We start from the raw sequence: 230686 nt of genomic DNA, 5'->3' as shown, positions 1-230686 counted from the left end.
GGCCGCGATGGCGTACCGCCGCTCGATCGAGGGCGGCCAGACCGGTCAAAACTTCCGCGTGGGCTGGTAGCCGGGGTCAACGGCCGCCCGGGGCCGCTGTGTTGCGACGGGCCCCGACTCGCCGTGCCGACCCGTCCGCCCGGGCACGGACCCGTTCGCCGTCGACCGGGCGCCGGTGCGGACCCGGATCGCCGCCGCGATCCGGTCCGCGTCCGGTCTTTCGGTCGCCCGGTCGCCCGGTCGCCCGGTCGTCCGGTCTTTCGGTCGTTCGGTGCGGGTCCACGTCCGGGAGGCGGTTGCCCTCGGGTGACCGCGGATGGGGTTCGGGCGTGGGTCGGCCGCCGGCCGACCGGGCCGTTCAGACCTCGGTCGAACCCTGCTTGGGACCCCACAGGTCCAGCGCCGCGTAGGCCGGCTGCCACTCGTCCCGGTATGCCTGGCGCAGCGGTTCGGGCAGCCGGCCGAGCACCGTCGCGGCGACGTCCTCGCTCGCGCCGTCCAGGTACCACGGCACGTACATGGGGCTGTCGTTGCCGACCCGGATGGCGTGTTCGGCGCCGAAGCGCTGGAGCAGTTCCGGCGTGGCGTGCCGGTCGATGATCGCGAGGGCCTCGTCCTCCTCGTGCCTGAGGTGTCCGCCCAGGCCACCGACCAGGCGCTCGACGATCCCGGCCAGCCGTTCCGGGCCGGATTCACGGTCGGCCAGTGCCGCGTCCACGGCGTTCAGTCCGGGGTCGACGATGGCGTGTTCGGCCTCCATCGCCTCGATCACGGCCAATTCGTCCGGGAGGTCCTGGACCGCCAACCGGATCGCGGGCCACAGCACGTCGTCCTCGGCGCCGTGGTGCACGTGCAGGTAGCGCTTGAACAGTTCCCAGCCGAGCGCCGCCTGGAGGACCTGACGCGGGTCGTCGGTCGCCTCGGCGGTGATCCTGGCGATCTGCGCCAGCTCCCGACGAAGCGCGTCGTGGAACGCGTACATCATCGACATGTCGTTCTTGAAGGTCTTGCCGGTCATGGTGTGCTCCGATTTCGCGTTCTGCCGACCTCGGCTGCGACGCGGTGTGTCCCCGGCCCGCGGTGGCGCTGCCACCGGGTGTCGGTACCGGTCCGCTCGGCTCGTTGTCGTCGGCTCGTCCTCGGCGGCTCGCTGCCGCCCGACACACCAATGACGGATCCCGGCCCGCGAATGTGACCGATCCGCGCCCACGACTTTCCCGCCGCCCGATCTCGCCCGGCCACGCCGGCGTTGCATCACACGGAGGCGGCGACGGCCCTGGGGCCTGTCTTCAATCCGCCGTCGGGCTCCGCGACGCGGGATCGAAGACAGGCTCCGGAGCGGTCGAACCGGCCGTTGTCCGCCCGATCGGACATCATGGGGGCATGAACACGCATCGGCCACGAGGCACCTGCGGCGTGTGCGGTCGCCGCGTCGCGGTGACCGAGACGCACGCGGTCTGGCGCCACGACGACCCCGGTCACGCGCGCGCCGACGACGCACCGATCTCCTGCCGAGGCTCATGGACACCGGCCGCCGAGGCGACCGGCCGCGCCGACGGCCCGGTGCAACTGGACCTGCTCGGCCTCGGCGGACCGCGGGACGGGGAGGGCGCCGTGCCGGACGGCGGCAGGCCGGACGAGGGCCACGGCGCGGTCCGGCCCGAGGACCCGGACGACGACCCGGAAGCGGCCTTCGCCGACGCGCCCGACCCGCTGTTCGCCGGTTCGGCCCCCGCGCCGGCCGGCGGCTCATTCGCCCGCTGAGCCGCGCCGATCGGCCACCACCGCCCGGGCGGTGGTCAGCAGTTCCACGATCGTGCCGGTGAAGTCCGCGACCAGCCGCAGCGCCACGATCCACGCGTCGGCGTCGGTGCCCAGGAATTCGTCGACCAGCGCGCCCGCCTCGGCCCTGGGCGCGCCCGAGGCCCACCACTCGGGTGAGGTGCGGTCGTCGGTGCCGGCCAGGATCGACAACACCGCCGGGGCGGGGCGGGCATACCGCATCAGGTCGGCGCCGGAGAGTCGGCCGTTCACCAACGCCTCGTGCAGCCACACCCGTTCCTCCCGACCGTGGCCCGGCAGGCCCCGGGCGAGCAGGGCGACCAGCAGCTCGTACGGGCAGTCCGGGGCTTCGGCGAGCCGGATGTGCAGCCGGTCCGGCAGCGCGGCGACCCGGTGCGAGCGGAGCAACTCCGCCCACGGGATGGCGCCGCCGTCGGCGAGGACGGCGTCGACCCGCTCGCGCTGTTCGCGGTCGTCGCCGTCCCGCAGGAACGCCACGACGTGTTCGGGGTCCTCCTCGGCGGCCAGCCGCGCGCCGAGCACGGCCAGGCCGTCCCGTCGCCCGAGGGCGTCCTCGATCAGTTCGCGTGTGTCGGCGGGAAATTGTGCCTCGGTCAGCAACCGGCGGACCTCGGCCGGCCCGTGTCGTGTCCACACCCCGACGACCACCCTCAACCGGCCGGCCTCGGTGCGCAGCGGCAGCCGATTGACCACGACCCGGGCCACCTCGGGATCGCCGGAGGTCATCCCCGCGGTGAGCCACCCGGCGCAGCGGCTCGACTCGGTGTCCCACAGCAGGTCGATGAGCGGACCGGGAACCGGGCCTCGGGTGCCGTCGCGGCGAACTCCCGCCAGCAGCCGGGCACGTTCGGTGTCGGGCAGCAGCGAGCCGGCGAACAGCCGTGCGTCCACGTGCGGATCGTCCAGATCGAGGAGCGCGTCCACCTCGGCGGCGGTCAGATCGCCCCTGGCGGCCCGCCGGACCGGGTCCTCGGCGCCGGCCCGGTCGGGCAGGGTCGGGGCCACGGGTCCGGCGAAGGCGGGCATCGGGAGCGCCGGCGCGGCGGTCGGCCTCGGCCGTCTGTCGCGCGTCCCGCTCCGCTCGCCCTCCTCGTACGCGGCGATCAACGCGAGATTGCCCGAGGCCGGTATCGCGGCGGCCAACCCTGTCGGCACGGTGGCCATCCGGCGCAGCGCCGGCGCGAGTTCGAGGCCGAGCCGCTGCACCAGGACGGGTACGAGGGCCGGGTCGGCCAGGGTGAAGACGGCCCTGACCACGGACGGGTCGATGGTGTTCACGGGGTCCTTCCGGTGCGGTGGGTGGACGGCGCGTCGAGCGGCCCGCGTCGGAGCCACCCGGGCGTTCGGCGGATCCAGCCGGGCATCCGGCGTATCTGCCCGGGCGACCGTCGGAGCCACCCGGGCATCCGGCGTACCTGCCCGGGGCGTCCGTCGGCCCGGTGACGATACCGGGGCGGTCAGACCCGGTCCCGCAGCGCCGCGAGCGTGGCGGCGAGCACGTCGGGGTTGCGCGTGTGGTAGCCGAGTTCGCCGGACGCGTACGGGAGATGGGCGATGTAGGCGTCTGCCGCCTGCTCGGGTGTGCAGTGCTGCGGACCGACCACCTCTCGGATGATCACGATGTTCTCGGCCAGGCTCAACTGGCGGCCGATGAGCCAAGCGACCAGTGCGGGCATGCCGCTGCGAGCCGCCTCCCGGCGTGCCTCGGGGAGCAGTCGGTCCAACCAGCGCAGCCGCCAGGCGTAGCCGTCGCCGGCGGCGTCTGCTGCGGCGCGCTCCTCGGCGAAGACCGGTTCCAGCGCGGTGAGCAGGCGGCCCATGAGCACCTCGGCGGTGCCGTCGACGTCCGGGTATTCCTTGACGAACTCGTCCCAGTCGATTTCCTGCCCGCCGAACGCGGCGGCGGAGACGCATCGTCCGGCCCAGCGCGGTTCACCGGCGACCAGGGTCCGATGCAGCAGTTCGGCCCGCAGCGACGTCGACTCGGCCAACAGCACCGCGTCGTAGAGGTCCTTGCCCTGCGGATAGGAGTCGGAGAGCAGCCAGAGCAGTTTCCAGGCCAGCGACTGCTCGGCGGTGGCGGCCAGGATGCGGTGCGCGCCGGAGCCGTCGTGGCGTGGCACGTCGGTGTACTCGGCCGCCGAGGGCAGCGACTCGTTGAAGACGAAGTCGAGTTGCACGATCCCGGACGGCAGCCCGTGCGCACGCCACGGCAACACCAGGCGCCGTCCGGGCACCCGGTCGTAGGTCCAGATCTCGTCGTCCACCGCGCCGGCTGCGTCGATCCGCACATCGCCGGCCGCATCCGAGTGGGCCTGCGCGCCGCGGGCGATGTCGGCGAACATCCGGTCGGTGCGCGGTTCGACCAGATCCCAGGTGACGGGCACCACGACGAAGTCGAGGTCGCCGGGCTCGCGGGCGGCCGGACCGTACCAGGCGCGGAGCAGCATGCTGCCGCGCAGCACCAGATGTTCGGTCCACGGCGATTCGGCCAGCGCCGCCAGCACGTGGTCGACGGCCTGTCGGCGCGCGGTGTGCCAGCGCTCGGCGACGCCGGGCGAGGCGAACTGCGGTTCGCCGGCCCGCATCGCGCTGCCGTACTGCTTCAACGCCGGGTCGAAGACCGGTCGTTGGCGCACGCCGGGATCGGCCACGGCCACCAGCGTTCGGGGCAACTGGCGCTGCTCCCGGGTCGGTTCGTCCAATGGCTCGGATGGCAGCGCCTCGTCGTCCCACGGCCCCCATCCCAAGGTCCGCCAGGTCTTGCGCTCGCCGCTGTCGGTCATGGCCGTTCCCCCATTTCGTCGTAGCCGTGCTCGGGCCGGCGCCATCGTGTCACCGCCGGTTGCCGAAGTCCCGTCGTCTCAGGCCGGATCGGGCCGATCGGCGGCGGCCAGGTCCTTCGCGTACCAGATCTCGGCGTACGGGCCGCTGTTGTACGCCGGCACCTCGACGTAGCCCGTCCTGGTGTACAGCGTGCGAGCCTCGATCAGGTCCAGGCGGGTGTCCAGCATGATCCGGCCCACTCCGAGGGCGCGGGCGGCGTCGTCGACGGCGGCCATCAGGAGCCGGCCGCCGCCGGTGCCGCGCAGGTCGGGTCGTACGAACACGCGGGTCAGTTCCGCCGTGTGCTCGTCCCGCAGCAGCAGGCCCGCGCACGCGGCCGGCTCGGTACCGTACCTACCGATCAGGAAGAGGCCCTGCGGCGGCGCGAGATGGTCGCTCGGCGCGGCGGCCAGGCCCTCCTCGATCTCGGTCGGGGTCGAGTCCCGGCCCTCGTGCAGCCGGTAGTAGCGGTCGCTGACCTCGACGAAGTACGCGCGCAGCAGTGCGAGTGCCTCGGGCGAATCGACCGCACTCGGGGCAATCGTCCAGGTCTGCGTGCTGTGGGTGGCGCTGGGCATGGGAAAAGTGTTCCGCACCCGTCAAACCGTTTGCCGGGCGGGGAGGCGGCCGGGGTCCGGCGGGCGGGAGCGGGCCTCGCCTTCCGGCGGCGGGGGCGGGGTGGCGTGGGGCGATGGGCGGTGGGCGGCGTGGGGCAGCGGGGCCGATCTGGGGCGCGGCGGGGTGGTGTGGGACGGGGCGAGGCTGCGGTGCGGGGCGGTGGGCGCGGGGCGGGGCGGCGCGGCCCGTCGCTGCCGCGCCGCCGTATCCTCACCAGCTCTCGGCCAGCGGCTTGCCCTCCGCGTAACCGGCCGAGCTCTGGATGCCCAGCACGGCGCGTTCGTGGAACTCGGCCAGCGTGCGTGCGCCGGTGTAGGTGCACGCGCTGCGCACCCCGGCGCCGATCGAGTCCAGCAGGTCCTCGACGCCGGGCCGGTTCGGGTCCAGGTACATCCGCGAGGACGAGATGCCCTCCTCGAACAGCGATTTGCGGGCCCGGTCGAAGGCGGATTCGGTGGCGGTGCGCAGCCGGACCGCGCGTGCCGACGCCATGCCGAAGCTCTCCTTGTACAGCCGGCCCTCGCCGTCGCGATACGCGTCGCCGGGTGATTCGTAGGTGGCCGCGAACCACGACCCGACCATCACGTTCGAGGCACCGGCCGCCAGGGCGAGCGCGACGTCGCGCGGGTGCCGCACCCCGCCGTCGGCCCAGACGTGCCGGCCCAACCGGCGCGCCTCGGCCGCGCACTCGGCGACCGCGGAGAACTGCGGACGCCCGACGCCGGTCATCATCCGGGTGGTGCACATCGCACCGGGGCCGACGCCGACCTTGACGATGTCCGCGCCCGCCTCGATCAGATCGCGCACGCCCTGCACGGTGACCACGTTGCCCGCCACGACCGGTACGGGCGGGTCGAGCGCCCGGACCGCGCGCAGCGCCTTGATCATCTGCTCCTGGTGGCCGTGCGCGGTGTCCAGGACCAGCGTGTCCACGCCCGCCTCGATCAGACCCTTCGCCTTGTGCGCGACTTCGTTGGTGATGCCGATCGCGGCGGCCACGCGCAGCCGACCGGCCGCGTCCACGGCGGGCGTGTACAGAGTCGAGCGCAGTGCGCCGGTGCGGGTCAGCACGGCGACCAGACGGCCGTCCGGGTCCACGATCGGCGCGAGCTTGTGCCGGCCCTCGTAGAGCCGGTCGAACGCCTCGCGCGGGTCGACGCCGTCCGGCAGGGTGAGCAGTTCGGTCGTCATCACCCGCGCGAGTTGGGCGAACCGGTCCACGCCCAGGCAGTCGGCCTCGGCCACGATGCCGACCGGACGCCCGGCCTCGGTCACCACCACCGCGCCGTGGGCGCGCTTGGGCAGCAGGTTCAGCGCCTCGCCGACGGTGTCGGTCGGGGCCATCGTGATCGGGGTGTCGTAGACGAGGTGGCGGCGTTTGACCCAGGAGGTCACCTCGGCGACCACGTCGACCGGGATGTCCTGCGGGATGACCGCGAGGCCGCCGCGGCGGGCGATGGTCTCCGCCATCCGACGCCCGGCCACGGCGGTCATGTTGGCCACCACCACCGGGATGGTGGTGCCCGTGCCGTCGGAGGTGGTCAGGTCCACGTCGAGGCGCGAACCCACGCCGGAGCGCGACGGTACGAGGAAGACGTCACTGTAGGTGAGGTCGTGCGGCGGTACCTGGTCGTGGAGGAATCTCATGTGCCGGTACGTACCCAGCCGGCCGGGCTATCGATCTTCCCGGCCGGGCGGGGGAGTTGGGGCGGGGCGGGGCGGGGGTCCGGTCGGGGTGGGGGTCCGGTCGGCGGGGTTCGGGACGGTGGGTCGGGGCGAGTCGGGTCGGGGCGACCTGGGCCGGGGCGGCTGGGCGAGTTGGTGGGGGCTGCTGGGCGAGTTGGTGGGGGTGGCCGGGTCGGGGCGACCGGGTCCGGGACGGTGGGGCGAGTCGGGCCGGGGCGGCCGGGTCCGGGGGCGGCGGGCCCGGCCGGGTACCGGCGGTCAGCTTGCGAGCACCGTCAGGTCGAGCCGGCTCAGGCGTTGCGGGTCGGCCAGGATGTCGATGGTGACGATCCGGCGCTGCACGATCGTGAAGGCCAGCACCGACATCGGCTGTCCCGCGGCGACCGAGACGATCCCGGCCGTGCCGTTGACGAGCGCGGGTCGGGCCACCGCGGCGAGCCGCGCGAAGGTGAGCGCCCGTCCGGCCACCTGCGCCGCACCTCGAACCACGCCGCTCGGGCGCAGCGCACCGCCGTCTGCTCGGGCCACCACGTCCGGGTCGAGCACCGCGACGAGCGCGTCGAAGTCGCCACCGCGGGCTGCGGTCAGGAACGCGTCGACCACCTCGCGCTGCACGGCGAGGTCACCGTCGGGGGACGGCGCGGCGCCCTGGACCCGGCGGCGCGCGCGGCTGGCGAGTTGCCGGGCCGCGGCCGGCGTACGGTCCACGATCGGCGCGATCTCGTCGAACGGCACCGCGAACAGGTCGTGCAGGACGAAGGCCAGCCGCTCGGCGGGCGCGAGCGTCTCCAGCACCACCAGGAGCGCCAGGCCGACCGAGTCGGCCAGGAGTACCGCGTGCTCGGGGTCGGCGTCGGGCATGCCGGAGACGATCGGGTCGGGGATGTGCACCTGGGCGTCCAGGGGCTCCTCGCCGCGGGAGCGGCGCGAGCGCAGCATGTCCAGGCAGACCCGGCCGACCACCGTGGTCAACCAGCCGGCCAGGTTGTCCACCTCGTCCGGGTCGGAGCGGCTGAGTTTGAGCCAGGTCTCCTGGAGTGCGTCGTCCGCCTCGGTCAGCGAGCCGAGCATCCGGTAGGCCACGGCGAGCAGGTGGCTGCGGTGCGCCTCGAAGCGTTCCGCCAGAAAGTCGTGCTCGGTCATCGGCGGCGTGCGGTGCTCGTTCGTAGGCGTAGTGCGGTGCTCGGTCATCGGCGGCGTGCGGTGCTCGTTCGTAGGCGTAGTGCGGTGCTCGGTCATCGGCGGCGTGCGGTGCTCGTTTGTGGGCGTCGTCTGGTGCTCGGTCATCGGCGTCGTCCCGTCTTCTGGTCGCGTCTCGGTTGTTCTCGGCGCGGTTCTGGTTCCTTGACGCGGGGGGCGGCGGCGATGTGACAGGCGGCGGAAGTGGGCCGCGGCGGCGGTGGGCCGCGGCGGTGACCGCGGTGGCGGGCGGGCGGCCGGGTCGGGGAAATCGGTTCGGTCCACCTGTCACATTCGTCCGCCGGGATCCGTCAATGCGGTGGCGAACGAGCCCCGGCCGCTGCGACCGGGGGCGGAACCGGTGCGGAGGGTACGACCCGCCGGTTCGGCAGCCACCCGGGCACCACGCTCGGCCCAGTGGTGTTCGGCGGCCGTCCGGCGATGCCGGGGGCCGCTCTCGAACAGCCAACGAAGCCGAACGAAGCCGCACACCGCATGAAGCCCCAACACCGAACGAACGCCGAACACGAGCAAACACGAGCGAACACGAGCGAACTCCGTGCACCGCAACCGCAACCGCAACCGCAACCGTGAACGCGACAGCGACCGCGACCGCGACCGGTCAGGTGCCCGGCTGCCGCTCGCCCGATTCCGCATGGCTTAGGAGATTTGTGATGTCTGCCACCGACTCGGCCCCGAGCCGATCAGGACCCGGTGCCCACACCGGGGCGATCCTGGCGTTCCTGTGCCTGGGCCAGTTCATGGTGTTCCTCGACGTGTCGATCGTGAACCTGGCACTGCCGTCGATCAAGGACGGCCTGGACATGTCCGAGGTCAGCCAGAACTACATCGTCACCGCGTACGGCACCGTGCTCGGCGGCTTCCTCCTGCTCGGCGGGCGACTCGCGGACACGTTCGGGCGTCGCCGCCTGCTCCAGGCCGGTTTCGTGGTGTTCGCGCTGGCCTCACTGGCCTCCGGTCTCGCGCAGAACGGCACGATGCTGATCACCGCGCGCGGCTTCCAGGGTCTCGGCTCGTCGATGATCGCGCCGGCCGCGCTGTCCATCCTGACCAACACCTTCGCCGAGGGTGCGGAACGCAACAAGGCGCTGGGCATCTGGGGTTCGCTGGCCGGAATCGCGTCGATCCTGGGTGTGATCCTGGGCGGTGTACTGGCCGACGGGCCTGGGTGGGAGTGGATCTTCTGGATCAACGTGCCGATCGGCCTGGGCGTGGCCGTACTCGCACCGCGCGTGTTGCCGGAAAGCGTGGCCGAGGAGCGCGGCCGACCGTTCGACCTGGCGGGTGCGATCACCTTGACCAGTGGGCTGCTGCTGCTCATCTTCACCCTGGGCGAGGCCACCACGGTCGGCTGGGCCACCACCCGCACCATCGTGAGCCTGTGCTGCGTCTTCGTCCTGTTGACCGCCTTCGTGGTGATCGAGGCGCGCGCGGCGTCGCCGATCCTGCCGCTGCGGGTCTTCCGCTTGGCCACGATGCGCACCGCGAACCTCTCCGCGATCCTGGTGTTCGGCATGTTCGGCGCGATGTTCTTCTTCGCGAGCCTGTTCATGCAGCAGGTGTACGGCTATTCACCGCTGCGGGCGGGCTTCGCGTACGTACCGCTCGCCGTGTGTGTGGCCATCGGCGCCGGCGTCGCGTCGGGGCTGATCACCAAGATGGCCGCCCGACCGGTGCTCATCGCGGGCCTGGCGATCACCACCGTGGGGCTGTTGCTGCTGTGGCGCGCGCCGGTCGACGGCAGCTACCCGGTGGACGTACTCCCTGCGTTCATCGCGCTCGGCCTCGGCTGCGGCATGTGCTTCGTGACCCTTCAGATCGCCGCGTTCGTCGGGATCGGCGAGGAGGAGGCGGGCATGGGCGCGGGCCTGATCAACACCAGCCAGGAGGCGGGCGGCGCGCTCGGCCTGGCGGTGGTGGCGACCATCGCGTACAGCGGCTTCGCCGGCGACATGGCCGCAGCCGGAGGCAACGGGCACCGGATCCGCGAGGCGCAACTGGCGGTCAACCACGACGCGTTCCTGTCCGCCGCGTGCCTGGGCGCGGTCGCGCTGCTGTTCGCGGTGTGGCTGATGCCCAAGGGCCAGGGCTCGATGAGCTCCACCGAGGCGGTGGCGAACGCCGGTACGGGGGCGGTGGGTTCGGGGCAGGTGGGTTCGGGACGGGTCGGTACGCCGGAGATCCGGCTCGACCTCGGGTCGGCGGGGGCGGACGGCGCGGATGGGTCGCGGGCGGCGGGGACGGCGCAGGTCGCGCCGGCCTCGAAGAAGTAGGAAGTACGAAGCAGGACATAGGCCGCGCGGCCGATGTCGGCGGGCGGAGCGCCGCCCCGGATCGGTTCCGGGGCGGCGTCGCGCGTCCAAGTCCGCGTTCGGTGCTCGGCGGGGCTCGCGGGGGTGCGCCTGGCCGTCGAGTCCGCGTCACGGTACTAGCATCGACCCATGACTATTCGTAGCGCGACAGCTCAGTGGCAGGGCACCATCCTCGAGGGTGCCGGCACCATCCGCACCGGTAAGGGCGGTCTGGAGGGGGCCTATTCGTTCAAGTCCCGGTTCGAGGAGGGTGAGGGCACCAACCCCGAGGAACTGATCGGCGCGGCGCTCGCAGGGTGCTTCTCGATGGCCCTGGCCAAGGGCCTGGGCGACGCCGGTTTCCCGGCGACGTCGGTGGACACCACGGCCAAGGTGCACCTGGACAAGGTCGAGGGCGCCCCCACGGTGACCCGGATCGACCTGGAGACCGCCGTCGTGGCCGCCGGCATCGACGAGTCGGAGTTCCTCAAGATCGCCGACGTCACGAAGCAGAACTGCCCCATCTCCCGGCTGCTTTCCCCGGGCGCCGAGATCACCCTGACGGTGTCGCTGGGCTGACCCGCCCCGACCCGGTACGGACGGCCGGGGTCGGCCTGATACGTCCGGTACGGACGGCCGGGCGGCCCGGTACGTCCGGTACAAGATGGCCGAGGCGGCCGAGACGGCCCGGCACGGACAGCCGAGGGCGTCGGTGATCGCGCGGTTCGCGCCGCGACCGCATCCGTACACCGACGCCGACGCCCTCGACGTCGCCGCCCGAGTGGCGCTTCGCCGTCGCTCTCGGAGGGGCCGACGGGTTCGGGCGGGCGATTACGCTGACCCGATGGACTACCTGGCTCGGATCATCGCCTCGCTGCGCACGCAACCGCCGCGCTGGGAGCGGATCGAGGCGCCGGCCGCCTGGGCCAGAGCCGTCCGCCCCGGCACGGAGACGGCGTTCCATGTGGTGCTGCGCGGCAACGTAACGCTGACCTCGGCCACCGGCGCACGTCTGGAGCCGGACCCGGGAGACGTGGTGCTGGTGACCGGCGACCATCACCTCGTGTCCGGGCTCGACACGGGAACCTCCGGGCAGTTGCCGGCAGTCCCGGCGACGGAGTTCCGCAACGTCCCGCACCCCCGGCCCCCGGTAGCGCGGTCGGACGAGCCTTCGGGCAGCCTGACGGAGAGCGACCGGGACCCGGTACCGATGCTGCTGCTCAGTGGCACGTTCCGGCTCGACGCGCCGGGCGGACTCTCACCGACGATGGACCTCCCCGAGACGATTCACCTGGCAGACGGCCCGAACCAGGACGCCTCCGTACGGGCCCTGGTGGACCTGCTGCGCCAAGAGGAGACAGAGCCCGCGCTCGGCAATGGCTCCCCCGGAGCGGGGGAGCCACACCCGGTCACCGATGCGCTGCTGGACGCCCTGCTGGTCTGCCTCCTGCGCTGGTGGCATCGGCAGCACGGCGCCCGCCCCACATGGGACATGAGCGTGCCCGACCCCGCCATCGGCCGGGTGTTGTGCGCGATGCACCACAACCCCGAGCAGCCGTGGACGGTCGAGCGGCTCGGCGCGGTGGCCGACCTGCCCCGCTCCACCTTCGCCCGGCGCTTCACCGAGTCGGTCGGCCGCCCCCCACTGAGCCACCTGACACTGGTTCGGATGAACGCCGCCGCAACGCTGCTCCGTGACACCGACGCGCCCCTGAGCACGGTCGCACAACACGTCGGCTACGCCTCGGAATTCGCCTTCTCAACAGCCTTCAAACGAGCATACGGAATCGCCCCAACCACCTACCGCCAAAAGCCAACCACGAGGGCCGCCTGACCCCTGCCCCGGCCAGGGGCGGTCAGCCTGGGGCCGCTCGGCCGGAAACGGCCGGCCTGGAACGGCCGGCCGGTGGCGGTCGGCTGGTGGCGGTCGGCTGGGGCGGCCAGTCGAGGACGGCCAGCCCGTAGCGACCGGTCGGAACGGCCAGTCGGGCGGCCGGCCAGTCGGGTGGCCGGGGACGGTCAGCCGGGAGCGCAGCCGGTGGCGGTCGGCCAGAAACGGCCAGCCGGTAGCAATCGGACGGGAGCACCAGTTCAGGGACGACCACTCGGGGACGACCGCTCGGGGACAGCCAGCCAGGAACCACCACTCGGGGACAGCCGGCCGGTCAGGGACCGCCAAACGGTAGCTGCCAGCCAGGAACTGTCCAACGGGAACAGTCCGCCGTTAGTGATCGGCCGGGACCGCCAGTTCAGGGACCACCACTCGGGGACGACCTATCAGGGACGCCCAGCCAGGGACGGTCGGCTGGAGTAGCCGGTCGGGAACGCCGAGCCAGTAGCGGCCGATCAGGGACCGCCAAACGGTAGCTGCCGGCCAGGAACTGTCCGACGGGAACTGTCCGACGGGAACAGTCAGCCGGTAGCAGTCGGCCGGGACCACCAGTTCAGGGACCACCACTCGGGGACGGCCTGTCGGGGACGACCAGTCAGGGACGGTCGGCTGGAGTAGCGGGTCGGAAACGCCGAGCCAGTAGGGGTCGGCCAGGGACCGCCAAACGGTAGCTGCCAGTCAGGAACTGTCCGACGGGAACGGTCAGCCGGTAGTAGTCGGCCAGGACAGCCAGCCAGCCAGAGACGGCCCGTCGGAAGGGTCCGCCAGGGACGGTCGACTGGGGCGGCCCCAGCCGGGAGCGGTCAACCAAAAGCGGTCGGCCAGGACCGCCGGACGCAGATCGCCAGACGAAGACGGCCAAACGGCCAAACGGCCAGACGGGCCCGTCGGCCGGAGACGGCCCGTCGGAAACGTCGGCGAAACCGGCTCGCCCGGCGCGGGCGCCGCCGGCAACATGAGCGGATGCGTGTGGGCGTGATCGGGCTGAGGATGGGGCTGCATCTGGCGACATGGTCGCGCCGGGTGGGGCTGGACGTGGTGGCCGCGTGCGATCGTGATCCGAAGCAACGTGCCGAAGCCCGGGGGCGATTGCCGGGCGTCGCGCTCACCGATCGATGGCAGGATCTGCTCGACCGGCGCCTGGACGCGGTGATCCTGGCCAACGACTTCGACGCACACGCACCGCTCGCGGTGGCGTTCCTGAACCAGGGAGTGCACGTGTTGTCCGAGTCGGCGGCGTGCGTGACCGAGGAGGAGGGTCGCCGACTCGTCGACGCGGCCGAACGCTCCACCGCCACCTATTCGTTCGCGGAAAACTATGTCCTGCATCCGCATGTGCGGCTGCTGCACCGGGTGGTCGAGGCGGGCGAGGTGGGCCGGATCAGCCTGATCGAAGCCGACTACCTACACGGGATGTCCCCCACCGCGGTGGCCGAACTGATCGGCGATCCCGGACATTGGCGCGGCCGGATCGCGCCGACCGCGTATTGCACCCATACCCTCTCCCCCGTGCTCGCGCTCACCGGCGAATGGCCGGTCGAGGTCACGGCGTTCGCCGCGGACGAGCGCGACCCCCGAGCCGCGGTGGTACTGGTGGTGCGGCTGTCCGGCGGCGCGTTGGCGGTCACCCGGCACGGCTTTCTCCAGGGCGAACCGGACAGCCACTGGAGTTGGATCTCCGTACGCGGCACCCGAGCCTTCGCGGAGTCCGTGCGCGGACCGGGCCCGCGGGCCTGGTCGGTGCGGGTCCGTACCGAGGGGTGGGCCGCCCCGGACGGCCGGCCTCGAGACGAGGAACGCGTCCCGCCCGCCCTCTCGCTCGACGGCGCCACCGTGGAACGCGCCGCCGAGGGCACGGTCCTGCTGCTCCAAGGCTTCCGGGCCACGGTCGAGCAAGGAGCGCCGCCGCTGATCCCGGTGCGCCCGGCCGTGGCCGCCTCGCTAGTCGGCGTCGCGGGAGCACAGTCGTTGCGGACCGGCTCGCAACCGGTACCGGTACCCAACTTCGCCGCCCCACCGAGCGGGCGCTAACCCCATCGGCAAGCACCGACCTGAGCGATGGGCGCCGATCCCATCGAGAACACTGATCTCGTCCGCGAACATCGATCGCACCTGCGGACACCAATCCCGTGGAGAGCACCGTTCACGTCAGCGAGCACCGAACGCGTTTGCGGACACCGATCTCGCCAGCGGACACCAATTGCATCTGCGAGCGCCAATCTCGCAGAGAGCAGCGATCTCGTGGAGCGCCGATCGCACCCGCGAGCACTGATCCGCCGAGTGGGCACCGATCTCTTCAAGGAGCACTGATCTCATCCCGAAGCACCGATCATACGGAGAGCACCGATCTCATCAGCGGACACCGATCTCGTCCGCGAGCACCAGCTTCGTACAGAGCACCGATCTCGTCAGCAGACACCGATCTCATCCGCAAGAACCAACTTCGTGCAGAGCACCGATCACAGTTCGGCACCCATGCACCGAAGCGGGCACCGATCTCCTCAGTGAGCACTGATCTCAGCCGCGAGCACCGATCTCGCCGGAGAGCGCCGATGCCCCCAGCAAACGCCGGAGGGTCCCACGAGCACCGCACACGTCGGTGAACGTCGATCTCGCCAGCGAGCACCGACCTGAAAAGGGCACCGATTGCGTGCCATCCCCGAGCAGCGATCTCGCCCGAGAGCACCCGATATCGCCCGAGAGCACCGATCTGATGGAGATCAAGAGCACTGATCTCATGTGGAGATTACCGATGCTCCCAGCAAGCACCGGACGCGTCCCACGAGCGCCACTCACGTCGGTGAACGCCGATCTCGCCAGCGGACACCGATCTCTTCAGTGAGCACCGACCTTGTAGAGAGCACCGATCGTGTCTGCGAACTCAAATGCTTCAGGGGCATTGATCTCTTCCGCGAGCACTGATCTTGTCCGCGAGCGCTGATCTCGACAGCAATCGACGAACGCGTCAGCGGACACCGATCGCGTTAGAGAGCACTGATACCCCGTGAGCACTGAACGCGTCGGCAGGCGCCGATCTCGCCGGTGAACATCGATCCCGGCGGGGACGACCCGCCTGCTGCATGGGTCCGTCCACGCAATGGCCGGACCGGCCCGCACCGTAACCGAGACGGGCCGACCGGGTGCTCTGGCCGGGCCCGCCCCACACGGATCCGGCTCCCGATCCGGATCCGGATCCCGTCAGTCGTCTTCCGCCGGCAGCGGCTTCCGGGCCAGCAGGAAGGCCTGCTGCGCGGGTCTTACGCTCTCGCCCGGGTCGGGTTCGCGGATCATCTGCGCGTGCATGGTCAGGCCGGCGTCCGTCACCAGTTCGGCGATCCGCTCCGGTTGGCGGCGGTGGAAGTCGAGGGATACCGACCGGCCGAACGCCTCCGTCAGCCGCAGCGGTTCGTCGCCGACCTGAAAGGCGAGCAGAAGCCGACCACCGGGCGCCAGTACACGGTGGAACTCGGCGAACACGCCGGGCAGTTGCTCCACCGGGACATGGATGATCGAGTACCACGCCACCAAACCGCCGAGGGAGTCGTCCGCAAGGTCCAGGTCCGTCATCGAGCCGACCTCGAAGCGCAGGTCCGGGTGCTCACCGCGGGCCACCGCGATCATCCCCGGCGACAGGTCGATTCCGAACACGTCCAGCCCGAGGTCGCGCAGGTGCGCGGTGATCCGACCGGTCCCGCACCCGATGTCGGCCACGCGGTGGGTCCCGGCGTCGGCCGAGTGCACGAGTTCGGCGAAGGCGGCGAGTTGGGCTCGGTCCAGGGGCTTGTTCGCCAGGTCGGTCCGAGCAAATTCGATGTACTCGGTGGCAATGGCGTCGTAGGACACCCGGGTGGCATGCAGGAAGTCGGATTCGATCACGACCGGGCACCCTACCGCCGGCCACCCACAGCCCACGGGCGAGCGTCCGCCGGAGCGGCGGCGGGCAGGGGACGACGACGGGACCTGTCCACCCACGGGACGGCGAACGCGGCGTCGCAGTCACATCCCGGGGCCGGGTTCCGTCATAGGGATGGAGGTTCCGTCCAGACGACAACGCTCGACAAGCGAGGATTCCCGTGCGCGGCAAGGCCTTCCGACACGACATGACGATGATGTTCGCCATCCACGACGCGCTGCGCCGCGACCTGGAGCGACTTGCCCGGGTCGCCGCGCGTACGGACGACGACCCGTGGCGCATCCTGCGGGTCGGCACCGGGTGGGACCTGTTCCGGCGCTACCTGCGGGTGCACCTGGGCGCCGAAGACGACCTGCTGTGGCCGGTACTGCGCCGGGCGTTGGCCGATCGGCCGGACGAGTTGGGCCTGATCGCGGTGATGGAGGCCGAACACGCCACGTTCGAACCGCTGTTGCATGCCATCGACGCGGCGTTGGCCGACCACGACACGGGAGGCCGGCGGCTCGGCGATTTGCTGGATGGACTGGTCAGCGGGCTGCGTGGACATCTCGAGCACGAGGAGGACGAGGCGCTGCCCCTGATCGACGCGGTCGTCACCGCCGAGCAGATGCACCGCTTCGGCGCCGAACACGGCCGACGGGTCGGCTCCGGCACCTGCCGCTATCTGCCGTGGCTACTCGATCACGCGAGCGCCGAGAGCACCGCCATCATCCTCGGCCAACTGCCGGAATCCATCCGCCCGACCTACCTGAACCTGTGGCAACCGGCGTACGCCGCACAGGATCCGTGGGGCGCCCGAGGCAGCCGACCCACCGCCCGCCGCCCGCATGGGGCCTGACGGGGCTGAGATCACCGACGCGGCTCGCACAGCTTCCTCAAGCGGAGGACGGCGACGGCGCGCGACGCGCGCGCCTGCACGTGCACACGAACCTCCGCCCGGATGAAGGCACCTCGCCCATGTCCGGCAGGCCCGGCCCGCGCCACCGCACAGGATCCGCGGGACGCCCGAGACAGCAGGCCCGCCACACGCATGAGGTGTTGTGAGGCATGACGGGGTCGAGATCACCGACACAGCGCAAGCCTCCTCGGATGGACGCCGACGACGGCGAAGGCGCGACGCGCACCGGCACGCGTACACGAACATCGGCCCGAACGAAGGCGCCTCGCCCGTGCCTGGCACGCCCGGCCCACACCACCACACAGGATCCGCGGGACGCCCGAGACAGCAGGCCCGCCGCCACGCATGGAGCAGAACGGGGTCCAAATCACCGACACAGGGCGAGCCCCCTCGGGTGGACGCCGAAGACGGTGAAAGCGCGACGCACACCGGCACGCGTACACGAACATCGGCCCGAGCGAAAGCGCCTCACCCGTGCCCGGCGCGCCCGGCCCACACCACCACACAGGATCCGCGGGACGCCCGAGACAACTGGCCCGCCGCCACGCATGGAGCAGAACGGGGTCGATATCACCGACGCGGGTCCTGCCTCGTCAGGTGAACACCGCCGGCGGCAAGGGCGCTACGCGCCCGCCCGCACGTGTACGCGAACCTCGACCCGAGCGAAGGCACCCGCCCAAGCCCGCCCCGACGCCCGCCCGGCCGGCACCACCGCACGGGATCCGTGGGGCGCCCGAGGCAACCGGTCCACCACCCCGGCACGCATGGCGGGGATGACGGGGATGACGGGGTCGGGATCACCGACGCGGGCGCAGCTTCGCCGGATGGACGCCGATGACGGCGCGATGCACCTGCGCGTATATGCGAACCTCGGCCCGAACAAAGGCAGCTCGCCCGTGCCCGGCGCGCCCGGCCCGCTCCGGGTGTCGGGCGGCGGGGATAGCCTGACGCGATGGGTAAGACCGTGGTGTAACTGGAGATGACCTCGCTCGACGATCTGCGACCGTCCCGTCCCGTTCCGGCGCTCGCATTGCGCCGCGTCGACGCGGCCACGCCCATGGTGCATGCCCTTCAGGCTCGGGTCGGTGCGTCGTACGGCTGGCGGAGTGCGTCCCGAACCGAGCACGAGTGGGCGGAACTTCACGCCGCGCACCCGCTGCTGCAGTCCTGGCTGATCACCCACGCCGGCGAGACCGCGGGCATCGGCAACCTGGAGCCGCAACCGGGCGGGAACGTGGAGGTGGTCACGTTCGGCCTGCTTCCCGAATTCGTCGGCAAGGGCCTGGGCGGCTACGCGCTGACCCTCCTGCTTCGTCAGGCCTGGCACACCGCCCCGTTGTCGAGTACCGAGCCAGTCCGCCGGGTGTGGCTGCACACGTCCTCCGAGGACCACCCCAACGCCCTCGTCAACTACCGCGCACGGGGCCTGCGTCCGTACGGCATGGAAGCCCGGGGGTAGCCGCCGCATCGGGCGCAGCCCGGCCGGCCCAGTCGCATCGAGCCGGTCAACAGGCGAAAAGGTCCGTCGGATCCGTGGCATCGCCGGGGGTGGGGAGTTGACCGGGCCGGATGCGGAAGACGGTCAAGCGGACGCCGCCTACCGCGCCGGGTCTGCATCGGTACGGCGTGGAGCCCGCGCGTAGCCGTCGCATCGGGCGCAGCCGGCCGGTCCAATCACTCCGGAGGCAATCAACAGGCGAAAGCATCCCCCGGATCCGTGGCATCGCCGGACTGGTCCGCGACGACCAGAGACCAAGCCGGATGCGGAAGACGGCCAGGCGACGCCGGTACGGCGCCCGTACGGCATGGAAGCCCGCGCGTAGCCGTCGCATCGGGCGCAGCCGGCGCGCAGCCGGCCCGCCCGGTCGGACCGAGCCGGTCAACAGGCGAAAGGGGCAGTCGCCGGGGTGGGTCGCGTTGCCCCGGATGGATGCGGAAGACGGCCAAGCGGACGTTGGTGCCGCGCCCGGGGGGGCGGCGTCCGTACGGTATGGAAGCCCGGGCGTGGCCGTCGTATCGGGCGCGGCGGCCGGCCCGGGCACACCGGAACGCATCAACAGGCGAAGGGGTCCGTCGGGTCCGTGGCGTCGCTGGGGTGGGTGGCGTTGCCGGGGCCGGAGGCGGGAGGTGGTGAAGTGGGCGTCGCAGGTGACGCGGGGTGTGCGCTCGGGGGCGGGTCGACGGGCGGGGCGATCTCCGCGGACTGCTCGCGTTGGGTGCGCAGCCTGGCCGAGACCGCGTCGGTCCGGGCGCGCAGGACGCGGACACGCTCGGCCGCCGCCGCGTCGCCGCCGGCGTCGGGTACGGCTGTGGTCACCTCGACGCCGTGGGCGCGCGCGGTGGCCACGAGGCTCTCGGCGACGGCGGTCTGTCGGGCCAGCAGGGCGGTAGCGAACAGGCTCGCGCGCAGCGTCTTCTCCCGGCCGAGCAGGCCGCGGTAGGTGATTTCGCAGGCCACCTGTGCGCTGTCCAGGCGACGGTCGTCGGCCTGCTCCAGCGAAGCGAGGACCACCGTGAGCAGGCCCTCCACCACCTTGGTGACCGCCCATTTGCGGCCGGGCAACGGCGGCAGCACGTCGCGGATGCGGTCCACCTCGGTGTCGAGTGCGGCCGTGGTCATCGAGGCGAACGCGTCGTGCAGGGTGAGCCGGACCACCTTTTCCCACGGGATGTCCTCCCCGTCGAAACCGACCGTCTGCGGGCCGAACCGCACCGCGCCGAGGCCGTCGAGCAGCCGTAGCGGTCGCGCGGTGATCGCCGGCACCTTCGGATGCCGACACACCAGCGCACCCAGGGAGAATTCCCAGGGCGCGGTGGCGGGCGCAGCGGGTGCGGGCAGCGCATCCAGCGTCCCGTGCACCCAGTCCCCCGACGCGACCCGGGCCCGGCCGGCCCCGATCCGGCCTCCCACCGCCGCGCGCCCCGAAGCCGCCGCGGCCCCGACCGCGCCACCTATGCCCCGCAGTTGATCCCGTATCGCCACGTCCCCGAGCCCCTCGCCGCACACCGTGTCATCCCGCCCCGTCGTGATCACTCTAGCCAGAGCCGGCGCCGACGACCGATGTGCTGCAACTGCGCCCGATGGACTGGGACCGCCGAACCGAGCGGGGCACGCGGGCCACCCACACACCGGCACCGGGACCGGGACCGGGACCGGGACCAGGACCGGCACCGGCACCGGCACCGGCATCCAGCCGCCGTCGGCCCGGGCATCGACCCGCCGCCGGCCCGGGGATCCACCCGCCCCCGGCCCAGGCATCCACCCGCCACCGGCCGGGCATCGACCGCGCCGGCCGTCGTACGGAGCGGGGCGAAGACCGAATACGGGCGAGGACCGTACACGGGCGGGGTCGGCCATCGGGATCAGCATGGCCCAATCAGGCGCCGTCATGGCGCATCCTAGGCACGAGCCCCAAGGTAGGCGTCACGACCTGCCCGTTTACTGACTCCGGGCCGCTTGACCGCCCCTATCTCGACACTCAGCCACCCCTTCCTCAGTGTTCGCATGCCAGGATCGACACGTGAATGGCACATTCATGACATCACCACATCTCGCTATGAAGCCATTAATGTGCCATGATGGCGTCATGGATCTCACCCCGTACGTCGACAGCCTTCGGAACGAACTTGCACTTGCCGCGGATGCGGGCGGTGGCGAGGCGCGAAAGTTGGCCGAACACCTCACCGCTCCACTGGAGTCGGCCACCCGGGTCGTCCTGCTCAGTGCCCTGTCCGCCGCCATGGCAGAGGTCACCGGCGACCTCGCACCCGGGTCGGTCGAGATTCGACTACGCGGGCTCGACCCCGAGTTCGTGGTGACGGCGCCGCCGGGCCCGGAGGCGTACGCGGAACCCGCCCCGCCCGGGCGCGCGCCGAGTGCGTCGGTACCGGCGGACGGCGACGAGGGCGGCATGGCCCGCATCAACTTCCGGCTGCCCGCCCACCTCAAGTCCCGGGTCGAGGACGCCGCCGCGCACGAGGGCCTCTCGGTGAACGCCTGGCTGGTCCGCGCCACCGCCGGCGCCCTGGAGCCCGACGCCGCCCGTACCGACACGGCCGACGCAGCCGGCCGACACCCGGACCGCCGCCGCTACTCCGGCTGGGTCCGCTGACCCGCGCCACACCCGACGCCGTACTGACACCGCACCACCATGGACGGCACCGCGCCGGCCTCCGGATGCCGGCACCGGACCCTGCCCGCTCCCGCTCTCCGCCCGCCCCTCCGCCCGCCGATCGGCAGGGCAAGCCACGAAGGCCGGCAAGCAGCCCACAGCCAAGAGGAAGGCACCTCCATGCCGACGTTCGACACCCCGAAGCCGATCTCCGCCACCCTGGAATTCGACGTCGGCTCGGTCCGGGTCGGCGCGAGCGACCGTACCGACACGGTCGTCGAGGTGCTGCCCGCCAACGGGGCGGACGAGCTGGATGTACGGGCCGCGCAGCAGACCACGGTCACCTACGACGGCGGCACGTTGTCGATCAAGGGGCCCAGGAAGCGTTCGCTGTTCGGCAAGAGCGGTTCGGTGGAGATCACCGTCGAACTGCCGGCCGGCTCCGACGTCCAGGCCACCACGCCGCTGGCGGACTTCGCGTGTTCGGGCCCGCTGGGCGACTGCCGGCTCCGGACCTCGGTCGGCACCATCCGGATCGGCGAGGCCCGGACCCTGTACGCCAGGACCGGCCACGGAGACATCCGGGTGGGCCGCACGACCGGGGACGCCGAGATCATCGCGGCGGGCCGGATCGAGGTCGGCACCGCCGCCGGCGCGGCGACGATCAAGAACGCCAACGGCGAGACCACCGTCGGCGAGATCGTCGGCAACCTGCGGGTCACCTCCTCCGACGGCCGGATCGCCATCGGCGTCGCGCATGCCGACGTCGACGCCAGGTGCGCCAACGGCGCGATCCGGATCGACGAGGTGGCCCGCGGCCGGGTCCACCTACAGACCAGCGCGGGCGACCTGGAGGTCGGCGTCCGCGCCGCCACCGCAGCCTGGCTGGATGTGCAGACCCGCATGGGCAGCGTACGCAACTCGCTCGGCTCGACCGAGAGTCCCGAGGCGTCCGAGCAGACCGTCGAGGTCCGCGCCCGAACCGCCATCGGCCACATCGTGATCCGGCGCGCCTGAGTTCGGCCCGCGCCGCACGCCTGAGTTCGGCCCGCGGCCGGGACGAGACCGCAGCGCCAGGACTCATGGGATACCGCTGCCATATCCCTGTCTGCTGCTGCACCTGAGCGGGCCCGATCACGGTTCCAAAAGCCCTCTGAACTGGTACTTGCATGGCAAGCTGCACGGCAAGCTGCACGGGAAACTACAACGGAATCTGCAACGAAACATGTCCGCCAGGACACCACCCTCGCCGACACCGGCAGCGGCAGCGGCAGCGGCAGCGGCAGCGCCCCTGGGTCCACGTCCAAGTGCTCCTGGGGCGAGGATTCCCCCGCCCAGAAAGAAGGCCCCGAAGTCGATCACCTCGCCCCCCGCGACGGTCGCGGCGCCGGGTGACCGCGACCTTGGCCGCGAACACCCGGCGCCGCCGCACGGCACCGCGGTGTACGCGGTCACGATCAGCCCCGATCCGTACTCCGAATCGCCGACCGCCGACCAACCCCCGAGCGTGCCCACCACGAGCACCACCACGTGGTAGCCGCTGAAGCCGAAGCGGACCGGGTCGAACACGGCCCGCTCCTCGACCGACATCCCGTCCCGGTCGGCGACCGGGATTACCCAGGCCCAACACGCCGAGGCCGAGCGCCGCGACCGCCGCGATCGGGGCGGTGTAGGTGTAGTACGTGGAGCGAAGTGTCTGCAGCTTGATCCATTCGGCGGCGAGCACATCGCGCGGCGCCGGGAAACCGCTCGCGCGCCCGCCCCCTTTCCGGCAACGTCCGCGCCCGAGGGGACGGTCGCCCGGTGGGCCGCCTCGTGCGGGGTGATCCGCAGGTACGCCTCCCTCAACGAGCCGTGCCGGGCCGCCAGTTCGTGGATCGCCAGGCCATGTGCAGCGGCCGATTCGCCGATCCGGGCGAACGCCACGGCGGCGACGGCCAGGGCGCCGTCCGGCTCCGTGGTCACCGTCGTCCCGTGGTCGGTCAGCAGTCGGGCGGGCCGCTCACCGTGCGGCGGACGCAGCAGCATGTCGCCACACGATCCCCCGTGCCGGCGCCCGCCGCGTCAGGTGCGCTCACCGCGCGCGAACGCGAGGTGTTGGTACTCATCGCCGCGGGTCGCACCCCTGCCGAAATCGCCCGAACCCTGCCCATCACCGAGGGCACCACCAAGACCCACGTGGGCCGCCTGCTCACCAGGCTCGGCGCCCGCAACGGGGGGCGCGCCCGGCGATCATCGCGTATCGCGCGGGATCGGGGCCCACTTGGGCCGTGTTCCGGCGGCGGTGCGGAGGACTTGACGTGACTTGACATGACTTGACGTGACTTGGCGTGGCGTGGCGTGGCGTGGTGGCGGTAGGTAGGGTGCCGACGCGTGAGTGATCTGTACGAGTTGACGCTGGATTTGGTGGTGCGGGGCCCGCTCTCCGACCCGGAAGTGGCCGAGTTGCGGTGGCATGTGGGGCTCGGGGACGGGGCGATTCCGGAGCCCGGCGATCGGCGCATCGTGACGGCGTTTCCGGTGGTCGTGGTGGACGACCTCGGGGTGCCGACGGTGGTGGACGATCCGCATCCCGTGTTGGCAGGCCCGGATGGGATCGCGCTGCGGAGCGGTGGTGTGTCGGCCACCGGTCTGGCGCCGACCGCCGGCGGGTGGGCGCTGACCGTGCGACGGGAACTGCATCCCGACGAATTCGACGAGGTCGGCGGGCTGTTGACCTGGTTGGCCGCGCGGGTCGCGGACGCGCACACGCATCCGGACGGCTCGGTCGTGCTCGGGTGGTTGCGCTTCATCGAGGACACCGAGGCCCGGCCGTTGGTCTTTCGGGACGGATGCGTGCGGTGGCCGGATCGGGAAGCGGAGTAGGCCGCTCGCGGGGTGTGCGAGACGGCCGCCGTCCGCCGGTTTCGGGGCAGGTCAGGCCCATCGGGTCGGGGCGGACCTGCGGTGCCAGGCGGTGACCGCACCGGCGTCCGTCGGTTCCACGTCGGCCGGGAGGTCGGCCGGATCCAGCCAGGCCAGCCGGGCGCACTGGTCGGGTTCGGCGTTGACCGGGTCGCCCGACCAGGCGGTGGTGTGGAAGTACCAGCCGATCACCGGCGCACCGGTCTCGCCGAGTACTTGGGCCACGTACGCGGTGCGCAGATCCGCCGTGGCGACGTCGGTGGCGATCTCCTCCTTGGCCTCCCGGGCGCATGCCTCGATGAGGAGTTCGCCCGGATCCGCCAGTCCGCCCGGCAGGGCGAGCAGGCCGTCGGCGAAGCCGGTGTCCTTGCGTTCCATGAACAGCACCGCGCCGTCCGCGCGTTCGAGGATGATGGCGGCATAGGCGATGGCGTTGTGGCGGTGGTCGCTCAAGTGTCGCTTCTCCCCATGGTCGATCCGGGTGCGTCGGACGTCGCTCCCGGCCACACGGCGGTGTCCTCGGCCGGCACGCGTCGGACCTCGGCAACCGGCCCGCGCGCCGGGACGCACACCTCCGCCCGGACCAACGACCGGTCCCGGAGGGACGTCACGCCCGAACCGTCGGAAGCATGTTCGGCACGGCAGGGCTGTCGGGCAACCGCCCCATTCGGTGGGCCGGTTCCGCACGCTTCGCAGATCGCGCCGGTCTCGGGGGGCCGCCACACGGCGTTCTTCGGCGCGAAGGCCGCGCATGCCCCCGCCGGGTCTGTGCCCGCCAGGTCCGCGCCCGCCGGGTCCGTGCTCGCCGGGTCCTTGTCGGTTGCGCGGCTACACGGCTACGCGGTTACGGGGTCCCCGGTCACGGGATCACAATGCGTTCGACGGCGGCGGCTACGAGTTGTTCGCGCTCGGCTTCGGAGAACACGTCGGGCAGGGTGAGTTGTTCGACGATGAGCCAGTTGAGGGCCAAGTACAACAGACGGACCGCGGTCGCGTCGCCGGGCAGGCCGGACTGCTCGTGGTAGGCGACGTTGGCGTCCACGTCGGCGCGGACGCGCTCGGTCAACACCACGCGCAACTCCGGTCGCCGGGTGGCCTCCAGGCGCAGTTCGAGCAGTGCGAGATAGCCGGTCCGGAAGGCACTGACCCGGCCGACCACCTCGCGCATCAGCGCCGTGTACGTCTCCTTGTTCGGCGTGGCCGCCCGCTGTCGCGCAATCAGCGCCTCGTCGGGTTGAAACCGTTCGTAGACCCGGGCGCCCGCCTGGGTGAGCAGCGCGTCACGGCTCGCGAAGTAGTTGGAGGTGGTACCGGTGGGCACCCCGGCCTCGACGTCCACCGCTCGGAAGGTCAGCCCGCGGGCGCCCTCCTTCGCCAGCACCTCGATGGCGGCGTCGACGAGCGCCGCCCTGCGCTCGGCGTTCCTGCGAACCATTGATACCACTCCAGTTGTAGTACTACATTCTGGCCACTATAAAGTAGCCACACAGGCCGCCGACTACGCCGCCCGGTTCGACGCGCGCCACCCGTCCCCCAAGACCGTACCGACCGCCAGGCGCGCCCGGCCCGGCCCCGCGGACGCGCCGAACCTGCGCTTCGCCACGGTCGTGATGGGCCACGGCTCCCGTCGTCGCGAAACCGGAATCCCGTTGCTCGGCGGGGAGTTCGGCGCGGAGTTCGATGGGAAGTTCGACGGCGAGTTCGCCCCTGCTCCGTTCCGGTTCACCGTCGCGGATCGCAGGACGTTCCGAACGACCTCCCGATCACGTGGTTCACGGCGCGACGCTGAACGCGGACTCGTCCGTGTGGGCGCGGCGCCGATGGCGCCGATGGGTGCGGTTCGGCCCTCTGCGGGGCCTCTGCGGCGCCTCGACAGCACCTGACGGGGCTTCGGTAGATACAGGTACGTGTGACGATACGGTCCTGCCATGCTCGAATCACCTGAAGATGCTGCCATGCCCGAATCACCCGAAGACGATGCGTCGGCAACCTCGGCGGGCGGGTCGTCCGTGCTGCCGGAGCACGGTACCGGGCCGGTGACCGCCGACGATCTGGATCGGGCGGTGCAGCTCGCGGTGGCCGCGCTGCGGGGCGTGCCGGCCTCGGCGTGGGAGGCGAAGGCCGGCACGTTGGAGTGGGACCGCTGGGAGACGGTCGAGCACCTGAGTGACGACCTCTTCGCCTACGCCGCCCAACTGGGCCCCCGGGTCCCACCGATGTCCGGTGAGGTGCCGTTCGTCTGGGAGAGTCGGCGACCGGGCGGCCCGGCCAACGCGATCCACGCGAACCATGCGGCGGGCCCGGAGGGGCTGTTGCAGGTGCTGGAGGCGAGCGGTGCGCTGCTGGTCGCCATGGTGCGGACGACGCCGTCGAGCGTACGCGCCCACCACGGTTTCGGCGCCTCCGACCCCGAGGGCTTCGCCGCGATGGGCATCGTGGAGACGCTCGTGCACACACACGACCTGGCCGAGGGCCTCGGGATGACTTGGGCCCCGCCCGCCGACCTGTGCGCACGCGTACTCGCCCGGCTCTTCCCGGACGTGCCGCAGGACACCGAGCCCTGGCCCACGATGTTGTGGGCCACCGGCCGCGCGGACCTTCCGGGCCACGAGCGACGCACGTCCTGGCGCTGGTACGGGGAACCTCGCGCATAAAAGCGGGCCGCCTCGCGCGTGGGAGGCGGAGCCATGGTGGCCTACCGGGTCGGGTTGATCGGACCGTGGCACGTCGCCGGGGCGGGGCTGGTTGCCGGGGCGGGGCGAGTCGCCGGGTCGGGGGCGAGTCGCCGGGTCGGGTCGGGTCGATCCGAGTCGCGTGGGCGAATTCGACGTCGCGCCGTCGCCGCCGTCCCCCAATCGGGGGATGGGGGCACACCCCCGGACGGATGTCGGTGGTCGGCGCCGTGACGAAGGCTGGAATTCCTGCTGCTGAAAGGGGAATTCCGGTGCGACGGTGGGATCGGGTGGGTCGGGTCGCGGCGTACGGAGCGGCAATCGCGTTGACGCCCTATCCGGTGATCAAGCTGTCATGGGTGATCGGTTCCCTGATCGGCGTGCTGCCGGTCGGCTCCGGGTTCGGTTCGATCGAGTGGGTGGTGCTCAACACGGCGACGGTGGGCATGGCGGCGATCGGAATCGCCGTGGCGCTTGCGCTGGTCCGCCCATGGGGGATGCGGATACCGGGCGCTCCGTTGGCGTTCTGCGCGTGGGTCGGGACCGGGTTTCTGGTTCCGGTGTTGCCGTACGCGGTGCTGAGTTCGCTGTGGCCGGCCGCCGGTGACGACCCGGAATCAACCACCGGCGGGGATGGGAGTGCGGTTACGGGTACGGGTACGGGTGCAAGTACGGGTACGGACGATGCGTCCATGCCCGGTTGGGAAGCGGCCCTGATTCAGATCGGCTTCGTCGGGATGGGCGTGGGGTTGGCCCTTGCGCTGCCCACGTATCTGCGTCGACGTTGGCCGGATGTATTCGCGGGACAGGTCGGCGATTCCGTCCGCGATCGGGCCGTGCCCATCACATCGGGGCTGCGGCGCCTTCCGTGGTCGGCGGTCGTCGGCGCCGGTCTCGGAGCGGTGTGGCTGTACTGGGCGATCGGCGGCACGTTGGGCGTCGCGCACCCGCAGGCACGCGACGCCGATTGGCGGATCCTGACCGGCATCTGGGGCGGCTGGGCACTCGTGGCTGCCGTCGCCACCACGATGATCAGCTATGGCCGGCCGGGCCGGATGGTGCGCCGACTGCCGGTGGCACTGACCTGGATCGGGTCGGGCTCGCTGTTCGCCTGGAGCGGTTGGAAACTGCCGCTCACGCTGTATGTGGCGCTCGCGAGCCCGGCCGACGCCACATTGCCGGAGGACCTCACCTGCGCGGCGATTCTGCACGCGACGGCAGTGGTGGTGGGAATCGCGATGTTGCGTTTCCTGGTGCGGGATCGGGACCCGGATCGGGATCGGGTTCCGGGTCGAGGTCTGGATCGCGATCGGAACCCGGGCCGGGGTCGGGATGGTATCCACGCCGAGTTGCACAGCGGTGAGGACGACGGCCGGTCGCCTGTGTCGGCGGAACACTGAATCGTGTGTGACCCGGTTCCGACGGCAGGGAGAAGTGCCAGGCCGCGGGCCGCGGTCACCGAGTCGTTCCGGGAGCCTTGGAGGCGTCCGGGACTGCGGCGGGCTGGGGTGGGGCTGGGTCGGCCTTGGATGAACTCGTCGATGGCCAGGGCGAGTTCGGCGGGTTGGTCGAGTGGGATCAGGGCGTAGCTGTCCGGGATCTCGACCAGCCGTCCCTGGGGCAGGAGTTCGGCCAAGCGGCGGCCGTGGTCGGGCGACATGACGCGGTCCTCGCTTGCCCAGACCACCAGGGCCGGACGGTCGAAGCCGGGCAGCGACAGGTCGGCATCGGCATGCACCGGCAGGCGATGCGCACCGAACGGCAACGTGGATGTCACGCAACGGTGTTCGGCGGACAGGGCGGCAATCGGCCGTCCCACAACGAAGCATCCATCAGGAACCCGCGCAACAGCACGATCGTGGGCCCGGTGTCGCCAGTGCTTCCAGCGTCGCCGGTGTCTCCGATGCCTCCAGTGCCTCCAGTGCCTCCAATGTCCCGATGCTCGATCGTCCCGGCGGACAGTTCGATCTCGCGCATCGTCCTCGACCACTCAGATCGGCGGTGGCCCGGACAGAGCCCGCAGAGGCGGAGGAGGCGGAGGCGGCTGAGGCAGAGGCGGGGGCCGGCAGCACATCAACCGACCCCACATCCAGCAAATGCCGTCGCAGAAAAGCGAGTTCCGCCGAAACCACCCACTCGTGCGCGGTCGTGAAAGGTGCGTAGTGCCCACCGGGCACTCGAAGCAGTTCGGCGTGCGGAGCGCGATTCGCCACCGCGACGGCCGGTGCGGCGAGTGCGGTGCGGTCCTGGTCGCACACGACGACCAGGAGCGGGCAGCGTACCCGGGCGGCGTCCCGTCTGGGCCGGTACCAACCGAGGGCGAGTGTGGAGCGGGCGGCGACCGCCTGCTGCCAGTCCGGGTGGATGTTGTTCGGATTGAGTACGCGGTCTCCCTCCTGGGCATCCGGCGTGGCCAGAAACGCAACCGTGCCCCGCTCTCCGACGAGTGGCACCAGCAGTGGTGGGCGGCCGACGGTGCCGCCGAGGGCATCCAAGGTTCCGCGACCGCTGAGGCGCAGCAGCGCAAGGGTCGTCTGGTGGCGCGCGGCGTTGCGCAGGAGGACCGGCCCGTCCACGTTCGGCGTCTGGGCGATCACCGCCGCGAGGGCCGCCATACGGGCCGCAACACGCAGGAGGTGGCCGCCGGAGGCAGAGAACGACCAGCCGGCGAGTCGGGCCGGGTCGACCCCGGGCAACGTCCCGGCGAACTCGATCGCGGCCTGCCAGTCGGCGAGTTGGTCACCGATCGAGGCCACCTGGCGCGGCTGCCCGTCGCTTGGTCGCCACCCGTCTGCCGGCCCCTCAAAACTCACCGCAGGATCGACCGCTCGGTGGGTGCCAGCCGTAGCCGTTGTGGGGTCCTGGCCCACCGTCGCGAAAGGGTCGGCAGTACCTCCTCGCGCCAGCGTTCCGAATGCTGCAAACGATTCAGGTGGTCGTCGATGTGGCCTTCGTCGGCGAAACGTGCGAACCATACGAAGACCTCCTCGTTCATCCGAACCGGCAGCGCCGGGAAGGTGTTCGGGGAGTGTTCCGACTGTAGGTACGCCAGTGGCTCGCCGCCGGTCTCGGTGAGTATGGGTTGCACGTGCTGCTGGAAGAACTCGACGAATGCTGTGTCGAACGGGCCGTGGCTGTACCAGATCGTGGCGAGTATGAGCGACGATGGCGATGGCGATGGCGCCGGCTCGCCGGGGGCCGGCCGGGCGCCGACCGGCACGGGGAACCCGCCGCGTGCCGAGGCCGGCCGCAGCAGCAGCACGTCATCGGAGTCGATCATCGTCGCGTTCGCCTCGTCGCGGTGCGCCTGCCAGACCGGCCCGCCGTAGAAGCTTTCCAGCGCCTCGGCACGGCTCGGCATGTCCTCGAAGCCGCGGAGCCAGACGAACCGGTCGGGGTCGTCCAGATCGCGAAACTGCCCCAGCACGGTCATGCCCACCGCCTCTTGGGACTCGACGAACTCCCGGTCGAACAGATCGCTCAGTACGTCTCGCTGTCCCGGGTGCAGCGTGTACTGCCGCAGTTCGACGATTGGACACCGTAGGGCTTTCACCAGTCATACTCCTCGTTGAGTTGCTGGAACAGTCTTTGTTACAACAAGCGCCATGGCGGCCGTATGACCACCGGCCTGCCGGCGGGGCTTCCGCCAGGCCGCACGGCCTAGTTCGCCAGCGTCTCGCGAAGCACATCGGCGATCGACATGTCCGCCAACTCCCGCCGCATGGCCCGCTCGACCCGGTCGTAGACCTCGCTCAGGGCGGGCCGGATGCCTCGGCCGACCGGACACTCCGGATTGGGCTCGGTGTGATGCAGGCCGAACGGTGGCTGCGCATCGACGGCGTCGTACACCTCGAGCAGGGTGATCTTCTCCGGCTCACGGGCGAGGCTCCAGCCCGCACCGGCACCGTGCCGGACCTCCACCAAGCCGGCTCGCCGCAGGTCACCGAGGCTGCGCCGGATGATCACGGCGTTGGTGTTGACGCTGGCCGCGACCTGCTCCGAAGTGAGAACCTCCTGGCCACGGCGCTGCGCCAAGGCCAGCCAGGCCAGCGCATGCGTCGCGATGGTCAATCGACTGTTCGCCGCCATCACCCCTCCTTGCTGCAACAGCTTCTGTTACAGCCACCCCGGTAGTCAAGCCACGTCGATCGTCGAAGGCTTGACGCAGTACGGCCCGCCTGCGTGGGCCGACCCACGCCGAAACCTTTGCATCGGCGCGGGACGCGCCGCGACCGAGTTCCGCGTAGCGGTCCGGGTCGTACATCGCCAGGCCGATCGCCTGATCCAGGACTCGCGCCTCCTCGCCGACCAGGATGGGCCACACCACGCGCACCCACTCGGCCGGCGACAACCGGGCCGCCCCGCCGCCGCCGGCGGCGGCCGACGACTTGTCGATGCGCCGGTCGCGCAGTTGCACAATCGCCTGCCTGAGCAGATCGTCGGCACCGTCGAAGTCGTAGAGCAGCACCTTGTGCGTGGTCCCCGCCACCCGCGCGGCCCGACGCAACGAGAAGTCGACGAGGCCGTTGACCGCGAGGTCGTCGGTCACCCGGTCGAGCAGACCGCCCACGCCGCCCGTCCCCCCGCCCGCCGTCGCCCCCTCCGCCCCTCACGCCGGCCCGCCGTCACCCGAGCCGGTCGGCCCGCCTCCCCCCGCTCCGTCGTCGTACCGGCCATCTCCACCGTCCGTCGCCCGAGTTCCCCCCGTCTGGGCCAGGAGTGCGCGCAACGCCGCGGCGTCGGACCGGATTCGAGTCTCTTCCTGTTGGCCGTGCTCCAAGTGGGCGAACACCGGGGTGCGTTCCGGGTTCGGCTCGTCGGGGTGACGCGGGATCAGATGCGCGTGCAGGTGGGGGATGTCGTTCTCCAGCAGGGACACGTTGAGTTTGGGCGCCGGTCGATAGTGCGCCTCGATCGCGCGCCCGACCCGGGTCACCTCGGCCATGAAGCCCGCGAGTTGGCGGGCGGAGAGCGCGGTCAAACGCGCGACGTGACCGCCGGTCCAGACCACCACGACATAGCCGCGCACCCGACCGGCGCGCCACAGATACGCGTTGCCGTACACGCCGCGCTTGAGCAGCACCCCCCAGCCGATGTCGGGCGCGGTGAAGTCCTTGGCACACATCGAACAGGCCGCGCCGGTATCGGGTTCCGCGTACTGCTCCGGCCAGGTCGACGCGGCGAGTGAGCGGGGTCGGGGCACCTGGGAACCACACACGACGGCCTCCAACTCGAACGGGGACAGGAGCCTGCTTGCGGCGGGCAAACGTTCGGTTGAAGAAACGATCGTCGCGGGAGGGATGTCACGCCTTGATCCGGCCTGTGACCTGCCCGCAGCACGTCTGGGACACACTCGCGACGGATCCGTCCGCCGGAGTCCCTCCGATCCACCCCTACCCATCCCGCCGGCCCCGCGACGAACCGGCGAAGTGCGCTCGGCAGGCTACCCGCAAGCCCGGCCCCACCGCCCGACCGAGCAGACACCGAGCAGGCACCGACCACGCACGGACCAGGACCCGACCACGCCCGACCACGCCCGCCGGCCCGATCAGGCCCGCCGCGCCCTTCGCCCGCACTACGCTGAACTGCTCGGCCGGCCAAGGGGGATGGATGCGTGTGCGGATCGGCGACCGAAGCGGCGGCCGGGCCGGGCCGACGTGAGCGCCGGGCCGCACGATCCGCAGGGCTCTCGGGTGGTCCTGGTCGGCGCGCACGACTTCGCGCACCTGGCTCCGCTGCCGGCGGTGGCCCGAAACCTGGCCCGCCTGCGGGAGTTGCTCACCGATCCGCAGGTGTGGGGGCTGCCGGCGCAGAACTGCGTGGTGATCGAACAACCCGAACACCGCGACGAGGTCCTGGACGCACTGGCCGATGCAGCCGCCGCCGCGACCGATCTGGTGCTCCTGTATTACGCCGGCCACGGCCTCATCTCGCCGGACACCGAGGACCTGCTCCTGTCCCTCCCGCGCTGCCGACCCGACCGGGCGTACACCACGCTGCCCTTCCAGGACGTCCGCAACGTGCTGCGCTCGGCCCGTCGTGTCCCCGCCAAGGCGGTACTCCTGGACTGCTGCTTCGCCGGCCGCGCGCTGACCGGCGCCATGGGTGCCGAGGACACCCGACTGGCCGAACTCTCCCGGGTGGAGGGCACCTACGTCCTGGCCGCCGCCTCGGCGACCCGGCAGGCGATCGCCCCTGCGGGTGAGCGATACACCGCCTTCACCGGGCGGCTGATCGACGTCCTGGAGCACGGCGTGCCGGGCGGGCCACGGGCCTTGGACCTGGCCACCGTGCACACCCATCTGCACCGCGTGTTGCCGGAGTCCGGCTTCCCCGCACCGCAACAGCGCAACGACGACCACGGTGCCCGGATCGTACTGGGCTGGAACCGGCATCCGTCCGCCGCCGATTACGCGCCTCGACTGCCGCCGCATCTACGGGAGTTGCTGCACGCCCAGGCGATCGCCGCACGCAACTTCACCTACCGGCTCTACGACGCACCGCTCGACGGCCTGGCCACCGTCTACGTACGCCAACAGGCCCGCAGCGCGCCGACCACCGGAACCACGGTCGAGACCCGCGAGGAGTTCCGGGACCACGACCGCGAACGCCACGAGCGCAACCGCCACGACGGCGAACGCCGCAGGCGCCACTTCGTACCCCTGGAGTCGGCCGTGCAACCGGTGGCCCCGGCGCGGGCCGCCGAGGACACCCTCGGCCTGCACCGCCACGTCCTGATCACCGGCGGTGCGGGCCAGGGCAAGTCCACGCTGAGCCTGCAACTGGCGGCATCGCTGGCCGACGACTATGCGGCCCACTCGGCACAGGCGCCGGGTGCCGCGGCCGGCCCCGAGGGCCCGGCGCGTCCCGAGCAGAAGGACTGCCCCGAACGGCTGTTGCCGCTGCGCGTCACGGCCGGCCGACTCGCCGCCGACCGCAGCGCGCTGGTCCCGCGCCTGGTCCGGATCCTGTCCGACGAACTGGCCCCGCACCTGGACTACGCCCTCCCGGACGACCTGCTGGAGAACCTGCCCGAGGGCACCACGTGCCTGTTGATCGTCGACGGCCTCGACGAGGTCACCGATCCGGAGCGCCGACGCGCCCTGGTCGCCGAGTTGGCCGGCCGGGTCCGAAACCCCGACGGCCGCTTCCGGTTGCTGATCACCACCCGCCCGCTGCCCAACGACGAACTGGCCCCGCTGCAACACGCGGCGACCGGGACGTACACCCTGGAGCCGTTCGACCGCGAACAGTTGCGCGAGTTCGCGCACCGCTGGTTCCGCGACCACGCGGACGGGCAGGCACTGGCCGAGGGCTTCCTGCGCCAGACGGAGGCAGCCGGGATCCGGGACCTGGTCCGCATCCCGCTCCTGGCCACCGTGGCCGCGCTCGTCTACCGCAAGCACCCCGGGACACCGCTTCCGAACAGCCGATTCACCCTCTACTGCGACTACTTCACCCTCCTGACCGAAGCCCGTTTGCAGGAGGTCCACGAGCAGCAACAAACCGTGCTGCACCGCTGGACCCTGCGCCCGGCCGCACATCGGGCAAGCGCCGCCTACCTGTTCGAGCACCGAGCCGAACTCGTCGAGCACCTGGCCGTCACCGTGGTCACCGACCCGACCGCCGCCACCCGGGCAGTTCTCGACCTCGCCCTCGACTGGCTCGACTCCCACGGCTGCCGCCCCACCCGTCGCAGCGTCCCCGAATGGCCCGGCCTGGTCACCTCGGTACTCGGCTCATCCGGCGTCTTCACCCACCACACCGACCATCTCCGCTTCACGCACTACAGCTTCGCCGAACACATCGCGGCCGACGTACGGGCCCGCCGGCTGCCGACCCGCTTCGACGCCGCCGATCCCGATTGGGCCCACACGGTGCGTCGGGCCGTCACCGGCGACCTGTTCGCGCACGCCGTACTCACCCACCACGCCCACCGGTACGACTCGGGCGACGCCGTCCTGGCCTGGTTGACCAGAGGAACCGGCGACTACGCGGCGCTGGCCGGCGAGCTCCTGGCCGGCGGGGTCCCCGCTTCGGCCGCGCACGTCGAGTCGTTCGCCGCCCACCTGGTGCTGACCCTGACCATGCCACCGGGACGGGAACGACTCCAACGGGTCGTCGCCGACGCGGCGGCGCTGATCCGGCAACCGGCCGTACGCCGCGTCCTCGACGACTATCTCGCGAGCTGCTACGCGAATCGCGAACTGCGGGTCGGCATAGCCCAATCGTTGATCGCCCACGACCCCGTGATCGCCGCTGACATCCTGCACGACGTGCTGGCCGCGACCGACACCACGGCCTCGGTACGGGTCGCGGCCATGCGCGCGCTGGTCCGATGCGGCCCGGAGCACCTCGCCGAGGCAACCGAGGCCCTGCTTGCCGCCACCACCTGCTCGAACCCGACGGAGGTGCTCGCCCGGATCGATGCCGCGACGGGAATCGCGGCCCTGGGCCCGGAACATGCCGATGTCGCGGCCGAGACACTGCGCGAGATCCTCACCGACGCGCGCACCGCTGCCGACGAACGCGGGCGCGCCGCACGGGCGTTGCGCGAGGTCGGTCCGGAGCACGAGGTGACGGCCGCGAACGCACTGCGCGCGATCCGAACGGCCGCCGACGCGTCCGTCCGCGATCGCAGGCTCGCCGCGGAATGGTTGGCCGAACTGGGCCCGGCCTACATCGCAGAAGCGGCGGAGGCGCTGCATGCGGTCATCGCCACGCCCGAGGTCGGTGCCCTCGAACGCCACACGGCCATCGCGGCCTTGGGCGCACTCGGTTCCGACCAGGCGGCGGAGGCCATCCGCCTGCTGCGTGCGGACCTGGCCGCAGGCGACACCGATACCTTCATCGTCGCAGCGAGCGCGGAGACGCTGGTGCAGTTGGCACCCGACAGCCTGACCGAGGTTCTCGATCCGCTCCACCGGCTCCTGTCGGCGCCCACCAGCACCGCCCACACACGATGCGATGCCGCTCGCACCATGGCACGGCTCGACCCGGATCGGGTTGTCGAGGCCGCGGCCGTCATCCGCGCGGCCTTCGCAGCGCCGACCTCGCGCGCCTACGAGCGAAGCAAAGCCGCCCTGAGACTCGGCGAGTTGGGCCCGGAGTACATCCCGGAAGCGGCCTCGATGCTGGGCGAGGTTCTCGCTGCCCCCAGCGCGAGCGCGGACGAACGCCGCCGAGCCGCGGTCTCCCTTGCCGGGCTGGGGCCTTCCTTCGTCCCGGCTGCCGTACGACGACTGCGCGCGGTGCTGACGGCTCCCGACGCGAGTACCGCGGATTGCGCACAGACCGCCCAGGACTTGTCGCGACTCGGCGCGGCGTTCGTGCCAGAGGCCGTCGACGTCCTGAGGCGCCTGTTCGACGCTCCGGAATCCTCCGGTTCCCTGCGCAACACCGTCGCGCAGACGCTGATCAACCTCGCACCGGATCAGGGGCCGCGGATGGCGGAGGTACTCCGAGCCCTCCTCGCCGCCTCGGACGTCTCGGACGGCGACCGAATCGAGCATGCCCGCGCCCTCGGCTTGATCGAGCCGGAATGCGTCGCCGAAGCGGCGGCCAGCCTGCGTGCCGTCCTCCATGCGCCGCACACGCACATCACGAACCGGCACCGCGCCGCGGACACGCTGGCCTATTTGGGGAAATCCTTCCTCGAGGAGTGCGTCGACGCGCTGCGGTCCCTCCTCACGGCGCACGACGCCGACGCGAGGAAGCGCACCTGGATCGCCTCCGACCTGTCCTACCAAGGGCGGGAGTGTCACACCGAGGCGGCGAAGGTTTACCGCGAGATCGTCGCCTCCACGACGACGAAGGCCGGCGACCGCGCGTTGGCGGGTCGGTTCCTGGGGTACCTCGGGCAGGGGTACGTCGAGGAGAGCACACGGATCCTGAAGGCCATCATGGTCGAGCCCGATCTCGACAAGCGATCTTGGGTCGAGGTCGTCGCGCGTGGGTCCGACCTCGGCCCGAGCTTCACAGCGGAGCCGGCCTCCGTGTTGCGGACCATCATCCGAGACGCCGGAGGCGCCCCGGGTCCACGTACGACGGCCGCACAAGCCCTCGGCCTGCTCGGACCCGGATATGTCGACGAAGCCCGAGGCGTACTGGAGCAGTTGATCAACGCGCCGCACGCAAACGCCGACGAACGCTACAAGGCAGCTGTCGCGCTCATCACGATCCGGAGCGGCAGCACGAACAAGGTCGCCGAGACACTGCGTGGCCTGGCGATGGAACGGTCGGCGAGCCCTTCCACCCGTGTCCTTGCCGCGCAGTCGCTCGGCTACCTCGGCATCGGTTACGTCGAGGAAGGCGCCGATCGACTGCGCACATTCCTCGCGTCGCCGGACTTCACCCCGGGCGTGCGCGGCATGGCGGCGAACCAACTCGCCCGGCTCGGGCAGGGGTACCACGCCGAAGGCATCCTCGCCCTCCGCCGCTTGCTCGGCTCCTCCGAGACCGAGGCCCATGCCGAGGTCCATGCCAAGGTCGATGCCGACAGCGACACGGACACCGAAACCGATGCCGACACCCAGACCGCCGCCGGTGCCCACGACCGCGTCTCGATCGCTCGACTCCTGTTCGGCTTCGGCCCGCCGTACATCCCCGAAGCCGCCAACGCCGTGCGGGCCGTCCTGGCCGATCCCGCGTCCGGCGCCTATGTGCGCACTCGCGCGGCCCGGCTGCTCGGCGACCTCAGCCCTCGTTTCGTGGACGAGGCGGCCGGGGAACTGCGCCGTCTTCTGGCCGACGCCGACTCCGCGGCGACACCCGTCTCGACTCGGCGGACCGCCGCGGCACTCGGGCTGCTGAGCCCGCGCTTCCGGGCGGAGGCGGCGGAGGTCCTGCGGGGGCTTCCGGCGGGTGGGGTTGCCTCCGGCTACGGGTCGGGGGCAGGGGCAGGGGCCGGATCCGGTTCCGGACTCGGCGCCGGGGACGGGTCGTCCCGTGCCGACGCCGAGCCTGACACCGGGACCGGGGCCGGCGACGCTCCGAGCACCTACGCCCGCCGCGCCGTCATCCGCATCCTGCGCGACTTCGGCCAGGGGTACGCCCCGTAGCGACCCGCCCCTGTTGCAGGCCGAGCCACCGGCCCCGCGTCACGAACTGGTGGCGCATCGCCCACCCGGGTGCACACCGCGCACGCGCACCGGCCACCCACCGAGTACGCCCACCCACCCGCTTCCGTCCGCCCACCAACGCACGAGCCCCCGAGCCCGAACCCCGAGCCCCAACCCCCGAGCCCGAGCGGCGTCCACCCGCGCGTTCCGCACCCGAACGCGCCTCGCCCCACCACATCGCGCAGAATCGAGGCTGCCGGCAGGCACGACCCGCGCCGCGGTCCTCGCGCACCCGCCGTACACCCGCGACCACGCCGCGCGTACCGTATCCACCCGCGCCCGACCCGCACACTCGAACCCCTCCCACTCACACGTCGCCGCTCCCCACCAACCACCCGCCCACCCCGATCGAAAGCGAGCCACCATGACCACCGAACGTCCCGAGCCGCCCGTGATCGCCGGCGAGCGCGAGATGATCCGCGGCTTCCTCGACTACCACCGGGCAACGCTCGCCATGAAGTGCGACGGCCTCTCCGACGAAGACCTGCGCCGCCAGTCGATGCCGCCCTCGACGCTCTCCCTGCTCGGGCTGGTCCGGCACATGGCCGAGGTCGAGCGGAGCTGGTTCCGGCGGGTGATCAACGGCGAGGACATCCCGCTCGTGTGGTCGGACCACGGCGACTTCCAGGTGGCGTACGACGCGAGCCGGTCCACCCGCGCGGAGGCGTTCGCCGCCTGGGAAGCCGAGATCGAGCACTCGCGCCGGATCGAGGCCGCCGCCGAATCCCTCGACGTGATCGGCCGCAACGCCAAGTGGGACCAGGACGTGTCGCTGCGCCTGGTCATGTTCCACCTGATCCACGAGTACGCCCGGCACAACGGTCACGCCGACTTCCTCCGCGAGGGCATCGACGGAACGGTCGGTCCCTGACCCACCCGCCGACCGCGGCATCCACACCGTCGCGGCCGGCCCGCTCGCCATGCCCGTTCCACCCACGGCGGCGGTCGGAATCCGCGCCCTCGGGCCCGGATTCCGACCGCCGCCGAGTCGTTCCCGGCCGTCGAAACCTGGGGCACTTCAGGCCGGACCGGAGGGACACCTCCCGCCGAGCCGGGGACCCGGGGACCTGGGGATCCGGGGACCCTTCACGCCGGACCGGGGGACCTTTCACGCCGGACCAACGGGACCCGTCGCGCCGGACCAAGGGGACACTTCACGCCTCACCAGGGGGGAACCTTTACGCCGACCCGGGGGACACTTCACGCCGAGAAGGGGACCATCCACGACACCTCCCGTATCTGTATTGCGCTTGACCGTCCGGATATGCTCCGCCCGTGATCGACTACACGGTTTCCTCGCACATGGCACACGTTGTGCGAGATGCCGCGCTCCGGGCCGGGGTGGCCCACAGTGAACTCGCGCACCTGCCCGGCCTGGAACCCGAGACCCTGGCGGATCCGCTGTTGCGCGTGCCCACCGCGACCCTGATCCGGATGTGGGAGCTGATCGCACACAACACCCCGACGGGTGCGGGCATCCGGGCCGCGGAGACGGCCGCGCGCGGGCGGCTGCACGTCTGGGACTACCTGTTCACCACCGCCGGGACGTTCGCCGAAGGCTGCCGCGACGCGGCCCGCTACCTGCCGACGATGACCGACCCGGGCGTCGAGATGACGGTGATCGAGGAGGACCGGCGGCTGACCATCACCTACGGCATCGCGCTCTACTCGCCGGCCGCGATGACCGCCATCGACGAGTTCGCCATGGCGCTCATGCTCAGGCGGGCCCGGGACGCACGCGGACCGGGGGTGGTCCCGGTCCACGTCGCCCTCGCACACGAGGCCCCGAAGGACCATCGGCACCTGATCGAGGCCTTCGGCACCCGGTCCATCGACTTCGGCACCCGGGCGAACTCGATGACCTTCCTCGATCTGGACGCCGGGCCGCCGCGCCCGGCCGGCCCGGACGACGAGCTCGGCGTGATCCTGCGCCGCTACGCGGACAACATGCTGGAGAACGCCCGTCCCGCATCGGGCTGGCACGGCAGGTTCCGGTCCGAGGTCGCCCACGCCCTGGGCGAGGAACTCAGCCTCGAACTGGTCGCCCAACGCATGGCGATGAGCCCGCGCACCCTACAGCGGCGACTGAGCGACCTGGAGACCACCTGGCGGGACGAGATCGAATCCGTCCGCCACGAACGCGCCGACGCCCTCCTGCGCGAGACCGACCTGCCGATCCAATCCATAGCCGGTCGACTCGGCTACACCGACGCCCGCGCCCTACGCCGCGCCTTCCACCGCTGGACCGGCCAAACCCCCGACGCCTACCGCCGCGCAACAGCCTCCCGCCCATAACACGGGAACCCACCCGACAACGGACGCAACCCCACCCGAGGCCACCACCGCGACCGTCGCCGGCACGGCGCGCGGCCGACGATCACGATGTCGTCCGCGGCCCGTAGGGTCGACCGCCATGGCAGCACTCGGCATCGACGACCCCGTGGCCACCCGCCCGGCCCGGCTCCCCCGCACGTACCTGGTCTGGCTCGCCGGCACCCAGGCCTCGCTCCTGGGCGACGCCGCCCTGTACTTCGCCCTCGGCTGGGCCGCCACCGCACACGGCGGCAGCACCGCGGCACTGGTCCTCACCGCCGTGACGCTGCCACGCACCCTGCTCCTGCTGCTCGGCGGTGCGGTCGGCGACCGGTTCGGCGCACGCCGCGTACAGATCGTCGGCGACGCCGCGATGCTCGTGGTCACGCTCGGACTCGCGATCGTGGCGTACCGGTTCGGCACGCCCGTCTGGCTGCTCGTCACGATCGCCGCGCTGATCGGTGTGGTCGACGCGTTCCATCTGCCGGCCACCGGCTCGATGCCGCGCCGGTTGGTCGGCCCGGCGCAACTCCCGCGGGCCTTGGCCATGCGCCAGGCCGGTGGTCAGATCGCCGCGCTGCTCGGCGCGCCGCTGGGGGCCGTACTCATCGCCTCCGCCGGAGCAGCCGGTGCGGCCCTCCTCGACGCGGCAACCTTCGCGGTCGTCCTGGTCGTACTGGTCTGCATCCGGCCCGCCTTCGACGTCGAACGCGCCCCCCGGGACGAGCGCCTGACGACCGGAGCCGTCGCCGGGGTCAAGCTCGCCTTCGCCGACCCGATCCTGCGCCCCGCACTGCTGATGACCGCCGTCGCGGCCGGATTCCTGCTGCCCGTGGTGTCCCTGTTGAACCCGCTGCTGACGCGCCGCCACGGGTGGGACGCGGGCGCCGCCGGGCTGGTGGCCGGCGGCCAGAGTCTGGGGATGATCGCGGTGGCGCTGCTGATCACCCGCCGGGGCCACATGCAGCGCATCGGCGTGGGCGCGGCCGCGGGGCTGTGCGTCGCCGCGGTCGGGATCGCCGGAGTCGCCTTCGCCCCGACCGTCGTCGTCGCGACGATCGCGGGCATCGTCGTCGGCGTCGGCTCCGGGATGTTCAGCCTGCCACATCGGCCCCTTGGTCCTGACCGGCGTTCCCGACACCCATCTGTCCCGGATGCAGGCACTGCTCACCCTCGTCCAGAGCGCGGCACTGCTCCTGGCCAACAACGCCCTGGGCGCACTCGCCGACGGCACCGGCCCGACGACCGCAACCACTCTGTGCGCCGCCGCGATCGGGGCCGCGGGCGTCGCGGGCCTGCTCAACAGACCGATGCGCGGTCTACTGCGGCCGGAGTAGGGGACGCGTTGTTTTCGGTTCTGTTTCCGGTTCCGTTTCCGTTTCCGCTTCCGCTTCCGCTTCCGCTTCCGGCCAGCTGATCGCGTAGTGCTTGAGGTCGGCGTCCTCTTTGGTCAGCCGCATGCCGACTGCCGTCATCACGTGTTGGGAGGCGATGTTGTCGTGCGCGGTGTCGCCCATTACCCGGGAGACGCCCGCCTCCCGGGCGAAGCGCAGGAGTTCGCGCAGGGCCTCGGTCGCGTAGCCGTGGCCCCGGGCGGCCGGGATCAGGCCGTAGCCGATGGTGACCGTACCGCTCGCATCGGGCGCTCCGTGAAAGCCGAGCCCACCGATCGCTCGTCCGTCGGCGCGGCGGCGGATCTCGTAGTTGCCGAACGGGCCCGGATCACCGTTGCTCGCACACGTGTCGAGGAACCGCCGACCTCCGGCGACGTCGCCCGCTGTCGGATAGCCCGACGCCCAGTGCGCGTCGTCGGCCGGCGTACCGGCCACCACCCGCTCCGTCTCCGCGACCGTCAGCGGATGCAGCACGAGCCGTGTGGTTTCAAGGTCTCCCATGGGGGTCTGGGCTATCACGGCGAAGCACCGTGCCGCATGCGAATTTCGGGCCCGGGATCCCGACGTTGCGCAACGCTCCGGCGCGGCGGCACCCGGGATCCCGGACCCGGTACTCCGGTACTCGGTCGCAGAGCACCGGCCCACTCGACCCACTCGACCACTCAACGACGCGGCTGCCCGGCCCCGGGTGCCCGGCTGCCCGGGCAACCCCCTGCGCGCCCGAGCACGGCGTACCAAGGTGTCGGGCCCTCAGGGGCGAACAGGCGTTCGTCCGTCACTCCTTGCGCGCCACCAGCACCTGCATGCCGCGCCGTCCGGGTTCGTTGCGTTCGAGGGTCAGGCCGACCGCGCGGCAGCGGTCGGCGAGCCAGGTCGGGTCGATCCGGAGCTTGGAGTAGCTGCCGACGTGCTGGGTCCAAGCGGTGCCGTCGTGGATGTGCAGGAGGTCGTATACGAGGACGGTGTCGTCGTCCGGATACTCCAGGAAGCAGGTGAGCACCCGGTTGTCGGTGCTCCGGATCGGGATGAATCGGTCTATTCCGTGCAGGGTTTCGGTCAGATCCCGATACGTGACGACGAGCCGACCGCCGGGCGCGAGGGCCTTCGTGATGTCGCCGAGCAGCGCTGTCACGTCGTCCTTCGAGGGCAGGTGGGTGAGGGTGTCGCCCATGCATACGACGGCTGCGACCTCGCCCGGTGCGGTGAGTCCGGGCAGTACGGTGCGGATGTCCTCGTGAACCGGCTCGATCGCCGGCAATCCGGCCGCGTGTTCGGCGAGTTCGGCAAGCAGGATGCGACTGGTGTCGACCCCGAAGACCCGGGTGAAGCCCAGGCCCGCCAGCGCCAGACTCTGATTGCCCGGCCCACACCCCAGGTCCACCGAGACGGCGGACGACTCCGTCGGCGCGATACCCAGTTCGGCGAGCAACTCGGCCTGCTCGGCGACGATCGGCGCCAGTTCGCCGCCCAACATCCAGGTGTAGTTCTCGGCGAGTAGCCGCTCGTAGTGGTCGGCAGCGGCGCTGGTCATACCGGGACTCCCGTTCGAACGTTCCAGGAAAACTTCGAGACCTACGCGGTGGCGACGAGCGAGGCGCGGGTGAGCACGGCCTGCTCCCCGCTCGTCGGGAGCGCAACGGTGGCGGCGGACACCCAGGTCGGCACGGCCACGAGCACGGGAGTCGGGATCGGCATCAGGATCGGCATCGCGGCCGGAATCGGAGTCGACATCGGCGCCTCGGTCGCGGCAGCGGCGGCGGCAGCCGTACCGGCCACGACCGTCGGCTCCACGGTCGGCGTGTCGACGCCCGCACTCACGACCGCCGGAACGACCGTCGCCGCAACCGCCTTGGGCGTCACCACGAACCGCAGGAACAGGAACCGGGCGATCCCCGCGGCACCGGAGGCCGTCAGGTAGACCGCCTGCTCCTTGAGCACCTCCGGAGCGGGCTGCAGCGCGTGCAGCGCCAGCATCGCGCCGGTGGTGAACAGGTAGGAGACGCCCGCCGAGAGCGCCGACTGCAGGTGGACCCGACCGCGGGCCCGACCCGCGCCGAAGGTGAACCGGCTGTGCAACTCGGTGGCCAGCAGCGTGAAGACCACGGTCACCACGGCGTTGGCGACGACGATGGACATGTGACCGGACAGGGCCACGAGCACCGCGCTCGACGCCAGTCCGGTGCCACCACCGAAGAAAACGAAACGCATGAACGCGGCTACTGTCTCCGACTTGGCTGCGGCGTTCATGGGTCCCCCGGTCGTCTTCTTCGACTGATCCTCGTCTTCGGCTCCTTAAATCTAGGGGCGATGAAGGGGCAGGGAATCAGTCGTGTGTAGGTACTGGTGTTACTGCTTGGGGAGGACCCGCCCCTAGGGGTACTACTCCCGACGACGCACGGAGGGGGTGACAAAAGTACGCCCTCGCTCCTATCCCGAGAGTCACCTACGTCCCCGGGATCAGCACCCACCGACCGGTCGTCCCTCCTCGCCTCGGAACGCCCGCGGCGCGACCGACTGTTCGCTCCAGCCCCGTAAACAGCCCGGTCCACGGGTGCGGCCCGTACGTTGCAAGGGCCTACCGAACCGTTCGGGGCAACGTCGGCGGCCGGTGCGTACGGGCAGCGCCACGCGGAGATCCACGTCGTCCTCGGGACGGGGATCGGCGATCCGTGCAGGGAGTTGCATGTCAGGGTTCGAGTAAGGGGTGTCGCGGTGGGGGCCGGCATCGATGCCGACGCCCCCTGTCCGCGTGTCCGCCCGCGCGATCCGGCCCGCCCCGCACGGTCTTGCCCGCGCGGCCCACCCCCACGGCCGCACCGCCCACGGCCACGGCCACGGCCACGGCGCACGGTCCGCGCAGCCCCCATGATCATCCCGATCCCGCCGCCCGGAGAATTGGCGGGCGGCGTACCGGCCGCCGCACTCGACGAGGAACAAGGAATGAGGAACCCGGCATGCCCTTGAGCGACCTGCCCTTGACCGACCTGGAAGGTTTTCGCCCGGTAGTACCACAACCGGACGACTTCGACGCCTTCTGGGCCCGCACGCTCGCCGAGGCCGACATGCACCCCCTCGACCCGACCTTCACACCCGAGTCCGGCCCGCTGACCGAGGTGGACGTGTACGACGTGTCCTTCGCGGGATACGCCGGTCAGCGCGTACACGCCTGGCTGCTGCTGCCCACCCGTCGAACCGGCCCGCTCCCGTGCGTTGTCGAATTCCCGGGCTACGGCGGCGGACGCGGTCTGCCTCACGAGCAACTCCTCTACGTAGCAGCCGGGTTCGCCTACCTCGTGGTGGATGTACGCGGTCAGGGCGGGGTTTGGCGCAGCGGCGACACCGGCGACGACGCCCCGGCGGGAAGCGGCTCCACACATCCGGGTTTCATGACCCGTGGCATCACCGACCCGGACCTGTACTACTACCGCCGGGTGTTCGTGGACGCGGTACGCGCCATCGCCACGGCCCGCAACCACCCGGCCATCGATCCGACCCGGATCGCGATGGTCGGCGAGAGTCAGGGCGGCGGCATCGCGCTCGCCGCATCCGGCCTGGTCCCCGACCTGACCGCGGTGGTGGCCGAAGTCCCGTTCCTGTGCCACTTTCGGCGGGGCGCCGACATCGCCTCGACCGGCCCGTACGGCGAACTCGCCCGCTACCTCGCGGCCCACCGCGACCACACCGACCAAGTGTTCCGCACACTGGGCTACTTCGACGCGGTCAACCACGTCACCCGCGCAACCGCACCGGCGTTGTTCAGCGTGGCGCTGATGGACACCACCTGCCCGCCGTCCACGGTATTCACCGCCTACAACCACTACCCGGCGGCCAAGCGGATCGAGGTCTACCCCTTCAACGACCACGAAGGCGGCGGCGCCTTCCAGGACGGGGTACGTCTGACCTACCTCCACACCGCCTTCAACGCCTGATCGCCAGTCGGGCACGCCATCGAAATCCGGGCCGCGTCACGTCCCCCGTCCCGCCACCGGCCCGGCCCGGCCACACGGCCTTGCAACCGGAGCCCGAACCGGGAAGCAACCAGCGAACCACCCCCAAGGCCAACGGCATCCCGACCCCGCACAACGTCGGAGCGCGTCCGCGAACCGGGTCGCCGAGTGGGCGGGGGCGGGTCGGCGAGTGGGCGGGGGCGGGTCGGCGAGTGGGCGGGTAAGCGAGTAGGCAGGTCGGCGGGTAAGGGGTTTGCCGAACCGCCGGGTGGCGGCCGTCCGAATCATGGCGTCAGTGGTGGGGCCCGTGTCGGCCGAGGGTCTCCACCGGGGTCGCGTCGGGGCGGGTCCACTGCGGCACGGGGCGGCTGGTCGGGCCCCAGGTGGCGTTCCCGTCGTGGTCCGAACGCCAGTACCAACACGGGCTGTGCCCCTCGGGCCGGCCCTCCGGGTTGTCCTCCCACGCCTCGCCGCGGCCGTAGGGCGTCATGTCGAGCAGGCCGAAGGACCCGGTGACCGGCTCGTTGCCACGGCTCGTCGTGGAGTAGGTGAGGAAGGCACGGTCGCCGTCGCGCAGGAAAGCGGTGACGAAACCCATGGGGCCGCCGACCGGCCCCTCCACCTCGCGCACCGAATACCAGGGCTGGGTGTAGCCCATGAACTCGACATAGGAGGCCACCTCGTCCCAACGGCCCGTGGTCAGGATGGCGAACGAAACGCCGCGGGCGTTGAGGTAGACGGCGTCCTTCAGTTGCCAGGCCACGGTGGTGCAGCCCTCGCACTGCCCCTGGTGCGGCGCGCCGTCGTACCACATGTGCTTGTAGACCACGAGTTCGTCGCGGCCCTGGAACAGGTCCAGGAACGGGACCGGGCCGTCGGGCCCGACCACCTCGACCGTCCCGTCGAACTCCACCATCGGCAGCCGGCGCCGGGCCGCGGCCAGGGCGTCGCCTTCGCGGGTGTGGGCCTTCTCCCGGACCAGCAGCTCGTCACGGGCGGCCTGCCAGGTGGCCGGATCGACGACGGGCGGGCGGCCGGGCAGCGCGGCGGCCGGGTCACTCGGCGTGTTCGTCATGGTGTCCTCCGTGGTGTCTCGTGCCGGGTGGCGCCGTCCGACGTCCTACAGCCGCTCGGTCGACGTCCTGCAACGGTCACCGGAACAGACTCCCCACCCGGCCGAAACTCATCGGCCTCGGGCCGACGGGTGCACAGAGGCGCTTTCGATGCCGAGGATGGCGGCGCACTCGACGCGCCGACGGCAAGCGGGCACGGTGCCCCGGTCGGGTCGGGATCCCGATCGGGGCCCTCCGGCGCGGCGGTTCAGCCGCAGCAGCCGCCCGCCGATTCGCCGGCGCCCGCGGCGACGGGCACGCCGGAATCGGTGCCGGCGGGGAGGCAGCAGGCACTGTCGGTGTCCTTGGTCAGGGTGTCGGCGTCGCCCTTGACGACGTAGACCTCCCACGGCTCGTTCCCGGGGCCGTGCACCCACACCTTGTCCTGCACGGCGTAGCAGCAGGAGGTGTCGTTCTCCTCCAGGGTGATCAGACCGGACTCGCTCAGCCGGGCGGTGGCGGCGTCGACCTCGTCGGTGGTCTCGACCTCGACGCCGAGGTGGTCCATGACGGTGTCCTGACCGGCTTCGCCCTGGATGAGGACGAGCTTGAGGGGCGGGGTGGCGATGGCGAAGTTGGCATAGCCCTCGCGGAGCTTGGCGGGCGCGGTACCGAAGAGCTTGGTGTAGAAGGCGATCGAGGCGTCGAGGTCGCCGACGCGCAGGGCGAGTTGGGCGCGGGACATGGTGATTCCTCCGGGCTTGGGGCCGGTCACGGGGATGCGCGGCGAAGGGCCGCATCCCTGCTTCGACGGTTGTCGATACAGAAGAGCTTGGCTCCTGGATCGACATCTGTCAATATCGACGTATGTCGAATCAGATGGCGGTCGAGACGGTCGGACCAAGCGCGGCGCCGTGCTGCCCTCCGGTGGCGCGCGAGCCGCTGGCCGCACCGGCGGCCGAGCGGTACGCGGCGATGTTCAAGGCACTGGGCGACCCGGTCCGACTGCGGCTGTTCTCGATGATCGCCTCACGCGGCGGGGACGAGGTGTGCGTGTGCGACATCCTCGACGTCGGGGTCTCCCAGCCCACGGTCAGCCACCATCTGAAGAAGCTGCGCGAGGCCGGGCTGATCACCGGCGAGCGGCGCGGGACGTGGGTGTACTACCGGCCCGTCGCCGGGACCACGTCCGCACTGTCCGCGCTGCTGGCCGCGGACGTCTGACCGGCGGGCGCGTGCGACCGGCCGTTGCGTGCGACTGCGGGTGCGGCCGGCCGGACGTTACGGCCGGCGGCAGTTGCGGTGCGACCAGCCGTTGCAACCGGCCGCAGTTGCGGTACGACCGGCCGTTGCGACCGGCCGGTCACCCGGCCGCCGGTGCCTGGTCCCGCTGCGCGCGGCGCCCCAGCGCCAGGGAGACGTAGACCAGCGCGACCAGGACGGGCACCTCGATCAGCGGCCCCACCACGCCGGCCAGGGCCTGTCCGGACGTGACGCCGAAGGTGCCGATGGCCACCGCGATGGCCAGCTCGAAGTTGTTGCCCGCCGCGGTGAACGCCAGCGTCGCGGTGCGGTCGTACGGGAGGCCGATGCCGCGCCCGATGGCGTACGAGCCGAACCACATCACGGCGAAGTACACGAGCAGGGGCAGCGCGATCCGCGCGACGTCCCCGGGCTCGTCGGTGATGGTGTCGCCCTGGAGGGCGAACAGGACCACGATCGTGAACAGCAGCCCGTACAGGGCGACCGGTCCGATCCTCGGGAGGAACCTGTTCTCGTACCAGTCGCGGCCCTTCGCCCGCTCGCCCTGACGACGGGTCAGGAACCCGGCCAGGAGCGGGATGCCGAGGAAGACGATCACGTTGAGGGCGATTTTTCGGAACGACACGTCCAGGTGTTCGCCGTCGCCGAGTCCGAGCCGGCCGGGAAGCACTTCGAGGTAGAACCAGCCCAGGACGCCGAACATGACGACCTGGAAAACCGAGTTGAGCGCGACCAGGACTGCGGCGGCCTCGCGGTCACCGCACGCGAGGTCGTTCCAGATGATCACCATGGCGATGCATCGCGCGAGGCCGACGATGATCAACCCGGTGCGGTACTCGGGCAGGTCGGCCAGGAAGATCCAGGCCAGGGCGAACATGACCGCCGGGCCGACGATCCAGTTCACCACCAGCGACGACGCCATGAGCTTGCGGTCGCCGGTGACGGTGTCGAGCCGGTCGTAACGCACCTTCGCCAGGACCGGGTACATCATCAGCAGCAGCCCCAGGGCGATCGGCAGCGAGATCCCGCCGACCTCGACCTCGGCCAGCACGTCGTCCATGCCGGGGACGGCCTTGCCCAGGCCGATGCCGATCGCCATCGCCAGGCCGATCCACACGGGCAGGTACCGGTCGAGGGTGGAGAGCTTGCCGGCGACCGCGACGGACCCGTCGGGCGTGCCCGATCGGTGGTCGGTGGCGGTCATCGGACGGGCCCGTACGGCGCGTGCGGCCGGTTGTCGGTGGCGGTCATCAGCAGGGCCTCTTCCGGGCGTTGGCGACGGTGTCGCGTGCGGTGTCCGCGAGTTCGCCCAGGGCGGCGGCGACGGCACCGATGCCCTCGGGCCTGAGCCGGTAGTAGACGAACCGCCCGCACGGCTCGGTGTCGACCAGGCCCGCCTCGCGCAGGACCTTGAGGTGGTTGGACAGATTCGTCTGTTTGGCGCCGGTCTCCTCGATCAGGTGGCACACGCACAGCGACTCGCCCGCCAGCAGCCTCACGATCCGTAGCCGCAGCGGGTCCGCCAACACTCTCAACACATCAGCATCGACTGACATCATCATGGGCTGATACGTTACCGGCGCCGGGTGCGGAAGCGAACCCCGCCCCCGCCGCCCCCTGCCGTTCCGCCGCTCCCCGCCGGCCGCGCCACGCGTCGTCGGCACGTCCCCGGAAGGACCTCCCCGTGGTCGAGAAGCCGTCCGTGTTGTTCGTCTGTGTCCACAACGCCGGCCGCTCCCAGATGGCCGCCGGCTTTCTCGAACACCTCGGGGCCGGCCGCGTCGAGGTCCGTTCCGCCGGCTCGATCCCCGGCGAGCGGGTCAACCCGGCCGCCGTCGAGGCCATGAACGAGGTCGGCATCGACATCTCCGCCGCGACGCCGAAGATCCTGACCCCCGACGCGGTGCGGGCGTCCGACGTGGTGATCACCATGGGCTGCGGCGATACCTGCCCGGTCTTCCCCGGCAAGCGATACCTCGACTGGGCCCTCGACGACCCCGCCGGCCGGGGCGTCGAGGCCGTACGCCCGATCCGCGACGAGATCGAACGCCGCGTCCGCGCACTCGTCGACGAACTCCTGCCCACCCGCTGACCACCCCGGGGCGGCGCGGCCCTTCCGCAACCCGCATTCATCGACTATCGTCGATTGACGATGAATGAAACCGCGCCGCGCCCCCGGACCCTTGATGCCGACACCGCGACGACCTACGCGACCTGGTTCAAGGCACTCGCCGACCCCACCCGGGTGCGCCTGCTCAACCTCCTGGCCGTCGAGCGCCGACCGATGAGCGTCGGCGAGATCGTCGAACGCTCCGAGGTCGGCCAGTCCACCGTCTCGCATCACCTCAAGCAGCTCGCCGAGGTGCGGTTCGTCCTCACCGACAAACGCGGCACATCCGTGTACTACCGGGTCAATGCCGCGTGTCTGTCCTGCTTCCCCACCGCCGCCGACGCCGTCATGGGCCACCCCGTCCCGGACCCGGCCGCCACACCGTGCGAGGAAACACCATGAGCGACAGCATCCCGGCCGACCTCTCCCCGGACGCCATCCACGATCGCTACGCTGCCGCCGCCCGCCGAGCCGCCGCCGGCGAGCACCTCACCGACCCGTGCGACACCGACCGCTTCGGCCCCGCCCTCTACGACGACACCACGCACGTACCCGCGGGCGCCGCCGCCGCGAGCCTGGGCTGCGGCAATCCGCTCGCCGTCGCCGATCTGCACGAGGGCGAGACCGTCCTGGACCTGGGCTCCGGCGCGGGCCTGGACGTCCTGCTCTCCGCCCGCCGGGTCGGCCCCACCGGCCGCGCCATCGGCCTGGACATGACCGACGAAATGCTCGATCTCGCCCGCCGCCACGCGGCCGAAGCAGGCGCCGACAACGTCGAGTTCCTGCGCGGCCGCATCGAGGACATCCCCCTGCCCGACGCGTCCGTGGACGTCGTCGTCTCCAACTGCGTCATCACCCTGTCACCCGACAAACCGAGGGTGTTCGCCGAGATCACCCGCGTCCTGCGGCCCGGCGGCCGACTCGGCGTCAGCGACCTGATCGCCGACACCGAACCCGACGCCCGCTCGAACCCGGCCGACCCGACCGGCTGCCTCGCCGGCGCCATCACCGCGACCACCTACACCGCGATGCTCCGCGCAGCCGGCCTGGACGGCATCACCGTCACCCCCACCCACGAGGCCGCCCCGGGCATCCACGCCGCAATCATCCAGGCCCACCGCCCCCACCCCCACCCGACCTGAGCCCGACCCCGCACCCGCACCCGCACCGGATCCCCAATGCGGCACGGCGACCTGCGGGGCTGCGCCGGCCGAAGGCGATGACACGGCAGTGCGACGACCTCGCCGGTCAGGCGTGGAGGTGCAGCCAGGTATCACCGGCGCGAAGCCACAGCACACCGTCCCGCCCCTGACCACACCCCAGGACAACGCGACCGGGCGTTCGGATCCTGCGCACTTCGACGGTCTCCCATGCGGTTCCGGTCAGTTCGGCGCGGGTGACGTGTGTGGAACGCCGGTTGTGGTCACGTTTGGTCAGCAGCATGCGGTTGCCGTGAACGGCGAGCCCGTCCGGTGCGGTCACCGGGCTGGGCCAACTGGTCACGACTCCGGTGGCTGGGGTGATCCGGGTGAGGAACGTGCCACCGTGTCGGGTGCCGGAGTACCAGGCCAACCACACATGGTCCCGTTCGGTCGCGGCCGCGCAGCCTTCGAGCGGGGTGTCGGGAAGTCGGCCTTCCGGCGCCCAAGTTGCCAGGCCGTCGGGATTCCAGCCGGCGAGCCCGGCTGCCGATTCGGGGTGTCCTCCGTAGATGCCTTCGTCGCCGTAGGCCGTCCAGATCGCCCCACGGGCGTCGGTCGTCAGCACGGGGATGTCGTCGCCGATACAGAACTCGCGCTCCGGCTCTCCATCAGGTGAGTACACCGTCGCGCTCGGCGCCCAGACGCCCTGTCCGTCGTGGCTCGCGCGACCGCCGACCAGCAGAATCCGAGAGCCTGGCAACAGGGCGATGTGACTGGGGCGGACCTGGAGGTCCTCGAGACGCCGACGCCGAACGCTCCCGTCCGCGCTGCGTATCACCAACATGCCGTCGAACGGCATGGACGGGGTCCAACCCACCCAGCCCTTGACGTAGCGACTCCGCTGCAGGTGCCGTCGATGGACCAGCAGGACCGCGAGTTCGCCGCTCGGCCCGACACTCCACCACAGAGCACGTCGCCGGCTGCCCCGGACATCGGCAAAGGCCGGACGCCATACCTTCCGCACCACGATGGCTGTCGCCATGCATGCCCCCGCTTGACCCTCGGCACCCCGGCGGTGCAACCCGGAGGAGCCTAGCGCCGTAAGAGGCTCCTGCCGACGGGACGCACGACACACCGACACCACGAACCGATCGGGTCACAGCCCATCAAGGGCTGTCCTGCAACGGCCGGCCCGCTGGGCTGCCGGCATGATCTCGGCGGGGTCAGCGAACTTGCGCAGCGGGGTTCCGCGAAGTATGTCCTCTTTGATGTTGGACGGGACGTTGACCGACGCGGTGGCCAACCAGCGCCATATCTGGGAGACATGGGCGGCGCGTTACGGACTCGACCCGGCCGCGGTCCACCAAGTGGCGCTGCGAACACGGCCATTGGAGACCTTCGCAGCGGTGGCCCCGGAGCAGGATCCACGGGGATGCCCGCGATGTGGAAGCCGGCCCTGCGAGAAGGGATGACGCGATGACGTTGCATTCCGATGTGGCCGAGTTGCTGGCGGGGGTCGGCATCATCGACGTGGACGTCGACGATGCCGTCGCGGACGAGCACGTGCGATCGTCCGCGTACCGACGCGTCGTCGTGGTGACCGCTTCCTCGCCGAGCCGCGACCGAGACCGCGCGATCGTGGCCACGATCCTGCGCGACCCCATGGAGATGGTGTCCAAGTCGGCGGTGGTCGACCTCGTGGACAGGATCGCGATGAGAGCGACCGGTCCTGCCGAGTTCCGACAGTGGTCGGCCGAAATACTTCCAGAGATCGTCCGGCTCAAGACGCAGGACTACCGCGAGTTCATCCGCCGCCGCGTCCACGACTGGCTGTTCCATCTGTCCATCGAGGACGGTCACGTGCCGACATCGGTCGAGTTGGCGCAGGTCGCGGACTGGATGCAGCGCCTCCTCGCCGAGAAGTCGACGTCGCCGGCGGTCCTCGCCCTGCTCGCCGAGTCCGGCAGCAGAAGGAAGATTCGAAACATCGCGAAGAACCGAGCCGGAAGCCGCAAGTTTAGAACGCGATGAGTCGGTAAGCGGGATCGGCCGGCGCGCCGACTGCCTCACCCACTGGTCCGCCGGGACCGGGATCACCGCACCGATGCCGCACTTGCGCAGGTGGTTCGGGGTCGGCCGGCCGTTGCCCGGCGCGCGCCTGCGCAAGCTCGGCCTCGCCGGATAGCCGACGAGTTCGCGCAGCGGCCGACCGCATCCGCCTCCGCATCGAGTCGAAGATCACTTTGCGGGACAACCATTGGACGATGCTTCGCACCACACCCCATCGACCCGCGCACCGCCGGCCGGCGTCCGGCGCCCGGCGCCCGGCACGAATGTGGGGCGCGAGCAGGCGGATCAGTCTGTGCGGGGCCCGGTTTCGCCGGCCAGTGGCGGCAGCTCGACGGTGTCTGCCGCGGGCGGCGCGGTGACGTCGACCGGTTTGCCGAGGTCGGACCAGTTGATGGTGCCGTACTCGGGATCCGTCAGCCGGACGGGGACCGGATTGCCCGTGGCGGGCACGTACAACCGCGATTCGGTGCCGTCGTCGCCGTTGGGGACGGCCACGACGATCGTTCGCGTACCACCGAGGGACTCCTCCGAGCGTCGTTGCGTGTCGGAGTTCCAGTCCGAGACGACCGTCGCGACGTTGCCGTACTCCGCGGTCTCGGTGACGTCCTCGAAACGCGAGTTGTTCACCTTGATCCGGACGTACTTGTCATGGAGCAGGGCTGCGGCATTCGGGTCGGTGACTCTGCCGGAGGCCGTCCAGTAGTTCCCGGTGGCCTTGAGGTACAGGTCCGGGCCGATCCGACGCAGGTCCAGCCGATGTTCGCCGTAGGTCATGGAACCGACGTAGTTCTTCCCGCGGTGGTCGTAACGAAGGTCGAAGCGAATACGCGTGTCCCGGTGCGAGGATCGGATGTCCCCGACGGCACGCACGGTCGAGATCCCGGTGCCCGCCGCCTGGATCTTCGCCTTCAGCGCCGTGTCGTCGAGCTTCGTGTTGTCCTCGCCGGGATCACCGACCGGGGCAACGGTGGGGGCAACGGTGGGGGCACCGGTAGGGCCGACGGCCGACGGGGTGCCGACGGCCGCCTTCGAGGTCGAGGTCGAATCGTTCCCGCACCCGGCCGCGAGCAGAATTCCGACCAGTACCGTGAGGCCAAGGCTGTACTGCCGTGTACGCAATTCATCGCTCCCGGGTGGATCCGTGTCGGCGTCGACCCGACGGTGTTCGGGCCCGCTCGGCACTCCGACGCACCCCGAAGAATTCCGGTTCCCACCGCCGCGGCAAGGGCCGGCCCCCAGCCGGTGCCGGGCGCCGCGATCCCGTGAAGGCTTCCGGTCACAGCACCCGTGCTCCCCCGCCGGGTCGCATCTCGGGTGCCATTCCGGTCAACGGCCGCGCCGCACCCCGAACAAGCCGTCTCGCAGCTCCAGTTCCGCTGTCGCCGGCGAAGCCAACAACAACGTCTGACCATGGGCCCATATCGCGATCAAAGCGCGAGATGCATGATGTGCAGCCCGACATAACCATGCTTCGGATGCTTGAAGCCCTCCGGCAACGTACCGATCACCTCGAACCCGAGGTCGCGATACAGCCGCACGGCATACACGTTCGTCTCGACCACCGCATTGAACTGCATCGCCCGATACCCCTGTGAACGAGCCCACTCGATCGAGTACTCGCACAGCGCCCGCCCGACCCCCTGACCCGAGCGAGCAGGATCGACCATGTAACTCGCACTCGCGATATGCGAGCCGTTGCCCATGTGATTGCGATTCATCTTCGCCGTACCGAGAACCGCCCCACCCTCGTCCACCGCAACCACGGTCCGCGAAGGTGCCGACAGGCACCACCACCCACGAGCTTCCTCCGCCCCCAAATCGAGCGGATACGTAAACGTCTCGCCTGCGGCAACAATCTCGTGAAAGAACGGCCAAATTCCCGCCCAATCACCCTCCGTGAATTCCCTGAGCAACATCGCCCCAGCATGCCGAGCCACCAACCACCCTGCCAACCCGTTTCCGGCATCATCCGCAGCCTCCAAAAACCGCCCGCCGCCCGCAAAGGCCCCCGGCCGGCGGGCGGGCAGGCCCGCGCGCCCGCCGTGGAGCAATTCCCGTTCGTCGGCGACCACGGGCAGGCGCTGGTCTCACCGCGGCGTACCGCAGGGGCTGGAAACTGAACGGCAAGACGGCCGCGACCCGGCTTACGCTGCGGGCATGATGCGAGAGGGGCGTACGTCTCCGCGTGGGCCGTCGACTCCGGACAATCCGGGGCGTCCGCCCGGGCCGAGGTCGCCGGACAAGAACCCGCCGGCGCCGCCCGAGCATCCGCCTCCCGAGCATCCGCCGCCCGCGGCATCGTGACGATCGCCCGGGTGGCATGGGATCGGCTTCCCGTCGAGGCACTCGACGCGGTGAGCGCACGGCTCGGAGCGGAGCCGGCGGCGGTGGATACGGTCGGCGGCGCGAACTGCGGTGCCTCGGCGCTGCTTACCCTCCCCGACGGGCGAACCGTGTTCGTCAAGGCCCAGCGTGAGCGCGACGCCGTGCCCGTCGGTGGCGTCTCCGGCGAGGAGCTCGGCTGGTGGGGCTCGGCCTGGGGGCCGGTCGACGAACTCGGCCAGGAGGAACGGGTGAACGCCTTCCTGCCCGCGAGCGCTCCGCGCGTACTGTGGCGGCTGGAGGTAGCGGGGTGGCATCTCCTGGCGTTCGAGGGGATCGAGGGTCGACACGCCGACTACACGCCCGGATCGCCGGACCTGCCCCTGGTGGTGGTCGCGCTCGCGGAGTTGATCGAATGTCCGGCGCCGGGGCTGCGGTTGCCCAGCGCCTGGGATCGCTGGGGCTACTGGTGCGATCCGGCACAGGAACCGCTCCTCGCCGGAACGTGCCTGCTGCACACCGACCCCGCGGCCTGCAACGTCCTGGTCGACGGCGTCCGCGCCCGCCTGGTCGACTGGGCTTGGCCCGCCCTCGGCCCGGCCTGGATCGACCCGGCCCTGTGGGGCCTACGGCTCATCTCCGCCGGCGGCCACACTCCCGAACAAGCACGGTCCTGGGTGTCCCGAACCCCCGGCTGGCGTACGGCAACCCCGGACGCCGTACGCATGTTCACCCGGGCCGAGGCAAGGCGCTGGGCGGAGTACGCGACGGACGGCGTCTGGGGCGCACCCGAAGTCGCCCACGCCGCCCACGCATGGGCGGAGCTGTGGGCGTGACACCGCCACGACGCGAACCCGCAACCTTCGAACACCAGCGACCGCGCGCCATGAACCCCCGTCGTCGAACGAGCGATCCCCTCGCAAGCCACGACGACAAGCGCAGGCGCGGTGGTACGCACACGCCTCCCGCCCAGCGCCTTCGCAATCCACGCCCGGCAACACCTCGCCGTCACCCTCGGGAAGCCCAGGGTGATTCCCGAACCCGGTCCGCCCACATCAACCCGCCCCCGCTCCGGATCGCACCGGGGTTGGTGTTCGACGTGGGGGGTGGGATGAATGTCGGAGTCGGGTCAGTGGGTGGCGAAGTGGGTGAGGGTGGAGTGGATTTGGGATCGCATGGTGGAACTGCCGAGGTGGCCGGCGTCGGGGATCACCGTCAGGGTGGCTTTGGGCCAGGCTTTGGACAGGTGCCAGGCCGTGTCGAGTGGGCTGCCGAGGTCCAGGCGGCCGTGGATGAGGGCGCCGGGGATGTCGGCGAGGCGGTCGGCGTTGGCGAGGAGGATGCCTTCCGGGAGCCAGGCGCCGTGGGCGAAGTAGTGCGTGACGATGCGGACCAGGGCGATGCGGGCGGCCGGGGGGCGGCCGGAGTAGGCGTCGGGGCGGCCGTTCGGTTCGGTGCCGACCACCGCGTCCTCCCAGGTGCACCAGGCGTTGGTGGCGCGTTCGCGGATCGCCGGATCCGGGTCTTCCACCAGGCGGGCATAGGCCGCGACGAGGTCGTCGCGGTCGGAGGGTGGGACACCGTCGCGGAAGCGTTCCCATTCGGCGGGCAGGAAGCGGCCGACGCCGCGGTACAGCCAGTCGATTTCGGAGCGGCGGGTGGTGGTGACGGCCGGGATGACGATCTCCGACACGCGTTCGGGATGGCGCTGTGCGTACGCCAGGATCAGTGTCGAGCCCCAGGACCCGCCGTACAGCAGCCACCTCTCCAGTCCCAGGTGTTCGCGTAGTTGCTCCATGTCGGCGAGCAGGTGGTCGGTGGTGTTGAAGCGCATGTCCGTGGTGGGGTCGCTTGCGTGTGGGGTGCTGCGACCGCAGCCCCGCTGGTCGAAGAGCACGAGGCGATAGCGCTGCGGATCGAACAGTTGCCGCACTCCCGTCGAGCAGCCGGATCCCGGTCCGCCGTGCACGACCAGGGCGGGTTTGCCGGCCGGATTGCCGCAGGTCTCCCAGTACACGTGATTGCCGTCGCCGACGTCGAGCATCCCGTGGGCGTACGGCTCGATGGGGGGATGTGCAGGGTGTGGAGGAAGTGGCGGACGCGGGGGCGGTGAGGATGGGGAGGAGGAGGGGGAGGTCATCGGCAGGTCCTTTGGGGAGAGGCATCGGGTGAGTTGGGCGGGTGCAACGGCCCTCGGTCGTCCAGCCATGATCGCGGTGACGTCGCCGGGTGTCGCGTTCCGCCATGGCCGACCCCCCATCGCCGACGATCGGGTCACCGATGGCGGCAATTGAGGTCGGAACGTTGCCGCTATGGCTCGTAGCGTGGTCCACGAGAACGGCATTCGACGCGGCGGCGCCGGGGCCCGCCGCGCGCCGTGCGGTGCGCCGGCCACTCGGATCGGGGAGGCGCCCCCGGTCGACGTCCGCACCATCCGAGGAGGACCGCACCACATGAGCGACGCCTGCGTGCTCTCCACCCGCACCCTGAACCGCACGCTGCTCCAGCGACAGTTCCTGGCCGCCCGTACGTCCCGCCCGGCACTCGATGTCGTCGAGCATCTGGTCGCGTTGCAGGGGCAGGAGCCCAACTGGCCTTATGTGGGGCTGTGGACCCGGCTGGCCGACTTCCGCCACGACGACCTGACGGTCCTGCTCCGCGACGGGCGCGTGGTGCGCTCCGCGACCCTGCGCGGTACCCAACATCTGACCGGCGGCAACGACTTCCACTGGCTGCGACCCGTCGTCCAGCCCGTCCTGGATCGCACCGCCCGGGCACGGTACTTCGCCGTGCAGACCGCCGGGTTGGAGCTTGCCGAACTCACCGACGCCGGTCGAGAGCTGATGGCCGGCCGAACCCTGCCTCGGCAAGAACTCGCCCTGTCGCTCGCCGAGCGCTTCCCGGGCCGCGACGGCCGCGTGCTCGCGGGGGCGGTGGAGCTGCTGGTACCGATGGTGCACGCCCCGGCCACCGGCGCCTGGGGCGCCTGGGGCAACCGACCCGCCATCGCCATCACCCTCGCGGAGCACCGGAGCGGCCGATCGATGGCGGCGCCGCGAGTCGAGACGATGATCCGCCGCTACCTGGCGGCGTTCGGCCCGGCCGGCGTCATGGACATCCAGGCGTGGTCGGGGTTGACCCGCCTGCGCAAGACTCTCGACGGCCTGCATTCACAGTTGCGCGTGTTCCACGACGAGCGCGGCACCGAACTCTTCGATCTGCCGGACGCGCCGCTCGCCGACCCGGACATGCCCGTCCCGGTGCGCTTTCTGCCCGCCTTCGACAATCTCCTCCTCGGGCACACGGATCGCACCCGAGTGATCAGTGAGGCGGACCGCAAGCTGGTGATGCCGGGTCGGGCCATGGTGCATCCCACCTTCCTCGTCGACGGCTTCGTCCACGGCACATGGTCGGTGAAAGGCTCCGCCCTGCTCATCTCCCCCTTCCGGCCACTGTCGCGGACGGCCACGGAGGCGCTGATGGACGAAGCCCGGCGACTGCTCACCTTCGTCTCCCCCGATGCGGCCGAGTATTCGGTCGCCCTCACCTGAGAACGACGGGGCGGGGTGTCGGGCGGTGGCCGGGCGCCGGAAGCGGACGGAACCACACTCGGAGGAGCCCGGCCAGGGAGCCTGTGCGAAAACCGTTGGCGGACCGCGGGGCCACTGCTACTTTTCCGGAGGCCGTGCGAGACAACGAGGAGGTGGTACCCGTGAACGCAGTATCGACATGGGTGCTCCCCTCCGGGGTCACGGTCGGGCGATAGGTCGTCCGGGAGCGCCGTTCAAGAGCACTCCCGAAAGGCACGATCATGCAATTCACTTCCGAGCAGCGCCTCGACGACGGCGTCCTGGAACGCGAATTCACCCTGGGCGAGGTCCCCGGCATCCTGTGGACGCCCGCATCCGTATCCGCATCCGCACCGGCGCCACTGATCCTGGTCGGCCACCCCGGCGGACTACGCCAGATGTACCCCCGACTGGTGGGCCGGGCCCGGCAGTCCGCGGCGGACGGCTTCGCGGCGGCCACCATCGAACTCCCCGGCAGCGGTGACCGGCCCCGTTCCGCCGCCGCCGAGCAGGCCCGCGCCGACCTGCGCCGGGCGCTGGAGGCCGGCGAGCCGGTCGGCGAGGAGATCGTGGACCGGCTCGTCCTCCCCCTGGTCGAAAAGGCGGTCCCGGAGTGGCAGGCCGCCCTGGACGCCCTGCTCTTGCTGCCCGAGATCGGCGGTCCGGTCGGCTACTCGGGGGGAGTGATCTCCATCGGGATCCGGCTGGCGGTGGTCGAGCCGCGCATCTCGGCCGCCGTTCTGTTCGCCGGAAGTTTCGTGCCTCGCGCCCTGTTCGAGGAGGCCCGGCAGGTCACCATCCCGCTGCACGTCCTGCTGCAGTGGGACGACGAGGGGAACGACCGGCAGGCTGCCCTGGACCTGTTCGACGCCTTCGGCTCCAAGGAGAAGACCCTGCACGCCAACATGGGCGGGCACACCGGCGTCCCGCAGTTCGCGGGGGACGCCGCGGCCCGGTTCTTCACCCGGCATCTGAGCTAGCCGCCGACCACCCCGGCCGTCAGGCCGGCAGCAGACGGTAGGCGGTGTCGGCCGGGGTGCCGCTCATCGAGGAGGGGCCGCGGCCCTCCTCGATGGCGGTGGCCGACAGATGCACGACGGCCCCGATCGCGCGGCACCGGCCATCGGCCGTACCGCCGCGATCGGGGTCGACGCGGCCGTCGTCATCCCGGGACACGGCTACCTACGGCCCGAAGGCGTGGCCGATACCCGCCGCGTCAACGACGCGATCGCCGCCTATCGCGACGCGCGTCCGGACCGTTTCCCGGCCGCGCTGGGCATCGTCGAACCCCTGTACGGGCCCGCCGGTCTGGGAGAACTGAGCCGAATACAGGACGAGTTGGGTCTGCTCGGCGTCAGTGTGCATGCCCGCTTCCAGGGTGTGGCCACCGACAGCCCGTTGGTCCTAGCCGTCCTCGAACGCGCGGGTGAACTCGGTCTGGTCCCCTTCGTACACGCCGTCGCCGAGGTCGCCGACGAGGCGTTGTGGCGGGTTCACCGACTGGCCCGGGCGCTACCCGACCTGCCGATCGTCGTACTCGACTGCTTCTCCTCGTTCGAGCAGGGCAGCCACGCATTCACCGTCGCCGAACTCGCGCCGAATCCGGTCTTCGACACGAGCCTGGCCTACCCGGTCGAGCCGATCGTGCGCTTCGTCCGCGCGTTCGGGCACATCGTGTGGTCTTCGGCAGCGACCTGTACTCCCATCCACTCGGCTACACCCACAGCCGCGTGCTCGCCGATCTGCGCGAGGCCGACCTGTCCGCCGCCGACAAGGCCACGATCCTCGCCGGCACCGCCGAGACCCTCCTCGGCCTGTCGCCACCGGCCCCGGCCTCGACCCCGACGCCGCTCCCGCCGCATAGCCCCCGAAGCCGACCTCGGCCCCCTACTGCCCCTCCACGTAAGACTCGACCTTGAACCCGGCGGGCAGCACTCCGCCGTCGAGGGTCCCGGCGAGTTGCCGTGCGTCGGCCTCGTTGTACGTGCCGGAGATCACCGCCTCGCCCGGAATCGCGGACTGCACGCTCGGTGCGACCAGCACCCTGCCGTCGCAGACGATCGCGATGCGGTTGGTGGGCAGCCGACCTCCGGCGGCCTCGGAGGTGAGTCGGGTGAAGGCGTCCTGACCGCTGTTCGTCCACTTGACGGTTATGGTCCAGCCCGAGTTGCCCGCTTCCGGCGCCCTGGCCTCGGCCCCGGCGACGTCGGTTCGGGTGATCACGGCGGGGGCGAGTACGAACCTCTCCGTCAACTTGTCGTCACACGCCACGACTTCCGCGCCGGGCGGGGTCGTCTGTCGCGCCTCCGCGTTTCCGCATTCGGGCCCGCTCGTGGAGGTGGTGGCGCCCCCGGGGCCTGCGTTCGCGGGTGGGAGTGGTGTCACCCTGGCCACCGGACGCACGGTCAGCTGCCCGACTCCGACGATGGCCGCGAGGCGTTGCTTCGTATCCGCGCCGAACCTGGTCGACGAAATGCGCACCACGAGCGCGCCGTTCCGGACCGTCACGTCCTTCACCGGCAGGCCGGCCGAGGTCGCGCGCTTGCGAATGGTCTCCCCCGCGGCGGTCAACTGTGGTGCGCCCAGCGGGGCTTCCGGCGTCAACGTGGCCTCGGCGGTGTTCCGGCCGGGTGTGCCTTCGACGGAATCGGAGCGGTCGCCGTCCTTGAACCCGACCGGATCGTCCGATGAGCAGCCCGCCGCACCCAGCAACACGGCGGTGACCGCGGCCGAGGCGACGAGGGACCGGGCGAGTCGGTTGCGCGAGGGCAGAGTCACCCGCCCCACAATGCCGGCTCGTCGGTCGACTCCGCAGCCGCCCGACACCTTCACGTTCCGCTGCCGGGGCGGGCCTCGATTCCCGCCGAACGGGCACATGTCCCCCATGACCCTTCGTATCGGACCCACAGTGCTCACCACCGCCGACCTTCCGCGCGCCGTCGCGTTCTGGACCACCGCGCTCGGCCTGCGCACCCGCGACGCGGTCGGCCCGGACACCGATTTCGTGGTCCTGATCGACCCGGGCGCGCGCCCCGACCAAGCCCCGAACGGTGACGCCGACCCCGGCCCGACCCCCGGCGCGGAACGACTCAGCCTCCAACTGGGCGAGGTCCGAGAGCGCACCGAACCGGTCCGGGTGCACCTGGACCTGTACGCCGACGACCAGGCCGGCGAGGTACGGCGCCTGGTCGGCCTGGGCGCCCGCAAACTGCCGTGGGACTACCCGGAAGACCCCGACTTCGTGGTCCTGGCCGACCCGGACGGGCACCCCTTCTGCGTGGTGGCCAAGGGATGATCCGGCCCGAAAAGGGCAGTGGCACGGGGTGTGGTCGCCGCCGGTCCGCGCCGACGGCCGCATGAGCCGAGTCGACGCGCAAGGAGACAACCGTGCTGGACAACCGCAACCTTCGTGAGCTGATCCGCCGGTGGCGGGCCACCCCGCAAAGCACCATCGCCCTCTTCGACGAAGCCGACGACGCGATCCGGGCGACCATCGCGACCAAGGAACGCGTGCTGTATCCGGCGGTCCGGGACGCCGACGGGCACCGCACCGGGTACGTCGACGACGCCATCGCGCAGGGCCGCCGGATCGAGGGCTTCCTGGATGCGGCCGAGCGGCTCGGCCCGGACGGCCCCGGATTCCACGACGAGGCACAGGACGCCGCGTCCGCGATGGACGGCCTCCTGGTCCACGAGCAACGCGACCTGCTGCCCGCGCTCGAGCACCTCTCCCAGGACGATCGGGACCGGCTCGAGCGCGAGTACGGCAACACCTGGGTCGACGTCTCCGCCGAAATCACCGCCGCCCGCGCCACCCGCCGACGCCCGTACGGGGGCGCACCGGACGCGACCCACTGAGCGTCGAGCACTCCACGAACGGGACGCGACCCACGGACCGGCCACGGCCCACGAACGGGACGCGTCCCACCGACTACCGCACGCGGCGCACGGATCGGCCACGACCCGCCCGGTCGGACACGCTCCCGGCGACCCGGTACCCCGAGCCTCGCCGCCCCCGCACCCCACGGCTCCGAGCCACGCCCCGAAAGCACCCCCGTACGCCGCCGCCCTCGGCCGACGTCCGCCCCCGGCCGGGTGGCTGCTCCGTCGGCCCACCGCGCAGCCCCCCCAGCCGCGCCCGCACCGTCGCCCCACCCCTCGCCTTCTCCCCGCCTCTCGCCCCACGCGTCACCCTCGGCCGAGCCCTCTCCCCGCGCTCCACCCCCGCTCACCACTGACCGCCCGCCACTGGCCACCAACCACCAACGGCCAACCGCCAACCGCCAACCGCCAACCGCGCCGATATTCGCAGGCAAGCTCGCCCCCGGCCCACTACCCTCGGCCGCGTGAACCATCGCGAGCGCAAGCGGCTGTCGAAATTGCTGGTGGGAGCGGCCGGTCTGGGCCGGCTGACGGAGGCGAGCGCCGCGCTCCGGGCCGGCGCCGATCCGGGAGCCGCCGACCAATACGGAACCACGCCGCTGTACGCGGCCTCCGTACACGGGGCCACCGACGTGGTCCTGCTTCTCCTGAAGGCGGGCGCGGCGCCCGACACCGAAAGCGGTACCGGGTCCGAGGGCACCCCCCTGTGCGCGGCCGCCTCCTGGGGCCACATCGACACCGTCCGCGCGCTGCTCGCCCACGGGGCCGATCCCAATCTCCGCGAGGACCACGGCACGGGCCACTCCCCGGTCGAGTGGGCCGCCAGAGGCCCCTACCCGGAGACCGTGGCCGCCCTCCTGGCCGCAGGCGCAGACCCGCCCCGCACCGACTGAGCAATTCCCTCCCGAGACCGGCCTGCCGGCGAACGTCCCGGCCGGCGGCAGCCGTCGGAGGGCTTTCCTCCATTCACGTCGGAGAGCTTTCCTCGCTTCACAACGCAATCGCGCGATGGGCCAACGCCGCGTCGACGATCTCTTCGGCCGCCCCGAGCGGATCGTCGGTGGAATCGGGCGAACCGTCGGCGGTCCCGGGCGGATCCTCCACCTCCGCAGGCCGGCCGAAGATCAGGTCGCTCACCGCCGGGTGCGCTACGTTCGCCGTCAACACCAGGAGATACCAGTCGAGTTCGGCATCGCCGGCCAGGATCCGCCGGACGATCTCCACCAGTTCGGCCCGGGTGATGTCGGCAACCCCGGGCCGGGCCGGTCGGGCCGCCTCCAGAGCGAACTCCGCAAGCGTGCGGGACCCGTGGTACTCGACGAAGTCCCCGATCGAGTAGTCGTGCCCCGTCGTCGCTCGGAAGGCGGCCATCGCCGCCTCCGCCGCGCCCGCTCCGCCGCCGCCCCGAATCAGCTCACCGATCCGCTCTATCTCGGCGGCCACCTCGGCCAGTCGCTCCGGATCGACAACCGGCGGCGACAACTCCGTCCGCAGGTCCATGCCCCTCCTCGCCCGACACATCCCACCGGCAGGCTACGGAACCGCAGGTCCCGACCCGATCGAATCCCGCCCTCCCGGCCCCCTTCGCTCAGCCGAGTTGCTGCTTCTCCACCTCGGTGACCACCAGTTCGCACAACTCGTGCGTACGCAACGCGTCGTCCAGGTCGGGAAGGACTCCCGTGCGGACCCCGTCCAGGAAGGTCAGCACGACCTGCTCGATCCCGCGTTGGCGTGCGATCGGGGTCCAGTCGCCGCGCCGGTGGGTGGTCGGGCGACCGTCCTGGTAGTCGACCACGTCGGCCAGGTTGTACACCTCGCGCGTGGCGTCGCGGCCGGAAACCTCCAGGATCTCCTCGTTCGATCCGCTGCGCAGGTTGAGCGTGCCGATCGCGCTGAAGCCCGCGCCGGACAGGTGCAGCACGAAGTGCTGGGCGAGGCCGTCCACGACCCGGGCCCGCACGTCGACGTGCTCGATCTCGCCGGGGGCCAGGAAGCGCAGCGTGTCGACCACGTGGATCAGGTCGTCGAAGGCGACCGTACGCAACTCGCGTGCGGTGTCGACACGATTGCGGCGGATGGTGATCAGGTCGCGCGGCAATGTGCGGCTCTCCACGTAGGCCGGCACGTGCCGCCGGTTGAAGCCGACCATCAGGCCGACGCCGCGCGCCCGGGACAGGTCGATCAGCCGCGCGCTCTCGTCCAGGCTGTACGCCAGCGGCTTGTCCACGTACGTGGGCACGCCCGCCTCGATCAGCCGGGTCACGATCTCGGGGTGCACCGAGGTCGCCGCGTGCACGAAGGCGGCGTCCAGTCCCTCGGCGAGCAGGCCGTCCAGGTCGGCGTGCCGGTGCTCGACCGGCACCCGGTAGGTCTCCGCGACCCGGCGCAGCGTCGCCGGCGTGCGGGTGTGCAGGCGCAGATCCAGGTCCGGCAGGGTCGAGACGACCGGTAGATACGCCTTTTCCGCGATGTCGCCCAGACCGATGACGCCAACCTTCATCAGGCCACTCCTCCCGCCGGCGCCGCCGGGCCACGCGTCCGGTTCACGGCCCCGTCAGCATATGCACACGCGTTCGGGTGGATCCTTTCAGCGCCGACCCGGATCGTTGCGCTCGTGCGGGTCGACCGGGCCCGGGGTCCGCGATGTCGGCCCCGTTTCCCTCCCGTACCGCCGCCGGGCGGCGATCTCGACCACGGCGGACTGCTCGGTGGGACGGTGCCGGACCACGACGTCGTCCGCGGCCACGTAGTGATCGTCACCGGTCACCACGACCGTAATGCCGGTACCGGGTTCGGCGGCGAACGCAGCGGGCGCGGCCGGCGCGGCCGGTGCGGCCGGGCCGCCGAGCACGCCGGGCACGGCCGGTCCGCCGAGTGCAGCGGATGCGGTGGGCACGGCGAACGCCGCGGGTACGAACGCGACCAACGCGGCAGCCGAGGCGAGTCCGGCGGCCATTACGCGGCTGGGGTTCATCACGTTCGGACCAACGACCGGCCAGGCCGGAGGCGACGGGCGGAGGCCGGCGGCCACCCGAATCGGCGACGGTGGATGCGCGCCTGCGGACCACCCGGACGGAACACCCCCCGAATGGCGGTTCGAGTGCCGCCGAATGCCCGTCGGCGGGGCGGACTGACTTGGAGTCAGCTTCCGTCGACACCACGTGAGTTGCCCGCCGGCCCGGGCGGCGGATCGACCCCGGCCGCAGGCGCGCGGCGCCGGGCGCGGTTGCGCTCCCCCGCCGGCTCGACTCTCCTGGAATCAGGCCCTGCCTCCGACCCCGTCGAACATCCGACGGACACCCCGAGCCGACCCGCCACGCACGCCCCGCCCCCGCCCGCTCCGCACAGCCCCCATCCCGATCCGCCCCGGACGCGCGCCCCCTTCACGCGAGCCCGGGTTTCCGCCATGACCGGGGCCGATCCGCGAGATCGCGCGGCGCATCCGTACCGCCGCTCTCCGAAGTCGTCCCCGCGATCCGTGGCCGGGGTTCGGTGAACCTCCCGGCCATGGCAGCAGAGACCACCGAGAGCCGAGGGAGAGTCTCCGTGAGCGTGCCACACACCGCGATCATCATGCCCGGCGTTGGCTCCTACGTGCCGGGCGCACTGCGCCGGCTCCAGGATCGGCCCGCCGTTCGGGACACCCTGGCCGAGGTCGACGACGCGGTCGGCGACCGGGTCACGCTGTCGCCCTCGCGTCTGCTCGTCGATCCCAAGGCACCGGATGCGCACGAGTTGATGGACCGGCACGAATTGTCGTTGCACCTGGCCATCTATGCCGGTGCGCTGGCCGCGTTCCGGCTGCTCGAGGACGATTTCGGGATTCGTCCCGACGTGCTGCTCGGGCACAGTCTGGGCGAGATGGCGGCGTTGGCCGCGGCCGGGGTGTACACGGCGGGCGACGGTGCCCGGCTGTACCTGGCCCGGGCGGCGGCGTGCACGATCCATACCAGTGATCCGGGTGGTCTGCTCACCCTGCGCCTGGCGCCGGGACACACGCTCGAACTGTTGTGCTCGGCGCAATTGCCCGGCCTGGACCTGGCGTGCGACAACTCCGCCGAGCACACCGTGGTCTCCGGGCCGGACGAGTCGCTGGCCACCTTCGCGGCCTTGGCGGAGCGCAAGGCGGTGGCCTCCAAGGCGTTGACGGTGCGCACGTTGTTCCACAACCGGTTGCGCGAGTCGGCCGCCGGCGAGTGGCGCCGGCTGGGGACGGACATCGACTTCCGGACTCCGCGCTATCCGGTGTTGTCGCCGCTGTTGGGCCGGGACTACGCCGACGAGCGCGAACTCCGCGACGGTGTGGTGGGCCAGTTGCGGCACCCGGTGCGCTATCGCAATGCGGTGACCACCTTGCGCGAGCGCGGCATCGAGGTGTTCGTCGAGGCCGGCGCCCGAGACGTGCTCGGCCCGTTCGCGCGCTCCGCCGACGCCCGGGTGCGCACGGTGGTGCCCGTCGCGGCCGGCTCCGACCTGGCCCGGGTCGCCGGTGCGCTGCGGGCGGCCGGCCTGCTGCACGAGGACCTGGCCGCCCTGGCCGAACCCTCGGACGTACCCAGCGGCTGATCCCGCCCGCATCCACCCGGCGGCGGTGCGCGAACCCCCGCAGCGGTCACGCCGGAGGGCACCAACGGCAACCGTGGCAGGTGCGGCACCGACCGCGCCGGCGGCAGTGGCGGCACCAACGCCGGCGGCGCCGGCGGCAGTGGCGGCGGCGAGGAGGAGACGGCGACCGTCAGCGGCGTGCGCACCGTGGACGGCATGCCGCAGGCCCGGTGGTGGCACGCGGCCTATCACCGGCTCGACGACGAGGGCGGCGTGTTCGGCGTCGTGGGCATCCTGACGGAGACCACCGAGTCCCGGCGCACCCGGCTCACACTGGATCAGGCACATCGCCGGCTCGCGCTGTTGGATCGGGCCGCGTTGGAGATCGGTACCACGCTCCACGGTGGCGCCCCGTGCCGGTAAACCCCCGGGCGGGCCCGGTCCACTCCGACGGCCGACGTGATCCACCGTTCGGCGGCCAGCGGTGGCGGGGGGTCGGGCGGCTTTTTACGTTCCTTGTAGCGGAACTTCCCCTGTAGCCCGGTCTGTCGGGTTCGGTTCCGCATGTCCATTGGAGGACGAAATGCGCTGTGCCCGTCTCGCAGTCGTCGGCACCATCGTGGGTCTCACCGTATGCGGTTCCGCAGGCGCGGCGTTCGCCGCCACGCCGATGCAGGCCGACTCCGGCCGTCCCGGCGACACGGTGTTGCTGTCGGACGACAAGCACTGCACCGCGAACACGGCGACCGCTTCCTCGGAGGCGTTCACGGCCGCGGCCACCCTGACCCGTGACGGCGACGAGGTCAAGGGTCAGGCGACCATCAAGGACGTGGCCACCGGCGACTACGAGGTCAAGGTGGTCTGCGGCGAGGGCCAGGAGCTGATCGGCAGCCTGCACGTGATGGGCAGCGCGCCGACCACGGCGTCCACGGCCGGGTTCGGCGGGGTCGACTACGGCGACCCGGCGCTGCGCGTGGTGGGTGGTCTGGTGCTCGCGGGCGCGGCCGGCACCGGCTTCGTCGCGCTGCGCCGCCGGGCCTCGAACCTCGCCTGACCGATGACCCGTTCCGCACCCGAGGCACCCATGGGTGCCGCGGATCGGCAGCACCGACCCGCCGGCCGTCGCCTGCTCTGGGCGGCGGCCAGTGGCGTGCTCGCGATCGGCGGCACAGGTCTGCTGTACGCCGGGTACGACACCTCCGCACCGCCACCGCGCCCGCCCGCCGCCGCGGCCGTGCCGATCGCCGCGCCCACGACCCCGGCCCCGGATGCCCCGGCGCCCGGTGATCCCGCGGCGCCCGCCCCGCCTGCCCCGCCGGCCGAGGCACCGCCGATGCGCGCGTCGATCCCGACCCGGATCCGGATCCCGGAGTTGGGCATCTCGGCCCCGCTGGCCCGGGTCGGCCTGGACCAGGCGGGCGGCATCGACGTGCCCGCACAGGGGGATCGCAACCTGGCCGGTTGGTACCAGGGCGGCGTGACGCCCGGCCAGAAGGGCACCGCCTCGATCGCCGGCCACGTGGACACCGCCGCCGGACCCGCCGTCTTCTATCCGCTGGGCGCGCTGCCGCGCGGCTCCCGGATCGAGATCGACCGCGAGGACGGCAGCGTCGCGGCCTTCGTGGTGGACGGGGTCGAAATGTTCGCCCGGGACGACTTCCCCACCGCGCGCGTATTCGGCGACGCGACCCGGCCGGAGTTGCGCCTGCTCACCTGCGGCGGCACCTACAGCAAGAAGAGCCACTACTCCGGCAACGTCGTGGTTTTCGCCCACCTCGTCCCGTAAGCCCGCCGAATCCGCGCGGGCGTGCAATTTCCCGGGTGTCGACGCGGGTCGGCGCCCGGGCGGGCCGGAAGCGACATATCGAGCCTATCCGTCGATTCGGCGAATCGCGCCGATTCACGGGCGTAGGGCGTCGGGAATTGGCCGGGTCGCCCATTCCTTGATCATCTCCGATGGTTGGTGATTTGGGTCTTGCGAATAAAAAGGGGGACTGGCAATAATCCAATTACCAATCCAAACGGCCCACCCGGCCGGGAGAGGAGACGTCATGATGCGTCTCGCCGATCGCCTGCTGAACCGACTGACCCAAAAGGCCACGGTCGAGGCAGGCTGTAGCAACACCTACTTCTGTGGTGGGGGCGTGCTCTTCCTGTACCAGTGCTGCAAGGACGAGGGCTGCACCACCACGCGCGTCGGCAACTGCTGACCTCGGCCCGGGAGCCGTCGACGGGCGGGGTTCGTCCGCCGTGTCCCGTCTCGGTCGTTGGTGATATTCCGCGGCGCAATATCGCACCGCGGGATTGACCGCAGCGGGATTCATTATCCCGCCGTCGTTATCGGCGCGGATCACTCACAAGGCGACCGCGCCGAGGATCGCATCGACAACCCGCATCCGATGTCGGTACGACACGTATCCTCGCCGCCATGAATCCGGCGAATTTGCGTGGAGTAAAGCCTCGGAATGCGTCGGGCGATCCTGCCGGACTCGACGGCGGGCGGCGAGCTTTCGCCGCCCGCCGTTTCCGCGCGCCCAAAAAGGGGGATAGCCGTGGGCTACATATATGTGGGCTGTGCCGGCCTGATCGGCCTCGTATTCACCGCCTCCGCGGTCACCAAGCTCCGCGATTTCACCGGCTTCGTCGAATCGATCCCGGGCCTGGTGCCCATGCGGGCCCGATCGACCCGGCCGATCGGTTGCGCGGTGGTCGCCGCGGAGACCTCGGTCCCCGTACTCGTGCTGCTCCCGCCGACCCGCGGCGCGGGCTTCGTGGTCGCCGGCGTGCTGCTGGCCGCGTTCACCGCAGCCGTCGGGGCGGCGCTGCGCCGCGGTCGGCGCTCCCCCTGCCGCTGCTTCGGCGCCTCCGACGCCCCGCTGGGCCCGCGCCATCTGGTGCGCAACGGCGTCCTGCTCGCCGCCTCGATCGCCGGGTTGTCGGCGACCGGCCTCGACCCCTCCGCCGATCTGCTGCCCCCGCTCGCCGGCGGCGCGGTCGCGGCCGTGGTCGGGCTGGTCGGCGCGCTCCTGATCATCTCCCTGGACGACATCGTCGACCTGTTCGCGAGGAATGCCTGATGCCCATACTTGTCGTCGCCGTCGTGCTCATCGGCCTGGTGACCGTGTTGAACCTGGTGCTCCTGCTCGGCGTGCTGCGCAGGCTGCGCGGGCAACAACCGCAGACGCCGCACTCCGCCGGGCCGCCGATGGAACTGCGCCCCGGCATGCGCCCCGGCGTGTTCACCGCCACCACGACCACCGGCGAGCAGGTGGGCGACCACGACGCGGGTGGGCTGGTCGGGTTCTTCTCCGCCGGCTGCGAGCCCTGCCACGTGCAGGCACCGCGCTTCGCCGAGCGGGCCCGCGCACTGGGCCGCGAGCGCACGCTGGCGGTGATCGCCGGCGACGACGCCGAACTGCTCGCACTGCTGACGCCGGTGGCCCGGGTGGTCGTGGAGGAGTACGAGGGGGTGGTCCAGGCGGCGTTTCGCAATGCCTGGACTCCGGCGATGTACCTGCTCGGCGAGGACCGACGGGTGGTGGCGGCCGGCCTGAAGATGACGGACCTGCCCACCACCGATCTGCCCACCACCCACCGGCCCAGCGAAGCGCACGCGTGAGCGCACGGATCGCGGCCCGCGACCTGTTCGCCGCCGCCCGCGAGGCGGTCTCGCTCACCTTCCACGCGGCCCCCGCCCAGGCGGTCGGATCGCTGGCGGTGACGCTGGGTTCGGCGGGCGTGCCGATCACCATCGCGTGGCTGACCAAGCTGGTCATCGACCGCCTCACGAGCGGACACGGCGCCGTCGGCGGCCTGGCCGTGGCACTTGCGATCACCGGACTGGTCGCCACCATGCTGCCGGGAATCGGCCGCTACCTGCGCGCCCAGATCGGCCGGGCCACCGGCGTCGTGGGCACCGACCGCCTGTTCGCCGCGGCCGAACGCCAGGTGGGACTGCGCCGGTTCGAGGACCCGGCCTTCCTGGACCGACTGCGCCTGGGACAAAGCAGCACCTCGAGCTTCGGCGTCCTGGTGGACGGCGCGGGCGGCACCCTCCAGGGCGCGCTGACCCTGGTCGGCTTCGTCGGCTCGCTGCTGATCCTCAGCCCGATGATGACCGGCCTGGTGCTGCTCGCCGCGGTCCCGGTACTGGTCGCCGAGCTGCGGCTGTCCCGGCTGCGCGCCACGATGCAGTGGGACTTCGAGCAGGTGCACCGCCGGGAGTTCTTCTACGGCCGGCTGCTGACCGACGTCGAGGCGGCCACCGAGATCCGCCTCTTCGGCATCGGCCCGTTCCTGCGCACCCGGATGATGCACGAGCGGCGCCGCGCCAACGAGGCCGAACGCCGGATGGACCTGCGGGAGTTCGCCACCCAGGCGGTGCTGGGCGCAGTGGGCGCCGCGGTCGCCGGCGGGGGTCTGTGGTGGGCCGTCGCCGCCGCCCGGCGCGGCACGCTCAGCGTCGGCGACGTGACCATGTTCGTGGCCGCGGTGGGCGGCATCCAGGCGGCCCTGGACCGACTGGTCTCCTCGATCGCCTCCGCGCACGGCCAACTCCTGGGCCTGACCCACTACGTGGCGGTCGCCCGCGCCGAACCCGATCTGGTCTCGGCGACAACGACCGTCCCCGCGCCGGAGCCCGGTGCGGGCATCGAGTTCCACGACGTGTGGTTCCGCTACAGCGACGACCACCCCTGGGTGCTGGGCGGCGTCGACCTGCGCATCCCGCGCGGCCGGGCGGTGGCACTGGTGGGACTCAACGGCGCGGGCAAGAGCACGCTGGTCAAGCTGCTGTGCCGGATGTACGACCCGACCCGGGGTCGGATCACCTGGGACGGCGTGGACCTGCGCGACATCCCGCCGGCCGAACTGCGCGGGCGGATCAGCGCGGTGTTCCAGGACCACATGAACTACGACATGACCGCCGCGGAGAACATCGCCCTCGGCGACCCGGACAGCCTGGCGGACCGGGCCCGGATCGAGGCCGCCGCCGAACGCGCGGGCATCCACGACAGGCTCGCCGCCCTGCCGCGCGGCTACGACACGCTGCTGACCCGGATGTTCTTCAGCGAGGCGGACAAGGAGGACCCGGACACCGGCGTGGTGCTCTCCGGCGGCCAGTGGCAACGCCTGGCCCTGGCCCGGGCGTTCGTGCGCGCCGGGCGCGAGCTGATGATCCTGGACGAGCCCAGTTCGGGCCTGGACCCGCAGGCCGAGCACGAGGTGCACGCCCGGATGCGCGAACACCGCGAGGGACGCACCAGTTTGCTCATCTCGCACCGGCTCGGCGCGGTGCGCGACGCGGACCTGATCGTGGTCCTGGACGGCGGTCGCATCGTCGAACAGGGCCCGCACGAGACGCTGCTCGACCGCGAGGGCCACTACGCGAGCCTGTTCCGGCTCCAGGCGGCCGGCTACCAGGAGGCGAAGTGAGGACCCGACGGCTAGGCCGTGTCCGGCGGATCTTGGCGGGGCCGCGCCGCCTGGCACCGCGTCTCGCCGCACCGGAGAAACAGCCGAATAGAACCACTATGCGGCTGCTTCTCCGGCACGCCGAGCCACGGCACCAGACGACGCGACCTCATCCACCAAGATCCACCGGACACGGCCTAGTGCCCGCCCTGTTCGCGACCACCGGACTCGGCGCCGCGGCGCTGCTGTGGGTGCAGCGACGCTATCTGGTGGCCACGGTCGAGGGCCCGAGCATGGAGCCCACGCTGTTCCCGGGCGATCGTTTGCTGGTGCGCCGCACCGGGCGGGTGCGCGCCGGTCAGGTGGTGGTCGTCCGCGTCCCCCATCCCCCGGTAGAGACCGGACTGCCGCCGGGACTAGGGGAGTTGCCTCCGGCCGCGGTTGCCGCCGTCCCGGAGCGCACCGATCTGGCCCCGGCGCCGCAGGGCCGGTTGATGGTCAAGCGGGCGGTGGCCGTGGCGGGCGATCCGGTGCCGGTGGACCGGTTCCCGGTGTTGCGCGACGCCGCCGGGGAACCGGTGCCCGCGCACGCCATCGTCGTGCTGGGCGACAACGCGGCGTCGAGTTGGGATTCGCGCGCCTACGGCTTCGTGTACCGCGACCAGGTGGTCGGGGTGGCGGTGCGACGAATCGCGCCGCCGGGCGGCCCACGAACTTCCCGCGCGGGGCTGGTGTGGGAGGCGCCGGCAGACGAGAATTGCGGCGGATCGGAAACGGGTGCACCGGACGGTGGACGACGCGGGACCTGATTCTCTCGGCGTCGCAAAAAATCAAGCACCGTTTCCCTCGACGTTTCGGTGAGGGATCGCGCAAGGATCTTGGGCGTCCCGAAGCGAAAGGTTGTGTCCCACATGCCCACCTCCCACCGCCTGCGCATGATTGCGCCGGCCGTGGCCGGAGTCGTCGCCGCCACCGCCCTGCTCTCCGGCTGTCTCGGCAACGACAAGGACGACAAGGGCAGCAAGTCCCCCGTCGTCCCTTCGACCGCATCACCCACGGGGAAGGCCACCACGAGCCCGACCGGCAAGCCGGGCGGCACCACGAAGCCCACCGGCACCGCGAGCGGCACGTCCACGGCCGACATCATCGACGCCTTCACGTACAGGACCGGCCAGTGCATCAACCAGGACGGCGCCAAGACCACCGACGTCTCCTGCACCAAGCCGCACAGTGGCCAGGTCGGCAAGGCCTTCGACCTGCCGGCGACGCTCACGCCGGCCACGCCGGGCTACGAGGACAAGGTCGGTGATCTGTGTGAGCAGTACATCGGCCCCCTCCTGGAGCGGCAGCCCGCGTCGCCCAAGCTCACCTTCTCGTACTCGTACCCGCTCGACATGAAGTCCTGGAGCAGCGGCAACCACCAGGCCGCGTGCATCATCGAGCGCGAGGACAAGCAGCCGCTGACCACGATCGTCAAGTAGCGGACGGCGGCCACACGGCAGGCGACCGCCGCTCGCGACCGGCCCCGGAGGGGCCGGTCGCGGGTCGGGGGACGGGCGCGCCGTCGGACCGCCGGGCGTGCGAGGCTCGGGGTCAACAGGCGCCCTTGTAGAGGTACTTGCTCACGTCGGGCTGGTCCACGTTCTCCTTGGTCACGGCCACCAGGTCGGTGGAGATGGACTTGGGGACCGGCTTCTTGTCGAGGGCGGCGACCGCCTGTTCGACGCCCTGGGAGCCGATGTCGAACGGCTTCTGCGCGATCAGGCCCTGGATGGAGCCCTTGCGCAGGGCCTCGACCTGTTTCGGGGTGGCGTCGAAGGCGACCAGTTTTACCTGGCCGGCCTTGCCCGCCTGTTCGATGCCGGTGGCCGCGCCCTCGCCGCTGAACACGTTGGCCGCGAAGACGCCGACCAGGTCGCGGTGCGAGGCGATCGTCGAGGTGACGATGGAGGCGGCCTTGGCCGGGTCGTCGTCGTTGTACTGCACGCCGAGGTAGGTGATGCCCGGGTGCTTTTTGATCTCGGTCTCGAAGCCCTTCAGGCGGGCGTCCGTGGTGGAGATGCCGGGTTTGACGCTGATCGCGGCGACCGTGCCGCGGTCCTGGACCAGGTTGGCCAGGGTCTGTGCGGCGAGCATGCCGCCGCGTTCGTTGTCGGAGGAGATCGCGGTCTCGCGGATCGAGCCGTCGTCGAGTTTGGTGTCCACCTCGATCACCTTCGCACCGCGGGACTTGAGCTGCTGCTCCGGTTGGCGCAGGGCCTGGGTGTCGGTGGGTGCGATCAGTACGGCGTCCGGGCTCTTGGCGGCGACGGCGTTGACCACCGGGGTCTGGAGCGAGGCGTCCCACTTGTCCGCGCCGGTCACATCGAGCTTGACGCCGAGTTCCTTGGCCTTCTGCTGTGCGCCGCAGGCCATCGAGATGTAGAACTCGTCGCCCTTGACGCCCTGCACGAAGGTGATCTTGCGTCCGCCCCCGGAGCCGCTGTCGCTGCCACACCCGGCGAGGGTGGCGGCCGCGGTCAGGGCGATGGTCACGGCGACGTACGTCGGTGTCTTCATCGGGCAGTGCCTCCTGGCGGTGGTGGGGCGAAGCGATCGGCCGCGGGGCGACCGGCGGCCGGGGCGGATGGCGGGTCGGGTCGGGCGGGGCCTCCGGGCGCGGCCCGGGTGGTCAACGGCGTTGCAGGCCGCGGCGGCGCAACTGGTCGGCGTACACGGCGGCGATCAGCACGGCGCCGACCGCCACGCTCTGCCAGAACGGCTGCACGCCCAGGATGACGAAGCCGTTCTGCAGGATGGCGGGGATGAAGACGCCGATCAGCGTGCCGACGACGGTGCCGACGCCGCCGAACAGGCTGGTGCCGCCGAGGACGACGGCCGCGATGGCGCCGAGCGAGTCGTTGGCGTGGCCGCCGATCGTGGTGGTGGTGAAGCGGGCGAGGGACAACACGCCGGCGAGTCCGGCCAGGGTGCCCGACAGGGCGTACACCTTGATCATGTGTCGGTCGACGGCGATGCCGGCCCGGCGGGCCGCCTCGGCGTTGGAGCCGACCGCGTAGGTGCGCCGGCCGAATCGGGTTGTGGCCAGCACGAGTGCGCCCAGCGCGGTGACCACCAGGGCGATCACCACCAACCAGGGGATGCCCAGGAATCGGCCGTTGCCGATCGTGTCGGTGAACCGGGTGGGCACGCCCCGGACGTCCTGACCCTCCGTCAACACCTGGGCCAGGCCCAGTGCCATGCCCAGGCTGCCGAGCGTGACGATCAGTGCGGGCACCTTCGCCTTGGCGATCAGGAATCCGTTGAACGCGCCCCACGCGGCGCCCGCGGCGAGACCGGCGAGCACGCCGAGCAGGATCGCGCCCCAGCCGGCGTCCGGCCCGGCGACGGCGGTCATCGTCTTGGCCGCCGCGACGCCGGCGAACACCAGGACCGAGCCGACCGAGAGATCGATGCCGGCCATGATGATCACGAAGGTCATGCCGACGCCGACGATCAGCAACACCGCCGCGTCGGTGGCCACGTTGCGCAGATTGAACGTGGTCGGGAACTGCTCGGGTCGCATGATGGAGAAGGCGGTCACCAGCACCATCAGGACCAGGAAGGTCCACCACGAGTTGCTCCGGGCGAGCCGGCGCCACAGCACACGGCGGATGAACGATCCGGCGTCCGGGGAGTCGGGGTCGGAGTCGGGGTGTTGCGGGTGCTCCCGGGATGGTGCGCGGCCCCGGTCCACGGGTTGTTCGTCGGCTCGGTTCGCATCCGGGTCGGGGTGCCCCGGCGGTGTGTCCGTCTTGTCGAGGTTCATGCCGGTGCTCCTTGCGCGTCGAGTCCGTCCAGGGCGCCGGTCATCGCGCCGACGAGTTCCTCCACGGTGGTGTCCGCGGCGGTCAGGCTCGCCACCCGCCGACCCAGGCGCAGCACTTCGACGCGATCCGCGACCGACAACACCTCGGGCATGTTGTGGCTGATCAGGACGACCGCGATGCCGTTGTCCCGGACCCGGCGGATCACGTCCATCACCCGGCCGCGCTGGAGCACGCCGAGCGCGGCGGTCGGCTCGTCCATGAAGATCACCTTGTCCGCCCAGGCGACCGCACGGGCGATGGCCACGCTCTGCCGCTGACCGCCGGAGAGCGTCCCGATCGGGGCGTCGATGTCCTGCAACTCCACGCCGAGCCGGGCGAACGCCTCGATCGCACGCTCGCGCATCGTCGCCTTGTCCAGTACGCCCAGCCGCCCGGCCAGGCCGCGGCGCAGCAGTTCGCGGCCCAGGAAGAGGTTGGCCGCGCCGTCCAGGTCGGGCGCCAGGGCGAGGTCCTGGTAGACCGTCTCGATGCCCAACTCCTGGGCGTCCGTGGGCCGTTCCATGCTCACCTGGCGGCCCTCGAAGAGGATTTCGCCGGCGTCCGGCCGTTCGGTGCCGGCGAGGGTCTTGGTGAGCGTGCTCTTGCCCGCGCCGTTGTCACCGATCAGCGCGACGACCTCGGCCGGGAAGACGGTGAAGTCGGCGCCGCGCAGGGCCTGGACCTGGCCGTACCGCTTGACCAGGCCCCGGCCTTCGATCAGGGGTTGCACGTGCCCAACTCCTTCGGGTTGTCGGGTCGTTCCCCGCGAGCCGTCTCGGCCGACGGCCGGGGCGCCACGAGTTCGCACGTGTGTCAGGACGGGGACGAGAGGGGTCGATGCCGCCGACCGTCTGACAACGGTGTCAGTACAGTGCTGGCCCGATGGGCGAGTGTCAAGGGTTTCGCGGATCTCGGCTTGCACTCGGAACTCGCGCTGATCTGTTGGAGATTGAGGTGATTGCCCCGGCGGGCTCGGCTGGCGCCGGCGGCCGGCGAGGAGGTTCGCGGTCCGGATGTCGACAGCTCATCGGCGGCCCGGTACGGTCTGAATGACAACGATGTCAGAGGGAGTGTGCGGCACATGGTGGCTGAACCCCTGGGGGACTCCCCCGAACACGCGGCGTGGCTCGACGCGGAATGCGACCGGTTGCTCCGGTTCGCCCGGGGCGCACGGTTGGCCGAGGGCGGGTTCGGGTGGCTGGACGACACCGGCCGACCGGTCGCGGACGGGGTGCTGCACACGTGGGTGACGGCCCGGATGACGCATGTGTTCGCGTTGGCGCAGTTGCGGGGGGCCGGCGGCGGGGCGGCCCGGGGCGCTGCGGACGGCGCGGGAGCGGGTGGTGGCTGTACGGAGGATGGCGGTACGGGCCCTGTCGGTGGCGCGGACGGCGACGGTACGGACCTTGGCGGTGCGCACGGCGGCGGCACCGACCTTGCCGGTGCGGACCCCGGCCGGGCCGGTGACGTCGGCCCGGACGAGGCGGCGGCGCTCGTGGCGCACGGGCTCACCGCGTTGACGGATCTGCTGCGGGACCGCGAACACGGCGGCTGGCATCCGGTGGTGGACCGGTCCGGGCGACCCGTACTCGACGCCGAACGCCTCGACGGGAAGCGCATGTACGACCACGCGTTCGTCGTGCTGGCCGCCGCGAGCGCGTGTGCCGCCGGCCATCGCGGCGCCCCCGCCCTGCTCGCCGAGGCCCTGGACGTCGTCGAACGCCGGTTCTGGGAGGCCGACCGGGGCGCCTGCGCCGAATCCTGGGACCGGGCCTGGACCTCCGGCGAGGCGTACCGGGGCGCCAACAGCAACATGCACGCCGTCGAGGCGTTCCTGGCCGCCGCCGACGCCACCGGCGAGCATCGATGGCGCACCCGCGCCCTGCGCATCGCCGAACGGGTCGTGCACGAGCACGCCCGGGCCAACCACTGGCGGCTGATCGAGCACTTCGATCCGGAGTGGACGCCGCGCCGCGAGTACAACCGCGACCGTCCCGCCGATCCGTTCCGCCCGTACGGCGCCACCGTCGGCCATGCCTTCGAGTGGTCTCGGCTGCTGCTCACCCTGGCCGCGTCGTTGCCGGATCCGCCCGAGTGGCTGCGCACCGACGCGGTGGCGCTGTTCGCCGCGGCGGTCCGCGAGGGCGGCCACGCGGACGGCCGGCCGGGCTTCGTGTACACGCTCGACTGGACCGGGCGACCGGTGGTCCGTACCCGGATGCACTGGGTCCTGGCCGAGGCGATCGCGGCGGCGGCGGCACTGCATCGGGCCACCGGGGTCGCCGACTACGATGACTGGTACCGAGCGTGGTGGGAGCATGCCGACGCCGTGTTCCTGGACCGGAGGCACGGCAGCTGGCACCACGAACTCGACCCCGACGCGCGGCCCTCGGCCACCGTCTGGCAGGGGAAACCCGACGCGTACCACGCGGTACAGGCCACCCTGCTGCCCCGGCTGCGGTCCGCCCCGACCCTCGCCGAGGCATTGCGTCGGGCCGCCCGCTGAACCGAACGACCGCCGCCCGACCCGACTTCCGCCTCCCGCCCCGCCGCCGGCTGCACGCTTGGCACCGCAGCTTCCCGCTCCGATCCGCCCCCGGCCCACGTGCCATCCCTCGCCCCGATCCCAGAACCAGTCCCGGTACCAGTGCCACTCCCCTTCCCACTCCCGGTTCCGGGAACAACGCACCATGGGTGCCGGGTGCGAGCCCGGCCGCTCGAAAGGTAGGACCCCCGATGGCCGGCCCGACGACCCCCGAGCGACCGCGTGGGCGCGGTCGCACCACGATGAAGGACGTGGCCGCCCTCGCCGGCGTCGGCATCAAGACCGTCTCGCGGGTGATCAACGGTGAGCCGAACGTCAGCGCCGTGAAACAGCAGGCGGTGTGGGCGGCGGTCGCGCAGACCGGGTTCCGCCGCAACGACAGCGCGGCGCAGCTGCGCTCGGGTCACACCTCCAGCATCGGCCTGGTCCTGGAGGACGCCGCGGACCCGTTCTCCTCCGCGCTGACCCGGTCCATCCAGGACATCGCCCATCAGCACGGCACGGTGTTGTTCAGCGCGTCGTCCGCGGAGGATCCGGACAAGGAGCGCGATCTGGTCCTGGCGTTGTGCGCCCGCCGCGTGGACGGGCTGATCGTGGTCCCGGCCAGCGGCAGCCACCGCTACCTGCTGCCGGAGATCGAGGCCGGGATGGCGTGCGTGTTCGTCGACCGCCCACCGGGCGACATCGAGGCGGACACCGTACTCGTGGACAACGTCGGCGGCGCCCGCAACGGCGTCGACCACCTGATCCGGCACGGACATCGGCGGATCGCGTTCATCGGCGACCGGCTGGAGATCTTCACCGCCCGCGAACGCCTGCGCGGCCATCGCGAGGCGTTGACGGAAGCGGGCATCGATCCGGACCCGCGGCTGGTGTACAACGGGCCGCCGTACGGGGCGGAACTGCGGGCGTGGTTGCGGGCGATGCTCGGCGGGGCCGATCCGGCGACGGCGGTCTTCTGCGGCAACAGCCGGTTCACGGTGGAGACGCTGCGCGAGATACGCCGCTCGCCGGTACAGCCCGCCCTGGTCGGTTTCGACGACTTCGAACTCGCGGACATGCTCACCCCGGCCGTGACCGTGGTCGCCCAGGACCCGTTCGGCATCGGGCAGACCGCCGCGCACCTGCTGTTCCGTCGCCTCGGGGGCGATTCGACCCCGGTGCAGCACATCCACATGCGCACCCGTCTGATCCCGCGCGGCTCCGGCGAGGTCGGTCCGTGACCGGCCCCGCACGCACCGCCGCCGGGCCGGTCGAGGCCCGCTCGTGTGTCACCCGTCCGAACTTCGGTCCAGCCAGGAAGGCCGCCGCATGATCACCGTGATCGGCGAGGCGTTGATCGACCTCGTATCCGTCCGAGGCGGCGATCCGGTCGCCCATCCCGGGGGCAGTCCGGCCAATGTCGCGGTGGGGCTGGGGCGGCTGGGCGCGCCGGTGCACCTGATCACCCGTTACGGGGCGGACCCGCACGGCGAGTTGCTCGCGGCGCACCTGGCGGCGAGTGCGGTCGAGGTGGCGCCGCAGAGCCGGTCGACGGGGCGCACCAGCGTGGCGCGGGCCGATCTGGACGCGGCGGGTGCGGCGACCTACACCTTCGACATCGTCTGGGAGTTGCCCGACGCGGTGGGCGTCCCGGCCGGGTCCCGGTGTGTGCACACCGGTTCGATCGCGGCGACGCTCGCTCCGGGCGCGGACCTCGTGCGGCGCGTACTGGCGGCCGAACACGCGAGGGCGCAGACGGTGGTCTCCTACGATCCGAACTGCCGGCCGTCCCTGATGGGCGATCCGGGGCCGGCCCGGGAGCGGATCGAGTCCCTGGTGGCCCTGTCGGACGTGGTCAAGGTCAGCGACGAGGACCTCGAATGGCTCCATCCGGGGCGCGACTTCGCCGACGTGGCGGATGCCTGGCTGGCGCTGGGCCCGGCGCTGGTGGTGGTCACCCGGGGCGCCGAGGGCTCGTACGGCGTGTGTCCCGCGGGTCGGGCCTCGGCGCCGGCCCGGCCGGTGCGGGTGGTGGACACGGTCGGTGCGGGCGACGCGTACACGGCCGGTCTCCTGGACGCGCTTCGCCGCCGGGGTCTGCTGGACCCCGCCGGCATCCGGCGCCTCGACCCGGCGACGCTCGGCGCGCTGCTCGCGGACGCGTCGGTGGTCGCGGCCCTCACCTGCTCGCGGGCGGGCGCGAACCCGCCCACCGAGGCGGAGCTCGGCGCGTATCGCCGCGCGCACGGGCTCGCCTCCGCGCCGGGGTAGAGGCGCGGGCTCCGATCGACTCGCGCGGTCCGGCCGGGACCCGATGCCGCCGCGGTCCTTCCCCGAAGGTCCGGCCGAGGGTCGTTTTCGGTCACGGGTGGATGACGGCGTGGCGAACACCGCCCCGGGGCCGGTTGCGGGAGCCCTACGGTAAACCCATGACTGTGTCGTCGGATGCCGACCGGCAGCTCGCACTGATCGTCGAAATCCAAGACTTGGCCCGGGAGTTGGGTATACAGGTCTGGTTGCGTGGCGGATGGGCAATGGATTTCTTCCTGGGCCGGACGACCCGGGAACACGGAGATGTCGACTGGTTCGCGTGGGCTCGGGACGCCCCGGCGCTCACCGCGGCGTTCTCCGCGCGAGGATTCGTTCGCTTGGCGCGGGCTCCCGCCGAGCAACAACTCGATTACACGGCGGGTGGCGTGGAGTTGGGCTTCGCCTTTTTGGCCCGTGATCCGGACGGCCACGTGATCGTGGCCGGCGGGCCGTGCGCGGGCTTCCGCTGGCCGGAGGGGATGCTGGAGGCGCCTCCGGGCAAGCTGGGCGGGCTGTCCTGCCCGATCATCTCGCCCGAGGCGCAGATCGAGATCAAGCTGATGACGCCCACGTGGATGCCGCATCGGCCGCGTCGGGCCAAGGACCTCGAGGACATCGAACGACTGCGGGAGGGGATGGCCGGGTAGACCGCACGGACCGGTCGCCGATTCCGGTGGGGTGCGACCGGCCGCGTGGAAGTGGGGGCGGTGGGGCGACCGACGTGGGGTCGGCGTCCGGAGGCGACCGGCGTGGGGTCGGCGCCTCGGGGGTGTGATCGACACGAACGATCCGTCCGGGCATCCGCCCCCACTTCGCCGTGCCCCCACCGGCCGGCCGGATTTCGCGGGTCGTCGGGCATGGGGTATCCCCCACGGCGGGCTATCCGACCGGTTCCAGGCGGGCCAGGAGCCGTGCCGCCTGGCGTTTCAGCGTGCCGGGTGGGTTGCGGTGATACCCGGGCCCACCGCCGCACGCTACTCCCCCGGGGCCCGCGGGGCGGTGCCGGTGACCGGGAGGGGTGGGCCGAAGCGGACCGGGACGCCGGGTGAGTAGAGCACGCTGTCCGGTTCGCCGGTCGCCTCGGGCAGGCCGGCGGCGGCGACCAGGTCGTCGTCGAGATGCAGCAACTCGGCGTGGCGGAGCGGCCATTGCGGGTGCGCGTTGGGCAGGTAGAGGGTACGGCCGGCGACTCGGGTGTGCAGGCCCCAGCGGGCGGTGACGAAGTGTTCGAGCGGGCCGGGGTCGGTCACCGGTGCGCCGACGCGAACCTCGACCGCGCCGCCCCGCGGGGCGCCCTCCAGGCGGTGTCGCCGCGTCGTGTAGCGCACCCGGTCGCCGGTCCGTTCGATGCGCATGCGGGCCCATCGGTACGGGAGTCGCAGCGTGGCCCGGGCGGTCAGCACGGGCAACAGGCGGGCCGCCTCCAGCGAGCGGAAGACGACGCCGCGCCGGCCGGCCCCGTCCACGGAGTACAGCCGCACGTTGGTCTCCGCGAAGGTACCCAGCCACGGCACGCCGGGCAGGCGCAGGAATCCCACGCCCACCATCCGGAACGGCACCAGGCCGACGTAGGTCACGCCGTCCAGGACGTCCGGCCGGGTCCCCTCCGGGAGCAGCGGGGCGACTGCGGCGGGTGGCACGGCCCAGTGCACGAAGGTGAGTTCGCTCCAACGCTGGGTGAGCAGCACGTGCCGGATGCCGCGCGGCGACAGCGCGGTGACGGGTTCGGTCCTCATCCGGTCATGGTGGCCCATCCCGCCCGGCCGCGCGGACCGCCTCGCCGCCGACGGTGCGCGGCCCGGGGCCGGTCAGGGCGGGGTCACCGTCGGCTTTCACGGCGCGGGCCCGGTCGCGGCGTCGTCGGGCCCGTGGGCTCGGGGCGGGTTCGGGCCGGTCGGCTCGGCGACCGCGGCGTGTGTTCGGTCCGGGGTCTGGGCGGCGATCAGGGCTTCGCCGGTGGGTGAGCGGTAGTACAGGACGGAACGCCCGGAGCGGCGGCGCAGGACGAGGTGGGCGTCCAGGAGGACCTTGAGGTGGCGGCCCACCGAGCCGAGGCCCTGGCCGGTGAGGGCGACCAGTTGGGTGGTGCTCTTGGGGGTGTCCAGGCGGGTCAGGACGCCGGCCCGGGCCGGGCCGAGCAGGCGGGCCAGCGGGTCGGGGCCGGGCGGGCGGTGGGCATCGGCCAGGGCGCCCGAGCACGGATAGATCACCGCGTAGTGCCGCTCCTCCTCCCAGGCCACCCAGCCGCGCCCGGGGGTGACCGGCACGAACGACAGGCGGGCGCTGCCGAGTTCGCGCGGCGGGTAGTCGTTCGCGTTGATCCGCAGTCGGCTCGCGCCCAGCCAGCGCATGCCCGGGCGCAGGTCGTCCAGGGCCGCCGCCCATCCGCCGCGGCCGAGTTGGCCGGTGCGGGCGACGATGTCGGCCTCGATGATCCGCCGTCGGCGCGGCCAGTCCGGTCGGACCACCCGCGTCCACACCCAGTCCAGGATGTCCGCGGCGCGTGGGCCGAGATCGGCCCGGCGCAGCGCGGTGGGCAGCGGGCCGCCCATCGACACCTCCAGATCGGCCCGGGCGACCGGCTCCGATGTGCCGCGGATCCCGGCCAGTTCCGCGGCGAAGGCCGGTTCGCCGGTCAGCGGCGGCGGGGGCGTGAGGAAGTCCGCGTTCCAACTGCCGCCGAGGCCGATCCGCAGCAGCAGGGCGGTGACCGGATCCTCGGCCAGCCGGGCCCGATAGGCGGGCAGGTGCGCGTCCAGCCAGGTCCGCTCGCCGGGATGCGCGGCCGTACCCCGTTGCAGCGTCTTCAGCGTCGCGGTGACCTCGGCCAGCGGCGAGATCGCGAATCGGCTGCCGGCGAGGGTGTCCGCGTCGACCCGCCACCACCCCATGCTTTCGCCTCCCGGCGAAACAGTAACGCCCGGACCCCGCCGGCCTCGAAGCTCTGGACATGCGCACCTACCGAGAGCTGTTTCGAGCGCCGGAATACACGCCGCTGTTCGCCACGTCCTCCGCGCAACTGGCCGCGACCAACGTCGGCGGACTGGCGTTGGGCACGCTCGTCTACGACCGGACCGGCTCGCCGTTGCTGGCCGCGTTGGGCATGTTCGGCGGTTCGCTCGCGCAGGTGATCGGGGCGACCGCGCTGATGTCGGCCGCGGACCGGTTGCCGCCGCGGGCCGCGATGACGGTGATCGGGCTGATCTTCGCCGCGGGCACCGCCGCACTGGCGATTCCCGGACTGCCGCTGTGGGCGGTGTTCGCCATCGTGTTGGGCGAGGGCGCGGTGGCCGCGGTGGGCGGCGGCGTGCGCTACGGGCTGCTCAACGAGATCCTGCCCAGGGAGGGTTTCCTGCTCGGGCGGTCCGTGCTCAACATGAGCAACGGAGTGCTCCAGATCGTCGGTTTCTCGCTCGGTGCCGTGCTGGTCACAGTGCTGTCCGCGCGCGGCACGCTCCTGGTGGCCGCCGGGTTGTACCTGCTCGCGGCGATCGTGGCCCGGTTCGGCCTGGCCCGACGGGCTCCGCGTGCGTCCGGTCGGCCGTCGGTCGCCGAGACCTGGCGCAACAACACGGTGTTGTGGTCGGTCAAGCCGCGCCGCTACATCTATCTCGCACTGTGGGTGCCCAACGGGCTGATCGTCGGCTGCGAGTCGTTGTTCATCCCGCTCGAACCCGACCACGCGGGCCTGCTCTTCGCGTTCGCGGCGCTGGGCATGCTCGCCGGGGACGTGCTGGGCGGGCGATTCGTGCCCGCGGCATGGCGGCGCCGGCTGGGGGCGCCGATGTTGCTGCTCCTGGCCACGCCGTACCTGCTGTTCGCGGTGCACCCGCCGCTGCCGCTCGCGCTGGCCGTGGTCGCGGTCGCCTCGGTCGGATATTCCGCGACGCTGTTGTTCCAGGAGCGGCTGATGGCGATGACGCCGGACGAGCTGAGCGGGCAGGCGCTGGGGCTGCACTCGTCCGGGATGGTCGCGATGCAGGGCGTCGGCGCGTCGATCGCCGGCGGGATCGCCCAGGTCACGTCGCCGACGACGGCGATCACGGTGCTGGCCGGGGCGTCCGTCGCGGTCACCCTGACGCTCGCGGCGGGGCTGCGGGCGCATCCGGGGCCGGTGCTCCGGGAGGCGTGAGGGGGCGGGTGGGGTTCGAAGGGTCGAGGTGGCGCGAGGCGGGCGGCGGGCCGGGGTCGGGCGTCGCGCCGGACCCGTGCCGATCAAGGTGATGTCGGTCCCGTTCGAAAGGATGTGCGCATGACCGACACCCCGGCGCCGGCCGCCGTTCTCGCCGACTTCGACGCATACGCCCAGGCCGTCGAGGCCGTGACCGCCGCCGCGCGGGCCTACTACGGCGGCGCCGACTCGACCGTCGACGACGACACGTACGACCGGCTGCTGCGCGGGATCGGCGCCTACGAGCGCGAGCACCCCGACCGGGTGCTCGCCGAATCGCCGGTCGGCAAGGTCGCGGCGGGCGCGCTGCCGGGCGGGGACGTGCCGCACACCGTGCCGATGCTCAGCCTGGACAACGTCTTCGATCCCGAGGGGCTGGCCGCGTGGGCCGCGTCGCTGGAGCGCCGGATCAAGCGGCCGGTCGCGGCGCTGACGGTGGAGCCGAAGATGGACGGCCTGGCTGTGGCGGTGCGCTACCGCGAGGGCCGGCTCGACCGGCTGGTCACCCGCGGCGACGGCATCGCCGGTGAGGACGTGTCGCACGCGATCGGCACCATCGTCGGTCTGCCGGACCGGTTGAGCGAGCCGGTGTCGATCGAGGTGCGGGGCGAAGTCCTGCTCACCGCCGAGCAGTTCGAGAGTGCCAACGAGATCCGTCGGGAGTACGGCGCAACCGTGTTCGCCAACCCGCGCGGTGGTGCGGCGGGCACGCTGCGGGCCAAGGATCGGCCGTATGTGATCCCGATGACCTTCTTCGGCTACGTGGCACTGCCACTGCCGGACGACGAGAGCACGTTCGCCCAGGAGTTGCGCACCGCCGACCACTCCGCGGTGATGGCCCGGGTCGAGGCACTCGGCGTGCTGACCACCGGGCGCACCTCGGCGCGGCTGCGCGTGTGTACGACCATCGAGGACGTACAGGCCGCGGTCGACGAGATCGCCGCGGCGCGGGCGGAACTGCCGTTCGGCATCGACGGTGTCGTGATCAAGGCCGACGCGGCGACCGACCAGGCCGACGCGGGCAGCGGAACGCGCGCGCCGCGCTGGGCGATCGCGTACAAGCTGGCCGCCGTGCACAAGATCACCCGACTCGTCGGCGTCGACTGGGCGGTGGGCCGGACCGGGGTGATCGCGCCGCGCGCGATCCTGGATCCGGTGGAGATCGACGGCAGCGTCGTCGGCTTCGCGACGCTGCACAACCCGGCCGACATCGAGCGCCGCGGGCTGATGGTCGGCGACCGGGTCAGCGTGTACAAGGCGGGCGACATCATCCCGCGGGTGGAGGCGCCGCTGGTGCACATGCGCACGGGCGACGAGACGCCGATCGAGTTTCCGACCGCGTGCCCGCAGTGCGGCGGCGCGTTGGACACGACACAGCAGCGTTGGCGGTGCGCACAGGGCCGCGCGTGCGGTCTGCAGGCCGGGATCCTGTACGCGGTGGGCCGCGACCAACTCGACATCGAGGGCATCGGCGGCCGGATCGTCACGCAACTCGTGGCCTCCGGCGCGGTCGGCGACATGGCCGACCTGTTCACCCTGACCCGCGAACAGTTCCTGGCCCTGGACCGGGTGGACAAGATCGCCGACAAGCTGCTCGCCGGCATCGAGGAGGCCCGGGGGAAGCCGCTCAGCCGGGTGTTGTGCGCGCTCGGCGTACGGCTGACCGGTCGGTCGATGTCCCGCCGGATCGCCCGGCACTTCGGCACGATGGACGCGATCCGTGCGGCGGACGTGGAGGCGATGGCGCAGGTCGAGGGCATCGGTCCCGGCAAGGCCGCGGTGATCGTCGCCGAACTCGCCGAACTCGCCGAGGTGATCGACAAGTTGGTCGCCGCCGGGGTGAACATGACCGAGCCCGGTGTGCGACCGGGAGCCGGTGCGCCGGCTGCGGATGCGGATGCCGATGCCGGTGCCGCTTCCGGTGCCGAGCAGGCGAGCGATGTGGCACCAGTCGAGGCCGGCCCGCTGACCGGGAAGTCGGTGGTGGTCACCGGGTCGATGACCGGTTCGCTCGCCGCGCTGTCCCGCAACGAGATGAACGAACTGATCGAGCGCGCCGGCGGCACGGCGTCCTCGTCCGTGTCCGCCAAGACTGCCCTGGTCGTCGCCGGGGACAAGGCGGGGACCAAGCGGGCCAAGGCGGAGAAGCTCGGCGTGGCGATCATGACTCCGGAGGAATTCGCCGACCTGGTGGGGGCATTGCTTCCGGCGTGAGCGACGGGGAACGGCGGGCGACCGGGTGGTGTGCACCGGTCGCCGTCGTTCCGACCCAGGAGTTTTCCGACGATCCATAGCAGATCGACTGTCACCCCGAGGTGGAAACGGGCGATATCGGTGTGCGGCGCGTCGGACTCCGGCATCGTCGCGTTCGGGAGCCGGTGGTGGCCGAGAGAGTCCGCAACATGCGGAAACCCCTCGGCCGCACCACCCTTCGACGACGAATGGAGTCCCCATGGTCGAGGCACATCCCCCGCGAATACCGCTGCCGTTCGCCCTCGACCGCAATCCGCACGCGCCCGAAGCGGAATGCCGGCTGCTGGACTGGGCCCGACGGCACCGGCTGCTCGATCACCCCGGCACCGAGAAGCGACTGGTCGGCGCCCGACTGGGCGACCTCGCCGCCTACACGCATCCCGATACCACGCCCGAACTGCTGTGCCTGTACGCGCAGTTCATCGCATGGCAGTTCCTCGTCCACGACCGCTACGCGGAACCCGAGGAACACCCCGCACATCCGGGTGAGCCTCTGATCGACCGGATCGAGTCGGTGTACCGCACCGGTCGGGCGGACCCGGCGGCCGGAGCGATGGCGCACGCGCTCGCGGACATCCTGGGGCGGGTCTATCCGGCCATGAGCGCCGAGTGGCGGGAGCACTTCGTCGTCGAGTGCGTGCAGACGCTGCATCGGGTGGCCCGTCCGCCGGCCGGCGCCTCGCCCGGGGCGGCCCACGAGCATGCGTGCGGCGTGGACGCGTACATCCAGCATCGCCGGTTGGCCGGTGGGCAGTTCCCGTGCCTGCTGCTCGACGAGTTCATCGCCGGCGGCGAGCTTGCGGCGGCGATCCGGGACGGCGCCGCGTACGACGACATCCGCAACGCCGAGGCGGACGTGGTGTCCTGGATCAGCGACTACTACGCGTCCCGGGACAGCGCCGGCACCGACTCGCCGGCCGACCTGGTCGGGGTGCTGACGTACACCGAGCATGTCGGACGCGAGCACGCCGAGGCGGCGGTGGCGGCGCGGATCCAGGATCGGGTGGCCGACTTCATGGCGGCCCGGCGCGCCCTACAGGGTGCCGCCGGCAGTGCGGCCCCGGCCGATCCGGAGGCCGAACTGCTGCTGCGGCGCTGCGTTTCGGCGATGCACCATCGCATGGCCGGGACGGAGGCGTGGGCGTGGGAGAACGTGCGCAGCGTCGGCCGTCGAGCGGGCATCGGCCGGGGCCGCACCGCCGGGGGCGGGCTGCACGTTCCGGAGTACGTCGCGGACCTGCTCGATGTGCGCGGTCGGCCGCACGGATGGGACGGGGGCGCCGCGGGGCATCGGTGGCCGTAGGGCCTGCCCCGGATCCCACGTCGGTCCACCCACCGGGTACGGCGCGGGATGCGGGCGCGAGGCGGGAGACCCCGGCGCGAGCCGCGCTCGGTGTCGGGTAGTCTTGCCGCCGCGCCCAACCCTGGGCGGACCGGGTTCGAGTTCGAGGAGGTGGCACCGATTACCGCTGTATCAGGTCGGGTGCTCTCCTTCCACGACCGTGCGGTCCACTTGGCATAGGTGAGTCCGCGAGAGCACCCTTCGGCATCCGAAAGGCTCTCATGTCGGTTTCCGCATCACCCTGCCCCACGTCCGTGATCGTCACCAGGCTGCGTATCGCCGGCTGTGTATTCGCCGAGGACGAGGCCGAGTTGCTCATCGCAGGTGCCGCCGACCCGGCCGAACTGGCCGTCATGGTGGATCGCCGCGTCGCCGGTCTCCCGCTGGAACACGTACTCGGTTGGGCCGAGTTCCGCGGCCTGCGGATCGCCGTCGACCCCGGCGTGTTCGTACCGCGCCGGCGCACGGAGTTCCTGGTCGAGCAGGCCGTCGCGGCGGCCCGTCCCGGGGCCGTCGTGGTCGACCTGTGCTGCGGCTCGGGCGCTCTGGGCGCGGCCCTGGTCGCCGAGGTGGACCGGGTCGAGTTGTACGCCGCCGACATCGACCCGGTGGCGGTGCGGTGCGCGCGGCGCAACATCGCCGCCGACCGGGTCTTCGAGGGCGACCTGTTCGCGCCGCTGCCGGCGTCGTTGCGGGGGCGGATCGACGTGCTGGTCGCCAACACGCCCTACGTGCCGACCGGGGAGATCCCACTCCTGCCCTCGGAGGCCCGGATCCACGAACCCCGGGTGGCCCTCGACGGTGGCTCCGACGGGTTGGACATCCAGCGCCGGGTCACCGCGGCGGCACCGCAATGGCTCGCGCCCGGCGGCCGGCTGCTGGTCGAGACGAGCGAGCGCCAGGCACCGCACGCCGTCGAGGTCTTCCGCGCCGCGGGCCTGATTCCGCGGGTCGTCGAGTCCGAGGAGTGGTACGCCACCGTGGTGACGGGCACCCGGCCCCCCGACCGCATGCCTGATTCCAAGGGTTGATCGGCAGGCCGTGGAGGCTCGCCCCGGCGCCCGGCGTCACGATCGGCTAGCCGGCGTCGCCGTTGCGTGCGGTGTCGTCGAGCGGACACTCCATCCCGGTGTCGATCTCCTCGACGTCCGCATCGCCGCCTGTCTCCTCCACCGCGGCGGCTGCTGCTGCTCGTGCGCTCGCGCAGACCACGCCCAGGCCGTCCTGGATCGCGCGCCCGATCTCGGCCAGCGCGGCCACCTGGGACGGCGTGAGCACATCGAACAGGTGCTGGTGCACCGTCGCCGCGTGGGTGGGCCCCGCGGCGGCCAATGCGGCCAGTCCCTCGTCGGTCAGGCGCGCAACCCAGCCCCGGCGGTCACCTCGGACCGGGCAGCGGGAGACCCAGCCCGACTTCTCCAGCGCGCTCACCGCGTGCGAGACCCGGCTGGTCGACGACAACGCCGCCGCGGCCAGCTCGCTCATCCGCATCTTCCGGCCCGGCGCCTCGGCGAGCAGGCCCAGGATCTCGAAATACGTCATCGGCATGCCCGTCTCCCGGCGCATCCGCCGGTCCAGATGGGCCGCGAGTTCCCTGGTCCCGGTGAAGTACGACTGCCAGATCTCTTGCTCGGAAGGAGTCAGCGAATCGTCGTCGGTCATGACGACAGCAAATGACTTGTTGAACCGTCAACTTATAGGTGCTATGTTTCTGAACGTTCAACAAACGCCGCCGCGGTCCACGGTCCGCGCCGGCGGGCCCACCGATCGCCGGCGCACCGCACCGCACCGCACCGCACCGCACCAAGGAGCTCCCATGACCACCACCGTCGAGACCATCCCCGGCTACGTCGCGGGCACCTGGACCATCGACCAGGTCCACTCGGACGTCTCGTTCTCCGTACGTCACCTGGGCGTGGCCAAGGTCCGCGGTCGCTTCGACGACTTCGGCGGCTCGATCGTCACCGCGGAGAACCCGCTCGAATCGTCGGTCACCGCCACCATCGAGACCGCCTCGGTCAACAGCAACAACAAGATGCGCGACGACCACATTCGCAACGAGGACTTCCTCGACACCGACACGTTCCCGCAGCTGACCTTCGTGTCCACCGGCATCCGCGCCGAGTCGTCCTTGGTCTACCGGGTCGACGGCGACCTGACGCTGCGCGGCGTGACCAAGCAGGTCACCCTCGAACTCGAACTCAACGGCTTCGGCACCGGCTTCGACGGCAGCCCGGTCGCGGGCTTCACCGCCACCACCGAGATCAGCCGCAGCGACTTCGGCGTCACCGGCGGCCCGGCCGGCGCGGCGGTCGGCGACAAGATCACGATCGTTCTGGAGATCGAGGCCAAGCAGGAGGCGTGACGCCCGCGTGCCGACCGGCTCGCGCCCCGAGCCACTGTCGGCACACCCCAGGCATCATCCCGCGCATCCCGCGCATCGAGGCGAGTCCCGACTCCGGTCCGCCGACGCCCCGACCCCGGTCGGACGTCGGCGGACCGTTGCGCCATCACGGGCGCAGCCGTCGGATCCGCCCGCCGGCCCGCCGTTCGGCCCGCCCACCGAGGCCCGGTCCGATTCGGGCGCAGGCCACCGCGGCGGCCAGGCACAGGATCGACAGCGCGCCGAGCAGCAGTGGGATCGAGCCGGCCGCGGAGGACGCCTCGAAGACCGCGCCGAGCAGCGGCGGGAACGCGATGCCGCCGATCATCGAGGCTGCGATCACCCACGCGGCGGCGCTCGCCGACCCCGGGACACGTTCGGCCAACCAGGCCAGTCCGGTCGGGAAGATCGGTGCGATGGCGAGCCCGACACCCAGGTAGGCGTACGGGGCCAGGACCGGCACCGCCGCCAGGAACAGGAAGCCGGTCATCGCCGCGCAGCTGCCGACCACCACCACCCGCGGGCTCAGCCGCAGGCTGATCGGCGCGACCAGGAAGCGGCCGACGGTCATCGCGAGCCAGAATCCGGCGGTGGCGCCGGCGGCGGTCGAGGTGGAGTGGCCGAGGGCCTCCAGGTGGGTGGGTTCCCAGCCGCCGACGCCGGTCTCGATGCCCACGTGCAGGATGTACACGGTGACGAAGGCCGCCATCAGCACCGCCGCCGTGCGCGACGTGCTCCCGCCGGCCCGGGGCTGCGCTGCGCCGCCGGTCGCGGTGTCGCGCACCGCGAGCAGCGGCGGGACGATCAGCACGCAGGCCACCGCGCAACCGACGAACACCGCCGGGTAGCGGTTCGCGCCGAGTGCGCCGAGCAGGGCCGGTCCGGCGATGGCGCCCAGGCCGAAGTGGGCGTTGAGGATGTTGAGCATGGCCGGTCCGCGGCGGCCGAAGCCGGCCGCGACCATCACGTTGAGGCCGTAGTCGATACCGCCGAAGCCGAGCCCCAGCACGAACACCGCGCTCAGCGCGAGCGGCCAGGACCCGGCGAGGCCGAATCCGGCGGCGCCGGCGGCCATCGCCAGGCAGGAGACCGCCAGGAGTCGGCGATCGGGCCCTCGGCGGCGCAGCGCGGCGCCGCCGAGTACGCCGAGCAGCGCGCCGGCGAAGTGTGCGCTCAGCGCGAGACCGGCACCGGTGGGGCCGAGGTCGAACTCGTCGCGCAGCGCCGGAATGGCCGGTCCGTACAGCGCCTGGAGTGCGCCGATCAGCACGAAGGCCACGCAGGCGGCGACCGCCGCGCCGGGTGGGAACGCCGGGACGTCGGCGGGCACTTCGGGGTGGGCCTGCCGCCCGAGGGCGCCGGAGGGGGCGCCGCCCGGGGCGTCGGCCGCGGTGCTCACCGGACCGATCCGATGGCCCGGGTCCGGTCGAGGTCGGCGCGCAGCGTGGGGGTGTCGGTGAACAGGAGCGACTCGATGCCCACGGCCCTGGCCGCGTCCAGGTTCTCCGGGCGGTCGTCGACGAACAGGAGTTCGCTCGGGTGTGCGTCCAGTTGCGCGCACAGGTGGTGGTAGATGCGCGGGTCGGGCTTGGCCAGGCCGAGGTCGGCGCTGAACACCCGGTGGCGGAACACCCGGGCCCACGGCTGCTCGTCGATCCGGCGGGCCATTTCGATGGGGGCGTTGGACAGCAGCGCCAGGGCCACTCCCCGGTCGGCGAGCCCGGCCAGTTCGGCCAACAGGTCGAGGGTGTCCTGGTTCAGGTGCATCCAGGCGGCGAGGTCGCCGGCCACCAGCAGGTCGAGCCGGTCCGGGTCCGGTACCGGCCGATCCAGGCGGGTGCACAGGCCGCTCCAGAACTCGGCGGCACTGAGCGTGCCCGCATCGTAGGCCGCACGATCGGGCCAGTAGGCGGACCAGAACTGCGCCGGGGCGACCCCGACGGTGCGGGCCAGGGCCTCGCTCGCGTGGTCCGGCGGCGGCATGCAGATGACCCCGCCGAAGTCGAAGACGATCCACTCGGTGCGCATGGGAACTCCTTGATCGAGTCGTTTGACGGCTTGACGGGCCTGGACGGCTTCGGGCCGCTGGGCACGGTTTCGGATGACGGTGGACGCCTGACGAACTCGCATCGCATGCGCCGATCACACCGCTCGCGTCGATTGACTTTCGAACATACAACACGTTTGATTGAACACATGGAAGGTTCGGAACGCCAGCTTTTGCTCATTGAGAGAATGCGCACAGCGGAACGCGTCACCGTGGCCGAGCTGGCCGAGGAGACCGGCTGCTCGGAGATGACCATCCGCCGCGACCTCGACCAGCTCGCCGAGCAGGGCGTGCTGCGCCGGGTCCGCGGCGGCGCGGTCAGCCTGGTGTTGCGCGGCGAGGTGTTGCCGTTCGGCGTGCGCGAGCACGAGGCGCCCGAGAGCAAGCGCCGGATCGCCGCGGCGTTCGACGCGCTGGTCACCGACGGCGAATCGCTGATCCTGGACGGCGGCACCACCAGCCTGGCCATCGCCCGGGTGCTGGCCCGGCGCCGGGTCACCGTGGTCCCGCTCGACCTGCATGCGGCGTACGTCCTCGGCAACGCGCCCGACGTGCGCCTGCTGGTCCCCGGCGGTCAGACCACGCCCGGCGCCCTGACGCTGGGCGGGCATCTCACCGAGACGTCGCTGCGCACGCTGCGCGTGGACACCACCGTGCTGGGGGTCTGCGGCCTGTCCGTCGACCACGGTCTGACCGCCAACGATCTGACCGAGGTGCCGATCAAGCAGGCGGCCATCGCCTCCGCACAGCGCGTCGTCGCGGTCTGCACCGGAACCAAGTTCGGCCGCACCGGCCTGGGCCACGTCTGTCCGGCCACCGATCTCGACATGGTCATCACCGACGAGAGCGCACCGATCGAGGCGGTGTCGGGCCTGCGCGACCTGGGCGTGGACGTGCGGGTGGTGTGACCGGACCCCGCTTCGAAAGTGCTCTGCGAGGATGGTTGACTTCAAGTCCCCTTGAAGTTCCATACTCCTCCGCAGAGGACGCTCGGTCCTCGGCGACAACCTCTGGCAACGGGAGAGTTCACATGGGCACCGAATCGTTCGACCAAGCCCCTATCCGTCGACTGGTCGCGGACGCCGTGCAGTTGCAGAACGACCTCGACGCATTCGTCCCGCTGCACACCGCAGACGTGAACATCGTCAACTTCGGCGGCCGGCGAGTGTCGGGCCGGGATGCGTTGGCCTCGGCGATGCGCGAGGCGATGGCCTCGCCGCTGGCCGACGTGGCCACCACCGCCGAGATCCAGGACGTGCACTTCGTCCGCGAGGACGTGGCGATCGTGGTGTGCCTCAAGCAGGTCTTCGACCGACGAGAGGGCGCCGGCGACGCGGACTCGGCCACGCCCGCGCTCCCCTCGGCCTCCGGCCGACTCACCTACGTCGTGGTCAAGGAGGACGACGCGTGGCGCATCGCATCGGCCCAGACGACCCCGATCCTGACCTGAGGAACGCCGATGGCATCCACCGAGGACATCGTCGGCGGCATTAGGCTCGGGCGATCCCGCTCGAACGGGTGAGCGGGCACGGTCGGCCACGAAGGGCGGAACACGTGTCGAAGGCGAGCTTCTCCGGGGTTCATCACGTCGCGCTGAACGTACGCGACCTGGACGCCTCGGTCCGGTGGTACTCCGAAGTCCTGGATTTCGTACCGGTGATCCCGTGGGACACGGACGACTTCGACCGGCGGATCATGCGGCACCCCGGCGGTGTGGTCGTCGCACTGACCCGGCACCGGCACGCGGACGCCGGCGCGGCGTTCAACGAGCGCACGACCGGCCTCGATCACCTGGCCTTCACCGTGGACACCCGCGCCGACCTGGAGGCGTGGGAGGCCCGACTGACCGAGGCCGGCGTCACCCACTCGGGAATCCGGGTCACCCCCACGACGGGCTTCACACTGATCGCCTTCCGCGACCCGAACGACATCCAACTGGAGATGTACCTCGCGTAGCCGCCCGAGCCCTCGCTGCGGCGGCCCGCCTCGGCGCAGGCGACGCCACGCTCGACGCACTCGGGCCCGCTCCGACGCATGCGGCCAACTCCCTTTCCGTATCGGCCTATTGCCCCTGCGTAATGGATCTTGACGCGCTGCGACCGGAGTTGGACCATGAGCGCTCGTGCTTGATCGACGAACGGGGGAACACATGTCGAAGTCGACGCGGAGAGTGGCCGGTCTGGCGCTCGCGGCCACGGCAGCGGTGGGACTGGTGACGACGGGAGCCGGCTCGGCGCAGGCAGCGAGCGGGAGTTACATCGCCACCTACCGGTACCTGTCCGAGTGCCAGAACACCGGCGCCATGTACGTGCACTACGCCGGTGCGAGCACTTACCACTGCACCGGCAACGGCGCGGTCGGCTTCTCCCTGTACGTGGAGTACTGGGCCTGATCCGACACCGGGTACCGCCCCTGCTCTCACCGAGGGGCGGTACCCGGCGGCCCGGCACGCAGGCGGAGAGGGCGGCGAGGTGGGATCAGTCGGTCGGCGTGGTGCCCGGGGCTTCGGCCGGGGGCTTGGCGGCGGTTGCGGGCGGGGCCTCGACGGGTGCTTCGGGTCGGGTTGCGACGGGGGCTGCGGTTGTGGTGTCGGGCGGGGGGTCGGCGGTGGCCAGGTGGCGGGCGAAGAAGGTGTCGATGCGTTGCCAGGCGTCCGCGGCGGCGACCGGTTCGGGGCCGATGCCCAGGATGGTGCGCAGTACGGGGCGGAGCAGCGGCGGCGCGTTGTCGGCCTCGTTGAGGAACGAGTGGCCCGCGTCCGGGTAGAGCTTGACGTCGTGCTCGACGCCGGCCCGGCTCAGGGCCGCTTCCAGCTTTGCCGCCCCGCCGCGGAAGACCTTGTCCTTGCCGCCGTATGAGGCGACGATCGGACACGCGCCGCGCAGCGCGGCGTCCGGATCGCCGGGCAGTTGGGCGTAGTTGGCCGCGGCCACGTCGTAGGTGCCCTGCCCCGCGAGCACCAGCGCGAAGCCGCCGCCCATGCAGAAGCCGATCACCCCGATCCTGCCGGTGCACTCCCCCGCGGCCGACAACCACTGCCGGGCCGCCTCGATGTCGGCGTAGGGCCGACCGCGGCCGGTCGATACCGAGCGCATGACGGAGACCATGCACCGGTTCGGGCCGCGACCGTGGTAGAGGTCCGGCATCAGCGCCAGACAGCCGGCCTCGGCCATGCGATCCGCATGCCGTCGGTTGACCGCGTCCGGCCCCGCCCCCTCGAACAGGACGACCACACCCGGCCACGGGCCCTTGCCCTTGGGGCGCGCGAGATAGCCGGTGAGTCCTCGGCCGGTCTCGTCACGAAGCAACATCGCGGACAGATCAACGGTTTCGGCCATGGCAACGACCGTAGGCGATACCTGCGTCCTCGGGCAGGACCTTTCCCGGCGCGGCACCTCCGACTCCCCGGCGGCCGGAGTGACCTTCGAGGTGACGGGCCCCTCGGCGCCGGAGCGGGGAGGGGCGGGCGAGCGAGCCCGGAGAGGCCGCCTGGCCATCCCTGCTGCCGTCATCCCTGCTGCCGTCATCCCTGCTTCCGTCATCACCGCTTCCGTCATCACCGCTTCCGTCATCACCGGTGTCGTGGACCCGAAGGCGGACACGATGTGCACCGTCGGGGACGGTGAACCCATTCAGCACGCCCGGTCCGCGTCGTGGGCGGACTCGGGTGGAGATCGGGCGCAGTGCAGGAGCGGTAGTAGCGCCTCGTTTCTACGTCCCTCGTAGTACGCGACGTCAAGCCCTGCGGGGGAGTCGTGACCGTGATTCGGCCGCAATACTTTCTAGAGTCAGACCCACACACCAAACTTTCGCGGACCCCGGGTCGGTGGAGCAATCACCGCCCAGTCAGGAGACTCGCCGCATGCGGCATCCGCACCGTCGGCCCGGCACCCACGACGACCATCCGGCAGACCGCCGGCGTTGGTCGACTGCCCGGTCGTTCGGCGGACGCTGTCCGGCCTGACCCGGATCCGCCTCGTTCCACGCCCGACCCGACCGCTTCACCGACACGCGGCACCCGCCCCGGTGGTGTGCCGCGCCCGGACTCCCGCCCGCCCGTGGTGAGTCCTCCCTTGTCTTGACCCCTCGTACCGCAGTCCCCGGCACGTCCGTATGCCTTGCCTCGGCGCGCCGACTTCCGCGTTCCGCCCGACCGGCGATGCCTGCCGCCCCGGGCCGGGCCCGCGGGCCGTTGTCGACCCCTCGACCGACCCGGAGATCCGTTTCCATGGCTACCTTTCTGTATCGACTCGGGCGCTTGACGTTCCGCCGGAGGCGAATCGCCCTGCTGATCTGGGTGGCGATCCTCGTCGCCGTCGGCGTGGGCGCCGCATCCGCTTCCAAGCCCGCCGCCAAGCCGTTCTCGATCCCCGGGATCGAGGCACAGAAGGCCCTCGACCTGCTCGAGGAGCGCAGCCCCGACTCCGGAGGTGGCGGCGCCACCGCGCGCATCGTCTTCCGGGCCCCCGACGGGCAGCGGATCGACGCCCCGCAGAACAAGGCCGGCGTCGAGAAGACGATGGGTGCGCTGCGCGGCACCCAGGAGATCGCCGACGCCTCCGACCCGTTCTCGGCCGCGACGCTGAGCGCCGACGGGAGGACCGCGTACGCGACGGTGGACTACCTGGTCGGGGCCGACCTGCTCAAGGACTCCTCCCGCGACATCCTCAAGGGCGCCGTGAAGCAGGGCCAGGGCGCGGGGCTGACCGTCGAGGTGGGCGGCGACGCGCTGGTCGCCGAGTCGAGCGTCGGCAACGGCGAGATCATCGGCGTGGGGGTCGCGGCCGTCGTGCTCGCGATCACCTTCGGTGCGATGATCGCCGCCGGGCTGCCGCTGCTCACCGCGATCCTCGGAGTCGGTATCGGCATAGCCGGGATCACCGCGGTGGCCGGCATCTTCGACCTCTCCGAGAGCACGTCCACGCTGGCGATGATGATCGGTCTCGCGGTCGGCATCGACTACGCGCTGTTCATCGTCTCCCGATTCCGCACCGAGCTGAGGCTGGGGCGTGAACCGGAGGAGGCCGCCGGGCGGGCCGTGGGGACCGCGGGTTCGGCGGTCGTCTTCGCCGGGCTCACCGTCGTCATCGCGCTGTCCGGCCTTGCCGTGGTGAACATCCCGGTGCTCACCGAGATGGGTCTGGCCGCGGCATTCACCGTCGTGATCGCCGTCCTGGTGGCCCTGACCTTCGTGCCGGCGCTGCTGGGCTTCGCCGGCAAGCGCATCTTCGGCCGCAAGGACCGCAAGCGCGCGGCCAAGCACGAGGCCGGTCTCGGCCACGGTCACGAGAAGCCGAACATGGGCTCGCGTTGGGCCCGCTTCGTACTGCGCCACCCGGTGGCCGTACTGCTGTTCTCCGTGGTCGGACTCGGCGCCGTCGCGCTGCCTGCGGCGAGCATGAACCTCGGCCTGCCGGACGACAGCGCGCAGCCGACCAGCACCACGCAGCGCCAGGCGTACGACATGCTCGCCGAGAGCTTCGGCCCCGGGTTCAACGGTCCGCTGATGCTGGTCGTGGACACCGCCAAGAGCAAGGACAGCCCGGCCGCCGCCGAGGCGGTCCGCCGACAGGTCGAGACCCTCAAGGGCAAGGGTGTCGCCTCCGTCGGCGCCGTCGCCTTCAACGACGCCGGCAACCTGGCCACCATCCAGGTCACGCCGACGACCAAGCCGAGCGACCCGAAGACCGAGACGCTCGTCCACGACATCCGCTCCACCGTCAAGAAGGCCGACTCCGCGAGCGGGTCGAGGACGCTGGTCAGCGGTACCCCCGCGTTGAACATCGACTTCTCGCAGAAGCTCAACGACGCGCTGCTCCCGTACCTGATCCTGGTGGTCGGGCTCGCCTTCCTGCTGCTGATCGCGGTGTTCCGGTCGATCCTGGTGCCGCTCAAGGCGGCCCTCGGGTTCCTTCTGTCGGTCGCCGCGGCGCTCGGCTCGGTGGTCATGGTCTTCCAGTACGGCTGGCTGAACGAGCTGTTCGGTGTCGAGCAGACCGGGCCGATCATGAGCATGATGCCGATCTTCCTGATCGGTGTGGTGTTCGGCCTGGCAATGGACTATGAGGTCTTCCTCGTCACCGGCATGCGCGAGGCGTTCGTGCACGGCGAGAGCCCGCGCGAGGCGGTCGTCAGCGGCTTCAAGCACGGCGCACGCGTGGTCACCGCCGCGGCGATCATCATGATCGCGGTCTTCGCCGGCTTCATCGGGGCCACCGACTCGATGATCAAGATGATCGGTTTCGGCCTGGCCGCGGCCGTGTTCCTCGACGCCTTCGTGGTCCGCATGGCGGTCGTTCCGGCCGTGCTCGCGCTGCTGGGCAAGTCCGCGTGGTGGCTGCCGAAGTGGCTCGACCGCATCCTGCCGAACGTCGACGTGGAGGGCGAGAGTCTGCGCAAGCACATCGACGCCCGGGCTGCGGCGAACGCCGGGGAGGAAGTCCCGGGCCCCGACCTGGTGAAGGTCCCCTGACGGGGGCTTCGAGGTGACCCATTGAGGGGGACACCGAGGTGACCGACACCCGCCGTGCTGCCGATGGGCAGCGCGGCGGGTGTCCGTGCTTGTGGCGGAGTGTGTGGTGGGTGACCGCGCGGCGGCAGGTCCCGACCGGAGGGGATCGGGACGCGGTCCGGGCCCGATCGGACCGGCATCCGGACGGGGTGGGCCCGGGCGCATGCTCGGGCCCACCCCGTTTCATTGCGCCGGGGGCCGGTGGTTCGACCCGAGGGTCAACCGGCCGCGGTGACCGGTCGCGGGTCCGGTTCCTCCGCGGCGTGGGTCCGGCGGAGGTGGTCGGTCACGGTCATGATCGCGAGGAGCAGCGTGGCGACGGCGAGTGCGAGCCAGCCCGTGTCCGCCACGGACGCGATCAGCGGTACCCCCACCACCGCGACGACGACGCGTCCCTCGATCGGCCCCGTGGCCAGAACGTAGCGGTGCCAGGCGTGGCCCAGCAGGAACGTGGCCAGGCCGGCGCCCAACCACCAGCGGTTCGTGTGGGTGCCCAGGTGGTGGATGGCGTCCGAGATGCCCGCCGCGACCAGCACGATGCCGGCGATCATCACCGCGTGTGCCAGGCCGAACGCCACGTAGCCGAGCATCTGCCGGCGCTCCACGGACGCCTCCGACATGGCCCGCAAGGTGCGTTCGTCGTCGCTGCCGAAGTACGTCCACCAGATGCCGGTGGCGACCGCGATGCCGAGCAGGATGCCCCCCGCGAGCTTCCAGTCGACCGGCCGGCCGCCTGCGCCGATGCCGACGGCCACGACCGATTCGCCGAGCACGATCAGGATGATCAGGCCGTGTCGTTCGACGAAGTGGTGCGGCTCGACCACGAATCCGCGGATGCGTCCGATCACCATCGACAGGTACAGCACCGCGATGGCCGCCGCCCAGCACACCCACGTGCCGGCGTCCGGCAGGTGCGGCGCGATCAGGATCAGTACGCCGCCGACCGCGTTGAACGGCGCGAGTCGAACGATCCCGGCGCGGGCCGAGGGTTGGGACGCGGTCAGGAACAGCGCGACGTGCATCGCGACGGCGACCAGGAAGGCGAGGCCGAACGCCCAGCCGTCCGGGTCGAACGCGTAGGGCAGGTCCAGGCCCATCACGAAGAACGAGGTCATCGTGAGCGCCAGCAGCAGCCGGACCACCGTCGCGTCCGGGCGGACCGCGTTGGTCAGCCAGCTGAACGCACCGAACATCCACCACATCGCCGCCAGCGGCAACATGCCCTGGAACAGTCCGCTCCAGCCCGGATGGGACTCCACCTGGTGGGTGGCCTGGGTGAGCACGAAGACGAAGACGAGGTCGAAGAACAGCTCGATCGGGGTCACGCCGGTGGGCCGCTCGGCCTCGGCCGGTGTTTCGGTCGGGTCGTGCGGGAGTTCGATCGGGATGTCGAGCAAGTTCTCGTGGGCCGGGTCGTGGGGGTCCGTCGGTGGGGGCGGCGCCGGTATCGAGGCGTCGAGTCGATCGGGGTCGTGGGGGGCCGAGGAGGGTCTCATGCGTTCGCTTTCGTGGGTCCGGGTGCGCCCATCGGGGCCGAGGCGCGGCACCGGGGTGCGGTCCGACCGAGGTCCGACCCGATGCGGTGCGAGTCGCGCGCGTGCGCGGGCCCATCATCACCGCGACACCCGGTTCGCAGCAGCACGTTTTGCGCGCGTTCGCGATCGGCGTAGCCCGGACGCACCCGGCGGCGGGCCGGAAGTCCGGCCCGCCGCAGGTGTCCTGATCGGCCGTCAGGGACGGCTTCCGGGTGGCCCGGAAGCCGTCCGCGCCGGGGCGCAGGATCGACGCGGGAGCCGCCCGGGGGTCACGAGCACAGGATGATCAGTGACGTGATCACGGTGCACGAGGTCGTGGCGCCGTTGTTCGCCGGGTTGGGATCAGCGGGTGTACTCGCCGTGCGGCTCGCGGTGACCTCGTAGGCCAGACCCAGGCCGAGCAGGCCGACCGGGGCGGTGAAGTGGCGGGTGGTCGCCGCGCCCTTGGCCAACGGACCCACCGTGCAGGTCACCGTGCGGTCGGCCACCGCGCAGTCGGGTGACGTCGCGGTCATCGGCACCGGCAGCGGCGCCGTGACGGTTGCCGAACCGAGCGCGTCGGGACCGCGGTTGGTGACGGTGACCGTGTAGTCGATGTGCGCGTTGAACAACGACGGTACGCCGGTGGCCCGGAGCGCCACCGCCACGTCGGCCGTGCTCGCGACGTAGGTGTAGCGATCCGCGGGAGCTGTCGCGCTGGTCCCGCCGGCGGTGGTCACCCGGACGTCCACCCGGCCGGCCCCCGGCCCCGGCGGCGCGGTCGCGGTGCACGAGGTCGCGGTGCACGAGAGCGAGGTCGCGGGCCGGCCCGCACCGAAGGTGACGCCGGTCGCGCCCGCGAGGTCGGTGCCGGTGACGGTGACCACGGTGCCGCCCGCCTCGGGACCGGAGTTCGGGCTGATCGAGGTGACCGTGGGCGCGGCCACGTAGGTGTACCGATCCGCGGCCGAGGTCGGACTCGTGCCGCCGGGGCCGGTCACGGTGACGTCGACGGTGCCGGGTGCGCCGGGTGGCGCGCCCGCGACGATGGTCGTGTCGTCGACGACGGTGAAGGATGTGGCCGGGATCGCGCCGAACGCGACGGCGGTGCTGCCGGTGAAGTGTGTACCGGTGACGGTCACCGAGGTACCGCCGGTCGCCGGGCCGGTGTTCGGGCTCACCGAGGTGACGGTGCGCGGCTGCGGGACGCCGACCACGACGATGCCGTACGGGGTGCTCCCGACCGGGACGGTGGCCACCACCGTGTCGGACGCGGTGTCGATCACCAACACGTCGCCGGACACGGCGTTGGTGGTGTAGACGAAGCCGCCCGCGACGTGCAGCGTGAGGTTGGCCGGGTAACTGCCCACCGACACGGTGTCGGTCACCGTGTTCGTGGTCAGGTCGACCACCTTGACGGCGGCCGGGAACGCGGAGACGTAGGCCCTGGTGCCGGTCGCGTTCACCGCGACGTTGCTGCCGTCGCTGATCGGGACGGTCGCGGTGAGCGCCCCGCCGGCGGTCAGGTCGAGGACCCACAGGCCGGACCGGTCGTCCACGGCGTACAGGTGTGTGCCGTCGGGGCTGAGCGCGGCCCCGTCGGGCGAGCCGGGAAGCGCGATGGTCCTGCCGACGACGGCGGTGGCCGTGTCGATCACCGAGATGTCGTGGCCGGCGTTGTTGACCGCGTACACGTGTGCGCCGTCCGGGGCGACCAGGACCGCGACCGGGTTGGTACCGACCGCGATCGTGGCCGCGACCGTGTTGGTCGCGGTGTTCACCACCAGCACGGAATTGCCCTGGGCGACGTACAGGCGGGTGTCGGTCGGGTCGACGGCCATCGCGAACGGCGCGCCGGCGGTGGCGATCGTGCCGGTGACCGTGTCGGTGGCGGTGTCGATCACCGAGATGTCGGCCGAGTCGAAGTCGGCCACGTACACCCGGGTGCCGGCGTGGTTGGCGGCGAGCCCGTACGGCCCCCGGCCCACCGGGATGGTGGCCGTCGTGGTGTTGTTCGCGGTGTCGATCACGGACACCGTGTTGGAACCGGAGTTGGCGACGTAGGCGGACACACCGGGGCGGGCCGCGGCGGCGGGCGTGGCCCGGGTGAGCACACCGGCGAAGAGTCCGGAGGCGATCACCGTGACGGTCGCGATCAGCGCGATCGGGCGGCGCGGCAACGGGCGGAACAGCGGTCGGGCGCCGGGTAGTTGCCGGGAGCCGCGTGGGTGGTGCGGATCGGGGTGCTCGGCAAAACGACTGCGGCGCCTGCGGTCCGGCCGGCGCCCGGGCGGTGCGTGATGGAGCGACATCGGGATCCCCTCCCTGACGATGGACCACACCCGGCCGTCTCCATCGGGGCACGTCGATCCCCGCCCCGTACGGCACTCGGGCCCCCACCCGAATCGCGACGGCCGCGAATCACGGATCGCGATTCGTCGGTGCATCGCCGGAAACGTACCGGGGAAGCGTGTGGCGATGTGACCGGAATGGCCAAATGGCGGCGGCGGGGCGGGAGTTGGTGTAGGTGGCGGGAGGGAGGCGGAACGGAGGTGATCCGGGCCGGGGGTGGGCAGGGGGGCCGGGGCAGGGCAGGGCCGGCCCTGAACCGACTCGGACCGGCCCTGCCCCGGCCGGGCGTCCGTCGAAGCGGGCCTGCCGGGGGTTCGGGCCGGCGGCTACTCGGGCGTCGAGAAGACCACCCGGACCTGGGTGATGCGGTGGCCGACCCGACCGAAGGCGGCGGCCATCGGGGTGTTCGTGATGTCGGTGGTCGCGGTGATCACCTCGGCGCCTCCCGGCCGGGTCAGTGCCCGGTCGGGTCGGAGTCCGGTCAGATCGGGGTCCGGCCGGGTGAGTGCCCGGTCAGGTCGGAGTCCGGTCGGGTCGGGGTCCGGTCGGGTCGGATCAGTGCCCGGTCGGCTCGGGCCTGGGTCCGGTCGGGTCGGGCCTGGGCAGGTATACGGCGCGGCCGAGGGCGCGGGCCCGGACGGCGGCCGGGACGCGCGGGGCGACGGTGCTCGGCAGCAGTTCGGCGGCCCGGTCGAGGGTGACGAACGCGTACTCGTCGAGTTCGTCCTCCGGGATGCGGATCGCGGCGATCTGCTCGGGGGTGAGGGTGCCGCCGTCGAACATCCAGCCGGTCAGTGGTCGCGGCCTCGGGTCGAGCTCGGGCACCCAGTCGATCACCAGCAACTCGCCGACATGCAGGTCGAGTCCGAGTTCCTCGCGTATTTCGCGCGCGCACGCGACGTGCGGTGGCTCGTTGCGGTCGACGAAGCCGCCGGGCAGGTTCCAGTAGTCCCGATAGTTGGGTTTGACCAGGAGCACCCGGTCCTCGGCATCGGTGATCAGTGCGGAGGCGGCGGCGTAGAGGGTGGGCAATTGCGCGTACCACTGCTCGGGCGGCAGGAACTCGTTGGTCATCTGCTCGACCCTAGCTCCAACCGGCTCGGCCGGTTCGGGGCGGTCGGGCGGGTCGGTTCCGTCGGGTCGGTCGGGTCGGTCGGGCCGGGGCGGGGCGAGGCGGGGCGACCGGGGCGAGGCGGGGCGAGGCGGGGTTCGGCGCATGTCCGGCCGTCGGCGGTGTGGGCCCGGCGTGGCCGGCCATGCGCCTCATCCGGTGGGTCCGGTCGTTCGACGCGTCCGCTCACCCGGCGACGAAGCGATCCCGGGGCTCGCCGTGCAGCCGGCCCGGGGGCAACCTGCGGCCGAACGCGACCAGGAGGAGGTCCTGGCCCGTGCCGGTCAGCGGCGTGCCGCTGCCGTAGGACCAGTCGAGGTCGTCGGCCCGCAGTTGGACGCCGGTCAGATCGACCCCGAAAAACCTGACGCCGCGCGGGTTGATCGCGTCCAGCAGGATGCGCAGCCGGTCCTCGGGCACCCGGCGATCCAGGCCGAGCGCGACCGTGATGTCCAGGCCGTGCACCACGTCGTGTCCGAGTCCGGCAGTCCTGCCGCCCGGCGGCTTCCACGGATTCTCCGCGTTGTCGGCGAGCGCCGCGGCGATCTCGTCCGGTGACAGGGCGGCGGCGTCCGCGCGGGCGAGACGGTCGGCCATGCGATGGGGGTTGCCGCGAGCCTTGATCAGTTCGAGGGCGATCCGCGGCATCGAGTAGCGAAAGCCCATCGACATGTGGGCGGCCACCTCGCGCACCCGCCACCCGGCGCACAGCGTGGGCGCGTCCCACTGGTCGGCCCGCAGATCGGCGAACAGGGCGGCCAGTTCGCGGCGTTCGGCGGCGATCGCGGATTCGAGCGACGGTGTCGACGGGTGCTGCGTGTGGTGTGGTTCCGGCGCGGGGTGCGGCGTGCTGCTGCCAGTCATGTGATCAAGCGTGGCGATCGGCCTTCGATAAGTCCAAGACGCTTCTTTTCTCGGAACTAGAATCGATGGTTATGGAGCTGAGGCAGTTGCAATACTTCGTCGCCGTGGTGGAGGAGGCCAACTTCACCCGCGCGGCCGCCCGTCTGCACCTGGCGCAGCCGGGGATCAGTGCCCAGATCCGGCAGTTGGAACGCGAGCTCGGCCAACAACTGCTCGACCGCTCCGGGCGTACGGTGACGCCGACCCCGGTCGGCGCGGCGGTACTGCCGTTCGCGCGGGCCGCGCTCGCCGCGGTCGAGAGTGTCCGGCACACGGTGGACGAGTTCACCGGGCTGCTGCGCGGCCGGGTCACCCTGGGTCTGGTCTCCGGCGCGGCCACGCACGAGTTCGACGTGGCATCGGTGCTCGCCGGCTTCCACGACGACCATCCCGGGGTCGAGATCACCCTCACCGAGGACACCTCGGAACACATGCTCGCCGCACTGCACCGCGGCGAACTCGACATCGCGATGGTCGGGATCGTGGACCCCGAGCCACCGCCGGGACTCACCTTCCGGATGATGGTCGACGAACCCCTCGTCGCCGCCATGGCACCGACCGATGCGTTGCTGACGCCGGGCCGGACCACCGTCCCGCTGGCCGCCCTGCGGGACCGCCCGTTGATCGGCCTGCCGCACGGCACCGGGCTGCGCGGGGTACTCGATCGCGCGTGCGCCGAGGCGGGATTTCGGCCACGGATCGCCTTCGAGGCCGCCGCACCCCAGTTGCTGGTGCAATTGGCGGCCCGCGGCCTGGGTGTTGCCGTACTCCCCGCACTGCCGCCCGCCGTGGCCGCGGCCGCCGGCCTGCGCACCCTGAACCTCACCGACCCGAGCCCACGCGCCCGGATCGCCCTCGCCTGGCAGAGCACCGGCCCGGCGAGCCCCGCCGCCCGGGAACTCCTGTCCCGTCTGCGCGGGATCCCGGCCGCGGGGGCATCGACCGCGGACTCGACCGCCACCGGTTTCGCGGGCGACGGGGTCTCGGCGGGGTAGGGCGTGACGGGCCCGTCGGGCGCGGCGGAGGAGAGGTCGGCCCGGGCCGGCGCAGGCGGCGACTACCGGCGGAACCGGCTTGCGACACGGCGTACTTGGCGGTGGCGCGGGGTCGTGCTCCGGCCCGCCCTCGGGGATGCGTATGCGTGGCGGACCGGAGCCGTGTCGTCCTGGTGGTCAGCCGGCGGTCAGGCCACTGTCGTTGTGCAGGACGGCGCCGTGTACGTTGCGGGCCTCCTCGGAGGCGACGTAGGAGAACATCGCGGCGATGTCCTCCGGCTGGGCCATCGGACGCGGCGTCATCGCCCGGCCGACCAGGTCCCAGTCCACGTCCGCCGGCATCTGGTAGTTGGCGACCAGGTTGGTGTCGATGCCACCCGGCGCGATCGCGTTCACGCGCAGCGGCTGCTTGGCGAACTCCCAGGCCAGCGACCGGGTCAGCTGGATCACGGCGCCCTTGCTCATGGTGTAGACGACGCTGTACGCCAAGCCCATCACACTGGCGTTGGACGCGATGTTGACGATGTTCCCGGAACGCTCCAGCAGGTGCGGGATGGCGGCCTGGCACATGAAGAAGTAGCCGTCGATGTTGACGCCCATCATCCGCCGGTAGTCCGCCTCGGTGACCTCCAGGACGTGCTCGGCCCGCGCGATGCCGGCCACGTTGCCCAGCACGTCCAGCCCACCGAACTCGGCCACCGCCGCCGCGACCGCCGCGAAGCACTCCTCGCGCACCGACACGTCGGTGATCCGGGTCGCGACCTTGCCCGCGAGTCCGGCGGCCAGCTCCGCGGTTTCGGCCAGCGCCGCCTCCGCGATGTCCAACGCGAACACGTTCGCACCCTCCGCAGCCAGGCGCAGCGTGGTCGCGCGGCCGACCCCGGACCCCGCTCCGGTGACCACCGCGGTCTTGCCGTCGAACCGACCGGACACGTGGGCTATCGACATACGTTCACTCCATCGGACGAGAGCGGTGCGAGACGCGAACAGGCGCCCCCTGACCAGTGCTGACGGATCGTGCCATAGCCACGACGGGGAAACCAGGGTCACGGACCGCCTGCACCCGGACTCACACCGCGCACTCGACCCGGCGCGGGCCGGGGCGTCTCGAAAAGCATGAGTCGCCCCCGGACCGCACCTCGGACCGGCGGCGGGATGTCGAGCGCGGCCGGAGGTGGCCTGGGTGTGGGTCAGAGGCCGGCGTCGGTCAGGTCCGGGTTGTCGGCGTGGTTGCGGCGGGCGGCGAGTTCTTCTCGGGCCTGTTGCAGGAGGCGTTCGCCGGTGCGTTCGCCGACGCCGAGGCGGTCGGTGATCTCCTCGGCGGTCAGGTCGGTTTCGGCGGTGAGGAGGGAGACGAGGGTGAGGACGCGGTGGTCGCGGCGGGCGGCGTTGGTGAGCGCAGGGCCGTCCGCTCTGCGGCTCTGGCGCTGGATGTCGTGGTCGTACTCGATGGGCTCGGCGCTCGGAGGGTCCGCCGGCGGGTGGGGCGTTCGTATGGATGCGGAAGTGCCGTCGCCTGCCGCCGACTCGGTCGCGGCCGGAGAAGGTGGTGCGGTGACGTTCGGCGCCTCGCGGCGAGGGGCGGGCGTGGAGGTGGCGGGAGGTGGCGGGTCGGTAATGGGGCGGCCGGCTTCGCGGCGGGTGGTGGCGGCGGGAGCGGATGCCGGGTCGGCGGTGGCCGCCGGGTCCGGGGTGCCGGCGCGGCGGGCGCGTGGCTGGCGGTGGGCGTTCGGGGGGCGAGGCGACGTCGGGCGAGGGGTGGTCGCGGCCGGGACCGTCGCGTCGCGACGTGGGGCGGGGGTGTCGGGCGACGCGGCGACGGGGGTGGGGGTGGGGGTGGAGGCGGGGGTGGGATCCGCGTCTGGCGCTGGGTCTGGGGCTGGGTATGACGCCGGGTCCGGGTCGGGGTCCGGGTCGGGGTCCGGATCCGGGTTCGGGTTCAGGGCCCGGTCCGGGTTGGGGTGCGGATACGGGTGTGGGTGTGAAGTCGTCGGGGTCGGGGGCAGGGTGGTTCCGTCGGCGTACGTGGGTGGTGCGTCGGTTGGTGTGTGAGGTTTCGCCGTGGCGTTCGGGGATACTTCGGGCGCGGCATGGTGCGCGGCCCCCTGCCATCGCACGTCGGCGGTCGGGTGCTGGTGCAGGTCTCCGCCATCCCACGGGTGGGCTTCCTCCTGCCCGTGGGCACCGACGAGGCCCGTCTGGTCTTCGTCGGGCAGGCCGGTGGTCGCCGGGTGAGGTTGTGACGGGCCCTCGGCATTCGACGAGGTGTCGGCGTGGGCGTGGGCACGGTGGGTGTCAGGACGCGTGGCGAGGGGATCCGACGCCGTGATACCCGCAGCTCGATCCGGGTCCGGGTCGTCCGACCGCGCACCCGCCGACTGGCGATTCGTGCCCTCTCGGCCGGAGGACTCGGACCGCACGTCGCGAGGCGGGTTCGTCGCACCCACCGCAGCCATGTCCGCCACATGCCGACGCGCACCGGGTGCACGCGATCCGTCGTGGCGCGTACCCGCAACGCCCGGCGGCACGACACCAACCTCGCGAGGCGGAACCATGGCGCCCGACACCGCACCGCCCGCCGCCGTCCGGCGATCGGCCACGAACGCTCGGGTCCGCTCCCCCGCCTCCGCTGTTCCAGCCACCTCGGCTGCTGCTCCCGAATCGCCGTACCCCGTCGACGCGTCCGGGGCGTTGGACGGCGCAGGTCGGGGTGCGTCTTCGGTCGTCGGGGGCGCCGCTCCCGCGCCCGTCGTGCGGCGGGTCGGGGACGCGGTCTCCGGTGGGCCGAGGGGCGCGTTCTCGGCATGCGGTCCGGCGTACCGTGCGGCCGGCGCGGACGACGGCGCCGTCGCGTCTCGACCCGGCTCCCCCGCGCCGGCACGCGAAGTCGCGGCCACGCCACCGGGGTTGGGTGCGCCGAGGGCGGGGTGTCGGTCGAGGTGCTCGTGGCCCTGTCCCGGGACGGCGGGGGCGTGCGCGGTGGCCGGGGGCTCGGCGGGGGCCGAGACCGCGACGCCTGCCACCCGGCGGACCAGGGTCGGGTGTGGGGTGCCGCCCTCGGGGTGTGTGGTGCCAGGGTGCGGGTGGCCCTCTCGCCGACGAGCCGAGTCGGCGACGTCCGGGGTGGGCCAGGTCATGTTGGCGAGCCGGCCGACGTCGACCAGGACGCGCAGTTGTGGGAGTACGGCCGCCTCCACCGCGGCGTCGGCCAGTCGCACCCGCGCGGCCGTGCGTTGGGCGAAGGCCTCGGCGCGACGGTATCGGCGGTCGGTGCCGCGCTTGGGGCGTGCGGCCGAACGGCCGGCCCCGGCGACCTGTGCGGCGCGGGCCTCGGTGGCCTGGCGCAGCCGGTACAGGGCCCGGGCCGCGCGGCGCTCGCGGACTCGTTCGGTCGCCTCGGCCGCGCCCAGGTGTTCGTCACTGGCGAGTTCGGCCAGGACCAGGACCCGCTCGATCGGATGCAGCCAGCGGATCCACCCGACCCGACGGTCCGCGCGTTCGGTCCGGGCGTGCCGCTCCTCGGCCAGACCCAGTTCCCACAACACGGCGGCGATCGGCGCCCAGATCCCGAGCGCGAACGCCTCGCCGAGGTTGGCTCCCTCACTGGCCGACATCGAAGCGGACAGCAGCGCGAGCACCCACACGAGGGCCCCCGACAGACCCGCGGCGGCCCCCCGCGCGGCCCGCCGGCGAGCCCGAAGCGCGCAGACCACCGCGGCGAAGTCCAGTGCGACGAACGGCAGATACGCCCACGGCCCGTGCAGGCCCATGACGTCCCGACCGAACTTGCCGAGCTGGGCCGCCGACAGACCCGCCGCCGCAGCCGCGACCGCCGCCGTCAGCAGGTCCTCGACCCGCCGCCCGCGCCGGTCCCTGGTCGCGGTCCGGTCACTCTCCAGCGCCTTGCGGGCCTCCTCCGGCAGGGCCGCGACGCGGGCTCGTTCGGCGACCGCGCGGCGGCGGGCACGTTCGATGAGGACGGCCGAGGCCAGCACGACGAGGGCTCCGGCCAGGTAGGGCCAGTGCCGGGACCAGTCCCAGCGCGCGAGGTCCAGCATGTGTACGACAACTCCTTCGTCCCGCGCGGGAGGCACGGGTCCGAGTCGGGAAGTGCTCGTGTCGATGGGTGATTCGGGCCGCGGAAGAGGGGTCGAGCGCCGGCGGGGAACCTCCGACGTTCGGGGGACCATCTTTCGCACGGGACCGTTCGTTCTGTGCGGACGGTCCTTCGGTGGGCGAACCTACCTTCGCGGCACGCGAGTCTGCTTTCGGCATCCGCTTCACCTGCTGCACCCGCCTCATCCGCGTGGGGCGCCGATCGGTGATCGGGTCGTCAACGTTCGATGCGACCCCGGGATGCACGTCCGCTACGCGCCCGCCACCCCACACCACACGACCAACCGCCCCGCAACGCCCGGCCCCGGCCGCGTAGCGGACGAGCAACCCGCCCCGTAGGGGCCGAGCAACCCGGCTCGGAGAGACCGGCCGGACCCGAACCCGCAGGGGACGCGTCCGGCCGCGCAGCGGCCGAGCAACCCGGTCGGGCGCTCCGGAGTGCATGCCCGCTCCGCGGTCACGGTCAAGCCGTCCGCTACGCGCCCGGGATGCACGTCCGCTACGCGCCCGCCACCCCACACCACACGACCAACCACCCCGCAACGCCCGGCCCCGGCCGCGTAGCAGACGAGCAACCCGCCCCGTAGGGGCCGAGCAACCCGGCTCGGAGAGACCGGCCGACCCCGAACCCGCAGGGGACGCGCAACCGGCCGCGCAGGGGACGCGCAACCCGCCCCATAGCGGCCGAGCAACCCGCCCTGCAGGGGCCGCGCCCATCGCGCCCACTCGCCCTACAGTGCCGAGCGCCCCGCGGCGGCTACGCCGAGACGACGCCCCGGCCCGCATCCGAGCGCGCGCCCGGGACGGCATCCGAACCCGAACCCGCCCCGGGATCGGCCCCGGGTGCCGTCCCGGAACCGTCCGTCGCGTCCGTCGTGTCCGTCTCGGCAAGTTCTCGTCGCGCCCGCGCCACCTGGCGTTCGAGTTCGTCCAGGTAGGCCACCGCGGCCGCCCGGTCCTGCCGGGCCAGCGTGGTCAGCCATCGACGCGGGATGGTGTCCGCGGCCTTGGCCGTGTAGTCGACCACCCGATCGCCCTCGACCTCCGGCTCGATGCCGAGCGAGTCGAGGTAGTTCCGCACCTGTTCGACCGCCGCCGCCGGCGAGAACGCCTCGCCGACCGCCGCCACCGCGCCACGCAGCACGGCCGCCGTGAGCGGTACGGACTCCGCCTCGGCGACCGTGCGGTACACGGTCACCGCCGCCTCGTTCCCGTACCGGCCCGCGAGCGGCACGAGTTCGCGGACCTGGGCCTCGTTCACGGCCTTGAGTCCAATTGGACTCAACGCCTCCGCGATCGGCCAGGCCTGGATCAGTCGGTCCGCGTACCGGCGCTGCATGTCCCAGCGGTCGAGGCAGTAGTCCTCGAAAGTCTCGTAGCGAGTGCGGTACAGCCGGGCGTCACGAACGATCTGCAATGCCTTGCCGGCCGCCCAGAACGCGACCCGCAACGTCTCGATCGCCGCCTCGCAAGCGGCCAGTTGCCGCTGCTCGTCGTCGATCAGTACCGGACTGTCGGACAGCGGTCGAAACGGCGCCGGCAGTTCCTTGGCCATGTCGGCGGCGGTCCGCAGCCGACGCGGCTCGGCGGCCGTCCTGGGGGCGCGTTGCCGGCCCATCAGATGGCCTGCTCGATCGCGAGGGCGAGTTTGTAGAAGTCCTCGCGGGCACGCAACGCCGTACCGCTCTCCTTGTATTGGGTGACCACGAGCCCGCCCTCCGCCGCATGAGCGTGAATCTTGTACTTGCGAATCGGCTCCCGCGCCCGGGGGTAGCCGCGTTCGTCTATCCACGCCTCGACCCGGGCCCGGTCGGTCTCCCCGTCGCGCGGATCCCACAGGTTCACCACCGCGATGTACGGAATCCCGCGCGGCTTGAGCACCCGCTCGATCGTGTACTCGCTGGGCGACCAGCTCATGAACTCCGGCGTGATCGGAACCACGGCCAGATCCGCCACTTCGAGCATGTCGCGCAGGGCGTCCGCCGCCGCGCCGTGGCCGAGCGGGTCGGTGGCGAGTTCGGCCTCGGGGTCGGTGTCCATGAAGCCGGGGCTGTCCACGACGATGCGCGCAACCCCCGGATCGGCCTTCAACTCGGCGAGCATGCCGGGCTTGCCCTTGGTGGACATGTAGTCGAACGGCAGGAGTTCCTCGGGAACCCGGTCCGCCCAGTCCTCCATCGACCCCTGCGGGTCGATTCCACACGCGACCACGGGTGCGTCGGCGTCCGGATCGATCGGCCCGGTGGGGGTGAAGTTCTGCCCCTGCACGGCGGCCAGGTTCACCGCGATCGTGCTCTTGCCGACGCCACCCTTGCGGTTGATCACGACCACGACCTTGGCCTTGGGCGGTGACGCCGATCTGCGGGCAGGGCTCATCTGGGACCTCCGTTGGCTTCCCCATCACGGGTACTCGGACGTCGCCCAGCATGCCAGAGCCCCGATCGGCAACCCCCTTTCGGGACGCCCGACACTCCGCGAAGTCGACCACATCGGCGAAATCGGGCAATCACGAACGTCAACGCGTGATCCGACTGTTTCCGGCATGGCGGTTCTGATCACCGTCTGTATCGCGTTGATGGCTGTCATCGCCTCGGTGTCCGGGCTCAACGTCGCCCAGCCCGACCTCGCCATCGCGTTCGGTGCCTCACAGCGCACGATCCTGTGGATCATCAACATCTACACGCTCGGCCTGGCCGCGCTCCTGTTGCCGCTCGGCGCGATCGGCGACCGCCTCGGCCGCAAGCCCATGCTGCTGGCCGGCCTGACCGTCTTCGGCATCGCCAGTGCGACGGCGGGCCTCGCCCCGTCGGCCGAAGTCATGCCCGCCGCCCGCCTGTTCAGCGGTGTGGGGGCGGCGATGATCATGCCCATCACCCTCGCCGTCATCACCTCGACCTTTCCCGCGGAGGAACGGGGACGGGCGATCGGTGTGTGGACGGGCGTGGCCGGCGGTGGGGGTGTCCTGGGCATGTTCCTGTCGGCCGCCCTGGTCGACGTGGCGAGTTGGCGGTGGCTGTTCGTATTGCCCGTCGCACTCGTCGTCGTCGCCCTCGTGATGGCGCTGCGGTCCGTCCCCGACTCCCGCGCGGCGTCCGGACACTCGTTCGACACCGTCGGCGCGCTGACCTCCGTCGTCGCGGTCGTCGGGCTCATCTTCGTCCTCCAGGAAGGGCCGGAACGAGGCTGGACCACTTCGGTGACCCTGCTCGGTCTCGTCGTCGGGGTCGTCGCCGCGATCGGCTTCGTGGCCTGGGAACTGCGCCGCCGGGAAACCACGCTCCTCGACGTGCGCCTGTTCGGCAGGCGAACCCTGGCTAGCGGCTCGATCACGCTCCTGGTGGTCTTCGGGGTCCAGGCGGGCATCTTCGTGGTCCTCTTCCCGTTCCTCCAGGCCGTCCTGGGCCTGTCGGGGCTGGTGTCCACCTTGGCGCTGATGCCCATGGCCGTGCTGATGATGGCGGCCTCCGGCCTCGCCCCACGGTTGGCCGCGCGGGTCGGCCCCCGGGCGACCATGGCCACGGGCATCTTCCTGGCCGGTGCCGGTTCGGCGCTCATGGCCGCCCTCGTCTCCGTCGACGGCGGCTACCTGTCCGTCCTTCCCGGCATGCTCCTGATGGGCGTCGGCATGGGCCTGTCGATGACGCCCTCCACCGAGGCCATCACCAGCCCATGTGCTCAAGGCGAAACAGGGTCGGGTCCTGTCCGGCGGATACCGCCGGCCAGGACCCGGTCCCGAAAGTGCTCAGCGCTTGAGCGTGAAGGTGAAGTCACCGGAGAGCTTGCGGCTCAGCCGGACTGCCGACACGACTTTCCCCTCCGTGATCAGTCTCTCGACCTCGGCCCGCGAAAGACCGCACCCTTCGGCGATCAGTCGCGCCGGCCGGACCGGGATTCGCGCCGCGAAGCGAACCGAGACGTCGATCACCTCGCGGTCCGGGGGCTGCGATTCGCCGGTGTCGAGGCGCCAGGCGTCGTCCCAGTCGAGGGCGATGCGATTACGGCGCTGCACGGCCGGATCCTGGAGCAACTCGGCAGTCAATCCAGGGTCGTTGGCATGCAGCCGGTCCAGCAGCTCGGGTCGTACGGAGCGCACATTCATCCGCTCCAGGACCGTGATCTTCGCGGTTTCCCCGCAACCGGTACAGAGCGCGAGGAGCCAAGCGTCGATCAGCTTGTGGTTTGCGTTGACGCGAAATTTGTTGCTTGCCCGGAAGCGCTCGGATGCGCACGTGTGGCAACGACGGAGAACAAGCGGCAGGCAGGCGGGCGCGACCACCCAGATTTGGAGCACAGAAGTACACCGGTTTCAGTGAGAAATCCGCAGCAAAAAGGAGCGCGGCGCACAGGCGCGACGCGCGACGATTCAGCGCTCGGGAGGTCTCACAGGGTGTACAACGGCACGTCCTTCACCAGACGACTGGGTTCGACGGCACGGTAATGGCGCACAGCGGCGCTGTTCCACCGGTTTTCGAGCGCCTCACCGCCGCGTTCGGTCCGGCGAATCACGGACGGAGCCGGAGCCGAAGCCAAGGGCGAACGCGGGGCCGAACCCGGGGTCGGAGGCGGAGCCGAAGCCGAACCGGAGCCCCACAACCCAGCCGGGGGAGAGGCCGTAGACGACCAAATGGCCCGCCTTTATGGTGGACCGATGGCATCGATCAAGAAGTTCCAGGTCACCTTCGATTGCGCGGAACCCGAGCGGGTCGCTCGCTTCTGGTGCGATGTGCTGGGGTACGTCGTACCGCCGCCGCCGGAGGGGTTTGCCACCTGGGACGACTACGATCGCTCGCTGCCGGCCGAGCGTCAGGGCGCGGGGTTCGCATGCATGGATCCCACGGGTGTGGGCCCGCGGATGTACTTCCAGCGTGTTCCCGAAGGCAAAGTCGTCAAGAATCGGGTGCATCTCGACGTGCGGGTCGGCACCGGGCTCGTGGGCGAAGAGCGCGTGGCCGCACTCGAGGCCGAATGCGCACGACTGGTCCCGCTCGGCGCGGTACGCGTGCAACTGCTGCGTGCCGACGAGTACAACGAGTCGTGCCTCGTGATGCAGGACATCGAGGGCAACGAGTTCTGTCTCGACTGAGCATTCGAGGATGGGCGGGCCGACGAAGATCTGGCGTGTGCCCAGTACATCGCTCGCAGGGCCGGCAACGCCGGGACGGATGCTGCCGAGTTCCTCCGCCGCGCCGCCGCATCGCGCGCCGCCACCGAACTGGCGGAGGGGGTGCGTCAAGGAGTCCATCCCGACGACGTCGCGCTCTGTCTCGAGGTCGACCGGTTCCCCTTTGCCATGGTGGCGGCCTTGGAAGGCTCGCTCATGGTCCTGCGTCCCCGCGCGATGCCTGCGCCGACCGACGAGGAGCAGGTCCCGGTCTGACGGCCGGCGAGGTCCACACGCGGCACGCGAGAGCGAACACGCTGTCGGGTAAGCGGCGTTCCGGCCGGGTTCAGCCGTGGAGGATGGCGGCGGCGTCGGCAAGGAAGCGGTCGCCGGCTGTGGCTGCGGACGGGGCGAGTCGGTCCATGGTCAGGAAGCCGTGGATCATTCCCGGCTCGCGGCGGTGCCGAACGCGGACTCCGGCGGCGGCGAGACGGGCGGCGTACTCGTCGCCCTCGTCGCGGAGCGGGTCGTGTTCGGCGGTGACCACCACGGCCGGCGGCAGGCCCGACAGGTCCGCGGCGAACAGCGGGCTGATCCGCGGATCGGCGCGACGGGCCGCGTCCGGAACGAAGTTGGCCACGCCCCACGCGACGGCGTCGGTGGTCAGACCCCAGCCGGTGGCCTTGTCCCGCGTACTCGGCCGGGACAACGTCAGATCGGTATTGGGGAACGCGAGGATCTGCGCCGCCGGCAACGGGGCGTCCTCGGCGCGCATTCGCAGACAGGTCAGCGCCGCCAGGTGGCCACCCGAACTGTCCCCCGCGACCGCCGGCGGCCCCGTCGCACCCGACAGTTCGCGGGCGTGCTCGGCGGCCCAGCGAAAGGCCGCGGCGGCATCGTCGGACCCGGCCGGCCAGGGGTGTTCGGGGGCCAGGCGGTAGTCGACGGCCAGTACCGCGGCCCGCGCGGCCAGGGCGAGTCGGCGGCACAACCGATCGTGTGACTCCAGGCCGCCGATGGTCCACATGCCACCGTGCAGGTAGACCACCAGCGGAAGCGGATCGAGGGTGGGACGGTACAACCGGGCCGGAATCGGCGGCACCGTCAGCGCCGGGCCGTCCACGAGGAGATCCCGAACCTCGGCAACCTCGGGCCCGGCCGGCCGGCCCGCAAGACGCTGCCGCTGCCGCCTCCGCATCTCGACGGCCCCGAGTTCCCGCGCAGCGGGCCCACCGGCACGCCGCTCCGTCTCCAGGTAATCGGCAAGCTCCCGATCCGCGAGAGCCCCCACTTCGTCATCACCCATACCGCCCAGCTTGCCGGCCGCCCCTCACCACGACTCCCCCGGTTATCCGGGAACGGCCCACCACACGAACCAATCCCAACGCGCCGCCCACAACAAAACCACCGGCGAAGGAGTCCACCGGCCGTGCGGCCGGCAGCCGTACCGTCAGCCGACCGGTCTGGACTTCGGCGCACGTTCCGGGCGTCGCAGGGACCCGGGTGGGCGCGCTTCAGCGGCGCCAGAAGCGGAGCAGGCTCGGGGTCAATGCTTCGGGGATGCCGAGAAGTTCGTCGATCTCGTCGAGGTGGTGGACGCCGGGGCGGCTTCGGGTGGTGAGGACGTGCCGGGTCGCGTGTGCCGCCACCAGGGCGGTGGCCTCGGTTTGGCCCCGGCCGGTGACGGCGTGGCAGGCTCGGCGCTCGGCCGAATCCGCGTTCGTCGCTGCGGCAGCGGCTCGACCGGCGCTCGCGCGCGCCTCACGAACCGCGTCCACCCGTACCGCGAAGCCGTCGCCGCCCAGGTGGATCCGGCCCAGCGCGGCGGTCAACGCCCCGCGCAGCCGCGGTCGCTCGACGACCCGGCCGACACCCGCACGCCGCAGGCCGAACAACAACCCCGTCGACAACCGCGAGTCCAGACACATCCGGGTCGTCACCGCGGGCACGCCGAGTGTGTCGCGCAGGGTGTGCTGGTCGGAGAACGGGAACGGGTGGGCCGTGCGCACGCCGTGCCCCGGCAGGCCGACCCGGATCGGCGCCTCGGTCACCGGCGCCGCGAGTCCCGCGAGGGTCCACCGGATCGCGTCCGTGCCGTGCCGTTCGCCCGCGCCGAGCAGGATGGTGATGTCGATCCGGTCCGCGCCGCCGACGTCCGTGTGTGCCCTGCGGGCCAGGAGGTTGCTCAGGCCGGGCGCGACGCCGACGCTCAACAGCGCGCGGGTGCCGGTCGAGACCGCGACGTCGTGCAGTGCGGCGGTCGCCGCGAGCAGGTGGTGCGATGCGCCGACGTCGACCAGGGGCACGCCTCGGGTCAGGCAGAGCCGGGCGATCTCGGCATCCGGCGGCTCCACGCACAGGACCACCGCGGCCGGCCGACGCTCCGTCAGCAGCCGGGCGACGGACGCGGGATCGCTCACGTCAACGCGTGCCCCGACCGCTCCGCCGCCCAACTCGGCGGCGCAACGGCGGGCCCGGTCGAGGTCGCGACCGGCCGGCAGTACCCGCCCCGGGAACCAGGCTGCGAGCGTACGGCCGACCGCGGTGCCGACCGCGCCGTAGCCGCCGATGATCAGGATCGGGCCGGCGTCCTCGCCGACGGCCGGGTTCATGCGCCCACCGATTTCATTGGAGTGACACTCTGGTCGTATCGCACCGAGCCGGCCGGGTGGGCGGAGCGGGCTGCCGGGCTCATCCCGGATCCACCGCACCGGTGAGCAGTTGCAGCACCAGCGCGTCCGCCGCCCACACCTGCCACGCCTCGGGGCTCCAGCCGCGATGGTGAACCAGCAGGTGGTAGCTCTCGGGGGCGAGTACGGCGAGCGCGAGATCGGCCGCGCGGGCCGCGTCGAGGCCGGCCCTGAGGTCGGTCTTGGCGGCGAGCGCCTCGGCCAGTCGCAGCTGGACGGTGTGCCGCCCGGCGATGTTGGTACGCCACAGTTCGGCGATCTCCGGGTCCACCGCCGCCGCCGATCGCACCACCTCCAGGATCGGCCCGACCCGGGCCAGGATCCGTGCGGCGGCGGCCACTTGCAGCCTGATCTGGGTGATCGGCGGGGCCGCGAGCGCCTCGGCCACCCAGGGGCGGTCGAGGGTGGCGATCGGCTCGGCGTCGCCGGCCACCGCGACGTCGAGCAGCTCGGTCAGGATCGCCCGCTTGGTCACGAAGGTGAAGTAGAGCGTCTGGACCGCAACGCCCGCCTCGGCCGCGATGCCGGCCATCGTGGTGGCCACGTACCCGCGCGCGACGAACAGGTCACGTGCCGCGCCCAACATTCGCGCCCGGTTGGCGGCGGCCTTGGCCGCCCGTACGCCCACTCTCGGGGGGTCCGTCGAGCGGGAGTCCGTCGATCGGTCGTCCGTCGAGCTCGCCATGTACGCCGTCCCGTCTGTCGCTCTCCTCCACTGGGACCAGCCTATCCCACTCGCTGTAGTGGCACTCCAGCGAAGATTCAGCGGCCCGTGGTGCCGTCGATGAGTTCACGGAGGATGTCGGCGTGGCCCGCGTGCCGACCGGTTTCCTCGATCATGTGGGTGAGCGCCCAGCGAACGCTCGGCGACGGGCCCGAGCGCCCGGGCCGGGGAAGCGGTGCGCCGAGATCGGTGCATTCGTCGAGAACCTTGTTCGCGCGGTCGACGGTCGCCCGGTAGCGAGCGACGACGTCGGCGACGGTGTCCTGGGGGTCGGGGCGGAACGTCGCCTGCCAGTTGCCGACCTTTTCGCCGAGGAACGTCGCATTCTCGACGGCGATCAGATGGTTGAGCAGGCCGAGCAGGGTGGTGCCCGAGGGCACATCCGATGTCCGGACCCGAGGTTCCGCGGCTCCGTCGACCTTCGCGGCGATCGAGGCCCGCAGGTAGTCGAGGAATCCGCGCAGGACCTCGACCTCGCTGTTGGCGGTGCGGGGCGGAGGGGTGTCACGGCGGCGGGAGGCGGGGGACACGGCGTACTCCTTCGTGGTGCGGGTGCGGTGCCTGCCGGGGCGGAAACACTCGGTCCGGCGGACCGGCGGGACGGGGTCACACAACCTCGGTGGTGTGCCCCTCGGGGCCGACCGCAATCCGGCGCGGCGTCTCCTCCCGGCTTCGGTGTCGCCAGTCTCGACCGACACGTCACGAGGTGGCGACGATCCTTGCCGTTTCGGCAAGCCGATGGATCGAGGACCGCGAGCGACAAGCCGCCGGCGACAGATAGCGGACATAATAGATCCGTTATTTGGAGCTAGACTTCGGAGATGACGCCGCCGCAAGAGTCATCGCCGCGCCCCGCGACGGGGCGCATCATCTTCCTGAACGGCACCTCCAATTCCGGCAAGTCCAGCATCGCCGCCGAACTGCTGCGCATCCTCGAACCGTCGCACTACCACCTCGCGGTGGACGCCTTTCACGCCATGCGGTCGAAACGGCACATCCCGCCGGACCTCGTGGACGCCGAGATCGACCGTACGGTCAAGGGCTTCCATCGCGCGGTCGCCGGCATGGCCGCCGCCGGCAACCCGGTCGTGATGGACCACATCCTCAGCAAACGTTGGCGCCTGCTCGACTGCCTGGACGTGTTGCCCGCCCGGGACGTGGTCCTGGTCGGATTACGGTGCCCACGCGCCGAGTTGCTCCGTCGCGAACAGGCGCGCGGGGATCGCACACCGGGCATGGCGGCCCTTCAGTTTCGACCGGGTGCACGCGCACGGGGTATACGACCTCGAATGCGACACACACACCGACAGCCCCGTCGAATGCGCCCGCCGGATCCGCGACTTCCTGCCGAGCCGCCCGAGCCCCACCGCCTTCGAACGCCTGCGCCGGATGCTGCGCAGCGAGTGAACCCGCCCGGCACGCACCGGCATTCCGGCCAACCCGGACGAGCCGGCCGACCCGGCTGACCTCGCCGACCCGGCCGACCCGAGTGCTGAGATGCCGCCCGACCACCGCCCGGGCGCGGGGCGGCGCTCGGATCACCCGCCCGGCGCATGCGAATCACGCCCGGCCCCGGGTCCCGCACCCCCGCGCACCATCGTGATCATCGGTGCGTCACCGGGCCGGGTTTCACGCCTTCTCGGTCATGTGATCGTCGGTAAAACTGCCATACGTACGCCGGCCGGCCGACCCGGGCGCCCCGCCACGGGCGCTCCACCACGGATGCCCCGCCCGATCCCCGCGCCGTTCGGCCCGGTGGCCGTGTCCACGTCGATCGAACCCTGGAGGGACATGTACGAATGCCCGAGGCCCCGCCCGCTCCGCACCGCGGCCGACTCGCGATTACCTCGGCGGACCGCGGTGCTCGCCGACGTCGGGCCGGGCGGGTACCGGCGGGTGTCGTCCGCCGGCACCGAACTCCCGTCGCCGGTAGGAACTTTGTCGCCGGTGGGGCCCGCGTCGCCGGCACGGCGGATGCCGAGCCGGTCCGCACCGGCACGTCGAAGCCGCGCGAGCGCGGGGACGCACCCATCCGGACAGGAGGCACCCGCATGACCGCCACCGACCTCGGCCTGCCCGGCGTTCCCACCCACGTGCCGGTCCGACGCCCCTCACGTCGGATCGACGTCGGTGCCGTCCCCGTCGGCGACGGGGCACCGATCAGCGTGCAGACCATGACCACCACCTCCACCGCCGACGTGGACGCGACCCTGCAACAGATCGCCGAGGTCACCGCCGCCGGATGCGACATCGTCCGGGTCGCGGTGCCGTCCCGGGACGACGCCGACGCGTTGGCCACGATCACCGCACGGTCACCGATCCCGGTGGTCGCGGACATCCACTTCCAGCCGCGCTACGTCTTCCAGGCCATCGACGCGGGCTGCGCGGCGGTACGGGTGAACCCGGGCAACATTCGCCGGTTCGACGACAAGGTCCGGGAGATCGCGGCGGCAGCCGGCGCGGCGGGCGTGCCGATCCGGATCGGGGTCAACGCCGGCTCGCTGGACCCGCGGGTACTGGCCCGGCACGGCGGCCGGGCCAGTACCGAGGCGCTGGTCGAATCGGCGCTGTGGGAGTGCTCGTTGTTCGAGGAACACGGCTTCCGAGACCTCAAGATCGCGGTCAAGCACCACGATCCGCGCACGGTGATCGAGGCCAATCGGCTGCTCGCCGCGCGCTGCGACTATCCCCTGCATCTGGGCGTGACCGAGGCCGGGCCCAGTCTCCAGGGCTCGATCAAGTCCGCGGTGGCCTTCGGCATCCTGCTCGCGGAGGGCATCGGCGACACGATCCGGGTGTCGTTGTCCGCGCCCCCGGCCGAACAGGTCAAGGCCGGTTGCCACATCCTGCAATCCCTCGGACTGCGCCCGCGTCGGCTGGAGATCGTCTCCTGTCCGGGCTGCGGCCGACTCCAGGTGGACATCCACCGCCTGGCCCGCCGCGTCGAGGCCGCCTTCGACGGTTTCCCCGTCCCGCTGCGGGTCGCGGTCATGGGTTGTGTCGTGAACGGCCCGGGCGAGTCCCGCGAAGCGGACATCGGCGTCTCCTCCGGCAACGGCAAGGGCCAGATCTTCGTCCGCGGCGAGGTGGTCAAGACCGTCCCCGAATCCCACATCGTCGAAGCCCTCCTCGAAGCGGCCCTGAACCTCACCGACCCGCCGACCACATCCTGACCGCCGCAACACCCCGGCCCCACCCATGCCCGCCCCCACGCCCGCCCCGGCACGACGGGCGGGCCCGAAGTGCCGGACGCCGGAAGCCGGGGGGCGAAATCCCGCACGGCGGCACAGTGCGCTGCGGACGACGCGGGCAAGTGCCCGGCTAGGGTGCAGAGCCATGACGTACGCCACCGATTCACGGGTCGACGACTACATCGAGGGCCTGCCCGACTGGCAGCAGGCCATCTGCCGTGAGGTGCGCGACCTGGTCCACGGCGCGGACCCGGAGGTGGTCGAGACCATCAAGCGCACCGACCGGCCGTACTTCGTCCTCCAGGGCAACATCTGCGCCCTGCTCGCGGCGAAGGACCACGTCAACGTCTTCCTCTACGACGGCGCCATCGTCCCGGACCCCGAGGGAATCATCACCGGCGGCCACGACAACAAGACCGCCCGCACCGTGGCCGTACGCGAGGGCGAAACCATCAACGCACCCGCCCTCACCGCGATGTTCAAGCAGATCATCGCCAACAACCGGGCCGGTGGTTGGCGCAAACTCAAGCGCTGACCCCGAACCGGCCGACATCCCAATCCGTGTCCTCGGCGGCCGGGTATGCCCGCCGACCGTGCGTCGCATGCCGGAGGTCGCCGGCCGCACGTCGCGGGCCGCAGGCCCTATGCACAGCGCTTGCGCGTTTACGCAAAAAGATGACTTCCTCCGTACTACTCTTACGCTCATGGTGCGTCGACTTGCTGAGGTTGCGAAGAAGGTCGGAGTGAGCGAGGCGACGGTCAGTCGCGTGCTCAACGGGAAGCCGGGGGTGTCGGAGGGGACGCGGGCCGCGGTGTTGACCGCGTTGGATGTGATGGGCTACGAGCGGCCCACCCAATTGCGGGGCGAGCGGGCGCGGTTGGTCGGGCTGGTGTTGCCGGAGTTGCAGAATCCGATCTTTCCGGCGTTCGCCGAGATCGTGGTCGGGGCGCTCGCGCAACGCGGGTTCACCCCCGTGTTGTGCACCCGGACCGCCGGCGGCGTGACCGAGGCCGACTACGTCGAGATGTTGCTCGACCAGGCCGTATCCGGGGTGATCTTCTTCGGCGGGTTGTACGCGCAGGCCGATTCGCCGCACGGCCACTACGCCCGCCTGGCCGAGCGCAACCTGCCCACCGTATTGCTGAACGCGGCCGTGGACAACCTCGACTTCCCCCGGGTGAGCTGCGACGACGCGGCCGCCGCCGAGCAGGCCGTCGCGCATCTGACGGCGCTGGGCCACGATCGGATCGGGATGATCCTCGGCCCGCCGGACCACGTGCCCTCCAACCGCAAACTCGCCGCCGCCCGACGCGCCGTGCACCTTCCCGAGGACCGGGTCGAACACGCCCTGTTCTCCCTCGAAGGCGGCCAGGCCGCCGCCACCCGGTTGATCAATCGCGGCGTCACCGCGCTGGTGTGCGCCAGCGATCCGCTCGCGCTCGGCGCGGTAAGAGCCGTACGCCGCCTGGGACTTCACGTCCCGGGCGATGTGTCGATCGTGGGCTACGACGACTCCGCGCTGATGTCGGCCACCGACCCGCCGCTGAGCACCGTCCGCCAGCCGATCGAGCTGATGGGCCGGGCCGCGGTCGAGTTGCTGATGGCGGAGATCGCCGGCACCCCGGTCACCCACGACGAGCTGCTGTTCGAGCCGGAGTTGGTGCTGCGCAAGTCGTCGGGACCGGTGCCCACAGCCGATCGGGAGATGCCCGGAACCCGCCCGACCGGCCCCGCCACCCCCTGAAGGGCGGCATTCTGCAAGTCGGGATCGAGAGAACCGCCGTCTCCTGTCGCTAATTTGCGAAATATCGTCGACATCTTGTAGAGCCGTGGCCCCTCGTGGTTGAGTGTGCAGCGCCACGCAGCGCCCGGAACGCGCCGTCCCGGAAGCCTGCGCCTGCTCGTTCCATTCGTCGGGTTCCACCGAGTTTCCGACCGAGATCGGCACGACCGACCCCGGGCCATGTCGTGCTGCCCGCGCTCCCCCGCGGGCGGCCGACGACCCGGCCGACGGCCGACGCGGGTCCGCACGGTCAGAAGGGCTCCTTCAGATGCGTCAGATGCGCAACACCGCGACCAGGTACCGCAGATCCTCCGCCGCACTCGTCGTCACCGCCGGGCTGCTGTTCGCCGGCGTCGCCTGCTCGGACGACTCCGGCGACAAGGCGGACAGCGCCGACAACGCCAAGGCCGACCCCTCCGGCGCCGCGAACGCCCCCGGGACCGGCGGCAAGAAGGTCTCGATCACCGTCAACTGCAAGCCGCCGCGCACCGCCGAGGTCGACCGCAAGCAGTGGGAACAGGACGTGGCGACCTTCGAGAAGGCCAACCCGAACATCGAAATCGAGTCCAAGGACGCGTTCCCGTGTTCGGACCCGACCACGTTCGAGGCCAAGCTGTCCGGTGGCCGGATGGAAGACCTGTTCTACGTCAACTACACCAACGTGCAGACCGTGCTCGCCCGCGGCGGCGCGGCCGACATCAGCGCCTACATGGAAAAGACCGTGCCGGGCAAGGAGCTTCGCCCCGACCTGGTGAAGTACTTCCAGGACGCCGGCGGCAGGACGTTCGGCGTACCGCGCACGAACTACTCGATGGGCCTGGTCTACAACCGCGCGTTGTTCACCAAGGCGGGCCTGGACCCGAACAGGCCGCCGGCCACGTGGGACGAGGTCCGCGCCGCGGCCAAGAAGATCGCCGACAGCGGGGGCGGCGCCGTCGGCTACGCCGACTACAGCGCGAGCAACCAGGGCGGCTGGCACTTCGTCGCCGAACTGTACTCGCGCGGCGGCGCCGCGGTGTCCCCCGACGGCAAATCCGGCACGGTGAACACGCCCGAGGGCAGGGCCGTCCTGCAAACCCTGCACGACATGCGCTGGACGGACGACAGCATGGGCAGCAAGCAGTTGCTGACCATCGCGGACGTCCAGCAGATGATGGGCAGCGGTCGGCTCGGCATGTTCCTGGCCGCGCCCGACAACATCCCCACCATCGTCAACGAGTTCGGCGGCAAGCTCGCCGACCTGGGCATCGCACCGATGCCGGAGGGCAAGGGCACGCTCGCCGGCGGCGACGGCTACATGTTCAACAAGAAGTGCACGCCCGAGCAGATCGAGGCGGGCCTGAAGTGGCTCGACTTCCTCGCCCTGACCCCGGGCAAGGGCCTCAACGACTGGGCCCGCGGCAAGGCCGACAAGGAACCGGTCGGCCTGCCGGAGCCGGCCATCTGGACCGGTGCCGCCGCCAAGTCCAACATCGACCTCAAGGCCGCCAACGCGAACCTGCCGGTGGAGAACTACGCAAGCTTCGCCGCCGCCGCCGTCCCGGCCATCGCCGAACCCCCGAACGGCCAGCAGATCTACTCGATCCTGGACGGCGTGGTCTCCAGCGTGCTGACCAAGAAGGACGCCGACATGGACAAGCTGCTCGGCGACGCGAACACCAAGATCACCCAGCAACTCGCCAAGTAGGCACACCGCGCACCCGACGGGCCGGCCGGGACCCCCCACCCGGCCCGCCCGGACCCGCGGACCCGCCCGGCCCGCCCGGCCCGCCCGGACCCGCGGACCCGCGGACCCGCCCGGCCCACCCCGACGAGCCCCGTCCCGCCGGCCCGCCCACCCGCCCGGCGACAGCGACAGCGACAGCGAGGGAGCGCACGCAATGACGACCACGGTCGCGGTCTCCAAGCCCGACCCCCCGGGCCGCACCCGATGGCGCCCCGGCAGCTCCCGAGGCGGCGCCCGAAACGGTTCCGCGCGGCACCCGCACGGTCCGAGTCGCCTGCGTCGCCGGATCCACGCCAATCTCACCGCCTACGGCTTCCTCGCGGGCGGCCTGCTCTGCTTCGCGCTCTTCTCCTGGTACCCGGCCATCCGCGCCATCCAGCTGTCCTTCCAGCGCACCGGCGGCCGGGCCGGCGCGGACACCGAGTGGGTGGGGTTCGACAACTTCACCACCGTCTTCGACGACCCCGAATTCGCCGCCGCGTGGCGAAACACCTTCTACTTCACCGGACTTGCGCTGGTGATCGGGTTCGTGGTGCCGTGCGTGCTGGCCCTGCTGATCAACGAGATGCGGCACGCCCGGGCGTTCTTCCGGCTCGCGGTCTACCTGCCGGTGATGATCCCGCCCGTGGTCACCGCGCTGATGTGGAAGTGGTTCTTCGACCCGGGTCCGGGCCTGTTCAACGAGGTGCTCCGGGCCGCGCACCTGCCCACCTCGACCTGGACCAACGGCGAGGACACCGCGATGATCTCGCTGGTCCTGGTCGCCACCTGGGCCAACATGGGCGGCACCGTGCTGATCTACCTGGCCGCGCTCCAGGGCATCCCGGGCGAGCTGTACGAAGCGGCCGAGTTGGACGGGGCGAACCTGTGGCAGCGGATCCGGCACGTGACCGTGCCGCAGACCCGGTTCATCATCCTGATGCTGATGCTCCTACAGATCATCGCCACGATGCAGGTGTTCGTCGAACCGTTCATCATCACCGGCGGCGGGCCGGGCGACTCCACGATCACCGTGTTGTACCTGATCTACAAATACGCATTCGTCTACAACGACTACGGGAGCGCGTGCGCGCTCAGCGTGCTGCTGCTGATGCTGCTCGCCGCGTTCTCCGCGCTGTACCTGCGGTTGACCCGGACGAAGGACTAGGGGGCCGGCGATGGCGATCACGATCGGATCCCGCGGCCGACGGGCCGGCGCGCGGGCGGACCGGGCCGCGGAGCGCGCCCGGCGCCGGGCGGGCACGCAGGTGCGCACGCTCGTCTCACCGATGCGACTGCGCGGCACCCGCGGCAGGATCACGTACTGGGTGGTCTTCGCACTCACCCTCGCCGGCTTCACCGCGGCGTTCCTGTTTCCCATCTACTGGATGGTCACCGGCGCGTTCAAGTCGCCGGACGAGATGTTGCAGAGCCCGCCGACGTACGTGCCGAAGGAGTGGCACGCGGACAACTACGCCGAGGCGTGGCGCCGGATGGACCTGGCCCGCTACCTGAGGAACACCGCGCTCCAGGCGGGCGGCGCCTGGCTGTTCCAGATCGTGCTGTGCACCGCGGCGGCCTTCGCGCTGTCCAAACTCAGGCCGGTGTTCGGGCAGTTCGTGCTCGGCGCGATCCTGGCCACCCTGATGGTGCCCGCATCCGCGCTGCTCGTGCCCAGGTATCTGACCGCGGTCGACGTACCGTTCGTCGGCACCAACCTGCTGAACACGCCGTGGGCGATCTGGCTGCCGTCGGTGGCCAACGCGTTCAACCTGTACCTGCTCAAGCGCTTCTTCGACCAGTTGCCCGACGACGTCCTGGAGGCCGCGTCGATCGACGGCGCGGGCCCGCTGCGCACCCTGTGGTCCATCGTGCTGCCGATGTCGCGGCCCGTGCTCGGGGTGGTGTCGATCTTCGCGGTGGTCGCGGTCTGGCAGGACTTCCTGTGGCCGCTGCTGGTCTTCCCGGACACCGACAAGCAGCCGATCAGCGTCGCGCTGGTGCAACTGTCCGCGAGCCTGCCGCTGACCTATCTGATCGGCGCGATGGTGATCGCGAGCATCCCGATGGTGGCCGTCTTCCTGGTCTTCCAGCGGCACATCATCGCGGGGATCAGTGCGGGTGGCGTCAAGGAGTAGGAGTAGGTCTCCTGCGTGCCGGGGAGCAGGTCCCACGATCCCTCGTCTCCCCCATCCCTCGTCTCCCCCGATCCCTCGTCTCCTCCGAGACGCATCCCCTTTTCGAGACGGCGACGGTCGCGCCCGGCGCGGTACGTCCCCGTCGTCCCACCCGAAAGGAACGACGACGTGGCAGAACACGGCCGACAGGGAGCGCAGGCGGCACCGTGGTGGCGTGGCGCGGTGATCTACCAGGTGTATCCGCGCAGCTTCGCCGACGGCGACGGCGACGGAACCGGGGACCTGGCCGGCGTGCGCGAACGGCTACCGTACCTGGCCGAGTTGGGCGTGGACGCGCTGTGGTTCAACCCCTGGTACCCCTCGCCGATGGCGGACGGCGGCTACGACGTGGCCGACTACCGGGGCGTGGCACCGGAGTTCGGCACGCTGGCCGGCGCGGAGAAGCTGATCGCCGATGCGCTGGAGCTGGGCATCCGCACGATCGTGGACATCGTGCCCAACCACGTCTCCAGCGAGCACCCGTGGTTCCGCGCCGCGATCGCCGACCCGGCGGCGCCCGAACGCGAACTGTTCTGGTTTCGGCCCGGACGCGGCGAGCACGGCGAACTGCCGCCCAACAACTGGGTTTCCGAGTTCCACGGCCCGGCCTGGACCCGCTCCACCGACCCGGACGGCACCCCCGGCGACTGGTATCTCAACCTGTTCGACTCCCGGCAGCCGGACCTCAACTGGGGCCACCCGCGCGTGCGCGAGGAACACGAGGAAGTCCTGCGGTTCTGGTTCGACCGGGGCGCGTCGGGAGTGCGGATCGACTCGGCTGCGCTGCTGGAGAAGGACCCGGCGTTGCCCGACCTGGACCCGGATTCGACCGCCCCGCACCCGTACGTCGACCTGGACGGGCTGCACGCCATCTACCGCTCGTGGCGCACGATCGCCGACTCGTACCCGGATCCGCGTGCGCTGATCGGCGAGATCTGGCTGCCGGACACCGAGCGCTTCGCCCGCTACCTGCGGCCGGACGAGTTGCACACCGCGTTCAACTTCGACTTCCTGTCCTGCCCGTGGGAGCCCGTGCGGCTGCGCGCGTCGATCGAGGGCACGCTGGCCGCACACGCGCCGGTGTCCGCGCCCGCGACGTGGGTGCTCGCCAATCACGACGTGACCCGCACGGTGACCCGGTACGGCCGCGCGGACACCTCGTTCGGCTTCGCCGCCAAGGCGCGCGGCGTACCGACCGACCCGGTGCTGGGGATGCGCAGGGCGCGGGCCGCGGCGTTGCTCACGTTGGCGCTGCCGGGCGCGGTGTACGTCTACCAGGGCGAGGAGTTGGGGCTGCCGGAGGTGGAGGACATCCCGCCGGCCGCGTTGCAGGATCCGATGGCGCTGCGCTCGGGCGGCACCTCGCCCGGGCGGGACGGTTGCCGGGTACCGCTGCCCTGGTCGGGGGACGCGCCGCCGTACGGCTTCAGCCCGGCGCGCGCTGCGGTGCCGCCGTGGTTGCCGCAACCGGCCGACTGGGCCGACCGGACCGCGGCGGCGCAGAGCGGCGACCCGGAGTCGATGTTGTCGCTGTACCGGGCCGCGATCCGGCTGCGCCGCGCGGAGTCGGCGCTCGGCGACGGCGACGGCGACGGCGACGACCTGAGGTGGCTGCCGGGGGTGCCGGCGAACGTGCTCGCGTTCGGGCGCGGCGACCGGTTCGCGTGTGTGGTCAACCTGGGCGAGGAGTCCGCGGAGCTGCCGGCGCATCGCGAACTCCTTTTGTCGAGCGGGCCGTTGACCATCGACGGCGGCCTTCCCTCGGATACGGCGGCCTGGCTGCGATTGTGAGCGGACACCCGGCCGCGAGCCCGTCGGCGGGCCCGCGGCCGGCGGTGGGCTGCGCCCCGGAGGTCGCCGGAGGGGCGTTCAGCCCTGTGGGTACCGGTCGATCGGCAGGCCGAAGAAGGGGAACAGATCGGCTCGGTGGAACGTCAACACCGCGGAGACGCCCGCCTTGGTCAGGGTCGGCACCTGGATCGTGTGTGCGTGGAAGGCCCCGTCCCGTCCGCGGGTGTACATCGCGAACGCGGGCCGGCCGTTCGCGGCCGTCTCCACCATGATCCGCTGCCCCTCCCCCGGTCGCAGTTTCGCCGCGAGCAGCCGCAGCACGTCCCGGCGACCGTCGAACCAGGTCGGAATCGGCGGCATCTCCCAACGGGTGTCCTCGGTCAGCAGACCTTCGAGGGCGACCATGTCGGCCCGTTCGAAGGCCTGGGCATACCGGTCCAGCAGTGCCCGGCGCACCGGTTCGTCCGGTTCGGCGAACTGGTCCTCCTCCGGGGCGAGCCGGGCGAGTTCCGCCCGCGCCCGCTGGAGCGTACTGTTCACCGCCGCCGTGGTCGTGCCGAGCAGATCCGCCACCTCGGATGCCTGCCAGGACACCACGTCCCGAAGGATCAGCACCGCACGCCGGCGCGGGGGCAGGTGCTGCAACGCGGCGACCATCGCCAGCCGCAGGCTCTGCCGGGTCCCCACGACCAGCGCCGGGTCGGCGTTCGACAACAAATCCGGGAAGGGCTCCAGCCAGGTCGCCTCCGGGACCGGCGCCTCCAGGTCGTCGGGATCGGTACCGGGAGCGCCCAGCGCGGAGGGCACCATTCGGCGGCTGCTGTGCTTGAGCATGTTCAGGCACACCCGGGTGGCGATCCGGTAGAGCCAGGTCTTGACCGACGAGCGCTGCTCGAATTCCGCGAATCCTCGCCATGCCCGCAGGTACGTCTCCTGTACCGCGTCCTCCGCGTCGTGCAGCGAAGCGAGCATCCGGTAGCAGTGGGCGACCAGTTCACTCCGGTACCGGGCGAATTCGTCCTCCAGGCTCATGCCGCCTCCTCGACCGGCTTCTGCCGGGTGGCCGGACCCGCCGGACTCGTCGGACTCGTCGGACCTGTCGGTTGGGGGGCACGGCGTACCGTGATGGCGAGTCCGGCAAGTGCTCCGAGCAGTGACAGTACGCCGCAGCCGGCCAGGGCTCGGGCGAATGCCGTGGTGGGGGACGCATACCCCCCGCCTTCGGCGAACACGGTTGCCAGGACGGCGACTCCGACGACACCGCCGAGTTGGCGCATCATGGCGTAGATGCCGGAGGCGATGCCGACGGCTTCGCGGGGCAGTGCTCCGACACTGGCGCTCTGCGTCGCCGGCATCGCCATCGAGACGCCGCAACCGGCCACGACCAGCGGCGGCAACAGTTCGACGTAGTCGACCGAGGCGTCGGTGACCAGGGCGATCCAGAACATGCCGACGGCTTGCAGGACGAGCCCGCCCACGACGAGCGGGCGTTCGCCGATGCGGTCCACCAGGCGGCCGGACATCGGCGCCACCAGGAAGAGCGTGGCGGTCCAGGGCAACAGTTGCAGCCCGGCCTTCATCGGTCCGGAGCCGAAGACGGTCTGCATGTACTGGGCGAGGAAGAACACCGCGCCGAAGAGTGCTGCGGTGAGGAGGAAGCCGGCCGCGTTGCCGGCCGAGAACGCCCGCGATCGGAAGTGGGACAGCGGAACCATCGGCTGCGGAGCGCGCTGCTCCCAGGCCAGGAACGCCACCGTCAGCAGGGCGCCGAGGGCGAACGAGCCGAGCACCTCGAAGCTTGCCCAGCCCGCGTCCCGGCCGCGGACCACACCCCAGACGATGCCGAGAACGGCCGCGGAGATCAGGGCGGCGCCGCGGACGTCCACCCGGCGGGCCGGTCCGCGGCTCTCCGGGATCCTGCGGAGCACGAGTGGGATGGCGAGCGCTCCGACCGGCACGTTGATCCAGAAGATCCACTGCCAGGCCAGGCCCTCGGTCACGGCACCGCCGACCATCGGGCCGCTGAGCACGGCCAGGCCGGTCAGGCCGCTGAAGATGCCGATCGCCCGGCCGCGGCGCTCGGGCGGGAAGGCGGCGCCGAGCAGGCCCATCGCCAGGGGCATCACGACGGCGGCACCGACGCCCTGGAGCAGGCGGGCGGTGATCAGCCACGACACGGAGGCCGCCAGCGCGCAGGCGACCGAGGCCACGGAGAAGAGGGCGAGGCCGGTCGCGAACATCCGCCGCCGACCCCACCGGTCGCCGATCGCGGCCGCGGTCGGCATCGACATCGCGAAGGTGAGGCTGTAGGCGTTCACCGTCCATTCCAACTCTTCGATCGAGGCGCCGAGATCCTGCCTGATGGTGGTCAGCGCCGATGCGACCACCAGGGCGTCGAGTGCCACCATCACCGAGCCGATCGCGGTCAGGCCCAGCACCCAACGCTGCTCGACGGTCGTGCGTTCCGTGCTGCTCACGAAGGTCCCTCCAGAAGTTCGCTCTCATGGGTACTGACAACCGCGGAGGGCCGAAGTAATCGTGATGTGCGCGCCGGTGGCGATGAGTTCGCCGAGTTCGCGTTGTCCAAGTCGGTGAGACGACTCGGCGGGACAACCGCTGAGGCGGCTCGGTGAGACGACTCGGTGAGACGGCGAAACCGGCGAGGAGAGCCCGTGAGTACAGCAGTGATCCGCTATCGGACCAGGCCCGAGGCGGCCGAGGAGAACCAGCGCCTGATCGAGAACGTGTTCGCCGAACTGGAGAGCACGGCACCGCCCGGCCTGCGGTACAGCAGCTTCCGGCTGACCGACGGTGTCACCTTCGTCCATGTCGTCGACGGTGACGGCCTCGTCGAACTCGCCGCCTTCCGGGAGTTCCAGCGCAATCTCGGCGACCGCCTGGCCGTCGACGTCAGCCGCGACGATGCCGTCGTGGTGGGCTCGTATGCCTCGGCGGTGCGGCCCGCGCAGGGCTGACGGGGCGGGCGGTGCGTCATCGGTGTGCGCCGGGGGACGACAGGTCTCCCGGCGCGCGCCGAAGGTATGGGATGGCGGAACGCCGGGTCGGGATCGGGGGGGCCGGGAGCGCAACCCCGGGGCCGGGGGCCGGTCTGCCGTCCGCGGCTCACCTGCCCGGCTGGGTATTGAGTCGCGCCGCCTGTCGGGTGAGGTGGTTGCGTTCGGGGAGGCTGGGCGCCGATCGGGCGGCTTCGGCGTACAGGCGGGCCGCGGTCACCAAGTCGCCGTCGCGCTCGCGCAGGTACGCCTCGACGGCGGTGTGGCGGGGCAGGGCGGGGTCGAGCCCGGACAGGGCGGCCAGGCCGGCCCGCGGGCCGTCGGCCTCACCGACCGCGACGGCCCGGTTGAGGCGGGCCACCGGGCTGTCGGTGAGGCGTACCAGTTCGTCGTACCACTCGACGATCTGCACCCAGTCGGTCTCCTCGGCCGTCCGGGCGTCGGCGTGGAGTGCGGCGATGGCGGCCTGGGCCTGGAACTCGCCCAGGCGGTCGCGGGCGAGGGCGGCCTGGAGCACGTCCACGCCCTCGGCGATCAGGCGGGTGTTCCACAGGCTGCGGTCCTGCTCGGCGAGCGGCACGAGCCGGCCGTCGGGAGCGGTCCGTGCCGGGCGCCGTGCGTGGTGGAGAAGCATGAGCGCGAGCAGGCCCGCGACCTCCTCGTGGTGGGTCTCGGCGGCCAGCCGGCGGGTCAGTCGGATCGCCTCGCCGGAGAGGTCGACGTCGCCGGAGTAGCCCTCGTTGAACACCAGGTAGAGCACGCGCAGCACGGTGGCGACGTCGCCGGGTTGGTTGAACCGGACGTCCGAGACGGTCCGCTTGGCCCTGCTGATCCGCTGGGCCATGGTCGCCTCGGGCACAAGATATGCCTGCGCGATCTGCCGCGTGGTCAGGCCGCCGACCGCGCGCAGCGTGAGCGCCACCGCCGAGGCCGGGGTCAGGGACGGGTGCGCGCACAGGAAGTACAGCTGAAGCGTGTCGTCCACCGCCTCGACCGGGCCGGGCGTGGGCTCGACCTCGACGCGTACCTCGCGGTTCCGTCGGGAGGCATCGGCGCGGGCGGCGTCGAGGAACTTGCGCCAGGCCACGGTGACCAGCCAGCCCTTGGCCTCACGCGGAGGATTCTCCGGCCACACGCGCACGGCCTCGACCAGGGCTTCCTGTACGGCATCCTCGGCCGCCGCGAAATCTGCTCCGCGGCGGACGAGGACGCCGATCACAGTGGGGGTGAGGGTCCGCAGCAGGACCTCGTCCACCATGCGTCACTCCGTGATGGTCGTGGGTTCGGAGAAGAACGGGCGCACTTCGAGCCACTCGCCGATCGGCTTCCCGCCCGCGCCCGGAGCTGCGGACAACTCGGCGGCCAGCTCCAGCGCCCGCTGGTGGCTCTCGACGTCGATCACCATCCAGCCGGCGATCAGGTCCTTGGTCTCCGCGAACGGACCGTCGGTGACCGGCGGTCGCCCCTCGCCGTCGTAGCGGACGAACGTGCCCTCCGGGGAGAGCGCCTGGCTGTCGACGTACTCGCCGGTGCCTTCGAGCCGGGCGGCGAAGTCCTGCATGTACTGCACGTGGGCGGAGAGTTCCTCCGGCGTCCACTGGTCCATCGGCACGTCGTTGGCCGGTGCCGGGGCGCCGCGATAGTGCTTGAGCAACAGGTACTTGGCCATCGTGTTCTCCTCGGTGCGGTCCGGCCCATTGTGGCCGGGGTTCACTACGGGGACGCAGCGGCGGGCGGGTTCTCGACATCGTGCCGCGATCTTTTTCGGCGGGGGTGATGCGCGGGGTGTGGGCGGGCGGGTCGGCGGGCCGGGTGGCCGGGCGAGTGGGTGGCTGGGCGAGTGGGTGGCTGGGCGAGTGGGCGGGGGCGGGTGGCGGTCAGGCGCGCCGGCGCTCTTCCCGCTGCCGGATCAGTTCCTCGACGGCGCTCGGCAGAGTCGTCTCGAAGTCGATCAGCTTCGCCCACGTCGGGGTCACCACGATCCGGACCATGCCGTCGTAGAGCGAACGCACCTCCGCCTCCCATTCGACCCGCTGCTCGGGTGTCATCCGGTAGGAGCCGTTCATCCGGAGATACTCCTCCGGGATGCCGTCGACGACGTCCAACTCGGCCCGACCGCGGATGAGCAGGATCTTGGGCGGGTGCACCTCGGTGTCGATGGTCAGGGCCACCGTCGGGTTCGTGCGCAGGGCCGGGAGTTTCGGGGCGTTCTTCGTGGTGCACATGACGACCTCCGAGCCGTTCCAGGTGAACCCGATCGGGATGTTGCGCGGTGTGCCGTCCTTGGCGACGTAGGCCAGGCGGGTCAGGTCGCGGGCCAACAGTTCGCGGCTGATCGGTCGGTTCAGAACCTCGGTGATCTCGTTCGGCTGCACGGCGATTCCTCCTGGTGTCGGGTCGGTTTCGGTGGTCGGGCGAACCTGGCGTCGGGCACGCGCGCTCGGCGGTGGCAACCGGCGGCGGGGCGGGGTCTCTTCGTCCCCGGCAGTCGGCTCGAGTAACCATGCGGCCGCTGCGGGGAGCCGTGCGGATCGCCACGGATCAGTCCACAATTCCCGGGCAGCCGCGCGGACCGCTCGGCAGAGGGTCCGCCGCCTACGGCACCCGAGTCGGATCGTTCTCGCATGGTGGCTTCTCCCCCTTCGTCTCGCGTCCGGCGGCCTGTGGCCTGTGGCTCGCGGCCCGCGGCCCGTCGTGGCCGCCGACATCCCTGGGACGGAGCCGGTGCCAAGTTCTCGACATCGAAGGCGCGCCGATTTCGGAAAGTCGTTTTCCTGCCCCTCCCCGCCCTGGCGGGCGACCGGGTCGGTCGAACGACGCGACCGGAAGGATCACCACCGGGCCGGACACCGCGGAGGACTGGTGGCAGTCGCATACGAAAGCCCACCGGTATCGACACGGGGGAGTCGACGACCGGTATCGACACCGGGGAGCCCACCGGTATCAGGACCGCGGTCCTACTGTTGGCCGATGCGCGCACACCACATCGACCGCCCGGCAGATCTCGACGTGGTCCGGGATTCCTACGACCGGGTGGCTGACAACTACGCCCACATGGTGGTGACGACGGGGGTCGGTGACATCCGTAGCCATCCCTGGCTCAAGGCATCGATCGACGCCTTCGCCGACACGGTGCGCGGGCTCGGGCCCGTCCTCGACGTCGGCTGCGGGCCCGGAACGGTGACCGCCTACCTCGCCGAACGCGGACTCGACGTGTCCGGAGTCGATCTCTCATCCCGCATGATCGAGAACGCGCGCCGTCTTCATCCGCAATGCCGCTTCAGCGTCGCCTCCGCCACCGACCTCGACCTGGAGGAAGCGTCCCTCGGCGGCGTGCTCGGGTGGTGGTCACTGTTCAATCTCCCCCGCGACGTCCTTCCTCAGGTTCTGGCCCTGTTCGCGCGCGCCCTGAAGCCGGGCGGCCACTTCATCACCGCAACACACGTCGGCGACGAAGACGCGCTGCGCACCGAGGCATACGGAGGAGTGCCCGTGCGCTGGACCACGCACAAGTGGCGGCCGGAACAACTCGTGGACCTGATCGAGCAGGCCGGACTGCGCCCCGTCGCCGAACTCCGGCTCCCCGCGGATGAGCAGAGCGGGCCGGGCCTGATCGTCATGGCCAAGCGCCCCGCCTGAAGACCGGCCGGTGGGAGATCCGCCCACTCGGCCGGTGGACGGATCTCCGCCCGCAACCACACACGATCCCACCGGAGTTGCTCGTGGAGGTGTAGGCGGTCAGCCCTTCGGCTCGCATTCGAAGACGTGGTGGCCGGCGGTCGATCGCCATGCGGACAGGACGGTGAAGTGCGCCCGTTCCAGCAGTGCGCGCAGATCGTGCTCACCGAGACCGCCGGTGTCCTTCCCGCACATCACCATCTGAAAGAGCACGTGGGCGGCGTCGGACTCCTGGTCCAGCAGGGGTTCGAGCACGAGCAGCCGAGGCGGGGCGAGGCCGGGTTCACGTGCTTCGGCGGTGCGGCGCATGGCCCGGCCCACGGCGGTCAGCAGGCGTACGCACGTCTCCGGCGGCCAATCGTGCAAGACGTTCTTGAGCAGGTAGCGATCGCCGCCCGCGGGCACCTCCTCGAAGATGTCCGCGGCGCGGAAGGAGATCCGGTCGGCGATCCGTTGCCCGACGGATGCCCCGAGCGTCGTCTCACCCCGCGCGCACACGTCCGGCCGATCGACGCACACCCCTCGAAGGTGGGGGTGGTCGGCCAGCACACCGGCCAGCGTCGTGCCGTCGCCGCCGCCGACGTCGATCAGCGTGTCGACCCCCGTGAAGTCGTACTCCTGCGCGAGCGCGGCCGCCGTCGGGCGAGCCAGTTCCGCCATCGCCGCGTCGAAGATCCGGCCGGTGTCCGGACTTTTCTCCAGGAACTCGTAGAGCGAGACGCCGAAGACCTGGTCGAAGCCCGAGCGCCCGGTACGAACGGTTCCCGACAGGGCTCCGAAGGCGTCGTCGTACGTTTCCGCCGTCAGAATGCACAGATTGCGCACGGACCGCGGATGATCGGCGCGCAGCGGCGCGAACTCCTCGCTCAACGCGAACCCGTCGTGCGCATCCCGGGTGAAGACGCCCCACATGGCCAGCGTCTGCATCAGCCGCGCCATGACCTCGGGATCCGATTCCGTGCGCCTGGCGATTTCCTTCACGGGCAGAGCCCCATCCGCCACGATGTCGGCGATGCCGAGCCTGGCCGCAACCGCCAACGCCCGGGCCGCGCAGCCACCGGCGGCAATCTGCACGACCCGCATCTCGTCCGTGCCGTCCACGTTCGCTCCGTCCGACTGAATGGCACCGCCCACCGGCACCCCGACACCACACCCCAGGACCAACGACCAATGGCCCCGGAAGCAACGCAGGCGCGCCGCCCGGATGGTTGAACACGAGTGCGTCGGCCGTGGGGATCGTGAACGGTGAGAGGCCCCGGCGTGCTGCCGCCCACGTATCGGCGCACGTCGAAGCCGGGCGGGTCGCCGTCGACGGGGCGGCCCGCCTCGTGGGCAACGAGGTACCGCCGGCGTCGAAAGACGACGCGGCAGCCGAGCCGCCCGCTCGACCTATGTCACGTACGACACGTAGATCAGCAGGAGGATCACCGCCACGAGGGCGGAGAGCGCGTAGGCAGCGGTAGAGGAGATCCACACGCGGAACACGTCGATCAGGCCCGCGAACACCATCAACGGGCCGAAGAATACGATGGCAACCCAATCCATGGGCGAGTTCGGTGCGTCCATCTCTCGTGCGGCGAAGAACAGAAAAGCGGGACCGACCAGCGACATGCCGACGCCCGACAGAACCTCTTTCGGAGTGACCTCATCGTCTTCCGGTTCTGCGTCGTCTTCCGCTTCCTCCGTGGAAGACGGTTCCGGGATGACTCCCGTCTCCTGGGAAGTTTTCACGGGGATGGGGGTGTGCCTGGGTGCAGCCGGCGCGGGCGGTGTGCCGGTTTCGGGGTCGTCGTCGTGGGTGGCGGTGGGGCCGGGGGTGCTCAGGGCGGTGGCGGTGGCGCGCAGGATGGCGTGGGTGACGGCGGGGGGCAGCCATCCGATGTCGGCGCCGACATGGGTGGGCGGGGCGGGGATCATCGCGCGGGCGGCCTCGGTGGTGGGTCGGGCCGCGGGGTGCTTCGCGAGGGCGGCCGCGACAAGGGGCGCGAGCGCGGCGGGAAGACCGTCGAGATCGGGTGCGCGGGTGGTGAGGTTGGCGAACAGCACGGGCAGGGTGTCCCCGGGGAATGGGGGACGGCCGGTGGCCGCGTAGGCCAGGACCGCGGCGGCGGAGAAGACGTCGCTCTCGGGTCCGACGTCGGAGCGTTCGAACTGCTCGGGCGACATGAACCCCATCGTGCCCACGGTCTGCCCGGTCCGGGTCAGGCCGGTGGCCCCGCTGGGAAGCGCGATCCCGAAGTCGATGACCTTCGGACCCTCGACGCCCAGGATGATGTTGGACGGCTTGATGTCCCGGTGCACCAGGCCGACCGCGTGGATCTCGGCGAGAGCGACGAACAGGCCCGCCGCCAAGGCAAGCAGTGATGCCTCGGGCAGCGGCCCGAATCGCGTCACCGCCTCACCCAGGGCAACCCCCGGCACGAACTCGGTAGCCAGCCAGGGCACGTCCGCACCCGGATCCGCGTCCACGACCGACGCGGTGAACGCCGACTCCGCACCCCGCGCGGACTCCACCTCCCGAACGAACCGGCGTCGGAACTCGCCCTGGTCGCCGTTCAGCAGGTAGGGATGTACCACTTTCACGGCCACGGCCGCCCCGTCCGGCGCCCGCCCGAGGAACACTCGCCCCATGCCGCCGGACCCCAACAACCCGATCAGCCGGAACCGCCCCACCCGCTGCGGATCCCCACTGCCCAACGCCTCCATCACGCCCCCGTTTCAAGGGCGACTCCGAGGCCGGCGCCGCCCGACGTCACAGGACATCGCACACTCGTCTCCCTCCGCAACCGTTCAACCGAGTTCCGGGGCGCATGCGAGTGGGGCGAGGCTCAGGGTCGTGCGCATCGGTCGGGGCGGTCGCGACCTGCGATCCGGCCTGTGCCTCGGCCTTACAGAATGCATGCGCAAGGGTCCAGGGTGCCGTGGGTGCGCCTCGTTTCCGGAGATCATCGGCAGGTCGCCGTCGAAGCCTTCCCAGGCACTGTGGCGGGTCAACCGGGATGGAGGCGGTCCCACACGGTCGCGATCGCGGATCCGTGGTGGGTGGTTTCGGTGGTCGTCGCCGTCTGGGGTTCGCCTCGGTGTCGGGTTGCCCGAAGAGGAACTCGCCGCCGTGTTCGGGTGGTCGGACGCCCTGCGGGTCGTAGACCCCCGCAGGTGTCGGCCGGCGCATGACGCGGTCCGAATCCGCCACGATGTCGGCGACTTTCCCGTGACCGGGCCGGGAAGCCGGACCGTTCCTGCGAGGGGCGAGGGCGAAACCCGGGCCGTACCCCGCTCCGCGGGAGGCTGCGTGCCGGCGCGACTCGTACTGTTCGGCCATGACGTTTCCCACCGCGCGGTTCGAAGGATGCTTTCCCGAGCTCTTCGGTTTCGTGCTGCTCGATGCCACAGGGCTCGACGATGTCGGTGGAGGCAGCCCTGTCGGCAGGAATCTGCTCCAGTTGTTCAGCACGAGTGAGCAGGGCGATCGGGTCGTCCGTGACGGCATCGCGATTCCCGCGCAGAACATCGATCCCGGCTTCTACACCGTGCTCGTACGCCACGCCCGGAGCCCTTCACCGTGGCAGGACCCCAAGGTGACATCCGCCGGGTGGGTTCTGCACGTCCGGTCGGGAGAGCTGTTGCTGTGCGGCCTGGGCTACCTCACGCAGTGGACGCCCGACCATCCCCGGCATCGTCGCATTTCCGTACCACCCGGCTGGTACGAAGTGGAAGTCCGCGGACACCTCTTGGAGCCCGACGACCCCGACGACGCCGCCTACGAGTTCGTCCTGAGCGGTCCGACCGGCGCCCGGCCCACGTTCCATGCCCACCTCGACCACGGCCTCAACCTCTTCGACAACGACTGATCACATCGGGCTCATTCGCCCAGAGGTCGTCCCGTATGTCGGGGGGTGAGGTCACGGGAACTGGTGCTCGTTTTCGACCTTGTTCGGGCGTGGGCTGTTGATCGTTGAGCTGCGGGTCGCCCGGCTGTCCGTGCCCCGGCTGCCTGTGAGGATGACCCGCCCGGTCTCGACCCGGCGCCGGCGGCCGGCTACCCGCCGTCGACTCGTCGATCGAGGTCGGCGAGGACGAGGTGCCACGGCACTCCCGATCGCACGGCCGGCGAACGCGGTTCAGGCAGACGACCGTGGAAGTCGACCGCGCTCGCCACGGCGCGTGTTCGCCGGTGGAGTTGTGCGCCACCATGTGGAAGTGAACGTCATTTGGGTCTTGTTCGCTCGAAGCCGGCTGATTCGAGGATGTGCGGCGTACCGTGGCGGGAGAGATACACCACACCCCCGGGGGTCGCCGTGAACGTGCCATCCGACCTGTCCATGGGCGAGCGCATTCGTTGGCTGCGTGAGCGTCGCGGAATGAGCCGACCGGTTCTCGCCGGACTCTGCGGACGCGGACCCGATTGGCTCAAGAAGATCGAGAGCGGCGAGCGTCCATTGCGCGACTATCGCCTGCTGCTTCGGGTCGCGGCGAACCTCGGTCTGACCGATCTCGGTGTCCTTACCGGGACGGGCGACGTCATGCAGCCCATTTCGCCCGCGTTGCACCACGAGTCGATCCCGCAGATCTGGACCGCCGTCAAGCGCCGCAATCACACACCCGCCGCGAGTGTGACCCCGGACGTACCGTCGCTCCGAGTCCGGGTGGACGCGGCGTGGGCTCTGTGGCACAGCGCCCGGTTCAACCGGACGCGGATCGGCATGCTTCTCCCCGACCTGATCACCGACGGCGAGACGGCAGTTCGCGTTCTGGACGGCCCGGCCCGTCGCGAGGCGTACGCCGTACTTGCCACCATCTACCACCTCGCCCAGCAGCACATCGCGTACATCGCACCCGCGGAGCTCGTGTGGGTGGTGGCCGATCGCGGGATGTCCGCAGCGCAGTACGCAGACACGCCGGAGGCGCTCGCGGGTGCGGCATGGTGCTACGGCAATGCCCTGCGCGAGGCGGCCGATCCGGGTGAGGCGTTGGCCGTGGTGACCGAGGCCGCCGAGGACATGCATCCACATCTCGACGACATCCCGGATGACGCCCGAGGTCTTTACGGCGCCTTGCGTCTGCATGCGGCGGTCACGCATGCCAGACAGGGCAACGAGGGTGAAGCCTGGGCGAGTTGGCAACGAGCCGACGCGGTGGCGAAGAGCCTGCCTGCGGGCTATGTCCACCGCTGGACGGTGTTCGGCCGAGCCAATGTGGACTTCCACGCCGTGAGTGTGTCGGCCGACCTGCGGGCTGCGGGTACCGCGCTGGACTACGCGGATCGCGCCGACCCGTCCGCGATGCCCAGCATGGAACGCCAGTCCCGTCTGTGGACCGAAGCGGCCCGCAGCCACCTCCAACGCGACGACCACACCGCGGCGTTGCATCTGATGCGCCGCTCAGTAGAGGTGGGCCCCGAGGCGGTTCGCTACACGCCCGCCTCGCGCGCGGTGATCGCCGAACTCTGGCGAACCACACGCGGTCCACTCCACCGCGAGGTGGTGACCCTCGCCGAGGACGTCGGCGTCCTGACCGGCTGACGGGTATACCGGCGGCCCCGGCACATCCGACAGGGACGGTTCGTCCCCCTTCGCCATAGGGGACGAACCGTCCCTGTCGTTGCGTGACCCTCCCATTACGTTCGGATGACTTCCGATCGGCGAGAGGGACGCAATGACTCGGCGCTTGTGTACACATGCCGCGCTCACACTCGACAGTGCACCGACCCTGGATCAGGCCACCGGCGAGCTTCGGCTTCCAATCACCCTCTACGACGTCGATCGAGTCGTGGGCCGCGTCGATCTGGTGGTCTCCGGAATCGAGTCGGCGCCCCCACGATGTCTGAGACCCGACACCACGACCGTGGGCCCATCCGGCTACGGGGACCGGCCCATCGAGATGCGCCTGAAGGACGACGGCGGGCTGACCACGGTCCACTGGACACGCGAGCAGTTCCGTCACATGGTCCAGGCGGGTCAGGCCGAACTGGCACGCACTCTGCCGGGACCGATCATCCAACGCTCCGGCACTCGGGACGACTGTTGACCCCATGCCCGGTTGACGGCGCCGATTTCCGCCCGCATCAAACATGGACCCATGTCCACTTCACCCACCCCGGAGATTACCGTGACCGACACCGAAACGGCCCCCGTGACCGTGACCCTGCCCGCGTGGACTGTGCGGCTTGCGCCGAGTGGGCGGGTGGAGCGGCCGTGGCGGGTCGAGTTCTTCTCGCTCGGGAATCACCCGACGAGCGAGGAACCCGACCGGGCCGCCGCCCACCTCACGGACACCGAAGCAGCCCAGCTCGCCGCCACGTTGATGCGGCCCGGTCACCCCGGTGAGTCCACGTCCGGGCGGGCCCGGCTCGTGCGCGACGGATTCGGGCTGCGGCTACGGGTGTTCGTGGCACCGGTCGAGGACGAGCCCGGTGTCGTCGCCCACGTCCAGGAACACCACCGACTCGTCCTCCTGCACCACCTCGCCCGACACCGACCCGACCTGATCCCCACGGTCACCCCACCCGACCCCCGCGTGTGCCTGGGTCCCGTCCCGATCACCGGCCTGACCGTCGACCAGGCCGGTGAACTCCACACCCGCCTCGGCCGATGGCTCGACAGCGAAGGCATCCGCGCCGCCATCACCGACCGCGACATCATCCACCGCATGACACCCACCGGCGGGGGCTGACCACACGCACCACCATTCGTATCCCTACCTCAGCCCGAAGCACGGACCCGCAGTCGGCAGCGTCCACGGACGTCACCCCGCGGACGTGCCGGCAAGCCTCGTGCATCCGGCTGATCGGTCGCGCAAGCCGACGTGTCCAACGCCCCCGAGAAAGGACCCGCATGCGCCCGGCCAGGTTCGAGATCTTCCTGCGCGAACTGATTGCCGCGTCAGGGGCCGTCGCCGACGTCCGGACTCGCACCGATTCGGAGAGCGAGCGAACGCCGAGCCGGGGGGACTACGGCGTGACTGTCACCCTGCGAGGTGGCGGTTCGGTCGAGCTGATGATCACAGCACAGTCGGCCCCCGGCGACGCGTATGGCGAACCGGAGGCAATCGTAGAGGGCGAACAAGCCGCTCCGATCGCATTGTCCGGTCCGATCGACGGGTCGAAGGTTCGCGTCGCGGATCTGGAGACGTTCCTTGCGTCCGTAATCGTCGGATCCGGAAGTCGCGAGGTCGCCGAGATCAGCCAACGCTTCTCCGAGCAGCAGCCGGCTGGAGCCATCAGTCACGGCACGGTCGTTCGCTTCCACTCCGGCGCGCGGATCTACCTGAACTTTGTGACCGCCCACCCCGCCGGTCAGCGACCGGGCGCGGACTACCAATGCCCGGATGTGATCTGACCCCCGCAGAAACGAATACCGGCCCGACCCTCGGGCAGCACCGGGGCCGGGCCGGATTCGCGTGTCGTCAGTGGCCCTCAGCCTGCCACGCGGACCGTATGTGGTCGCCATGGGCAGGCTCGGCTGCGGCCGTTGGACCGGTTCCGGGGGATCGATTTCAACGTTGGGCCGGGCGACTCGGCCGGGAGGCTGTCAACGCTCGTGATCGGTTCGGGTTCCGGGCCGGTGAGGACGAACGCCCGGCCTGCGCCCGGGATCCGATCGGCGGGATGACCGCGCAGGCAACGATGTGGTGGCAGCCGACGTGCGACACGGGTTCGTCGTTCGTCGTGAGGATCAGGCTTTCGTCGGCGTTGTGTACGTGCCTGCATACGCCGGCTCTCGGGATGGGCCGAGGGTGGGCGTCAGGTGGTGCCGTTTCGGGGGCGTGGGGCGTGGGTTGTGGTGAAGGGGAGGAGTAGGGCGGCGGTTTGTGGGGGGTCCTCCATGATGGGGGTGTGGCCGGAGCCGGGGAGGAGTTCGACGGTTGCGCCCGGGACGACGCGGTAGTCGGCGGCCGATGACGGGCGCCATCGGCGGTCCTGGTCGCCGAAGATCACCTGGAGCGGCTTGCCGAGGGTCTTCAGTCGATCGGGGAGCGTCTGTTGGTCCAGATAGGCGCGGGACGCCTGCATGGACGTGGTGAACGCGTGGTGGGTCATGCCGCGCATATCGTCGACGAGCTCTTGCGGGATTCGAAAGCCCGCACGAAAGGCCGTGGTTGCGAAGTGTCGGACCTGTTCATCGGTCGGCGGCCAGTGCTCGGGGCCGATGGCGGCGGATTCCGTGGCGACGAAGGCGTCCAGGCCGGGACCGGTATTGACGAGCGAAAGCGCGGTCACCAGGTCGGGGCGCTGCTCGGCCAGGGCGGTGGCGGCATAGCCACCGCTGGAATGGCCGACGACGACGGCGTGCTCGACGCCGAGCCGATCCAGTGCCGCGCCGACCGTACGGCCCTGCTCGGTGATCTCGTAGCCGTGGTCGGCCGGTTCGGACGACCGGCCGTGGCCGAGCAGGTCGATCCGGACGACGTGATGCGCCGCGGTCAGCAGCGGAACGAGTCGGTCCCACGAGCGGGTCGAGGAGGCCGACCCGTGGATGAGCACGAGCGCGGGGGCGTTGCGGGGGCCGTCCTGGCGGACGTACATGTCGCCGTTCTCCAGGGGCAGGAGCGAGTCTTCGGTGCTTGCGGCGCTGCCGTTCACCTGCGGTTGATCGTCGGGTGTAGTCATGGGCTCAGCGTCACCGCCCGGGTGTGCCGGTGGATTGCACAAATGTTCCGTCCCCGGGCCCCGCGTAACCTGTGACGATGCGGTCCACCGCGAATGCGCATGAGGATCCGGCTGCGTGGGACGTGGCACGTCCACGCCGGGCCGGCCGGATGGCAGGCGTCGACATGGCCGGGTTCAGTGTTCCCGGCCCGCTCATGGGTGGCTTGCGGGTGGTCCCGCACCCGGCCGTGATGCTGATCCTGGAGTTCGGGGCGAGCCGGCCCGTCGTGGACGACGGCGCCGAGCGGCGGCGTCGGGGAAGTGTCGTTGCCGGGCCGGGGTTCGGGTGCGGAGGCGCGGTCCGGGCGTGGGGCGAAGACGTCGCGTGCGTGCAGGTCCGCCTGTCGCCGGTGGTGGCCCGCACGATTCTGGGCGTCGGCCCGGCCGACCTGGACGGCTCCCTGGTGGACCTGGAGGATCTGTGGGGCCGGGAGGCGTCACGAATTCGCGAGCAACTGGCGGAAGCCCACTCGTGGGAGGACCGCTTCGCGTTGACGGAGGCGCTGCTCGCCCGCCGATACGAGACACGGTCGCCGGTGGATCCGGAGGTGGCCCGGGCCTGGCACCGGATCGGGGTCGGGCGTGGCCTGGTCCGGATCGACCGACTGGCGGCCGAACTCGGCTGGAGCCGCAAGCGCCTGTGGACCCGGTTCCAGGCGCAGATCGGCATGCCGCCCAAGCGCGCCGCGAAACTGGTCCGCTTCGACCACGCCGTGCACCGTCTGGTCGCGGGTGACGCCGCGGCCCGAGTCGCGGCCGACGGCGGCTACACCGATCAGTCCCACCTGCATCGGGACGTCACCGCGTTCACCGGACTGACCCCGGCAACCGTGGCCGGCGAACCGTTCCTGACGATCGACGACATCGCCTGGCCGACCAGGCAACTCCCGGCCACAACCCACGCATCGGCCACCCCCTCGGACCGATGATCGATCGTTTGGCGTTCGGCACGCGGGAGCTCACCTGGATCCCGAGACGGTCGGTGTCGGAAGGGGTCGTTCGCGCACCGGGTCGTGCCGATGCCGATCCAGTGTCCGCCCACCCGCCGTCACCGCGGCGTCCGCGGTGTTCCCAGTGTCCGCGGTGCTCCCGGGTCCGGGTCGGACCCGCGTCCCTCGACAGACGTGACGACGGGTGGCCGGGCGACATGCCGGAACCTGAACGCCCCCGTACGTGCACCGATCAGTGCGACCCGTCGAGCCTTGCGTCGCCTCGACGAACGCGTGATCGTCGCCGCGCTCAGGGCCCGGCATCGCCCGGGAGGGGAACTTACGAGGCGTCCGCGTTCCACGTTCCGGCGGCGGCAGTGGCGCGGGCGTAGTCGGCGAAGTCCCTCGGCGCACGTCCGAGGACTTGGCGGACGCCGTCCTCCAAGTGCGCGTTGCGGCCGTCGAGCACGGTGGTGAAGAGGTAGATGAGGAAGTCGATGTCGTCGTGGGGCAGGCCCGCCTCCTTGAGCACCACCGCGTAGTCTTCCGCGCCGACGGGCACGAAGTCGATCTGGCGTCCGGCCGCGGCCCCGATCTCCGCGACGGCGTCGGCGAAGGTGAGCAGGCGGGGACCGGTCAGTTCGTAGATCCGCTCGTTGTGTCCGTCCTCGGTGAGTACGGCGACGGCGACGTCGGCGATGTCGTCCGCGTCGACGAAGGGCTCGGGGATATCGCCGACGGGCAGGACGACCTCGCCTTCGAGGACCGGCCCCACGAGGAAGTTCTCGCTGAAGTTCTGGCTGAACCAGCTTGCGCGCAACACGGTCCAGGCGATCCCCGAGTCCGCCACGATGCGCTCGCAGGCCTGGGCCTCCTCCTCGCCCCGCCCGGACAGCAGGACGAGGTACCGCACGCCCGCACTCGTCGCCGCCTCGGTGAAGGCCTCGATCGCGGCAGAGGCTCCGGGAACTGCCAGGTCCGGGTAGAACGACACGTAGACAGCGCTCACGTCCCGCAACGCCGGAGCCCACGTCGCCGGATCCTCCCAGTCGAACGCCGGGTCGGCACCGCGTGAGCCCACCCGTACGTCGACATCGCGCTCTCGGAGTCGGTCCACGATCCTGCGACCGGTCTTGCCCGTTCCACCCAATACCAGGATTCGGCTCGAATGCTGCGTCATGTCACGTCCGTTCGGCGTCGCGAATGTGTGCCTCAACGATCGATCAGCCGCAGGCCCGGAACAATAACGTCTTGATCAACTATCGTTGAGCAGCACGCAACGATCAAGAAGGGGGCGGTCGTGGAGCGTTACGAGATCGAGGCATTCCTCGCGCTCACCGAGACGCTGCACTTCGGTCGTGCGGCGGAGCAGCTGGGGGTGTCCACCGGCCGCGTCAGCCAGACCATCAGCAAACTCGAACGCCGCATCGGCGCGCCCCTGTTCGACCGGACCAGCCGTCGCGTCTCGCTCACGACGATCGGCGCCCGTTTCCACGACGATCTGCGTCCCGGCTACGAGCAGGTACAAAAGGCACTGGCGCACGCGATCATGGCCGCCCGCGGCTTCGACGGTCCCCTGCGGGTCGGCTTCCTCGGCGCCGCTGCGGGCGGGTTCGTCATGCAGGTGGCTCGCGCCTACCGCGCCGAACACCCCGCCTCCGACGTGCTCATCCACGAACTCCAGATGAACACCAGCATCTCGGACCTGCGCGATCACCGCACCGACATGGTCCTCAACACCCGCCCCATAGTCGAACCGGACATGGTCACCGGCCCCACCCTGTGGGACGAGCCCCGCTACCTTGCCGTCTCCTCCCGGCACCCCCTGGCCGCCCGGTCGCAGGTCAGCCAGGAGGACCTGACCCGCGTCACGCTGTTGCGCATGCCCGACAACGCGCCCGCCTCCATCTCCGAGGACCGGGTCCCCCGCGTGACTCCGCAGGGGCGGCCCATCGCGCACGGGGCACGCGTGTCCTCCTTCCAGGAGGCGCTGGCCATGGTCGGGGCCGGCGAAGGCGCCTTCACCGTCGGAAGTCAGGTGATCCGCTTCTACACCCGCCCCGACGTGGCCTACATACCCTTCACCGACGCCGCCCCCATCGAATGGGGCTTCCTGTGGCGCGCCTCGCACGAGACCGCCCGTATCCGGGCCTTCCACGACAAGGCCGTTGCCCTGCGGCCGTCACCCCCACACGACAACACCCAAACGGCGATGCGAACTCGCTAGCGCGGCACACCAGGTCGTCGCCGACCGGTCAGCCGCCCGCCAGACCCACGCCCGCCAAGGCGAACTGCACCGTGTGGTCGGCGACTTCGGGCGTGACCGCCGTGCCGGTGCGCAGGTGGTCGTGCAGGGTGGCCAGGGTCAGGCGGTAGACCGCGAGCGCGTCGGCGGCCGGATCCCGGGTCGGCGCCGCGGCCAGGGCCTCGCGGAGCGGGCGGACCATCGCCTCGACCGAGTCGCGTTGTTCGGCGGGGAACAGGTCGGCCAACCGGTCCTGGTGGGCCACGAACGGGCGGGTACGCGCGGCGGCGACCGGATCGCCGGCCTGGGCGAGGACGCCCTCGATCCAGGCCGCGACCTTGCCCGCCGCGTCGGGTGCGGCCGATATCCGGCGGTCCAGGTATGCGGCCATCCGCCGCCGGCCGTCGTCGAGCAGCGCGACGAGCAACTCGTCCTTGGACCGGAAGTGCCGGTAGAACGCCTGATTCGACAGCCCGGACTCGCGCATGATGTCGCGCATCGTCGGATCCAGGCTGCCGGTGCGCTCGACCACCCGGTAGGTCGCGTCGACCAACCGCCGCACCTCCTCCTCGTACGCCGCCCAGCGCGCCTCCAGCGGCCGGCGGACCGCGCTGCCCATCAGACCGGCGGAGTTCGCCGTCGCTTCGATCCCGTCCACCGGCGATCCCCGCTTTCCATCCCACGACGCTCTTGTTTGTCGGAACGCCTCATCCTACTATACGGAACAACGTTCTGACACACGCCTCCACCGTTCCGAACGGCAAGACACACGACACACGACAGACGAGACACGAGACACGTCCCGCAAGGTCCTCCCAGGCATCCGCGAAGGGGTTCCCATGCAGCGCGAGGTTCTACTGACCGGGATCGGCGGCCAGGGCATCCAGCTCGCCACCGCGCTGTTGGCCGCCGCCGCGGTGGCCGAGGGCCGGCATGCGATGTACTTCGGGTCGTACGGCGGCATGATGCGCGGCGGCAACTCGGACACCACGCTGGTCCTGGGCGACGACCCCATCGACAGCCCGCCGACCATCGGCTCGGCCTGGTCCGCCCTGGTCCTGCACCCCGCCCACGCGAGCGGCGTCTACTCACGGCTGCACGACGACGGCCTGCTCGTGCTCAACACGAGCCTGTGCGATCCGGTCGACACACCCGCCATCGGCCGGCTCGTCCCCATCCCCGCCTCGGAGTTGGCCGCGAGCAGCGGCAACGCCTCGGCGGTGACGATGATCGCGCTCGGCGCGTACGCCGCGGCCACCGCGGTCGTCGGCCTGGACACCCTCCTGGCCACGGCGGCCGAGGTGCTGCCGCCGTACCGAATGCAGCACGCCGAGGGCATCCGCGGCGCACTGCGGGTGGGACACGCGCACGCCGGACCGGCGCTGCGGGCCTGGCCGGTGTGCGCATGACCGCCCGCGAACCGGCCGCCCGCGAATTCGAGGCCGCCCGCGAACCCGCCGCCCACCCGGAGGGCCCCGTGCTCAGCAAGGGCACCCTCGTCATCGACGTCGACGCCTGCAAGGGCTGCGACCTGTGCATCGACGCGTGCCCCGTGGACGTGTTGCGGATGACCGTCGACGACGTCAACGACCGCGGCTACCGCTATCCGCAACTGCTGCCGGGTTGCATCGCCTGCAAGGCGTGTTCGGCGATCTGCCCGGACTTCGTCTTCCAGGTCTACCGGTACGACGAACCCCGCGACGAAACCGGAGGCACCAGCGGATGAACACGATCGGCCCTCGGCCACCCGTACTGCCCGGTTCGGCCGCCATCGGCGAGGCGATGATCGCGGCCGGTTGCCGGTTCTTCGCCGGATACCCGATGACGCCGTTCACCGAGGTGCTCGAACACATGGCCGCCCGACTGCCCGAGGTCGGCGGCGTCTGCGTCAACGCGGAGAGCGAGTTGGAGGCGGTCGGGATGGCGTGGGGTGCCGCCGCCACCGGTACGCCGGCCGCGACCGGATCGACCGGGCAGGGGCTCTCGCTGATGCAGGAGTCGCTGGCCGAGATCGTCTATGCACGGCTTCCGCTCGTGGTGCTGAACATGGCCCGCGCGCAGGGCGACTACTTCCAGGCCACGCGCGGCGGCGGGCACGGCGACTACCGACACCTCGTACTCGCGCCGTGCGATGTGCGCGAGGCGGTCGAATTGACCCAATACGCGTTCCATCTGGCCGAGTTCTGGCGCAGCCCGGTGCTGGTGATGGGCGACTACTACCTGGCCCACACGCACGTCTCGGTCGACGTCCGGCCCCGCGACTTCGGCCCGCTGCCCGCGCGGGACTGGGCCCTGGACGGCTCGACGGGCGGTACCGGGGCGGCCAGGCTCGTCTCGCCGCTGTCCGACCGCAAGCAACGGCACGCCGGCGATCGTACGGACGCCGGCTACGACCTGGCCGAGTTCTACACCCGGCACGGCGGCGCGATGGAGCGCATGGTCGCCGAGACCGAACCCCGCGCGGAGACCGGTTTCCTGGCCGATGCCGAGGTCGTGGTGGTCGCGTACGGGACGCCTGCGCTGTACGTGCGTCAGGCCGTCCGCGAGCTGCGGGCGCTGGGCCTGCGGGTCGGCTACGTGCGTCCGATCACGCTGGTGCCGTTCCCGAGCGAGATCGTGCGCGCCGCGGCGGCGGGCGCGCGGCTGGTCGCCGTGTACGAGAACAGCGGAGGACAGATGGTGGACGACGTACGCCTGGCCGTGCTGGGCGCGGCGCCGGTGCGGTTCATCGGCCGGCTCAGCCTGGATTCGTCCGGCTTCGGCATCGCGCCCGACCTCGAAGTCGGCGCGATGCGGCGCCGGATCGAGGCCGCGTTCGGGCCGGACGACGACGGACCGGCGAGGGCTCCGGATCCGCACGCCCACCCGGCCGGCGATTCCCGCCGAGCGGCGGACCCGCGATGAGCCCCGGAACGCCGACCGGCGGCGAGTCGGTGACGGACCCCGGAACGCCGAGCGGCGACGGGTCGGTGACGAACCCCGGAACGCCGACCGGCGGCGGATCGACAACGAGCCCCGGGACTCCGACGGCGCCGCCCCGAACCGGCCCGCAGCCCGCCGGGCGTCGCGAACTGCCTGTCCTGACCACCACGACCGCCGCGCCCACGTGCGGCGCCCGGCTCGTGCACGACTTCACCCCCGACCTGATCGACGTCGGGGCGCACCACCTGTGTCCGGGGTGCGGCGAGCCGATCGCGATGCGCTCGATGGTCGAGCAGGTCCAGGAACTCGACCAGGTCGCCAAGGCGATCGCGGTGTTCGGGATCGGCTGCTACACGGCCTACTCCAACAACCTCGACATCGAGGTCCTGCAAGCACTGCACGGCCGGGCGCCGTCGCTGGCGACCGGCGTCAAGCGCTGCCGGCCGGACACTCTCGTGTTCACCGTGCAGGGCGACGGCGACATGGTCAACGAGGGCCTCCAGGAAGTGCTGCACACGGCGGCGCGCGGCGAGAACGTCACGTGCTTCATGCTCAACAACGGCGTCTTCGGCGAGACCGGCGGGCACATGACCGCCACGACCGTGCTCGGCCAGCGTACGAAGAACACCCTCGGCGGGCGCGACGCGGCCGAACACGGCTACCCGATCCGACTCGCCGATCTGATCGCCGAACTCGACGGCGCCGCGTACGTCGCGCGCGGCGCGGTCAACGACATCGTCAACATCACCCGCACCGCCCGGATGATCAAGAACGCGTTCCGCACCCAACTGCGCGGCGACGGCTTCTCGTTCGTGGAGATCCTGACCATGTGTCCGACCGGCTGGTTCGTGGACACCGCCGCCGCGCCGGACTACCTCGCGAACACCCACGCCGCCACGCACACCCTCGGCGTGCTGAAGGACCGGAGGACCTCCGCGTGACCCACCCGCCCGAGCCCGAGCACGGGCCCGTCCCCGACGCCCCCGAGCAGCCGCCCATCGTCGTCGGCATCATGTACCCGTCCGCCTGGGACATCCGTCCCGCATCCGAGCTCGCGGCCGATCTGGACGCGGTGCGCGCACTCGATCCCAGGCTGGAGATCGTGGACTGCCGCTACGTCGAGCCCGAGGAACTGCGCACCGCGCGCGGCCGGCCGGACGCCGCGACCCACCCGGGGCTGCGCGAACTGGCTCCCGCGTTGACCGCCGAGCAGCGCGACCTGCTGGCCCGGGCCGAGATCGTGCTGGTGGCCGACCTGCCGTTCGACGTGGCGGACCTGGCGCCGAGGTTGCGCTGGGTGCAGAGTTGCGCGGCGGGCAACGGGCAACTGCTCTCGGCGGGGCTGCCCACCGATCGCATCCGGCTGACCACGGCGGCGGGCGTGAACGGCGCACCGATCGCCGAGTTCGTCTTCGCCCGGCTGCTCGCGTTCTTCAAGCGGCATCGCGACCTGGATGCGCTCCAGGACGCGCGGCGCTGGAAACCCGCCTTCGGCGGGCTGGTCCGGGGCAAGACCCTCGGGCTGATCGGCGTCGGTGGGATCGGCTCACAACTGGCCCGCCGGGCACAGGCGTTCGGGATGACCGTGCATGCGACCCGGCGGCGTGTGGAGGTGCCCGCCGAGCACGTGGACCGGCTCTTCCGCCCGGACGACCTGCACGAGATGCTGGCCGGCTGCGACGCGGTGGTGTCGGCGGCACCGGAGACGGCGGACACGGTCGGCACGATGAACGCCGCCGCGTTCGCCGCGATGCGCGAGGGCGCGTTCTACTGCAACGTCGGTCGCGGCTCGTTCGTCGTCGAGCCGGACCTGATCGCCGCACTGCGCGGCGGCCGGTTGGGCGGCGCGGCGCTGGACGTGGTCGCGGCCGAACCGCTGCCCGCCGACGACCCGCTGTGGGACGCGCCGAACCTGTACCTGTCCGCGCACTGCTCCAGCGCGGCCCTCGAACACTTCACCGAGGTGTTCCGGCTCTTCCGCGACAACCTGGCCCGGTATCTCGCGGGCGAGGAGCTGCGCAACCGGGTCGATCCGGATGCGGGCTGCTGAAGGCCGCCCGCCCCGCCCCGAATGGGCGATGCCCGAAGGCACCGCCCGCGTGATCGACCGACCGACCCATTGATCCACCCACTCACCCAAGGACGGATCGGATGAGCGACGAAACCACACCCGCAGCAGCGGAGCCGGCCGCCGAGCGCACTCTCGGCGGGATCGGTACCCGAGTCCTGTTCGAGGACGACAAGGTCCGCATCTGGGAGTTGGAGCTGGCTCCGGGCGCGCGCAGCGACGCGCATCGGCACGATTTGGACTACTACCTGATCCAGATCGCGGGCGACCGGATCGCGGTCGAGCCGGAACCGGACAGCCGGGGCGAGTACCGCGAGTACTTCGCCGCCGACGTGGTGCCCGGCGTGGTGGTGCCGATGCGGCGCGGCGGCGTGGAGACCGCGGTCAACGTCGGCGAGGAGCGCTATCACGAGATCATCGTCGAGCTGAAGGACCGCTGAACCGGCCGACGCGACACGGCACGACATGGCTTGACACGGCACGGCAACGGCAACGGCCGGGCGCGGCCCAGCGTGGCCCGGCACGGTAAGGCTCGACCGCCGACGAAAGGGCATGACGATGGGGCACGACGGTCTGGTGATCGGCGCCGTGTTCACGGGTGCGGCCCGGGCCGTCCCGGACCGGCCGGCCGCGGTCCTGGGGGACGACGCGCTCACCTTCGGCGAACTGGACGCGGCGGCTCATCGGACCGCACGTACGCTGCGCGCCATCGGCGTCCGGCGCGGCGACCGGGTCGCGTGTTGGAACCGGACCACGCTCGACGTGCTGCCCGTGTTCGTGGCGCTGGCCCGGATCGGCGCGGTCTACGTCCCGCTCGGCCCGACCCTGTCCGCCGCCGAGGTGACCGCGACGGCCCGGGTGGCCCGGCCCGCGCTGCTGATCGCCGACGACACCGTGCCGGGCGCGGCGGTGGGGGCCGCGATCGCGGTACCGGTGATCGGGCTGGGCACCCCTGCGGATCCGGCGGGCGCGGCGCCGACCCGGCCGGCCGCGCCGGTGGCTCGGGACGCACCGGCGACGGCAGCAGCACGGGCGACGGCAGCCGCGCCGACGCCCGACGTCGCCGAGGGCCCGGACGAGACCGACCCGCACGTACTCTTCTTCACCTCCGGCAGCACCGGTCGGCCCAAGGGCGTGATCCTGTCCCACCGCACGAACGTGCTGCGCACCCATCCCGGTTCGCAGCTCGAACCGCGCGGCGCGATGGTGTGCCCGTATCCGCTGTTCCACATGGGCGCGTGGACGATCGCGCTGCAACAGTGGCAGGCGCGCGACACGGTGGTCCTGGTCGCCAGGGCCGACGGCGCGGAGATCGTCTCGGCCGTGCGCCGACACCGCGCGACCCGGCTCAACTGCGTGCCGGCGGTGTGGCAACGGGTGCTGGACACGCTTGCGGCGGAGAAGCGGTCCGGGCCCGGCGGGGGCGGCCGGCTGGAGACGTTGCGCTTCGCCGACACGGGTACGTCCCGTACCCCGCCGGAGTTGCTCGCGGCCATCGCCGAGGCCGCTCCGAACGCGGTGCTCCGGGTCTTCTACGGCTCGACCGAGGCGGGCAACGTGGCCGCGCTGGACGGCGTGGACGTACCGCGCAAGCCCGGGAGTTGCGGCGTGCCCAGCCCGTACCAGGACGTCGAGCTCGGTCCGGACGGCGAGGTGTGCGTGCGCGGACCGCTGCTGTTCGACGGCTACTTCGACGACGAGACGGCCACGCGCGCGGTGTTGCGGGACGGCCGCTACCACACCGGCGACCTCGCGACGGTGGACGCCGACGGCTACCTGAGCATCGTCGGCCGGGTCGGCGAGCTGATCCGCACCGGCGGCGAAGCGGTCGCGCCGGGCGAGGTCGAGGCGGTGCTGGCACGGGCCGAGGGGGTCCGCGAGGCGGCCGTGGTCGGCCTGCCGGACCCGACCTGGGGCGAGCTGATCTGCGCGGTCGTGGTGCCCGGCGATCCCGCGAACCCGCCCGACCTCGCCGCGTTGCGCGCCGCCTGCGCGGGTCGCCTGGCCGCACACAAACATCCGCGCCGGGTGGTGCACGCCACCGAACTGCCCCGCACACCCGCGACCGGACAGGTGCTGCGCCGGCGCCTGGTCGAGCGGATCGTGGCGGAGGACGGATCGGGGCCGGACCCCACCCGGTGGCTTACGGCCGAGGAGGAATCGGGCCCGGTCGACGGATCGCCGCGGTGAAAGCGGTGGGCGGCGCGGCGAGCGTGCGGGCGCGGCGGACTGTGCGCGTCCGCCGGCCGCTGTGGACGCGCCGAACGGCGTGGACTACGCGGACGATACGGACCCGCCCGACCCGCGATCCGTCGCACCGATCACCGACAATCCCTCGGGATCGCACCGAGCGTCCCGCTATGCTCACGGAGAACGGTCGATCGACGGGAATCTCCGCCGCACATCGGGTGGTTCGGGGGCGCGATGATGAACGGAAACGAGATGCGGGGGCCCCGCGGGCAGGTGCCGCCGTGGACTCCGCTGGACGACTTCCTGCTCTACACGTGCGACGTGGTCGCCGACGTGATCGAGGGCCGCGTGGCGAAACGGCCGCTGGTCCCCAGCCCGATCCGATTGGATGCGGGCGATCGGGCGCTGGCCACGGGACAGGCCGAGCGGTTCACCATGCGGGCGGCGGGCGACGGCAGCTACCGACACAGCAACATGTTCGTGTTCGGCGGCCCGGCGTTCGTGGTCGGCTCGCTGGCGGCCAACGCGATCGGCAACAACGTCCGGCGCAACAACGCCGCCCGCGCCGCACAGCCGCGCTGGATGCCGGACGGGTTCGGCGAGGTCACGGTGACCCTGCGACACGTGCGCCTGGTGCACCCGATCGCGCCGCTGTCGCTGTACTGGAACGGCCTGGACGCGGTGGACCTGCCCGGCCCCGGCGTCTTCCAGGCCTCGTTCCAGGACACCCACGGCAACCGATACACGAGCGTCCGGCTGCACACCGGCTGGGCCTCGCTGATGTTCGCGCTGGCCGCGCTCGACTCCTTCCCGGCACACCCTCGGCTGCTCGCCGGCACCTGGCTCCCGCCGCACTTCGAACAGCACGCCGCCGCGCACGGCCACTACTGCCGCCCGGCGGCGAGATTGGCGATGCACCGGGCAAGCGGCTGACGCACCGGCGGCGGCCCCGGTGCCGGCACCGGGGCCGCCGGAAGCCACGAACGAGGCTTCCCGGTGTGGTCGGTCAGGGCAGGATCTCGACGTACCCTTCGGTTCCGTGCACGCGGATCCGCTGTCCGTCGCGGATCAGCCGGGTGGCCTGTTCCACGCCCACGACGGCCGGCAAGCCGTATTCCCGGGCGATCACCGCACCGTGGGTCATCAGGCCGCCCACCTCCGTCACCAGGCCCGCGATTCCGACGAACAGCGGCGACCAACTGGGGTCCGTGAAGGGGGTGACCAGGATGTCGCCCGCTTCGAGATCGGCCTGCGCCATGTCGAGGATGACGCGGGCCCGCCCCTCGATGGTCCCGGCGGAAACCGCCAGTCCGACCAGGGCGCCGGCCGGCACGTCGTCGCGCCGGTACGCCCCGGTGACGGCCTCGCCATCCGATGTGAGCACCCGGGGCGGTGTGAGCGCGTGGTACGACCGGAACGCGTCCTTGCGCCGCCGGATGAGCCGGTCGTCCACCCGGTTCGAGCGCACGACGTCGTGGAGTTCCTGGAACGTGAGGTAGAAGACGTCCTCCTTCTCGGGGAGCACGCCGGCCTGCACGAGGCGCTCGGCCTCCCCCAGCAGGGCCTGCTTGTAGACGAAGTAGCGGCTGATGATGCCGTACTTGGGGTACTCCCGATATCCGATGAAGGTTCTGACCCGGTCGATCATCCGCTTGGCCTCGTCGGCTTTCCGGTCGCCGTCCGGCAGGGCCCGCAAGCGGGACAGCACTTCCTGTTCCTTCTGCCACGCCTTCCGCCGCCCCTGCTCGAAGCGCCGCTCGGCCGCGCCCGGCTCGAAGTTCCTGACGTTGTCGAGGATCACGGGCACGAGTGTGTCGGGACGCTCGCGCCAACGCGGCCTGGTGATGTCGATCTCGCCGACACAGCGCATGCCGTACCGATCGAGGTAGCCCTCGATGGCGTCGCGCGCCTCGGTCCCGCCCGCGAGCTTCGCCAGCTCGTCCAGGAAGTTCTCGTCCCGGACGCCCTGCAGGAACGCCACCACCTCCGACCGCGGGCGGATCACGTCCGCGACGTCGAGCAGCGCCAGTCCCATCTGGGACGTGACGTTGTCGGGAGCGGACAGCGTCAGCGTGTCGGCCGCGTTCTTCTCGCCCAGCCACTCCTGCAACTTGTCGTTGAGCCACCACGTGGCCTCCATCCCCGCCATGATCGCCTGAAGGTTCAGCGGATCACCGAGGACTCGCTTGTGCTCCTCGAAGGCCTCCAGCAGAAAGTCGAACAGCGCCGGTCCGGTCTTCGTCCGGATGTCCCGCTCCAGGGCGGCGATGGACGCCCGGCTGCGCTCGATCAGCTCGGGGACGATGGCCGGATTGGCCTCGGTCGGGGCGGACGCGCCGCCGGTGGGTGGCCCGCCGGGGCCCGCGTCCGGGAGCGACGGGACGAAATCATCGCGGTCGAGGACGGTCTCCAGAGCGTCCCTGATCAGCGGATCGCTTCTCCCAATGACGTCCAGGAGACCGGCGCGGCTCACGGGCGAGGCCAGGCGCCGGGTGACGTCGACGAACAGCCTTCCGCCGGCCTCCTGCATCGGCACCATGGCGGTCAGCCGCCACATGGAGAGCCCCAAGGGCTTCATCGGGTCGGTCATCATCTGCCCATGACCGACGGAGACGTAGACGTGATTCTCCCGGTCGCCGGCCTCGGTGACGGGGATGGGGAACAGCGTCGTGATCGGCCGGCTCTGCACGATCCGGAATCCGTCCTCGACCAGGCACCATTCGATGTCCTGCGGGCAGCCGAAGTGTGCTTCGATCCGCCGCCCGAGCTCTACGAGCCGCATGGCCTGCGCGTCCGTCAGCGCCGGCTGCTCCTGCCGCTGCGCGTCGATCGCCACTTCCCGCGTGCCGCCGGCCGGCAGGGCGTGCACGGCACGCTGTTTGGCGGCGATCGCCTTGGCGACGATTTCGCCGTCTCGCACCTTGAAGACGTCCGGGTTCACCAGGCCGGAAACCAGGGCCTCGCCGAGGCCGAAGCCGGCGTCCACGGTGGCGACCTTCCGGTTGCCCGTGACGGGGTCGGCCGTGAACAGGATGCCGGACGCATGCGGGAAGACCATCCGTTGCACGACCACGGCCATCCGGACCGTACGGTGGTCGATGCCGTTCCGCAGGCGGTAGATCACGGCCCGCTCGGTGAACAGCGAGGCCCAGCACCGGCTGACGTGCCGGAGGATCGCCGTCGGCCCCACGACGTTCAGGTACGTGTCCTGCTGGCCGGCGAAGGAGGCCGTCGGCAGGTCCTCCGCCGTCGCGCTGGATCGAACGGCGCAGCCGGCTTGCTCGCCGAGCCCGGCGAGCGCGCGAGTGATCGCCGCCGCGACATCGCCCGGGATGGCGATTTCTTCGATGGTTCGACGGATCTGCGCGCTGAGCGTGCCGATCGCCTCCCGGTCGTCCGGGTTCAAGCGCGACAAGCGGTCGAGTCGATCGTCGATCGACGGCGCCTCCGCCATGATCCGCCGGAAGGCGTCCGTCGTCACGCAAAACCCACTCGGCACGCTGATGCCGTCGATCCGGGACAGCCCACCCAGATGCGCGCCCTTGCCACCGACGACCGCGACCTGCGTCTCGTCGATCTCGTGCAGATCCAACACGTACTGCTCGGTCATCGCGATACCTCCGGGACAGCCGCGCTCCGCTTTACTGTGGCGGCCGATCGCATCACCGGCACCGGCGCCCGAAACTGCACCGCCGGTCCCACCGCCGGTTCGACGTCACCGCACCCCCCGTTCGTCGACGACAACGACAACAACACAGGCACGACGTGGCCCCATTTCCGCAGGTAGTGGCTTCGGCCGACGATTCTGCGCCGTGACCGGGGTCTTGCCGCAAGTCCCCTGGTGCGCTATAGCTTGGTAGTGGCAGGGAGAGCGATCTCCCTGCCTTTGCCTTGTGCGCCGAGGTGTGGTCACCCGGGCGGCCGGGATCGGTGACCACGTTCCGGCCCGTCCGGACACCCGTGCTCGTCGCCGCGCGCTCGGCGACCTCCGCAGCCGAACGGCGATGCACCATGGGACCCACTCGATATCTCGAATCGGTGGACGGATCGATCGGTGTGAGCGAGCGGAGGCGGGTCGGGCGGTGATCGAGGTGGAGTTGAAGGCTCGGGTGGGTGATGTGCCGGGCCTGGTCGGTGCCTTGGAGCGGCTCGGGGGTGGCGGGCGGGAGGAGGTGTATGTGGACACCTACTACGACGACGCCGATCGGGTCTTGGCGGGCGGGGACCGGGAGTTGCGGATCAGGACCGTGCGGGGCGCGGGTGCGACGGTGTCCGTGCTGACGTACAAGGGCGCGCGGGTCGAGGCGGTGTCGGGATCGAAGCCCGAGTACGAGACGCGCGTCGAGGATGCCGCCGGTGCGGACGCGGTGTTGCGCGGGCTCGGGTACGTCCCGACGATCCGGTTCGAGAAGCGGTGTCGGAACCACGCCTTCGAGCGGGACGGTCGACGCCTGCTCGCGTCCCTGGTGGAAGTACCGGAGTTGGGTGAGACGTTCGTCGAGGTCGAGACCCTGGTGGCGGACGACGACGGGGTGGCCGCGGCGCTGGAGGTGGTGCGGACGGTGCTTGCCGACCTCGGGGTGCCGCGCGGGGCGGTGACGAACGAGACGTACACGGAGGCGGTGGCGGCGGCGCGCAGGCTCCGGGGAGAAGCACAACAGGCCCCGGGATCGGGGTGATCGGATCGTTTTCCGGACGGTTTGCGGCCTGTTCGGTTAGTCCTTTCGGGTGTTGGGGTCGAATGGGGCTTCGGGGCCGGCCCCGGTGCGGTAGACAGGGGGCATGTCTCTGAAGACGCGTGCCGCCAGGGTCGGCTCGATGGATGTGAACCGCATGGCCCCGGTGGAGTTGCGGGTGTTCGCACTGTTCGCCGCGGCGGCCGCGGCGGGGCAGAGCATCACCATCCGCGAGGTCGCCGGACTCGCCGGGCCCAACGGGCGCACGATCGGCTCGCGCAGCGCGATGAGCATCGCCGGCGACCTGGTCGACAGCGGCCTGTTGGCCCTGACCCCGGCACTGACCGTGGTCGGCCTGGACGGGCCCATCCAGGTGTCCGTGGCCGGCCGGGATACGGCGGAGCCCGCACCCGCGCCCGCCTCCGCCCCCGCACCGGTGCTGCCGCGGCCCTCGTCGCCGCTGCTGCCCGAGTTGCGCGAGCCGACCGCACCCGTGGCCGCCGTGCCGCCGACCCGGAACGCCCGCACGGCGCCGGAGCCGCGGTCGGCCAAGGAGGCCCGCCGCCCGCGCGAGCCCAAGGGGTCCAGGGACGGCGAGCAGACCGGCCTCAAGCGCTTCGGCGTGCTCACCGTGCCGCCCGGTCTGCCGGAGCCGCTGTTGGCCGAACTCACCGCGATTGTCGAGGGGTTCCGCGCGCACCAGGCCGGCGGCGCCGCCGATCTGACGGTCGTCGCGGAGTTGACCAAGCGCAAGGCCGCCGCGCTCACCGTGTGGGCCGACGCACCGTATCCGCTGGGCACCGGCCTGGTCCGGGCCGAGGCCGAACGGGCCCACCGGGCGTACGAGACCACCCTCCAGCAGTTGGCCCAGCAGCGCGGCATCCCGTGGGAGAGCGCCCGCCCCGGCGCGGAGCCGGGCGGGCACTGGGCGGTGAGCGGCCTCGGCGAGCCGGTGCGCGGCGCGCTGACCTACATCGGCCGAACGGCACCCGGCACCGCGCCCGTCGCCCGACTGCTCGCGCTGGTCTGCCTGTTGCGCGGAGTCGGCACGGGCGTGGCCAACCTGACCGGGCCGGACCTGCGCGGGGTGTGCGGCAAGGAGGCCGAACTCGCGGTCGGCGAACTGACCGCGTCCGGGTGGCTCACCGTGGACGTCGAGGACCTGCTGGCGACCGAGGAGGACCCGGTCGGGTGCGGCGTCCCCGGCGCCGAGGGCTTCTCGTTGGGCAAGCTGCCCCGGACCCGGTCCTCGGGTTGGGTCGCCCGGCTGATCTCGCACAAGAAGCTGCGCAAGCAACCCGCACACGTACGGCTGGCCGCCCTGGGCATCACCGCCCACTCGGACGCGAAGGGCGACACCCGCGTGGAGGTCGCGTTCCTCACCGACCTCACCGCGACCACGGCCGAACAGGTCGCGGCCGCCGCCGACACCCTGGTGACGGAGGGCTGGCTGGCCGAGGCCCACGTCGAGGGCGGCGAGCTGCGCGGGCGGATCGCACCGGACAACCTGATCTTCGTCGAGGCATTGCGCACGAACACACCGGTGCAAACCCTCCAGGCGGCAGCCAAGGCCGCGGCAGCCGAAGCCGCAGCCGCGGCGGAGGCCGGCACCACTTCGGATGCGGCGCAGGCGTAGGGAGCAAGTCCCCTGGTTCGGCGGCGAAGCCGGACGGTCGGGCGCCCCGCGAGGATGACGGCGGCGCGGGAGGGCGCACGGCCCGCGTCACCGCTCACCGCCCGCGGGGTGGGCACGGAAGGCACTTGGCCGGGCAGGGCCGCGATCCCGCTCCGCTCGACCTGCGGCGACCCCGCCCCGCACGTGGGTGAGCCGGGTGGTCAGGGGTCGCGTGGACGACCACCCAGCCGGCCGCCCAGGCCCGGCCCCGGTCCCGTCGACCAGGACCGGGCCGTCCGTCCGGGTTCGGCATCGCCGGGATGCCGGGGGTCCGACCCCACCCGCGCGTCCGGCGCGCGGGCACCTCGGCCGGCGCGTACCCGGTGAGCCGGCCGGCCCCGTCCGAGGGCCGCCTGCCCCGGCGGCCCCGATCGCCGGAGGCGCCGTACCCGGGGTTTCGAGGTACCCGCCCCCGCGGCCGGGTGCCTCGGGATCGGCACGGGACACCACCGCGCGCTGCGCGGATCCACGCGTGTGAAGCTGATCGCGGCCCCTTACGCCGGCGGAAGTTTGCCTGGCCGTCACCCGCGATCCGCTCCCCGGTCGACGGCGGACCGATGAACTGCGTTCGTCCGAACACCTGCGCACGCCCGAACCATCCCCGTACGTGCGAACAGCTCGGCACACCCGAACCACCCCATCCGTGCGACCCCTCGCACGGGCGCTCCCCGCATCCGAAAGGGCTCTTCGTGTCGGCCTCTCCCCAACCTCCCTCCGGCGTATCCCGCCGCCGCCTGTTCCAGCTCGGCGCGGGCGGCGCGGGACTTGCCGTCGCCGGCTCGCTCCTGCCGCCGTCCGTACAGCAGGCCCTCGCCTCCCCGCCTCGGCGCGGCGGGTTGAAGGCGATCAAGCACGTCGTCGTGCTCGTCCAGGAGAACCGGTCCTTCGACCACTACTACGGCATGCTGCGCGGCGTCCGGGGCTTCGGCGACCGCAATGCGATCCGGCTCCGGGACGGGCGCGCCGTGTTCGAGCAGCCGGGCGGCCCCGCCGGTCGCGTACTGCCGTTCTCGATACGCAAGGCGGCCCAGGAGGCGTCCAAGGACCTGCAGTACATCGGCGACCTCGACCACGGCTGGGACGGCGGGCACAGGGCCTGGAACGACGGCTGGAACGACGGCTGGATCGGCGCCAAGACGCCCGCCACGATGGCCTACTACGACCGTACCGACCTGCCGTTCCACTACGAGCTGGCGGACACGTTCACGATCTGCGACGCGTACCACTGTGCGCTGCCGTCGTCGACCTCGCCCAACCGCAACTACCTGGTCAGCGGCTACACCGGCTACGAGCCCGGCAGCAGCACCCGGCGCGCGATCGACAACGCCGCCTACTCCGAGGACACCCACGCGGGCTACTCGTGGACCACCTACGCCGAGCAGCTCCAGCGCGCGGGCCGGTCCTGGAAGGTCTACCAGGAGTGGGACAACTACCAGGACAACAACCTGGAGTTCTACACCACCTTCAAGCAGGTCGCGCGGAAGGCACTGGCCGCTGCCGGCGACTTCAAGAGCCTGGACTCGTTCTACGGCAAGCTCGGCGGGCTGCCGGCCGCCGAGCAGGACGCGCTGCTGGCCAAGCTGGAGCAGGGCGTCGCCGCGCTGCCGGCCGCCGACCGGGCGCTGTACGAGCGCGGTCTGCGGCGCGGCCGGCCGCACTCGCTGGCGGACTCGCTGCGCGCCGACATCGCGGCGGGCACCCTGCCCGAGGTGTCCTACCTGGTGCCCTCGGCGGCCGACTCCGAACACCCGGGCGCGTCCTCGCCGGCCGCCAGCGCGACGATCACCTACCAGGTGCTGGACGCGATCGCGTCCAACCGGGAGGTCTGGGACTCGACCGTCGTGCTGCTCACGTTCGACGAGAACGACGGCTTCTTCGACCACGTGCCCGCGCCGTGCCCGCCGGAGGAGGTCACGGACGAGTACTACAAGGGGCTGCCGATCGGGTTCGGTGCCCGCGTGCCGATGATGATCGTGTCACCGTGGACCGTGGGCGGGTACGTCTCCTCGGAGATCTTCGACCACACCTCGGTGACCCGATTCCTGGAAACCTGGACGGGAGTTCGCGCACCCGACATCAGCGCGTGGCGACGCACCGTGTCCGGCGACCTGACCGGCGTCTTCGACTTCGACCGGGCCCGCCGCTCGAACGTGCCGCCGCGCCCGGCCCCCGCCCCGGCGTTCACCTCGCGCTGGCGGCCCGCGCCGCCGGCCGACCAGAAGCTGCCCGAGCCCGAGCGCGGTCGCCGCCCGGCCCGCCCGCTGCCGTACCAGCCGGACGCCTCCGCGCGGCTGGACGCCGCCAAGCGCACGCTGACGCTCGACCTCGCCAACGGCGGGCAGTCCAGCGTGCACCTCCAGCTGTTCCCGTACTCGGGCGACCTGCCCAAGCCCAAGCACTACGACGTGCGCGGGCGGCGCTCGGACACGATCACGCTCAAGGGCGACCGCTACGACCTGACGCTGGTGGGCCCGAACGGCTTCCGCCGCGAGTTCGCCGGGACCACCGCGACCGCCGGCGCCGAGGTCACCTCGCGGATCCGCAGCACGGGTCGGATGCTGGATCTGGAACTGACCAACCACGGCAAGCAGTCGGTGACCTTCACGCTCACTCCGAACGCCTACGGCGTCGGCTGCTCCGACCGCGAGCGTACGATCACCCTCAAGCCGGGCCGGGACCGTACGGTGCACTGGTCGACGGGTTCGGCCGACGGCTGGTACGACGTCACGGTGACGATCGAGGGCAGCGACGGCTTCACCCGACGCCTGGCCGGCCACATCGAGAACGGCCGGGAGAGCGTCAGCGGCTGACCGGCGGATCGACCGGCAGGTCGCGGCGGCGACCCGCACCATCGCGCACGTCCCGGCGACTTCCCCACGCCGGGACGTGCGTTCTCGGAGCGGCGCCCTTCGGCCTGGGCCCGGCGGCGCCTTCGGCATTCGGAGGGCGGCGCCTTCGGGCTTCGACGGGCGGCGGGTGGATGGCGGCGGCCGACCGGCGGGGAACGGCCGGCGGCCGGCGGGAAGCGGGAGAGTGGCCGGCGGCGGGCGGGCGGCAATTCAGGCGGCGGTTCGCACCTTGCCCTTCGGCGGGTGGGTGGTTGCGTCGTCGCCGGTGGCCGGTGTGCTCGGTGCACCCGGCGCGCTCGGCGTGCCCGATATGCTCGGAATCGCCCGAGTGCTCGGGACCTGGTCGGCGCTCGGCTTGGTGGGCTGCAATGTGCAGTGGCCGTCCTCACATTGGCGCTCCAACCGGCCCGCCGAGATTGCCCCGATCAACCCCATCACCCAACAGGTCGGGCAGCCGCGCAGCGCGATCAGCCCCACGGGAGCGAGCAGCAGGGCTGCCGGGCCGACCACGGGGAGCAGTGCGAACGCCCCGACGAGCGCACCGAACCCCACCGCGCCTCGAACCAGGTGCCGCGCCACCGAGACATCGGCGGCGCGTCGGTCAGTGACGGCTTTCATCGAGAACCCCCTCATCTCCGTCGAGCGGCTGCCGAAGTCCCTCCCGGACCGCCGCCCGGGCCCGGTGCAGACGCGACTTCATGGCGGCCGTACTCAAACCCAGCGCCTCGGCGACCGGCCGACCCGGCAGACCCTGCACGTCACGCATGATCAACACCCGGCGCAGATCGTCGGGCAGCGCGGCGATCACCGCCGCCACCCGCTCGGCCTCCAGGCGCCGCAGCACGTCGTCCTCCAGGCACTCGGTGGCAACCTCCCGGTCCGGTTCGGCCGGCCGCAGCACCGTCCGAGTGCGCCGCAGGCACTCGTTGCGCACGATGCGGAACATCCACGACCCCAGCGCCGCGGTCGCCCGCAACATCCCGATCTTGCGGTAGAGGATGATCAGCGCCTCCTGCGCGGCGTCCTCCGCGTCGTGCGGCGACGCACACAACGAGTGGGCGAAGCGCAGCACGTGCGGATACGACCCGGAGACCAGCGCGGAGATCGACTCGACGTCCCCGCGCTGGGCGGCGAGGACCAACGGTTCGCCGGGCCAGTCCTTGTCAGCCACGCGACTTCCCCCGCTTCCGGATCAGCACGACACACGTACACACCAGCATCGCAACACCTACAGCGACACCGACGACGACAACTCCCATGGGTACCCTCCTCGGACTCCCGGGCCGACCGAGCGGTCGACGCACACACATAAGAGCCCGTCGGGCCACGAAAGGATTCACCCGGGAATCCGAAACCCGAAACCGGAATCCGAAGGCTCGGTTCGCCGGTGGGTGACAGCCCGATCCAACCCGATCCCGATCCGATCCGGGGCGGGGCGGGGCTGCCCGGACGGTCATACCCGAACGATCTTGCCCGAAAGGTCAGGCCCGGAAGGTCAGGCCCGGAAGGGGAGCACCGTGCGGGCGCGGACCAGTTCCCCGTACGGCTCGGGCGTGCCGGCCGGGAGTGTGGCCAACCACAGGACGTCGGCGGCGGCGCGCTCGACCTCCGCGGCGCGCTCGGCGGGGTCCACCGGTTCGCTCGGGTCGGCGCGGCACACGCTCGCGGCGTTGACCACGATGTCGCGCCGGGCGGCCTCCTCGGCCAGGTCCCGGGCCAGGATCTTCATCGCGGCGATCCGGCCGATCATCGACGGGACGCCGATCCAGGCCGGCCAGCCCTCGGCCGCCGCCCGACCCTGCTCGACGGCACACACGTAGTCGTCCATCACCTCGGCCAACTCGGCCAGACTCGCCCGATCCACGTCGAAGCGCGCTCGAAGCCGGTACGGGAGGTGCCGCAGTCCGCCGAAGTCGCCCGCCAGGAGTACGAATCGCGCCCCGTCGCCGAGCAGCGGCGCGAACGCCTCGATCAGCCGGTGGGTGTCGTGGTTGTCGGTCTGTACGTAGGACCTGACCTGGTCCTGATTGCGTACGCCGAACGCGATCCGGGCGGCGGCGCCGGCGATCACCACGTCCACGCCCCCGTGTCGGTCGGCGAGCGTGTCGGCCAGCGCGCCCACGCCGGCCGCGTCACCCGCTTCGAGCACCGCGAGCCGCGGCGCGAATCCCTCGCCGCGCAACCGGGCGACGGCGGCTCGCCCGCGTTCCGGGTTCCGGGAGGTCAGGTAGACCACGCCGTCGTCGCCGAAGCGACGGCACAGCCCGCGCACCAGCGCGAGACCCAGCGCGCCGGTCGCGCCGGTGACGAGGGCGGTCTTGGCCATGGTGATCCCCGATTCGGTGAGAGTGGGAGGTATGCGGCCGGGCGCCCCGATCGGTCGCGTCGATCGGTCGCGTCGATGTGGTGTTCGAGCGTTTCGCTCGGCGTGTCTCTACGATCGTGCCGGGATGGCGCCCGAGCAACGACGATGCTCGCAACCCTTGTTAACCCAGGGGTTACCGATGACGAAGCGGGAATCGGATCCGGCTCGGATCGGCTGACATCGACAGGACGCCGCAGGGAGCAACGGGCAGCGGGGCGACGGGGCGGCAGGGCGACGCGCCACAACCCGTGCACGGCAACAACGGCACGACACGGCTTGGCCCGGCACAGCGCAACACGGCATGGCACGGCGACGAACGGCGGGGGCGTATGGAACTGCGGGACATCGAGATCTTCCTGGTGCTGGCGGAAGAGTTGCACTTCGGCCGCACCGCCGAACGGTTGCTGGTCTCCTCGGCCCGGGTCAGCCAGGCGATCAAGCAGCAGGAGCGCCGAATCGGCGCACCGTTGTTCGAGCGGACCAGCCGGCGCGTCGCGCTGACCCCGATCGGCCGGCAGCTTCGCGACGACCTCGCGGCGGGCTACCAGCGCATCCAGGACGGGATCGAGCGGGCCGCGGCGGCGGCCCGCGGCCTCTCCGGGACGCTGCGCCTGGGCACGATGGATGCCACGCTGGCCGAGATCCCCGACGTCCTGGACACCTTCCGGACCCGGCATCCCGACTGCGAGCTGCGGATCCGCGAGGCACACATCGGCGACCCGTTCGGGCTGCTGCGCAGCGGCGAGGTCGATCTGCAACTGGTGTGGTTGCCGGTGGAGGAGCCCGATCTGACGGTGGGTCCGATCGTGCTGACCGAGCCGCTGGTGCTCGCGGTGTCGGCCCGGCACGAATTCGCCGGCCGGGCCTCGGTCTCGATCGAAGATCTGGCGATCGGGCCGGTGTTCCGGACCGACGACTCGGTCCCGGCGTACTGGGCCGAGGCGATCAACCCGACCCAGACACCCAGTGGTCGGCCGATCCCGCGCGGCCCCTCCAGCGCCACGGCGCACGAGACGCTCACCGCGATCGCGGCCGGCCTGGGCATCTCGCCGGTCCCCCTGCACGCGGTCAAGTACTTCCCGCGCGGCGACATCGCGTACATCCCCATCCACGACTCACCCATCCTGGCCTGGGGGCTGGTCTGGCGCACAGCCGCCTACTCCCCGCTCGCCCAGGCCTTCACCCGCGCCGCCACCGACACCTTGGCGGCGTCGGCGGAGCCGGGCCCGGATCCGGCCGGCGCAACCCGCCGCCCCTGATCGACCGCGCGGCCGACAACCGTCCGAGGCGCCGATCGAGGCGGCCGTCCACTCCGTCCTCGGACGGACCGCCTCACCCGGAGCCGGCAACCGATCCGGCCCACCCCGGACCGGCCCGCGAAGCCAACCTCGCTCCATCGGCCGCGTCGACCGACACCACGACGCCTCGGCGGCGGGGCCGGGGCATCGGCTGCTAGGACTTCACCCATTCCCTGGGGTCGCCGTCGGGACGGCGGACGGTGCCGGCGGCGAAGTCCTGGAACCCGGCGAGGCGGTTGCGGACGGAGTCGGCCACGTAGTCCTCGATGGACGTGGCGAGCCCGAGTCCGATCAACGCCCGTACGCGTTCCACGGCTTCCGGGGACAGGCTGACTCGGACCTCGGCCCCACCGGCGCGAGTTGATTCGATACTCATCCGCCGGACGCTATCGCCGCGCACCGACACGGCCCCCGGCCCGACATCCCACCTCCCACATCCCGGCCAGTGCACCGGCCACCCCGGCCGTCGCCGGCGGTCCCCGCAGGCCGGTACCGATCGACCGCCACGGAACCGATTACGGTGTCAGCACGATCCGGCCGAAGACCTCGCCCGCGTCCATCTTCCGGTGCGCCGACGCGGCTGCGTCCAGTGGCAGCACCTCGTGCACCACTGTCTCGATCCCACCGCGGCTCGCTGTGGCGAACTGCTCGCTTCGCACGGCCCGCCGGTCGGCTCCGGGGACGGTTGCCGCGCTGAAAGTGGCGAAGGACATCGACTTCCGGAATGCCGCCATGATCTTCATGCCGAAGTCCGCCGGTGGCGGGCCTGCGACGGCGCCCACGGCCACCATGCGGCCGTTCGGGTCGAGGCGGTCGAAGAACGACGGCATGTCCTTGCCGGCCACCACATCGATGATGACGTCATACCCTGCGGGTGCTTGTCCTCCCCCGCCGCCGGAGCGGTCCAGCACGTGGGTCGCGCCCAGCCGGCGCAGCCGCCCACCTCGCTCGGCCGAGGAGGTGGTGACCGCCACCGCGGCGGCGCCGCCGCGAGCGGCGAGTTGCACGGCCATGATCCCGATGCTGCCGGCCGCCCCACGCACCAGGACCCTCTCCCCGGGAGCGGAACGGGTCGTCCGGCCCGGCCTCAGCCGACACCGATGGTCTGTCGCTCCGGCTCGATCACGCCACGACGCGCTCAGGCCACGAGAAGACGGAGGCCGAGTTCTGCCGCGTCGAGGGCGACGAGGTCGTGGTTGCGTTCGGCCCACCGCCCCGAGGAAAGGTCGTCGCGGAGTCTGCCGACCGCCCGCTGCTCGGCCGCCAGCCCGACTCTGGTCCATACCGATACCGCGCGGCGCACATGTTCGTCCAGGTACGCCTCGGGCCGGCGCCAGTAGGCCTCGAAGAAGCCGTCTGCGCAGTCCCACGGGATGAGCACCGGCTCCATGCGCGCCCCGATCGCGTCGGCCAACCGGTCCACCGAGGGCCGTCCGGCGACCAGGCCGGCGACCTCGGGCAGGTAGTCGCGGCTGAGCCAGAACCGCCGACGCCAGCCGGTGTCACCGGTGTCGTGCGTGAACACCACCACGCGGTGGGCCACGCGCCGCATCTCGCGCAGCCCGGCGATCGGGTCGTGCCAGTGATGCACGGTGCTGAAGGCCATCGCGGCATCGAAGGACTGTTCCTCGAACGGGAGGCTCTCCGCGCCGGCGGCCACACACGGCGCCGCGCCCTCGGGACGCTGTGCCCGCATGACCGCCGACGGTTCCACCGCCGTGACGTCGCGGTCGGGGGGCTCGTAGGAGCCGGTCCCGGCCCCGACGTTCAGTACCGTCCGGGCGTCCCCGAGCGCCGCCCAGACCCGCGCGGCGATCCGCGGTTCGGTGCGCCGCGTCGCGGGGTAGGCCGAGCCGATCGCTTCGTACAACTGCGCGCCGAACACCTTCAGTTGCTCCTCCGGTGTCGTTCTGATCCCCATTGCCCGTGCCTCCAGTTCGCTGTCTATGGCCGTCACCATGGCCGCGGCGCGGTCGCGCTGTTCCAGCAACAGGCCGCGCAGCCGGTGCAGGTGCGCGACCGCGTCGGTGGTCGGGTCGTCGACCAGATCCGCGATCTCGCGCAATCCGAAGCCCAGCCGCCGATAGGCGAGCACCTCCCGCAGCCGCTCCACGTCACCCGCCGAGTAGGCCCGGTATCCGGCCGCGGTCCGCGCGGACGGCTGCACGAGGCCGATCCCGTCGTAGTGATGCAGCGTGCGCACGCTCACCCCGGCCAGCTCGGCCACACGTCCCACGGTCAAGTGCTCTTCCACGCCACCGACAATGCGGCATGACGCAACGTGAGGGTCAAGCGCTGCCCGGTCCTGGTAACGCGGGTGGCCGGGTGGCCGCGTGGCCGCGTGCCCGGGTGGCCGCGTGCCCGGGTGGCCCAACCCCCGCACTCGACCCGCGCACCCGACTCGACGCGATGGCCGCCGACAGGCCCACCCGACCGTCCGTCTGCCGTCGACGTCCGTGATGCCCTCCTCGGGGAAACGTGGGACGCCGCCTAAGCTGATCGACGTGCCGCCATTGCCGATCATGTGGAGCGATCCCGGCTCCTACGGGCTCACCGTCTTCCACGACCGCCACCCCGAACTGGTACGCCGGTTGGCCGCGGCCTTCCCGCTCGCCGCACGACAACTCGACGCGCTGGAGGCGCTCGTCGCCGAGACGCTGCACGACATCGTCCGCCCTCTGCCCCCGCAGGCCCACGACGCCGCACGGTGGGCGGCCTGGGCCGAACCCGGCGGATACTACGAACGCCCGTGGACGCAGGCCCCGTTCCTGTGGGCGGAAAGTTACTTCTACCGTCGACTGCTGGGCGCCTTCGGCTACTTCGACAGCGGCCCGGGGGCGGGCCCCTGGCGCGGCATCGATCCGTTCGGCCCGACCAAGCGCGTCGAACTCGACGGTCCCGCCGTCGACGAGGAGTTGGCGGGCCTCGCGGCGACCGCCCGGCTCGACCCGGAGGAACTGCCGTACGCGCTCGTCATGGCATCGCTGTGGGGCAACCGCGCCGACCTGGGCTTCCGCCTCACCGCGAAGACCGACGCGGGCACGGCGAAGACCGACGCGGGCACCGCGGACAGCGACTCGGGCACCGCGAGGCATCGTTACGGGGGGCCGCAGGGTCCCCTGGTCGCCGACGACACCGCGCCGCTCCTGCGCCACCTCGCGGCCGAACCGGGCGGCCGCGTGTGCGTGGTCGCCGACAACGCGGGCGGCGAACTGATCCCCGACCTTGTACTGATCGACCATCTGCTCGACACGGGCCTCGCCGCCGACGTCGTGCTACACGTCAAGCCCCATCCGTACTACGTCTCCGACGCGACACCGGCCGACGTGCTCGCGTGCCTGCGTCGACTCAAGGCCGCCCCCGGGTACGCGGGGCGCGTCGGCGAACGCCTGTGGCAGGCGACGGCGGCACGCCGACTCGACGTCCGCACCCACGCATTCGCATGCGCGCCCCTGCCCTACACCGCGATGCCCGAGGACCTGCGCGCCGACTTCGCCTCGGCGACGGTGACCATCCTCAAGGGCGACCTGAACCACCGCCGCCTGGTCGGCGACCTGCACTGGCCGCCGACCACCCCCTTCCGCGACACGGTCGGCTACTTCCCGGGCCCGGTCGCATCGCTACGCACCCTCAAGTCCGACGTGATCGTCGGCCTGGAACCGGACACCGTACGCCACCTCGACGCCACCGAACCCGCATGGCGCACATCGGGCACCCACGCCCTCGTACAGTTCCACGCACCCCCCGACACCACGGCCCGCACCAACTGAATCCAGGTGCGAGCCGATCCGAAACCCGGGCCGATGACGAGGGTGATTCAGGGCATGTCAGGGAGGGCGTCGACCGACGAAGCCATGCGCGTGCTGCGGGACGAGTTGCGGGTCAAGCGGGGTGCGGTCGCCGATCCGACCACCCAAGGCACCTGGTCGGCGTTCTTGCGATTCGGCCGGTTTCGCTTCGACACCCCGGGCACCTCCGACGCCGACGGACTTCTCTTCCAGTACGGAACCCACGCGTTCGACGGCCCGCCGACGTTCTCGCTCGATCTCACGCGACAGTTCGAGATCAACGACGACGGCGGCGATCACGACCACTACGTGCAGGTCCACTGCGAACTCCGCTACGACTTCGCCGCATCCTTGAACGCGTTGGGCGTCTTCGAGTCGTGGTTCTTCCACGACACCGGGGACGATCTCGATCGGTGGGCCGAAGAACTGACGAACCGACCGGCCTGGAGAGTCCTTTGCGAACACGTGCCCGCGGAGATCAGGATCTACCGCGAGCAGGTGTGACGGGAGCAGCCGGCGGCACGAGTGGGTGACGTCGGGTTTGGTCGGTTGCACGTCGTCACCCACTCGTTGCCTCCGCGAACGGGATCGCCGCGGCCCCGGGGTGGTTCAGTGGGCGCCCCCGGCCCGGCCTCCTCCACCGATGCCGGTCGGTGGTCGGTGGTCGGTGGTCGGGATGCACCCGCGGCGGCCCGGGTGTGCCTGGTGCCGAGAGGGCCGGGTGTTATCCGAGTCCGCGGGCGGTGCTGTCGGTCGGACCGCCGTTCCGGACGTCGGCAACCGGTCGCGCGGAACGGACGGTGGGTCACGTGGAGATGCTGGTGACCGCGTCTATGCCGTAGGTGCGGGCATAGCCGTTCTCGGTGCCGACGAGGAGGTCGACGACGTCGAAGTAGCGGTCCCAGAAAGGGGTTTCGCGCAGCGCGTCGATGAGGAGCTGGTAGGCGTGGTGGTCCACGGCCTCCCAGACCCAGACGTCGGTGACGCGCGTGGAGTAGAACTCCGTGTCGTAGAAACGTGACCGGACGCCGGTGACCTTGCCCTCGATCGCGGGGACGACCTGAGTGGTGAAGGCGTCCAGCCGCTCCCGGGGGGTCATCGCGAGCCATTCGGGCGTGGTCTTGACGAGCATGAACGCCGTCACCGGGGTTTCGGTTTCCGCAGAGGGCATGGCAAATCCTTTGAGGCAGTGGTGGTTTCGGTGCGGTCGTTGCCGCGGACGTGGGCCGTTCGGGGTGGGCGTCAGGGGTGGGCGTCAGGGGTGGAGGGCGGGCATCAGGGTCTGGGCGCACCACTGTTCGAAGGTCGTGGGGGAAGCGGTGTCCGGGGTGCGCGTGACGCCGGTGTCCAGGCCCTCGTCCTTGGCCCGCTTCATGTCGACGATGCCCTGGACGAACGCCTCGTTGAGGCCGTAGCCGACGAGGTCGGTCTGCAGACCCTCGTACGACTGGCGTTCGTAGCGGACGGGACGACCCGACTGCTCGCCGATGATGCGGGCGACATCGTTGGCGGAAAGGTCTTCCGGACCGAGGACCGGGACGCTCTCCGTGCCCGTCCAGGAGCGGTCCAGCAGCAGTCGGGCGGCGACGGCGGCGATGTCGGCGGTGGCGACGAGAGGGGCCTTCCGGTCGGGGGCGACGACGTCGGTGAAGACGCCCTTTTCCCGGATCGAGTCGGCCTCCTCCAGGAAGTTCTCGAAGAAGGACGGGCACGCCAACGCCCGGTAGGCGACGCTGGTGCCGGCGATGAGGTCGTCCATGGCGAGGGTCGCGGTGACGAGTCCGGCGCGATCGGCGAGCGGGGTGCCGCGGCCGAGCGCGGAGATGCCGACGACGTGGCCCACGCCGTGCGCGGCAAGCGCCTTCGCGGCGGGGAGGGTGAAGCCGGAGTAGGCGTCGTAGGGGGTCAGGGAGGCGTTCGGCGGGGCGAGCCAGAAGACGGCGTCCGCGCCTTCGAAGGCACGGTCGACGACCTCGGGGGTGCCGTGCGAGCCGGTGATCACCTCGGCGCGTTCGCGCACCGTGTCGGGAAGTCGGGCGGGGTCGCGCACGACCACGCGCAGTTCCTCGCCTCGGTCCGAGACGGACTCCAGGAGCAGGGTCAGCAGCCGGCGGCCGATGTTCCCGGTGGGAGTGGTGACGACGATCATGAAAACCTCACGGGTCGTGCCTGATGGGTACGACCTCATCCTGCGGAGGCTCATGGCGTTGCCACAATAGGAATCTCAGCAACGAATCATTGCCTGAAATGGAATTATCCTGGTGAGCAACCCCGACGCAGTCATCGACGCCAACCTCGCCGTCGCGCTGGACGCCCTGCTGACCGAGCAGAGTGTGACCCGCGCAGCGGCGCGCCTGCATACCTCCCCGGCCGCCATGAGCCGCACTCTCGCCCGCCTGCGCCGCATCCTTCAGGACCCCCTCCTGGTACGGGCCGGACAGGCCATGGTCCCCACCCCCCGCGCCCACGCCCTGCGCAACGAAGCCGCCTCCGTGGTGCGCCGTCTCGGCGCCCTGCTGACCCCCGACGCCGGTGTCGATCCCGCCGCCCTGAGCAGCACGTTCACCCTCCAGGCCGCCGACTTCGTCGGCGCCGCACTGGCGCCCGGACTGCTGCGACTGGCCCGACGGGAAGCGCCCGGGGTTTCCTTTCGGTTCAGGACCGAGGACCTGGAGGGCGGACCGGTCCTTCGCGACGGCCGGATCGACCTGGAAATCGGATCCATCGACCACATCGACCCCGAGACCCGGGTCGAAGTACTGCTCACCCTCCGGATGGTGGCGGGCGTCCGCCCCGGTCACCCCCTCACCGAGGGAACCCCGACCCCGGCCCGGCTCGCCGCCGCCGAACACGTCGTGGTCAGCCGCCGCGGCCGATTCACCGGGCCCCTGGACACCGCCCTGGCCGAACTCGACCTCCACCGGCGGGTCGCCGTCGTGCTCCCCGGCCACTTGGCCGCGATGACCCTCGCCGCCCGCAGCGACTTCGTCTGCCTCGTCCCCGCCACTCTCCCGGGCGCCGCCCCCTCGCCCCTGACCGAGACCGCAACCGCGATGGGCCTCCACCTCCTCGACATCCCCCTACCACTGCCGCCGGTGGCCATCGGCATGGCCTGGCACCCCCGCCACGCCGCCGACGGAGCACACCACTGGCTCCGCAACGCCGTCCGCCGAACCCTGCGCACGGCCGACGCAACAGGCGCCTGACAGGTCCGCGACCGGGCCGGAGCGCACACGCCGAGCACCATCGGGAGTGGCGGCCGACGCTCGGCTCCGGAAGTCGGCTTGCCCCCATGCCCGTTGCCGCCGGCCGCCGATGTCCCCGGCCGGCACCGAGCTGCACCGAGCTGCACCGGTCGAGGAGGACAGCCCCCACGAATCGGCGGCAATGCGCTGTGGACGCCGCCACCCGGGACGGCGGGTAGATGCCCTAGAGGTGGATGCCTCATGTCCCCGTAGACGGCTTCGAGGGGCTCCACGAAGCAATTCCGGGACGCGCCTGGGTCCCTTTTTTCAGCGGTCCGCGGCTTCCAGCGGGAGAATCCACACACGGCGATCCAACGAGTTTTCATGCGCCGTACGTAGGGGGGATCATCTCTAGCTCTGCACGGTCTTTACAGGGCCATCTGAAGGGCTTGCAGCCACGCCTGCACTGCATGCATCGGGTGTGCTAAACCTGGTTCTCGGTTCTATGGTGAACCTGGCGGAACAGGACCCGGCCGGTCGGCCGGTCCTGCGCCGACCTCCGTCCGACGTCACGCCGCTCCCGCCCTAACCGGGTGGGAGCGCGGTTCGTCGTGCCGGAAACGTGCCAAAAAAGGAGAGCGCCCCTGTGACCGATCCCGGCATTCCTTCCGACCCTTCGGCCGACACCAGCGCACCCGCGCACGCCACGGGCAACGTGGGGGACATGTCCTACACCGCCGGCCAGATCCAGGTCCTGGAGGGCCTGGATGCGGTCCGCAAGCGGCCTGGCATGTACATCGGTTCCACCGGTGAGCGCGGTCTGCACCACCTGGTCTACGAGATCGTCGACAACTCGGTCGACGAGGCCCTAGCGGGGCACGCGGACCGCATCGACGTGACGATCCTGGCCGACGACGGGATCAGGGTCGTCGACAACGGGCGTGGCATCCCGGTGGACATCGTGCCGTCCGAGGGCAGGCCGGCCCTGGAGGTCGTCCTGACGGTGCTGCACGCGGGCGGCAAGTTCGGCGGCGGCGGCTACGCCGTCTCCGGCGGTCTGCACGGCGTGGGCATGTCGGTGGTCAACGCTCTGTCGACGCGGGTGGAGGCGGAGGTGCGCCACGCCGGGCACCGCTGGAGCCAGGAGTTCGAGAAGGGCGTGCCGACCGCCCCGCTCAAGCAGCACGAGGAGACCTCCGAGACCGGCACCTCGCTGACCTTCTGGGCCGACGGCGACATCTTCGAGACCGTCGAGTACTCCTTCGAGACACTGTCGCGCCGCTTCCGGGAGATGGCCTTCCTGAACAAGGGCCTGACCCTGACGCTGACCGACGAGCGGGCATCCGCGAAGGCCACGGTGGGCGCCGACGACCCGGACACGGACGTGTCCGAGCCGGCGGCGCGGACGGTGACGTACTTCTACGAGGGCGGCATCGTCGACTTCGTGAATTACCTGAACGCGCGCAAGGGCGAGCCCGTCCACCCGTCGATCATCTCGCTGGAGGCGGAGGACACCGCGCGCCTGCTGTCGGTGGAGGTCGCGATGCAGTGGAACACCCGGTTCTCCGACAGCGTGTACTCCTTCGCGAACACGATCCACACGCACGAGGGCGGTACCCACGAAGAGGGCTTCCGGGCGGCGATGACGGGTCTGGTCAACCGGTACGCGCGGGAGCGGAAGTTCCTGCGCGAGAAGGACGACAATCTCGCGGGTGAGGACATCCGGGAGGGTCTGACGGCGATCATCTCGGTCAAGCTCGGCGACCCGCAGTTCGAGGGTCAGACCAAGACCAAGCTGGGCAACACGTCGGCGAAGACCTTCGTGCAGAAGGTCGTGCACGAGCACCTCAACGACTGGTTCGACCGGAATCCGAACGAGGCCGCGGACATCATCCGCAAGTCGATCCAGGCGGCCAGGGCGCGCGTCGCGGCCCGCAAGGCCCGTGAGCTGACGCGCCGCAAGGGTTTGCTGGAGTCGGCTTCGTTGCCGGGCAAGCTGTCGGACTGTCAGTCGAACGACCCGACGAAGTGCGAGATCTTCATCGTCGAGGGCGACTCGGCCGGTGGCTCGGCCAAGTCCGGCCGTGACCCGATGTACCAGGCGATCCTGCCGCTTCGCGGCAAGATCCTGAACGTCGAGAAGGCCAGGATCGACAAGATCCTGCAGAACACCGAGGTCCAGGCGCTCATCTCGGCCTTCGGCACCGGTGTGCACGAGGACTTCGACATCGAGAAGCTGCGCTATCACAAGATCATCCTGATGGCGGACGCCGACGTCGACGGTCAGCACATCAACACCCTGCTGCTGACCTTCCTGTTCCGCTTCATGCGCCCGCTGGTCGAGGCCGGACACGTGTACCTGTCGCGCCCACCGCTGTACAAGATCAAGTGGAGCCGGGACGACTTCGAGTACGCCTACTCCGACCGCGAGCGCGACGCGCTGCTCACCCGCGGAACCGACAGCGGGAAGCGCCTGCGCGACGACACCATCCAGCGCTTCAAGGGCTTGGGCGAGATGAACGCCGAGGAACTGCGCATCACCACCATGGACGTGGACCACCGCGTGCTCGGCCGGGTCACCCTGGACGACGCCGCGCAGGCCGACGACCTGTTCTCGGTGCTCATGGGCGAGGACGTCGAAGCCCGCCGCTCCTTCATCCAGCGCAACGCCAAGGACGTCCGCTTCCTCGACATCTGAGCCGGCGGCAGTAGCGCCCTCCCGGTACGGGGCCCGCGAACGCGGGCCCCGGCCGCGTCAAGACCTGCTCGTCGTCGTCGAGGTCGTCGAGGTCCTTCAAGCAGCGTCGTTCAAACAGCGTCCTCCAAGCAGCTGCTTGGTCACTGCTCGTGGACGCGCCTGCACACGACGAATCCGGGTTCGATTTCCGAGCATTCGAAGACGGGCTGGGAGAAGTCCGCCGTCGTTGCCGTACCCAATCCCGATTCCTCTCCTTCGTCCGCGGGGTGGTACGCGAGCGAGAAGTACCGGGACGCCTCGGGGTACTTGGCGAGGAGATCGCGAAACTCCCCGATCAGTCCGTCGAACTCCGCCGGGATGGTGACGCTCCTGTTGCGTTGCTCCGTCATGACGGCCTCCTGGTGCAGAGACGCGCTGGTACGGACGCAGGGGCAGTCACACCCGTCGCGCCGTACCACCGCTCGAGTACTTCGCGCCGTCCCCTCCTCCAGCTTCACACGGCCGACACCCGTTCGCAGCGTGCCGTCGGGCCGCGGACCGCACCGAGCCCACGTCGTCGCGGAGGAGCAATGCATGGACGCACCCGCCCCGTTGCACGACCACTCGCCGTGCGCGGATACGAGCGAGCCGGCCGTACCGGAACTCGGCGCGCACCCGGGACGTGCGGGGAGCGAAGCAGCTCGGCCTGGTCGGCCCGATCGCACCCGGCGTTCTCAGTCGACAAGTGCGCCGGCGGACAGATTGGCGATCGTCCCGGTCATGGCGCCGGCGAATTCCGTCGCGACCGCGATTGCCGGAGGCTTCGGGGGGCCGGCGGTCCCTCGGCCTCTCGGTCAGTCGTGTTTCCGACGCTCGATCTCTTCTGCAATGCGCTTGATGCGGTTCAGTCGCGCATCCCACGTCTTGCCGACCTCATTCAGTTGCCGGACGGCGCGGCCGAGTTGCTCCTCGTCGACCTCGTAGCGCCGCTCGCGGCCCATCGGTGTCGCGTGTACGAGACCTGCGCGATCGAGGACGCCCAGGTGCTTGGTGACCGCTTGGCGCGAGATCGGGAGACGATCGCTCAGGCCGGTCGGAGTACCGACTCCCTCCGCGAGCAGCAGGTCGAGCAGGCGACGCCGGATCGGGTCACCGATCGCCGACCAGAGTTCATCGTCGACGGCGGCGGTCATCGCGCCACCACGGAGGGGGCGTAGCCCTGCAGCCTGGGCAGGAACAGGTCCCAGCCGCGCTCGTGGTCGTGGAAGGCATTTTCGAGCACAGCGGCTTCCCAGCCCCGCTCCCGCCAGCCGCTCTCGGTCAGGCGCAGAATCGTGCCGTCACCGGATGGCTCGAGCTCGAAGGTCACCAGGAGAGAGTTGCCCGCATCGGGCAGCTGACCGGCAGGGGCGACCCAGCGGAAGGTGAACCTGTGCGGAGGATCCACATCGATCACGGTGATCGCTTCGACCGCGGCACGATCGCCCCACACCAGTTCGCCGACCGCGCCCGGCACCGGCTCGAACGACGCGTCGTCGGACCACCACATCTTGATGTGCTCGGGACGGCTCACCACATCGAACACGACCTCCGGCGCCGCGTCGATGCGAATCTCGCGCTCCAACTGTCCAAACTCCACTGCGGACCTCCAATAAGCAACCATCGGTTGCGCATGAGCTTAATCGGCACACCGGCAATGCGCAACCTTATGTTGCGCAATGAGTGTGGCCGACACAGGCAAGCCCGGCCCGTCACCCCTCCCCCTCCCCGGCCCCCGGGCGTCAAGCGCTCATGCCGCCGTCGACGCGGAGGACCGTGCCGGTGACGTAGGAGGAGCGGTCGCTGAGGAGCCAGGCGGCGGCATGGGCGATCTCCTCGGGGTCGGCGGCGCGGCCCAGCGGCGTCCGGGCGTTCAGGCGCTCGATGACGCCGGGGGAGTTGTCCTCCCACTCGCGCACCATCTCGGTGAGCGTGGTGCCGGGGGCGATGGCGTTGACCCGAATGCCCTCGGGGCCGTACGTGACGGCGGCCGACTCGGTGAGGCTGTTGACCGCTCGCTTCATCGCCCCGTAGGCGGGCAGTTCGGGATTGCCCCACAGGCTGCCGACGCTGGAGTTGTTGACGATCGCCCCGGTTCCGGCGGTGGCGCGGATCGCGGTGACCTCGGCGACCATGGCCAGCCAGGTGCCCTTGAGGTTCACCGTGTAGACGTGGTCGAAGTCCGCCTCCCGGACCTGGTCCATCGGACCGGGCGGGGTGCCCGTCGCGCCGTTGTTGAAGGCGACGTCCAGCCGGCCGTACAGGTGCACGACACGGTCGACGGCGGCGCGTACGTCGTCCGCGTCCGCCAAGTCGCAGACCGTGTAGTCCGCGATGCCGCCCAGGGCCCGGATGTCCTCCGTGACCGCCTTGAGCCGGCTCTCCGTCCGCGCCGCGAGCAGCACCCGGGCGCCCTCCCGGGCGAACAGCCGGGCCGCGGCGGCGCCGATGCCGCTGCCGGCGCCGGTGACGAAGGCGACCTTGCCGGCCAGCAAACCGTCCCGGACGACGGCGGGAGTGGTGTTCGGGGTGGTGGTGTTCGGGGTGGTGTCCATGGCGGCGAGCCTGCCGCCGCCGGCGGTGCCCAGCCAGGCACAGGTGGTACCTGGCTGGGCATCGACGCCGCCGCGCACACTGGGGGTGTGGACAGACGAGAACTGGGCGAGTTCCTGCGCAGCCGGCGCGAGCGCATCACCCCCGCCGACGTGGGCCTGCCCGCCGGGGCGCGCCGGCGTACCCCGGGGCTGCGCCGTGAGGAGGCGGCGCAACTGGCGTTCATCTCGACGGAGTACTACACGCGACTGGAACAGGCCCGCGCGCCGCGCCCCTCGCGCGAGGTATTGGCCGGACTGGCCCGGGCCCTGCGGCTGTCGGACGCCGAGCGCGATCACCTCCACCACCTCGCCGGCGCCCCGCCGGGTCCACCGGCCGGGCCCTCGCGGGAGGTACGGCAGAGCATCCTGGACCTGCTGCACCGCCTACCGCAGGCGGCCGCGCTGGTGATGTCCGCGACGTACGAGGTGATCGCCTGGAACGATCTGGCCGCGGCCCTGATGGAGGACTTCTCCGCCCTGTCCCGGCGCGACCGCAACCTGGTGCGCCGGGTCTTCCTGGGGCCGCACCCGCAGGATCGGCGGCTGTACGGCCTGTCCGACTCGGACGCCTTCGCGCGCACTGCGGCCCGACACCTGCGCGCCACCGCCGCGCGCTACCCGGACGATCCGGAGGTGGCCGAGTTGGTACGCGAACTCCTGTCCGGAAGCCCGGAGTTCGCCGACCTGTGGGCGTCGCACGACGTATGCGCCGAGCCCACCCTGTGCAAGACCCTTCAGCACCCGCTGGTGGGTCCGATCACCGTCGATTGCGACGTCCTGGACATCACCGACCGCGACCAGCGCGTGGTGATCTACACCGCGGCGCCCGGTTCGCCCGCCGAGGAGGCGCTACGCCTGCTGTCGGTCGTCGGCACCCAACGCCTGGACGTACCCGGCTGAACGGAGCCGCCGAAACGGGGCAACGGCCGAACGCGAGCCGAACCCGGTAACCACCGAACCCGAGTCGAACCCGGGCAACCGCCGGACCCGAGCCGAACCGGGGCAACCGCCGAACGCGAGCCGAACCGGGGCAACCGCCGAACGCGAACAGGTGCCGGAGATCCGCGCCGGGTTCCGTGCTTCTCGCCTCGTCCGCAACTCACCGCGCAGGCCCGGCGCGGCCACGAAGCGGCAGAGCCCGTCCGCGCCGGCGCCGCAACCCCGGGCGGGGGACCGGGTCGCCGTCCCCGATGCCCGCGTCCGCGTCCGCGTCCGGCATGCCCCTTGTCTCCTCTCGGCCCGTCTGCCATACATGGCTGCACGCCGCATCTGACGTTGTGTCATATTCCGTGGCGGGAGAGAGGGCTGCCGTGACTCGTCTGGTACTGACCGGGGCCAATCTGCTCGACGGGAACAACGCCGCCGTCGCCGACCGCACCGTGGTGCTGGAGGGCGAGCGCATCGTCGCCGTCGGGGCCGAGCGGCCCGAGCCGCAGGACGGGGACGTGGTCGTCGAGTTGGCCGGCCGCACCGTGATGCCCGGCATGTTCACATGCCATTTCCACTCGACCTATCACGAGCTCGGCTCGAAGCCGAACACGCCGTACGGCAACGAGTTCCCGCCCTCCTACCAGGCGCTGATCGCCGCGAAGAACCTGCGCACCGCGCTCGAACTCGGTTATACGGGCGTGGTCGGCGCGGGCGGCTCCAACGACGTCGAGGGCGGCGTCAAGCGGGCGATCGAGGACGGGTTGATCCCGGGCCCGAGGTTCTGGGCATCCTCGCGCGAGTTGTCCACGACCGGACATTCCAACGACGGGGTGCCGTGGCACTGGGGCATGGGCGCATCCGGGGCCGTGCGGTTGTGCGACGGGGCGGAGAGCTTCCGGCTGGGCGTACGCGAGGAGATCAAGCGCGGCGCGGACGTGATCAAGTTGTTCGTCACCGGCGGCCACGGCACCACCGCTCCCAAGGACCGGATCGAGATGAGCCGCGCCGAACTGGCCGCCGCGATCGAGGCGGCCCATCAGCGCGGCGTGCTGATCCGCGCCCACCTGGTCAACAAGCCGGCCATCATGATGGCGCTCGAACTGGGCATCGACATCGTCGATCACTGCGACGAGATGGACGACGAGGTGATCGCCGCACTCGTCGACACCGGCGCCTTCGTGGTGCCCTCGTTGCACTTCCCGAAGCACTTCCTCGGCTTCATGGGTTCCGGACTCGGCTTCGCCGCCGACGCGATCCGGGCCGATCTGAACCACATGTACGCGATGATCCCCAGGGCGCAGGCCGCGGGTGTGCGGTTCGTGCTCGGTGACGACTATGGCGCGATCGGCTTCCCGCACGGGATGTACGGCGCGGAGCTGCGCCTGTACACCGAGCACGCGGGCGTGACCGCGCTCGACGTCCTGCGCTGGGCCACCCGCAACGGCGCCGAACTGGCCCGACGCGGCGACGACCTGGGCCGGATCGAACCGGGCCGGGTCGCCGACCTGCTGATCCTGGACGCCGACCCGACGATCGACATCGGCGTACTGGCCGACCGGGCCCCCCTGACGGTGCTCAAGGGCGGCGCGGTGGTCGCGGGAGCGTTGCCGCCGGGGCGGTGAGGGCGGGCCGGGCCTGTTCTGCCCACCCGGCCGGCACGCACCCACCGAGCGACACCGGGTAATCCACCGGACATCCCCCCGCGCGACCGCGACCCCAAAACCGCCACAAACCAAGCCGCCCGTCCCGGGCCCGCACCTCGACCGGGCCGCCCGTGCTGCCGCACTCGGCCGGCCCGTCCCGGGAGTGCCCGCGCCGGCTCGCCTACACTCCGGTTGTGTCCGACCTCGTTTCCCCTCCCCCGCCCGGTGACGACGCACTCGATGCGGTCGGTGTGCTCGCCGATCCGGTACGCCGGGCCCTGTACCGCTACGTCGCCACGGCCCAGGGCCCCGTCGGGCGGGCGGAGGCGGCCGATGCGGTCGGGATCCAGCGCACGCTCGCGGCGTTCCACCTGGACAAGTTGGTCGAGGCGCGACTGCTGAGTACCGAGTTTGCGCGGCCCGCGGGTCGGAGTGGACCGGGCGCCGGTCGGCCGGCGAAGTTGTACCGGCGCAGCGCGGTCGAGACCACCGTGACGCTGCCGCCGCGGGCCTACGACACGGCCGGGCAGATCCTGGCGGACGCGGTCGAGCGAGCGGGCGCGGATCGGGCGGTACATGCGGCTGCGTACGACACCGGGCGGGACGCCGGGCGCACACTTGTCGGGCCGGGGCCGGGTGCGGAGCCGGAAGGCGCGAACGAGCACGAACGCGCACGGGAACGTGTGGTCGCGGCGCTGACGGCACGCGGGTACGAGCCGGTCCCGGATCCCGAGCAGGGGTCCGTCCCGGCGGCGTCGGCGGCCGACGAGCCGCCGCACACCCCCTCCCGGATCCTGCTCCGGAACTGCCCCTTCCACCGACTGGCCGAGGATTTCCCGCCGCTGGTGTGCGGGATGAATCTGGCGCTCCTCGAAGGGCTCCTCGACGGCCTGGGTACGAGCACCTACCGGGCCCGGCTCGACTCGGTACCCGGACGCTGCTGCGTGGTCCTGGAGCAGGTGACGGAGGTGGTGGACCAGGTTGTGGACAAGGTGGTGGACGAGGTGCCGGACAAGGAGGGACCGGCCGACTGAACCGCGCCGCCGGCACCCCTGCTCGCCGCAGAATCTCTAAAAACAATTCTCGTTGACATATAGCTCGGGACCTGGTGAGGTGATCCCATGCCCTCGACACACCACATCGCGCAGTTCAACGTGGCACGCATGCTCGCCCCTCTGGACACCCCGACCATGGCCGACTTCGTCGCCGGCCTCGATCCGGTGAACGAACTCGCGGACCACGCTCCCGGCTTCGTCTGGCGGCTGAAAGGCGAGGACGAGGGGGTCGCCGACGCGACCGACATCCGCCCGTACGACGCCGACACGATCGTGACCATGTCGGTCTGGGAGAACCCGGATCGGCTCTGGGATTTCGTCTACCGCAGCGGCCATCTGGAATACCTGCGCCGCCGCCAGGACTGGTTCGCACACATCGCCGAGATGTCGCAGGTCCTGTGGTGGCTCCCGGCCGGCACCATCCCCACCTCCGCCGACGGCCGGACCCGCCTGGACCACCTGCGCGAACACGGCCCGACCCCCTACGCCTTCACCTTCCGCAACCGCTTCCCGGCGCCGGAACCCGAGCGGGCACCCGAGCCGGCCGAAATCGCCTGACGAAGCGGGCGGCAGCCGGCGACGGGCATGCGCTCACGCCGCAACCCGGCACGGAACGCGCGCGGATCGCGCCCCGATCGTGCCCGGACACATCCGAGCCGTCTCCGGGCGGCCACACCCGGCCCACCCCGGCCCACCTCCCGAGCGGAGGATCCCGGCCGGCACCATGACGCGGATGAACATCATCCCCGGGCGCGGCGTCGCGCTCGTCGAGGTCGGTGACGCCCGGGCGCGGGTCGAGGCCCGGATCGGCGAGCCGGTCCACGGGCCGGGCCGCTCCCGGGCCGTCTACCGCACCGATCCGACCCTGGTCATCTGCTATCTCCCGGACGACACGGTCGAGTTGGTCGAACTCGGCCACGGCGCCGGCACCCGTGCCGAGGTCCACCTCGACGGCGTACAACTGACCTGGCGCTTCCTGGACGAGGTGGTCGCGGAGCTGACCGCCCTGGGCCACACCGGCACCGAAACCGACATCGGCTACGCCTTCCGGGCCGGATTCGCCATCTGGTCCATGGGTTCCCGCCAGGCCACCGACCTCGACCCCGAAGCGGACGAGGACGACGAACGAGCCGTCGTCGAAGGCGTATCCGTCGCCCCGTACTCCTACTTCACCGAGGACTGACCACCGAAATCCGCAAACGGGCACACGTTGCGGAAGCCAATCCCGCAACCCGACGACGCCGCACCGGCCGGCGCCGCCAACCACCCTCCATCACCCGATCACCGGCCACCCGACCACAACACAACCCGACCCCGACCCCGACCCGACCACCACCAGACCAGCCCGCAACCCCCGACCATCAAGCCTGGTGCAACTCATTCCGGCGATGGCGCGCCGCCGGAATCTCCACCGCGTCCGCCGCATCCAGGTCGAGCCCCCGCCCGGTTCGGTCGTTGACCAGCGCCCGTAGCACCGCGACACCCGCGCGAAGTCGCGACCGTTCCTGCCGCTCGGCACGCGTCGCGGCTGCGGCGAGCGCGCCGTCGGAGGTGTTGTACCGCCCCCAGGCGTAGACACCCACTCGCCGGCAGACCCGCTGCGGGTGTGGACGCCGGCCCAGGCGCGCGGCTTCCGCCCGGACCCGGGCGCTGTAGCGCAGGTCGAAGCGGACCACGGCACGCCAAGGCGCCCCGGAGGCCCGATCGGAACCGGCTTCCCACCGGCGCGGGGTCGGGTGATGTGCGGTGCGAGACATGGGACTCCGTCGATACACCGCCAGGTCTCTGCTCCTGGCGTACCTAACGAAACCCACCCGGACCGACGGACCGGTCGCAGCCCGCGCCCGTGCGCCTGCTCCCGACGTTCGCCACGCCCAGCACCCCCGCACGCCCGCAATCCGCACCCGGCCCACATCATCGCCGGCTCACTCAGCATGCCCGGGGCCGGCACGGTCCGGCAACCCACCGGGCCGCCGGTGCGCATCGCCCCGGCCACGTTTCGAGGGGGGACTGCCCGTTGTTCGCACGTCGGGCACCCCTCGACCGCGCCCCGGCCTACGGCAGTGTGATCACCACCTTGCCGAAGGGGCCGCCGGTGCGCAGGTGTTCGTAGGCCTTCGGGGCCTCGTCGAAGGCGAAGACACGGTCGATCACCGGGTGGATCCCGTGCTCGGCCAGCACGGTGTTGAGGTGCTCGAAGGTGGTGCGGTTGCCCACCGCGAGTCGCTGGACGCTGAAGAAGCGGCCGTTGAACACGTTCGGGTCGAAGCCGGTTCCGTCCGAGGGGAAGGCGCCGACCAGGGAGATCTGCCCGTTGAAGCCGATCGACGCGATCGACTTGGCGATGGTGGGCGCGCCGACCGCCTCCAGGATCACGTCGACGCCCCGACCGCCGGTGAGTCCGGCCACCGCCGACTCCCAGTCGGGCGTGATCCGCCGGTCCACCACCTTCGCCGCGCCCAGTTCCACGAGCCGCGCGGCCTTGTCCGCGCCCGACGCGACCGCGATCACCCGCGCACCCGACGCCGCCGCCAACTGCACGCCGAACAGCGCCACCGCACCCGCGCCGACCACGAGCACGGTGTCCCCCGCGACCATCGGCCGCGGCCCCGTGGTCAACCCGGCCCAGGCCAGGACGGCCGCGCACGGCAGCGTGGCCGCCTCCTCGTAGGACAGGTGCTCGGGAATCCGTACCACCGACTCCTCGTCGACGACCTGATATCCGGTCAGCATTCCGCCGAGATTGGCCCCGTACTGCTCACTCACCAGCGGGAGCGTCATCGGGCCGTCGATCCATCTCCGGAAGTAGGTGACCGCGACCCGGTCGCCGACGTCGGCCCGCCGTACCCCCTCGCCCACCGCGACCACCTCGCCGGCGCCGTCGCTCAGCGGCACCACGCCCGGCGTCGGCGGGATGACGTACGTACCGTCGAGGATCATCAGGTCCCGCCGGTTGAGCGAGGCCGCCCGCACCTGGATCAACACCTCGTTCGGGCCCGGCCGAGGCACCTCCTCCTCCCGCAGGACCAGTCCGTCCAGGCCGTCCTGCGGCCGGTCCAGGTGGTAGCCGACCGCGGTCGTGCCCTGCTGCGTGTGCGCCATGAACTCGTCCTCTTCGTGGGTGCGTTCTCGTCGGGCAGGCTTGCGCCCCCGAACCGACCTGACGTGCGACGACGCCGATGAGCCGCCGTACTCGACCGCGCATCGTCCGCCGCCGAAATGGACCCTACGGAGATCACGCGGCTGCGGAATCAGTAGCGCATCGGTAATTTCGCGACCGGCCGGCCGACCGGCCGGCCACCGCACCCACCTGCGGCCGTGACGAGCCGACCGAACACCCGAGCCGGCCCCACGCGTCGGGCGGCGGCGCAGTGGGGTGTCGGGGGTCGGGGCGTCAGGGCATCAGGGCCGCGTCCACCGCCTTGGTGTCCCAGTAGAACGGGCGAATCTCGGTGATCAGGCCGTCCCGGACGGTGATCATCTGCATCACCCAGGTGTCCAGAACCCGGCCGGTGGCACGCGCGGTCAACAGACCCCGGTTGAGGATCGCCACCGACTCGCCGTCGACGGCGAAGCGCTGTTCGAGGAACTCCATCTCCCGCCACGCCTCGCTCATCGCGGCCATGAAGTCCTCGATCCCGCTCGGACCGTAGCGAGGGCCGCCGTAAGGGAGACCCGGCGACTGGTACATGACCACGTCCGGCGCGAGACACGCGGCAAGCTCGGCAAAGCTCGCCTTGCCCCGACCGCCGCCCGCGATGTAGGCGGCCTCGGCCGCAAAGAACGTTTCCAGGACGGAAAGCGCGGCACGCTCGGGGGCGGGCGCGTGCGCGGGCGGCATCATCGGCCCACGCGCGGCCTCGGTCGCCCCTGTCGGGGCTTTGCTCTCGAAACTCATGAACCCATCGTGACCACCCGAACCACCCACCCGCCGGCGGCAATCGGCCGTCGCGCTCCGCCTCCCGCCCCACCCGCGCAACGCCCGCACCCGGCCCACCGGGCCCACCCGCGCGACCCACGCACCCGACGCACGCCCGGCCCCGCCCGCCGTCCATCCGCCCACCCACCCGACACCGCACAATCCTGCTCGCGCCGGTCGGCCGTGCGGCCCGCGAGCCCGATCCCTCCTCGGCTGGAGGAGAAATCGGACCAATGCTTCCGAGGCGCGTCACCCGGCCCCCGGCCGGCTGAGCACACCGGGCGCGGTGAATACCTCGTCGTTCGCCGGCACCCCGATCCCGCGCCAGGCGAACGGAATCCCACGCGCCACGTCCGGATCCCGGTCGTCCATCAACTGGAAGTGCACGTGCGGCTCACTGGAGTTCCCCGAATTGCCGCAACGGGCCAACTCGTCGCCCACCCGCACACGTTCGCCTTCCCGCACGACCGCCGACCCGCGCCGCAGATGGGCGTACAGCGCGTACACCCCCTCGCCCAGGTCGAGGATCACATGGTTCCCGACCAGCCGGCGGGCGCCGGCCAGGTCCCGGCACACGCCCTCGACCAGGAGATAGGGCAGCGCCGGGAACGAGTTGCGGCTGAGATGGTCACGTTGCCCGTCGGCTACCCGGACCACCGTCGCATCCGCCACCGCCACAACCGGTGCGCCGAAGGCCGGGAACGCACCACTGCGTCGAACCACCGGCCACCACCCGAAGCTCGGCCGAGGCCGCCCGTCGGGCTCCGCGACGATGTCGATCGCGTACGCCTGGCCATAGGCCCGCGTGCCGTGACTGGGCACCTTGTCGGCCGGACTGTTCAACGCCCGCCACCGCCCGGCCACCGGCGCCTCCACCTCGACCGCAGACCGAACACCGGAGTCGGCCCGGCCGTCGGCTGCGTCAGGGCCGCCGTCACCGCCGCCGGCTCCCTCCGGCTGCGCCTGGTCCGCCAGGAGTCGGGTGACCATCAGGAGTCCCAGCGGAAGCCAGCTCCACAGCCAGGAGAAGTCGTAATACATCCCTGCCACCAGGACCACGAAGAACGCGATCCAGCAGGAGCGGTACAGGACCGTGAGGGACTTGCGGACAGGCATCGTGGCGCTCCCCGAGTCGATTCGCGATGTCGGTCGAACCTGAAGTCTCGATACTTCGAAGTTACGTAATTACGTACGATCTCGCAAGCGTGAAGCGTTAAGCGGGAAGCCGTGCCGGACGCGGCAGCGCATGGATGCGCGTCGATGGGCCACCTCATACCGCACCCCGTGCTGCGGCCCGGCCGAGCCAGGGCGGCGTGCGCGGCGGTGTTTGCGGCGGTGCGTCCGGCGGTGTGTCCGGCATCACATGGAACCTTTCCCGGCCCCGCGTCCTCTTCCCGACGACCGGCTGACAGCTCGTCAGCCCCGAGGAGGGGACCGTGCCGTGCACACCACCACCGGATCCACCGGAGCCAATGGGCCCGCCGGAGCCGCCGGACTCGACGGAAGGGTCATGCCGACCACCGACACATCCACCACCGCCGCCAGGAAGCGTGCCGGTACGGCGGTCGCCGCACTGCTCACCGCCGATGCCCTCCTCCACGCGTTCTGGGCGACCGGCTCGACCTGGCCCGCCGGCAGTACCGAAGCGCTCTCGCAGGGGCTGCTCAACGCCGACGTCCCGTTCACCCCGCGCGTCCTGTTGCCGCTCTGCGCGCTGCTCGGCACCGGCGCCGTCGGCGTGTACGCGCACAGCCGCGGTCGAGGCGGCCGGTTCAGCGCGCTGATCACCGCGGCGGTGGCCGCCGGACTCGCGATCCGGAGTACGGCCGGCCTGGTCTGGGCGGTGGGCATCGGGAGCGACCCCGGCAGTACGTTCCATCGCCTCAACCTGGCCGTCTACACACCGGTTTGCCTGGCATTCGGCTACGCGGCCGCACGACTCGCCCTGACCGGATTCCGCCGCACACGGAGCCGACTGCCCCGGACCCGGGCCACCGGGAGATGATCATCACCGTGCCGGATCGCCGAACCGAAGACCGAACCCGGGAAGTCGAAGACCGAGTCGGAAGCCGAGCCGCGAACCGACCCGAGAAGCCGGCCGAAATCTACGCCGCCCACGCCGCGCACATCGGGGACGTCGCCCACGTCGAGAACGTCGCCCACGTCGAACGCGATGCGCACGTCGAGGGCGATGCGGCCGACCGCCGTACGCGCGGTATCGCCCTTGCCCGCGCCGCCCGTCGCGGCGACACCCTCGCGATGAGCGACCTGCTCGATCACCTGATCCCCTACGTCGCCACCATCTGCGGTCCGATCGCCCTCGACGCCCGCCAGGACGCGGTCCAGGAAACGCTGGTCGTGGTCTTCCGCGCGCTGCGCAAACTCGAGGAACCGGAGGCGCTGTACGGCTGGGTGCGCGCGATCGCGGTCCGCGAGGCGATCCGAATCGCCCGCCGGGCGGTACGCGACACCCCGGTCGAATCCACCGAGCTGTCCGCCCCCGGCGACCCGCAACTGGCCGCCGACATCGACGACGTACTGGCCCGGCTGTCGCCCGAGCACCGCGCCGTACTGGTACTGCGCGACGTCGAGGGCCTGGACGAACAGACCGCCGCCGAGCTGCTCGGCGTCCCCGAAGGCACCGTCAAGTCCCGGCTGCATCGCGCCCGGGCGGGATTCCGAAGGATGTGGACGGCATGACCGAGCCACTCGACCCCGGCACCATCGGATCGGGCGGCGTCGAACCCACCCGAGCCGCACCGACGGGCATCGAACCCACCGACGTCGCGCCCGTTCGCGTCGAACCCACCGGCAGCAAGCCCGTTCACCCCGAACCGGCTCACCTCGAATCCGTTCGCCCCGAATCCGTTCACCCCGAGCCCGTTCGCATGGACGCCGTGGCCCGACTGCGGACGTTGACCGCCGGCATCCCGGGCGCTCGGGTCGTCGAGGGCGTGGTGCCCGCGCCGTTCGCCGACGTCTGGGCGGTGATGGGCGACCTGGAGCAGGGCTTCGGACGGTTCCAGCCGGACATGCGCCACGTCCGGGTGTCCCGGCGCGACGGCGATCGCATCGAGGCCTACGCGCGCAGCCGCTACGGCATGCGGGCCCGCTTCGACGGCATCCTGCGCCCGGGCTGGTGCTGGTTGCAGAGCCGATTCGTGATCATCGGCATGGCCGCGGTCGCCGAGCACGACACGACCCGGGTCGCCCTCACCGGCGGTGTCCGGGTACCGGGTCGAGCCGCCATCGTGCCGATCGGCACCGGACGCGAACTACGCCTGGCCCTGGCCCGATTGCACACGGCGGTGGGCAACGACTGAACCGGCCGCCCTCGGCCCGCCACGCCCCCGGCGCAGGCACGGGTGCGGGTGCGGGTGCGGGCGCGGGCGCAAGCAGGAGCGGAGCGCGGAACCTGGTCAGCCGCGCAGCGTCGCGGCGGCCTTGTAGGTGCGCAGGACCGGTGCGGTCTCGATGCGGGTGATGGCATCCAGGGCGACGCGACGTGTCAGGTAGTGGTGCAGGGCCTCCGCGTCGCGGCACAGGGCGTGGGCGACCAGGTTGGTGGGGCCGGTGGTGGCGGCGACGACGGCGAGTTCGTCGTGGCCGGCCAACACGGTGGCGACCTCGTCGAGGCGGCTGGGAGCGACCTGCATCCACAGCAGCGCGGACACGGTGGCGCCGAGGAGGGCGGGTTCGATGTCGACGTCGAAGAACAGCGCGCCGCACGAACGCAGTCGAGTCAGCCGACGGGTGACCGTGGAGGGCGTGGAACCGGTCGCAGCGGCCAGATCCGCGTAGCCGGCCCGGCCGTCCTCGCGCAGCGCGGCCAGCAGGCGCAGGTCGGCGTCGGTGAGCGGGTACGGATCGTCGCTCTCCACGTCGGCGGCCGGCGCGTCTTGGGCGCGCAGCCGGGCCTCCTGTTCGGGGGTGAGCGCGCCGAGCCGGCCACGCCACGCGGTGGGCCCGCCCAGGTAGGTGTGCAGCAGGTAGTGCGCGGAGACCGCGGTGACGCCGGCGGTGCGCGGGATGTCGCGCAGCAGGAGGGAATGGGCGTCCGGGCCGCTGGGCGCGGTGTGGATGATCGCGACGATCTCGGTGCCGCCGGAGGTCAGCCGAACCCACGAGCTGTCGGGACGGCGGGCCAACGCGACCGCGATGTCGTGGGCGGTACGGGTGGCGGCGGTCAGACGGACGAACCACTGGTGCGCGCGGATGCCACGCGGGGTCGGCAGGGCGACCACACGCAGGCCGCCTTCGGCGTGCAGGCGGCGGTAGCGGCGCACCACGGTCTGGGTCGAGGAGCCGAGGACCTCGGCGATGAGGGTGAACGGGGCGCGCGCGTCCACGTGCAGGGCATGGATCAGGCCACGATCGAGATCGTCGAGTTCGAGCATATTCCGCAAAATAGCCGATCCCAATGGATGTAATCGCCGATCTGATCACCGGAAGTGGAACCGGATGCCGAAGCCCGATCAAGGTGGGGGTCGAGCGGCACGCCGGGACGACAACCCGGGAAGCCGCGGACCCGCGCACAACACCGATCACGGGGACCCATGACCGAGCACGCCGCCGAGCCCACCGAGAAGCACTCCACCGACCCCTCCCCCGCGCCCACCGACACACGGGCCACCACCACCCTCACCCCCACCGCCCACGACACCCCGGTCGCTCCGCCCGACCGGCCGGCCCCCGTCGCGTACCGCCGGCGGTGGACCGCCCTGATGGCGCTGCTCACCGCCGAGGCGATGAACCTCCTCGACGCCACCATCGTCCAGGTCGCCGGCCCCGTCATCCACGCCGAACTCGGCGGCCCCGCCGCTGCGATCCCCTGGTACAGCGCCGCCTACACCCTCGCCTTCGCCCTCGGCCTCCTCACCGCCGCCCGCCTCGGCGACATCGCCGGCCGCCGCCGGATCTTCCGGATCGGCGTCACCCTGTTCGCCCTCACCTCACTTGCCTGCGCGTTCGCCCCAACCGCCGGCGCCCTCATCGGCCTGCGCGCGGCACAGGGTGCCGCCGCCGCCCTGATCATCCCTCAGACCTTCGGACTGATCCGCGCCATGTTCGACGGCGACGAACTGGCCAAGGCACTGGGCACCATCGGCCCGGTCATGGGCCTGTCCGCGGTTCTCGGCCCGGTCCTGGGCGGCGTGCTCACCCACGCCGACCTGTTCGGCACCTCGTGGCGCGCGGTGTTCCTGGTCAACCTGCCCCTCGCGGCCGCCGTCCTGGCCCTCGCCCCGAACCTGCGCGAGGACCGCGCCCCCGTACGCCCTCGCCTCGACCCGACCGGCACCGCCCTGGCCATGGTCGGCACCGCACTGCTGGTGTGCCCGCTCACCGCCGGCATCGGCGCGCCGAGTGCACGCGCGTGGGCCGTCGCCGCGTTCGGCGCGCTCGTCCTGCTCGTGTTCACCGCCCACCAGCGCCGCGCGGCCGCCGCCGGCCGCACCCCACTGGTCGAGCCGTCCCTGCTGCGCGGTCGTACCTTCCCCGCCGCACTGGCCACGTCCACCCTGTTCTTCGCCGTACTGAACGGCGTGATGATCACCGTGGTACTGCACCTGGAACTGGGCCTGGGCAACGGCCCGCTCAGCGCCGGCCTCACCCTGCTGCCGTGGTCCGCCGGCCTGGCCGTCGCCTCCTGGGCCGCGGGCAGCCACCTCGTCCCCCGCTACGGCACCCGTGTCCTGCACGCCGGCATCGCCGCCCTCGCCGCCGGCCTGGCCGCCGCGGCCCTCGCCTATCGGGCCGCGCCCACCGGCCACTACCCGCTCGGGCTGCCGTTCGCCCTCGCTCTGGCCGGCCTCGGCGTGGGCCTGTTCACGGCGCCGTTCTTCACCGCCGCGCTGCGCCACGTCTCGCCGCAGGAGAGCGGCTCGGCGGCGGGGCTCCTCAACGCCGTCCAGCAACTCGGCGGCACGCTCGGCGTCGCCATCGTCGGCGGCGTCTACCTGACCGGCAACGCCTCCGGGCAGACCGCGGGCCCGAGCGCGCAGAATGCCCTGGCGACGGCCGGAGCACTGCTCGCCGCGACCGTACCGGCTGCCTGGGCGATGACCACCCGCCGCCACAGCCGAACCGATGCGGTGGAGGCCGCCGGTAAGGTGCGCTGACCCGAGCCCGGGCCCATGGAAGCACTGGCCATCGCCACCGCGGCGGCCGTCGAGCGGTACGGCCCGACCCGCACCACCATGGCCGACCCCGCCCTCGTCAAACTCGCGATCGGCCCCGGCAGCGACGAGGCGGCCAGAGCCCGGGCGCTGCGCCTCCTGGGCTTCGCCGCCGAGGTGCCCGTCCGTGTCGTCGCCGTACGATCGCAACTCCCGCTCGACCGGATCGGCGGCCTGATCCGCCCGGCCCGCCCGGCGAAGGCCGCACCCCTTACCGACGTCGGCGTCTTCCTGGCCGGCGGCGTGGACGCCACCCGGTTTCCCACGGGCGTGCCGGCCGGCATCGGCGCCGCCGACAGCCCGACCGATCCTGGCACGCGGCGCGCACCGCCCTCCGCTTCGCGCGCCCGCGCGAACCCGTCGTCCGCTACTCCGACCTGGGCGCGCCGGCACTGCCGGCCGAGATACCCCGGGACGTCGCGCGCAACAACCCCGACGTGGCCGCGCTCGCCCGAACCACCGACAACCCGGAGGACCTGGCAACGCTGGAGGTCTACTGCACCACGGGCTCCCCACGCCAGGCCGCCGACGTCCTCCACCTGCACCACAGCAGCGTCGCCCGCCACATCGAACACATCGACAAGACCCTGGGCATCGAACTCACCCAACCCATCGGCCTGATCCGAGCCAGTCTCGCCCTAACCGCCCGCCGACCACTCGACAACCGATACCGAACACGATCCGGTCCGGCTCGCGCGCCGACCCGCCCCGGCGGCAAGCACCGCCTCATTCCGCCGGAACCGCCCCGTAGTTCGGCGCATCACAGGCCCCCCGCGCGAACGGGTGAGCATGCCAACCGCCCCGGCGCATCTCGCCCAGAATCCCGGCACTTCGTACGCCTCGAACCCTTCGATCCCCTCGAACGCCTCGATCAACGTGCCGTCCGCCACGAGAGCAGCATGCAAGCTTGCATTCTGGATAATGGAAGTCCAGAATAACCACGGCAGACACCCTCCGAACCACCCCCAGGGCGATAGCCGAGCGCACTCCCGCCGCATCCGCACCCCCCTCGGCAGGCAACTCTCGTCCCAGATTCTGGATAACAAATATCGTGAATAAGCCAAGCCCGCACCCCCGGCACTCCGCCGGCCCCGAGCCCAAGACCCAACACCTCACGCCGGAATCCCGGTGCCGCCCTCACCCTCGCCCTCACGCCCCATCTCCACCCCAGTCCCGAATCCATGCACAGTCACCACCTCCACCGCCCTCGCCATCACCCCCCTCACCCCCATCGCCCTCAGCCCCACCCTCGCCCCCACCACCGCCCGAGCCTCCCTCGGTGGTTCGGGCCTGGCTCGCCGTAGGGGCCGTCGCGCTCGGGATCTTCTCTCTCATGACGTCCGAACTGCTGCCCGTGGGGCTCCTGACGCCCGTCGGCAGCACGCTCGACGTCTCCGAGGGCACCGCCGGCCTGATGGTCACCGCGCCCGGAGTCGTCGCCGCGTTCGCCGCCCCGGTGATCGCGGTGACCGCCGGCAGGCTGGATCGCCGGGTACTCCTCGCCGCCCTGGTCGCCCTCGTCGGCATCGCCAACCTGGCCTGCGCCGTCGCGCCGAATTTCGCGGTGGTCCTGGTGGCCCGCGTGCTGGTCGGTGTGGGCGTCGGCGGATTCTGGGCGATCGCGGGCGGCCTGGCCCTGCGCCTGGTGCCTCCGGCTCAGGTCGCCCGGGCCACCGCCGTCGTCTTCGGCGGCGTTTCGACGGCGTCCGTATTGGGCGTACCGGCAGGCACCTTCGTCGGCGAACTCACCGGCTGGCGCACCGCGTTCGCGGCCGTCGGCGGCCTGGGCCTGGTCGCGCTGGTGGTGTTGGTATTCCTGCTGCCCCCGCTGCCCACATCACCCGCGGCCCGCCCGATGACCTTCCGCGACCTGTCCCGGCTCGGTCGCGACAACCGCGGGGTGCGCGCCGGCTTGGCGCTCACGTTCCTGCTGATCACCGGCCACTTCGTCGCGTACACCTTCGTCCGGTCCATCCTGCGGGACGTGTCCGGCGTCGACGACGGCCTGATCGGCGTGCTGCTCCTCGGTTACGGCGTGGCCGGTGTCGTCGGCAACTTCGCCGCAGGTGCCGGGGCCTCCCGGGACGCGCGCCGCACCCTGCTCACCATCACCGCCACACTCGCCGCAGCCCTGACCGTACTCGCCCTCCTGCGCGACATCCCGGCCGTGGGCATCGCCCTGCTGATCGTGTGGGGCCTCGCCTACGGCGGCGTACCGGTAAGCCTGCAGACCTGGATGCTCACCGCCGCACCACGTGCCACCGAGGCGGCAACGTCCCTGTTCGTAGCGGTATTCAACCTGTCCATCGCCCTCGGCGCCCTCCTCGGCGCATCGGCCGTGGACGGCATCGCCACCGTCGCCGCCCCGTGGCTGGGCGCCGTACTCGTGCTCCTCACGGCCCTCACCGCAGCCACCACCCGACGCCCGACCGCCGCCGCCGACCAATGACGACCCACCACGAAACCCGACCGACCCCAACTCCGGCACGGACACGGGCACGAACGCGGGCTCGGGCTCGGGCACAGGCACGGGCATGAGCACCGGCACGAACACAGACGCGGACCAACACCGTGTCCCGCAACCGCACTCACAACCCCACACAAAGGAGATCCCGACCATGGCTCGCAACATCACCATCACCAACCCGGCCGCCCTGCACGACCCGGTGGCCTTCGGCTACAGCCACGTTGTCGACGCGCCCAACCCCGACTTGGTCGTCATCGCCGGACAGTACGGCTCCGACCCGACCGGCGCCGTCGACTCCTCGGACTTCGCCGCCCAGGTCGAACGCTCCTTCGCCAACCTGGGCACCGCCCTCGCCGCGGCCGGCCTCGGCTTCCAGGATGTGGCCCGCCTCGGCACGTACATCGTCGATCACGACCACGCGAAGCTCGAAGTCCTCCTCGCGGTGATCACCCACATCTGGGGTGACCAGCCGCCGGCCCAAACCCTCCTCGGCGTCGCCGCCCTGGCCCTTCCCGACATGCTCTTCGAGGTCGACGCGATAGCGGTCCGCCCGAAGCCCCGTCCCAAGCCGATGACCCCGCCCCAATGAGTCCCATTGGAAATGAGTCCAATTGGACTCGCCGGGCCGAGGCCCGACGCGTGGTCCGATACCTCCGGTACCGGTCCACGCGTCACATGCCGGCCGAGCGGCCAGGGGCAGCAGACCCGACCGCGGCTCTCAGCCCTTGCCGAAGAGCGCCGCGGGGAACGCGCCCGCCGCCCGGAGCATGCCGGTGAAGCCGCCGGCCAACTCGGTCAGGCGCGCGGTGGCGTCCGGGCCCAGGTGGTCGTACGGGGCGGCGTCGAGGCGGTCGGTGAGCGCCTCGGCCTCACCGCGCAGGGCCGCCCCCGCCACCGTGAGTTGCCCCGCCTCGTCCAGCAGGCCGCGCTCGCACAACCGGTCCCGGGCCGCGGCCCACTGCTCCGCGGACCACCCGCGGGTCTGCTTGAGCACTGCCGACTTCACCGTCGTACCGGTGGCGTTGTGCAGGACGAGGGCCTCGATCCCGGACAAGCCCGCCACCGTCAGGGCGGCGAGGTGACCGTCCCCCCGGTGCTCGCGCAGCAGCGTCGCGGCGTGCCACAGGGCCAGGTGCGGCTCCTCGGGCACGGACAGACTCGCGTTGGCGGCGTACAGCGGCCGCGCCTCGCGGCGGCCCGCCTCCGTGGCGCGCAGCGCCAGTTCGGCAGCCTCGGCCATCTCCTTCGAGGCCAGGGCCTCCTGCCCGAGCAGCCGCCGCAGCGTCCCGTCCACGCCGCGCAGCCGAGCCGCGAGCACCGCCTCCGGTGTGGTGACGGCCCATGCGGCGGGGATGTACCGGGCCACGTGCTCGTGGTTGAAGTTGTAGAACGTCGCCGTGACGGTGCCCGCGCCGACCGCCCCGAGCGGGGCCGCGCGGCCCGCGAGGTAGGCCATCGTCCCGCGCTCCAACCCGAGCACGGCCAACGCGTCCTCTCGCTCCGGCGCGAAGTACACGCACGTGTGCAGGGGATTGAGCACGTGGTGACAGAGGCGGCCCACGCTCACCTCGGACGAAATCGTGCCACCGAAAGCCGCGCCACCGGACGAAGTCGCACCGCCGCACGAAGTCGTGCCGTCGGACGAAGTCGCACCGTCGAATTCGCCGCGCATCAAGTGCTCCGGCCTCATTCGCCCGCCGCCCATGGCACCAGGACCGCGCGGGCGAGCGTGTGCCCGCCGATGAAGAAGCCGAGGGCGGCCGGAGTCGACTCCGGGGTGATGCCCAGAGCGGTCACGGACGGTATGTCCAAAGCGGTGAGGGCGATGTAGTAGCGGTGCCTGCCGGTCCCCGGCGGCGGCGCGGCGCCGACGTAGGCGGTCGCGCGCACGTCGTTCGCGACATGGAAGGCGCCGTCCGGCAACCCACCGCCGCCGGGCGCGCCCGCACCGGCATCGAGGGACGTCACGTCCGCGGCGATGTCGGCCACGGCCCAGTGCCAGAAGCCGGACGGGGTCGGTGCGTCCGGGTCGTACATCGTGACGACGAAGCTGCGGGTGGCGGCCGGGAAGCCGCTCCACGACAGCTGCGGCGAGCGGTCCTCGGCGCCGGCCGCACCACTCATGGCGGCGAACTGCGCCGGCGACAGCGGCGCGCCGTCGGCGGCATCGGCGCTCGTGACCGCGAACTCGGGAACGGCGGGCAGGGTGTCGTAAGGGCCGGCCATCGGGATCTCCCATCATCGGTGCCAGGCGGTTCCTGACTTTCAACAGTCAATCACACTTTTAAAAGTCTCACCATCTGTCGAATGTTGTAGGATCCGTCCGTGGCGAGAGAACCGGGGCAGCAGACCCGCAGCGAGGCGGTGCACGACCGCATCCGGGCCGACATCCTGGGCGGCCGACTCCGGCCCGGCGCACGGCTGAAGTTCCCCGAGCTCAGCGAGCGATACGGGGTGAGCACCGGCGCCGTACGCGAAGCCCTGCTCAAACTGGTCGCCAAGAACCTGGTCAGCTCCGAGGCCCACCACGGATTCCGGGTCACCGACGTGACCCCTCGCGGACTGGCCGACCTGACCGACGCCCGCACCGAGATCGAGTCCCTCGCCCTGAGCCGCGCCATCGCCGAGGGCGACCTGGCCTGGCAGGCCCAAGTGCTGGCCGCCCACCACACCTTCGAACAGACCCCACGCGGCGACGGCGACCAGCCGGGCGAGGACTGGCTGATCGCCCACGCCGACTTCCACACCGCTCTCCTGGCCGGTTGCGCCAACCCCCGGCTGCGCACCCTGGCCGCCTCCCTGCGCGAGGAGGCCGAGCTGTACCGGCGCTGGAGCCGGCCCACTCCGGCGGACGCGCGGCGCTGGACCGACCGGGCGGTCGACGAAGTACACCGCGACCTGCTCGACGCGGTCATGGCCCGCGACAACGAGCGGGCCGATGCCGTCCTGCGCCGCATGATGGCCGGCACGTCAGGCATGGTCCTGGACACCGAACCGCACGAGTGACGCCACCCGACCGAGACGGCGACCGGGCCACCTCGCCCTTACCGAAGCCCGAGCCCGAGCCCGAGTCCGGACCCTCGGCCGCCCGAGCGGGCGGGTTGCCCGCGGCCGTCAGCGCGGCGATGCGTCCAGGTAGGTGAGGACGGCAAGCACGCGGCGGTGACCGGCGTCACCGGCGGCCAGGCCCAGCTTGGCGAAGATGTGACCGATGTGCTTGTGCACCGCGTTGTCCGACACCCGCAGACGTGCGGCGATGGTCAGATTGTCGAGGCCCTCGGCCATCAGCCCCAGGACTTCCCGCTCCCGTGTGGTCAGCGTCGTCAGCGGATCGTCCCGCCGGCGGACGACCTGCGCGATGACCTCGGCGTCGAGCGCCATGCCACCCGCCGCGACCTTGCGGAGCGCGTCGATGAACTCGGCGACCCGGCCGACCCGGTCCTTCAACAGGTAGCCGACGCCGTGGTGACCGGTGGACAGCAGTTCGGTCGCGTACGTCTGCTCGATGTACTGCGACAACACCAGGATGGGGAAGCCCGCCCGTCGTCGCCGTAGCGCAATCGCCGCCTGCAGACCCTCATCGCGGTACGACGGCGGCAGCCGCACATCGACGATGGCCGCCTGTGGATCGTGTTCCTCCACGGCCGCGAGCAGGTCGTCGCCCGTCTCGGCGACCCGGGCGACCTCGAAGCCGTGCTTGGCCAGGATGAGCTGTAGACCCTCCGCGAGCAGCACGTTGTCCTCGGCGATCACCAGCCGCACGGCAACTCCACCGTGATGGCCGTGGGGCCGCCGGCCGGACTGTCCACCGTGACCTCGCCGTCGAGCGCCTCCACGCGACGGCGTATCCCGGCCAGCCCGGTGCCCCGCGCCTCGTCGGCGCCGCCTGTCCCGTCGTCGGTGATCCGAATCCGCAGTCGGCCTTCCTCGCGTTCGACCGCGACCGTGGCGGCGGACGCCCCACTGTGCTTGGCCGCATTGGTGAGCGCTTCGACCACCGTGAAGTAGGCGACCGTTTCGACCGCCGCGGGGATATCACCCAGCTCGCCCATGTCGAGCCGGGCAGGCACGCCCGAACGCCCGGCGACCGCGATCAACGCCCCGGGCAACCCTCGGTCGGCGAGGATCGGGGGGTAGATCGTGCGAATCACGTTGCGGAGTTCGGCCAGCGCGGCCTCGGCGCTCGCGTGTGCGCGTTCGATCAAGCCCTCGGCCGTGTCCGGTTCCTCGCGCACCGCTTGACGCGCCAGGGCGAGTTGCATCGTCATCGCGACGAGCCTACCTTGCGTGCCGTCGTGCAAGTCCCGCTCGATTCTGCGGAGTTCGGCGCCATGCGCGTCGAGGACGTCGGCTCGTGTCCGGGTCAGCGTGGCCATGCGGCGGGCCAACCGCTCCGCCCGTGACGGTGCGAGAAGACGAGTCTGGGCACGTGCGAGCGGCGGCAGCAGCAAGCACACCACAGCGCCGAGGCCGGCGACCTGAACGATGCCGAACGACAGTGCGTCGCCCCAGTCGTCGACCGGCACGTCGAACCACAACCGCGGGCGGTCGGCGGGTGGAAACGCCCACCAGGCGGTCATGCCGACCACGCCGACGACGATGTTGCCGACAACCAACAGCGCCAGGAGGCCCGCCGGCACGCCGGTCAACGCGTTGATCGCCAGCCAACGGCGCGTGGTCGGTGAGGAGTCACTCGCTACGCCGAGCCATCGCCGGGCTGCGGACCGCCGACGGTCCGCCCAGTCGCCCGCTGCCCCCGGGTGGAGGAGGAAGAGGAGACCACCGATCGCGGCGAGCAGGTTGCCGAGCAGGTAGGCGCAGGCACGCAACGCGTTCGCTCCTCTATGCATGACGGCCAGTATGCGAACAGGAGTGCGGCCCCGGTAATACAGCCTGCTGTATCGAAATGCCTCCAGCCTGCGGTATCGGTGGGCGTCCCGGCCCCGCCTACCTTTCCTGGCATGAGAAACCACCTTCACGCCGCTCCGCTGAAGTCGACGACGAAGTTGGCGGTGGCGTTGGCGCTGACGTTGGCGCTGAGCACCGCCGCAACCGCCGTCGTGATCGCTCCACCCGCCGCGGGGGCGAAGGCGGGCGCGGGGGCAACGCCACCCTGCTCTCCGATCGCCACGAACAAGGCGGCCAACGGCAAGTCGGCCATCGGCGACACGGACACGCACGACTTCGCCAACCCCTACGACCTACCCGACTACAGGCAGCTGCATCGCAACGCCGAGGCAGTATCGGCTCTGGGAATCCCGGCTGTTCAGGCAAGGGCGACGACGCGTGGGGCCACCTGCGCCGCGCGCGTCGGCGTCGCCGATGTGCGCACCGGACGTCCGATCCCCGCCGACGGCGCGTTCCGGATCGCCAGTACGTCCAAGGCCTTCACCGCAACCGTGGTTCTCCAACTCGTCGGCGAGGGTCGCCTGGAACTGGACGACCGCATCGAACGATGGCTGCCCGGGGTCGTGGCCGGCCGCCCGATCACGATCCGCCAACTGCTCCAGCACACCGCGGGCCTGCAGGACGCCATCCCGACCTGGAATACGAAGGCGGAATACCTGAAGATGCGCTATCAGCGCTACTCCACAGAGGAGTTGGTGGCGCACGGGGTCGCTCTGCCGCAGCTCTTCGAGCCCGGCGAAGACTGGGCCTATTCCAACACCGGCTACATGATCGCCGAACTGCTCATCGAACGCATCACCGGGCAGCCCTGGGACCGCGAGTTCGACCGCCGCATCTTCCGGCCGCTGGGCATGCGGCACACCTATTCACCCGGAGCCTCGCCGGAGATCCGGCTGCCGCACACCAAGCAGTACCAGCGCTTCGACGGCGAACTCGTCGACGTCACCTCCCAGATCCCCGCCTACGCGGCCGGCGGCATCGTCTCCACCACCCGCGATCTCGATACCTTCTTCCGGGCACTCCTCGGCGGACGCCTCCTGCGCCCCGCCGAACTGACCGCGATGAAGACCACCCGTCCGGTCGGCCCCGAGATCGAACCGTTCTGGCCCGACGGCCGATACGGCCTCGGACTGGTCTCGCGTCCACTGCCCGGCGGCGGACGCTACTGGGCCCACGACGGCGGCGATTCGGGCTCCATCATCACCGTCGGCGTCACCGAGGACGGCCGACGAGGGGCGGTGGTCTCCATGAACTTCGCACTCGACGGGAGCATGCCCGAAACCCTCTCCCAGCAACGCGCTGCCGACAAAGTCATCACCGACGCACTCCGGCCACCCAGCTAGTGTCCGTTCTCACGTTCGGGCCGATGGCCGCCCGGCGAGTAGCACCGCACAGGCCACCACGCTCAGCAGCCCGCCGGCGAGGAAGGTGTCCCGCACGTCGCCAAGCGCCAGGATCAGTCCTCCGAGCGCGGCACCCGCTGCGATGCCGGCGTTGTAGGCACCGGAGTTCGCCGCGAGTGCGATATCCGTGCGGCCCGGGGCGCAATGCAGCATCTCGTTCTGGGTGGTCATGAACACCGGCCCGAGCGCCCCGCCCATCAGCGCCAGGAAGACCACCGCAGCCACCGGATCGGGGCCCGCCGCGTACAGGCCGAGCATGCCCACCGCCTGCGTGGCGACCGCCGTGACCGGCGCATACTGCGAGAAGCGGTCCAACAGCATCCCGGTAATGCCCACCCCGGCCAGACACGCAACACCGAAGACCACGAACAGGACACCGACCGTGCTCGCGGAGAACCCGCTCACGTCGCCCAGGAACTTCCCGATGTAGGTGAATCCCGCGAACGCCCCGGTGGCGGACAGGGCCCCGGCCGCCAATACGGTCCCGAACCGGCGGGCGTCGGGACCGGTCCCGTAGGCGGCGGGCTCCTCTTCCGGACGCGAGGTCGGCAGCAGAGCCGCAATCGTCACCAGGGAAACAAGCCCCAGCACCGCCAACATGGCGACGGGTACCTCCCAACCGCCCTGCCGCCCCAGCCAGGTCCCGGCCGGAACACCAAGCACAAGGGCCAGTGAACCGGCGACGGACAGCGCACCGACCACACGCCCGCGAACCTCGGGCGCGAACAGGCCCACCGCGACCGGCCCCATCACGGCCCAGAACAGTGCCTGGGCGAGCGCAGTCAGCAGCCGCGCCACGAGAAGCAGCCAGTAGGAGGTCGCCAAGGCCGCGCCCAGACTGGACACGACAAGCGCGGCAAGCAGCCCCGTGAGCACATGACGTCGAGGCACGGCCCGCACGAGGTGGGCAAGCGGCACAGACACCACGGCCACCGTCAAGCCGTATCCGGTAACCAGGAGACCGACCGCCGGCACGGACACCGACAGGCTGTCGGCGATGAGTTCCAAGAGGCCAACCGGCAGATTCTCCGCGGTATTGAAGGTAAACGCCGCCAGCATCAGGGCCACGAGCACAGCCGCCGCCCGCCACGAGGCCGGCCGCCCCGCAACCGCACAACCTCTCCCCGCCCTCGCCCTCGCCCATCGTCCCTGCGCCGCAACCCCGTCCATGCAGGTACCTCACCGGTCCCCACCCACCCACCGCAACCAAATATCATCCGACATTCCGCCGCGGAAGCACGCACGGGCAGGTTCTCTGGCCCGGTCCGGCGCCCTCGAGGTCAGACGGGCGGCATCAGATCGCTCTCGCTGACGGTGTACGTCAGCAGGGGATAGATGAAGTCCGTTTCGTTGTTCTCACGGCGCCGTAGTCGGTAAAACTCGTGCTTCTGCTCGTCGTCGGCCGACACGAGGCGCGCACCCTGCGGGAGGTATACATGTCCGTCGCGAAACCGAACGAAGGTCTTTGACGTTCGAAAGGTCACACCCAACCATTGGTTGTCCACCGTCCGGACGGCGGGCGCGTCCAATACGATTTTGTGCCTGAGTCGCCGATTCGACTCGACAGAAAACGCGACGATACTGTTGTGGGGGAGAGGGATCTCGAACTTCTCGCCACCGGACTCCTTTGATTCGAAGATCAGCTTCCTCGGCGGGCTCGCTTCGGGATGCTGGTAGCAGGAGAAGACCGCGATAAACGACTCATCGGCCAGGTCGAGGGCCTGGTCGGAATGGCTGCCCATGGTTGTGTAAGCGTTCGTGTAGCTCTCGATGAGTGCGTTGTTGAAGCCGACCGAAAGCCCCGCACATTCTCGAACCTGTTGCGCCAGCCATTCGTGCACCGCCCGGAATCGCTGCGCCGGGTCGCTGTATCGAGTGGTAGTACGTACGAGAGGCACACCCCCCGCCTCGTCGATCCTGGCAAGCACGGCGCCCCGCCGGCCTTTTCCCACGTCTTCCAAGCGAGCCGACGCGGACAGCTCCGCAAAGAGATTCTCCTCGATCGGCAGAGCGCACGAGAGGATCTCATCCGAGATCCTAGACTCGGGGGGCAACGTAGTCTCCCGTGTTCATGCTGAAGAGAAGTTCGTCGCCGTAATCAATGAAGGACGAGGTCTTGTTCTCCTCGGCGTACAGCCTGCGCAGCTCGTTCACGCCGTCCGGTGTGGGCGGCCCCAGCTCCACCAAATCTCCGGCCACTTTGAGGAACGTGTGACCGTTCTTGTGAACTGCCTGGGCGCTCGAACAGCGCACCACGTATCCCAGGCGGGTCGGGAGCAATTCGGCGTCCAACGTCGAGGGCCGGATTTCGTGCGTATACAGGCGGTTGGTGGACAGCGGCATGAAGAACACGGAGCCGGGATAGAGCGTCAGGGTGAACTGCGCGGGCAGCGCGACCTCGTCGCGTTCTTCGGTCGGCTCCTTGAGACGGAAGTGAAGTTTGGTCAGCCCGCCGACACCCTTCACACCGTAGTCGAAGGGGTCTTCGGCCAGGGGCTGAAGTTTGTCGAGCCCGTCATAGAACGTGCAGAAGGCCATGATGCCATTGACGGGCATGTCCTTGGTCTTGTCGGCATGAGCCGAGATCTTGGCCTTGGACTGTTTACGCTCTGCCGTGGCAAGGGTGTTGTGGTAAATCTGAGCGAGGACGTGATTCAGCGGCGCCTGGTTCCGGAAGACGGTGGCGGCCTCCCGGTTCAGAGCCTCGACGATGCGCGTGTCGGTCGGACGAAAGCCCTCGGTCGGCCCCGAGAGATTCGTGGAGCACCGGAGCAGGCGGAAATGTAGTTCGTCACCGTTTTGTGTGACGGGCGTCAGATAGATTCCGCTGCGACGGGCCGTTCCGGGCTTCGTGGACTCCGTCAGGGACTGGAACGCGTGCTCGGCACTGATCCGTCCGAAGTAATCCGCACCGAGCCCGAAAAGGCGGCGATAGTACACGCCGATGCCATGCACGCGGATGGGAACTCGGCCGAGGTCGACGAAGGTCCAGGAGGTGTCGACGTCCTCGCGGTAACCGTGTGCCAGCTCCCGGATAACGAATACCCGGGCAGCCGCATGCAGTTGGCTGTGGCTGATCCCGGATATATCACCACACAGATAGACAGTCTTCTGCGCGAGGTCGGGGGAGCCGGAAGCAAGGTCCTCCGGTGTGATTGTGGATCCGAAGAAATCCCGGATCAAGTCATTATCGTGCAACACCGAAGGCGCAACCAGGATGTTGCTCGCATCCTCGATGCAGGCTTCGGCCGGCTCTGTCGCGGACATCAAACGGTACCTGCCATTCGCAGACCCTAATGGATTGCTCAAACCCCGTGACCATGGCAAAGGCCCGCACTCTCCCATTCGCGCTGCGAAGCGCAAATGAAAGGAAACGGACCGTTGAACCTTGATGCTCTCACGGGCCTCGACAGCGGGCAACGGGGTTCTACGGCACGGGCGCGCTGTGCAGAGCTGCTCGGCGAGGTGGTGAGGTCTTGAAGGTCGGGCGGACGGCCCGCGGCGGCGATCGGGCTGTACCCGTCGGTGATGCTGGTGGTCCGCATTTGGTGCGCAAGAACCTCCCGCAGGGGTCGCGGGTGCGGCCTTCGGTGTCACGACCATGACGAAGCGCGGCTTGTCCGCGAACTGCCCCGGAGTGAGGACGAACGACCGCGCTCGGCAACGGCGTTCGGCCGACAGGTGGATGAGGGGCACGCACTCCCGGGAGGATGTCCATCTGGAGAGCATGGAAAAGCGATCATCTACCCTCACTGCAGGGAAGCGGTGTTGCAACGACCCATCGAACCCAAGCAATACACCAACCGCGAATTCGCCAACCGCGCCGCCGAGTTCGGGATCCGGCTGGCGGTGGGGTGGACTGGTCGGTGCTGACACCGCCGGGCGTCCCCTCCCGCCGCGTCTCCATCAGCTCGGCCACCGCCGGGTCGAGGGGGTGGGGCGCGAAAAGTCCGCAGGGTCCAGCTGCGCGACCACGCCAGCGGGGGCTCGGCCTCTGTCCGAACGGTGCCCTCCGGCCCTCCGCCACGTACGGCCCGTCCACCCGACTCGGCGTACGACTTCACACAAGGACACCGCAGGGGAAAGGTGGCCCATTCCCCTGCGGCCCACGCCCGACCGACGCTCAACTGGGCCAACAGCGTGCACTCATGGGCCAACTGGGGTGCACGATCACATAGATGCATTTGTTGGGAGCATGGCGCATCTATGTACAGCGCTCTGACCTGCGGCGATGCCGTGTATGCCGTTCTGAGGGGCTAAGGCGGGGAGACTTAGAGGATCACACCAACCCCCGGTAGATACTGGCTTACACGGGGATTCTGGCATATGCGCAGGTCAGAAGGGGTCTTTCGGCTGCCGAGGTACAGATCTCGGATCGATCTTGCCGAATCGTCACGCCCGGGTGCGTCCCGCGGACGAACCGGAGAGCTTCGAGGGTGCTTCGAGGGACGTTGAGGACAGTGCGGCGGGCCGGCTGAATTCGTTGGCCGGATCCGATGGCTGGATGAAGTCTCGCGGCACCGAGCGTGAACCGAACCGCGATACGACACCACGGAGGGTCGTTGCGCGGTCTCGCGAGGTTCTCGTGTGTGGGCCGGGTGCTTTCGGCGTCGAGTAATCCCTCTGCGTACTTGCACATGGGAGCGCCACGCGAGGTGGGGCCGTGGGCCGCCCAACGCGGGTGGCATAGAGCCGGTGGGCCTTGCGTTCGGCCTGCCCGGCTGGGTCGGCGGGGAGAGCAGTGCCTTGCCGGGGTGCGGCGAGGTGGAGTTCGAGCGGTGCGGTGATAGGGAGCGAGTGTTCTTTGGCCGGGGTGGAGGGTCCGGCCGGAGACGTGTGCCTTGCGGGTGGTCTCGTCGCCGGCGCCGTGGAGGTGGTCGGCGTGCAGGCCAGGCAGGTTGAGTCTGGCGTCGGGTTGTCGCCGGGCTGGTGTTCGCCGAATTCTGCCGGGGGCGGGTCGAGTTGCTCGGGCAGTTCGCGGGCGCCGGGCGCGTCCAGGACGCGGCGGATGGTTTTCGGGGCGATTCGGTGGTGTCGGGCGAATGCCTTGACGGCGACCCCGCGGCGGTACGCCTGCGCGACGTCGGCGGCGCGGTCCCCGTCCGGCGCTCCCCGTCCGGCGCGGTCCCCGTCCGGCGCGGTCCCCGTCCGGCGCGGCCGGGCGGCCCGGCACCTTGCCGGCGGTTTCGGCGGCGACGGCGACGCTTTCGCGGGTGTTCTCGCTGATCATGTCGCGCCGCAACTCCCGCATGGCAACGAGGACAAAGACCCATCATTTTGGTGCCGGGTCGTTGGATGCCAGTTCGATGCAGGACAGCAGTCCGGACTCGACGCGCAGGTGCAGACCTCGGCAAATGCCCCCGCCCCTCGGGGCCTTTGTTCCGTTCGCATGCCGGGGGCAGGCTCTCGCGAGACCGTCAGGCCCTACCACGCACACGGGTCCAGCACGAAGCGGCCCGATGGCAATATGGCGTCGAGGGATCGAGGCTTGAGTCCTAAGGGACCGGCAGTCGCACCAGGCAGCAGGACTGATTCTCATAGTTCCTCGGGCCGTGAGACGGTCAGGGGAGGAGTCGCGGGAGCCCCAGCAGCGTAGGGTTCGCGTGCTGTCAGGCGATTCAGAGTTCGCATACGCGGGCCGTTCTGGCACCTGCTTGTATGGCATGACACCAAGGAAGAAGCATCTCTTGCATCCGGGCCCGACGTGGATGATCTAGCCAGCAGGAGGCTCTGACCTGCATTTTTCACAAGTTCACAACTCATGCAACGCGACATGTTGCGGATACTGAAGCGAAGAATATCCAGCAGACTGTTCATGGAAGTGTTCTTGAATATGTTGCATCAGATAGAGCGTGAACCGCATGGCAAAGTGCACGTGAAGAAGTGACGTGGCATGTTCGAGCTTCTGCTACGTGATATATGCGAGGAGATGCAACACTAAAACGGCGTCTGTGCGGGCGGGTGTGCGGGTGTTTGTTGCGACGGGTGTGTGGGTGTCAGTGTGTGCGTAAGGGTGTGCGGTTCTGTGGATGGGCGGAACGGTGGGTAGATAGCTATGCGTTCGGACGTGCGGATGGATCTTCGGATGGATGTACGGACGGACGGATGGTTCGATGTGCGGATGGGTGGACGGGTGGACGGATGGACGGATGTAGAGATGGAACGGTGGATTTTGATACGGGTGTAACAGCGGATGTGACGATGTGCGGGTGTCCGGGTGGACGGATGAGTGGTCGGGCGGAACAACGGGCGGAACACTGACTGTGCGGCCGGAACTATGAATGTGCGTTTGGATGGATGAGTGGATGCATGGATATGCGTGCGGGTGGGCGGAGCGATGTTGGGATGGTCGGGCGTTCGTTCGGACGGGCTGGTGGATGGGTGGGTGGCTCTATAGACGACACGAACGATGGCTGGTTGGTCGAGCGGAACTACGGATGGGCGAAACGGTGGACCTATGGCTGGGTGACTGGCTGTACGGATGGGCGTTCGGATAGACGTTGCGATGTACGGACGTACGGATGGGCGGATGACTGGATCGATCGCTCGAACGATCGGCCTTCGGATGGATCTGCCTTCGGGCGTGCAGAGCGAGCGACGGATCACCGTTCGGGCGGGTGGCTCGGCGGAACAACAGCCGGGCGCAGCAAACGCTCTGCGGACGGCGCGAACTGCGTTGCCGGCGGCGGGTGTGCGGCCGGAACGGCGGATGGCTGAGCCATACGACGGATGGCTGACCGATCGGACGTATCTGCGGGTTGGTCGGTCCACGGAACGCGCACTCGGTCGCCGAGTCAGCGGCCGGGCCTACGTACGGACCGATCCGACGATCTTGCGAGCAACCGAGCTGCGGCTCACCGGACGGCCGGGGCTACGTGCGGCCGGCGCAACAGCACACTCGAACCACGGCACTCGCAAGCAACCGGCGGACGGAGCGATGCACGGTCGGGCCGGTCTTCGTGTCGGCGTGCGGCGGGTACACGCAAGCTCACGACGCACGGATCTGCGGCCGGAAGGGCCTCTCTGCGGCTCTGTGACGGCCCGGACGGGCAGAACGCACAGCCGAACAACGGATCGGCCGCCGTGGAGCCCTCACGGACGACAGAACGATCCGTCGAGCAACCATGTAGGCGTCGAGCCGAAGTGGGTCACCGCGGTCGTGAGGGCACCCTGCCGGTCCTGACGGACCGCGCAGCCGTCCGCTGGCCGACGAGGTCGACGGGAGTCATCCGCCCGGAGCCGGCGCGGCGGGGGCACCCTGAGCCCGGCCATACCCGACCCCCGACCGGCAACTTCACGATGCATAGCGCTCATTGGGCCGGCCGTCAGGAAGGTGCAAGGTTCGGCTTCAGCAGTCGAACGCCGACCAGCAGATGTCGTTGCGCAGCCGCTGGTCGTCAAGTACGAGCTCGCGGATCGCCTCCGGGAGCTGATCGCGTTGCCACTGGCACTCGAGTCGTCCCGCGATCTCGCTCTCGCCTTCGGGGGCCGCCGCACGTGCGGCCTTGATCGCGTAGGCGGCCGCGCCGAGTTCGTGCGCGGCGACGTGGGCGACGGCACCGGCCTGGCCGGCGGCGTACGCGGCATGTCGCGCTGCTCCCGACAGGTCTCTGGCTGCCCCCATCGCATGGCCACCCGCCGCGCGGGCCTGCATCATCCCGACCTCGCCACGCACCCATGCCCGGGCATGCTCGATCGCCTGGCGCGGCCGCGAATCCCCGGGGCGGGCCGACTCGAAGAGGCCCAGGACGTGCTCCGCACACGAAGCAGCCCAGAGCGCGAGGAGACGGTGATCCGCGTCGGTGAGGGTTCCACCACGGCGGATCGTGATGAAGCGAGGGTCCCGAACGTTCGGGAGGATCATGACCCGCCATCCCTCCTGCGTGCATCGGCGCCACTCGCTGCAGTGTGCCCTGGCGGCCGGTCGGCCGCCTCGACCTGGTGCAGGCAATGATCCGCTGTGCTCGCCGGACCCCTACCGCAACCCCGGCAGACCCGAGAGCCACGGCGGCCGACAGATCGGACGACCTTCGCCGTGGACACCGGCGGCCGCCGATCGCCACGAGTCCTCTATCGCCCTCACAGCAGACCCGTGACCTGCAACTTCACGATGCGCACCACCCACCGGTGGGCGGGCAGCGAATGGGGTCGGGTGCGGGTGGGGCAGGTTCCGGTCCGGCAGTCCAGGAGGTTCCGGAGGGCGTCCAGGAACTGGTGGAGCGTCAGGCCGGTGTGAGGCTTGCGGGTGGGTCCGGTGCAGGGCCAGGCAGGTGTGGGCTGGGCGGCGGTGATGAGGGTGACGTGGTGGTGCCATCCGCGCCGGATCGTCCGTCGTAGTGGTCCAGTCCCGGCCCGTGTCTGAGCTCGCAGTAGTCGTGTTCGACGCGCCATCGCATCTTCGTGGGGCCGGCGCGAGTCGGTTCGACCTGCGCAGGCTGCACGGCAGCCTCGGCGGCCGGACACCCGGCGGATACGAAGCCGCATTCGCCACGCGGCCTGGCCGGCCGCCGTCAGCGACTCTGGCCGTGGCTGCGGCTGCGGCTGCGGCCGAAGCGGAGCAGCTCGGTCACGGCCGGAGCCGCTCACGGGCGACTCCGACAGGGCTGCCCACCACCACACGCCATTCGCAAACCTGCCAAACCTGCCGAATTCGCCGAATTCGCCCGATGCTCCCGGCCCAAACCCACTCACGGTCGGATTCGCTGCGCAGCATGCCCCGTTGGCAGCTCTCCCGGTCACCCACATACCGCTCAGGCGCCGATCGCGAGTCGTGGTCCGAGACGCAATGACGACCCATGGACCCGACCCATGGACCCGACCCACGAGCCCGAGACCGACCCAGGACCGACCCGAGACCGACTCCGAGACCGACCCGAGATGGACCCGGAGGGGTGAAGTTGCCGGCCCGTCCGGGTGTCGTCGAGGGCTCGGTCGGGTCGACCATTCGGGCTGTGTCTCGATATGTCGAACGGGTGACCTATAAATCGAGAGTTCCATCGGCAATTCGTGCGCCAAAAGAGCCTGTTGGGGGCGTTGATTCGGCCGACCAAACGGGTTAACCGGGACATACGGGTGGGTTTTCCGAGTGTCACAGTGAATTTTGAGAATCCGCTGCTAACCTGACAGACAAAACTTAGGCCGGACCCCTCAAGGACGTCTTGGAGGTTCTGCCCGCTAGATCCTGGTTCGTTGCGCTTTCGGACTTCCGACGGAAGTATCGAGCAGCTACCCCGGAGGTACGTCGTCTTCCCTGTCAGGTGCAGCGGACGGCTCTGACAGGCCACCGGCAGAAACCCGGCTCCCGCAGGCGGCCGGTCGGCTCTACTTGAGAGGACGCACGATGGGTGCAGTAGTGGCGGTGGCCAGCCAGAAGGGGGGTCCCGGGAAGACGACAACGACGGTGAACCTCGCGAGCGCTCTGGCAATCAACGGCTTTCACGCCCTCGTGGTCGACCTGGAGCCCCAGGCGCAGGCCGGCGTCGCACTCGGCGTGGTCCCGCAGCCCCAGCGCTCGGTCGGCTTCGCGCTCTATGCGCAGCTGAACGGCATGACGCCCGACGTGCCGGAGATGATCTTCGACCGCAGCGAGCTGCTCAAGTCCTTCGAGACCACCGGCAGCCTCAGCCTCTTCGGCTCGGTGCAGAGCACGATGGTCGACGCCGAGCGCAAGATCGCCGGAATGGACTTCTCCACCACCGGGATCCTGCGGCGCATCCTCGAACCCATCCGGCGGACCCCGACGATCATCCTGATCGACACCCCGCCCAGCGTCAGTGCCCTGTCCGCGGTCGCCCTCGCCGCCGCCGACTTCGTGGTCGCGGTGTGCGAACCGCTGTACGCGACCGTCCAGGGCGCCGCCGTGATCAAGGGCCTGACCGCCGCCACGTCCGAGCGCACCCTCGGCGAGTGCGAGCCGCGCTTCATCGGCACCGTCATCAACAAGGCCAACGCCCCGTCCCGCCGCACCAGCGAGGACGACCAGGTCGAGCAGCGGCTGGCCGACTACGGCCTCGACCCCTTCCAGACGCAGATCCGCCGGGACAGCCGGATCTCGCAGGCGTACGAAATCGGGCGCCCCGTCTGCATAGAGCAACCGAACATCGCCGCGAGCGTTGCCTACACCGAGCTGGCCATCGAACTGTTCGACCGTGTGAAGCAGGCAGCCTGATGACAGACGAGAAGCCCGCGCCCAAGTCGAGGGCCAAAGCGCGAAAGGCCCCTGCCGTCCAGTCGTCGGTCCTGGCCGCCGCGCTCCAGGACGCCATGAACGGCAGCTTCCTCAACTCGGGCACCGACTCGACGGCGGCGCTTCTGGCACAGATGGGCGGCGGCAGCGGATCCGGCGGTACGACGTCGGGGCCGCCGTTCAAGAACGCGGCGCCTGCCGTACCGGCTCCCGCACCCGCGCCGACCCCGGAGCCGACCCCAACCCCGACCCCGGAGCCCGAGCCCGTCCACGCGGCGGCGGCACCCGCCACCGAGGAGGCCACCGTCCCGGCGGCCCCGCGCGTCGAGGCACCACAGGCCCCCGAGGCCGTGTCCCAGCCTGCCCAGGAACCGACGCCGGAGCCGGTCGCGGCGCCCACCCCGGAGCCCGCAGCGGAGCCCACCCCGACCACGACCGCGCAGGCGGCCACCCCGGAACCGACGGCTCCGGCCCAGGCTCCACAGCCCCAGCCGGCAGCCCGCGTCGAGCCCACCCGGGACCCGACACCCACCGCACCGCCCACCCCGGAGCCTCTCCCCGTGGCGGCCCGCCCGGAGCCGACTCCCGAGCCGGCCCCGAACGTCCCGACCCTCACCGCCGAACCGGCACCCGAGCCCACGCCGGCCCCCGAGCCCGAGCCCACAAAAGCCCAGGCCCAGGCCCCGGCTCCCGTGGCCGAACCGGCACCCCGTGCTCCCGAGCCGGTCCGGGCTCCTCCGGCCCAGCCGGCCAAGGCGTCCGCACCCGCGAAGGCGCCGGCTGCCCGCGCACCCCGACGCAGTGCTCCCGCTCCGGCACCGGCCGCCCCGACTCCGGTCGGTACCGGCTCCGCCGACGAGCGGTCGGCGCATGCTTCGCTGCTCGACAGCTTTCTCGACGCGCGGATAAACTCCAAGGGTTGGGAGACCTGGGGTTTCCGGCTCCTGCCCGACGTCAAGGCGCGCCTGGGCAAGCGGCTCACCGCCGACAAGCGCTCGTCGCAGAACCGGCGACTGGCGCTCGGCCACTACCTCAACGCCGCATTGCTCGAACTCCCCGACGACAACGACGAGCAGATCGAAATGATCCGCTCGTTCCTGCGTGCCAGGGGCGGTATCACCGATCCCAGCCAGTCCTCCAGCTACCGGGTGAGCCCGGCCGTGTACGAACTCGCGCGCGACCTGGACACCGAGCTCACCGCGACCGAGAAGCGCGGTCTGGTCGTGTATCTGTTCTCGGCCGCCGTCGAACTGTTCCTCGAACGCCTCGACGCCGAGGGCGCCCTCGGCCGCCCCGAGATCTTCTCGCCCCAGCAGTAATCCGCCGTCGGCGGGCACGGAGGCCATCCAGTCCCCCGTGCCCGCCGACGGCGCTCTCATGTCGCCCACCAGGACGTCTCCTGTCGGGCAATCGTCGGCGCAACTGCCGCAGCGGGCCGCCGAGAACGCCGATCGGGGTCGCCGCATTCCGGGGATCGCCGAGGCAGCAAAACGGTGGCAAAAGTTGCATTTCAGCCGTGGCCAAGGTCCACGAGCCTCCGGGTCACGCGGCAGCCCCGTGCCCCTGCCCGATCCCCGGGCCGGCCACAACCCGCTTCATCCGTAGGCGCCAGGCGCGAGGTGCCCAGTGCACGGCGCCCCGGACCGCCGTGCAGGCCGTGCCGATACGCGAGCCCCGCGTCGCGTGAACCCGCACGAACTGCACGTGAGACCCACAGCAACTCGTGCGACTCGTGCAAACTCATACCAATTCACGCGAACCGACGCGAATTCATGCGGAAATACCCCGCAGCCCACGCACTCCACTCCGAACCGACAGCCCGAATAAGCCCGTTCATCACTAAAAGATCCAAAAAGCGGCAAATCATCCCGCATGTCGCCCATTTCGCAGCGGCCCGCCCACGCATCGATCCCTCACCCGACCCCGGCGCCGGACCTCGAAGCCGCTCAGCGGCCACCTGACGGCACATTGATCGGGCAGTCACTCGCCGCCCATCCACCACGGCCAAGGCGCTCAGAACGCCGCCTGGAGGGTTCGGAGCGCCCCTTCCGCGGCCCCGGCGGCCGACTCCCGGTCCTCGCGGCAGTCCGCGCAGACCCCGTCCTCACGCAGGCCACGAACCGCCCGGTCGCAGTCCTCGCAGGTCCCGATCGGCGCCGGAGCCACCGTCGGCCGGATTTCCGCCACCCTCGCGACCGCCGCGACCGCCGCCGCCTGCCGGGCCCGGTGCGCGGCGCGCCGTTCGGCGCCGAAGCGCTCGTCCGCCTCGGCCCGCCGATCCTGGTCCTGCCGAGCGCAGTTGCGGCACGCGAACGGGTCCCCGCCCACGCCCGCCCCGGGACCGGCCGTGGGCAGCCACAGGCGGCCGTCCTCGCAGTTCGGGTCCTCGCACCCACGCCGGGCCAGTCCGCGGCCTCCCAGCCAGCCCACAGGGCTCCTGACGGCCCCCTCCTGGGTCCGCCAGCGGTCCGCCAGCCGGGCGAACACCCGATCCGCGTCGCCGACTTCGGCCACGGCCCGATCGACCAGACCCGCGGCCACGACTCGCTGCCCGCTGCTCATCCTGGCCACCAGCGGCTCGATCCCGGCGAACGCCTTCGCCGCCGTGGCGGAGATGGTGGTCCGGTGGTTCGGCGTCGGTGCGGGGCGAGTTCGACGGGGTTCCGCCGCAGGCGTCCCGGACGCAGGCTTCGCCGGCAAGGCCGTTTGCGGCCTCTTCGCGGGCTTGTGCCCGTCTACCACGGAAGACGCCCTTCGGGCGGAACCCCCCTGGGAGTCCGCGTTCATCTGTAGGTCAATCGGAGTGTCTTCCTTATACGTGACGGAGGTCCCAACCCCCTGCGGACCCGACGTCCATTGACCCTCCGCACCTAGGCTCCGACCTGCCGAAATGCCGTTCCGAGCGGGCTCGGAGGAGCCCTCGGCGCGCACTCCCGAGAGGACGTTTCCGGGCGTCGCGGAAGTCACCCGCGACTCCCCCGCGGTCACCGCGCGAGTCGTCTCCGCAACCTCGTTCCCGGTCTCGTTCCCGGTCTCGTTCCGGACCCGGGCCTCGACCCCGATTCCGATTCCGATTCCGACCTCCTCGCCGCCGTGCGCAGACGTACGACCACACGTGACGACACGCGCTTCGTCGGTAGTCCAGTCGGCAGTTCGGTCAACCGTCTCCGCACGTGTCGCGTGCTGCGCTCCGACGGCGTCGACCTCGATTCCGCCCGCCGCTGCGTCCTCGGCTGCGTACTCGGCGTCCTCCTCGGTCACCACGGCGTCCACCAAGCCGGGATCCCCGGTCTCTCCCGTCTCTCCGATCCCCTGGGCTCTACCGGCCCCACCGGCCCCACCGGGAAATTCCGCAGCGAAGATGTCGACCGGCTCGACCGACTCGGTGTCCACACCGGCGGCGGCGGTGGCGGGCGGCTCGTGGTCGCTCGGGTGCTCGAAGGGTCGGAGCGGTACGAGCATGTTGCGGCCCTGCCACCCCTCGCGGCGGCCCACCTCCACCCAGCCCCAGCGCTCCAGGTCGGCGACCACTCCGCGGGCGGCGCGCACGCTCACCGGCTCGCCGATCCGGCGGCCGGACTGGTGCCGCAGCACGTCGGCGAGCTCGGCGTAGGTCAGGTGGTGGCCGCGGGCGCGGGCGTAGCAGATGACCGCATACGCCCGGGCATGCCGGTGCGGGACCGCGCCCAGGAGGGCGACGGGCACCATCACCCACGGCTCGCCCTTCTCCGGTGTGCGCAGCCGGCGGACCGCCGAAGTCCCGGTGCCGGAGGGCTTGGTGCGGCGTACGACGGTGAGTTCCTCGCCTGCGGTGAGCTGCTTCTGCGCGGCGTACAGCGACGACGGGGCCTTGAGGGCGATCCGGCCGTCGGGCTGGGTCACCGAACGGACGGTCAGGCCCAGGTAGCGGGCGATCGTGGTCAGGTCGGCGATGCAGCCGGGCTGGTTGGGGCCGGCCGCCAGGTGGCCGACCTTGGCGGCGAACACGAAGGCCAGGTCGCTGTACGCCTCGCCGGTCACGACCCGCAGCGGGACCTTGACCGAGGCCCGGCGGACCGAGTCCGGCATGGTCGGATCGACGCCTCGGGCGCCGCCGACGCGAACTCGCGCAGCGCGCAAGGCGGCACGGACCCGAGCCTGCATCGTGAATCCAGAGGATTCGGGCACACTTGAAGAGGGCAAGGACCTGGCTGAAGACAGCACTGGGCCTGCCTCGGGGATCGCAGGTATGATCTGCTCCTGAAGCTGGTGAAGAGAAAGAGGTAGGGGTGACCCGACCGTTCGGCGCGTGGAAGTACCGGAACGGCTGGGTCTCACTGTTCGGTTGTGTAAGCGGCCGACAGGCCTCCTTTCTCCGACGGCGCCCCTAGGGGCGCTGAGCTGCGAGCGAGTGGACTAGGGCTGGACTCCTAGGCCACTCGCTCTGCTTTTGGGGCAGAACTTCCCGAGCGGTGGTCAGGCGGCACCGTGGCGTCGTCCGACCTGCTCCTGTTCGGCGGCGAGGGCCCGCAGAGCCTGCTGGGCCCACGCGCCGAGCGTGAGGTACTGGTAAGGCGTGTTCTCTTCGACGAACCGCAGCGCGAGAGCGGCGTGTTCGCTCGGTCGAACGGCCAAGTCGGCTCCCGAGGGATGCACGTAAAGGCCGGTCATCGGGTCGACATCGGCGAGATCGCCCACTCGTGAGTGCTCGATGGCCAGGTGTTCCCACAGGCGCAGACGTTGTGGCGTGTTGCGCGCATAGTTCTCGCCCGGCCAGCTGATCCTTCGCAATGCCTCGAAGGTGAGCAGGGGCAATACGTCGCTGGGCGAGAGCACCGTCGGGTGCAGCACGTTTCGGTCCCGTGCCTCGTAGCCCACCTTGCTGGGCAGACCCGCGATGGCCGCGAGCCTCGCCACGGTCCAACGCTCCCGGGAAGTGGCCATGACCGTCCTTTCGTGTCAACGACCGAACCCTATCGCTATCTCCGGCAAATAACTTCCTGTCAGGAGAGTCGGCGTGTCGCGTATCGCGATGAGGTCGTCACGAGAACCGCGCAAAAGCCCAGAAAATAAGGCATTGCCGTTGTGTTCGATCTGCATGTTGGAAGATCCGCCCGCACAACCATCCCCTGTCACGCATGAATACCCAGGCGCCGAGTGTGTGCTCCGTTGCGTGATCCAGTGCTTGAGCGACCGCGTGATCCACCGTTCGGACCATCGTTCGACCAGCCGTTCCAGTGCGCCGACGCGCCGTTGTGAGGCCCGCCGCGAGACCTACCGGCGGGTCCACCGCGCGGGCCGCCGTTTCGCCCGTCGCTCCGACCGGCCGCCCACGTCTCCGTGCATCCGTCGCCCGTTCCGCACAGCCGCCCACACACCCGCACATACAGCCATGCGTCTTGACGAACGCGTTGGGATTCAGAAAGCCATGCATGTACATGGACATCTCGACGCACACATCAACGGACACCCTCCCGTGCGGATCGCCGCACAACTCGCCATGCAAGTTGCACGTCAGTGGCTGTTTGAGAGGGATTGGACGACGGCCGTGCTTGCACAGGAGCGCGAGCCGGAATGGCGCCGGAATGTGGTCCTGGCCGGTTGTTCGTTCTGCCGAATGACGATGGATTGTCGGTGTCGGGTGGGCTCTGGTGCGATGTGATCAGTGCGGGGAATAGGAGGAATCACCCGGAAAAGCATGTGGATTCGCCTTCGTGCCGGATGTGCCGGTGGCGCGGAAAGGGCGCGGTGACGGTGGGGGATGGTGCGGTGGGGGCGCGGTAAGGGAGCGGAGGGACCGGACGGCACGGGGGATCGGAATGCGGAGGGGTCGAGCAACGGTGGCGGGGGCGCGGGCGATGATCGCGCTCTGTGATCTTCGCAATACGCTCAGTGGACCCCGGCGTCGGTGCGAAAAGAGCCCAATGCGATGCTTCGAGGCAGCCGCCGTGCGGGGCGGTTGTCGATGATCGGAGTGTTCATGACGACTGATGGAGCCGGTTCCAGGCTGGTGTTGTGGGACATCGACCACACGCTGATCGACGGCGGGACGGTGGCCCGACGGGCGTACGCGGCGGCATTTCGTCAGGTGTCCGGGCGTTCGCTGGACCATCCCTGGCAGTTCGACGGGCGTACCGAGTTGGCCATGGCGAGTGATGTGCTGCGTACGCACGGACTGCCGCCCGAGGGTGCCATGCTCGATGCCTTCCTGGACCTGATCATCGCCGAACTGCGGGATCGCGAAGCCGAGTTGGTCGCGGAGGGCCGGGTTCTTGCCGGGGCGTCCGAGGCGCTCATCGCCCTGCGGGCGATACCCGGGGTGTGCCAGTCGGTGCTGACCGGCAACACGTACGCGCTCGCGGTGTTGAAGATGCAGGTCTTCGGCCTTGCCGACCACGTGGACTTCCGGGTCGGCGCGTACGGCGACGACGCCTACGAGCGAGTCGACCTGCCGGCCTGGGCCTTCGCGCGTACCGAGGAGCACCTCGGCCGGCGGCACGTCGGCGCGGACACCGTGATCGTCGGCGACACCCCGCGCGACGTCGCCACCGCCCGAGCCGTGGGCGCGTGGTCCGTCGCGGTGGCGACCGGGACGACGAGCGCGGCGGACCTGACGGCGGCGGGTGCCGATGTCGTCCTGGCGGACCTGGCCGATACGGACGCGGTGCTCGGCGCGCTGCTGGGACCGGTGCGGTGAGGGCGCGGGCGGGCGGGGTCGGCCGACGCCGGCCATGCGGCGGCCCGGCGTTCGCCGCTGCGCTCGGCCCGGCTGGTCAGGCGGCGCGCATCGGCATCAGCAGGTAGCGGTAGTCCGGGTCGTCGGCGTCGCTCCGCCCGGGGGTGTCGTGGGGGAGGGGTCCGTCGGGTGCGTCGGGTGCGCCGTCCGTCAGGATGGTCGGCTTCGTCGGCGTGCTGAACGACAGGCGTGCGGTCGGCGTGCGGAGCGCGGCCAGGCCGTCGAGGAGGTGGGCCGGGTTGAAGGCGACCCTGGTCGGCTCGCCGGTCAGGGCAATCGGCAGTGTCGCGCCCGCCTCGGCCTGGTCGGTACTGCCGGCCTCGACCCGGAGCGACTCCGGCCCGAACGACAACCGGACCGGGGCGTTGCGGGTGACCACGGGCGCCACCCGACGCAGGGCCTCGATCAGCGCCGCGGCCTCGATGGTTGCGACGGCGGTGGTCTCGTTGTCGAACAGCCAGTCGTAGCGCGGGAACTCGTGGTCGAGCAGGCGCGTCGTGGCGTGCCGCCCGTTCCCGGCCAGGCCGAGCAGGCCACGACGACCCGCCTCCGGTCCGAGGGCGAGGTGGAGGTCCGCGTCGATTCCGGAGTGTTTCGTCAAGTCGGCCAGCATCCTGGCCGGCACCAGGGCCGTCCGGGCCGGATCCTCGGTGACCGGCTGCCAGGGCAGGCGTCGAACCGCCAACCGGTAACGGTCGGTGGCGGCCAGGACCAGTGCGTCGTGTGTCAGGTGCAATCGGATGGCGGTCAGTACCGGCAGGCTCTCGTCCCGGGCCGCGGCGATCGCGACCTGCGCGACGGCCTCGGCGAAGGCGGCCGCACGCACGGTGCCCGCGGTCTCCGGAAGCAGCGGCGTGGCCGGGTAGTCGGCGAGGGCCGGCAGCGGCAGCGCGAAGTAGGCACCTGCGCAGGTCACCCGGGCCCGGGCCGGGTCCACGGCGAGGTCGACCGGTTGATCGCGGGGGAGCGCGCGGGCGATGTCGGCGAGCAGTCGGCCCGGGACCAGGATCTCGCCGACCCGGGCGACCTCGGCGGCGACCTCGATGCCGGCCGATACCTCGTAGTTGTATGCGGAGACGGCCAGGGTGCCGTCGGCCGCCTTGAGCCGAAAGGCGGCGAGAGCGGGGACGACCGGCCGCGCGGGCAGCGCGCGAACGGCCCAGCCGATGGCCTCGACGAGGCGGTCGCGGGTTATCCGTACCTTCACAGGGGCCCTTTCCGGAACTCGACGAGGGGAGGGAGGGGGTGGAGGGGGTGGGGTGCTCGCCTGGTGATCGAATCCTTGTTCGAATGCTGGGGGAGCGAGACTAACGGGGCGCTCGGACAGCGGGCGTCGGGTGAGGACGACAACTACGTGCCGTTACAGCCGACGGCGGGGCTTGATCGGGTGCGGCTCGATCGGATGGCGTTTGGCCCGGGGAGGTTCGAGTGGGTGCGGTTCGGCCCAGGGGTTCGAGCGGGTGTGGTTGGGCCCGGGGAGGTTCGAGCGGGTGTGGTTCGGCTTCGGGCAGGTTTTCACCGGACGAGGCTTGAGGGGACGGCTCGACGGGCGAAACTCGACTATTTGTGACGAGATCGAAGATCAGCGCGGGTTCGCGTCATCGCCGGTTGAGCGCCAACGGGGAGAGGACGAGGCCGGCTCTCCCTGCGCTACTCGCTGCGGGAGCATCGCTCTCGGTGGGATGGGAGTGCGGCGCTCGCTGCGGAGTGCACCGATCTCGGTAAGGGGCGCCGCTCGCTGTGGGGAGCACCGATCTCGGTGAGGGGCGCCGCTCGCTATGAGGAGCGCCACTCTCGATGAGTTGCGCAGCTCGCGTGGGGGAGCAGCGCTCGCTGTTCGTTGCACTGCTCGCCGTGCGATGCATGGATCGCGGGACGTTTAGTTGCTGAACGGTGCGCTGCTACGCGACGCGAGCACCGCTCTCGACGGGATGGGAGTGCGCTGCTCGCTGCGGAGTGCACTGCTCTCGGTGGAATGGGAGTGCACAGATCGTTACGGGGAGCACTGCTCTCGGTGGGTGCGCCGCTCGCGTGTGGGAGTGGTGCTCGCTGGTCGTGCACTGCTCGCAGGGGGATGCACAGTCTTGAGTGGTGCGCTGCTCGCTTCGGAGAGCACCGCTCTCGGTGGAATGGGAGTGCACAGATCGTTACGGGGAGCACTGCTCTCGGTGGGTGCGCCGCTCGCGTGTGGGAGTGGTGCTCGCTGTTCGGTGCACTGCTCGCAGGGGGATGCACAGTCTTGAGTCGTGCGCTGCTCGCTGCGGAGAGCACCGCTCTCGGTGGAATGGGAGTGCACCGATCGTTACGGGGAGCGCTGCTCTCGGTGGGGAGCACTGCTCTCGGTGGGTGCGCCGCTCGCGTGTGGGAGCGGTGCTCGCTGTTCGGTGCACTGCTCGCAGTGGAATGCACAGTCTTGAGCGGTGCGCTGCTCGCTTCGGAGAGCACCGCTCTCGATGGGATGGGAGTGCGCTGCTCGCTGCGGAGTGCACTGCTCTCGGTGGGGAGCACTGCTCTCGGTGGGTGCGCCGCTCGCGTGTGGGAGCGGTGCTCTCTCTTTGGTGCACCGCTCGCAGCGAGATGCACAGTCTTGAGTGGTGGCGCTGCTCGCTGCGGAGAGCACCGCTCGGTGGGATGGGAGTGCACTGTTCGCTGCGGAATGCGCCGCTCTCGGTGGGGTGCGCCGCTCGTGTGTGGGCGGCCTCGCTGGTCGGTGCACTGCTCGCAGTGGAATGCACAGTCTTGAGCGGTGCGCTGCTCGCTGCGGAGAGCACCGCTCTCGGTAGAGTGCGCCGCTCTTGTTCGGGTGCACCGCTCGTTATGCGGTGCGCTGTTCGCGGTGCGGAACACCGCTCGCTGTGGGACAACATGGGCGCACGACGGAGGGCGGCGGTATGTCGCCGGCCTCCGCCGCGCGTCATGTTTTCGGCCCCGGCCCCGGCCCCGGCCCCGGTTTCGACGTCCACGTCGACGTCGAGGGCCGACCGGGGTTACCTCGTCGTGTGGTAGACGTACGCCGCCAGGATGCCGAAGGCCACGAGGGAGAGCAGTCGGGCCTTCACGCGCTGGCCGCGGGTGAGCGGGGCGCTCGGCGGTGCGTACATCGGGCCCCCGCCGCCGCCTCCCTGACCGCCGTTCCCGCCGCAGGTCGGGCACGGCACCATCGCCTGCATCCTGCCGGATCCGCCGCATCCCGAACAGGACCAATTGCTGTCCTGGCCCATGCCGTTCTGGCCGGAGCCGCCGCATCCGTTGCAGATCTGGTCCATCGGGACCCAGCCTTGTCCGGAACAACCCCCGCAGTACCCCACCCTGTACCTCCTGTGGCGATCCCCCGCTCCCTGGGTCCAGAGCCTGCATGACGACCTCGTGCAGGTCAACGGACGCAAAGGCGGGGATCGGTGAACCGTGCGGGCATAAGAGGTGCCGCGGTCGCACCGCGATGTTCTCCCAACGGAGTTCCCTTGGCGGCGGTCCGCCGGCGGCGGTTCCGTGTCGGCGGTCCTTCGTTGGCGGCCCTTGTCCGGTCGGAACCGCCGGTGTTCGCCGGGGCGGATGCGTCAGTTCGTGCTGGGCGTCGTGCGTGCGCCCGTACCGCCTCGGGTGTGTACGACCCGTACTGGCCCGGCGGGTCACCCCCCGTACCGGCCCGGCGGGTCAGCCGATACTGGCCCGGCGAGTCACCCCGTGCCGGCCCGGCGAGTCACCCCGTGCCGGCCCGGCGGGTCACCCCGTACCGGCCCGGCGGCTCACCCCCCGTACCGGCCCGGCGGGTCAGCCCGTACTGCCCTGGCGGGTCAACCCAACCGGCCAGGCGAGTCACCCCGTGGCTGCCAGGTGTTCGGCGGACTTTCGGGCGTCGGTGATGGCGTCGGCCAGGTGCGGGTGGGTGAGTCGGCCTGCCTGCTTGACGATTCGGCCGGCGACCAGGACGGTGTCGACGTTGCCCGCGTGGGCGGATGCCACCACGGCTCCGGCGATGTCGTGGGACGCGCCGACCAGGTTGATCGCGTCCGCGCGCAGCAGGATCAGGTCGGCCTGCTTGCCCACGGCCAGGGATCCGATGCGATCGGCCAGGCCCAGCGCGGCGGCTCCCCCGATGGTCGCCATGCGCAGCATGTCGGCTGCGAACAACCTTGGCCCGTCCGCGAGTTGGCTGGTGAGCAGGGCGGCGCGGAGTAGCGAGAACATGTCGCCCGGACCGCTGGTGACCACGTCGACGCCGAGCCCGGTGACCAGCCCCGTGGCGTGGGCGCGGTTGATCATCGGTGCGCCGTGTCCCATCTGGGCCTCGATGTGCGGCGCGAGCGAGAGGGTGCCGCCGGAGTCGGCGATCATCGCGAGTTCGTCGTCCGGGAGCGAGTTGCCGTGGATGTAGAGGGTGCGCGCATTCAACAGGCCGTGCTCGCGCAGGACTTCGATGGGACGTTGGGCGACCGGGCCGCTGCCGACGTGTACGGCCAGTGGGATGTCGAGGTCGGCGGCCAGGCGCCAGTCCTGTTCGACCAGGTCGATCGGGGTGTACGACGGGCCGCCGGGGGCGAGCGCGAGGGTGACCAGGTCGTCGTTGTCGGCGAACAGGCGTTTGCGCAGGTCGCGGATGATGCGGGGGTCGCGGGCGGCGGGGTCGAACGGCGGGTGGCCGTAGCCGAACACCGCCCGGATGCCGGCAGCGCGTAGTCCGTGTACCGCCGCGTCGCCGTGTTCGGCGCTGTGTTGGACGTGGGAGAAGTCGTGCACGGTGGTGATGCCCGAGTCCAGGCATTCCAGTGCGCCGACGAGGTTGCCGGCGTACACGTCCTCGGGGCGCATCGCGGGGGAGAGCCGGCCGAGCACCCGGCCGAGGTAGTCGCCGAGGTCGCTGTCGACGGCCACCGCGCGCAGCACGGACTGCCACACGTGGCGATGGGTGTCGACGAATCCGGGCAGCACGATCCGGTCGCGGGCGTCGACGACTTCGGCTCCTTCGGCGGACAGGTCCGGACCGACGGCGGCGATTGCGCCGTGCTCGATCAGGACGTCGGTGTCGGGTCGGGCGGTGACGTGCGGGTCGGTGTCGACGACGGTGCCGCCGCGCAGGAGCAGTCGGGTGGGGGAGGGCGCGGCGGAAGGAGTCGCCGCCGGGGTGGGGTGGGTGGACATCAGGGCTCCGAGAGGGTTGGGCAGGTGTGGTCGTGCCGGCGGTTGGCGGTGATGCCCGCACTGGTGCCGATGCCGATGCCGATACCGGGATCGGTGCCGACACCGGTGCCGGGGTCGGCCCGGCGTTGCGCGGTATCGCATGGGTAGCGTTGAGTTCACTTGAAAGCTTTTTAGAAAGCTATCAGGTGTGTGTAATACGCTGTCAAGATGACCGCACCACAGGACCGCGCGAGCGCCCTCGTCAACGCGTGGCAGGCCGAACTGCCCGACGTGCTGGACGCGACGACGGAACTGAGCAAGCGGATCATGTTGCTCGCCGCCGACCTGGACGAGGCCACCCGTCGCGTGCTGCCCGAATTCGGGCTCACCCCGGCCCAGTTCGGCGTATTGGTCGCGCTGCGACGGGCCGGCGCGCCCTATCGGCTCAAGCCCACCGAACTCAGCCGCGCATTGCTGCTGTCCTCGGGCGGTACCAGCAACGTCACCAATCACCTGGTCGCCGAGGGCCTCGCCGAACGCCTTCCGGACCAGGGCGACGGCCGGGGCACGCTGATCAGTCTGACCCCGAGCGGCGTACAGGTCGCGGAGGATGCGGTCCGCGCCAACGCCGCCGCACACGCCGAGGTCTGGCGCGGCGCGCCGGCGGCCGCGATCGAGGCGGCGACCCTCGCGCTGCGCGAGATCGCCGCGGCGACCGAGATACCCCGATCGACGCGGCGGGCGGTGCGCGGGAGCGGGTGAGGGCGGGTCTGCCGGTCAGAAGGCGCCGGTGGTTGCTGCGGCCGGGGCGGTGGTTGGCGGGGACCGGGGGCGGGGGCGGCAACTGCCCCTCGACCGGGCGGCCGTGGTCGGACTGCGCCGGGTCGGCCTGTTGCGCCGGATATGTCGCGGGCGCGGGCGTGGGCGTGGGCGCAGGCGGCGTCGAGGGCGCGGCGTACATGGGGTACGGGTGGTGCATCGGAAACATCGGCGCCGTCGGATGCATCGGCGCCGTCGGACACACCGGGTGCATCGGTCCCATCCCATGCATCGGCCCCATCGGGTGCACGCCCTGGGTCATGTGGAAGCCGCGTTCGTACTCGGACTGGAACGTGGTGATCCGGGCCAGGTCCGCTTCCTCGGGCGGGAAGTCGACGCGGATCGTGTGTGCGTGTCGGGCGCCCCGCCGCCGGCGGCGGCGACTCCGGTGAGCGGCGACGGGCGGGGCGCTTCGTAGGTGAGCAGCCAGTCGTGGTCCACGGTCGCGAAGTGGTTCCGCCACTCGTCCGCGGCGTCCGACTCCCACCGGCCCCGATCCACGGTCGGGGCCTGCGCCTCGCGGAGGAGGCGCAGGCGAACGGGGTGGGCGAACCGGCTCTCGGACAGGCGGAGGCATCTGTGGGTGCGCGGGCGGAAGGTGTTGAACCACGGTGGCTGTTCGTTCCGAACGGCGTGCGGAGATAGAGGACGTCACCGAACTCGCCCCATATGTACGTACGTCCCGACCGACCACTTGTAGTCGTCGGGCAGTCGAACGCCGAGCGCGGTTTCCACCGCGGCCCAGTCACCATGGGCATCGACGGGATCGACCGGCGGCGGCACGAGTCGCACCAAGCGGGCGCGGGCGGTCATGGCACGGGACTTGCCATGGCGTACGGTGTGGCCGCCGCAGCGCAGGAGGGCATGGTTGCACGGGTTGCCATGCCCATCTGCGGCCCCCGGTCAGGGGGTTGCGGAGCGGGCGATGCGGAATCCGACGTCGTCGACCCGGTAGGTCGGGTGGCTGCGGCGACGGGCGGAAGCTCGGCAACTCCAGTGTTCGTCGAACCAGCCACCACCACGCAGAACACGGTAACTGCCGTAGACCTCGGCGTCATAGACGTCCCAGCACCAGTCCCACACGTTGCCGAGCATGTCGTACAGGCCCCACGCGTTGGGTTGCTTGCCGCCCACCTCGTGGATGCGCTCGTCCGAGTTCGCGCGGTACCAGGCGATGTCGTCCAGGGGGCCGTAGTGGGGTCCCGTCGTACCGGCTCGACACGCGTGTTCCCACTCGGCTTCGGTCGGCAGGCGGTATCCGTCGGCGAATGTGTCCCACTCGATACGCTCGTTGCCGTTGCCGTTGCCGTTGTTGCTGTCTTCGTCGGTGTCGTTGTCGGCTTCGATGCGATACGCCGGAGTGAAGCCGTCGCGTTCGGACAGGGCGTTGCAGAACCGCACCGCGTCCCACCAGGAAACGCCCTCGACCGGCAGTTGCTCGCCGTGCGGGCCGCTCGGTCGTAGGCCGGTGACCTCCGCGTACAGCGCCTGGGTGACCGGGAACGCCGCCAGCCGGTAAGGGGCGAGTTCGACCGACCAACTGCGCCGGGTCCGCCGGTCGGACAGCGTCACGTGTCCGGCCGGGACGGCGAGCAATGCGTGCCGCGCGCTCGTGTCCATGATCACGCGATCCTATGACATCGGGTTCGCGCGAAGGCTCGGCGGGCGGGCTGCGCCCGGGAGTTGCGCCGAGGCCGTGGACCGTGGCTGTGTCCCGTATCCCTTATCCCCTGTCCCGTGGCTGTGTCCCGTGGCCGTGGCCGGGCCGCGAGCCCATCCGGCGGACCGGCTCAGGTGGAGGGCTGGGACGAGGCGGGCCAGGGGTAGGCCGGGTCCTCGGTGATCGTCACCTGCTGGGGGGCGCTGCGCGGGAAGGTCCAGATCCGACCGAGAGTTGAGGTGGCGATCAATTGCGTTTCGTTCAGGGTGACTTCGGTGAACGGATTGGACCAGCAGGAGACTGCGAGCCACTCCAGCGAGCCGTCCGCACGGGTCAGCGCGACCCAGCCGATACTGCCGTGGTCCGACGACTCGCCGGCGAGTGCGCGGCTTCCTTCGTGGCTGCACGAGGCGGACGTGCTGTCGACGTCCATCCAGTCCGTGGGCGTCCAGGCGGTGGCCCGGAGCGCCTCCCCCCAGTACCACTGCTCGGCGCGCCTGTCGTGGAGTCGGTCGGCGGGGGAAACGCGGATCAGGTCCATCACCGCCAACGATCCGTCGGCGAACACGATGAAGTCCCCGTACGGCGCCTGTCGCAACTGCCAATGTTCTTGCACCAGCGCGGCGTTGGGTGTGGTGGCATCCGGTGGATTCACGTTCGCCATGATGGCATCGCGGGCGGGCCCGGGCGCAGAGGGCCGTCCCGCGCCCGCATGCCCCCGCGCCCGCATGCCCCGCGGCTTGCGCCCATGCGCTCCGCGCTGCCCCGCAGCCGCTCTCGTCAGCTCAGTTCCAGGCGGTCGATCAGACCCGCCGCGGTGAATGCGTCGATCAGGGCGCTGCGGCCCTCGGTGAAGTGGCCCCAACTGTCGAAGTGGACCGGGACGACCCGGCGCGCGCCGAGGATGGTGGTGGCTTCGGCGGCCTGGGCGCTGTCGAGGGTGAGGAGCGCGCCGTCGAAGAGCGGGGTGCGGGCCGCGCCGGCGAACAGGACGGCGGTGTCGATCGGGCCGATGCGTGCGGCGATCTTCTCGACCACCGCCAGGGAGGCGTTGTCGCCGCTGACGTAGACGGTGGGCAGGTCGGACGCGGTCAGTACGAATCCGACGACCTCGCCGGTGATCGGTTCGCAGCCGTCGGGGCCGTGCTGGGCGGGCGTGGCCGTCACGGTGACGGTGCCGCCGTCCGGACGGGGGAGTTCCACCGTCTCCCAGGGCATCAGACCCCGAGCCGTGCCGCCGAGCCGGCCCGCGCCGCCGGAGGTGGTCAGGACCAGTGGAACGTCGGCGAGGAGCGCCCGACCGGAATGGTCGAGGTTGTCCGGGTGTTCGTCGTGCGAGAGCAGGACCACGTCGATGGGGCCGAGGTCGGCCGGGTCGATGGCGGCGGGAGCGGTCTTGATCAGGACGCGCTCGGTGCCGACGGGGTACTCGCCGGGCTCGTCGAAGGCGGGGTCGGTGAGGAACCTGAGGCCGCCGAACTCGATCAGGGCGGAGGGGCCGCCGAAGACGCGGATGTCGATCTGCTCGTTGGTCGCACTGCTGCTGCCGGTCACTGCACACCTCACGGATAATCGCTTCGTTTGCCGTGAGAAAACTTAGCCGATTCTCACGGAGAACGGCAAGGCTTAACATGAGAGCCATGAAGGAGAACGTGGCGGGCGTATCCGGTCACCCCGCGTCCGTCGGTCCGCCGCCCGCGCCCGGGGCGGATCGATACCTCGCGCTCGATCTGGCCAACAGCGACCTAGCGTTCCCCGGCGGCCAGGAGATCGACCTGCTGGGTTCGCCCGCGTCCGCCAAGGAATGGCTGGTCGCGCGCGAGCTCGCGCCGCCGGACAGCCGGCTGTACAACGTGTGCGCGGGTCGGCTGCGCGCCCTCCGCGATGTGGTGCGAACACTGCTCTCGTCCCGGATCGCCGATCTCCCGGCGCCGGCCGCGTCGGTACAGGCCATCAACGACGCGCTCACCAGCGCCCCGTCGGCCGCACTCCTCTACTGGGACGAGGACCGAGGCCCGTACCGCGCCCAGGCGCACCCCATCGACCAGATCGTCAACCACGCCATCGCAATCCTCGCTGCGGACGCCGCCGACCTGGTCACCGGCCCGGACGCCGAACGCCTGGCCCCCTGCGGCGCGACCCCCTGCCGACGCTTTCTCATCCGCACCCACGCCTCCCGCCAATGGTGCTCGACCCGCTGCGGCGACCGCGTCCGCGCGGCCCGCGCCTACGCCCGCCGAACCCAGGGGAAGGCGCGAACGGACTGAGCCGGTGGGCCGTTCGGGGCGTGGGGCGGGTGGGGAGCGCGGTGGGGGCGGGCGAGAGTCGGGTGAGAGGCGGGCATCAA

The 230686-nt window shown here is 71.1% G+C and carries 205 protein-coding genes and 6 pseudogenes (1 of these 211 cut by a window edge); 111 read left to right on the top strand and 100 right to left on the bottom strand.

Going from position 1 to position 230686, the window contains the following annotated elements:
• On the top strand, positions 1-70 hold the final stretch of the coding sequence (locus ACZOOI_RS38645; RefSeq protein WP_465281486.1) for a short chain dehydrogenase. 536 nt of this gene lie to the left of the window's left edge; 70 of the gene's 606 nt are visible here — the last part of the coding sequence; its start codon lies beyond the left edge, outside the window; its stop codon occupies positions 68-70.
• A gap of 288 nt (positions 71-358) precedes the next feature.
• Here the strand turns inward: ACZOOI_RS38645 and ACZOOI_RS38640 are convergent, their stop codons facing one another.
• Positions 359-1018 carry a hemerythrin domain-containing protein gene (locus tag ACZOOI_RS38640; RefSeq protein WP_465281485.1) on the bottom strand — a complete coding sequence of 220 codons (660 nt, stop codon included), beginning with the start codon at positions 1016-1018 and terminating at the stop codon, positions 359-361.
• A gap of 365 nt (positions 1019-1383) precedes the next feature.
• Here ACZOOI_RS38640 and ACZOOI_RS38635 point away from each other — a divergent pair, with 365 nt between their 5' ends.
• Positions 1384-1764 carry a hypothetical protein gene (locus ACZOOI_RS38635; protein ID WP_465281484.1) on the top strand — a complete coding sequence of 127 codons (381 nt, stop codon included), beginning with the start codon at positions 1384-1386 and terminating at the stop codon, positions 1762-1764.
• Here the strand turns inward: ACZOOI_RS38635 and ACZOOI_RS38630 are convergent.
• The 5 genes from ACZOOI_RS38630 to ACZOOI_RS38610 all read right to left on the bottom strand — a co-directional run bounded on the left by ACZOOI_RS38630 (position 1750) and on the right by ACZOOI_RS38610 (position 8076).
• Positions 1750-3081: a hypothetical protein gene (locus tag ACZOOI_RS38630; protein ID WP_465281483.1), complete on the bottom strand. Its 1332-nt coding sequence runs from the start codon at positions 3079-3081 to the stop codon at positions 1750-1752. The genes ACZOOI_RS38635 and ACZOOI_RS38630 overlap by 15 nt on opposite strands.
• Positions 3082-3260: 179 nt before the next feature.
• Complete coding sequence (locus tag ACZOOI_RS38625; RefSeq protein WP_465281482.1) at positions 3261-4589, bottom strand: nucleotidyl transferase AbiEii/AbiGii toxin family protein; 1329 nt, start codon at positions 4587-4589, stop codon at positions 3261-3263.
• Between the two features lie 78 nt (positions 4590-4667).
• Positions 4668-5207 carry a GNAT family N-acetyltransferase gene (locus tag ACZOOI_RS38620; RefSeq protein WP_465281481.1) on the bottom strand — a complete coding sequence of 180 codons (540 nt, stop codon included), beginning with the start codon at positions 5205-5207 and terminating at the stop codon, positions 4668-4670.
• Positions 5208-5457: 250 nt separating this feature from the next.
• Positions 5458-6894 carry a GuaB1 family IMP dehydrogenase-related protein gene (locus ACZOOI_RS38615; RefSeq protein ID WP_465281480.1) on the bottom strand — a complete coding sequence of 479 codons (1437 nt, stop codon included), beginning with the start codon at positions 6892-6894 and terminating at the stop codon, positions 5458-5460.
• 297 nt (positions 6895-7191) lie between these two features.
• A complete protein-coding gene (locus ACZOOI_RS38610; RefSeq protein ID WP_465284133.1) occupies positions 7192-8076 on the bottom strand; it encodes a sigma-70 family RNA polymerase sigma factor in 885 nt (294 codons plus the stop codon).
• A gap of 710 nt (positions 8077-8786) precedes the next feature.
• Here ACZOOI_RS38610 and ACZOOI_RS38605 point away from each other — a divergent pair.
• From ACZOOI_RS38605 to ACZOOI_RS38590, 4 genes are all read left to right on the top strand, one after another.
• Complete coding sequence (locus ACZOOI_RS38605) at positions 8787-10406, top strand: MFS transporter (RefSeq protein ID WP_465281479.1); 1620 nt, start codon at positions 8787-8789, stop codon at positions 10404-10406.
• A 168-nt stretch (positions 10407-10574) separates the two neighbouring features.
• Complete coding sequence (locus tag ACZOOI_RS38600) at positions 10575-11003, top strand: OsmC family peroxiredoxin (RefSeq protein WP_465281478.1); 429 nt, start codon at positions 10575-10577, stop codon at positions 11001-11003.
• Positions 11004-11268: 265 nt separating this feature from the next.
• Positions 11269-12258, top strand: coding sequence for an AraC family transcriptional regulator (locus ACZOOI_RS38595; protein WP_465281477.1), 990 nt, complete (start codon positions 11269-11271; stop codon positions 12256-12258).
• Positions 12259-13278: 1020 nt separating this feature from the next.
• On the top strand, positions 13279-14346 hold the full coding sequence (locus tag ACZOOI_RS38590; protein ID WP_465281476.1) for a Gfo/Idh/MocA family protein: 1068 nt from the start codon (positions 13279-13281) through the stop codon (positions 14344-14346).
• A 1167-nt stretch (positions 14347-15513) separates the two neighbouring features.
• On the opposite strand, the gene ACZOOI_RS38585 is transcribed toward ACZOOI_RS38590, so the two are convergent.
• On the bottom strand, positions 15514-16191 hold the full coding sequence (locus ACZOOI_RS38585; protein ID WP_465281475.1) for a class I SAM-dependent methyltransferase: 678 nt from the start codon (positions 16189-16191) through the stop codon (positions 15514-15516).
• A 197-nt stretch (positions 16192-16388) separates the two neighbouring features.
• Between ACZOOI_RS38585 and ACZOOI_RS38580 the strand changes: the two genes are divergently transcribed.
• Together ACZOOI_RS38580 and ACZOOI_RS38575 are read left to right on the top strand one after the other, a co-directional pair.
• The gene (locus ACZOOI_RS38580) at positions 16389-17066 is read left to right on the top strand and encodes a hemerythrin domain-containing protein (RefSeq protein ID WP_465281474.1); all 678 of its coding nucleotides are present in this window, start codon (positions 16389-16391) and stop codon (positions 17064-17066) included.
• 1039 nt (positions 17067-18105) lie between these two features.
• On the top strand, positions 18106-18585 hold the full coding sequence (locus ACZOOI_RS38575) for a GNAT family N-acetyltransferase (protein ID WP_465281473.1): 480 nt from the start codon (positions 18106-18108) through the stop codon (positions 18583-18585).
• 594 nt (positions 18586-19179) lie between these two features.
• Here ACZOOI_RS38575 and ACZOOI_RS38570 read toward each other — a convergent pair.
• Positions 19180-20109 (bottom strand): hypothetical protein, encoded by a 930-nt coding sequence (locus tag ACZOOI_RS38570; protein WP_465281472.1) that lies wholly within the window; start codon positions 20107-20109, stop codon positions 19180-19182.
• A gap of 604 nt (positions 20110-20713) precedes the next feature.
• On the opposite strand from ACZOOI_RS38570, the gene ACZOOI_RS38565 reads away from it, so the two are divergent.
• Both ACZOOI_RS38565 and ACZOOI_RS38560 read left to right on the top strand, forming a co-directional pair.
• Complete coding sequence (locus ACZOOI_RS38565) at positions 20714-21238, top strand: hypothetical protein (protein WP_465281471.1); 525 nt, start codon at positions 20714-20716, stop codon at positions 21236-21238.
• Positions 21239-21418: 180 nt separating this feature from the next.
• Positions 21419-22255, top strand: a complete 837-nt coding sequence (locus tag ACZOOI_RS38560; protein ID WP_465281470.1) for a DUF4097 family beta strand repeat-containing protein — start codon at positions 21419-21421, stop codon at positions 22253-22255.
• Positions 22256-22372: 117 nt separating this feature from the next.
• Here ACZOOI_RS38560 and ACZOOI_RS38555 read toward each other — a convergent pair whose 3' ends face one another.
• On the bottom strand, positions 22373-23266 hold the full coding sequence (locus ACZOOI_RS38555; RefSeq protein WP_465284209.1) for a hypothetical protein: 894 nt from the start codon (positions 23264-23266) through the stop codon (positions 22373-22375).
• Between ACZOOI_RS38555 and ACZOOI_RS38550 the strand changes: the two genes are divergently transcribed.
• Both ACZOOI_RS38550 and ACZOOI_RS38545 read left to right on the top strand, forming a co-directional pair.
• Complete coding sequence (locus ACZOOI_RS38550; protein WP_465281469.1) at positions 23213-23542, top strand: response regulator transcription factor; 330 nt, start codon at positions 23213-23215, stop codon at positions 23540-23542. The two genes, ACZOOI_RS38555 and ACZOOI_RS38550, sit on opposite strands and share 54 nt — an antisense overlap.
• 69 nt (positions 23543-23611) lie before the next feature.
• Positions 23612-24103, top strand: a complete 492-nt coding sequence (locus ACZOOI_RS38545) for a hypothetical protein (RefSeq protein WP_465281468.1) — start codon at positions 23612-23614, stop codon at positions 24101-24103.
• Positions 24104-24154: 51 nt separating this feature from the next.
• Here ACZOOI_RS38545 and ACZOOI_RS38540 read toward each other — a convergent pair whose 3' ends face one another.
• Both ACZOOI_RS38540 and ACZOOI_RS38535 read right to left on the bottom strand, forming a co-directional pair.
• On the bottom strand, positions 24155-24595 hold the full coding sequence (locus ACZOOI_RS38540; protein WP_391585734.1) for an NUDIX domain-containing protein: 441 nt from the start codon (positions 24593-24595) through the stop codon (positions 24155-24157).
• 406 nt (positions 24596-25001) lie between these two features.
• A complete protein-coding gene (locus ACZOOI_RS38535) occupies positions 25002-25577 on the bottom strand; it encodes a TetR/AcrR family transcriptional regulator (RefSeq protein WP_465281467.1) in 576 nt (191 codons plus the stop codon).
• A gap of 520 nt (positions 25578-26097) precedes the next feature.
• Here ACZOOI_RS38535 and ACZOOI_RS38530 point away from each other — a divergent pair.
• Positions 26098-26796, top strand: coding sequence for a maleylpyruvate isomerase mycothiol-dependent enzyme family protein (locus ACZOOI_RS38530; RefSeq protein ID WP_465281466.1), 699 nt, complete (start codon positions 26098-26100; stop codon positions 26794-26796).
• 290 nt (positions 26797-27086) lie between these two features.
• Complete coding sequence (locus ACZOOI_RS38525) at positions 27087-28214, top strand: hypothetical protein (RefSeq protein WP_465281465.1); 1128 nt, start codon at positions 27087-27089, stop codon at positions 28212-28214.
• Positions 28215-28342: 128 nt separating this feature from the next.
• Here the strand turns inward: ACZOOI_RS38525 and ACZOOI_RS38520 are convergent.
• The 6 genes and pseudogenes from ACZOOI_RS38520 to ACZOOI_RS38495 all read right to left on the bottom strand — a co-directional run.
• Positions 28343-28528: pseudogene (locus ACZOOI_RS38520) on the bottom strand (alpha/beta fold hydrolase); the annotation flags it as partial.
• A gap of 118 nt (positions 28529-28646) precedes the next feature.
• Positions 28647-29627, bottom strand: a complete 981-nt coding sequence (locus tag ACZOOI_RS38515; RefSeq protein ID WP_465281464.1) for an alpha/beta hydrolase family protein — start codon at positions 29625-29627, stop codon at positions 28647-28649.
• Positions 29624-30367 carry an NIPSNAP family protein gene (locus ACZOOI_RS38510; protein ID WP_465281463.1) on the bottom strand — a complete coding sequence of 248 codons (744 nt, stop codon included), beginning with the start codon at positions 30365-30367 and terminating at the stop codon, positions 29624-29626. The genes ACZOOI_RS38515 and ACZOOI_RS38510 overlap by 4 nt, the downstream gene beginning before the upstream one ends.
• A gap of 107 nt (positions 30368-30474) precedes the next feature.
• Positions 30475-30849, bottom strand: a complete 375-nt coding sequence (locus ACZOOI_RS38505) for an Rrf2 family transcriptional regulator (protein ID WP_465284132.1) — start codon at positions 30847-30849, stop codon at positions 30475-30477.
• On the bottom strand, positions 30755-31363 hold the full coding sequence (locus ACZOOI_RS38500) for a hypothetical protein (protein WP_465284208.1): 609 nt from the start codon (positions 31361-31363) through the stop codon (positions 30755-30757). Before ACZOOI_RS38500 ends, ACZOOI_RS38505 begins: the two co-directional genes overlap by 95 nt.
• Positions 31364-31423: 60 nt before the next feature.
• Positions 31424-32017 carry an HIT family protein gene (locus tag ACZOOI_RS38495; RefSeq protein WP_465281462.1) on the bottom strand — a complete coding sequence of 198 codons (594 nt, stop codon included), beginning with the start codon at positions 32015-32017 and terminating at the stop codon, positions 31424-31426.
• A gap of 454 nt (positions 32018-32471) precedes the next feature.
• Here ACZOOI_RS38495 and ACZOOI_RS38490 point away from each other — a divergent pair, with 454 nt between their 5' ends.
• From ACZOOI_RS38490 to ACZOOI_RS38475, 4 genes are all read left to right on the top strand, one after another.
• On the top strand, positions 32472-37874 hold the full coding sequence (locus tag ACZOOI_RS38490; RefSeq protein WP_465281461.1) for a caspase, EACC1-associated type: 5403 nt from the start codon (positions 32472-32474) through the stop codon (positions 37872-37874).
• A 424-nt stretch (positions 37875-38298) separates the two neighbouring features.
• Positions 38299-38805, top strand: coding sequence for a DinB family protein (locus ACZOOI_RS38485; protein WP_465281460.1), 507 nt, complete (start codon positions 38299-38301; stop codon positions 38803-38805).
• Between the two features lie 404 nt (positions 38806-39209).
• The gene (locus tag ACZOOI_RS38480) at positions 39210-40229 is read left to right on the top strand and encodes a helix-turn-helix domain-containing protein (RefSeq protein WP_465281459.1); all 1020 of its coding nucleotides are present in this window, start codon (positions 39210-39212) and stop codon (positions 40227-40229) included.
• A gap of 118 nt (positions 40230-40347) precedes the next feature.
• Complete coding sequence (locus ACZOOI_RS38475; protein WP_465281458.1) at positions 40348-41664, top strand: MFS transporter; 1317 nt, start codon at positions 40348-40350, stop codon at positions 41662-41664.
• Here ACZOOI_RS38475 and ACZOOI_RS38470 read toward each other — a convergent pair.
• From ACZOOI_RS38470 to ACZOOI_RS38460, 3 genes are all read right to left on the bottom strand, one after another.
• Complete coding sequence (locus ACZOOI_RS38470) at positions 41567-42142, bottom strand: GNAT family N-acetyltransferase (protein ID WP_465281457.1); 576 nt, start codon at positions 42140-42142, stop codon at positions 41567-41569. The genes ACZOOI_RS38475 and ACZOOI_RS38470 overlap by 98 nt on opposite strands.
• Positions 42143-42416: 274 nt before the next feature.
• Positions 42417-43172, bottom strand: a complete 756-nt coding sequence (locus tag ACZOOI_RS38465; protein ID WP_465281456.1) for a class I SAM-dependent methyltransferase — start codon at positions 43170-43172, stop codon at positions 42417-42419.
• A gap of 41 nt (positions 43173-43213) precedes the next feature.
• Positions 43214-43849, bottom strand: a complete 636-nt coding sequence (locus tag ACZOOI_RS38460; protein ID WP_465281455.1) for a GtrA domain-containing protein — start codon at positions 43847-43849, stop codon at positions 43214-43216.
• Positions 43850-44595: 746 nt separating this feature from the next.
• Between ACZOOI_RS38460 and ACZOOI_RS38455 the strand changes: the two genes are divergently transcribed.
• Positions 44596-45570, top strand: coding sequence for an acetylxylan esterase (locus tag ACZOOI_RS38455; protein WP_465281454.1), 975 nt, complete (start codon positions 44596-44598; stop codon positions 45568-45570).
• A 310-nt stretch (positions 45571-45880) separates the two neighbouring features.
• Here ACZOOI_RS38455 and ACZOOI_RS38450 read toward each other — a convergent pair whose 3' ends face one another.
• Positions 45881-46663: a DUF899 family protein gene (locus tag ACZOOI_RS38450; protein WP_465281453.1), complete on the bottom strand. Its 783-nt coding sequence runs from the start codon at positions 46661-46663 to the stop codon at positions 45881-45883.
• A gap of 245 nt (positions 46664-46908) precedes the next feature.
• Entirely contained in the window at positions 46909-47385 is a 477-nt protein-coding gene (locus tag ACZOOI_RS38445; protein WP_465281452.1) for an ArsI/CadI family heavy metal resistance metalloenzyme, read from the bottom strand.
• Positions 47386-47507: 122 nt separating this feature from the next.
• On the opposite strand from ACZOOI_RS38445, the gene ACZOOI_RS38440 reads away from it, so the two are divergent.
• Positions 47508-47864, top strand: a complete 357-nt coding sequence (locus ACZOOI_RS38440; protein WP_465281451.1) for an ArsR/SmtB family transcription factor — start codon at positions 47508-47510, stop codon at positions 47862-47864.
• Between the two features lie 139 nt (positions 47865-48003).
• On the opposite strand, the gene arsB is transcribed toward ACZOOI_RS38440, so the two are convergent.
• Together arsB and ACZOOI_RS38430 are read right to left on the bottom strand one after the other, a co-directional pair.
• Complete coding sequence (arsB, locus tag ACZOOI_RS38435) at positions 48004-49107, bottom strand: ACR3 family arsenite efflux transporter (protein ID WP_465281450.1); 1104 nt, start codon at positions 49105-49107, stop codon at positions 48004-48006.
• 46 nt (positions 49108-49153) lie between these two features.
• Entirely contained in the window at positions 49154-49465 is a 312-nt protein-coding gene (locus tag ACZOOI_RS38430; protein ID WP_465281449.1) for an ArsR/SmtB family transcription factor, read from the bottom strand.
• Positions 49466-49587: 122 nt separating this feature from the next.
• Here ACZOOI_RS38430 and ACZOOI_RS38425 point away from each other — a divergent pair, with 122 nt between their 5' ends.
• Genes ACZOOI_RS38425 through ACZOOI_RS38415 form a run of 3 tightly spaced genes read left to right on the top strand, consistent with a single transcriptional unit; the run spans position 49588 to position 51155 of the window.
• Complete coding sequence (locus ACZOOI_RS38425; RefSeq protein WP_465281448.1) at positions 49588-49995, top strand: arsenate reductase ArsC; 408 nt, start codon at positions 49588-49590, stop codon at positions 49993-49995.
• A gap of 60 nt (positions 49996-50055) precedes the next feature.
• Positions 50056-50415, top strand: a complete 360-nt coding sequence (locus tag ACZOOI_RS38420; protein WP_465281447.1) for an ArsR/SmtB family transcription factor — start codon at positions 50056-50058, stop codon at positions 50413-50415.
• Complete coding sequence (locus ACZOOI_RS38415) at positions 50412-51155, top strand: methyltransferase domain-containing protein (RefSeq protein ID WP_465281446.1); 744 nt, start codon at positions 50412-50414, stop codon at positions 51153-51155. Before ACZOOI_RS38420 ends, ACZOOI_RS38415 begins: the two co-directional genes overlap by 4 nt.
• 106 nt (positions 51156-51261) lie before the next feature.
• Here the strand turns inward: ACZOOI_RS38415 and ACZOOI_RS38410 are convergent, their stop codons facing one another.
• Positions 51262-52197 carry a hypothetical protein gene (locus ACZOOI_RS38410; protein ID WP_465281445.1) on the bottom strand — a complete coding sequence of 312 codons (936 nt, stop codon included), beginning with the start codon at positions 52195-52197 and terminating at the stop codon, positions 51262-51264.
• A 153-nt stretch (positions 52198-52350) separates the two neighbouring features.
• Between ACZOOI_RS38410 and ACZOOI_RS38405 the strand changes: the two are divergent.
• A pseudogene (locus tag ACZOOI_RS38405) lies at positions 52351-52591 on the top strand (hypothetical protein); the annotation flags it as partial.
• Between the two features lie 40 nt (positions 52592-52631).
• Positions 52632-53186 carry a hypothetical protein gene (locus ACZOOI_RS38400; protein ID WP_465281444.1) on the top strand — a complete coding sequence of 185 codons (555 nt, stop codon included), beginning with the start codon at positions 52632-52634 and terminating at the stop codon, positions 53184-53186.
• Positions 53187-53510: 324 nt separating this feature from the next.
• Here the strand turns inward: ACZOOI_RS38400 and ACZOOI_RS38395 are convergent, their stop codons facing one another.
• Both ACZOOI_RS38395 and ACZOOI_RS38390 read right to left on the bottom strand, forming a co-directional pair.
• Positions 53511-54344, bottom strand: coding sequence for a hypothetical protein (locus ACZOOI_RS38395; RefSeq protein ID WP_465281443.1), 834 nt, complete (start codon positions 54342-54344; stop codon positions 53511-53513).
• A 308-nt stretch (positions 54345-54652) separates the two neighbouring features.
• Complete coding sequence (locus tag ACZOOI_RS38390; protein WP_465284131.1) at positions 54653-55141, bottom strand: GNAT family N-acetyltransferase; 489 nt, start codon at positions 55139-55141, stop codon at positions 54653-54655.
• Positions 55142-55540: 399 nt separating this feature from the next.
• Here ACZOOI_RS38390 and ACZOOI_RS38385 point away from each other — a divergent pair, with 399 nt between their 5' ends.
• Positions 55541-56383, top strand: a complete 843-nt coding sequence (locus ACZOOI_RS38385) for an aminoglycoside phosphotransferase (RefSeq protein ID WP_465281442.1) — start codon at positions 55541-55543, stop codon at positions 56381-56383.
• 293 nt (positions 56384-56676) lie between these two features.
• Here ACZOOI_RS38385 and pip read toward each other — a convergent pair whose 3' ends face one another.
• Positions 56677-57687 (bottom strand): prolyl aminopeptidase, encoded by a 1011-nt coding sequence (gene pip, locus ACZOOI_RS38380; RefSeq protein ID WP_465281441.1) that lies wholly within the window; start codon positions 57685-57687, stop codon positions 56677-56679.
• A 313-nt stretch (positions 57688-58000) separates the two neighbouring features.
• Between pip and ACZOOI_RS38375 the strand changes: the two genes are divergently transcribed.
• Positions 58001-59098, top strand: a complete 1098-nt coding sequence (locus ACZOOI_RS38375) for a winged helix DNA-binding domain-containing protein (RefSeq protein ID WP_465281440.1) — start codon at positions 58001-58003, stop codon at positions 59096-59098.
• Between the two features lie 260 nt (positions 59099-59358).
• The gene (locus tag ACZOOI_RS38370; protein ID WP_465281439.1) at positions 59359-60096 is read left to right on the top strand and encodes a dienelactone hydrolase family protein; all 738 of its coding nucleotides are present in this window, start codon (positions 59359-59361) and stop codon (positions 60094-60096) included.
• A gap of 202 nt (positions 60097-60298) precedes the next feature.
• On the opposite strand, the gene ACZOOI_RS38365 is transcribed toward ACZOOI_RS38370, so the two are convergent.
• Together ACZOOI_RS38365 and ACZOOI_RS38360 are read right to left on the bottom strand one after the other, a co-directional pair.
• Complete coding sequence (locus ACZOOI_RS38365; protein ID WP_465281438.1) at positions 60299-60481, bottom strand: hypothetical protein; 183 nt, start codon at positions 60479-60481, stop codon at positions 60299-60301.
• A gap of 522 nt (positions 60482-61003) precedes the next feature.
• On the bottom strand, positions 61004-61894 hold the full coding sequence (locus ACZOOI_RS38360) for a SecDF P1 head subdomain-containing protein (RefSeq protein ID WP_465281437.1): 891 nt from the start codon (positions 61892-61894) through the stop codon (positions 61004-61006).
• 106 nt (positions 61895-62000) lie between these two features.
• Between ACZOOI_RS38360 and ACZOOI_RS38355 the strand changes: the two genes are divergently transcribed.
• From ACZOOI_RS38355 to ACZOOI_RS38345, 3 genes are all read left to right on the top strand, one after another.
• Positions 62001-62411 carry a VOC family protein gene (locus ACZOOI_RS38355; protein WP_465281436.1) on the top strand — a complete coding sequence of 137 codons (411 nt, stop codon included), beginning with the start codon at positions 62001-62003 and terminating at the stop codon, positions 62409-62411.
• A gap of 92 nt (positions 62412-62503) precedes the next feature.
• Entirely contained in the window at positions 62504-62974 is a 471-nt protein-coding gene (locus ACZOOI_RS38350) for a hypothetical protein (protein WP_465281435.1), read from the top strand.
• A gap of 488 nt (positions 62975-63462) precedes the next feature.
• Complete coding sequence (locus ACZOOI_RS38345; RefSeq protein WP_465281434.1) at positions 63463-63891, top strand: ankyrin repeat domain-containing protein; 429 nt, start codon at positions 63463-63465, stop codon at positions 63889-63891.
• A gap of 97 nt (positions 63892-63988) precedes the next feature.
• Here ACZOOI_RS38345 and ACZOOI_RS38340 read toward each other — a convergent pair whose 3' ends face one another.
• The 3 genes from ACZOOI_RS38340 to ACZOOI_RS38330 form a co-directional block, all read right to left on the bottom strand.
• On the bottom strand, positions 63989-64498 hold the full coding sequence (locus tag ACZOOI_RS38340) for a hypothetical protein (RefSeq protein WP_465281433.1): 510 nt from the start codon (positions 64496-64498) through the stop codon (positions 63989-63991).
• An 88-nt stretch (positions 64499-64586) separates the two neighbouring features.
• Positions 64587-65498: a Gfo/Idh/MocA family protein gene (locus tag ACZOOI_RS38335; protein ID WP_465281432.1), complete on the bottom strand. Its 912-nt coding sequence runs from the start codon at positions 65496-65498 to the stop codon at positions 64587-64589.
• Between the two features lie 87 nt (positions 65499-65585).
• Positions 65586-65972: a hypothetical protein gene (locus ACZOOI_RS38330; RefSeq protein WP_465281431.1), complete on the bottom strand. Its 387-nt coding sequence runs from the start codon at positions 65970-65972 to the stop codon at positions 65586-65588.
• Positions 65973-66544: 572 nt separating this feature from the next.
• On the opposite strand from ACZOOI_RS38330, the gene ACZOOI_RS38325 reads away from it, so the two are divergent.
• From ACZOOI_RS38325 to ACZOOI_RS38280, 10 genes are all read left to right on the top strand, one after another.
• Positions 66545-67564: an ACP S-malonyltransferase gene (locus ACZOOI_RS38325; RefSeq protein WP_465281430.1), complete on the top strand. Its 1020-nt coding sequence runs from the start codon at positions 66545-66547 to the stop codon at positions 67562-67564.
• Positions 67565-67741: 177 nt separating this feature from the next.
• Complete coding sequence (locus ACZOOI_RS38320; protein WP_465281429.1) at positions 67742-67966, top strand: hypothetical protein; 225 nt, start codon at positions 67742-67744, stop codon at positions 67964-67966.
• Between the two features lie 160 nt (positions 67967-68126).
• Positions 68127-68597 (top strand): hypothetical protein, encoded by a 471-nt coding sequence (locus ACZOOI_RS38315; RefSeq protein ID WP_465281428.1) that lies wholly within the window; start codon positions 68127-68129, stop codon positions 68595-68597.
• Between the two features lie 30 nt (positions 68598-68627).
• Positions 68628-69329 (top strand): class F sortase, encoded by a 702-nt coding sequence (locus tag ACZOOI_RS38310; protein ID WP_465284130.1) that lies wholly within the window; start codon positions 68628-68630, stop codon positions 69327-69329.
• Positions 69330-69594: 265 nt separating this feature from the next.
• Complete coding sequence (locus ACZOOI_RS38305; protein WP_020554395.1) at positions 69595-69753, top strand: hypothetical protein; 159 nt, start codon at positions 69595-69597, stop codon at positions 69751-69753.
• A 342-nt stretch (positions 69754-70095) separates the two neighbouring features.
• The gene (locus ACZOOI_RS38300; RefSeq protein ID WP_465281427.1) at positions 70096-70620 is read left to right on the top strand and encodes a MauE/DoxX family redox-associated membrane protein; all 525 of its coding nucleotides are present in this window, start codon (positions 70096-70098) and stop codon (positions 70618-70620) included.
• Positions 70620-71162, top strand: a complete 543-nt coding sequence (locus ACZOOI_RS38295) for a hypothetical protein (RefSeq protein WP_465281426.1) — start codon at positions 70620-70622, stop codon at positions 71160-71162. Before ACZOOI_RS38300 ends, ACZOOI_RS38295 begins: the two co-directional genes overlap by 1 nt.
• A complete protein-coding gene (locus ACZOOI_RS38290) occupies positions 71159-72976 on the top strand; it encodes an ABC transporter ATP-binding protein (RefSeq protein WP_465281425.1) in 1818 nt (605 codons plus the stop codon). The genes ACZOOI_RS38295 and ACZOOI_RS38290 overlap by 4 nt, the downstream gene beginning before the upstream one ends.
• A 179-nt stretch (positions 72977-73155) precedes the next feature.
• The gene (locus ACZOOI_RS38285; RefSeq protein WP_465281424.1) at positions 73156-73764 is read left to right on the top strand and encodes a S26 family signal peptidase; all 609 of its coding nucleotides are present in this window, start codon (positions 73156-73158) and stop codon (positions 73762-73764) included.
• A 102-nt stretch (positions 73765-73866) separates the two neighbouring features.
• Positions 73867-74436, top strand: a complete 570-nt coding sequence (locus ACZOOI_RS38280; protein WP_465281423.1) for a septum formation family protein — start codon at positions 73867-73869, stop codon at positions 74434-74436.
• A gap of 112 nt (positions 74437-74548) precedes the next feature.
• On the opposite strand, the gene ACZOOI_RS38275 is transcribed toward ACZOOI_RS38280, so the two are convergent.
• The 3 genes from ACZOOI_RS38275 to ACZOOI_RS38265 all read right to left on the bottom strand — a co-directional run bounded on the left by ACZOOI_RS38275 (position 74549) and on the right by ACZOOI_RS38265 (position 77533).
• A complete protein-coding gene (locus ACZOOI_RS38275; protein ID WP_465281422.1) occupies positions 74549-75514 on the bottom strand; it encodes an ABC transporter substrate-binding protein in 966 nt (321 codons plus the stop codon).
• A 112-nt stretch (positions 75515-75626) separates the two neighbouring features.
• Positions 75627-76763 (bottom strand): ABC transporter permease, encoded by a 1137-nt coding sequence (locus ACZOOI_RS38270; RefSeq protein WP_465281421.1) that lies wholly within the window; start codon positions 76761-76763, stop codon positions 75627-75629.
• Positions 76760-77533 (bottom strand): ATP-binding cassette domain-containing protein, encoded by a 774-nt coding sequence (locus ACZOOI_RS38265; RefSeq protein ID WP_465281420.1) that lies wholly within the window; start codon positions 77531-77533, stop codon positions 76760-76762. Before ACZOOI_RS38265 ends, ACZOOI_RS38270 begins: the two co-directional genes overlap by 4 nt.
• A 351-nt stretch (positions 77534-77884) precedes the next feature.
• Here ACZOOI_RS38265 and ACZOOI_RS38260 point away from each other — a divergent pair, with 351 nt between their 5' ends.
• The 4 genes from ACZOOI_RS38260 to ACZOOI_RS38245 all read left to right on the top strand — a co-directional run bounded on the left by ACZOOI_RS38260 (position 77885) and on the right by ACZOOI_RS38245 (position 82287).
• Complete coding sequence (locus ACZOOI_RS38260; protein ID WP_465281419.1) at positions 77885-79309, top strand: AGE family epimerase/isomerase; 1425 nt, start codon at positions 77885-77887, stop codon at positions 79307-79309.
• 230 nt (positions 79310-79539) lie between these two features.
• On the top strand, positions 79540-80571 hold the full coding sequence (locus ACZOOI_RS38255; protein WP_465281418.1) for a LacI family DNA-binding transcriptional regulator: 1032 nt from the start codon (positions 79540-79542) through the stop codon (positions 80569-80571).
• An 88-nt stretch (positions 80572-80659) separates the two neighbouring features.
• Entirely contained in the window at positions 80660-81601 is a 942-nt protein-coding gene (locus ACZOOI_RS38250) for a carbohydrate kinase family protein (RefSeq protein ID WP_465281417.1), read from the top strand.
• 158 nt (positions 81602-81759) lie between these two features.
• Positions 81760-82287: a nucleotidyltransferase domain-containing protein gene (locus tag ACZOOI_RS38245; protein ID WP_465281416.1), complete on the top strand. Its 528-nt coding sequence runs from the start codon at positions 81760-81762 to the stop codon at positions 82285-82287.
• A gap of 327 nt (positions 82288-82614) precedes the next feature.
• Here the strand turns inward: ACZOOI_RS38245 and ACZOOI_RS38240 are convergent, their stop codons facing one another.
• Positions 82615-83376, bottom strand: a complete 762-nt coding sequence (locus tag ACZOOI_RS38240) for a YqjF family protein (RefSeq protein ID WP_465281415.1) — start codon at positions 83374-83376, stop codon at positions 82615-82617.
• A gap of 96 nt (positions 83377-83472) precedes the next feature.
• Positions 83473-84531: an ArsR/SmtB family transcription factor gene (locus ACZOOI_RS38235; RefSeq protein ID WP_465281414.1), complete on the bottom strand. Its 1059-nt coding sequence runs from the start codon at positions 84529-84531 to the stop codon at positions 83473-83475.
• A gap of 59 nt (positions 84532-84590) precedes the next feature.
• On the opposite strand from ACZOOI_RS38235, the gene ACZOOI_RS38230 reads away from it, so the two are divergent.
• The 4 genes from ACZOOI_RS38230 to ACZOOI_RS38215 all read left to right on the top strand — a co-directional run bounded on the left by ACZOOI_RS38230 (position 84591) and on the right by ACZOOI_RS38215 (position 90437).
• Positions 84591-85772, top strand: a complete 1182-nt coding sequence (locus ACZOOI_RS38230; protein ID WP_465281413.1) for an MFS transporter — start codon at positions 84591-84593, stop codon at positions 85770-85772.
• A gap of 120 nt (positions 85773-85892) precedes the next feature.
• The gene (gene ligA / locus ACZOOI_RS38225) at positions 85893-88025 is read left to right on the top strand and encodes an NAD-dependent DNA ligase LigA (RefSeq protein ID WP_465281412.1); all 2133 of its coding nucleotides are present in this window, start codon (positions 85893-85895) and stop codon (positions 88023-88025) included.
• Positions 88026-88263: 238 nt separating this feature from the next.
• Complete coding sequence (locus ACZOOI_RS38220; protein ID WP_465281411.1) at positions 88264-89367, top strand: terpene synthase family protein; 1104 nt, start codon at positions 88264-88266, stop codon at positions 89365-89367.
• A gap of 260 nt (positions 89368-89627) precedes the next feature.
• Entirely contained in the window at positions 89628-90437 is an 810-nt protein-coding gene (locus ACZOOI_RS38215) for a putative protein N(5)-glutamine methyltransferase (protein ID WP_465281410.1), read from the top strand.
• Positions 90438-90483: 46 nt separating this feature from the next.
• Here ACZOOI_RS38215 and ACZOOI_RS38210 read toward each other — a convergent pair whose 3' ends face one another.
• The gene (locus ACZOOI_RS38210; protein ID WP_465281409.1) at positions 90484-91068 is read right to left on the bottom strand and encodes a MarR family winged helix-turn-helix transcriptional regulator; all 585 of its coding nucleotides are present in this window, start codon (positions 91066-91068) and stop codon (positions 90484-90486) included.
• A 154-nt stretch (positions 91069-91222) separates the two neighbouring features.
• Between ACZOOI_RS38210 and ACZOOI_RS38205 the strand changes: the two genes are divergently transcribed.
• The gene (locus ACZOOI_RS38205) at positions 91223-91771 is read left to right on the top strand and encodes a YceI family protein (protein WP_465281408.1); all 549 of its coding nucleotides are present in this window, start codon (positions 91223-91225) and stop codon (positions 91769-91771) included.
• A 145-nt stretch (positions 91772-91916) separates the two neighbouring features.
• Here the strand turns inward: ACZOOI_RS38205 and ACZOOI_RS38200 are convergent, their stop codons facing one another.
• Together ACZOOI_RS38200 and ACZOOI_RS38195 are read right to left on the bottom strand one after the other, a co-directional pair.
• Positions 91917-93188: an MFS transporter gene (locus ACZOOI_RS38200; RefSeq protein ID WP_465281407.1), complete on the bottom strand. Its 1272-nt coding sequence runs from the start codon at positions 93186-93188 to the stop codon at positions 91917-91919.
• Positions 93185-93817 (bottom strand): HAD family hydrolase, encoded by a 633-nt coding sequence (locus ACZOOI_RS38195; protein ID WP_465281406.1) that lies wholly within the window; start codon positions 93815-93817, stop codon positions 93185-93187. The genes ACZOOI_RS38200 and ACZOOI_RS38195 overlap by 4 nt, the downstream gene beginning before the upstream one ends.
• 168 nt (positions 93818-93985) lie before the next feature.
• On the opposite strand from ACZOOI_RS38195, the gene ACZOOI_RS38190 reads away from it, so the two are divergent.
• The 4 genes from ACZOOI_RS38190 (at position 93986) to ACZOOI_RS38175 (ending at position 96228) form a co-directional block, all read left to right on the top strand.
• Entirely contained in the window at positions 93986-94744 is a 759-nt protein-coding gene (locus tag ACZOOI_RS38190; protein WP_465281405.1) for a DeoR/GlpR family DNA-binding transcription regulator, read from the top strand.
• Between the two features lie 122 nt (positions 94745-94866).
• The gene (locus tag ACZOOI_RS38185) at positions 94867-95286 is read left to right on the top strand and encodes an SgcJ/EcaC family oxidoreductase (RefSeq protein WP_465281404.1); all 420 of its coding nucleotides are present in this window, start codon (positions 94867-94869) and stop codon (positions 95284-95286) included.
• A gap of 104 nt (positions 95287-95390) precedes the next feature.
• Positions 95391-95792, top strand: coding sequence for a VOC family protein (locus ACZOOI_RS38180; protein ID WP_465281403.1), 402 nt, complete (start codon positions 95391-95393; stop codon positions 95790-95792).
• A 193-nt stretch (positions 95793-95985) separates the two neighbouring features.
• The gene (locus ACZOOI_RS38175; protein WP_465281402.1) at positions 95986-96228 is read left to right on the top strand and encodes a hypothetical protein; all 243 of its coding nucleotides are present in this window, start codon (positions 95986-95988) and stop codon (positions 96226-96228) included.
• An 85-nt stretch (positions 96229-96313) separates the two neighbouring features.
• Here ACZOOI_RS38175 and ACZOOI_RS38170 read toward each other — a convergent pair whose 3' ends face one another.
• The gene (locus tag ACZOOI_RS38170) at positions 96314-97174 is read right to left on the bottom strand and encodes a dienelactone hydrolase family protein (protein ID WP_465281401.1); all 861 of its coding nucleotides are present in this window, start codon (positions 97172-97174) and stop codon (positions 96314-96316) included.
• A gap of 890 nt (positions 97175-98064) precedes the next feature.
• Between ACZOOI_RS38170 and ACZOOI_RS38165 the strand changes: the two genes are divergently transcribed.
• Complete coding sequence (locus tag ACZOOI_RS38165) at positions 98065-100308, top strand: MMPL family transporter (RefSeq protein WP_465281400.1); 2244 nt, start codon at positions 98065-98067, stop codon at positions 100306-100308.
• Positions 100309-100565: 257 nt separating this feature from the next.
• Here the strand turns inward: ACZOOI_RS38165 and ACZOOI_RS38160 are convergent, their stop codons facing one another.
• The 4 genes from ACZOOI_RS38160 to ACZOOI_RS38145 form a co-directional block, all read right to left on the bottom strand.
• Positions 100566-101843 (bottom strand): low temperature requirement protein A, encoded by a 1278-nt coding sequence (locus tag ACZOOI_RS38160; protein ID WP_465281399.1) that lies wholly within the window; start codon positions 101841-101843, stop codon positions 100566-100568.
• Between the two features lie 308 nt (positions 101844-102151).
• Entirely contained in the window at positions 102152-104173 is a 2022-nt protein-coding gene (locus tag ACZOOI_RS38155) for an IPT/TIG domain-containing protein (protein ID WP_465281398.1), read from the bottom strand.
• Between the two features lie 595 nt (positions 104174-104768).
• Complete coding sequence (locus ACZOOI_RS38150; RefSeq protein ID WP_465281397.1) at positions 104769-105287, bottom strand: NUDIX domain-containing protein; 519 nt, start codon at positions 105285-105287, stop codon at positions 104769-104771.
• 223 nt (positions 105288-105510) lie between these two features.
• Entirely contained in the window at positions 105511-106188 is a 678-nt protein-coding gene (locus ACZOOI_RS38145) for a maleylpyruvate isomerase family mycothiol-dependent enzyme (protein WP_465281396.1), read from the bottom strand.
• A 71-nt stretch (positions 106189-106259) separates the two neighbouring features.
• Between ACZOOI_RS38145 and ACZOOI_RS38140 the strand changes: the two genes are divergently transcribed.
• Positions 106260-107222: a LysR family transcriptional regulator gene (locus ACZOOI_RS38140; protein WP_465281395.1), complete on the top strand. Its 963-nt coding sequence runs from the start codon at positions 106260-106262 to the stop codon at positions 107220-107222.
• Between the two features lie 177 nt (positions 107223-107399).
• Here the strand turns inward: ACZOOI_RS38140 and ACZOOI_RS38135 are convergent, their stop codons facing one another.
• The 4 genes from ACZOOI_RS38135 to ACZOOI_RS38120 form a co-directional block, all read right to left on the bottom strand.
• Positions 107400-108170 (bottom strand): SDR family NAD(P)-dependent oxidoreductase, encoded by a 771-nt coding sequence (locus ACZOOI_RS38135; protein ID WP_396005746.1) that lies wholly within the window; start codon positions 108168-108170, stop codon positions 107400-107402.
• A gap of 242 nt (positions 108171-108412) precedes the next feature.
• Positions 108413-111280: a DNA polymerase III subunit gamma/tau domain-containing protein gene (locus tag ACZOOI_RS38130; RefSeq protein WP_465281394.1), complete on the bottom strand. Its 2868-nt coding sequence runs from the start codon at positions 111278-111280 to the stop codon at positions 108413-108415.
• Positions 111281-112095: 815 nt separating this feature from the next.
• Positions 112096-112956, bottom strand: coding sequence for a hypothetical protein (locus tag ACZOOI_RS38125; protein ID WP_465281393.1), 861 nt, complete (start codon positions 112954-112956; stop codon positions 112096-112098).
• Positions 112956-113714 (bottom strand): ParA family protein, encoded by a 759-nt coding sequence (locus ACZOOI_RS38120; RefSeq protein ID WP_391585811.1) that lies wholly within the window; start codon positions 113712-113714, stop codon positions 112956-112958. The genes ACZOOI_RS38125 and ACZOOI_RS38120 overlap by 1 nt, the downstream gene beginning before the upstream one ends.
• 166 nt (positions 113715-113880) lie before the next feature.
• Here ACZOOI_RS38120 and ACZOOI_RS38115 point away from each other — a divergent pair.
• Positions 113881-115029 (top strand): annotated as a pseudogene (locus ACZOOI_RS38115) (MFS transporter); the annotation flags it as partial.
• A gap of 51 nt (positions 115030-115080) precedes the next feature.
• On the opposite strand, the gene ACZOOI_RS38110 reads toward ACZOOI_RS38115, so the two are convergent.
• Positions 115081-115629, bottom strand: coding sequence for a DUF1062 domain-containing protein (locus ACZOOI_RS38110; RefSeq protein WP_465284129.1), 549 nt, complete (start codon positions 115627-115629; stop codon positions 115081-115083).
• A 357-nt stretch (positions 115630-115986) separates the two neighbouring features.
• On the opposite strand from ACZOOI_RS38110, the gene ACZOOI_RS38105 reads away from it, so the two are divergent.
• Positions 115987-116421 (top strand): VOC family protein, encoded by a 435-nt coding sequence (locus tag ACZOOI_RS38105; protein WP_465281392.1) that lies wholly within the window; start codon positions 115987-115989, stop codon positions 116419-116421.
• Between the two features lie 6 nt (positions 116422-116427).
• Positions 116428-116715, top strand: a pseudogene (locus tag ACZOOI_RS38100) (2-phosphosulfolactate phosphatase); the annotation flags it as partial.
• Between the two features lie 70 nt (positions 116716-116785).
• Here ACZOOI_RS38100 and ACZOOI_RS38095 read toward each other — a convergent pair.
• The 4 genes from ACZOOI_RS38095 to ACZOOI_RS38080 form a co-directional block, all read right to left on the bottom strand.
• On the bottom strand, positions 116786-117745 hold the full coding sequence (locus tag ACZOOI_RS38095; RefSeq protein WP_465281391.1) for an alpha/beta hydrolase: 960 nt from the start codon (positions 117743-117745) through the stop codon (positions 116786-116788).
• 208 nt (positions 117746-117953) lie between these two features.
• The gene (locus ACZOOI_RS38090; protein WP_465281390.1) at positions 117954-119051 is read right to left on the bottom strand and encodes a saccharopine dehydrogenase NADP-binding domain-containing protein; all 1098 of its coding nucleotides are present in this window, start codon (positions 119049-119051) and stop codon (positions 117954-117956) included.
• A gap of 79 nt (positions 119052-119130) precedes the next feature.
• Positions 119131-119814, bottom strand: a complete 684-nt coding sequence (locus ACZOOI_RS38085; protein ID WP_465281389.1) for a TetR/AcrR family transcriptional regulator — start codon at positions 119812-119814, stop codon at positions 119131-119133.
• Positions 119815-119891: 77 nt separating this feature from the next.
• Entirely contained in the window at positions 119892-120383 is a 492-nt protein-coding gene (locus ACZOOI_RS38080; protein WP_465281388.1) for a DinB family protein, read from the bottom strand.
• A 291-nt stretch (positions 120384-120674) separates the two neighbouring features.
• Between ACZOOI_RS38080 and ACZOOI_RS38075 the strand changes: the two are divergent.
• From ACZOOI_RS38075 to ACZOOI_RS38040, 8 genes and pseudogenes are all read left to right on the top strand, one after another.
• Positions 120675-121260 (top strand): annotated as a pseudogene (locus ACZOOI_RS38075) (chloramphenicol phosphotransferase CPT family protein).
• A gap of 644 nt (positions 121261-121904) precedes the next feature.
• Entirely contained in the window at positions 121905-123026 is a 1122-nt protein-coding gene (gene ispG / locus ACZOOI_RS38070) for a flavodoxin-dependent (E)-4-hydroxy-3-methylbut-2-enyl-diphosphate synthase (protein ID WP_465281387.1), read from the top strand.
• A 163-nt stretch (positions 123027-123189) separates the two neighbouring features.
• Positions 123190-123579: a DUF1801 domain-containing protein gene (locus tag ACZOOI_RS38065; protein ID WP_465281386.1), complete on the top strand. Its 390-nt coding sequence runs from the start codon at positions 123190-123192 to the stop codon at positions 123577-123579.
• Between the two features lie 169 nt (positions 123580-123748).
• Positions 123749-124789, top strand: a complete 1041-nt coding sequence (locus tag ACZOOI_RS38060) for a LacI family DNA-binding transcriptional regulator (RefSeq protein ID WP_465281385.1) — start codon at positions 123749-123751, stop codon at positions 124787-124789.
• Positions 124790-125105: 316 nt separating this feature from the next.
• Complete coding sequence (locus ACZOOI_RS38055; protein WP_465281384.1) at positions 125106-126515, top strand: ABC transporter substrate-binding protein; 1410 nt, start codon at positions 125106-125108, stop codon at positions 126513-126515.
• A gap of 193 nt (positions 126516-126708) precedes the next feature.
• Positions 126709-127701, top strand: coding sequence for a carbohydrate ABC transporter permease (locus ACZOOI_RS38050; protein ID WP_465281383.1), 993 nt, complete (start codon positions 126709-126711; stop codon positions 127699-127701).
• Positions 127702-127711: 10 nt separating this feature from the next.
• Positions 127712-128671: a carbohydrate ABC transporter permease gene (locus ACZOOI_RS38045; protein WP_465281382.1), complete on the top strand. Its 960-nt coding sequence runs from the start codon at positions 127712-127714 to the stop codon at positions 128669-128671.
• A gap of 168 nt (positions 128672-128839) precedes the next feature.
• A complete protein-coding gene (locus ACZOOI_RS38040; protein WP_465281381.1) occupies positions 128840-130501 on the top strand; it encodes a glycoside hydrolase family 13 protein in 1662 nt (553 codons plus the stop codon).
• Between the two features lie 78 nt (positions 130502-130579).
• Here the strand turns inward: ACZOOI_RS38040 and ACZOOI_RS38035 are convergent, their stop codons facing one another.
• Together ACZOOI_RS38035 and ACZOOI_RS38030 are read right to left on the bottom strand one after the other, a co-directional pair.
• Complete coding sequence (locus ACZOOI_RS38035) at positions 130580-131533, bottom strand: sigma-70 family RNA polymerase sigma factor (RefSeq protein WP_465281380.1); 954 nt, start codon at positions 131531-131533, stop codon at positions 130580-130582.
• Positions 131530-132978 carry a DHA2 family efflux MFS transporter permease subunit gene (locus ACZOOI_RS38030; protein ID WP_465281379.1) on the bottom strand — a complete coding sequence of 483 codons (1449 nt, stop codon included), beginning with the start codon at positions 132976-132978 and terminating at the stop codon, positions 131530-131532. The genes ACZOOI_RS38035 and ACZOOI_RS38030 overlap by 4 nt, the downstream gene beginning before the upstream one ends.
• Before the next feature lie 195 nt (positions 132979-133173).
• On the opposite strand from ACZOOI_RS38030, the gene ACZOOI_RS38025 reads away from it, so the two are divergent.
• Positions 133174-133476, top strand: a complete 303-nt coding sequence (locus tag ACZOOI_RS38025) for a hypothetical protein (protein ID WP_465281378.1) — start codon at positions 133174-133176, stop codon at positions 133474-133476.
• 148 nt (positions 133477-133624) lie between these two features.
• Here the strand turns inward: ACZOOI_RS38025 and ACZOOI_RS38020 are convergent, their stop codons facing one another.
• From ACZOOI_RS38020 to ACZOOI_RS38010, 3 genes are all read right to left on the bottom strand, one after another.
• A complete protein-coding gene (locus ACZOOI_RS38020; protein WP_465284128.1) occupies positions 133625-134770 on the bottom strand; it encodes an RNA polymerase sigma factor in 1146 nt (381 codons plus the stop codon).
• Positions 134771-134776: 6 nt separating this feature from the next.
• On the bottom strand, positions 134777-135184 hold the full coding sequence (locus tag ACZOOI_RS38015) for a YciI family protein (RefSeq protein ID WP_391585827.1): 408 nt from the start codon (positions 135182-135184) through the stop codon (positions 134777-134779).
• Between the two features lie 208 nt (positions 135185-135392).
• Entirely contained in the window at positions 135393-135890 is a 498-nt protein-coding gene (locus ACZOOI_RS38010; protein ID WP_465281377.1) for a pyridoxamine 5'-phosphate oxidase family protein, read from the bottom strand.
• Positions 135891-136485: 595 nt separating this feature from the next.
• Here ACZOOI_RS38010 and ACZOOI_RS38005 point away from each other — a divergent pair.
• Entirely contained in the window at positions 136486-137154 is a 669-nt protein-coding gene (locus ACZOOI_RS38005) for a class I SAM-dependent methyltransferase (protein ID WP_465281376.1), read from the top strand.
• Between the two features lie 99 nt (positions 137155-137253).
• Here ACZOOI_RS38005 and ACZOOI_RS38000 read toward each other — a convergent pair whose 3' ends face one another.
• Positions 137254-138294, bottom strand: coding sequence for a methyltransferase (locus ACZOOI_RS38000; protein ID WP_465281375.1), 1041 nt, complete (start codon positions 138292-138294; stop codon positions 137254-137256).
• Positions 138295-138582: 288 nt separating this feature from the next.
• Positions 138583-139899, bottom strand: a complete 1317-nt coding sequence (locus ACZOOI_RS37995) for a serine/threonine-protein kinase (RefSeq protein ID WP_465284127.1) — start codon at positions 139897-139899, stop codon at positions 138583-138585.
• 614 nt (positions 139900-140513) lie between these two features.
• On the opposite strand from ACZOOI_RS37995, the gene ACZOOI_RS37990 reads away from it, so the two are divergent.
• The 5 genes from ACZOOI_RS37990 (at position 140514) to ACZOOI_RS37970 (ending at position 144530) form a co-directional block, all read left to right on the top strand.
• Positions 140514-141044, top strand: coding sequence for a hypothetical protein (locus ACZOOI_RS37990; RefSeq protein WP_465281374.1), 531 nt, complete (start codon positions 140514-140516; stop codon positions 141042-141044).
• 447 nt (positions 141045-141491) lie between these two features.
• On the top strand, positions 141492-142715 hold the full coding sequence (locus ACZOOI_RS37985; RefSeq protein WP_465281373.1) for a helix-turn-helix domain-containing protein: 1224 nt from the start codon (positions 141492-141494) through the stop codon (positions 142713-142715).
• A gap of 133 nt (positions 142716-142848) precedes the next feature.
• A complete protein-coding gene (locus tag ACZOOI_RS37980; protein ID WP_465281372.1) occupies positions 142849-143220 on the top strand; it encodes a hypothetical protein in 372 nt (123 codons plus the stop codon).
• 51 nt (positions 143221-143271) lie between these two features.
• Positions 143272-143865: a hypothetical protein gene (locus tag ACZOOI_RS37975; RefSeq protein WP_465281371.1), complete on the top strand. Its 594-nt coding sequence runs from the start codon at positions 143272-143274 to the stop codon at positions 143863-143865.
• 161 nt (positions 143866-144026) lie between these two features.
• Entirely contained in the window at positions 144027-144530 is a 504-nt protein-coding gene (locus ACZOOI_RS37970; protein ID WP_465281370.1) for a hypothetical protein, read from the top strand.
• Positions 144531-144934: 404 nt separating this feature from the next.
• Here the strand turns inward: ACZOOI_RS37970 and ACZOOI_RS37965 are convergent, their stop codons facing one another.
• Positions 144935-145801 (bottom strand): alpha/beta fold hydrolase, encoded by an 867-nt coding sequence (locus tag ACZOOI_RS37965; protein WP_465281369.1) that lies wholly within the window; start codon positions 145799-145801, stop codon positions 144935-144937.
• A 77-nt stretch (positions 145802-145878) separates the two neighbouring features.
• Between ACZOOI_RS37965 and ACZOOI_RS37960 the strand changes: the two genes are divergently transcribed.
• Positions 145879-146769 (top strand): helix-turn-helix domain-containing protein, encoded by an 891-nt coding sequence (locus ACZOOI_RS37960; RefSeq protein WP_465281368.1) that lies wholly within the window; start codon positions 145879-145881, stop codon positions 146767-146769.
• Between the two features lie 340 nt (positions 146770-147109).
• Here the strand turns inward: ACZOOI_RS37960 and ACZOOI_RS37955 are convergent, their stop codons facing one another.
• Positions 147110-147949 carry an NAD(P)H-binding protein gene (locus tag ACZOOI_RS37955; RefSeq protein WP_465281367.1) on the bottom strand — a complete coding sequence of 280 codons (840 nt, stop codon included), beginning with the start codon at positions 147947-147949 and terminating at the stop codon, positions 147110-147112.
• A gap of 120 nt (positions 147950-148069) precedes the next feature.
• Between ACZOOI_RS37955 and ACZOOI_RS37950 the strand changes: the two genes are divergently transcribed.
• Positions 148070-148996, top strand: coding sequence for a LysR family transcriptional regulator (locus tag ACZOOI_RS37950; protein WP_465281366.1), 927 nt, complete (start codon positions 148070-148072; stop codon positions 148994-148996).
• Between the two features lie 28 nt (positions 148997-149024).
• On the opposite strand, the gene ACZOOI_RS37945 is transcribed toward ACZOOI_RS37950, so the two are convergent.
• Positions 149025-149672 carry a TetR/AcrR family transcriptional regulator gene (locus ACZOOI_RS37945; protein ID WP_465281365.1) on the bottom strand — a complete coding sequence of 216 codons (648 nt, stop codon included), beginning with the start codon at positions 149670-149672 and terminating at the stop codon, positions 149025-149027.
• Positions 149673-149853: 181 nt separating this feature from the next.
• Between ACZOOI_RS37945 and ACZOOI_RS37940 the strand changes: the two genes are divergently transcribed.
• The 8 genes from ACZOOI_RS37940 (at position 149854) to ACZOOI_RS37905 (ending at position 157127) form a co-directional block, all read left to right on the top strand.
• The gene (locus ACZOOI_RS37940; RefSeq protein WP_465281364.1) at positions 149854-150423 is read left to right on the top strand and encodes a 2-oxoacid:acceptor oxidoreductase family protein; all 570 of its coding nucleotides are present in this window, start codon (positions 149854-149856) and stop codon (positions 150421-150423) included.
• Complete coding sequence (locus ACZOOI_RS37935) at positions 150420-150740, top strand: 4Fe-4S dicluster domain-containing protein (RefSeq protein ID WP_465281363.1); 321 nt, start codon at positions 150420-150422, stop codon at positions 150738-150740. The genes ACZOOI_RS37940 and ACZOOI_RS37935 overlap by 4 nt, the downstream gene beginning before the upstream one ends.
• On the top strand, positions 150737-151918 hold the full coding sequence (locus ACZOOI_RS37930; protein WP_465281362.1) for a hypothetical protein: 1182 nt from the start codon (positions 150737-150739) through the stop codon (positions 151916-151918). Before ACZOOI_RS37935 ends, ACZOOI_RS37930 begins: the two co-directional genes overlap by 4 nt.
• A complete protein-coding gene (locus ACZOOI_RS37925) occupies positions 151915-152877 on the top strand; it encodes a thiamine pyrophosphate-dependent enzyme (protein ID WP_465281361.1) in 963 nt (320 codons plus the stop codon). Before ACZOOI_RS37930 ends, ACZOOI_RS37925 begins: the two co-directional genes overlap by 4 nt.
• Positions 152874-153986: a D-2-hydroxyacid dehydrogenase gene (locus ACZOOI_RS37920; protein WP_465281360.1), complete on the top strand. Its 1113-nt coding sequence runs from the start codon at positions 152874-152876 to the stop codon at positions 153984-153986. Before ACZOOI_RS37925 ends, ACZOOI_RS37920 begins: the two co-directional genes overlap by 4 nt.
• Before the next feature lie 101 nt (positions 153987-154087).
• Positions 154088-154444 (top strand): cupin domain-containing protein, encoded by a 357-nt coding sequence (locus ACZOOI_RS37915; RefSeq protein WP_465281359.1) that lies wholly within the window; start codon positions 154088-154090, stop codon positions 154442-154444.
• A gap of 112 nt (positions 154445-154556) precedes the next feature.
• Positions 154557-156194 (top strand): class I adenylate-forming enzyme family protein, encoded by a 1638-nt coding sequence (locus ACZOOI_RS37910; RefSeq protein ID WP_465281358.1) that lies wholly within the window; start codon positions 154557-154559, stop codon positions 156192-156194.
• 252 nt (positions 156195-156446) lie between these two features.
• Positions 156447-157127: a hypothetical protein gene (locus tag ACZOOI_RS37905; RefSeq protein WP_465281357.1), complete on the top strand. Its 681-nt coding sequence runs from the start codon at positions 156447-156449 to the stop codon at positions 157125-157127.
• 73 nt (positions 157128-157200) lie between these two features.
• On the opposite strand, the gene rph is transcribed toward ACZOOI_RS37905, so the two are convergent.
• Complete coding sequence (rph, locus tag ACZOOI_RS37900; protein WP_465281356.1) at positions 157201-159804, bottom strand: rifamycin-inactivating phosphotransferase; 2604 nt, start codon at positions 159802-159804, stop codon at positions 157201-157203.
• Between the two features lie 481 nt (positions 159805-160285).
• Here rph and ACZOOI_RS37895 point away from each other — a divergent pair, with 481 nt between their 5' ends.
• The 3 genes from ACZOOI_RS37895 (at position 160286) to ACZOOI_RS37885 (ending at position 165355) form a co-directional block, all read left to right on the top strand.
• Complete coding sequence (locus tag ACZOOI_RS37895) at positions 160286-160873, top strand: class IV adenylate cyclase (protein ID WP_465281355.1); 588 nt, start codon at positions 160286-160288, stop codon at positions 160871-160873.
• 103 nt (positions 160874-160976) lie between these two features.
• A complete protein-coding gene (locus ACZOOI_RS37890) occupies positions 160977-162506 on the top strand; it encodes a hypothetical protein (RefSeq protein WP_465281354.1) in 1530 nt (509 codons plus the stop codon).
• A gap of 728 nt (positions 162507-163234) precedes the next feature.
• The gene (locus tag ACZOOI_RS37885) at positions 163235-165355 is read left to right on the top strand and encodes a phosphocholine-specific phospholipase C (protein ID WP_465281353.1); all 2121 of its coding nucleotides are present in this window, start codon (positions 163235-163237) and stop codon (positions 165353-165355) included.
• Positions 165356-165604: 249 nt separating this feature from the next.
• Here ACZOOI_RS37885 and ACZOOI_RS37880 read toward each other — a convergent pair whose 3' ends face one another.
• The 3 genes from ACZOOI_RS37880 to ACZOOI_RS37870 all read right to left on the bottom strand — a co-directional run bounded on the left by ACZOOI_RS37880 (position 165605) and on the right by ACZOOI_RS37870 (position 167720).
• On the bottom strand, positions 165605-166012 hold the full coding sequence (locus ACZOOI_RS37880) for a hypothetical protein (protein ID WP_465281352.1): 408 nt from the start codon (positions 166010-166012) through the stop codon (positions 165605-165607).
• Positions 165996-166565: an RNA polymerase sigma factor gene (locus ACZOOI_RS37875; RefSeq protein ID WP_465281351.1), complete on the bottom strand. Its 570-nt coding sequence runs from the start codon at positions 166563-166565 to the stop codon at positions 165996-165998. Before ACZOOI_RS37875 ends, ACZOOI_RS37880 begins: the two co-directional genes overlap by 17 nt.
• A 324-nt stretch (positions 166566-166889) precedes the next feature.
• Positions 166890-167720 carry an SDR family NAD(P)-dependent oxidoreductase gene (locus ACZOOI_RS37870; RefSeq protein WP_465281350.1) on the bottom strand — a complete coding sequence of 277 codons (831 nt, stop codon included), beginning with the start codon at positions 167718-167720 and terminating at the stop codon, positions 166890-166892.
• A gap of 368 nt (positions 167721-168088) precedes the next feature.
• Here ACZOOI_RS37870 and ACZOOI_RS37865 point away from each other — a divergent pair, with 368 nt between their 5' ends.
• Positions 168089-169018, top strand: coding sequence for a LysR family transcriptional regulator (locus tag ACZOOI_RS37865; RefSeq protein WP_465281349.1), 930 nt, complete (start codon positions 168089-168091; stop codon positions 169016-169018).
• Between the two features lie 193 nt (positions 169019-169211).
• On the opposite strand, the gene ACZOOI_RS37860 is transcribed toward ACZOOI_RS37865, so the two are convergent.
• The 3 genes and pseudogenes from ACZOOI_RS37860 to ACZOOI_RS37850 all read right to left on the bottom strand — a co-directional run bounded on the left by ACZOOI_RS37860 (position 169212) and on the right by ACZOOI_RS37850 (position 171284).
• Complete coding sequence (locus ACZOOI_RS37860; RefSeq protein ID WP_465281348.1) at positions 169212-169433, bottom strand: hypothetical protein; 222 nt, start codon at positions 169431-169433, stop codon at positions 169212-169214.
• Positions 169434-169572: 139 nt separating this feature from the next.
• A pseudogene (locus ACZOOI_RS37855) lies at positions 169573-170127 on the bottom strand (zinc-binding dehydrogenase); the annotation flags it as partial.
• 68 nt (positions 170128-170195) lie between these two features.
• Positions 170196-171284 carry a MerR family transcriptional regulator gene (locus tag ACZOOI_RS37850; protein ID WP_465284126.1) on the bottom strand — a complete coding sequence of 363 codons (1089 nt, stop codon included), beginning with the start codon at positions 171282-171284 and terminating at the stop codon, positions 170196-170198.
• Positions 171285-171561: 277 nt separating this feature from the next.
• Between ACZOOI_RS37850 and ACZOOI_RS37845 the strand changes: the two genes are divergently transcribed.
• On the top strand, positions 171562-172827 hold the full coding sequence (locus ACZOOI_RS37845) for a damage-control phosphatase ARMT1 family protein (RefSeq protein WP_465281347.1): 1266 nt from the start codon (positions 171562-171564) through the stop codon (positions 172825-172827).
• A gap of 54 nt (positions 172828-172881) precedes the next feature.
• The gene (locus ACZOOI_RS37840; RefSeq protein WP_465281346.1) at positions 172882-173349 is read left to right on the top strand and encodes a hypothetical protein; all 468 of its coding nucleotides are present in this window, start codon (positions 172882-172884) and stop codon (positions 173347-173349) included.
• Positions 173350-173650: 301 nt separating this feature from the next.
• On the opposite strand, the gene ACZOOI_RS37835 is transcribed toward ACZOOI_RS37840, so the two are convergent.
• Together ACZOOI_RS37835 and ACZOOI_RS37830 are read right to left on the bottom strand one after the other, a co-directional pair.
• The gene (locus tag ACZOOI_RS37835; protein ID WP_465281345.1) at positions 173651-174016 is read right to left on the bottom strand and encodes a darcynin family protein; all 366 of its coding nucleotides are present in this window, start codon (positions 174014-174016) and stop codon (positions 173651-173653) included.
• 84 nt (positions 174017-174100) lie between these two features.
• A complete protein-coding gene (locus tag ACZOOI_RS37830; protein ID WP_465281344.1) occupies positions 174101-174994 on the bottom strand; it encodes an NAD(P)H-binding protein in 894 nt (297 codons plus the stop codon).
• A 103-nt stretch (positions 174995-175097) separates the two neighbouring features.
• Between ACZOOI_RS37830 and ACZOOI_RS37825 the strand changes: the two genes are divergently transcribed.
• Both ACZOOI_RS37825 and gyrB read left to right on the top strand, forming a co-directional pair.
• The gene (locus tag ACZOOI_RS37825; protein WP_465284125.1) at positions 175098-176051 is read left to right on the top strand and encodes a LysR family transcriptional regulator; all 954 of its coding nucleotides are present in this window, start codon (positions 175098-175100) and stop codon (positions 176049-176051) included.
• A 703-nt stretch (positions 176052-176754) separates the two neighbouring features.
• Positions 176755-178728 (top strand): DNA topoisomerase (ATP-hydrolyzing) subunit B, encoded by a 1974-nt coding sequence (gene gyrB / locus ACZOOI_RS37820; RefSeq protein WP_465284124.1) that lies wholly within the window; start codon positions 176755-176757, stop codon positions 178726-178728.
• A gap of 140 nt (positions 178729-178868) precedes the next feature.
• On the opposite strand, the gene ACZOOI_RS37815 is transcribed toward gyrB, so the two are convergent.
• The 4 genes from ACZOOI_RS37815 to ACZOOI_RS37800 all read right to left on the bottom strand — a co-directional run bounded on the left by ACZOOI_RS37815 (position 178869) and on the right by ACZOOI_RS37800 (position 181301).
• Positions 178869-179117 carry a hypothetical protein gene (locus ACZOOI_RS37815; RefSeq protein WP_465284094.1) on the bottom strand — a complete coding sequence of 83 codons (249 nt, stop codon included), beginning with the start codon at positions 179115-179117 and terminating at the stop codon, positions 178869-178871.
• A 444-nt stretch (positions 179118-179561) separates the two neighbouring features.
• Entirely contained in the window at positions 179562-179900 is a 339-nt protein-coding gene (locus ACZOOI_RS37810) for an ArsR/SmtB family transcription factor (protein WP_465284093.1), read from the bottom strand.
• Positions 179897-180331, bottom strand: coding sequence for an SRPBCC domain-containing protein (locus tag ACZOOI_RS37805; protein ID WP_465284092.1), 435 nt, complete (start codon positions 180329-180331; stop codon positions 179897-179899). The genes ACZOOI_RS37810 and ACZOOI_RS37805 overlap by 4 nt, the downstream gene beginning before the upstream one ends.
• A 157-nt stretch (positions 180332-180488) precedes the next feature.
• Complete coding sequence (locus tag ACZOOI_RS37800; protein ID WP_465284091.1) at positions 180489-181301, bottom strand: SDR family NAD(P)-dependent oxidoreductase; 813 nt, start codon at positions 181299-181301, stop codon at positions 180489-180491.
• Positions 181302-181388: 87 nt separating this feature from the next.
• Between ACZOOI_RS37800 and ACZOOI_RS37795 the strand changes: the two genes are divergently transcribed.
• The 5 genes from ACZOOI_RS37795 (at position 181389) to ACZOOI_RS37775 (ending at position 186151) form a co-directional block, all read left to right on the top strand.
• The gene (locus ACZOOI_RS37795) at positions 181389-182240 is read left to right on the top strand and encodes a helix-turn-helix transcriptional regulator (RefSeq protein WP_465284090.1); all 852 of its coding nucleotides are present in this window, start codon (positions 181389-181391) and stop codon (positions 182238-182240) included.
• Between the two features lie 410 nt (positions 182241-182650).
• A complete protein-coding gene (locus tag ACZOOI_RS37790; protein WP_465284089.1) occupies positions 182651-183892 on the top strand; it encodes a metal-dependent hydrolase family protein in 1242 nt (413 codons plus the stop codon).
• A gap of 215 nt (positions 183893-184107) precedes the next feature.
• On the top strand, positions 184108-184947 hold the full coding sequence (locus ACZOOI_RS37785) for a helix-turn-helix transcriptional regulator (RefSeq protein WP_465284088.1): 840 nt from the start codon (positions 184108-184110) through the stop codon (positions 184945-184947).
• Positions 184948-185034: 87 nt separating this feature from the next.
• A complete protein-coding gene (locus tag ACZOOI_RS37780) occupies positions 185035-185526 on the top strand; it encodes a DUF3291 domain-containing protein (RefSeq protein ID WP_465284087.1) in 492 nt (163 codons plus the stop codon).
• A gap of 175 nt (positions 185527-185701) precedes the next feature.
• Positions 185702-186151 carry a hypothetical protein gene (locus ACZOOI_RS37775; protein WP_396005823.1) on the top strand — a complete coding sequence of 150 codons (450 nt, stop codon included), beginning with the start codon at positions 185702-185704 and terminating at the stop codon, positions 186149-186151.
• 178 nt (positions 186152-186329) lie between these two features.
• Here the strand turns inward: ACZOOI_RS37775 and ACZOOI_RS37770 are convergent, their stop codons facing one another.
• From ACZOOI_RS37770 to ACZOOI_RS37755, 4 genes are all read right to left on the bottom strand, one after another.
• Positions 186330-186725, bottom strand: a complete 396-nt coding sequence (locus ACZOOI_RS37770) for a hypothetical protein (RefSeq protein ID WP_465284086.1) — start codon at positions 186723-186725, stop codon at positions 186330-186332.
• Positions 186726-187023: 298 nt separating this feature from the next.
• Positions 187024-188070 (bottom strand): zinc-dependent alcohol dehydrogenase family protein, encoded by a 1047-nt coding sequence (locus ACZOOI_RS37765; RefSeq protein ID WP_465284085.1) that lies wholly within the window; start codon positions 188068-188070, stop codon positions 187024-187026.
• Positions 188071-188362: 292 nt separating this feature from the next.
• Complete coding sequence (locus ACZOOI_RS37760) at positions 188363-188866, bottom strand: nuclear transport factor 2 family protein (protein ID WP_465284084.1); 504 nt, start codon at positions 188864-188866, stop codon at positions 188363-188365.
• 270 nt (positions 188867-189136) lie between these two features.
• Complete coding sequence (locus ACZOOI_RS37755) at positions 189137-190003, bottom strand: M23 family metallopeptidase (RefSeq protein ID WP_465284083.1); 867 nt, start codon at positions 190001-190003, stop codon at positions 189137-189139.
• Positions 190004-190397: 394 nt separating this feature from the next.
• Between ACZOOI_RS37755 and ACZOOI_RS37750 the strand changes: the two genes are divergently transcribed.
• Genes ACZOOI_RS37750 through ACZOOI_RS37740 form a run of 3 tightly spaced genes read left to right on the top strand, consistent with a single transcriptional unit; the run spans position 190398 to position 192210 of the window.
• On the top strand, positions 190398-190892 hold the full coding sequence (locus tag ACZOOI_RS37750; protein WP_465284082.1) for a DUF3995 domain-containing protein: 495 nt from the start codon (positions 190398-190400) through the stop codon (positions 190890-190892).
• 8 nt (positions 190893-190900) lie between these two features.
• Positions 190901-191587 carry an RNA polymerase sigma factor gene (locus tag ACZOOI_RS37745; RefSeq protein WP_465284081.1) on the top strand — a complete coding sequence of 229 codons (687 nt, stop codon included), beginning with the start codon at positions 190901-190903 and terminating at the stop codon, positions 191585-191587.
• Positions 191584-192210, top strand: coding sequence for a hypothetical protein (locus ACZOOI_RS37740; RefSeq protein WP_465284080.1), 627 nt, complete (start codon positions 191584-191586; stop codon positions 192208-192210). Before ACZOOI_RS37745 ends, ACZOOI_RS37740 begins: the two co-directional genes overlap by 4 nt.
• Before the next feature lie 96 nt (positions 192211-192306).
• On the opposite strand, the gene ACZOOI_RS37735 is transcribed toward ACZOOI_RS37740, so the two are convergent.
• On the bottom strand, positions 192307-193284 hold the full coding sequence (locus tag ACZOOI_RS37735) for an Lrp/AsnC family transcriptional regulator (protein WP_465284079.1): 978 nt from the start codon (positions 193282-193284) through the stop codon (positions 192307-192309).
• Positions 193285-193443: 159 nt separating this feature from the next.
• Between ACZOOI_RS37735 and ACZOOI_RS37730 the strand changes: the two genes are divergently transcribed.
• The 4 genes from ACZOOI_RS37730 (at position 193444) to ACZOOI_RS37715 (ending at position 198119) form a co-directional block, all read left to right on the top strand.
• Positions 193444-195006 carry an MFS transporter gene (locus ACZOOI_RS37730; RefSeq protein ID WP_465284078.1) on the top strand — a complete coding sequence of 521 codons (1563 nt, stop codon included), beginning with the start codon at positions 193444-193446 and terminating at the stop codon, positions 195004-195006.
• A 494-nt stretch (positions 195007-195500) separates the two neighbouring features.
• Positions 195501-196001 (top strand): helix-turn-helix domain-containing protein, encoded by a 501-nt coding sequence (locus ACZOOI_RS37725; protein ID WP_465284077.1) that lies wholly within the window; start codon positions 195501-195503, stop codon positions 195999-196001.
• A gap of 341 nt (positions 196002-196342) precedes the next feature.
• On the top strand, positions 196343-197512 hold the full coding sequence (locus tag ACZOOI_RS37720) for an MFS transporter (RefSeq protein ID WP_465284076.1): 1170 nt from the start codon (positions 196343-196345) through the stop codon (positions 197510-197512).
• Positions 197513-197681: 169 nt separating this feature from the next.
• Positions 197682-198119: a RidA family protein gene (locus ACZOOI_RS37715; protein ID WP_465284075.1), complete on the top strand. Its 438-nt coding sequence runs from the start codon at positions 197682-197684 to the stop codon at positions 198117-198119.
• Positions 198120-198248: 129 nt separating this feature from the next.
• Here ACZOOI_RS37715 and ACZOOI_RS37710 read toward each other — a convergent pair whose 3' ends face one another.
• Positions 198249-199097 carry an SCO6745 family protein gene (locus ACZOOI_RS37710; RefSeq protein ID WP_465284074.1) on the bottom strand — a complete coding sequence of 283 codons (849 nt, stop codon included), beginning with the start codon at positions 199095-199097 and terminating at the stop codon, positions 198249-198251.
• 119 nt (positions 199098-199216) lie between these two features.
• A complete protein-coding gene (locus ACZOOI_RS37705) occupies positions 199217-199756 on the bottom strand; it encodes a YbhB/YbcL family Raf kinase inhibitor-like protein (protein ID WP_465284073.1) in 540 nt (179 codons plus the stop codon).
• A gap of 99 nt (positions 199757-199855) precedes the next feature.
• On the opposite strand from ACZOOI_RS37705, the gene ACZOOI_RS37700 reads away from it, so the two are divergent.
• Positions 199856-200536: a GntR family transcriptional regulator gene (locus tag ACZOOI_RS37700; protein WP_465284072.1), complete on the top strand. Its 681-nt coding sequence runs from the start codon at positions 199856-199858 to the stop codon at positions 200534-200536.
• Positions 200537-200644: 108 nt separating this feature from the next.
• Here ACZOOI_RS37700 and ACZOOI_RS37695 read toward each other — a convergent pair whose 3' ends face one another.
• Together ACZOOI_RS37695 and ACZOOI_RS37690 are read right to left on the bottom strand one after the other, a co-directional pair.
• Complete coding sequence (locus ACZOOI_RS37695) at positions 200645-201292, bottom strand: response regulator transcription factor (RefSeq protein WP_465284071.1); 648 nt, start codon at positions 201290-201292, stop codon at positions 200645-200647.
• On the bottom strand, positions 201280-202509 hold the full coding sequence (locus ACZOOI_RS37690; protein WP_465284070.1) for a sensor histidine kinase: 1230 nt from the start codon (positions 202507-202509) through the stop codon (positions 201280-201282). Before ACZOOI_RS37690 ends, ACZOOI_RS37695 begins: the two co-directional genes overlap by 13 nt.
• Here ACZOOI_RS37690 and ACZOOI_RS37685 point away from each other — a divergent pair.
• Entirely contained in the window at positions 202492-203781 is a 1290-nt protein-coding gene (locus ACZOOI_RS37685; protein ID WP_465284069.1) for a serine hydrolase domain-containing protein, read from the top strand. The two genes, ACZOOI_RS37690 and ACZOOI_RS37685, sit on opposite strands and share 18 nt — an antisense overlap.
• A 9-nt stretch (positions 203782-203790) precedes the next feature.
• Here the strand turns inward: ACZOOI_RS37685 and ACZOOI_RS37680 are convergent, their stop codons facing one another.
• From ACZOOI_RS37680 to ACZOOI_RS37665, 4 genes are all read right to left on the bottom strand, one after another.
• Positions 203791-204900 (bottom strand): MFS transporter, encoded by a 1110-nt coding sequence (locus ACZOOI_RS37680; protein ID WP_465284123.1) that lies wholly within the window; start codon positions 204898-204900, stop codon positions 203791-203793.
• A gap of 221 nt (positions 204901-205121) precedes the next feature.
• The gene (locus ACZOOI_RS37675) at positions 205122-205895 is read right to left on the bottom strand and encodes an alpha-ketoglutarate-dependent dioxygenase AlkB (protein WP_465284068.1); all 774 of its coding nucleotides are present in this window, start codon (positions 205893-205895) and stop codon (positions 205122-205124) included.
• Positions 205879-207108 (bottom strand): hypothetical protein, encoded by a 1230-nt coding sequence (locus tag ACZOOI_RS37670; protein WP_465284067.1) that lies wholly within the window; start codon positions 207106-207108, stop codon positions 205879-205881. Before ACZOOI_RS37670 ends, ACZOOI_RS37675 begins: the two co-directional genes overlap by 17 nt.
• A gap of 4081 nt (positions 207109-211189) precedes the next feature.
• Complete coding sequence (locus tag ACZOOI_RS37665; protein WP_465284066.1) at positions 211190-211705, bottom strand: putative immunity protein; 516 nt, start codon at positions 211703-211705, stop codon at positions 211190-211192.
• A gap of 1476 nt (positions 211706-213181) precedes the next feature.
• Here ACZOOI_RS37665 and ACZOOI_RS37660 point away from each other — a divergent pair.
• Positions 213182-214009, top strand: coding sequence for a ParA family protein (locus ACZOOI_RS37660; protein ID WP_079026817.1), 828 nt, complete (start codon positions 213182-213184; stop codon positions 214007-214009).
• A complete protein-coding gene (locus ACZOOI_RS37655) occupies positions 214009-215346 on the top strand; it encodes a hypothetical protein (RefSeq protein WP_465284065.1) in 1338 nt (445 codons plus the stop codon). Before ACZOOI_RS37660 ends, ACZOOI_RS37655 begins: the two co-directional genes overlap by 1 nt.
• 694 nt (positions 215347-216040) lie before the next feature.
• Here the strand turns inward: ACZOOI_RS37655 and ACZOOI_RS37650 are convergent.
• The 3 genes from ACZOOI_RS37650 to ACZOOI_RS37640 all read right to left on the bottom strand — a co-directional run bounded on the left by ACZOOI_RS37650 (position 216041) and on the right by ACZOOI_RS37640 (position 219106).
• Positions 216041-218095 carry a hypothetical protein gene (locus tag ACZOOI_RS37650; RefSeq protein WP_465284064.1) on the bottom strand — a complete coding sequence of 685 codons (2055 nt, stop codon included), beginning with the start codon at positions 218093-218095 and terminating at the stop codon, positions 216041-216043.
• Positions 218096-218482: 387 nt separating this feature from the next.
• Positions 218483-218950, bottom strand: coding sequence for a hypothetical protein (locus ACZOOI_RS37645; protein ID WP_020554288.1), 468 nt, complete (start codon positions 218948-218950; stop codon positions 218483-218485).
• A gap of 15 nt (positions 218951-218965) precedes the next feature.
• Positions 218966-219106, bottom strand: a complete 141-nt coding sequence (locus ACZOOI_RS37640) for a hypothetical protein (RefSeq protein WP_465284063.1) — start codon at positions 219104-219106, stop codon at positions 218966-218968.
• A gap of 880 nt (positions 219107-219986) precedes the next feature.
• Between ACZOOI_RS37640 and ACZOOI_RS37635 the strand changes: the two genes are divergently transcribed.
• Positions 219987-220703, top strand: a complete 717-nt coding sequence (locus tag ACZOOI_RS37635; RefSeq protein WP_465284062.1) for an HAD family hydrolase — start codon at positions 219987-219989, stop codon at positions 220701-220703.
• A 76-nt stretch (positions 220704-220779) separates the two neighbouring features.
• On the opposite strand, the gene dnaN is transcribed toward ACZOOI_RS37635, so the two are convergent.
• From dnaN to ACZOOI_RS37620, 3 genes are all read right to left on the bottom strand, one after another.
• Positions 220780-221949, bottom strand: coding sequence for a DNA polymerase III subunit beta (gene dnaN, locus ACZOOI_RS37630; RefSeq protein ID WP_465284061.1), 1170 nt, complete (start codon positions 221947-221949; stop codon positions 220780-220782).
• Between the two features lie 1780 nt (positions 221950-223729).
• Positions 223730-224008 (bottom strand): hypothetical protein, encoded by a 279-nt coding sequence (locus tag ACZOOI_RS37625; protein WP_465284060.1) that lies wholly within the window; start codon positions 224006-224008, stop codon positions 223730-223732.
• Between the two features lie 550 nt (positions 224009-224558).
• Positions 224559-225881 carry an amidohydrolase family protein gene (locus ACZOOI_RS37620; protein WP_465284059.1) on the bottom strand — a complete coding sequence of 441 codons (1323 nt, stop codon included), beginning with the start codon at positions 225879-225881 and terminating at the stop codon, positions 224559-224561.
• Positions 225882-226088: 207 nt separating this feature from the next.
• Here ACZOOI_RS37620 and ACZOOI_RS37615 point away from each other — a divergent pair, with 207 nt between their 5' ends.
• On the top strand, positions 226089-226622 hold the full coding sequence (locus ACZOOI_RS37615) for a MarR family winged helix-turn-helix transcriptional regulator (RefSeq protein ID WP_465284058.1): 534 nt from the start codon (positions 226089-226091) through the stop codon (positions 226620-226622).
• A 960-nt stretch (positions 226623-227582) separates the two neighbouring features.
• Here ACZOOI_RS37615 and ACZOOI_RS37610 read toward each other — a convergent pair.
• From ACZOOI_RS37610 to ACZOOI_RS37600, 3 genes are all read right to left on the bottom strand, one after another.
• Positions 227583-228299 (bottom strand): formylglycine-generating enzyme family protein, encoded by a 717-nt coding sequence (locus tag ACZOOI_RS37610; protein WP_465284057.1) that lies wholly within the window; start codon positions 228297-228299, stop codon positions 227583-227585.
• Positions 228300-228469: 170 nt separating this feature from the next.
• Complete coding sequence (locus tag ACZOOI_RS37605) at positions 228470-228994, bottom strand: hypothetical protein (RefSeq protein ID WP_465284056.1); 525 nt, start codon at positions 228992-228994, stop codon at positions 228470-228472.
• 125 nt (positions 228995-229119) lie between these two features.
• The gene (locus ACZOOI_RS37600) at positions 229120-229893 is read right to left on the bottom strand and encodes an MBL fold metallo-hydrolase (RefSeq protein ID WP_465284055.1); all 774 of its coding nucleotides are present in this window, start codon (positions 229891-229893) and stop codon (positions 229120-229122) included.
• An 86-nt stretch (positions 229894-229979) separates the two neighbouring features.
• Here ACZOOI_RS37600 and ACZOOI_RS37595 point away from each other — a divergent pair, with 86 nt between their 5' ends.
• On the top strand, positions 229980-230606 hold the full coding sequence (locus ACZOOI_RS37595; protein ID WP_465284054.1) for a CGNR zinc finger domain-containing protein: 627 nt from the start codon (positions 229980-229982) through the stop codon (positions 230604-230606).
• Positions 230607-230686 lie beyond the last annotated feature (80 nt).

The sequence above is a fragment of the Embleya sp. L77 genome (genome assembly GCF_055557415.1).
This window is presented reverse-complemented; position numbering and strand designations above follow the sequence as displayed.

Coding starts and splice junctions, on each gene's coding strand:
- ACZOOI_RS38065 (WP_465281386.1), top strand. CDS start 123,190: ATGACGTACGCCACCGATTCACGGGTCGACGACTACATCGAGGGCCTG.
- ACZOOI_RS38165 (WP_465281400.1), top strand. CDS start 98,065: ATGGCTACCTTTCTGTATCGACTCGGGCGCTTGACGTTCCGCCGGAGG.
- ACZOOI_RS38260 (WP_465281419.1), top strand. CDS start 77,885: ATGGTGGCTGAACCCCTGGGGGACTCCCCCGAACACGCGGCGTGGCTC.
- ACZOOI_RS38235 (WP_465281414.1), bottom strand. CDS start 84,531: ATGGGGTGGTGGCGGGTCGACGCGGACACCCTCGCCGGCAGCCGATTC.
- ACZOOI_RS37655 (WP_465284065.1), top strand. CDS start 214,009: ATGACAGACGAGAAGCCCGCGCCCAAGTCGAGGGCCAAAGCGCGAAAG.
- ACZOOI_RS38170 (WP_465281401.1), bottom strand. CDS start 97,174: ATGGCCGAAACCGTTGATCTGTCCGCGATGTTGCTTCGTGACGAGACC.
- ACZOOI_RS38175 (WP_465281402.1), top strand. CDS start 95,986: ATGTCGAAGTCGACGCGGAGAGTGGCCGGTCTGGCGCTCGCGGCCACG.
- ACZOOI_RS38625 (WP_465281482.1), bottom strand. CDS start 4,589: ATGACCGACAGCGGCGAGCGCAAGACCTGGCGGACCTTGGGATGGGGG.
- ACZOOI_RS38045 (WP_465281382.1), top strand. CDS start 127,712: ATGGCGATCACGATCGGATCCCGCGGCCGACGGGCCGGCGCGCGGGCG.
- ACZOOI_RS38355 (WP_465281436.1), top strand. CDS start 62,001: ATGACCCTTCGTATCGGACCCACAGTGCTCACCACCGCCGACCTTCCG.
- ACZOOI_RS37910 (WP_465281358.1), top strand. CDS start 154,557: ATGACGATGGGGCACGACGGTCTGGTGATCGGCGCCGTGTTCACGGGT.
- ACZOOI_RS37840 (WP_465281346.1), top strand. CDS start 172,882: ATGTCAGGGAGGGCGTCGACCGACGAAGCCATGCGCGTGCTGCGGGAC.
- ACZOOI_RS38035 (WP_465281380.1), bottom strand. CDS start 131,533: ATGAGCCTGGAGGACGAATTCGCCCGGTACCGGAGTGAACTGGTCGCC.
- ACZOOI_RS37965 (WP_465281369.1), bottom strand. CDS start 145,801: ATGACTACACCCGACGATCAACCGCAGGTGAACGGCAGCGCCGCAAGC.
- ACZOOI_RS37955 (WP_465281367.1), bottom strand. CDS start 147,949: ATGACGCAGCATTCGAGCCGAATCCTGGTATTGGGTGGAACGGGCAAG.
- ACZOOI_RS37735 (WP_465284079.1), bottom strand. CDS start 193,284: ATGCTCGAACTCGACGATCTCGATCGTGGCCTGATCCATGCCCTGCAC.
- ACZOOI_RS38255 (WP_465281418.1), top strand. CDS start 79,540: ATGGCCGGCCCGACGACCCCCGAGCGACCGCGTGGGCGCGGTCGCACC.
- ispG (WP_465281387.1), top strand. CDS start 121,905: ATGACCGCCACCGACCTCGGCCTGCCCGGCGTTCCCACCCACGTGCCG.
- ACZOOI_RS37860 (WP_465281348.1), bottom strand. CDS start 169,433: ATGAGTATCGAATCAACTCGCGCCGGTGGGGCCGAGGTCCGAGTCAGC.
- ACZOOI_RS38340 (WP_465281433.1), bottom strand. CDS start 64,498: ATGGACCTGCGGACGGAGTTGTCGCCGCCGGTTGTCGATCCGGAGCGA.
- ACZOOI_RS38005 (WP_465281376.1), top strand. CDS start 136,486: ATGCGCGCACACCACATCGACCGCCCGGCAGATCTCGACGTGGTCCGG.
- ACZOOI_RS37960 (WP_465281368.1), top strand. CDS start 145,879: ATGCGGTCCACCGCGAATGCGCATGAGGATCCGGCTGCGTGGGACGTG.
- ACZOOI_RS38455 (WP_465281454.1), top strand. CDS start 44,596: ATGCCCTTGAGCGACCTGCCCTTGACCGACCTGGAAGGTTTTCGCCCG.
- ACZOOI_RS38565 (WP_465281471.1), top strand. CDS start 20,714: ATGGATCTCACCCCGTACGTCGACAGCCTTCGGAACGAACTTGCACTT.
- ACZOOI_RS38095 (WP_465281391.1), bottom strand. CDS start 117,745: ATGGGTGATGACGAAGTGGGGGCTCTCGCGGATCGGGAGCTTGCCGAT.
- ACZOOI_RS38400 (WP_465281444.1), top strand. CDS start 52,632: ATGACGTTGCATTCCGATGTGGCCGAGTTGCTGGCGGGGGTCGGCATC.
- ACZOOI_RS37665 (WP_465284066.1), bottom strand. CDS start 211,705: ATGATCCTCCCGAACGTTCGGGACCCTCGCTTCATCACGATCCGCCGT.
- ACZOOI_RS38365 (WP_465281438.1), bottom strand. CDS start 60,481: ATGCACACTGACGCCGAGCAGACCCAACTCGTCCTGTATTCGGCTCAG.
- ACZOOI_RS37830 (WP_465281344.1), bottom strand. CDS start 174,994: ATGATCGTCGTCACCACTCCCACCGGGAACATCGGCCGCCGGCTGCTG.
- ACZOOI_RS38270 (WP_465281421.1), bottom strand. CDS start 76,763: ATGAACCTCGACAAGACGGACACACCGCCGGGGCACCCCGACCCGGAT.
- ACZOOI_RS38090 (WP_465281390.1), bottom strand. CDS start 119,051: ATGAACCCGGCCGTCGGCGAGGACGCCGGCCCGATCCTGATCATCGGC.
- ACZOOI_RS38215 (WP_465281410.1), top strand. CDS start 89,628: ATGTCGGTTTCCGCATCACCCTGCCCCACGTCCGTGATCGTCACCAGG.
- ACZOOI_RS38635 (WP_465281484.1), top strand. CDS start 1,384: ATGAACACGCATCGGCCACGAGGCACCTGCGGCGTGTGCGGTCGCCGC.
- ACZOOI_RS38640 (WP_465281485.1), bottom strand. CDS start 1,018: ATGACCGGCAAGACCTTCAAGAACGACATGTCGATGATGTACGCGTTC.
- ACZOOI_RS38125 (WP_465281393.1), bottom strand. CDS start 112,956: ATGGGCCGGCAACGCGCCCCCAGGACGGCCGCCGAGCCGCGTCGGCTG.
- ACZOOI_RS38620 (WP_465281481.1), bottom strand. CDS start 5,207: ATGCCCAGCGCCACCCACAGCACGCAGACCTGGACGATTGCCCCGAGT.
- rph (WP_465281356.1), bottom strand. CDS start 159,804: ATGACCGAGCAGTACGTGTTGGATCTGCACGAGATCGACGAGACGCAG.
- ACZOOI_RS37645 (WP_020554288.1), bottom strand. CDS start 218,950: ATGGCCACTTCCCGGGAGCGTTGGACCGTGGCGAGGCTCGCGGCCATC.
- ACZOOI_RS37925 (WP_465281361.1), top strand. CDS start 151,915: ATGAGCCCCGGAACGCCGACCGGCGGCGAGTCGGTGACGGACCCCGGA.
- ACZOOI_RS37995 (WP_465284127.1), bottom strand. CDS start 139,899: ATGGAGGCGTTGGGCAGTGGGGATCCGCAGCGGGTGGGGCGGTTCCGG.
- ACZOOI_RS37815 (WP_465284094.1), bottom strand. CDS start 179,117: ATGACGGAGCAACGCAACAGGAGCGTCACCATCCCGGCGGAGTTCGAC.
- ACZOOI_RS37765 (WP_465284085.1), bottom strand. CDS start 188,070: ATGGCGCACACGCAGCAGGGCACGACCGCGGTCGGCTACCACCTGGAC.
- ACZOOI_RS37685 (WP_465284069.1), top strand. CDS start 202,492: ATGAGAAACCACCTTCACGCCGCTCCGCTGAAGTCGACGACGAAGTTG.
- ACZOOI_RS38135 (WP_396005746.1), bottom strand. CDS start 108,170: ATGTCGATAGCCCACGTGTCCGGTCGGTTCGACGGCAAGACCGCGGTG.
- ACZOOI_RS37610 (WP_465284057.1), bottom strand. CDS start 228,299: ATGGACACGAGCGCGCGGCACGCATTGCTCGCCGTCCCGGCCGGACAC.
- ACZOOI_RS38205 (WP_465281408.1), top strand. CDS start 91,223: ATGACCACCACCGTCGAGACCATCCCCGGCTACGTCGCGGGCACCTGG.
- ACZOOI_RS38335 (WP_465281432.1), bottom strand. CDS start 65,498: ATGAAGGTTGGCGTCATCGGTCTGGGCGACATCGCGGAAAAGGCGTAT.
- ACZOOI_RS38280 (WP_465281423.1), top strand. CDS start 73,867: ATGCCCACCTCCCACCGCCTGCGCATGATTGCGCCGGCCGTGGCCGGA.
- ACZOOI_RS37615 (WP_465284058.1), top strand. CDS start 226,089: ATGACCGCACCACAGGACCGCGCGAGCGCCCTCGTCAACGCGTGGCAG.
- ACZOOI_RS38440 (WP_465281451.1), top strand. CDS start 47,508: ATGTCGAATCAGATGGCGGTCGAGACGGTCGGACCAAGCGCGGCGCCG.
- ACZOOI_RS38275 (WP_465281422.1), bottom strand. CDS start 75,514: ATGAAGACACCGACGTACGTCGCCGTGACCATCGCCCTGACCGCGGCC.
- ACZOOI_RS38470 (WP_465281457.1), bottom strand. CDS start 42,142: ATGGGAGACCTTGAAACCACACGGCTCGTGCTGCATCCGCTGACGGTC.
- ACZOOI_RS38555 (WP_465284209.1), bottom strand. CDS start 23,266: ATGCTGCTGCGTCCGCCGCACGGTGAGCGGCCCGCCCGACTGCTGACC.
- ACZOOI_RS38245 (WP_465281416.1), top strand. CDS start 81,760: ATGACTGTGTCGTCGGATGCCGACCGGCAGCTCGCACTGATCGTCGAA.
- ACZOOI_RS37620 (WP_465284059.1), bottom strand. CDS start 225,881: ATGTCCACCCACCCCACCCCGGCGGCGACTCCTTCCGCCGCGCCCTCC.
- arsB (WP_465281450.1), bottom strand. CDS start 49,107: ATGACCGCCACCGACCACCGATCGGGCACGCCCGACGGGTCCGTCGCG.
- ACZOOI_RS37730 (WP_465284078.1), top strand. CDS start 193,444: ATGACCGAGCACGCCGCCGAGCCCACCGAGAAGCACTCCACCGACCCC.
- ACZOOI_RS37680 (WP_465284123.1), bottom strand. CDS start 204,900: ATGCTGGCGGCGTTTACCTTCAATACCGCGGAGAATCTGCCGGTTGGC.
- ACZOOI_RS37640 (WP_465284063.1), bottom strand. CDS start 219,106: ATGCAGATCGAACACAACGGCAATGCCTTATTTTCTGGGCTTTTGCGC.
- ACZOOI_RS37975 (WP_465281371.1), top strand. CDS start 143,272: ATGTCCACTTCACCCACCCCGGAGATTACCGTGACCGACACCGAAACG.
- ACZOOI_RS37670 (WP_465284067.1), bottom strand. CDS start 207,108: ATGTCCGCGACAGAGCCGGCCGAAGCCTGCATCGAGGATGCGAGCAAC.
- ACZOOI_RS38485 (WP_465281460.1), top strand. CDS start 38,299: ATGACCACCGAACGTCCCGAGCCGCCCGTGATCGCCGGCGAGCGCGAG.
- ACZOOI_RS38595 (WP_465281477.1), top strand. CDS start 11,269: ATGGACTACCTGGCTCGGATCATCGCCTCGCTGCGCACGCAACCGCCG.
- ligA (WP_465281412.1), top strand. CDS start 85,893: ATGACCGACACCCCGGCGCCGGCCGCCGTTCTCGCCGACTTCGACGCA.
- ACZOOI_RS38305 (WP_020554395.1), top strand. CDS start 69,595: ATGATGCGTCTCGCCGATCGCCTGCTGAACCGACTGACCCAAAAGGCC.
- ACZOOI_RS38230 (WP_465281413.1), top strand. CDS start 84,591: ATGCGCACCTACCGAGAGCTGTTTCGAGCGCCGGAATACACGCCGCTG.
- ACZOOI_RS38530 (WP_465281466.1), top strand. CDS start 26,098: ATGCCCGAATCACCCGAAGACGATGCGTCGGCAACCTCGGCGGGCGGG.
- ACZOOI_RS38060 (WP_465281385.1), top strand. CDS start 123,749: ATGGTGCGTCGACTTGCTGAGGTTGCGAAGAAGGTCGGAGTGAGCGAG.
- ACZOOI_RS38050 (WP_465281383.1), top strand. CDS start 126,709: ATGACGACCACGGTCGCGGTCTCCAAGCCCGACCCCCCGGGCCGCACC.
- ACZOOI_RS37930 (WP_465281362.1), top strand. CDS start 150,737: ATGAACACGATCGGCCCTCGGCCACCCGTACTGCCCGGTTCGGCCGCC.
- ACZOOI_RS38210 (WP_465281409.1), bottom strand. CDS start 91,068: ATGACCGACGACGATTCGCTGACTCCTTCCGAGCAAGAGATCTGGCAG.
- ACZOOI_RS38535 (WP_465281467.1), bottom strand. CDS start 25,577: ATGGTTCGCAGGAACGCCGAGCGCAGGGCGGCGCTCGTCGACGCCGCC.
- ACZOOI_RS38410 (WP_465281445.1), bottom strand. CDS start 52,197: ATGGCGACAGCCATCGTGGTGCGGAAGGTATGGCGTCCGGCCTTTGCC.
- ACZOOI_RS38160 (WP_465281399.1), bottom strand. CDS start 101,843: ATGAGACCCTCCTCGGCCCCCCACGACCCCGATCGACTCGACGCCTCG.
- ACZOOI_RS38460 (WP_465281455.1), bottom strand. CDS start 43,849: ATGCGTTTCGTTTTCTTCGGTGGTGGCACCGGACTGGCGTCGAGCGCG.
- ACZOOI_RS38195 (WP_465281406.1), bottom strand. CDS start 93,817: ATGCGCACCGAGTGGATCGTCTTCGACTTCGGCGGGGTCATCTGCATG.
- ACZOOI_RS38145 (WP_465281396.1), bottom strand. CDS start 106,188: ATGACTGGCAGCAGCACGCCGCACCCCGCGCCGGAACCACACCACACG.
- ACZOOI_RS37880 (WP_465281352.1), bottom strand. CDS start 166,012: ATGAAAGCCGTCACTGACCGACGCGCCGCCGATGTCTCGGTGGCGCGG.
- ACZOOI_RS38240 (WP_465281415.1), bottom strand. CDS start 83,376: ATGAGGACCGAACCCGTCACCGCGCTGTCGCCGCGCGGCATCCGGCAC.
- ACZOOI_RS38310 (WP_465284130.1), top strand. CDS start 68,628: ATGGGTGCCGCGGATCGGCAGCACCGACCCGCCGGCCGTCGCCTGCTC.
- ACZOOI_RS37980 (WP_465281372.1), top strand. CDS start 142,849: ATGACTCGGCGCTTGTGTACACATGCCGCGCTCACACTCGACAGTGCA.
- ACZOOI_RS38430 (WP_465281449.1), bottom strand. CDS start 49,465: ATGATGATGTCAGTCGATGCTGATGTGTTGAGAGTGTTGGCGGACCCG.
- ACZOOI_RS38560 (WP_465281470.1), top strand. CDS start 21,419: ATGCCGACGTTCGACACCCCGAAGCCGATCTCCGCCACCCTGGAATTC.
- ACZOOI_RS37755 (WP_465284083.1), bottom strand. CDS start 190,003: ATGCCTGTCCGCAAGTCCCTCACGGTCCTGTACCGCTCCTGCTGGATC.
- ACZOOI_RS38130 (WP_465281394.1), bottom strand. CDS start 111,280: ATGCTGGACCTCGCGCGCTGGGACTGGTCCCGGCACTGGCCCTACCTG.
- ACZOOI_RS38120 (WP_391585811.1), bottom strand. CDS start 113,714: ATGAGCCCTGCCCGCAGATCGGCGTCACCGCCCAAGGCCAAGGTCGTG.
- ACZOOI_RS37810 (WP_465284093.1), bottom strand. CDS start 179,900: ATGACCGCCGCCGTCGACGATGAACTCTGGTCGGCGATCGGTGACCCG.
- pip (WP_465281441.1), bottom strand. CDS start 57,687: ATGACCTCCCCCTCCTCCTCCCCATCCTCACCGCCCCCGCGTCCGCCA.
- ACZOOI_RS38415 (WP_465281446.1), top strand. CDS start 50,412: ATGAGCGACAGCATCCCGGCCGACCTCTCCCCGGACGCCATCCACGAT.
- ACZOOI_RS38475 (WP_465281458.1), top strand. CDS start 40,348: ATGGCAGCACTCGGCATCGACGACCCCGTGGCCACCCGCCCGGCCCGG.
- ACZOOI_RS38085 (WP_465281389.1), bottom strand. CDS start 119,814: ATGGCGAGCTCGACGGACGACCGATCGACGGACTCCCGCTCGACGGAC.
- ACZOOI_RS38615 (WP_465281480.1), bottom strand. CDS start 6,894: ATGAGATTCCTCCACGACCAGGTACCGCCGCACGACCTCACCTACAGT.
- ACZOOI_RS37935 (WP_465281363.1), top strand. CDS start 150,420: ATGACCGCCCGCGAACCGGCCGCCCGCGAATTCGAGGCCGCCCGCGAA.
- ACZOOI_RS38150 (WP_465281397.1), bottom strand. CDS start 105,287: ATGACCAACGAGTTCCTGCCGCCCGAGCAGTGGTACGCGCAATTGCCC.
- ACZOOI_RS38420 (WP_465281447.1), top strand. CDS start 50,056: ATGAATGAAACCGCGCCGCGCCCCCGGACCCTTGATGCCGACACCGCG.
- ACZOOI_RS37915 (WP_465281359.1), top strand. CDS start 154,088: ATGAGCGACGAAACCACACCCGCAGCAGCGGAGCCGGCCGCCGAGCGC.
- ACZOOI_RS38450 (WP_465281453.1), bottom strand. CDS start 46,663: ATGACGAACACGCCGAGTGACCCGGCCGCCGCGCTGCCCGGCCGCCCG.
- ACZOOI_RS38155 (WP_465281398.1), bottom strand. CDS start 104,173: ATGTCGCTCCATCACGCACCGCCCGGGCGCCGGCCGGACCGCAGGCGC.
- ACZOOI_RS37905 (WP_465281357.1), top strand. CDS start 156,447: ATGCGGGGGCCCCGCGGGCAGGTGCCGCCGTGGACTCCGCTGGACGAC.
- ACZOOI_RS38370 (WP_465281439.1), top strand. CDS start 59,359: ATGCAATTCACTTCCGAGCAGCGCCTCGACGACGGCGTCCTGGAACGC.
- ACZOOI_RS37800 (WP_465284091.1), bottom strand. CDS start 181,301: ATGGACACCACCCCGAACACCACCACCCCGAACACCACTCCCGCCGTC.
- ACZOOI_RS38445 (WP_465281452.1), bottom strand. CDS start 47,385: ATGTCCCGCGCCCAACTCGCCCTGCGCGTCGGCGACCTCGACGCCTCG.
- ACZOOI_RS38600 (WP_465281478.1), top strand. CDS start 10,575: ATGACTATTCGTAGCGCGACAGCTCAGTGGCAGGGCACCATCCTCGAG.
- ACZOOI_RS37625 (WP_465284060.1), bottom strand. CDS start 224,008: ATGGACCAGATCTGCAACGGATGCGGCGGCTCCGGCCAGAACGGCATG.
- ACZOOI_RS38220 (WP_465281411.1), top strand. CDS start 88,264: ATGGTCGAGGCACATCCCCCGCGAATACCGCTGCCGTTCGCCCTCGAC.
- ACZOOI_RS37650 (WP_465284064.1), bottom strand. CDS start 218,095: ATGCCGGACTCGGTCCGCCGGGCCTCGGTCAAGGTCCCGCTGCGGGTC.
- ACZOOI_RS37865 (WP_465281349.1), top strand. CDS start 168,089: ATGGAACTGCGGGACATCGAGATCTTCCTGGTGCTGGCGGAAGAGTTG.
- ACZOOI_RS37740 (WP_465284080.1), top strand. CDS start 191,584: ATGACCGAGCCACTCGACCCCGGCACCATCGGATCGGGCGGCGTCGAA.
- ACZOOI_RS38185 (WP_465281404.1), top strand. CDS start 94,867: ATGGGCACCGAATCGTTCGACCAAGCCCCTATCCGTCGACTGGTCGCG.
- ACZOOI_RS37760 (WP_465284084.1), bottom strand. CDS start 188,866: ATGAGTTTCGAGAGCAAAGCCCCGACAGGGGCGACCGAGGCCGCGCGT.
- ACZOOI_RS38605 (WP_465281479.1), top strand. CDS start 8,787: ATGTCTGCCACCGACTCGGCCCCGAGCCGATCAGGACCCGGTGCCCAC.
- ACZOOI_RS38295 (WP_465281426.1), top strand. CDS start 70,620: ATGCCCATACTTGTCGTCGCCGTCGTGCTCATCGGCCTGGTGACCGTG.
- ACZOOI_RS37770 (WP_465284086.1), bottom strand. CDS start 186,725: ATGTCTCGCACCGCACATCACCCGACCCCGCGCCGGTGGGAAGCCGGT.
- ACZOOI_RS38055 (WP_465281384.1), top strand. CDS start 125,106: ATGCGCAACACCGCGACCAGGTACCGCAGATCCTCCGCCGCACTCGTC.
- ACZOOI_RS37940 (WP_465281364.1), top strand. CDS start 149,854: ATGCAGCGCGAGGTTCTACTGACCGGGATCGGCGGCCAGGGCATCCAG.
- ACZOOI_RS37870 (WP_465281350.1), bottom strand. CDS start 167,720: ATGGCCAAGACCGCCCTCGTCACCGGCGCGACCGGCGCGCTGGGTCTC.
- ACZOOI_RS37775 (WP_396005823.1), top strand. CDS start 185,702: ATGAACATCATCCCCGGGCGCGGCGTCGCGCTCGTCGAGGTCGGTGAC.
- ACZOOI_RS38465 (WP_465281456.1), bottom strand. CDS start 43,172: ATGACCAGCGCCGCTGCCGACCACTACGAGCGGCTACTCGCCGAGAAC.
- ACZOOI_RS38330 (WP_465281431.1), bottom strand. CDS start 65,972: ATGAACCCCAGCCGCGTAATGGCCGCCGGACTCGCCTCGGCTGCCGCG.
- ACZOOI_RS38315 (WP_465281428.1), top strand. CDS start 68,127: ATGCGCTGTGCCCGTCTCGCAGTCGTCGGCACCATCGTGGGTCTCACC.
- ACZOOI_RS38190 (WP_465281405.1), top strand. CDS start 93,986: ATGGAAGGTTCGGAACGCCAGCTTTTGCTCATTGAGAGAATGCGCACA.
- ACZOOI_RS37635 (WP_465284062.1), top strand. CDS start 219,987: ATGACGACTGATGGAGCCGGTTCCAGGCTGGTGTTGTGGGACATCGAC.
- ACZOOI_RS37890 (WP_465281354.1), top strand. CDS start 160,977: ATGTCTCTGAAGACGCGTGCCGCCAGGGTCGGCTCGATGGATGTGAAC.
- ACZOOI_RS38610 (WP_465284133.1), bottom strand. CDS start 8,076: ATGACCGAGCACGACTTTCTGGCGGAACGCTTCGAGGCGCACCGCAGC.
- ACZOOI_RS38375 (WP_465281440.1), top strand. CDS start 58,001: ATGAGCGACGCCTGCGTGCTCTCCACCCGCACCCTGAACCGCACGCTG.
- ACZOOI_RS37835 (WP_465281345.1), bottom strand. CDS start 174,016: ATGCCCTCTGCGGAAACCGAAACCCCGGTGACGGCGTTCATGCTCGTC.
- ACZOOI_RS37780 (WP_465284087.1), top strand. CDS start 185,035: ATGCCCTCGACACACCACATCGCGCAGTTCAACGTGGCACGCATGCTC.
- ACZOOI_RS38250 (WP_465281417.1), top strand. CDS start 80,660: ATGATCACCGTGATCGGCGAGGCGTTGATCGACCTCGTATCCGTCCGA.
- ACZOOI_RS38590 (WP_465281476.1), top strand. CDS start 13,279: ATGCGTGTGGGCGTGATCGGGCTGAGGATGGGGCTGCATCTGGCGACA.
- ACZOOI_RS37970 (WP_465281370.1), top strand. CDS start 144,027: ATGCGCCCGGCCAGGTTCGAGATCTTCCTGCGCGAACTGATTGCCGCG.
- ACZOOI_RS37595 (WP_465284054.1), top strand. CDS start 229,980: ATGAAGGAGAACGTGGCGGGCGTATCCGGTCACCCCGCGTCCGTCGGT.
- gyrB (WP_465284124.1), top strand. CDS start 176,755: ATGTCCTACACCGCCGGCCAGATCCAGGTCCTGGAGGGCCTGGATGCG.
- ACZOOI_RS37715 (WP_465284075.1), top strand. CDS start 197,682: ATGGCTCGCAACATCACCATCACCAACCCGGCCGCCCTGCACGACCCG.
- ACZOOI_RS37750 (WP_465284082.1), top strand. CDS start 190,398: ATGCCGACCACCGACACATCCACCACCGCCGCCAGGAAGCGTGCCGGT.
- ACZOOI_RS38015 (WP_391585827.1), bottom strand. CDS start 135,184: ATGGCCAAGTACCTGTTGCTCAAGCACTATCGCGGCGCCCCGGCACCG.
- ACZOOI_RS37660 (WP_079026817.1), top strand. CDS start 213,182: ATGGGTGCAGTAGTGGCGGTGGCCAGCCAGAAGGGGGGTCCCGGGAAG.
- ACZOOI_RS38575 (WP_465281473.1), top strand. CDS start 18,106: ATGACCTCGCTCGACGATCTGCGACCGTCCCGTCCCGTTCCGGCGCTC.
- ACZOOI_RS38390 (WP_465284131.1), bottom strand. CDS start 55,141: ATGTTGCTCAGGGAATTCACGGAGGGTGATTGGGCGGGAATTTGGCCG.
- ACZOOI_RS38105 (WP_465281392.1), top strand. CDS start 115,987: ATGGCATCGATCAAGAAGTTCCAGGTCACCTTCGATTGCGCGGAACCC.
- ACZOOI_RS38140 (WP_465281395.1), top strand. CDS start 106,260: ATGGAGCTGAGGCAGTTGCAATACTTCGTCGCCGTGGTGGAGGAGGCC.
- ACZOOI_RS37990 (WP_465281374.1), top strand. CDS start 140,514: ATGACGTTTCCCACCGCGCGGTTCGAAGGATGCTTTCCCGAGCTCTTC.
- ACZOOI_RS37705 (WP_465284073.1), bottom strand. CDS start 199,756: ATGGCCGGCCCTTACGACACCCTGCCCGCCGTTCCCGAGTTCGCGGTC.